The sequence below is a fragment of the Prauserella isguenensis genome (assembly GCF_014191605.1).
GTDB lineage: Bacteria > Actinomycetota > Actinomycetes > Mycobacteriales > Pseudonocardiaceae > Prauserella > Prauserella isguenensis.
The window spans coordinates 1,659,255-1,839,427 of sequence record NZ_JACHWU010000001.1; the positions used below are offsets into that span (position 1 = coordinate 1,659,255).

At 70.3% G+C, this 180,173-nt stretch carries 162 protein-coding genes, 2 tRNA genes and 1 riboswitch (1 of these 165 only partly in view); of the genes, 91 read left to right on the top strand and 73 right to left on the bottom strand.

What is annotated here, in order from left to right; all coding sequences use genetic code 11:
- The 3 genes from glmU to FHS23_RS07705 form a co-directional block, all read right to left on the bottom strand.
- A protein-coding gene (gene glmU / locus FHS23_RS07695) for a bifunctional UDP-N-acetylglucosamine diphosphorylase/glucosamine-1-phosphate N-acetyltransferase GlmU (protein WP_183649996.1) crosses the window boundary here: on the bottom strand, window positions 1-566 show its 5' end (the start). The gene continues 907 nt to the left of window position 1, outside the view; the window shows 566 of its 1,473 coding nt (coding positions 1-566); it begins with the start codon at window positions 564-566; its stop codon lies beyond the left edge, outside the window.
- A gap of 64 nt (window positions 567-630) precedes the next feature.
- Window positions 631-2,292: a GGDEF domain-containing protein gene (locus FHS23_RS07700; protein WP_221219270.1), complete on the bottom strand. Its 1,662-nt coding sequence runs from the start codon at window positions 2,290-2,292 to the stop codon at window positions 631-633.
- A gap of 227 nt (window positions 2,293-2,519) precedes the next feature.
- Window positions 2,520-2,591, bottom strand: a tRNA-Gln gene (locus tag FHS23_RS07705).
- A 197-nt stretch (window positions 2,592-2,788) separates the two neighbouring features.
- Here FHS23_RS07705 and FHS23_RS07710 point away from each other — a divergent pair.
- From FHS23_RS07710 to FHS23_RS07735, 6 genes are all read left to right on the top strand, one after another.
- Entirely contained in the window at window positions 2,789-3,733 is a 945-nt protein-coding gene (locus FHS23_RS07710) for an acyl-CoA desaturase (protein WP_183649999.1), read from the top strand.
- Between the two features lie 111 nt (window positions 3,734-3,844).
- Entirely contained in the window at window positions 3,845-4,441 is a 597-nt protein-coding gene (locus FHS23_RS07715; RefSeq protein ID WP_183651158.1) for a TetR/AcrR family transcriptional regulator, read from the top strand.
- Window positions 4,442-4,624: 183 nt separating this feature from the next.
- Complete coding sequence (gene mfd / locus FHS23_RS07720; RefSeq protein WP_183651163.1) at window positions 4,625-8,176, top strand: transcription-repair coupling factor; 3,552 nt, start codon at window positions 4,625-4,627, stop codon at window positions 8,174-8,176.
- A 571-nt stretch (window positions 8,177-8,747) separates the two neighbouring features.
- Window positions 8,748-9,683 carry a hypothetical protein gene (locus FHS23_RS07725; protein WP_221218979.1) on the top strand — a complete coding sequence of 312 codons (936 nt, stop codon included), beginning with the start codon at window positions 8,748-8,750 and terminating at the stop codon, window positions 9,681-9,683.
- Window positions 9,680-10,645, top strand: a complete 966-nt coding sequence (locus FHS23_RS07730; RefSeq protein ID WP_183650005.1) for a nucleoside triphosphate pyrophosphohydrolase — start codon at window positions 9,680-9,682, stop codon at window positions 10,643-10,645. Before FHS23_RS07725 ends, FHS23_RS07730 begins: the two co-directional genes overlap by 4 nt.
- Window positions 10,646-10,654: 9 nt before the next feature.
- Window positions 10,655-11,527, top strand: coding sequence for a lysozyme family protein (locus FHS23_RS07735; protein ID WP_183650008.1), 873 nt, complete (start codon window positions 10,655-10,657; stop codon window positions 11,525-11,527).
- A gap of 19 nt (window positions 11,528-11,546) precedes the next feature.
- On the opposite strand, the gene FHS23_RS07740 is transcribed toward FHS23_RS07735, so the two are convergent.
- On the bottom strand, window positions 11,547-11,993 hold the full coding sequence (locus FHS23_RS07740; protein ID WP_183650011.1) for a tetratricopeptide repeat protein: 447 nt from the start codon (window positions 11,991-11,993) through the stop codon (window positions 11,547-11,549).
- Window positions 11,994-12,147: 154 nt separating this feature from the next.
- Here FHS23_RS07740 and FHS23_RS07745 point away from each other — a divergent pair, with 154 nt between their 5' ends.
- The 6 genes from FHS23_RS07745 (at window position 12,148) to FHS23_RS07770 (ending at window position 18,216) form a co-directional block, all read left to right on the top strand.
- Complete coding sequence (locus FHS23_RS07745) at window positions 12,148-12,753, top strand: VOC family protein (RefSeq protein ID WP_183650014.1); 606 nt, start codon at window positions 12,148-12,150, stop codon at window positions 12,751-12,753.
- Window positions 12,754-12,916: 163 nt separating this feature from the next.
- On the top strand, window positions 12,917-14,203 hold the full coding sequence (gene eno / locus FHS23_RS07750; protein WP_183650017.1) for a phosphopyruvate hydratase: 1,287 nt from the start codon (window positions 12,917-12,919) through the stop codon (window positions 14,201-14,203).
- A 178-nt stretch (window positions 14,204-14,381) separates the two neighbouring features.
- Complete coding sequence (locus FHS23_RS07755; RefSeq protein WP_183650020.1) at window positions 14,382-14,750, top strand: FtsB family cell division protein; 369 nt, start codon at window positions 14,382-14,384, stop codon at window positions 14,748-14,750.
- Window positions 14,743-15,249 (top strand): DUF501 domain-containing protein, encoded by a 507-nt coding sequence (locus tag FHS23_RS07760; protein ID WP_183650024.1) that lies wholly within the window; start codon window positions 14,743-14,745, stop codon window positions 15,247-15,249. Before FHS23_RS07755 ends, FHS23_RS07760 begins: the two co-directional genes overlap by 8 nt.
- Window positions 15,250-15,391: 142 nt before the next feature.
- Window positions 15,392-17,194 (top strand): lytic transglycosylase domain-containing protein, encoded by a 1,803-nt coding sequence (locus tag FHS23_RS22930; RefSeq protein WP_343053712.1) that lies wholly within the window; start codon window positions 15,392-15,394, stop codon window positions 17,192-17,194.
- A gap of 68 nt (window positions 17,195-17,262) precedes the next feature.
- Window positions 17,263-18,216 (top strand): Ppx/GppA phosphatase family protein, encoded by a 954-nt coding sequence (locus FHS23_RS07770; RefSeq protein WP_183650027.1) that lies wholly within the window; start codon window positions 17,263-17,265, stop codon window positions 18,214-18,216.
- Between the two features lie 129 nt (window positions 18,217-18,345).
- Here the strand turns inward: FHS23_RS07770 and FHS23_RS07775 are convergent, their stop codons facing one another.
- Entirely contained in the window at window positions 18,346-19,845 is a 1,500-nt protein-coding gene (locus FHS23_RS07775) for a S10 family peptidase (protein ID WP_183650030.1), read from the bottom strand.
- Window positions 19,846-19,944: 99 nt separating this feature from the next.
- Between FHS23_RS07775 and FHS23_RS07780 the strand changes: the two genes are divergently transcribed.
- From FHS23_RS07780 to FHS23_RS07795, 4 genes are all read left to right on the top strand, one after another.
- Complete coding sequence (locus FHS23_RS07780; RefSeq protein ID WP_183650032.1) at window positions 19,945-21,138, top strand: macrolide family glycosyltransferase; 1,194 nt, start codon at window positions 19,945-19,947, stop codon at window positions 21,136-21,138.
- Window positions 21,110-21,820: a uracil-DNA glycosylase gene (locus tag FHS23_RS07785; RefSeq protein ID WP_183650036.1), complete on the top strand. Its 711-nt coding sequence runs from the start codon at window positions 21,110-21,112 to the stop codon at window positions 21,818-21,820. Before FHS23_RS07780 ends, FHS23_RS07785 begins: the two co-directional genes overlap by 29 nt.
- A 446-nt stretch (window positions 21,821-22,266) precedes the next feature.
- On the top strand, window positions 22,267-23,589 hold the full coding sequence (locus FHS23_RS07790; RefSeq protein ID WP_183650039.1) for an NAD(P)/FAD-dependent oxidoreductase: 1,323 nt from the start codon (window positions 22,267-22,269) through the stop codon (window positions 23,587-23,589).
- A 182-nt stretch (window positions 23,590-23,771) separates the two neighbouring features.
- A tRNA-Leu gene (locus FHS23_RS07795) sits at window positions 23,772-23,845 on the top strand.
- A 109-nt stretch (window positions 23,846-23,954) separates the two neighbouring features.
- Here FHS23_RS07795 and FHS23_RS07800 read toward each other — a convergent pair.
- Together FHS23_RS07800 and FHS23_RS07805 are read right to left on the bottom strand one after the other, a co-directional pair.
- Window positions 23,955-24,779 (bottom strand): DUF72 domain-containing protein, encoded by an 825-nt coding sequence (locus FHS23_RS07800; RefSeq protein ID WP_183651168.1) that lies wholly within the window; start codon window positions 24,777-24,779, stop codon window positions 23,955-23,957.
- A 101-nt stretch (window positions 24,780-24,880) separates the two neighbouring features.
- Window positions 24,881-25,903, bottom strand: a complete 1,023-nt coding sequence (locus FHS23_RS07805) for an LLM class flavin-dependent oxidoreductase (protein WP_183651171.1) — start codon at window positions 25,901-25,903, stop codon at window positions 24,881-24,883.
- A 250-nt stretch (window positions 25,904-26,153) separates the two neighbouring features.
- On the opposite strand from FHS23_RS07805, the gene FHS23_RS07810 reads away from it, so the two are divergent.
- Window positions 26,154-29,057 carry a glycosyl hydrolase gene (locus tag FHS23_RS07810; RefSeq protein WP_183650042.1) on the top strand — a complete coding sequence of 968 codons (2,904 nt, stop codon included), beginning with the start codon at window positions 26,154-26,156 and terminating at the stop codon, window positions 29,055-29,057.
- A gap of 174 nt (window positions 29,058-29,231) precedes the next feature.
- Window positions 29,232-29,624 (top strand): VOC family protein, encoded by a 393-nt coding sequence (locus FHS23_RS07815; RefSeq protein WP_183650045.1) that lies wholly within the window; start codon window positions 29,232-29,234, stop codon window positions 29,622-29,624.
- Window positions 29,625-29,679: 55 nt separating this feature from the next.
- Here FHS23_RS07815 and FHS23_RS07820 read toward each other — a convergent pair whose 3' ends face one another.
- The gene (locus FHS23_RS07820; RefSeq protein ID WP_183650048.1) at window positions 29,680-31,755 is read right to left on the bottom strand and encodes an MMPL family transporter; all 2,076 of its coding nucleotides are present in this window, start codon (window positions 31,753-31,755) and stop codon (window positions 29,680-29,682) included.
- Between the two features lie 85 nt (window positions 31,756-31,840).
- Between FHS23_RS07820 and FHS23_RS07825 the strand changes: the two genes are divergently transcribed.
- Window positions 31,841-32,344: a MarR family winged helix-turn-helix transcriptional regulator gene (locus FHS23_RS07825; RefSeq protein WP_183650051.1), complete on the top strand. Its 504-nt coding sequence runs from the start codon at window positions 31,841-31,843 to the stop codon at window positions 32,342-32,344.
- Window positions 32,345-32,450: 106 nt separating this feature from the next.
- Here FHS23_RS07825 and FHS23_RS07830 read toward each other — a convergent pair whose 3' ends face one another.
- Both FHS23_RS07830 and FHS23_RS07835 read right to left on the bottom strand, forming a co-directional pair.
- Complete coding sequence (locus tag FHS23_RS07830) at window positions 32,451-33,140, bottom strand: fasciclin domain-containing protein (RefSeq protein ID WP_183650054.1); 690 nt, start codon at window positions 33,138-33,140, stop codon at window positions 32,451-32,453.
- Window positions 33,141-33,246: 106 nt separating this feature from the next.
- The gene (locus FHS23_RS07835) at window positions 33,247-34,845 is read right to left on the bottom strand and encodes a molybdopterin-dependent oxidoreductase (RefSeq protein WP_246381371.1); all 1,599 of its coding nucleotides are present in this window, start codon (window positions 34,843-34,845) and stop codon (window positions 33,247-33,249) included.
- 535 nt (window positions 34,846-35,380) lie between these two features.
- Between FHS23_RS07835 and FHS23_RS23910 the strand changes: the two genes are divergently transcribed.
- Genes FHS23_RS23910 through FHS23_RS07850 form a run of 3 tightly spaced genes read left to right on the top strand, consistent with a single transcriptional unit; the run spans window position 35,381 to window position 37,007 of the window.
- Window positions 35,381-35,602 (top strand): NAD(P)-binding protein, encoded by a 222-nt coding sequence (locus FHS23_RS23910; RefSeq protein WP_183650060.1) that lies wholly within the window; start codon window positions 35,381-35,383, stop codon window positions 35,600-35,602.
- A 50-nt stretch (window positions 35,603-35,652) separates the two neighbouring features.
- Entirely contained in the window at window positions 35,653-36,255 is a 603-nt protein-coding gene (gene sigK, locus FHS23_RS07845) for an ECF RNA polymerase sigma factor SigK (protein ID WP_343053714.1), read from the top strand.
- A complete protein-coding gene (locus FHS23_RS07850; protein WP_183650065.1) occupies window positions 36,255-37,007 on the top strand; it encodes an anti-sigma factor in 753 nt (250 codons plus the stop codon). The genes sigK and FHS23_RS07850 overlap by 1 nt, the downstream gene beginning before the upstream one ends.
- A 237-nt stretch (window positions 37,008-37,244) precedes the next feature.
- Here the strand turns inward: FHS23_RS07850 and FHS23_RS07855 are convergent, their stop codons facing one another.
- Together FHS23_RS07855 and FHS23_RS07860 are read right to left on the bottom strand one after the other, a co-directional pair.
- Window positions 37,245-37,610 (bottom strand): hypothetical protein, encoded by a 366-nt coding sequence (locus FHS23_RS07855; RefSeq protein ID WP_183650068.1) that lies wholly within the window; start codon window positions 37,608-37,610, stop codon window positions 37,245-37,247.
- A 127-nt stretch (window positions 37,611-37,737) separates the two neighbouring features.
- Complete coding sequence (locus FHS23_RS07860) at window positions 37,738-38,202, bottom strand: ATP-binding protein (protein ID WP_183650071.1); 465 nt, start codon at window positions 38,200-38,202, stop codon at window positions 37,738-37,740.
- A 271-nt stretch (window positions 38,203-38,473) separates the two neighbouring features.
- On the opposite strand from FHS23_RS07860, the gene FHS23_RS07865 reads away from it, so the two are divergent.
- Window positions 38,474-39,886, top strand: a complete 1,413-nt coding sequence (locus FHS23_RS07865) for a PP2C family protein-serine/threonine phosphatase (RefSeq protein WP_343053715.1) — start codon at window positions 38,474-38,476, stop codon at window positions 39,884-39,886.
- A gap of 126 nt (window positions 39,887-40,012) precedes the next feature.
- Window positions 40,013-41,035, top strand: coding sequence for an ABC transporter substrate-binding protein (locus FHS23_RS07870; protein ID WP_246381374.1), 1,023 nt, complete (start codon window positions 40,013-40,015; stop codon window positions 41,033-41,035).
- Window positions 41,036-41,154: 119 nt separating this feature from the next.
- Here FHS23_RS07870 and FHS23_RS07875 read toward each other — a convergent pair whose 3' ends face one another.
- From FHS23_RS07875 to FHS23_RS07885, 3 genes are all read right to left on the bottom strand, one after another.
- Window positions 41,155-42,399, bottom strand: coding sequence for a coiled-coil domain-containing protein (locus FHS23_RS07875; RefSeq protein WP_343053716.1), 1,245 nt, complete (start codon window positions 42,397-42,399; stop codon window positions 41,155-41,157).
- Window positions 42,400-42,508: 109 nt separating this feature from the next.
- Entirely contained in the window at window positions 42,509-43,237 is a 729-nt protein-coding gene (locus tag FHS23_RS07880; protein WP_183650074.1) for a sortase domain-containing protein, read from the bottom strand.
- Window position 43,238: 1 nt separating this feature from the next.
- Window positions 43,239-44,678, bottom strand: a complete 1,440-nt coding sequence (locus FHS23_RS07885) for an Ig-like domain-containing protein (protein ID WP_425501094.1) — start codon at window positions 44,676-44,678, stop codon at window positions 43,239-43,241.
- Window positions 44,679-45,108: 430 nt separating this feature from the next.
- On the opposite strand from FHS23_RS07885, the gene FHS23_RS07890 reads away from it, so the two are divergent.
- A complete protein-coding gene (locus tag FHS23_RS07890) occupies window positions 45,109-45,927 on the top strand; it encodes a Bax inhibitor-1/YccA family membrane protein (RefSeq protein WP_183650077.1) in 819 nt (272 codons plus the stop codon).
- Between the two features lie 156 nt (window positions 45,928-46,083).
- Here the strand turns inward: FHS23_RS07890 and FHS23_RS07895 are convergent, their stop codons facing one another.
- From FHS23_RS07895 to FHS23_RS07925, 7 genes are all read right to left on the bottom strand, one after another.
- The gene (locus FHS23_RS07895; protein WP_183650080.1) at window positions 46,084-47,115 is read right to left on the bottom strand and encodes a C40 family peptidase; all 1,032 of its coding nucleotides are present in this window, start codon (window positions 47,113-47,115) and stop codon (window positions 46,084-46,086) included.
- On the bottom strand, window positions 47,112-48,206 hold the full coding sequence (locus FHS23_RS07900; RefSeq protein WP_221218981.1) for an enolase C-terminal domain-like protein: 1,095 nt from the start codon (window positions 48,204-48,206) through the stop codon (window positions 47,112-47,114). Before FHS23_RS07900 ends, FHS23_RS07895 begins: the two co-directional genes overlap by 4 nt.
- Window position 48,207: 1 nt before the next feature.
- Window positions 48,208-49,353, bottom strand: coding sequence for a DUF819 family protein (locus tag FHS23_RS07905; protein WP_183650083.1), 1,146 nt, complete (start codon window positions 49,351-49,353; stop codon window positions 48,208-48,210).
- Window positions 49,354-49,491: 138 nt separating this feature from the next.
- Window positions 49,492-49,866, bottom strand: coding sequence for a DUF3870 domain-containing protein (locus FHS23_RS07910; RefSeq protein WP_221218982.1), 375 nt, complete (start codon window positions 49,864-49,866; stop codon window positions 49,492-49,494).
- Window positions 49,867-50,054: 188 nt separating this feature from the next.
- Window positions 50,055-51,275, bottom strand: a complete 1,221-nt coding sequence (locus tag FHS23_RS07915) for an acetyl-CoA C-acetyltransferase (protein WP_183650085.1) — start codon at window positions 51,273-51,275, stop codon at window positions 50,055-50,057.
- 105 nt (window positions 51,276-51,380) lie between these two features.
- Window positions 51,381-51,560, bottom strand: coding sequence for a hypothetical protein (locus tag FHS23_RS07920; protein WP_183650089.1), 180 nt, complete (start codon window positions 51,558-51,560; stop codon window positions 51,381-51,383).
- 277 nt (window positions 51,561-51,837) lie between these two features.
- Window positions 51,838-53,718: a bifunctional metallophosphatase/5'-nucleotidase gene (locus FHS23_RS07925; RefSeq protein ID WP_343053718.1), complete on the bottom strand. Its 1,881-nt coding sequence runs from the start codon at window positions 53,716-53,718 to the stop codon at window positions 51,838-51,840.
- A gap of 134 nt (window positions 53,719-53,852) precedes the next feature.
- On the opposite strand from FHS23_RS07925, the gene FHS23_RS07930 reads away from it, so the two are divergent.
- The 4 genes from FHS23_RS07930 to FHS23_RS07945 all read left to right on the top strand — a co-directional run bounded on the left by FHS23_RS07930 (window position 53,853) and on the right by FHS23_RS07945 (window position 59,120).
- The gene (locus FHS23_RS07930; protein ID WP_183650094.1) at window positions 53,853-55,226 is read left to right on the top strand and encodes a cystathionine beta-synthase; all 1,374 of its coding nucleotides are present in this window, start codon (window positions 53,853-53,855) and stop codon (window positions 55,224-55,226) included.
- 126 nt (window positions 55,227-55,352) lie between these two features.
- Window positions 55,353-56,744: a hypothetical protein gene (locus tag FHS23_RS07935; RefSeq protein WP_183650097.1), complete on the top strand. Its 1,392-nt coding sequence runs from the start codon at window positions 55,353-55,355 to the stop codon at window positions 56,742-56,744.
- A gap of 97 nt (window positions 56,745-56,841) precedes the next feature.
- Window positions 56,842-57,852: a hypothetical protein gene (locus FHS23_RS07940; protein ID WP_183650100.1), complete on the top strand. Its 1,011-nt coding sequence runs from the start codon at window positions 56,842-56,844 to the stop codon at window positions 57,850-57,852.
- 110 nt (window positions 57,853-57,962) lie between these two features.
- Window positions 57,963-59,120: a cystathionine gamma-synthase gene (locus FHS23_RS07945; RefSeq protein WP_183650103.1), complete on the top strand. Its 1,158-nt coding sequence runs from the start codon at window positions 57,963-57,965 to the stop codon at window positions 59,118-59,120.
- Window positions 59,121-59,135: 15 nt separating this feature from the next.
- On the opposite strand, the gene FHS23_RS07950 is transcribed toward FHS23_RS07945, so the two are convergent.
- Window positions 59,136-59,357 (bottom strand): hypothetical protein, encoded by a 222-nt coding sequence (locus FHS23_RS07950; RefSeq protein ID WP_183650106.1) that lies wholly within the window; start codon window positions 59,355-59,357, stop codon window positions 59,136-59,138.
- A 162-nt stretch (window positions 59,358-59,519) separates the two neighbouring features.
- On the opposite strand from FHS23_RS07950, the gene ilvA reads away from it, so the two are divergent.
- Window positions 59,520-60,743 (top strand): threonine ammonia-lyase, encoded by a 1,224-nt coding sequence (gene ilvA / locus FHS23_RS07955; protein ID WP_183650109.1) that lies wholly within the window; start codon window positions 59,520-59,522, stop codon window positions 60,741-60,743.
- A gap of 140 nt (window positions 60,744-60,883) precedes the next feature.
- Here ilvA and hppD read toward each other — a convergent pair whose 3' ends face one another.
- Window positions 60,884-62,092 carry a 4-hydroxyphenylpyruvate dioxygenase gene (gene hppD, locus FHS23_RS07960; RefSeq protein ID WP_246381387.1) on the bottom strand — a complete coding sequence of 403 codons (1,209 nt, stop codon included), beginning with the start codon at window positions 62,090-62,092 and terminating at the stop codon, window positions 60,884-60,886.
- A gap of 121 nt (window positions 62,093-62,213) precedes the next feature.
- Between hppD and FHS23_RS07965 the strand changes: the two genes are divergently transcribed.
- Window positions 62,214-62,681, top strand: a complete 468-nt coding sequence (locus tag FHS23_RS07965) for an Lrp/AsnC family transcriptional regulator (protein WP_183650112.1) — start codon at window positions 62,214-62,216, stop codon at window positions 62,679-62,681.
- Between the two features lie 26 nt (window positions 62,682-62,707).
- On the opposite strand, the gene FHS23_RS07970 is transcribed toward FHS23_RS07965, so the two are convergent.
- The 5 genes from FHS23_RS07970 to FHS23_RS07990 form a co-directional block, all read right to left on the bottom strand.
- Window positions 62,708-63,166, bottom strand: a complete 459-nt coding sequence (locus FHS23_RS07970; protein ID WP_183650115.1) for a hypothetical protein — start codon at window positions 63,164-63,166, stop codon at window positions 62,708-62,710.
- 3 nt (window positions 63,167-63,169) lie between these two features.
- The gene (locus FHS23_RS07975; protein ID WP_183650117.1) at window positions 63,170-65,698 is read right to left on the bottom strand and encodes a molybdopterin oxidoreductase family protein; all 2,529 of its coding nucleotides are present in this window, start codon (window positions 65,696-65,698) and stop codon (window positions 63,170-63,172) included.
- Window positions 65,699-65,831: 133 nt separating this feature from the next.
- On the bottom strand, window positions 65,832-66,638 hold the full coding sequence (locus tag FHS23_RS07980) for an MBL fold metallo-hydrolase (protein ID WP_183650120.1): 807 nt from the start codon (window positions 66,636-66,638) through the stop codon (window positions 65,832-65,834).
- 130 nt (window positions 66,639-66,768) lie between these two features.
- Window positions 66,769-67,266, bottom strand: a complete 498-nt coding sequence (gene greA, locus FHS23_RS07985; RefSeq protein WP_183650123.1) for a transcription elongation factor GreA — start codon at window positions 67,264-67,266, stop codon at window positions 66,769-66,771.
- Window positions 67,267-67,456: 190 nt separating this feature from the next.
- The gene (locus FHS23_RS07990; RefSeq protein WP_183651192.1) at window positions 67,457-67,861 is read right to left on the bottom strand and encodes a DUF4307 domain-containing protein; all 405 of its coding nucleotides are present in this window, start codon (window positions 67,859-67,861) and stop codon (window positions 67,457-67,459) included.
- A gap of 428 nt (window positions 67,862-68,289) precedes the next feature.
- On the opposite strand from FHS23_RS07990, the gene mca reads away from it, so the two are divergent.
- Window positions 68,290-69,150 carry a mycothiol conjugate amidase Mca gene (mca, locus tag FHS23_RS07995; RefSeq protein WP_183651195.1) on the top strand — a complete coding sequence of 287 codons (861 nt, stop codon included), beginning with the start codon at window positions 68,290-68,292 and terminating at the stop codon, window positions 69,148-69,150.
- A complete protein-coding gene (locus tag FHS23_RS08000; RefSeq protein ID WP_425501107.1) occupies window positions 69,147-69,479 on the top strand; it encodes a hypothetical protein in 333 nt (110 codons plus the stop codon). The genes mca and FHS23_RS08000 overlap by 4 nt, the downstream gene beginning before the upstream one ends.
- A gap of 24 nt (window positions 69,480-69,503) precedes the next feature.
- Here FHS23_RS08000 and FHS23_RS08005 read toward each other — a convergent pair whose 3' ends face one another.
- Window positions 69,504-70,133: a VOC family protein gene (locus tag FHS23_RS08005; protein WP_183650130.1), complete on the bottom strand. Its 630-nt coding sequence runs from the start codon at window positions 70,131-70,133 to the stop codon at window positions 69,504-69,506.
- A 178-nt stretch (window positions 70,134-70,311) separates the two neighbouring features.
- Here FHS23_RS08005 and FHS23_RS08010 point away from each other — a divergent pair, with 178 nt between their 5' ends.
- Together FHS23_RS08010 and FHS23_RS08015 are read left to right on the top strand one after the other, a co-directional pair.
- Window positions 70,312-72,339 (top strand): thioredoxin domain-containing protein, encoded by a 2,028-nt coding sequence (locus FHS23_RS08010; RefSeq protein WP_183650133.1) that lies wholly within the window; start codon window positions 70,312-70,314, stop codon window positions 72,337-72,339.
- A gap of 109 nt (window positions 72,340-72,448) precedes the next feature.
- Window positions 72,449-74,335, top strand: a complete 1,887-nt coding sequence (locus FHS23_RS08015) for an acyl-CoA dehydrogenase family protein (RefSeq protein ID WP_183650136.1) — start codon at window positions 72,449-72,451, stop codon at window positions 74,333-74,335.
- On the opposite strand, the gene FHS23_RS08020 is transcribed toward FHS23_RS08015, so the two are convergent.
- Both FHS23_RS08020 and FHS23_RS08025 read right to left on the bottom strand, forming a co-directional pair.
- Entirely contained in the window at window positions 74,332-74,772 is a 441-nt protein-coding gene (locus FHS23_RS08020; RefSeq protein WP_183650139.1) for an NUDIX domain-containing protein, read from the bottom strand. The genes FHS23_RS08015 and FHS23_RS08020 overlap by 4 nt on opposite strands.
- Window positions 74,773-74,848: 76 nt before the next feature.
- Complete coding sequence (locus tag FHS23_RS08025; RefSeq protein WP_183650142.1) at window positions 74,849-75,802, bottom strand: AraC family transcriptional regulator; 954 nt, start codon at window positions 75,800-75,802, stop codon at window positions 74,849-74,851.
- Between the two features lie 211 nt (window positions 75,803-76,013).
- Between FHS23_RS08025 and FHS23_RS08030 the strand changes: the two genes are divergently transcribed.
- Together FHS23_RS08030 and FHS23_RS08035 are read left to right on the top strand one after the other, a co-directional pair.
- Window positions 76,014-77,237 carry a cytochrome P450 gene (locus tag FHS23_RS08030; RefSeq protein ID WP_183650145.1) on the top strand — a complete coding sequence of 408 codons (1,224 nt, stop codon included), beginning with the start codon at window positions 76,014-76,016 and terminating at the stop codon, window positions 77,235-77,237.
- Window position 77,238: 1 nt separating this feature from the next.
- On the top strand, window positions 77,239-78,249 hold the full coding sequence (locus tag FHS23_RS08035; RefSeq protein WP_183650147.1) for a 2Fe-2S iron-sulfur cluster-binding protein: 1,011 nt from the start codon (window positions 77,239-77,241) through the stop codon (window positions 78,247-78,249).
- A gap of 314 nt (window positions 78,250-78,563) precedes the next feature.
- Here the strand turns inward: FHS23_RS08035 and trhA are convergent, their stop codons facing one another.
- Entirely contained in the window at window positions 78,564-79,247 is a 684-nt protein-coding gene (trhA, locus tag FHS23_RS08040; RefSeq protein WP_343053756.1) for a PAQR family membrane homeostasis protein TrhA, read from the bottom strand.
- A 125-nt stretch (window positions 79,248-79,372) separates the two neighbouring features.
- Between trhA and FHS23_RS08045 the strand changes: the two genes are divergently transcribed.
- Window positions 79,373-80,152, top strand: coding sequence for an isoprenyl transferase (locus FHS23_RS08045; protein WP_183650150.1), 780 nt, complete (start codon window positions 79,373-79,375; stop codon window positions 80,150-80,152).
- A 549-nt stretch (window positions 80,153-80,701) separates the two neighbouring features.
- The gene (gene phoH2, locus FHS23_RS08050; RefSeq protein ID WP_183650153.1) at window positions 80,702-82,096 is read left to right on the top strand and encodes an RNA 5'-3' helicase PhoH2; all 1,395 of its coding nucleotides are present in this window, start codon (window positions 80,702-80,704) and stop codon (window positions 82,094-82,096) included.
- A 62-nt stretch (window positions 82,097-82,158) separates the two neighbouring features.
- Here phoH2 and guaB1 read toward each other — a convergent pair whose 3' ends face one another.
- Window positions 82,159-83,607, bottom strand: a complete 1,449-nt coding sequence (gene guaB1 / locus FHS23_RS08055; protein WP_183650156.1) for a GMP reductase — start codon at window positions 83,605-83,607, stop codon at window positions 82,159-82,161.
- A 47-nt stretch (window positions 83,608-83,654) separates the two neighbouring features.
- Window positions 83,655-84,680: a helix-turn-helix transcriptional regulator gene (locus FHS23_RS08060; protein ID WP_183650159.1), complete on the bottom strand. Its 1,026-nt coding sequence runs from the start codon at window positions 84,678-84,680 to the stop codon at window positions 83,655-83,657.
- A 61-nt stretch (window positions 84,681-84,741) separates the two neighbouring features.
- Between FHS23_RS08060 and FHS23_RS08065 the strand changes: the two genes are divergently transcribed.
- The 4 genes from FHS23_RS08065 (at window position 84,742) to FHS23_RS08080 (ending at window position 87,905) form a co-directional block, all read left to right on the top strand.
- Window positions 84,742-85,344 carry a DinB family protein gene (locus tag FHS23_RS08065; RefSeq protein WP_183650163.1) on the top strand — a complete coding sequence of 201 codons (603 nt, stop codon included), beginning with the start codon at window positions 84,742-84,744 and terminating at the stop codon, window positions 85,342-85,344.
- 2 nt (window positions 85,345-85,346) lie between these two features.
- Window positions 85,347-85,784 (top strand): VOC family protein, encoded by a 438-nt coding sequence (locus FHS23_RS08070; RefSeq protein ID WP_183650166.1) that lies wholly within the window; start codon window positions 85,347-85,349, stop codon window positions 85,782-85,784.
- A 326-nt stretch (window positions 85,785-86,110) separates the two neighbouring features.
- Complete coding sequence (locus FHS23_RS08075; protein WP_183650171.1) at window positions 86,111-87,109, top strand: acetamidase/formamidase family protein; 999 nt, start codon at window positions 86,111-86,113, stop codon at window positions 87,107-87,109.
- A gap of 34 nt (window positions 87,110-87,143) precedes the next feature.
- A complete protein-coding gene (locus FHS23_RS08080; protein ID WP_183650173.1) occupies window positions 87,144-87,905 on the top strand; it encodes an SDR family NAD(P)-dependent oxidoreductase in 762 nt (253 codons plus the stop codon).
- A gap of 155 nt (window positions 87,906-88,060) precedes the next feature.
- On the opposite strand, the gene FHS23_RS08085 is transcribed toward FHS23_RS08080, so the two are convergent.
- Complete coding sequence (locus FHS23_RS08085) at window positions 88,061-89,536, bottom strand: ATP-dependent DNA ligase (protein ID WP_246381850.1); 1,476 nt, start codon at window positions 89,534-89,536, stop codon at window positions 88,061-88,063.
- Window positions 89,437-90,603, bottom strand: a complete 1,167-nt coding sequence (locus FHS23_RS08090) for a DMT family transporter (protein ID WP_343053720.1) — start codon at window positions 90,601-90,603, stop codon at window positions 89,437-89,439. The genes FHS23_RS08085 and FHS23_RS08090 overlap by 100 nt, the downstream gene beginning before the upstream one ends.
- Before the next feature lie 150 nt (window positions 90,604-90,753).
- On the opposite strand from FHS23_RS08090, the gene FHS23_RS08095 reads away from it, so the two are divergent.
- Window positions 90,754-91,332, top strand: a complete 579-nt coding sequence (locus FHS23_RS08095; protein ID WP_183650176.1) for a TetR/AcrR family transcriptional regulator — start codon at window positions 90,754-90,756, stop codon at window positions 91,330-91,332.
- A 172-nt stretch (window positions 91,333-91,504) separates the two neighbouring features.
- Here the strand turns inward: FHS23_RS08095 and FHS23_RS08100 are convergent, their stop codons facing one another.
- A complete protein-coding gene (locus FHS23_RS08100; protein WP_183650179.1) occupies window positions 91,505-92,902 on the bottom strand; it encodes a class II fumarate hydratase in 1,398 nt (465 codons plus the stop codon).
- A 282-nt stretch (window positions 92,903-93,184) separates the two neighbouring features.
- On the opposite strand from FHS23_RS08100, the gene FHS23_RS08105 reads away from it, so the two are divergent.
- A complete protein-coding gene (locus FHS23_RS08105) occupies window positions 93,185-94,159 on the top strand; it encodes an NAD(P)/FAD-dependent oxidoreductase (RefSeq protein WP_246381855.1) in 975 nt (324 codons plus the stop codon).
- Between the two features lie 4 nt (window positions 94,160-94,163).
- Here the strand turns inward: FHS23_RS08105 and FHS23_RS08110 are convergent, their stop codons facing one another.
- The 5 genes from FHS23_RS08110 to FHS23_RS08130 form a co-directional block, all read right to left on the bottom strand.
- A complete protein-coding gene (locus tag FHS23_RS08110) occupies window positions 94,164-94,991 on the bottom strand; it encodes a S1 family peptidase (protein WP_183650185.1) in 828 nt (275 codons plus the stop codon).
- Window positions 94,991-96,031, bottom strand: coding sequence for a class II fructose-bisphosphatase (glpX, locus tag FHS23_RS08115; RefSeq protein ID WP_183650187.1), 1,041 nt, complete (start codon window positions 96,029-96,031; stop codon window positions 94,991-94,993). Before glpX ends, FHS23_RS08110 begins: the two co-directional genes overlap by 1 nt.
- A gap of 116 nt (window positions 96,032-96,147) precedes the next feature.
- On the bottom strand, window positions 96,148-96,474 hold the full coding sequence (locus FHS23_RS08120; RefSeq protein ID WP_343053721.1) for an exodeoxyribonuclease VII small subunit: 327 nt from the start codon (window positions 96,472-96,474) through the stop codon (window positions 96,148-96,150).
- A 76-nt stretch (window positions 96,475-96,550) separates the two neighbouring features.
- Window positions 96,551-97,813, bottom strand: coding sequence for an exodeoxyribonuclease VII large subunit (xseA, locus tag FHS23_RS08125; RefSeq protein WP_183650190.1), 1,263 nt, complete (start codon window positions 97,811-97,813; stop codon window positions 96,551-96,553).
- Entirely contained in the window at window positions 97,810-98,667 is an 858-nt protein-coding gene (locus tag FHS23_RS08130; RefSeq protein WP_183650192.1) for a lipid droplet-associated protein, read from the bottom strand. The genes xseA and FHS23_RS08130 overlap by 4 nt, the downstream gene beginning before the upstream one ends.
- Window positions 98,668-98,816: 149 nt before the next feature.
- Here FHS23_RS08130 and FHS23_RS08135 point away from each other — a divergent pair, with 149 nt between their 5' ends.
- Window positions 98,817-99,806, top strand: coding sequence for a 4-hydroxy-3-methylbut-2-enyl diphosphate reductase (locus FHS23_RS08135; protein WP_183650195.1), 990 nt, complete (start codon window positions 98,817-98,819; stop codon window positions 99,804-99,806).
- A 127-nt stretch (window positions 99,807-99,933) separates the two neighbouring features.
- On the opposite strand, the gene FHS23_RS08140 is transcribed toward FHS23_RS08135, so the two are convergent.
- On the bottom strand, window positions 99,934-101,013 hold the full coding sequence (locus FHS23_RS08140; RefSeq protein WP_183650198.1) for a DUF6542 domain-containing protein: 1,080 nt from the start codon (window positions 101,011-101,013) through the stop codon (window positions 99,934-99,936).
- A gap of 215 nt (window positions 101,014-101,228) precedes the next feature.
- Complete coding sequence (gene rmuC / locus FHS23_RS08145) at window positions 101,229-102,146, bottom strand: DNA recombination protein RmuC (protein WP_183650201.1); 918 nt, start codon at window positions 102,144-102,146, stop codon at window positions 101,229-101,231.
- Between the two features lie 260 nt (window positions 102,147-102,406).
- Between rmuC and FHS23_RS08150 the strand changes: the two genes are divergently transcribed.
- The 4 genes from FHS23_RS08150 to FHS23_RS08165 all read left to right on the top strand — a co-directional run bounded on the left by FHS23_RS08150 (window position 102,407) and on the right by FHS23_RS08165 (window position 108,234).
- Window positions 102,407-103,579 (top strand): exonuclease SbcCD subunit D C-terminal domain-containing protein, encoded by a 1,173-nt coding sequence (locus FHS23_RS08150; RefSeq protein ID WP_183650204.1) that lies wholly within the window; start codon window positions 102,407-102,409, stop codon window positions 103,577-103,579.
- On the top strand, window positions 103,576-106,599 hold the full coding sequence (locus tag FHS23_RS08155; RefSeq protein ID WP_183650207.1) for an AAA family ATPase: 3,024 nt from the start codon (window positions 103,576-103,578) through the stop codon (window positions 106,597-106,599). Before FHS23_RS08150 ends, FHS23_RS08155 begins: the two co-directional genes overlap by 4 nt.
- Window positions 106,600-106,650: 51 nt before the next feature.
- Window positions 106,651-107,310: a hypothetical protein gene (locus tag FHS23_RS08160; RefSeq protein WP_183650210.1), complete on the top strand. Its 660-nt coding sequence runs from the start codon at window positions 106,651-106,653 to the stop codon at window positions 107,308-107,310.
- A gap of 156 nt (window positions 107,311-107,466) precedes the next feature.
- The gene (locus FHS23_RS08165) at window positions 107,467-108,234 is read left to right on the top strand and encodes a hypothetical protein (protein WP_183650215.1); all 768 of its coding nucleotides are present in this window, start codon (window positions 107,467-107,469) and stop codon (window positions 108,232-108,234) included.
- A gap of 93 nt (window positions 108,235-108,327) precedes the next feature.
- On the opposite strand, the gene FHS23_RS08170 is transcribed toward FHS23_RS08165, so the two are convergent.
- Window positions 108,328-108,831 carry a methylated-DNA--[protein]-cysteine S-methyltransferase gene (locus FHS23_RS08170; RefSeq protein WP_183650218.1) on the bottom strand — a complete coding sequence of 168 codons (504 nt, stop codon included), beginning with the start codon at window positions 108,829-108,831 and terminating at the stop codon, window positions 108,328-108,330.
- Entirely contained in the window at window positions 108,828-110,486 is a 1,659-nt protein-coding gene (locus FHS23_RS08175) for a DNA-3-methyladenine glycosylase 2 family protein (RefSeq protein ID WP_221218986.1), read from the bottom strand. Before FHS23_RS08175 ends, FHS23_RS08170 begins: the two co-directional genes overlap by 4 nt.
- A 114-nt stretch (window positions 110,487-110,600) precedes the next feature.
- On the opposite strand from FHS23_RS08175, the gene ychF reads away from it, so the two are divergent.
- The 3 genes from ychF (at window position 110,601) to FHS23_RS08190 (ending at window position 113,104) form a co-directional block, all read left to right on the top strand.
- Window positions 110,601-111,683: a redox-regulated ATPase YchF gene (ychF, locus tag FHS23_RS08180; protein ID WP_183650221.1), complete on the top strand. Its 1,083-nt coding sequence runs from the start codon at window positions 110,601-110,603 to the stop codon at window positions 111,681-111,683.
- Window positions 111,684-112,010: 327 nt separating this feature from the next.
- Window positions 112,011-112,472 carry a hypothetical protein gene (locus FHS23_RS08185; protein ID WP_183650224.1) on the top strand — a complete coding sequence of 154 codons (462 nt, stop codon included), beginning with the start codon at window positions 112,011-112,013 and terminating at the stop codon, window positions 112,470-112,472.
- A complete protein-coding gene (locus tag FHS23_RS08190) occupies window positions 112,469-113,104 on the top strand; it encodes a DUF3558 domain-containing protein (RefSeq protein ID WP_183650227.1) in 636 nt (211 codons plus the stop codon). The genes FHS23_RS08185 and FHS23_RS08190 overlap by 4 nt, the downstream gene beginning before the upstream one ends.
- Before the next feature lie 326 nt (window positions 113,105-113,430).
- Here the strand turns inward: FHS23_RS08190 and FHS23_RS08195 are convergent, their stop codons facing one another.
- Window positions 113,431-114,231, bottom strand: a complete 801-nt coding sequence (locus FHS23_RS08195; protein ID WP_183650230.1) for a helix-turn-helix domain-containing protein — start codon at window positions 114,229-114,231, stop codon at window positions 113,431-113,433.
- Window positions 114,232-114,315: 84 nt separating this feature from the next.
- On the opposite strand from FHS23_RS08195, the gene FHS23_RS08200 reads away from it, so the two are divergent.
- Window positions 114,316-115,116, top strand: a complete 801-nt coding sequence (locus FHS23_RS08200) for a sulfite exporter TauE/SafE family protein (protein ID WP_343053723.1) — start codon at window positions 114,316-114,318, stop codon at window positions 115,114-115,116.
- A gap of 196 nt (window positions 115,117-115,312) precedes the next feature.
- On the opposite strand, the gene FHS23_RS08205 is transcribed toward FHS23_RS08200, so the two are convergent.
- Window positions 115,313-115,984: a TetR/AcrR family transcriptional regulator gene (locus tag FHS23_RS08205; protein WP_183650232.1), complete on the bottom strand. Its 672-nt coding sequence runs from the start codon at window positions 115,982-115,984 to the stop codon at window positions 115,313-115,315.
- Window positions 115,985-116,014: 30 nt separating this feature from the next.
- Here FHS23_RS08205 and FHS23_RS08210 point away from each other — a divergent pair, with 30 nt between their 5' ends.
- Window positions 116,015-117,583 carry an MFS transporter gene (locus FHS23_RS08210; RefSeq protein ID WP_183650236.1) on the top strand — a complete coding sequence of 523 codons (1,569 nt, stop codon included), beginning with the start codon at window positions 116,015-116,017 and terminating at the stop codon, window positions 117,581-117,583.
- Between the two features lie 212 nt (window positions 117,584-117,795).
- Window positions 117,796-118,359: a dihydrofolate reductase family protein gene (locus FHS23_RS08215; RefSeq protein ID WP_183650239.1), complete on the top strand. Its 564-nt coding sequence runs from the start codon at window positions 117,796-117,798 to the stop codon at window positions 118,357-118,359.
- A gap of 68 nt (window positions 118,360-118,427) precedes the next feature.
- Here FHS23_RS08215 and FHS23_RS08220 read toward each other — a convergent pair whose 3' ends face one another.
- Both FHS23_RS08220 and FHS23_RS23530 read right to left on the bottom strand, forming a co-directional pair.
- Window positions 118,428-119,354: a dihydrodipicolinate synthase family protein gene (locus tag FHS23_RS08220; RefSeq protein ID WP_343053724.1), complete on the bottom strand. Its 927-nt coding sequence runs from the start codon at window positions 119,352-119,354 to the stop codon at window positions 118,428-118,430.
- The gene (locus FHS23_RS23530) at window positions 119,351-119,476 is read right to left on the bottom strand and encodes a hypothetical protein (RefSeq protein WP_281372364.1); all 126 of its coding nucleotides are present in this window, start codon (window positions 119,474-119,476) and stop codon (window positions 119,351-119,353) included. The genes FHS23_RS08220 and FHS23_RS23530 overlap by 4 nt, the downstream gene beginning before the upstream one ends.
- Before the next feature lie 149 nt (window positions 119,477-119,625).
- Here FHS23_RS23530 and FHS23_RS08225 point away from each other — a divergent pair, with 149 nt between their 5' ends.
- Complete coding sequence (locus FHS23_RS08225; protein WP_183650245.1) at window positions 119,626-120,492, top strand: GyrI-like domain-containing protein; 867 nt, start codon at window positions 119,626-119,628, stop codon at window positions 120,490-120,492.
- Window positions 120,493-120,507: 15 nt separating this feature from the next.
- Here the strand turns inward: FHS23_RS08225 and FHS23_RS08230 are convergent, their stop codons facing one another.
- The 6 genes from FHS23_RS08230 to FHS23_RS08255 all read right to left on the bottom strand — a co-directional run bounded on the left by FHS23_RS08230 (window position 120,508) and on the right by FHS23_RS08255 (window position 125,456).
- Window positions 120,508-121,119 carry a DNA alkylation repair protein gene (locus FHS23_RS08230; RefSeq protein WP_183650249.1) on the bottom strand — a complete coding sequence of 204 codons (612 nt, stop codon included), beginning with the start codon at window positions 121,117-121,119 and terminating at the stop codon, window positions 120,508-120,510.
- Window positions 121,120-121,312: 193 nt separating this feature from the next.
- The gene (locus FHS23_RS08235) at window positions 121,313-121,696 is read right to left on the bottom strand and encodes an SRPBCC family protein (RefSeq protein WP_183650251.1); all 384 of its coding nucleotides are present in this window, start codon (window positions 121,694-121,696) and stop codon (window positions 121,313-121,315) included.
- Window positions 121,693-122,460, bottom strand: a complete 768-nt coding sequence (locus FHS23_RS08240; RefSeq protein ID WP_183650254.1) for a TetR/AcrR family transcriptional regulator — start codon at window positions 122,458-122,460, stop codon at window positions 121,693-121,695. The genes FHS23_RS08235 and FHS23_RS08240 overlap by 4 nt, the downstream gene beginning before the upstream one ends.
- Before the next feature lie 49 nt (window positions 122,461-122,509).
- The gene (locus tag FHS23_RS08245) at window positions 122,510-123,286 is read right to left on the bottom strand and encodes an SDR family NAD(P)-dependent oxidoreductase (protein ID WP_183650257.1); all 777 of its coding nucleotides are present in this window, start codon (window positions 123,284-123,286) and stop codon (window positions 122,510-122,512) included.
- 195 nt (window positions 123,287-123,481) lie between these two features.
- Window positions 123,482-124,375 carry an SMP-30/gluconolactonase/LRE family protein gene (locus tag FHS23_RS08250; protein ID WP_183650260.1) on the bottom strand — a complete coding sequence of 298 codons (894 nt, stop codon included), beginning with the start codon at window positions 124,373-124,375 and terminating at the stop codon, window positions 123,482-123,484.
- A gap of 91 nt (window positions 124,376-124,466) precedes the next feature.
- Window positions 124,467-125,456 (bottom strand): LLM class flavin-dependent oxidoreductase, encoded by a 990-nt coding sequence (locus tag FHS23_RS08255; RefSeq protein ID WP_183650263.1) that lies wholly within the window; start codon window positions 125,454-125,456, stop codon window positions 124,467-124,469.
- A 289-nt stretch (window positions 125,457-125,745) separates the two neighbouring features.
- On the opposite strand from FHS23_RS08255, the gene FHS23_RS08260 reads away from it, so the two are divergent.
- The 3 genes from FHS23_RS08260 (at window position 125,746) to FHS23_RS08270 (ending at window position 128,195) form a co-directional block, all read left to right on the top strand.
- Window positions 125,746-126,417, top strand: a complete 672-nt coding sequence (locus tag FHS23_RS08260) for a TetR/AcrR family transcriptional regulator (RefSeq protein WP_183650294.1) — start codon at window positions 125,746-125,748, stop codon at window positions 126,415-126,417.
- 53 nt (window positions 126,418-126,470) lie between these two features.
- Window positions 126,471-126,851, top strand: coding sequence for a nuclear transport factor 2 family protein (locus FHS23_RS08265; protein ID WP_183650297.1), 381 nt, complete (start codon window positions 126,471-126,473; stop codon window positions 126,849-126,851).
- A gap of 285 nt (window positions 126,852-127,136) precedes the next feature.
- Entirely contained in the window at window positions 127,137-128,195 is a 1,059-nt protein-coding gene (locus FHS23_RS08270) for a peptidoglycan recognition protein family protein (protein ID WP_183650301.1), read from the top strand.
- 119 nt (window positions 128,196-128,314) lie between these two features.
- Here the strand turns inward: FHS23_RS08270 and FHS23_RS08275 are convergent, their stop codons facing one another.
- Window positions 128,315-128,800 carry a PaaI family thioesterase gene (locus FHS23_RS08275; RefSeq protein ID WP_183650304.1) on the bottom strand — a complete coding sequence of 162 codons (486 nt, stop codon included), beginning with the start codon at window positions 128,798-128,800 and terminating at the stop codon, window positions 128,315-128,317.
- A gap of 115 nt (window positions 128,801-128,915) precedes the next feature.
- Between FHS23_RS08275 and FHS23_RS08280 the strand changes: the two genes are divergently transcribed.
- Window positions 128,916-129,218, top strand: coding sequence for a hypothetical protein (locus tag FHS23_RS08280; protein ID WP_183650307.1), 303 nt, complete (start codon window positions 128,916-128,918; stop codon window positions 129,216-129,218).
- Window positions 129,219-129,269: 51 nt separating this feature from the next.
- Here the strand turns inward: FHS23_RS08280 and FHS23_RS08285 are convergent, their stop codons facing one another.
- The 3 genes from FHS23_RS08285 to FHS23_RS08295 all read right to left on the bottom strand — a co-directional run bounded on the left by FHS23_RS08285 (window position 129,270) and on the right by FHS23_RS08295 (window position 130,594).
- Window positions 129,270-129,863 carry a GNAT family N-acetyltransferase gene (locus tag FHS23_RS08285; protein ID WP_183650310.1) on the bottom strand — a complete coding sequence of 198 codons (594 nt, stop codon included), beginning with the start codon at window positions 129,861-129,863 and terminating at the stop codon, window positions 129,270-129,272.
- 19 nt (window positions 129,864-129,882) lie between these two features.
- Entirely contained in the window at window positions 129,883-130,191 is a 309-nt protein-coding gene (locus FHS23_RS08290) for a hypothetical protein (RefSeq protein WP_183651272.1), read from the bottom strand.
- A gap of 100 nt (window positions 130,192-130,291) precedes the next feature.
- Window positions 130,292-130,594 carry a 4a-hydroxytetrahydrobiopterin dehydratase gene (locus FHS23_RS08295; protein WP_183650313.1) on the bottom strand — a complete coding sequence of 101 codons (303 nt, stop codon included), beginning with the start codon at window positions 130,592-130,594 and terminating at the stop codon, window positions 130,292-130,294.
- A 150-nt stretch (window positions 130,595-130,744) separates the two neighbouring features.
- Window positions 130,745-130,838: riboswitch (TPP riboswitch) on the top strand.
- Window positions 130,839-130,936: 98 nt separating this feature from the next.
- Between FHS23_RS08295 and FHS23_RS08300 the strand changes: the two genes are divergently transcribed.
- The 3 genes from FHS23_RS08300 to FHS23_RS08310 are packed head-to-tail and all read left to right on the top strand — an operon-like array spanning window position 130,937 to window position 134,757.
- The gene (locus FHS23_RS08300; RefSeq protein WP_183650316.1) at window positions 130,937-132,046 is read left to right on the top strand and encodes a thiamine ABC transporter substrate-binding protein; all 1,110 of its coding nucleotides are present in this window, start codon (window positions 130,937-130,939) and stop codon (window positions 132,044-132,046) included.
- Window positions 132,022-133,665, top strand: coding sequence for an ABC transporter permease subunit (locus tag FHS23_RS08305; protein ID WP_183650319.1), 1,644 nt, complete (start codon window positions 132,022-132,024; stop codon window positions 133,663-133,665). The genes FHS23_RS08300 and FHS23_RS08305 overlap by 25 nt, the downstream gene beginning before the upstream one ends.
- The gene (locus FHS23_RS08310; protein ID WP_183650322.1) at window positions 133,666-134,757 is read left to right on the top strand and encodes an ABC transporter ATP-binding protein; all 1,092 of its coding nucleotides are present in this window, start codon (window positions 133,666-133,668) and stop codon (window positions 134,755-134,757) included.
- A 344-nt stretch (window positions 134,758-135,101) separates the two neighbouring features.
- Here the strand turns inward: FHS23_RS08310 and FHS23_RS08315 are convergent, their stop codons facing one another.
- The 3 genes from FHS23_RS08315 to FHS23_RS08325 are packed head-to-tail and all read right to left on the bottom strand — an operon-like array spanning window position 135,102 to window position 138,012.
- Window positions 135,102-135,986, bottom strand: coding sequence for an ABC transporter permease (locus tag FHS23_RS08315; RefSeq protein WP_183650325.1), 885 nt, complete (start codon window positions 135,984-135,986; stop codon window positions 135,102-135,104).
- The gene (locus tag FHS23_RS08320) at window positions 135,974-136,960 is read right to left on the bottom strand and encodes an ATP-binding cassette domain-containing protein (protein WP_183650328.1); all 987 of its coding nucleotides are present in this window, start codon (window positions 136,958-136,960) and stop codon (window positions 135,974-135,976) included. Before FHS23_RS08320 ends, FHS23_RS08315 begins: the two co-directional genes overlap by 13 nt.
- Window positions 136,957-138,012 carry a sigma-E factor regulatory protein RseB domain-containing protein gene (locus FHS23_RS08325; protein WP_183650332.1) on the bottom strand — a complete coding sequence of 352 codons (1,056 nt, stop codon included), beginning with the start codon at window positions 138,010-138,012 and terminating at the stop codon, window positions 136,957-136,959. The genes FHS23_RS08320 and FHS23_RS08325 overlap by 4 nt, the downstream gene beginning before the upstream one ends.
- Before the next feature lie 167 nt (window positions 138,013-138,179).
- Between FHS23_RS08325 and FHS23_RS08330 the strand changes: the two genes are divergently transcribed.
- The 6 genes from FHS23_RS08330 to FHS23_RS22935 all read left to right on the top strand — a co-directional run bounded on the left by FHS23_RS08330 (window position 138,180) and on the right by FHS23_RS22935 (window position 142,109).
- Window positions 138,180-138,884: a response regulator transcription factor gene (locus FHS23_RS08330; RefSeq protein WP_343053725.1), complete on the top strand. Its 705-nt coding sequence runs from the start codon at window positions 138,180-138,182 to the stop codon at window positions 138,882-138,884.
- Window positions 138,881-140,245, top strand: a complete 1,365-nt coding sequence (locus FHS23_RS08335; RefSeq protein WP_183650336.1) for an ATP-binding protein — start codon at window positions 138,881-138,883, stop codon at window positions 140,243-140,245. The genes FHS23_RS08330 and FHS23_RS08335 overlap by 4 nt, the downstream gene beginning before the upstream one ends.
- An 8-nt stretch (window positions 140,246-140,253) precedes the next feature.
- Window positions 140,254-140,640 (top strand): (deoxy)nucleoside triphosphate pyrophosphohydrolase, encoded by a 387-nt coding sequence (locus FHS23_RS08340; protein WP_183650339.1) that lies wholly within the window; start codon window positions 140,254-140,256, stop codon window positions 140,638-140,640.
- Window positions 140,641-140,823: 183 nt separating this feature from the next.
- The gene (locus FHS23_RS08345; RefSeq protein WP_183650342.1) at window positions 140,824-141,123 is read left to right on the top strand and encodes a YciI family protein; all 300 of its coding nucleotides are present in this window, start codon (window positions 140,824-140,826) and stop codon (window positions 141,121-141,123) included.
- Window positions 141,124-141,251: 128 nt separating this feature from the next.
- Complete coding sequence (locus FHS23_RS08350; protein WP_183650345.1) at window positions 141,252-141,737, top strand: hypothetical protein; 486 nt, start codon at window positions 141,252-141,254, stop codon at window positions 141,735-141,737.
- A 78-nt stretch (window positions 141,738-141,815) separates the two neighbouring features.
- Window positions 141,816-142,109: a hypothetical protein gene (locus tag FHS23_RS22935; RefSeq protein ID WP_343053728.1), complete on the top strand. Its 294-nt coding sequence runs from the start codon at window positions 141,816-141,818 to the stop codon at window positions 142,107-142,109.
- Between the two features lie 78 nt (window positions 142,110-142,187).
- Here FHS23_RS22935 and FHS23_RS08360 read toward each other — a convergent pair whose 3' ends face one another.
- Complete coding sequence (locus FHS23_RS08360; protein WP_183651275.1) at window positions 142,188-142,409, bottom strand: hypothetical protein; 222 nt, start codon at window positions 142,407-142,409, stop codon at window positions 142,188-142,190.
- 290 nt (window positions 142,410-142,699) lie between these two features.
- Between FHS23_RS08360 and typA the strand changes: the two genes are divergently transcribed.
- The 5 genes from typA (at window position 142,700) to FHS23_RS08385 (ending at window position 151,054) form a co-directional block, all read left to right on the top strand.
- Window positions 142,700-144,610 (top strand): translational GTPase TypA, encoded by a 1,911-nt coding sequence (typA, locus tag FHS23_RS08365; RefSeq protein WP_183650348.1) that lies wholly within the window; start codon window positions 142,700-142,702, stop codon window positions 144,608-144,610.
- Between the two features lie 273 nt (window positions 144,611-144,883).
- Window positions 144,884-146,830, top strand: coding sequence for an ABC transporter family substrate-binding protein (locus FHS23_RS08370; RefSeq protein WP_343053729.1), 1,947 nt, complete (start codon window positions 144,884-144,886; stop codon window positions 146,828-146,830).
- Window positions 146,831-147,166: 336 nt separating this feature from the next.
- On the top strand, window positions 147,167-148,924 hold the full coding sequence (locus tag FHS23_RS08375; protein WP_183650353.1) for an ABC transporter family substrate-binding protein: 1,758 nt from the start codon (window positions 147,167-147,169) through the stop codon (window positions 148,922-148,924).
- Window positions 148,925-149,112: 188 nt separating this feature from the next.
- Window positions 149,113-150,129: an ABC transporter permease gene (locus FHS23_RS08380; protein WP_183650356.1), complete on the top strand. Its 1,017-nt coding sequence runs from the start codon at window positions 149,113-149,115 to the stop codon at window positions 150,127-150,129.
- A gap of 1 nt (window position 150,130) precedes the next feature.
- Window positions 150,131-151,054: an ABC transporter permease gene (locus tag FHS23_RS08385; protein ID WP_183651229.1), complete on the top strand. Its 924-nt coding sequence runs from the start codon at window positions 150,131-150,133 to the stop codon at window positions 151,052-151,054.
- Window positions 151,055-151,139: 85 nt separating this feature from the next.
- Here the strand turns inward: FHS23_RS08385 and FHS23_RS08390 are convergent, their stop codons facing one another.
- Window positions 151,140-152,927, bottom strand: coding sequence for a dipeptide ABC transporter ATP-binding protein (locus FHS23_RS08390; protein ID WP_183650358.1), 1,788 nt, complete (start codon window positions 152,925-152,927; stop codon window positions 151,140-151,142).
- 118 nt (window positions 152,928-153,045) lie between these two features.
- Here FHS23_RS08390 and mshB point away from each other — a divergent pair, with 118 nt between their 5' ends.
- Genes mshB through FHS23_RS08405 form a run of 3 tightly spaced genes read left to right on the top strand, consistent with a single transcriptional unit; the run spans window position 153,046 to window position 155,155 of the window.
- On the top strand, window positions 153,046-153,879 hold the full coding sequence (gene mshB / locus FHS23_RS08395) for an N-acetyl-1-D-myo-inositol-2-amino-2-deoxy-alpha-D-glucopyranoside deacetylase (protein ID WP_183651232.1): 834 nt from the start codon (window positions 153,046-153,048) through the stop codon (window positions 153,877-153,879).
- Window positions 153,876-154,346, top strand: coding sequence for a hypothetical protein (locus FHS23_RS08400; RefSeq protein ID WP_183650361.1), 471 nt, complete (start codon window positions 153,876-153,878; stop codon window positions 154,344-154,346). Before mshB ends, FHS23_RS08400 begins: the two co-directional genes overlap by 4 nt.
- 8 nt (window positions 154,347-154,354) lie before the next feature.
- Window positions 154,355-155,155, top strand: coding sequence for a hypothetical protein (locus tag FHS23_RS08405; protein ID WP_183650364.1), 801 nt, complete (start codon window positions 154,355-154,357; stop codon window positions 155,153-155,155).
- Window positions 155,156-155,177: 22 nt separating this feature from the next.
- On the opposite strand, the gene FHS23_RS08410 is transcribed toward FHS23_RS08405, so the two are convergent.
- Window positions 155,178-155,960, bottom strand: a complete 783-nt coding sequence (locus FHS23_RS08410; RefSeq protein ID WP_183650367.1) for a zinc metalloprotease — start codon at window positions 155,958-155,960, stop codon at window positions 155,178-155,180.
- 379 nt (window positions 155,961-156,339) lie between these two features.
- Here FHS23_RS08410 and FHS23_RS08415 point away from each other — a divergent pair, with 379 nt between their 5' ends.
- Complete coding sequence (locus FHS23_RS08415; protein ID WP_253830584.1) at window positions 156,340-156,663, top strand: WhiB family transcriptional regulator; 324 nt, start codon at window positions 156,340-156,342, stop codon at window positions 156,661-156,663.
- 209 nt (window positions 156,664-156,872) lie between these two features.
- Entirely contained in the window at window positions 156,873-159,062 is a 2,190-nt protein-coding gene (locus tag FHS23_RS08420) for a hypothetical protein (protein ID WP_343053731.1), read from the top strand.
- A gap of 13 nt (window positions 159,063-159,075) precedes the next feature.
- Here FHS23_RS08420 and FHS23_RS08425 read toward each other — a convergent pair whose 3' ends face one another.
- On the bottom strand, window positions 159,076-159,510 hold the full coding sequence (locus FHS23_RS08425; protein ID WP_183650370.1) for a metallopeptidase family protein: 435 nt from the start codon (window positions 159,508-159,510) through the stop codon (window positions 159,076-159,078).
- A gap of 279 nt (window positions 159,511-159,789) precedes the next feature.
- Here FHS23_RS08425 and FHS23_RS08430 point away from each other — a divergent pair, with 279 nt between their 5' ends.
- The 9 genes from FHS23_RS08430 (at window position 159,790) to lacZ (ending at window position 171,751) form a co-directional block, all read left to right on the top strand.
- Window positions 159,790-160,173, top strand: a complete 384-nt coding sequence (locus FHS23_RS08430; RefSeq protein WP_183650373.1) for a DUF3499 family protein — start codon at window positions 159,790-159,792, stop codon at window positions 160,171-160,173.
- A 191-nt stretch (window positions 160,174-160,364) separates the two neighbouring features.
- Window positions 160,365-161,717 (top strand): phosphomannomutase/phosphoglucomutase, encoded by a 1,353-nt coding sequence (locus tag FHS23_RS08435; protein WP_183650376.1) that lies wholly within the window; start codon window positions 160,365-160,367, stop codon window positions 161,715-161,717.
- A gap of 87 nt (window positions 161,718-161,804) precedes the next feature.
- Entirely contained in the window at window positions 161,805-162,062 is a 258-nt protein-coding gene (locus FHS23_RS08440; protein WP_183650380.1) for a Trm112 family protein, read from the top strand.
- Window positions 162,034-163,149 (top strand): hypothetical protein, encoded by a 1,116-nt coding sequence (locus tag FHS23_RS08445; RefSeq protein WP_183650383.1) that lies wholly within the window; start codon window positions 162,034-162,036, stop codon window positions 163,147-163,149. Before FHS23_RS08440 ends, FHS23_RS08445 begins: the two co-directional genes overlap by 29 nt.
- Before the next feature lie 37 nt (window positions 163,150-163,186).
- The gene (manA, locus tag FHS23_RS08450; protein WP_221218990.1) at window positions 163,187-164,428 is read left to right on the top strand and encodes a mannose-6-phosphate isomerase, class I; all 1,242 of its coding nucleotides are present in this window, start codon (window positions 163,187-163,189) and stop codon (window positions 164,426-164,428) included.
- A 248-nt stretch (window positions 164,429-164,676) separates the two neighbouring features.
- Entirely contained in the window at window positions 164,677-165,456 is a 780-nt protein-coding gene (locus FHS23_RS08455; RefSeq protein WP_183650386.1) for a hypothetical protein, read from the top strand.
- 192 nt (window positions 165,457-165,648) lie between these two features.
- Entirely contained in the window at window positions 165,649-167,163 is a 1,515-nt protein-coding gene (locus FHS23_RS08460; protein WP_183650390.1) for an amino acid permease, read from the top strand.
- 158 nt (window positions 167,164-167,321) lie between these two features.
- Complete coding sequence (locus FHS23_RS08465) at window positions 167,322-168,212, top strand: hypothetical protein (RefSeq protein WP_183650393.1); 891 nt, start codon at window positions 167,322-167,324, stop codon at window positions 168,210-168,212.
- Window positions 168,213-168,427: 215 nt separating this feature from the next.
- Window positions 168,428-171,751, top strand: coding sequence for a beta-galactosidase, LacZ type (lacZ, locus tag FHS23_RS08470; protein ID WP_183650397.1), 3,324 nt, complete (start codon window positions 168,428-168,430; stop codon window positions 171,749-171,751).
- A gap of 212 nt (window positions 171,752-171,963) precedes the next feature.
- Here the strand turns inward: lacZ and FHS23_RS08475 are convergent, their stop codons facing one another.
- Window positions 171,964-174,276 (bottom strand): hypothetical protein, encoded by a 2,313-nt coding sequence (locus tag FHS23_RS08475; RefSeq protein WP_183650400.1) that lies wholly within the window; start codon window positions 174,274-174,276, stop codon window positions 171,964-171,966.
- A gap of 185 nt (window positions 174,277-174,461) precedes the next feature.
- Between FHS23_RS08475 and FHS23_RS08480 the strand changes: the two genes are divergently transcribed.
- The gene (locus tag FHS23_RS08480) at window positions 174,462-175,106 is read left to right on the top strand and encodes a dTMP kinase (RefSeq protein WP_183650406.1); all 645 of its coding nucleotides are present in this window, start codon (window positions 174,462-174,464) and stop codon (window positions 175,104-175,106) included.
- Between the two features lie 885 nt (window positions 175,107-175,991).
- Here FHS23_RS08480 and FHS23_RS08490 read toward each other — a convergent pair.
- On the bottom strand, window positions 175,992-177,374 hold the full coding sequence (locus FHS23_RS08490; RefSeq protein WP_183650412.1) for an FAD-binding oxidoreductase: 1,383 nt from the start codon (window positions 177,372-177,374) through the stop codon (window positions 175,992-175,994).
- Window positions 177,375-177,437: 63 nt separating this feature from the next.
- Between FHS23_RS08490 and FHS23_RS08495 the strand changes: the two genes are divergently transcribed.
- Window positions 177,438-178,466: a helix-turn-helix transcriptional regulator gene (locus FHS23_RS08495; protein ID WP_221218992.1), complete on the top strand. Its 1,029-nt coding sequence runs from the start codon at window positions 177,438-177,440 to the stop codon at window positions 178,464-178,466.
- Window positions 178,467-178,566: 100 nt separating this feature from the next.
- Here the strand turns inward: FHS23_RS08495 and FHS23_RS08500 are convergent, their stop codons facing one another.
- The 3 genes from FHS23_RS08500 to FHS23_RS08510 all read right to left on the bottom strand — a co-directional run.
- Window positions 178,567-179,181, bottom strand: a complete 615-nt coding sequence (locus tag FHS23_RS08500) for a GPR1/FUN34/YaaH family transporter (RefSeq protein WP_183650415.1) — start codon at window positions 179,179-179,181, stop codon at window positions 178,567-178,569.
- A 242-nt stretch (window positions 179,182-179,423) separates the two neighbouring features.
- Complete coding sequence (locus FHS23_RS08505) at window positions 179,424-179,717, bottom strand: hypothetical protein (protein ID WP_183650418.1); 294 nt, start codon at window positions 179,715-179,717, stop codon at window positions 179,424-179,426.
- Between the two features lie 141 nt (window positions 179,718-179,858).
- On the bottom strand, window positions 179,859-180,173 hold a 315-nt coding region (locus tag FHS23_RS08510; protein WP_484573306.1), incomplete at its 5' end, for a beta/alpha barrel domain-containing protein.

The following is a 180,173-nucleotide window of genomic DNA, read 5'->3' on the forward strand; positions in this document are numbered from 1 at the left end:
ACTGCGGCGTCGAACGCGTACACGCCGGAGTTGATCTCGGTGATGGCGCGGTGGGCGTCGTCGGCGTCCTTGTGCTCCACGATGCCAGTGACGTCCCCTGCGGCGTCACGCACGATGCGGCCGTATCCCGACGGATCGTCGACCACCGAGGTGAGCACGGTGACGGCGTTGCCGTCGCGTTCGTGCGCGGCGAGGAAATCGGTCAGCGTCGGGGTGTCGAGCAGCGGTACGTCCCCGTAGGTGACCAGCACCGTGCCGGTGTCGCCCGCGGGCAGTGCCTCGAGCGCGCAACGCACCGCGTGACCGGTGCCGCGCTGCTCCTCCTGCACCGCCGTCTTGACCGTGCGGCCGATCACGTCGGCGACGACGTCCAGATGAGCGCCCACCTTCTCGCGCCCGTGGCCGACGACGACCACGAGCTCGTCGGGCCCGAGTCCCGCCGCGGCGCGGACGGCATGCTCGACGAGGGGACGCCCCGCGATGGGGTGCAGCACCTTCGGAAGATCCGAACGCATGCGGGTGCCCTCGCCTGCGGCGAGGACGACTGTGCTCAGCGGCCCGGTCACGGTACTCCTTGGGATTCACCGGGGATGGGATTCACCGGGGATTAATCTCGGCCGGTTAACGATCCTACGTCGGTTGGCCCGCGTCGGACGTGGGGCCGCCCTCCGATGCGGTCTCGGTCTCGTCGGCCGCCTCTCCGCACGAGGCGATTTGGTTCCCGCCGCGGCGTTTCGCCTGGTACATGGCGGCGTCGGCGCGGGAGAGGACCTCCTCGCCGCGCTCGCCCGTCCGGAGGGCGACCAGCCCGACCGACAACGTCACACCGTGCGACAGGTGGTGGGGCAGTTCGTCGACCGCCGTCACCGCGCGGTTCATGGCTTGGTGGGCCGCCGATAACGTCGCGCCCGGAAGGAGTGTGATGAATTCGTCGCCGCCGTAGCGCGCGACGATGTCGTCGCCGCGCAGCGAGTCCCTGAGCGTGCTGGCAACCACGCGGAGCACGTCGTCGCCGTCGGCGTGCGAGCGCTGATCGTTGACTCCTTTGAAGCCGTCGAGGTCGATCAGCGCGACGGCGAGCGGGTCGCTCGACGCCGATGTGGCGAACGTGCGGAGCCGGTCGTCGAGTGCGCGGCGGTTGGGCAGACCGGTCAGCGGGTCCTGCAGTGCCTGCTGGGTGATCGCTCCGTGTGCGGCCGACAGCCGCTCGTGTTCGCGGCGGGTATCGAGGGCCGCGCTCTGGGATTCACGCATCGACCAGAGCTCGGCCTCGAGCGCACCTGCGTAGTCGGCGAGCGTGGCGCGAGGGTCCCCGAGGTCGTACCGGTCGGCGAACCGGGCCAGCTCGTGGATGAGGCCGATGCGCATGGACGGTTGTGGATACTCCTCGGGGATGTGGTGGCGATCCTCCATGAGCAGGCGGAACGCTTCCTTGTGCTCACCGATCGACTCCAGGCAGCGGGCGAGCGCGATCGACAGCAGCGGGTTGTCGTACGGGTACAGCGGCGCGGCCCGCAGACTGCGGAGCCGCTCGATGTGCGCGTCGCTCGGCGCGGCGAGGGCCAGTGCGGACGCCAGCGACGCGACCTGGTCGACCGCGGCGACCCCGGCTTTGCGGGGAAACAGCGATTCGGCGAACGGCGCTTCGACGGCGATCGCCATCGACGCGGCCGTCCGGAACCGTTCGCCCGCCTGGTCGCTGCGGCCGATGCGTTCGAGTCGCAGGCCCCAGCCGAGCAGCATCTTCACCCGGTTCATCAACAGCATCGTGATCTCGTGCGGCCCCGCGCTGTCCCGGACGGCCTGGTGGGCGCGGGTGATCACCTCTTCGGCGACCTCGTAGACACCGAGCTGGTTGAGCACGATCCAGCAGTCGTTGAGCGCCGTCGACAACAGGCGGTCCCAGGCACGTCTGCCCAGGCCCAGCTCCTGTGACGGCGGGTCGTCGAGCAGTGCCAGCGCCCTGGCGATCTCGGTCAGGGCCGCGTCCTCGTGACCTGCGAGCACGAGACGGCGCCCGCGCAGCGCGTGCGCGTCCGCGCGCAGGAGAGTGGCGCCGTGCCTGCGCGTGTGCGCGAGCATCTCGTCGAGCTGACGCCCCGCCTCGTCGGGGGCGCTCGCGCTGATGAGTCGTGACAGCGCCGCGGCTCGCAGTATCTGAGCGACCAGCAGCGGTTCGCCGCGTCGCTGGGTCTCGTGGAGCAGCTCGTCCAGTCTGGTGATGATCTCCTGCTGCTCGTGCTTCTCGCTGCGTTGGACGAGGGCGATCAGTTCGCGGGCTCGCCCGAGCAGCCAGGCGTCCGACTTGTCGCCGAGCGGCGGGGCGGCGGGGTCCTGCGCCGTCGCAGAGGTGGGCGCGCCGGGGTCGGCCGTGAACCCGGCGCCTGAGGTCGCAGCGGATGGGCCCGCGCCGCGTTCTGCGGCCGCACCGCCGGGGGCGATGCCGGGCTCGGCCGCGACCTTGGACTCTTCGCCGTCCAGCGGACACACACCCCCTGGGCTACCGGGATTCCGCTCTGCTCCGCCGCCAGGGCTCGAACCTGGACTGTCAGAACCAAAATCTGAAGTGCTGCCAATTACACTACGGCGGATCGCGCCTGGTCAGGATATCCACTGCAGGTTGCACGCTGCGGGCAGGTCCGAAGCGGCCCGTTTTCGCCTCTCCCCCGGGTGGGAAACCTCCTGTACCGTAACTTACGCAATCGTAGGTTAGGTGACCCTTCCGTCGCCGTCCCCGGCCCGTTCGCGGGCGTGGTGGCGGCGGTCCTCGTGGAAAGAAGTGACGTGCATGACGGCAACTCTGGACGCGGACGAGACACCGAAGTCCGGTCGTAAGCCGATCCTGGACGGCCAGCGCGGGCCCGGCGTTCAGTTCGCGGTCTATCTCGGCGTGCTGGCGCCGCTGGTGGCGCTCGTGGCCGCGGTCCCCTTCGCGTGGGGCTGGGGTCTTTCGTGGGTCGATGTCGGCCTCTTCGTTGTGTTCTACGCCTTCTCCGGGCTCGGCATCACCGTCGGATTCCATCGGTACTTCACGCACGGTTCGTTCAAGGCGAAGCCGTGGCTGCGGGCCCTGCTCGCCATCGCCGGCAGCAGCGCGGTGCAGGGGCCGGTGATCACGTGGGTCGCGGATCACCGCAGGCACCACGCGTTCTCCGATCGTGAGGGCGACCCGCATTCGCCGTGGCTGTTCGGTACTACGCCGTTGGCCGTGGCGAAGGGGTTCTGGCACGCGCACATGGGCTGGCTGTTCCAGCGGGACAAGAGCAACCACGAACGGTTCGCGCCCGACCTGGTCAAGGATCCGGCCATCAGCAGGATCGACAGGCTGTTCGGGGTGTGGACGCTGCTCAGCTTCGTGCTCCCGGGCATCATCGGGGGCCTGGTCACCTGGTCCCTGTGGGGCTTCGTGACGGCCTTCTTCTGGGCCGGACTGGTGCGAGTCTGCGTGCTGCACCACGTGACATGGTCGGTGAACTCGATCTGCCACATGATCGGGGAACGGCCGTTCAGCGCGCGTGACCGGTCGGCCAACTTCTGGCCGTTGGCCATCGCCTCGTTCGGCGAGTCGTGGCACAACCTCCACCACGCCGATCCGACGTCGGCCCGGCACGGTGTGCAGCGCGGCCAGATCGACATCTCGGCCCGCGTGATCTGGGCGTTCGAGAAGTTCGGCTGGGCCCACAAGGTGCGCTGGCCCACGGCCAAGCGCCTGGAGAAGCTCTCGACCGCGTGAGCGGGTCGGGGTGCCTGTACGGTTCGGCGAATGGCAGGTCGACGGCGCGCTAAGCGAGACGCGGCCGCCGCGGGGACGCAACCCGATGCCCCTGCGGCGGCCCGCGTGCGCATGACGGGCACCGAGCGTAGGCAGCAGTTGCTCAACGTCGCTCGGGCACTGTTCGCGGAGAAGGGCTACGACGGTACGTCCGTCGAGGAGATCGCGCGACGAGCGAACGTCTCCAAACCGGTGGTGTACGAGCACTTCGGCGGGAAGGAAGGCGTCTACGCGGTCGTGGTGGACCGGGAGGCGCGGGCGATCCTCGACCGCATGGTGTCGAGTCTGCACGCGGATCACCCGCGGGCGATGCTCGAGCAGGCCGCCAACGCCTTGCTCGGCTACGTCGACGAGTCGCACGAGGGTTTCCGCATCCTGGTGCGGGACTCCCCGGTCGCGAGCTCGACGGGCACGTTCTCCACGCTGCTCAACGACATCGCGAGTCAGGTCGAGGACATCTTCGGCGAGGAGTTCTCGGCCAGGGGTTACGACGGCAAGCTCGCGCCCCTGTACGCACAGGCGCTCGTCGGCATGGTCGCGCTCACCGGCCAGTGGTGGCTCGACGCGCACAAGCCGAAGCGGGACGAGGTCGTGGCCCACCTGGTGAACCTCGCGTGGAACGGCCTGTCGAACCTGGAACACAAGCCGAAGCTGCGTGTGACCGACTGAACCGCCCCCTCGGCCATCGGTCGCCGCGCGAGGCGCCGTCGCCGGGTGGCCGCCGCTCAGGACGTAGGCTGGGAGCCATAACCCCATAGTTCGACGATTCGAGTACCTGTGCCCGGTTTTGTCCGGGCACAGGTGTGTCCGCGCGTTCGCACCCGAGGGAGACGCTCCGTGTCCCAGCCGACGTTGGCCGGTTTGCTGTCGGCCGTCCTGCCCGATTCCGCCCTGCGCACGGTTCTCGAGCGTGCGGGTGCACCGATGCTCGACCTCGACGGCGCGCCGGCGACCCGGCAGCTGGTGCTGTCTGCGCTCGCATCCGACGCAGGAGCGGGCAAGCCGGTACTGGCGGTGACCGCCACCGGCAGGGAGGCCGAAGAGCTGACAGCGGCGATCGGAAGCCTGCTCGGCGACGACGTCGTCGCCGACTTCCCATCGTGGGAAACCCTGCCGCACGAGCGGTTGTCGCCGCGGGCGGACACGGTCGGCAAGCGCTTGGCGGTGCTGCACCGGCTCGCTCAGCCCGGACACGGTGGTCTGCGCGTCGTGGTGGCGACGGTGCGGAGCCTCATCCAGCCGATGGCGCCCCGTCTGGGCTCGCTGGCTCCCGTCGAGTTGAAGGTCGGGGAGGAGCTCGACTTCGAAGGAGTGCTCGAGCGGCTCGTCGAGCTCGCCTACACACGCGTCGACATGGTCGAGAAGCGGGGCGAGTTCGCGGTGCGCGGCGGCATCCTCGACGTCTTCGCACCGACCGACGAACATCCGCACCGTGTCGAGTTCTGGGGCGACGAGGTCAGCGAGATCCGCGCCTTCTCGGTCGCGGACCAGCGTTCCCTGCCCGGCGAGATTCCCGAGGTGACCGCATCGCCGTGCCGGGAGCTGCTTCTGACCGGCGACGTCAAGGCGCGGGCCGGCGAACTGGCCGAAGAGCACGCCGCCGATGCGCAGCTCGCAGAGATCCTCACCAAGCTCGCGGACGGCATCCCCTCCGAGGGCATGGAGTCGCTGATCCCCGTCCTGTGCGCGGGTGAGCTCGAACTGCTCACCGACGCGATGCCGGAGGCTACGCACGTCGTGCTCTGTGACCCGGAGAAGGTGCGCGCGCGTGCCGCGGACCTGGTGCGCACCGGGCAGGAGTTCCTGGAGGCGTCGTGGACCTCCGCCGCCGACGGAGGGCGCGCCCCGATCGATCTGGGTGCGTCGGCCTACCGGGGCCTCGGGGAGGTACGCACCCATGCGACCGAGTCGAATCGCGCATGGTGGACGCTGTCGCAGCTGACCAGTGAGGACGACGCGGTGCACGTCCCCGTCGAGCAGGCGCCCTCGTATCACGGCGAACTCGAGAAGGTCGTCGCCGACCTGCGCGCCCACACCGCGGCCGGCGGCGCGGCCGTCGTGGTCGTCGCGGGTTCGGGTACGGCGCAGCGTGCCGTCGAGCAGTTGTCGGCGGGTGAGGTGCCCGCGAGCTACGCCGAGTCGCTCGCCGAGGCGCCGAGGTCCGGCGTCGTCACGGTCACCTGCGGTGCGATCACCGACGGGTTCGTGGCTCCGGAGAGCGCGCTCGTCGTCCTGAGCGAATCGGACATCACCGGCCGTGGTGCGGCCACCGGGCGTTCCGGACGTGATCTCAACACGAAGATGCCGTCGAGGAGGCGCAACGCGGTGGATCCGCTCGCGCTCAAGGCGGGCGACTACGTCGTGCACGACCAGCACGGCATCGGAAAGTTCGTCGAGATGGTCCAGCGCACCATCGGCGGGGCGACGCGGGAGTACCTCGTGCTCGAGTACGCGGCGTCCAAGCGCGGACACCCCGGCGACCGGTTGTTCGTGCCCAGCGACCAGCTCGACGAGGTCTCCCGCTACGTGGGCGGCGAGCTGCCCACGCTGAACAAGCTCGGCGGCTCCGACTGGAAGAACACGAAGGCGAAGGCCCGCAAGGCGGTCAAAGAGATCGCGGCCGAGCTGGTGCAGCTCTACGCCGCGAGACAGGCCGCACCCGGCCATGCGTTCGGACCGGATTCGCCGTGGCAGGGCGAGTTGGAGGACGCCTTCCCGTTCGTCGAGACCAACGATCAGCTCGCTGCCATCGACGAGGTCAAGACCGACATGGAACGCAGCGTCCCCATGGACCGGGTGATCTGCGGTGACGTCGGCTACGGCAAGACCGAGATCGCGGTGCGTGCGGCGTTCAAGGCGGTCCAGGACGGCAAGCAGGTCGTGGTGCTGGTGCCGACGACGCTGCTCGCGCAACAGCACCTCAACACCTTCACCGAGCGGATGGGTTCCTTCCCGGTGACCATCCGCGGCATGTCGCGATTCACCGAACCCGCGGAGGCGGACAAGACGCTCGAGGGGCTCGCCGCAGGCGAGATCGACATCGTCATCGGTACACACCGCCTCCTGCAGAGCGGCGTGCGGTACAAGGATCTCGGACTGGTGATCGTCGACGAGGAACAGCGGTTCGGTGTCGAACACAAGGAGCACATCAAGGCGCTCCGGACGCACGTCGACGTGCTCACCATGTCGGCCACGCCGATCCCTCGCACGCTCGAGATGAGCATGGCGGGGATCCGCGAGATGTCGACCATCCTGACCCCGCCGGAGGATCGCCACCCGATCCTGACCTACGTCGGCTCGTACGACGACAAGCAGGTCGCCGCGGCCATCCGGCGTGAGTTGCTGCGCGATGGTCAGGTGTTCTTCGTGCACAACCGGGTCTCGTCGATCGAGAAGGCCGCGACACGGCTGCGCGAACTCGTCCCGGAGGCGCGGATCGTGACCGCGCACGGACAGATGCCCGAGCACAAACTGGAACAGGTCATCCAGGGCTTCTGGCAGCGCGATTTCGATGTGCTGGTCTGTACCACCATCGTCGAGACCGGCCTGGACATCTCGAACGCCAACACGCTGATCGTCGAGCGCGGTGACATGATGGGCCTGGCTCAGCTGCACCAGCTGCGTGGCCGGGTCGGCCGTGGCAGGGAGCGGGGTTACGCGTACTTCCTGTATCCGCCGGAGAAGCCGCTCACGGAGACGGCCCACGACCGCCTCGCCACCATCGCGCAGAACACCGAGCTCGGTGCCGGCATGGCGGTGGCCATGAAGGACCTCGAGATTCGCGGTGCGGGCAACATTCTCGGCGCCGAGCAGTCCGGTCACGTCGCCGGTGTCGGCTTCGATCTGTACGTCCGGCTGGTGGGCGAGGCGGTCGACGCGTTCCGGCGGAGTGCGGGCGACGAGTCGACCGAGGACGAGGCGCCCGCCGAGGTACGTGTCGACCTGCCGGTCGACGCACATCTGCCGCACGACTACGTGCCCGGCGAGCGGTTGCGGCTCGAGGCCTACCGCAAGATCGCGGCGGCGACCGACCAGTCCGAACTGGACAGCGTGCTGGACGAACTCGTGGACCGCTACGGCCAGCCGCCGGAGCCGGTGCGCAGGTTGCTTGCGGTGGCGGCCTTCCGGCAGGCGTGCCGGAAGGCGGGCGTGACCGAGGTGACCGTGCAGGGCAACACCATCCGTTTCACGCCGTTGCCACTGGGCGATTCGCAGTTGGTGCGGTTGAAGCGGCTCTACCCCAAGGCCGTGTACAAGGCGGTGACGCACACGGTGTCGGTGCCGAAACCGACCGAAGGGCCCGCGGGTGGCCGCATGGGCGCGCCTCCGTTGCGCGACGAGGCGCTGCTCGACTGGTGCAGCAACCTCCTGACGTCGATGACGCAACAGCCCGCGGCGGTGTGAGCGCGGGTGATGCCTGCCGCGGCCTCTCCGCGCGCGGTCGCGGCAGGCTACTCGGGCAGGTAGCGTTTCGAACACGTCGTCGCATGTCGGCTGTTGTGAAACTCGGTGCATGGCTCAACGGTAATCGTTGATTCGATTCGAAAGAACTCCCGGAAATAGTGTTTGTTTCCGGAAAGAATTCGACACTCGTGACACGTCGAATCATGCTGGCTGTTCAGTGCGTGCAGGTGGAATCCGTTGTGTGCCAACAGGTTCAGCGTTGCATTCCATTGTCAAACGCGGCGATCGGGGATGCCGGCGCGCGTCCCATGGGCCGACCGCGTCGTGCTCGCGCCACCCTTGTCGGGTGAACGACGTGTGGCACCGCGCCCGTCGGGTTGTGAATCGCCTCCGGTTCGGGCTTCCGGTGCCCGGGCGTTGTCGCTCGCGCCCGGGCGATGTCCGGTCCGGCACCACCGCGGGCGCACCCGGTCGTCGCCACGATTCGGAACGGAAGTCGGGCGGTGCGGCCGCGGTCGTGGTTGCGTGAGGCGGTGGGGTGTGTGCGAAGCTGCCGCCTGTGATCCGGATCATGCGTCGCCCCATCGCGTTGTTGACCGCCCTGCTCGCAGGTCTCGTGCTGGCCGGTTGCGGCTCGGGGCCGAGCCAGGTGCACTCGGCGGCCATCGTCGGCGACCGGTCGGTGCCGCTGGACGACGTGCAGCACGAGATCGACTGGCTGCTGGACAACGTGCCGCAGGCGCAACAGGCACAGCGGCAGGGCAAGGTGGACATGTTCGCGCGCGAGATCGTTCGCGGGCGCGTGATCCACGAGCTGGCGCAGATCGCGGCGAAGCGCGAAGGTGTGAAGGCCGGTCGCGGCGAGATCGACGAGCTGATCCGCGGCAGCGGCGGGGTCGACGAGGTATCCCGGTCGGCGGGGGTGGAGCCGAGCAGGGTGCGGGACCTCGCCTCGGACCAGATCGTGCTGCAGGAGCTGGCGCGCAAGTACATCGGCAGGCTGTCGGTGAACCTGGTCGGCACCGTCATCAGCGGTGACGAGCCCGGCAACAGTGCCAAGGAGCAGGCGACCGCGCTCGGCAGGCGGATCGCGGACGATCCGGAGCGGGTACGGGCCATCGCGAGGGACGCGGGTCATCAGCTGGTCGACGAGGAGCTCGACTTCGCCGAGGCGCTCCAGAACGATCCGGAGCTGGCGACGAGCGCGGTGTTCGGTTCGCAGGAGGGCACGGTCGTCGTGGTCCAGCCGAGCAGGCAGCAGGCGGGCTGGCTGGTCGGTCTGGTGGACGAGCGCCGGACCGCCGGGCAGGCCGATGCCGCCGAGCCCCAGGTCAATCCCGAGTACCTCTACTTCGCGGGCCTGCGGATGCTGCAGCCGGTCGCCGAGGACGTCGGCGTGCGGCTCAACCCGCGTTACGGGCTGTGGGACGAGGCCGCGTTGTCGCCCGCGCCCAACGAGGACGAGTTGACCGGAAGGCTCCTGCGGTCACGTACCGTGAACTCATGACCTGGCGATCGGCGACCGTGGTGCTGTGCAGTCCGGCCTTGCCCGACCACGTGCCCGCCGCCGCGCTGAGCGTGGTCCGCGGGGCGGAACACGTCTACACGGCAGCGGGCCTGCCCGACCCGCTCCGTGCGGCGTTGGACGCGAAACCCGCTCCGCATCCCGACGAACTCACGCGGCAGAGCGGCGTGGTCCTCCTGGCGTGCGATGCCGGCGAGTCCGGCGCGGCGGAACTCATCGCCGAGGGGGCCACGGTGATCGAGGCCCCGGCACCTCCGCTGGAACGGGCCGTCGAGGTGATGGACCGGCTCCGTTCGCCGGGCGGTTGTCCGTGGGACGGCGCCCAGACGCACGAGTCGCTGCGCCGATACCTCGTCGAGGAGACCTACGAGTTGCTCGAGGCGATCGAGGACGGCGACCGGACAGCGCTCCGCGAGGAACTCGGCGACGTATTGCTGCAGGTGCTGTTCCATGCGCGCGTCGCGGCCGAGCACGACGCCGACGCGTTCGACATCGACGAGGTCGCGACCCAGCTGGTGACGAAGCTGGTCGGCAGACACCCGTACCTGTTCACCGGTGTGGGGCGGGTCGACTCGGCGGAGCAGCAACAGGTTTCCTGGGAAGAGCTGAAACAGCAGGAGAAACAGCGCGAGTCGCTCGTGGACGGGGTCGCGCTCGGCCAGCCCGCCGCCGCACTCGCGGGCAAGCTCGGCCAGCGGACCGGCCGCGCCGGGGTGCCGTTCGACTTGATTCCCGGCGGTGCCGACGACGGATCGCGGCTGTTCCGGATCGCCGCCGCGGCCGCACGTACCGGTACGGACGCCGAGGGCTCGCTGCGCGCTGTCGCGAAGGACTTCGCCGAGCGCGTCCGGGAAGCCGAACGTGCCGCACGGGCCGCGGGCCGCGATCCGGCCGAGCTCGATGCCGACGGATGGCGGGATTTCTGGCCGGTGTCGCCCGCGTAACCTGGCCGGGTGAGCGAACGCCCTTCGTCCTCTACACCCGGTGGCGATGGCGGGCCGTCGTGGCCGCTGCCCGGTCCGGCGCTGTCGCGCATCGCTCTGACCCTCGGACTCGTCGCGACCGGCCTGCTCCTGGTGTTCACCGTCGGTATGGATCGTGGGGAGCAGCCGAACGCCGAAGGCGCCACGCGGTCGCCTCAGCCCCAGTCCCAGCCGCAGTCACGGCCGCGAGCCCAGCCGACCGTGCCCGCGGCCGCGACTGCTGCGCCGGTCGACCGGCCTGCGCAGTCCGACGAGGACGAGCTCGACAAGTGGTCCCGGCAGGTGGGCCGCGCCACCGGGATCCCGGCACGGGCCGCGGCCGCGTACGGACGCGCGGAGATGTGGATGCGGGGTGAGCGCCCCGGCTGTCACCTGTCGTGGAACACGCTCGCGGCGATCGGGCAGGTCGAATCGCAGCACGGAGCGGCGGGCGGCGAACCGGGAATCGGGCCGGACGGAATGCCCGCCGCGCCGATCACCGGCCCGTCGCTGGACGGCTCACAGGGGCGCGCCCAGATTCGTGACACCGACCGTGGCGAGATCGACGGTGATGCGACGTGGGACCGGGCGGTCGGGCCGATGCGATTTTTGCCTGCGCACTGGCAGCGCTGGGAAAAGCGGGCGACCGGCGACGGGCGCGGTCCCAACCCGCAGGACATCGACGACGCCGCGCTCACGGCGGCGCGGTACCTCTGCGCCGACGGACGCGACCTGGCCACGGCCGGGGGTTGGTGGAAGGCGGTCGGCGGGTTCAGGGAGCCCGCGACCCGAGGTGGCCCGGACGAGTACGCACGCCGGATCGCCGACAAGGCCGGCGGCTACGCGGACCGGGCCCCGGGCTGACGACCTCCGGCGCGGCAGGTCAGTTGCCGCCGAGCGCGAGCCTGGCCGACACCTCGCCGATCGCGTCCTGGTACTCGGCCTGCGAATGCATCGCCGAGGCCATCCGCAGCTGTCCCAACGCCTCGGCGAACCGGCCGAGGCGTTGCAACGTCTTGCCGAGCACGAACCGGGCGTAGTGGTCGGACGGGTCGTGCTCGATGACCTTGCTCAGTGCGTGCTCGGCCCGCCGTAGCTGCGCGGAATGGAAGTAGGCCCGGCCGGCGAGCAGCTGGACGCTCGGCTTGTCGGGTTCGGCCTCGAGGACCGGTTCGAGGGCCTTCAGCGCGTCGAGTGGGCGACGCCGTTTGACGAGTGCCTCGGCTTGCCGGAACGCGTGGACGGGCGAATCGCCCGTGTGTGCCGCCGATCGGCCGGACGGCGTCGGTAGGCCCGCCGGAGGTGGATTCGATGGCGTCGAGTCACCCATGGTTCAGCGACGGTACCCGCGTCGCAGGCGCTAATCGAGACCTTGACCGGGCACCCGTCCGATGATCAACCTGGTGGCGGAGTGTGTGCCGGCTCGCGGCGACCGGCCGGGGCCATGACAGGCGGCGATCATCCGTGTGGTGGACTAGCCCGCCATGAGCGACCCCGCGATGAGCAACGAAGACCCGAGGTATCTCGGCATCGCGCCGTACCTCTACTACACGGACGCCACCGAGGCGGTGGAGTGGCTCACCCGCGTGTTCGGGTTCACCGAGAAGGTCCGCTACGTCGATGCGGCCGGCGAGGTGTTCCAGGCGACGCTGAGTGCGGGTGGCTCGGACATCCACCTCGCCGGTGTCGGCGACGAGTACTGGCCCGCGAAGGGCGTCGACGGGCCGGTCGGCCAGCTGAACGTGGTGTACGTCGACGACGTCGACGCCCAGTTCGAGCGGGTGGACGAGGCCGTCGGCGACGGCGTCGAAGTGTCCCGACCGCAGGACCAGCCGTACGGGGCGAGGCTGTTCACGGTGCAGGACGTCGGCGGTAACAGCTGGACGTTCTGGCAGCACATCTCGGACACCGCGGACCTGCCCGCGGGCTGGCGCGAGATCCGGAACGGGGAAGTCGTCTCCGGCAGCGGAGCCGAGGGCAGCGGAGCCGACGGCAGCGGAGCCGACGGCAGCGGAGCCGAGGGCGGCGAGGACGTGGGCGACGGGGAGCCCGGCAACGCCGAAGGTGCTGGAGAGCCCGCCGCAGGCTGACCCGATCGGGCGTTGAGACGTTTGCCACTGCCCGCTCGAGCCGCCATCTGTGCACGTCGACGTGCGCGTGCCTCCAACGGGTGATCTACAACGCCCGATACGCTCCCTTCCAGGCGACTACGTTGAGTGCCGTCAGAACGGCACAACCGGGTGAGGAGCAAGTGTGGCGGTGATCGAGCAGGTAGGCGCGCGGGAGATTCTCGACTCTCGTGGCAACCCGACGGTCGAGGTGGAGGTGGCCCTCGACGACGGAACGCTGGCGAGGGCCGCTGTCCCGTCGGGCGCGTCGACCGGTGAGCACGAAGCCGTGGAACTGCGGGACGGCGACGCGAACCGCTACGGCGGCAAGGGTGTCGAGCGCGCCGTGGCCGCGGTGCTGGACGAGATCGGCCCCGACCTGGCAGGTGTCGACGCGGTCGACCAGCGCATCGTCGACCAGAAGCTGTTGGACCTCGACGGCACGCCCGCCAAGTCGCGGCTGGGTGCCAACGCCATCCTGGGCGTCTCGCTGGCCGTCGCGAAGGCCGCGGCCGACTCGGCCGACCTCGAGCTGTTCCGGTACCTCGGCGGCCCGAACGCGCACGTGCTGCCGGTCCCGATGATGAACATCCTCAACGGCGGAGCCCACGCGGACACCGACGTCGACATCCAGGAGTTCATGATCGCCCCGATCGGCGCCGAGTCCTTCCGTGAGGCCCTGCGCTGGGGCACGGAGACGTACCACGCGCTGAAGTCGGTGCTCAAGTCCCGCGGCCTCGCGACCGGGCTCGGCGACGAGGGCGGGTTCGCCCCGAGCCTGAGCAACAACCGCGAGGCCCTCGACATCATCGTCGAGGCGATCAAGAAGGCCGGTTACCAGCCGGGCCGGGACATCGCGCTGGCGCTGGACGTGGCGGCGACCGAGTTCCACGCCGACGGCGTCTACACCTTCGAGGGTTCGAAGCGCACCGCCGAGGACATGAGCGCCTACTACGCGGAGCTGGCCGAGGCCTACCCGCTGGTCTCGATCGAGGATCCGCTGTCGGAGGACGACTGGGACGGCTGGGTCACGCTGACCTCGCAGCTCGGCGACAAGCTGCAGCTGGTGGGCGACGACCTGTTCGTCACGAACCCGGACCGCCTCGAGGACGGCATCTCCCGCGGCGCGGCGAACGCGCTGCTGGTGAAGGTCAACCAGATCGGCACGCTGTCCGAGACGCTGGATGCCGTGGCCCTGGCTACGTCGTACGGCTACAAGTCGATGATGAGCCACCGTTCCGGCGAGACCGAGGACACGACGATCGCCGATCTGGCGGTGTCCACCGGTGTCGGCCAGATCAAGACCGGTGCGCCCGCGCGCAGCGAGCGCGTGGCGAAGTACAACCAGCTGCTCCGTATCGAGGAGACCCTCGGGGACGCCGCCCGTTACTCGGGTGACCTGGCCTTCCCGCGGTTCACGCCGGAGAGCTGACGCGACCGTGGCCGACCGGGGGAGAACGCGCACCAGGCGCGGTGGGGGCCGAGCAGGCGGCTCGGCCCCCCGCGACCTGCGGTCGTCGCAGCGCACTCGGCGTTCCGGCGACCGCAGGTCGGCCCTGCGCCGCCCGACGGCCTCGAAACGCGCCGCGAGCGCGGCCAGGGTGCTGGGGATGTCCACGACGCGCCGAGCTGCCGTCGTGGCGATCGTGGTGTGCGCGCTGGCGTTCACCATCGCGGTTCCGTTGCGGACGTATCTGTCGCAGCGCGCGGAGGTCGCCGAGCAGGAAGCCCGGCAGGAGCAGCTGCAGCAGCAGGTCGAACGCCTCGAGGAGCGCCGGGCCGAACTGTCCGACCCGGCGCTCCTCGAGGCGGAGGCGAGGCGCAGACTTCGGTACGTGATGCCGGGCGAGACGCCGTACATCGTGCAGCTTCCCGAGGACAAGGCGGCCGACCGCGAGCCTGCGCCGGAGGACGGCGAGCCGAAGCGTCACGGGGCCTGGTACGAGCAACTGTGGAATGGCGTGACCGAAGGTGAATAGGACCGACTTCGAACCGGTGACCGCTGCGGACCGGGAGATCATCGCGGAGCAGCTGGGCAGGCCGCCGCGGGCGCTGCGGGCGGTCGCGGCGCGATGCCCGAGCGGGCATCCCAGCGTCGTCCAGACCAGTCCGCGGCTCGAGGACGGCACTCCGTTCCCGACGCTGTACTACCTGACGTGCCCGAACCTGAACTCGCTCGTCGGCGGGCTCGAGGCGCGCGGTGTGATGCGGGAGATGACCGAGCGGCTCGATTCCGACGAGGAGCTCGCCGCCGCGTATCTCCGTGCCCACGAGGAATACCTGGCCGAACGTGACGCGATCGACCCGCTCGGCCACGAGGTCACCGCGGGCGGAATGCCGAAGCGGGTCAAGTGCCTGCACGTGCACCTCGCGCACACGCTCGCGCGCGGCGAAGGTGTGAACCCGTTCGGGGACGAGACGCTGCAGTTGCTGCACGACCTCGGCTGGCCGAACGGCGACTGCGCGGCCCACGACTGACGCCCCACATCGCGGCGACACCGGTACGGGTAGCCCGACCGGACCAACCTCACGAGTAGCCACTCGTTCGCGTGTGGAAGCCGTTTCCGTTGGGCATTCCTCCGGCGGACACGAGCGTCGCAGGCGCACGCGAGGAGGGGGCGTGAACAGACCGCGAAGAGCCCGGTTCCGGCACAAGTCGGCGGCCATCCTGCTGACGGTATCGCTGGCGGTGGTGCCCGCGGCGTTGCTGAGTGACCGGGCCGAACACGCGTACGGATCGACTGATCCGACCGCTGCGGCCGAACCCGGCGACGGCGCAGGCAGTACCGAGAGCGGTAATCCGGTGGGAGTCGACGGCAGCCTGCCGTCCCCTCCTGCGCTCGACGAACTGATGATCGAGATGCCCACACCGGGGCCGTTGGGAATCCCCGGGAGCATGCTCGAGGCGTACCGCCAGGCGGCGCGCACTCTGGGTGCCGAACTGCCGGACTGCGGTGTGGACTGGGCCCTCCTGGCCAGTGTCGGACGCTCGGAGTCGAACCACGCGCGGGGCGGGTTCGTCGACGCCGACGGCACGACCCGGGAACGCATCACCGGGCCGGTGCTGAACGGTGGCCCCGGGGTCGCCGCCATCCGGGACACCGACGGTGGGGTGCTCGACGGCGACACGACGTGGGACCGGGCCGTCGGCCCGATGCAGTTCGTGCCCGACACGTGGAGGAAGTACGGCGCGGACGGCAACGGCGACGGCCGGGCCGACCCGAACAACATCCATGACGCGACGCTCACCGCAGGGCGGTACCTCTGCGCGGGCGGGACGGACCTCCGGAACGGCGGCGAATTGCGCGCGGCCCTGCACCGCTACAACGACTCGCGCTCGTACGTCGAGACCGTGATCCGCTGGGCCCAGGCTTACCGCGACGGTGTGCTGCCCATCCCGGACAGCGACGTGCCCCTCGGCGTGCCCCCGGACCTCGTTGCCGAGCCCCCCGAGCCGAAACCCGACCGGCCGCCTCCGCCCGACGTCATGGCAGCGCCCGAACCGCAGAACGGCGGTCCGCGGCCCGGCGGTGGCTCCGGTGGCCATGCGGACGGTTCTGCGGAGGGCTCTGCGGGCGACGCCGGCAGACCCGGAAGCGGCAGCGGCGAGGCCACGGCGCCGAAACCGGGACCGCACCGTCCGAACCAGCCCGGCAACGGCGGCAACGGCGGTCACGGAGACAACGGCGGCCACGGTGGTGGCTCCGGTAGCCACGCCCCCGATCACGGCAACGGAGCCGGTAGGCCCGGCCCGGGCGGCGGCCACGGTGACGGTTCCGGCGACGCCGGTCCTGGTACCGGTAACCCTGGGACCGGCAACCCGGGGACTGGCAACCCGGGCACGGGTAACCCTGGGACGGGGAACCCGGGCACCGGTAACCCTGGGACGGGGAACCCAGGGACTGGCAACCCGGAGACCGGCAACCCGGGGACCGGCAACCCTGGGAACGGTGGGGGCCACGGAGACGGCGGTGCCGGGGAGGGCAACGACGGCGGCACCGGCAACGACGGCGGCAATGGCAACGACGCCGGCGACGGTGCCGACGACGGTCCTGACGGTGGCGACGGGGACCACGGTGGTGGGCCCGGCGACGGAGGCGACAGCGGACGACCGCCCGTGCCGGAGTGCCCGCGACCGGACGACTCCGAGGAGTCGACCGACGGTGCCACTGCGGGCCAGGGCAGCGCCGGGGCAGGCTCCGTCCAGGCGCCCACCGGTGACGACTCCGCAGGCAGCTCGGACGGGACGACCACCGGCGAGGAGACCACCGAGCCGCCCTCGTGCGTGTGCCCAGGCCATCCCGACGACGCGGACGACGACGAGGTCATGGCGCCCGAGGATTGCGAGTGGCCGGAGGAGGAGTCGATTCCGCCTCCGTCCTCGAGTGCTCCGCTGTCGTCGACGCCGCCCCGGGAGAACTGACCACGGATGAGCCGATCGTCCTCCGCGGGCGGTACGGCCGGCCGGCCGGCAGCGTTTAGTGTTGGCGCATGCCTCGTGTAGCCGCCATCGACTGTGGGACCAACTCGATCCGTCTGCTTGTCGCGGAGCTGACACACCGCCACGACGGCAGTGTCGACCTGCGTGATCTGCACCGGGAGATGAGGGTGGTGCGGCTCGGCCAGGGCGTGGACGCCACCGGCCGGCTCGCGCCCGAAGCGCTGGAGCGCACGCGGGAGGCGCTGGCCTCCTACACGGTCGCCGCCCGCCGGAAGGGTGCGGAGAAGGTGCGCATGGTCGCCACGTCGGCGACGCGCGACGCGAGCAACCGCGACGAGTTCTTCGCCATGACCCGCGAGGTGCTCGGTGTGGAGGCCGAGGTCATCACCGGGGACGAGGAGGCGCGCCTGTCGTTCACCGGAGCGGTGGGTGAACAGGATCCGGACGACGGGCCGTTCCTGGTGGTGGACGTCGGTGGCGGCTCGACCGAGCTCGTGCTGGGGACGTGGGACGGCGCTCAGGCCGAGATCCTGGCGGCGAAGTCCGTCGACATCGGGTGCGTGCGCCTCACCGAGCGGGCTCTGCCGAACGACCCGCCGACGGCCGAGGACATCGAGACGGCCCGTGGTGTCGCCCGTGAGGTGTTGGCGGAGGCGTTCGACGTCGTCGACGTGGCCAAGGCGCGGACGTGGATCGGTGTGGCGGGCACGATCACCACGTTGTCGGCGCTCGCCCAGGACCTGCCGGAGTACGACTCGCAGGCCACACACCTGTCGCTGCTCTCGCACGGCACGATCGACCGCGTGACCGCCGAGCTACTCGCCGCCGACCACGACGCGCGCGCGGCCAAGAAGGTCATCCACCCGGGAAGGGTCGACGTCATCGGTGCGGGCTCACTCGTGGTGCAGACGCTCGCCGAGGAGCTGCAGACCCGAGGCGGGCCCGACTCCCTGGTGGTCAGCGAGCACGACATCCTCGACGGCATCGCGCTGTCGCTGGCCTGACGACACCCCGCCGGGCACGCTCCACCCGTTGTACCCCTGACGTTGCACCCCTGACGAGGTCCAGCCCGTGGCGCTCCGCCCGGGGCTCGCCGACGGAAGCGTGCCACGGGCGGAGCGCGCCGGTCCGCCTCAGCGGTTGGACGCCGACTTGACGAACGTGGCCAGGTCCTTGCCCTGCTGGACCCGTGACTCGGGGTGGACGTACATCATGTGGCCCGCCGGGTAGTAGGCCGTCTCGACGTTCCCCCGCAGCTCGTCGGGGATCTGCAGCTGAGCGATGACGTGCTCGGCCGCGTAGTAGGGCGTGGCGCCGTCGTAGTGGCCGAGCGCGACGTGCACCTTCAGGTGCGGGTTCTCGCGCATGGCGCCGCTGAGGGAGTCGACGACCGACACGGCGCGTCCCTCGAAGTCCGAATAGGACCAGGCCCGGTTCACGTCGGTGGAGAGGATCTCGTACGGCAGGTCGCTGCTGTACTGCAGTTCGGCGCGCACGTAGTGGTTGAGAGCCGCGGAGTAGGCGCCGATGATCCGCGACACCGACGCGTCGTCGCTCATGTGCTCACGTCCGCCGTCGGGCTCCCACGTGGTGAACCGGCCGTCCATCCGGCCGGTGACGAGCCCTTCGTCGCGCAGCAGCTCGGTGAAGAACCGGACGTGCTCGATGCGCAGGTTGACGCGGTCGACGTAGGCCTCGGACAGGCCGGTCAGCTCGGCGAGCTTCGCCACGGTCTCGGCGCGCTCGTCGGCGTCGAGACGGGCACCGCGCTGCAATGCCCACGGAAGGTCGCGGGAGGCGAACTCCTCCGCCTCGGCCAGCACGTCCTCCAGCTCCCTGTCGCCGTGCTTGCCGTGGTAGTGCGCGATGGCGGCGTAGGTGGGCACGAACAGCGAGTACGGCAGGTCGTTGCCCTCCGTGAACCGGATCGTGCCCATGTCCAGCACGGACGAGATGAGCAGCAGTCCGTTCAAGTACAGGCCGTGGCGGCTCTGCAGGTGCGCGGCGAGCGCGGCAGCGCGCAGGGTGCCGTACGACTCGCCCGCGACGAACTTCGGCGACAGCCACCGCTGGTTGCGCGAGGTCCACAGCCGGATCACCTCGCCGACGGATTCCACGTCGGGTGTGAAGCCGTGGTACTCGGCGGGCTTCTCGCCGTCGACCGTGCGCGAGAAGCCCGTCGACACCGGGTCGATGAACACCAGGTCGCTGTGGGCGAGCAGGGTGTCGGGGTTGTCGGTCAGGCCGTACGGCGGCGGCTCGGGGGCGTTCACGTCGCCGGACACGACGCGCCGCGGACCGAGTACGCCCAGGTGCAGCCAGATGCTCGACGAGCCGGGACCGCCGTTGAACGCGAAGGTCACGGGCCGCGTCGTCGGGTCCGCGCCGTCGAGCGTGTAGGCCGTCACGTAGACCTCGGCCTTCGCCTTGTGCCCGTCGAAGGTCCCGTCGTTGAGGACCTCCTTGCGCAGCACGATCCGTCCGGTCTGCGCCGTGTAGGCGAGCTTGCGGCGCTTCACGGTGATCGAGTGCTGCGTGGTGACCAGGTCGTCGGTCGGCTCGGCCTGCGGCGTGGCCGCCGCGGTCTCGGTCTCGGCTGTGGTCGTCGAAGCGGTGTCAGGCGTTTCTGGCATGCCCCCAACCTATGCGCTCGCGCCGACAGGGTCGGCGGAATTCACGTGGTGCGGAAATTCGTTGTGCCCGTGATCGCCGGTGCTGCGAGGATCCTCGATATGCATCTGGTCATGGTCGGCGTCACCGCGCCGAGTCACGTCTATCCCGGTCTCGGGCTGATCGCCGAGCTGGTGGCCCGGGCGCACCGGGTGACGTACGTCGTCGGCGACCGGCTGGCCGACCTGGTCGCACCGACGGGCGCCGAGGTGGTCACCCACGCATCGATCATGCCTGCGGCCGACGAGCACTGGCCCGAGGACACGGGCGAGGCGATGCAGGTGTTCCTCGACGACGCGATCACGGCGCTTCCCGCTGTGTACGACATCGACCGGCCCGATGCCGTGCTCTACGACATCGGTGGCTTCGCGGGGCGCGTCGCCGCGCACCGGTGGGGTGTACCTGCGGTGCAGCTGTCCACTGCGTACGTCGCGTGGGAGGGCATGGCCGAGGAGATGGCGGAGTTCAACGCGGCGTTGCGGGCGTCGCCGTCGGGCGCGAAGTACTACGCGACACTGCGCGCGTGGCTCGACGAGAACGGCATGGACATCGACGCCGACGAGTTCACCGGAACGCCGCCGTCGTGCGTGGTGCTGATCCCCCGCGTGCTGCAACCGAACGCCGACCGCGTCGCCGATCGCTACGTGTTCGCGGGTCCGTGCGTCGATCCGGCCCGGCGCACCGGGTGGACGCCCGAGCCGGGTGACGACCGACCGCTCGTGTACGTCGCGCTGGGAACGAGCTACACCCAACGGCCCGACATCTACCGCGCCTGCATCGACGGGCTCGCCGGTGACTACCGGGTCGTGCTGGCCACTGGCAAGGTCGACCCGGCCGATCTCGGCGCGCTGCCGCCGGGCGTGACGGCCGACCGAACCCAGCCGCAGCTCGACGTGCTGGAACACGCCTCGGTGTTCGTCAGTCACGCGGGAATGGGCAGTGCGGCGGAATCGCTGTGGTTCGGCGTGCCGACGGTGCTCGTGCCGCAGGCCGTCGACCAGTCGGCCAACGCGGCCATGCTCGCCGCGGTCGGATCCGGAGTGCAGCCGGACGAGCCGTGGGACGCCCCCACCCTGCGCGCCGCGGTCGACGCCGCACTCGGCAAGGCCGACCGGGCGAGGGAACTACGGAGCGAGGTCCGCGCCGGCGGCGGTATCGACAGGGCTGCCGACGCGGTCGAGCGGCTGTGCACGCACGCCGACGGACACGAGCGACGACGGGGTGACAATGGCGCCTGTGGGACGGACGCTGGCTGAACTGGACGCGGACCTGACCGAATGCCGTGCGTGCCCGCGGCTGGTCGAGTGGCGCGAGCACGTCGCGGAGACCAAACGCGCGGCCTATGCCGACGAGACGTACTGGGGCAGGCCGGTGCCGGGGTTCGGGCCGGCCGATGCCGCGCTGGTCATCGTCGGCCTGGCGCCGGCCGCCCACGGCGCCAACCGGACCGGTCGGATGTTCACCGGCGACCGCTCCGGCGACGTGCTGTACCGGGCCATGTACGACGTCGGCCTCGCCTCGCAGCCGACCGCGACCCATGTCGGCGACGGCTTGGAGCTCTACGGCACGCGGATCACCTCACCCGTGCACTGCGCCCCGCCCGCCAACAAACCGACCCCGGCCGAACGTGACACGTGCGGCGGCTGGCTCGCCGAGGAGCTCGACCTGCTCGCGCCCACCGTGCGCGCGATCGTCGTGCTGGGAGCGTTCGGCTGGCAGGCGTTGCTGCCGGTGCTCGCGAGGGCGGGCTGGGGGGTGCCGCGGCCGAGGCCGACGTTCGGCCACGCCGCCCACATCGAACTCGCGGGCCCGGCCCCGCTGCACCTCGTCGGCTGTTACCACGTCAGCCAGCAGAACACCTTCACCGGACGGCTCACCCCGGAGATGCTCCGCGACGTCCTGGGCAGGGCGAAGGAACTCGCCGGCCTCGGCGGGTGACGTGTGCCGGTGCAGCGTCGAACGCCTCGTGCAACGTCGAAGCGCGTCGGCGGTGGGACTCGGCCGGCCGGAACCGGGAGGCAGGGGTCCGAATGACTGTTCCGCGGTGCGAGTTGCGGCCGCTCGACGGCCGCAACCTCGCCGACCTGCTGGCGGTCGCCGTCGCTCACGCCGACCCGCTGGAGGTCATGCCGCCCGTTCCCGGGGAGGCGGGCTGGAACGAGACGGGGAGCCGTGCTCACCGTCGATGGAGATCGGGTCGACGCGGTACTCGACCTCCGGAACGGCCCGTGAGTCGCCGCGGCGGACCTGCTGCGACCCTTGCGGCACCCGCTAGGTCCGTGTAAAGGTCCTGTCAACTGAATCGTTTGGGTTCAGGCGGCGACACCGATCACACCTGGCCAACCCGGTGAGTGGGTACTGGCGGTTAGTGGGAAACTGAGCACATGGCAGTCAAGTCGGAACCGACGAGGATCCTCATCCTCGGCGGCGGATACGTCGGCCTCTACACGGCGCTGGGCCTTCAGAAGAAGCTCCGGGCCAACGAGGCCTCCGTGACGATCGTCGATCCGCAGCCGCACATGACCTACCAGCCCTTCCTGCCGGAAGCGGCCGCCGGGTCGATCGAGCCTCGGCATGTGGTGGTGCCGCTGCGCCGGGTGCTCCGACGCTGCCACGTGCTCACCGCCCGGGTGAACAAGATCGAGCACGAGCGCAAGACCGTGACGGTCGAAGCCGCAGACGGGCACATCGAGCAGCTCGGTTACGACGTCCTCGTCGTGGCGCTCGGCTCCGTGCCGCGGCTGCTGCCGATCCCGGGGCTCGCCGAGCAGGGCATCGGCATCAAGACGGTCGGCGAGGCCATCTACCTGCGCAACCACGTGCTGACCAAGCTCGACGAGGCGTCCAGCACCCTCGACCCCGACCTGCGCAAGCGATTGCTGACCTTCACGGTCGTCGGCGGCGGCTTCGCCGGCATCGAGGCGTTGGCCGAGCTCGAGGACATGACACGCGACGCCTCGACCTACTACGAGAACATCGAGCCCGACGACATCCGCTGGGTGCTCGTCGAGGCGGCGGGCCGGATCCTGCCGGAGGTGCGCGACACCCTCGGCGTGTGGACGGTCGAGCAGCTCGAGAAGCGCGGCATCGAGGTGTACCTGTCCACGGCGGCGAAGTCGTTCGAGAACGGCCACGTCGTGTTGTCCGACGGCACCGAGTTCGACAGCGACACCATCATCTGGACCGCGGGCGTGAAGGCCAACCCGGTGGTCGCCGAGTCCGACCTGCCAACCGACAAGCGCGGCCGTCTCGAGGCGACCGCCGCGCTGAACGTCGTCGGCCACTCGGACGTGTGGACCGCCGGTGACGTCTCCGCCGTGCCGGACCTCTCGCGCACCGAGGAGGACCCGACGGCCACGTGCCCGCCGAACGCGCAGCACGCCGTGCGGCAGGCCCGCCACCTGGCGAAGAACATCATCGCCTCGCTGCGCGGCGGGAAGCCGACGGACTACTACCACAAGAACCTGGGTGCGGTCGCCGGTCTCGGCCTGCACAAGGGTGTGGCCGACGCGATGAAGATGAAGATCAAGGGCTTCCCCGCCTGGCTCTTCCACCGGGCCTACCACGTCCACGCGATGCCGACCTTCAACCGCAAGGTCCGCATCATGCTGGACTGGGCCCTCGGCGGGCTGTTCAAGCGCGAGACGATCTCGCTCGGGCAGATCAACAACCCGAAGGAAGAGTTCAACCGGGCGTCCAAGTCCTGACCGCCCACCGCGACCGTCGACATGCGGCCCCGAGGTGATGACCTCGGGGCCGCATTCGTGTGTGGGTGTCCGAGTCCGACGCGGCCGAGCGCTGCGGCGTGCTCGCGCGTGGACGGCCTCGCTCCGGGCGGGTCATGGGGTTGAGCGACATCAGCGGTGCGCAGGGCTTTAAGCTGCTAGGTGCCCCCGTAGCCCAACCGGCAGAGGCAGTCGGCTTAAAACCGATTCAGTGCGGGTTCGAATCCCGTCGGGGGCACTTCAAGGATGCGAACGGTGCTGCCGGACGACATTCCGAGGCTGATCGACCCTGTCCGATCGGTCGACGTTCGCGGAGCGCTCGTGCTGCGGTGAGGGCGCCCGTGTTGTCAGAACAGGGTCGCTGGTTCGACCGGCTCCGGCTCGGGCAACGGGTCGAGGTCGGGCACCAGGGTTCGGACGTCGTGGTGGAATCGGCGTGCCAGCATGGGCGCGTCGCGGTTGTCGGGAGTGTGCAGGAAGACCGTGGGTGAGCGGCCTTCGCGCAGCCAGTCGGCTACCACCGTGGTCCACGGCTCCCAGCCCGCGATCGTCTCGTCGACCGAGTCCCTGCCGAGGTAGCGCACGATCGGCCGGTCGGTCAGCGCGCGTGTTCGCCGCGGCAGCCGTGGTTTCTGCCTCCATGCTTCCTGTTCGGCGTCACTGGTCGGCGGGTTGCGGAACAGCAGGGTCGTGTCGAAGGGGACCCACTCGGCGTTCGCACCCGTGAGCGTGGCCTCGAGTCGGGAGGCTGCGCCGGCGTCGGTGAAGAACACGGGATCTCGCACTTCGACCGCACGCGGGAGGTCGGGCGGGAGCCTGCGCAGGAACCGGCCGAGCGCGTCGAGCGCAGGCGGGCCGAACGACCGTGGCAGCTGTGTCCACAGCACCGCGCGCTCGCCGAGCGGTTGGATCGCGTCGAGGAACGCGCGCATCTCGGCCTCGACACCGGCGAACCGGCGCTCGTGCGTGGCGATCCTCGGCAGTTTCAGTACGAACCGGAAGTCGGAGTCGGTCTGGGCCGCCCAGCCCGCGACGGCGTCGCGCGTGGGCGTGGCGTAGAAGGTGGTGTTGCCCTCGACCGCGTTGCACCAGCCGGCGTAGGCGCGCAAGCGTCGCGCGGCCGGCAACGACGGTGCCACGAACCGTCCCTGCCAGGCCTGGTGTGTCCACATCGCACAGCCGACATGAAGGCGTGCCATTCGATCAGCTCCCTTCGACCGCCACCCACGTCTCCACCCGTCGGTGGCTACGCGCTGCGCCTGTCGCCCCGCGCTCAGTGCCAGCCGAGTGCCGGCGCCACATGGGTGAGGATGCCGTCGAGGATGTGCGCGTTGTAGTCGACCCCGAGCTGGTTGGGCACGGTGACGAGCAGCGTGTCGGCGGCAGCGATCGCCTCGTCCGCCGCCAGCCGCTCGACGAGCACGTCCGGCTCACCGGCGTACGAGCGCCCGAAGACGGCGCGGGTGTCTGCATCGAGGTAGCCGACCTTGTCCTCGGACTCGCCCGCGTCGCCGAAGTACATGTCGTCGAGGTCGCTGACGATGGGGAAGATGCTGCGGCTGACCGAGACCCGCGGTGTGCGTTCGTGTCCTGCCGCGTGCCACGCCTCGCGGTAGGCCTCGATCTGCTTGCGTTGCTGGACGTGCAGCGGCTCACCGCTCTCGTCGTCCTTGAGCGTCGAGCTCTGCAGGTTCATGCCCAGCCGTGCAGCCCACTCCGCCGTGGCGTTGGAGCCAGAGCCCCACCAGATGCGCTGGCGCAGGCCGTCCGAATGCGGCTCGATGCGCAGCAGGCCGGGCGGGTTGGGGAACATGGGGCGTGGGTGCGGCCGCGCGAAGCCCTGGCCGTCGAGCGTCGAGAGCAGCGTCTCGGTGTGCTCGCGGGCCATGTCCGCGTCACTCGCTCCCTCCCTGGGCTCGAAGTCGAAGTAGCGCCACCCGTCGACGACCTGCTCGGGCGAGCCGCGGCTGATGCCGAGCTGCAGTCGTCCGCCCGCGATGAGGTCGGCGGAGCCGGCGTCCTCCGCTGTGTAGAGCGGGTTCTCGTAGCGCATGTCGATCACGCCGGTGCCGATCTCGATACGGTTCGTGCGCGCGCCGATCGCGGCCAGCAGCGGAAACGGCGACGAGTGCTGCCTCGCGAAGTGGTGGACGCGGAAGTAAGCGCCGTCGGCCCCGAGCTCCTCCGCCGCGACGGCGAGCTCGATCGCCTGAAGCAACGCGTCCGAGGCCGAGCGTGTCTGCGAGTGCGGCGCGTCGGACCAGTGGCCGAAAGACAGGAACCCGATCTTCTTCACTTCCGGTGCAACGCGCTGCGACGGGATTTGTTCCGCGGTGCGGCGGAACGGCCTTACGTCGGCGTTGCCGAAGAACCTCGACACGTTAAGGAAAGACCGCGACGTCGCTGTGAACCGTGGAACGTCGTGTCCAGCGGCGACGCCGCGGGGTCGCCAGGTCACCGGCGCCGGAAATGGCCCGATCGGCCGGTAGGGCTTGCGGTTGACTGTTCGCTTCGCAAACGATTAGCTTTCTTGAAACGTTTCAACGATGAGGCGGGTGGAAATGCTCAATCGCAGGCAGTTCATCTACGGCGGAGCGTTGACGGGGATTGCGGTGGTCAGCGGCGCGGCACTGCCCGCGCAGGCGGCGCCAGGGACGATTCCAGGCGGTGGGTCGGATTCGCTCCGCTGGCCCGCGTTCGATCGCGAAACACGGCCTTGGACCCGTTGGTGGTGGCTGGGCAGTGCAGTCACCGAGGACGGTCTTCGAGAGGAACTCGATCAGCTCGCGGGCAACGGTTTCGGCGGAGTCGAGATTCAACCCATCTACGAGTCCCAGGGCGATGAGGATCGGATCCGGTGGTACCTGAGTCGTGAATGGTTCACTGCTCTGGACACGGCGCTCCGGTCGGCGGCGGAGCGTGACCTGGGCGTCGATCTGACCTCCGGTTCTGGCTGGACTTTCGGCGGGCCGTGGATGGACGTGCGGCACAGCGCCGGTCGTGCTCTCGTCGAATACTGGGAGCTGCGCGGCGGGCAGCGGCTCGACGAGCCGGTGAAAACGATCCACCCGCCACATCCGGAGCTGGTCGACGAGGAGCGACTGTCGCGGCCGGACCTGCGCCCACCGATGTCGCCCATTCCCGAGCCGGACCTTGCCGCGCTCGTGGCTCGCGAGGTCGACACCGGCGACACCGTGGATCTGACCGCGCGTGTGGACGAAGACCGGAAACTGGACTGGACCGCCCCGCCCGGCCACTGGAAGCTCACCGGTGTGTTCAACGGCTGGGTCCTCAAGCGGGTCGAACGAGCCGGCCCCGGTGGCAAGGGCCTGATGGCGGACTACTTCGACGACAGCGCGATCCGGCGCCATCTGGATCACTTCGGCGACGCCGTCGGCGGGCGGAACGGGATCCGCGCGCTGTTCCACGACTCCTTCGAACTGGGCGGAATCGACTGGACACCGACAGCGCTGCGGGACTTCGCACGGCTCCGTGGCTACGACCTCACGCCGCACCTGCCGGAGCTCTTCGATGAGCACGCCGCGCCCGAGAAACGGGCCCGGCTGTTGACGGACGTCCGGGAGACCTTCTCCGATCTGTTCCTCGAGCGTTTCGCGCGGCCGTTCACCGAGTTCAGCGGGAAGCGCGACTGGCTCACCCGGAATCAGGCACACGGCTCGCCCGCGAACCTGCTCGACATCTACGGTGCGGCCGACATTCCGGAGACCGAGTACACCGGCGGCGAGAACATCCCGATTCCGGGTCTGCGGCATGGCGCAGGTCCTCAGGATCCGGTACCGCTGGTGTGGCGCATGGCGTCCTCGGCCGCTCACCTGAACGGCGGCAAGCTCGTCGGCGCCGAGACGGTCACCTGGCGCGACGAGCACCATCACGTGTCGTTGTCCCAGGTGAAGCCTGCTGTCGACATCCTGTTCGCCGCCGGGATCAACCACGTGGTGTTTCACGGCACGACGTACTCACCGCAGGAAGCCCCGTGGCCGGGCGTCAACTTCTACGCGGCCACCCAGTTGCGACCGGAGAACCCCTGGTGGCGGTACGTCTCCGAGCTGACCGGATACATCACGCGCTGCCAGTCGATTCTGCAGCATGGTCGGCACGGCAACGATGTACTCGTGTACTGGCCGCAGCACGATGTGTGGGCCACGCCGAACGGCGGTGGTATGCGGGAGCGGGACGGTGAGCTGACTCCGGATTATCACTGGGACGGCGAAGGCTGGATGTATCCACATCCGAGTGGTGCCGACGAAGTCGCCGGTGGCTTGGAGCGTAGGGGCTGGCAGTTCGACTGGGTCTCCGATCGGCAGCTGGCCGAGTTCGACGGTGGGCGTAGCGGTGTCTCCAATGGACGGTCTGGCTACGCGGCTGTCATCGTCCCCGGCGCCGAGCTGATGCCGGTGGGCACGCTCGCGAAGCTCCACGAGCTCGCTGCCGCCGGAGCGACGGTGATCTTCGTGGGCGCACCTCCCCGTGACGTTCCCGGCTTGGGTGGGCTCGACGAGCGTCGCAACAGGTTGCGGGAATTGACTGCCGCACTGACCGCGGGCACGGACGCTCGTGGGACGCGCCGGGTGGGCGCGGGCCGGGTCGTGATCACCGACCGCGGCGGTGTGGACGATGCGCTCGCCGATGCCGGCGCGGTGCGCGAACCGTTGGCCGATGCGGGTCTGCACGTGCTGCGCCGGTTCCACGACGAGGGCGCTGACTACTTCGTGGCCAACCTGACCGCGGAACCGGTCCACGGCTGGCACAGGCTGGGAACCACGGCGGCGTCGGTAGCCGCGCTCGATCCGCTGCGAGACGAACGTGGCCGCGCCCGGCACCGGCGTGCGGGACGCGGAAGCCAGGTGCAGGTGTCGCTCGACCCCGGGGAGAGCGTCGTCCTCAGGGCATTCGAACGGAGCCGCATCAGCGCACCCGGTTACCGCACGTCGACCCCGACCGAAGAGCGCCGCGACCTTCCCGGCCGATGGTCTCTGGAGTTCCTGGACGGCGGTCCGGACCTGCCACGCCGGCGCACGCTGGACGCACTCGTGTCGTGGACCGAACTGGGTGGACAGGAAGCGGCGTTCTCGGGCACCGCGCTGTACTCGTTGACGTTCACGCTGGCGCCGGCCGACGCGAAACGCGCTTGGGCGCTGGACCTCGGCACCGTGCGGGAGACCGCCCGCGTGACGGTGAACGGCACCGAGGTCGGCGTCGCGTGGTCGATCCCGTTCCGGATTCCGCTCGGTGAGGCGCTCCGGCCCGGCGAAAACGTGCTGGACATCGAGGTGACGAACCTCGCGGCGAACCGCGTGCGGGCGATGGCGCGCGCCGGGACGCTGCCCGACGACCACTTCATGAGCTGGCGGACCACGCCGCCTGGAGAATGGGACGTGGAGCCGTCCGGGCTCCTCGGCCCGGTACGGCTGGTCGAGGTCGAAGGGTGAGGTCACGAACACCCGAACAAACCACGGGTGCGGAGAACCCTTCGCGTCGAGCGGCGGAAGTGAAAACCCTTCGCGCGTGATCGCAGGGCCGGGATACGGTCTTCCCGCCGGTGCCGCCGGATAGTCCGCGGCTGCGGCCGTCCGCTGATCCCAGCGTGAAAGTAGGTTTCATCAATGGCGTGCCGTATGGGTGAGCTCGTGCTCGATTGCCACGACCCCGAGGTGCTGGCGCGGTTCTGGTGCGAGGTCCTCGATTTCGTCGAGCTCGGCCGGGAGCATCCCGAGGGCGTCGACGGCTACGCCATCGAGATCGGCCCGCGCGAAGGATTCGGCGGTCCGCAGCCGACGATCATCCTCCGCACCGGTGAGCCGGCCGAGGCGAAGTCCAACCTGCACATCGACCTCAATCCCACCGATCGCGACTCCGACGCGGAACTCGAACGGTTGCTGAAACTCGGGGCACGTCCGGCCGACATCGGCCAGACCGGCGAGGAACCGTGGAACGTGCTCGAAGACCCCGAGGGCAACTCCTTCTGCCTGCTCAAGGGCCGTCTCGATCCGCTATGAGGCCCGCGGACGTCCCGAACACAGAACACGCGGGGAGTGCGATCGAGCGTTCGTCTCAGCAGCGTTCCTGCAGTCGCGACGGCCACCAGATACGTCCGCCGATGTCGATGGCCAGGGCCGGGACGAGGAGAGACCGCACGATCAACGTGTCCAGCAGAACCCCGAACGCGACGATGAACGCGATCTGCGCGAGGAACAGGATCGGCAGCACGGCCAGTGCGGCGAAGGTCGCGGCGAGTACGACACCCGCCGAGGTGATGACGCCACCCGTGACCGTCAGACCGCGCAGTACACCGGCCCGGGTGCCCTGCCGGATCGTCTCCTCGCGAACCCTGGTCATGAGGAAGATGTTGTAGTCGATACCGAGCGCGACGAGGAACACGAATCCGAACAGCGGCACGACGGGATCAGCGCCGGGAAAGTCCAGCACGTGGTTGAACACGAGAGCGGAAACGCCCATGGTCGCGGCGAACGACAGCACGACCGTCCCGATCAGCAGCAGCGGCGCCAGCAGTGAGCGGAGCAGCAGCGCGAGCACCGCGAAGATCACCACGAGCACGATGGGAACGATCAGATCGCGATCTCGCTCCGAGATGTCCTGCGTGTCGAGCAGGGTCGCGGTGCGGCCGCCGACCTTCGCATCGGAGTCCGGAACCGCGTGCACGGCGCTGCGCAGCCGTTCCACGGTGGCGACGGCCGATTCCGAATCGGCCGGATCGGACAGGACCGCCTCGATGCGGGCCAATCCGTTCGCGGTCCGGGGCTCACCGTTCGGGCCGGTCGTGACCGATACCTCGGAAACGCCGTCGACCTGTGCCGCGGCCGCCACGTCGGCTACCCGGTCCGCGTCGGTGATGATCGTGGCGGGGCTGCCGGAACCAGCGACGAAATGTTCGCTCAGGACCTCCTGGCCGGCGACCGAGTCCACCTCGTTCAGGAAGATGTCGGACTCGGCGGTGCCGGAGGCCCGCAGCTGTGGGAGGAACGCCGCCCCGACGAGCAGCACCACGGTGGTGCCCACCCAGATCAGCCTCGGTGACGAGCCGACGCGGGCCGCGATCCGTCGCCAGACGCCGCTCTCCTCGGGATGCGGTGAGCCCAGTTTCGGCCGGTACGGCCAGAATGCAGATCGGCCGAAGACGGCGAGCGCAGCCGGAAGGAAGGTCGTCGACGCGACCAGCGCGGAGCCGATACCGATCGCGGCCACCGGCCCGAGGCCCTGATTGGAGCGGAGGTCGCTGAAGAGCAGGCAGAGCACGCCGAGGATCACTGTGCCCGCCGATGCAGCGATCGGCTCGATGGTGGCCTTCCACGCGGTCGCCATCGCGGCCAGCCGGTCGTCGGAGTCCCGCAACTGCTCCCGGTAGCGCGACACCAGCAGCAGCGCGTAGTCGGTCGCCGCGCCGAACACCAGGATGAACAGGATGCCCTGGCTCTGCCCGTTGAGGTCGATGAAGCCCTGGTCGGTGAGCAGGTAGACGACAAGACTCGCCAGCCCGAGCGCGAACACGCCCGACAGCAGCACCAGGACCGGAAGGATCGGGCTGCGGTAGACCACGACCAGGATGAGCGCGACGACCGAGCCTGCGACGAGCAGCAGGAGTCCGTCGATGCCGCCGAACGCCTCGCCCAGGTCGGCGCCGAGTGCCGCGGGCCCGGTGACGAGCACCGTCAGGCCGTCGGGCCGGTCGGGGGCCAGGGTCTCGCGGATCTCCTCGACCGCCGTGTCGGGAGCGGCGTCGGCGGCGATCGGCACCACCAGTTGCAGTGCCCGGCCGTCCTCGGAGGGGATGGGCGGCGGCAATGCACCCGGCACGCCGGGTATCGCGGTCAGGTGCGCCGACTTCTCCGAGAGGAACCGTCGGTCTGCCGGCGTCACCTCGGCGGTTCGTTCGGCGACGACGATTGCGGGCACCGATTCGTCCTCGGTGAACATGCGCTCCAGCTCGGCCACATTGGTCGACTCGGCCGTCTCGGGCAGGAACGCGGAGTTGTCGTTCTCGGCGACCTCGCTGAGTTTGCCTGCGAACGGTCCGCCCACGCCGCCCACGACGAGCCAGCCGACGATCAGCAGAGCGGGAAGCAGCCACCGCAGGACGCCACGTCGACGTGCCGTGCCAGTAGGGTTCATCCTCACTCTCCCGGTCACCTCGCCCGCAATATTTCGATTGTCAAACTACACGCGAGGAGTCGAACCGGCACGAAGGAGGTAGTACATGGCAGGCAGCGAGGCCGCGCGTGGCCGGCCGGATTCCGGCGATCCGGACGACGTGTTGATTCGCCTGCTGCGGCAACTGAACGTGGAGACGGACCGGTTCGCCGAGATGTTCGGTGAGGCGCACGGCTTGTATCGGACCGACCTCAACGCGCTCGTCGTGATCATGGATGCGGTTCACCGCGACGATGCGATCTCGCCAGGAGAACTGGCCCAAGCACTGCATCTGAGCCCTTCGGCCACCACAGCGGTCCTCGACCGTTTGGCCAAGGCCGGGCACGTCGAACGGCGCCGGGGCGCGAGCGACGGGCGGCGAACGGAACTCCGCCTTCCGGAGGCGACACTACGGCTCGGCGAAGAACTGTTTCGCCCGCTCGGGGCAGAGCTGGGGCGGGAGTGGTCGTCGTTCGACGCCGACGAGCGCGACACCATCGTCCGATTCCTCACGGTCAGCATCCGGGCGACCACCACCGTCCGAATGCGACTGGCCGACGACGGCAAGTGATCGGGTGCGGGCGAGTAGGCACACGGTAGCCTGCTCGACGGACGCGGACAGGCGACCGGGGCGGCGGACAACTCGTGCCCGCCGCCCCGTGCTCCGGTCTGTCGGGTCACTGCTTCCCGGGCTGCAGGACCTCGTCGATGACGAAAACGGTCGCGTTGGCCGTCGGCACGTTGCCGCACAGCACCTTCGCCCCGTTGACGGTCGGAGCGTCGGCGCTGCCGCCGATCTTCACCTCTCCGCCCTGGACGGTCTCGACCGAGCCTGCGTCGACGAGGCCCGCTGCGTCCATGCGCTCAGGCACGACGTGGAAGGTCAGCGTCTTGGTCAGGTCTTCCTTCATCTCGGGGTCGTTGAGCAGCGCGTCGAGCTGGTCCGCCGGGATCTCGTCGAACGCGGGGTCCGCAGGTGCGAACACGGTGTAGTTGGCGTCCTGCTTGTTCAGGGTGTCGACCAGCCCGGCGGATTTCACCGCGGCGGTGAGCTTCTTCAGCAGCGGGTTGTTGCTGGCAGCGGTCCCGACCGGGTCGTCGACCATGCCCTGTACGGACCCTTCGTCGTTCGGGTCCGTGGGCACCTGCGAACAGCCGGGGCCGAAGACATCGTCGGCGGTGGTCATGCCGTCGTTCATGCCTCCGTCGCCCGACGAGCTCGGCGGAGCCGACGACGGTGCCTGTCCCTGTCCACCGCCCTGGTCGCTCTGGGCAGCGGTGTCGTCCCCGCTACCGCAGGCGCTCAGTCCGAGTGCGAGTGCGGCGACCGCACCCGTTACCGCGGCATGCCGACGAATGGTCCCCATCGGAATCAACTCCTCGTTCATCTGTGTACGTCGGTTCTCTCTCAGGTATTCGGCGCCGCGGTTCGCACCGATTGGTGTCCGAAGTGGAATTATCGAGGAGCCGCGGCTACGTGGCGGTGCAGAAGATCGAGTGCCACCCCGTTGCGCCGTCCGGGACCGGTGGTACCCGGCGAGCCTGCTGCGTGTAGCCGGATTTGTCGGTGGCGCGGCACTCGATGTCGTGGCCGCCCGGTGTGAACTCGAGCTCGGCTCGCCACATTCGCCAGGTCTGCTCGTTGACCTCCGTGGCGAGATCGGCCTGCTGCCACGGGCCGCCGTCCACTCGCACCTCGACCGTATCGATAGCGGTGGGTTGCGCCCAGGCGACGCCGGCGATCGTGAACGCCCCGGCGGGGAACTTCTGGAACGGCTGCGGGCGGTCGATCCGGGACTGGGTCTTGATCGGCGCACGTTCTGCCCAGCCGCGCTCTTCCCAGTAGGTCTGTTTGTCGAAGGTCGTCAGCTCCATGTCGACGAGCCATTTGGTCGCGGACAGGTAGCCGTAGAGTCCGGGCGTCACCATCCGTACCGGGAAACCGTGCTCGACGGGCAGCGCTTCGCCGTTCATGCCGTAGGCGAGGAGTGCGCCGCGGTCGGCCTCGCGCAGCACGTCCAGCGGGGTGCCTGCGGTGTAGCCGTCCACGCTCGTGCTGAACACCTGCTCGGCACCGCTCCGGACGCCGACCTCGTCGAGCAGGTCCCGGATCGGGACGCCGGTGAACGTCGCGGTCGAGACGTAATCACCACCGACCTGATTGGACACACAGGTCAGCGTTACGGTCCGCTGCTCGACCCTTCGGGTGATCAGGTCGTCGAAGCCGAGTATCAACTCCTTGTCGACCATACCGTGGATACGGAGCCGCCAATCGTCCAATCGGATCGTCGGCACGGACAGCGCGGTGTCGACTCGGTAGAAAGCCCTGTTGGGGGTGATGAACGACGGCGTCCCCAGTGAAGCGAAATCGGCGCCGCGCGGGACGGGCGGATTAGGGGGAATGCGCCGCCCGATCTCGGTGCGGGCCGCGTCCACTCCGGACCGGCTCGTGAGAAACCGTCCGCCCACCGCGGCTCCGCCGGCGACCGCCGTGACACCTGCGGCGGCGAGCACGAAGGTGCGCCGTGAGGTCGCCGAGGTTGTGGCCGCCGTCGCGACGTCGTCCCGAGCGTCCTCTCGGGCGTCCTCTCGGGCGTCCTCTCGGGCGTCGTCACGGTCGGCACCTTCCGTGGCCGTGCCGTCGTCGGTGCGGTGTGCGGTCGTCGAGCGCGATGCGAGCCGGTGGAGCCACCCGAACGCCCCGAGGCCGGAGACCAGCGCCGCCACGGCCGGAAGGGCGTCGAGGACTGTCAGATCGCGACGGAGCGACGCCGCGACCACCCCGGCCACACCGAATGCTCCGATGACCGCGAGACCGGGTGTCGCGGTGCGCCGCGAGAGCAGCCCAGCGATGACCGCGAGCAGCAGAATCACCAGACCCATGCCGCCGAGCAGGACGAGCTTGTTCGATTCGCCGAACTGTCGGATGGCGAACTGTTTCACCGGTTCCGGCGTGAGGTCGATCGCGGTGTTGCCGACGGCGAGGTACGGCGAAGCGTTCGGCCGGGTGAGCCCCGAGGCCAGATGCCCGATGCCAAGGGCCAATGCGACCGAGGAAATACTTGCGAACATCGCACGGAGCGCACCGGGCGGGGGAGTGGCCGCTGGAGTTGGCATATCGATGATTCGATGCCGCGGCGGAGACCGATTGGTCCGGGTCAGTCCTTCTTGGATGGCAGAGGGAGGAAGCCGCTCGTGCGCGCGACGTAGTCGGCGTACCCCGGTAGCGGCCCCGCAACCGTGCGATACCGAAGGTGACCACGACGACGAGCAGCGCCACACCGAACGCGAGCGTCGCTGCGGCCGGCAGGGTCATCGGGTCGCCTCCCGGATCGCAGTCGTGGCGCCGACTCCGGCTGTCGCAGTACGCATGTCGAGTATTCCGAGCCGGGGTGTGGTGGATCGGCCGTGCGTGAATGTGTGCGCGTCGCCACACCGGCAATCGTTTCGCGGAGCGGCTCCGAATGACGGTCATGCACATCGGTGAACCGGAGACAGGGGCCGTGCCCGCTGACACGGCGCCACCGCCCGGCGTTGCTGTGTCCCCACCCCACGGCGATCGGTCGTGCGGTCGTGTTCCGTGCCGGACGAGGAACTGGAATGTGGCATGACCGAACCGACCGTGGCGGTGATCGGTGCCGGGGCGTCAGGGCTGACGGCTGCCTATCGACTGAGCCGCCGCCACCGGTCCTCCGACGTCGCGGAGCTCTGCCGCGGCGAAACTCTGCCGCGGATGTGGGAGTTCTATCGGGCATACAGCGAAGCGGGATTCCGCTCCGGTTATCTCGACGTCCGGCAGTTCGGTATGCACAAGCCCACTCGTGACTGAAGAATGTTCGAGCGGCGTGGGAGATGTCGCGACCATGGGAGTTGATCGGTGTGGATGAGGACCCTCAACCCGTTGAGGCGCCGCCGGGCTGGGCGGACGCACCACAGCCGGCTCCGAATGCGCGTGCCCTGTTGGTAGAGGTCGCCAAGGGTGACGAAGCGGCGTTCGAGCAGCTCTACGAGATGATCGCCAGGCCGGTCTTCGGACTGGTGCGGCGCTTGCTCCGGGACGCCGCGCAGTCCGAGGAAGTCACCCAGGAGGTGCTGGTCGAGGTGTGGCGGACCGCGACGCACTATTGGCCCGACAAAGGTAGTGCCATGACCTGGGTACTGACCCTCGCGCATCGTCGGGCGGTGGACCGGGTGCGGGCCGAACAGTCTGCCGCCGACCGTGAGGCGAAGGTGGGTTCCCGATCGGGTGCGCCCGCGTTCGACGAGGTCAGTGAATCCGTGCTCAGTCGCCTGGAACAGCGCCAAGTGCGCCGATGCATGTCGACATTGACCGAACTGCAGCGGGAATCGGTGCTGCTGACCTATTACCGTGGCTACACCTACCGAGAGGCTGCCGAGCTGGTGGGCTCGCCGACGGCCACGGTGAAGACCCGCCTACGGGACGGGCTGATCCGCCTACGCGATTGCCTGGGGGTGGGCTGATGAGCAACGAGATGGCGAGCCTCACCGGTGCCTACGCGGTGGACGCGCTCACAGGGCCGGAACGTGCCGAGTTCGAGCACCATCTCGCCGAATGCGGCGAGTGCGCGCAGGAAGTGCGGGAGTTGCGGGAGACGGCGGGCATGCTCGGCCTCGCCGCTGCCGAGGACCCGCCAGCCGACCTCAAGGGCCGCGTACTGCACGAGATCACACACACCCGGCAGGAGCCGCCGACTGCGGCCGCACCGGTGCCGATCGGCACCCGGAAGTCGCGAGCGACGTCCCGGTGGGCCACGCGCCTGGCGGCTGCCGCGTCCGTCGTCGCGATCGGCCTGGCCGCCGTGTTCGGTGTCGCCGCGTGGCAGTCACAGCAGGAACTCGAGCGGGCACAGCAGCGAATCGAGCAGGCTGGCGAGCGCGGAGCCGAGATGGCCCGCGTGCTGCACGCACCGGACGCCCGGATCATCCACGCGTCCGAGGGACGGGCGGTGGCGACCGCGGTCGTCTCGGTCGACCTCGGCAAGGTCGTCTTCATGGGCGAACACATGCCGGCCGCACCCGAGGACAAGGTGCACCAGCTCTGGGCCATCGATGAGCAGGGAGCGACCTCGATGGGGGTGCTCACCGGTGGTGACGTACCGGTTGCGGCGGACATGCCGAGAGAGACCACGAAACTCGGTGTGACGACCGAACCGGCGGGCGGGTCGCCACAGCCGACCGCCGACCCGTTCATGTTGCTGTCCCTGCGTGCCTGAACCGGAAAGGTCTACGTGTGATGCCGGCCCCGGGCGCGCTGTGCGCCCGAGATCTCCTTGGTCAGCGACAACTCAAGGCTGCACGCGGCTGCACCCGGCACGCTCCGGAACTCGGCGACGAGCCGGCCGTGCATTGTCGACCGAACGGATCGACGACGCGGTGTGACCACGGACGGCGAGCGGCCTACGCTGCACGTCGACCGGGGCCCGGCCCTCGGGGGCCGGGGGCCGTCGAACTCAGCACTTCTCCTTGGGGACGTAGCCCTGTTCGCAGGCGTATTCGAGCTGCGCCTCGCCCGCGGTGTCGTCGCGGCCGCGGCCGCCTGGGTCGAGGTAGCCCTGGTATTCCTTGCAGTCCGCGTTGAACTCGCCCGCCTCGAGCGCGCGTTCACCACAGCCGGGGCCGGTGTCCGCGGCTCCCCGGGGCCCGGCCGACGAACCCGGCGAGCTCGGCGACTGCGGTACCGAACCCGAGGGCGGCTCGGCGGACGCCGACGTGCGCGGCGCGGGGGCGGGGCCCGGCTCCTCGGAGCATGCGGCGCCCCCGGCCAGCACGACGGCAGGCAACAGGAGTGCCGGTACAAGTCGTGCCCACGTCATCATTCACCCATTGTGGGGTCGTGTCGGAGGTGGTCCGGCTGCGGGTACCCGCAACCGGTCGCCCGGCGAGTCGCTCACCTGCAGCGCAGCCCCGCTTTCGAGGGGCGCGATCCCGCCGGACACAGTGTCGTCAGCGGCCGAACGCCGGTTGCGAAACCCCTCGTTCGGGCGATGCCGGTGGCGGGTACGGCAGCTCGGCCCATACGACCTTCCCGTCCTGCCCCGCGGGGCGGCGGGCCCGGTCGACACCCCAGTCGTCGGCCAGTGCCGCGACGAGCAGCAGGCCACGACCGTGGTCGACGTCCGGACCCGGATGCAGCACCTCGGGACGTCGCGGGTCGGCGTCGGACACCTCGATGCGCAGCCGCCCCGCGCCGGTGCGCACCCGCAGCCTGCACGGCGGACGTCCGTGCACGACGGCGTTCGTCGCCAGTTCCGTGACCAGCAGGAGTACGTTCTGCCGGGACGACTCGTCGGTGACACCGAGTGCGGCGTCCACGGTGTGTCGGGCGTCCGTGGGACTGCGCAGGTCGGTGGCCAGCGCGATGTCTACCACGAGGGTGTCGGCCGCGACGCGGCTCTGCTCAATCATCATCGTCGGCCCCGTCGGCTCGGCGGTCCTTGCCGTGGATGAGGCGGAGTCGGTGCGGACGGACGCGAACACCCAGTGCCCGGTGACTCCGCCGATCGGGCGTCGACCGCGGATTGTTCACAACCCCCGTGTGCCCTCTGTGGCGCCTCGGTACACGCACCCGGGCGAACTTCCCACGATGGTCTTCTTGGGTGACACCTCTGTGGGTAGTGCGAGACATCTTCGCTGGCAGCGGGCATAGTGGTAACCCGGCTTCTGGCGGAGGTGAACCCCGGTGAGCGTCGAACGTGGGTTGAGCGGCCCGCTCAGCACGGAACTCGCCAGCGCTGTGCGCGCGGGGCGGTTGCCCCCCGACGGGTGGGCGGTGCTGGCAGACGTGCTCGCGAACCTGGACCCGGCGACGCCCGTGGGCGACGTCGTGGCGTCCTTGACCGATGCCGTGCCGGGCGAGCTGGGTGAAGCGGAGCTGCCCTCGCAGGAGGTGCGCACTCCCGCGCGTGGCAGGCCGGACCGCGACCTGCGGTGGCGGCTGGCCGACAGGCCCGTGACGGGACCGCCGTCACGCGACGACGTCGACCGCACGGCCTTTCTCGACGAGGTCAGCCGCGCATCCGCGACGTCGCTCAACAGCACGGAGATGCTGTCCCAGGTCGCCGCGCTCGTGCAGTCCCACGGGCTTGCCGACAGCACGCGCGTGTGGCGCTCGACCGACGACGGTCTGCGGTGCGCGACCCCGTCGTCGGGGGACGTGCGTCCCGACCTGACCGCCCAGCAGACCCTGATCACGCGGCGCTCCGTCCGCGCCGGGACGAGCAGGCTGAGCGTGCCGCTGCTGGCGGGCCGCCATGCGCTCGGTGTGCTGGATCTGGAACGCAGGCATCGCGGCTTCACGGCCGACGACATCTCGCTCGCACACGCCGTCGCGAGTCGTGCCGCGCTCGGTCTGCGTAATGCCCACGAATACGAGCGGGAGCACGAGCTCGCGCAGCGCCTGCAGCACGCGATGTTGCCGGCACTGGTCGAACTGGACGAGTTCGACATCGCGGCGCGATACCGGTCGTCGACGCGCGGTGTCCACATCGGTGGGGACTGGTACGACGCCTTCAGCCGTTCCGACGGGACGGTCGTGCTCACCGTCGGCGACGTCACCGGCCACGGTCTCGACGCGGCCGTCGTCATGGGACAGCTGCAGAACGCGCTGCGCGCCTACGCGATGGAGGGGCACGGGCCCGCGTCGTCGTTGCGGCTCGTGCACGAACTGCTGCGGGAGAGCCGGGGTTCGCTGTTCGCCACGGCCGTGGTCGTCGAGGTGCAGGTGCGCAGCGGCATGATCCGGTGGGCGAGTGCGGGGCATCCGCCGCCCCTGGTGCAGGACGCCGACGGGGATGTCGGATACCTCGACGCCGACCACGGACCGATGCTCGGCATCGATCTGTCGCCGTCGATCCCCGAACACCGGCGCAGGCTCACCCCGGGCTCGTCCGTCGCCCTGTTCACCGACGGGCTCATCGAACGCCGCAGCAGTGACATCGACGCCGGAATGGCGCGGCTGGCGACGGCGTTCGAACGGTGCTGTGACGGCACGGTCGGGGAACGGACCGACGATGTGCTGCACGAGATGCTCGGCGGCACCGATCACGACGACGACGTCTGCCTGCTGCTGTGCCGTTGGCTGGGGCGCGCCTGACGGGGTCGGGCACGCGCGCGCGGTGGCGGCTGCCGAGGTGCGGCTCCTGCCGCTGCTCTCGACGCCCGACCGGCCGTACGTCACAGGGGCTAGGTTTTTAACTTAGGCTTGCCTATCTTGGTCCGCATGTCTGGAACTCTGCCCGGTCCCTACCGGATGTCCCGCCGGAGCCTGCTCAGTGGTGCCGCCGCTCTTGCCGCCACCGGCTTCCTGTCCGCGTGCGGCCCCAACACCTCGGACGACGACGGCGGAGGTGACGGCTCGGGCGGGTGGTCGTTCACCGACGACCGCGGCGAGAAGGTGACGCTCGAGAGCACCCCGAAGCGCATCGCGGGTCTCAACGACGCCATCGCGTCGCTGTGGAACTACGGCATCGTGCCGGTCGCGTCGTTCGGCTACACCGGCCTCGACGCCGACGTGAACTTCGACGGCAAGGACACCTCGAAGGTCACCGAGGTCGGCGCCACGTACGGCGAGATCAATCTGGTGCGCCTCGAGGCGCAGAAGCCGGATCTGATCATCACGCACGCCTACCCCGAGGACGCCTCCGGCAAGGTCGACCCGAAGAAGCCGCTGTACGGCTTCAAGGACCTCAAGCAGCAGGAGGACGCCGCGAAGATCGCGCCGATCGTCGCGCTGGCGATGACCGGCTCCGCCGACAAGGTCGTCCAGCGCACCACCGAGTTCGCGAAGTCGCTCGGCGCCGACCAGCAGCTGCTCACCGAGAAGAAGCGGGAGTACGACTCCGCGCGCGACCGGCTTCGCGAAGCCGCCTCGTCCGGCCTGACCGTGATGGCGGTCGCGGCCTACGAGACCGACGGCGTCCACATCGCCAAGGCCGAGGACGACCCGGCGCTGCGCAGCTACACCGAACTCGGCCTGAAGTACCCCGACCCGGGCGGCGATGCGTACTACTGGCGCCAGGTGGCGTGGGAGAACATCACCGACTTCCGCACCGACGTGGTGCTCTACTCGCTGCGCGCCATGAGCGGCGACGAGATGCTCAAGCAGCCAACGTTCGCGAACCTGCCCGCCGCCGAGGCGAAGCAGGTCTACCCGTGGGAGTTCAGCGCGATGGACTACGTCGCGCAGGCCGCCACGATCAACCGCCTCGCCGAGAACCTGGAAGGCTCCCGCCGGGTCGTCTGACGTCTCCGCGGTGGGTCCGCCACCCCGGCGGGCCCACCGCGAGCGCGTCGGCGTCGGCGGGCCACGCCGTGGCCCCCGGCGACCCCGCGTCGGCGACCGGCGAGGTCATCGGGAGAGCGTTACTGCGAGGACGTGTCCTTCGGGCCGGGCGACGGCCGCTGCGCAGGAGTGCCGGGGGTCGTCGCCTCGGCGGACGAGTCGCCGTCTCCGGCGACGGAACCCGCCGACGCCGAGTTCCCGCCGTTCGACCGTGCGGTGTTCGACGTCGTGCTGCCCCCGTCGGCCGCCGTGCTGTTCGTGCCGACCTTCACGGGCCGCTGTGCGGGTCGCGTGGCCTCGGGGTCTCCGGATCCGTCTGACGACTCCGACGTCGGATCGGCAGCGGCCCCGTTCCCGGTGGTGTGCGAGAGCTGGACGGCGTTGGCCGTCTTGGCCGCGTCGAACGGCGTGGTCAGCGACTCCGGCAAATCCGAGAGCTCGGTGTCCTCGTCGTCGACCGGATCGAGTGCCGACTCGCCCGCGTGCAGGGCGTCCTCAGCGGCCTTGAGCCGGGCACGCGCCTCGTTGCGGATCTTGGTGAGCCGTTCGACGACCCCGTTCGCCTCGGAGGTCCGGCGCTCGGCGTCCGCGGTCGCGTCGTCAACGAGCTTCTTGGCCTTCGCGGTGGCCTCGTCGACCATGCGCTTGGCCTCGGTCGTCGCCTCGGCGATCCTGCGTTCCGCCGCGTTCTTGCTGGCTTCCTTGGTGTCGGCGACGTGCTTCTCGAGCGCGGCCTTCTCGGCGGTCATCTTCTTGTCGAACTCGCGCTCGATGGTGCGGCGCTTCTCCTCGGCCTCGCGGTCGAGTCGCTCCTGCCGCTCGGCGGCCTCGGTCGTCATCTTCTGCACGTCGGCCTTGGTGGAGGCCAACGCGTCGGTGTGCTCGCGCTGCAGTTCCTCGGCGTGCTGGTCGAGGGTCTCGACCAGTTTCATGTAGCGCTCGTGCAGCTTCTTCGAGACCTCGCCGCTCTCGGCCCACGTATTCGTGGCCGCCTCCTCGGCGCGGTTCACGATCTCCTCGGCCCGCGTGTTGGCGAGGTCGACGGAACGCTGCATGCGCTCGTCGAGATCCTCGGGACGCTCCGGCGGCTTCTTCAGCTCTTCGACACGTTGCTGCAGCCGGGTCACCTCCCGGCGGGCGTTCTCGAGTTCGCGGGACAGCGTCGTGAGCCGGGCGTTCGCGTTGTCGCGATCGGCCACGATGCGCTGCACCTGAGCCTCGAGGTGCTCGACGTACTGCAGGACCTGGGCGCGGTCGAACCCGTGCCACGCCTGGCTGAATTCCCGCCGCAGCGGCAGCAGTCGGTTGTCGTGCTCGGAAGCCATACTCAAGACCGTACCTTTGTGGGCGCCGGCTGTGGTGACAGGACTGTGACCCGGACGGGACCGTGCCCCGAACGTCCCGCGACCCGGTGTGGGCCGCAAGTCGGGGCGGTCAGACGGGTTCGGCGATGACGACCCGGTTCTCCTCGTACCCGGTCGTCCCTCCCTGCCACCTGCCTCCGCAGGTGACCAGCACGGCGCGATGTCTGCCGCTCTGCCCGAACAGTTCGCGTGCGCGCGCGGGCACGTCGTCCTTGTGCAGCGTCAGGATGCGCGAGACCTCGTAACGGAACTTCTCCCCGCCGTCGTCCGAGACGACGACGCGGTCACCGACCCGCACCTGCCACAGCTCCGAGAACGGACCTTCCCTGCCCTGCCAGTTGACGTGCCCCGCGAAGACGCTCGCGCCGCTCGGGGCGCCCAGGCCGGCGCCCCACCACGTGGCCTCGCCGAGATTCTCGGGCACGGGCAGCACCGCGTCGGGACCGAGGTCGTGACGGACCAGTGTGGCCGAGCCGCCGTCCGGCAACCGGACCGTGCCGGGCCGTTGGCCGCTCGGCGCCGGCGTCACCTCCGGTTCGGTACGGCGGTCCGGTTCCCCGTTCGGGACCGGTTCGTCACGGGACGTCTCCTGTTCATCCGGTTCGTCCGATGTGGTCGGCTCCGGTTGCTCCGCTCCGGCGGACTGCCCGCGGACGACCTGCCGTTCGTCCGCCGGCTCCGCGGTACCGGCGACGGCGTCGGTGGGCGGCATCAGCACCGCCGCACCCACCAACGCCTGTGCCACCAGTACCGAGGCCGCGCCCAGCAGATAGGCACCGGCCCGGTCGCGCCTCGCCATGTCAGTTCCCGGACAGCTGCCGGCGACGCGCGAGGAACCCGCCCGCGGCGGCCACCGCGACCGCGAGGCCGCCCAGGCCGATCAGTGCGCCCGTCGGTGTCGCCGTCGTGGTGGGACTCTGTGCCATCGGCTGCCCCTGCTCACCGGCGGGGATCACGGTCGGGACCTGATCCGCCTCGTTGCTGATCGTCAGCTCGAGCGTCCCGCCCGGTTGCACCTTCCCGCACGCTGACGGCGGATCGTCCGGATCGAACGCATCGGTGTAACCGTTCGGCGGGCTGACCTCGATCACGCAGATCCGCTGCGGTGCGCGCAGTCCGTCGACCGTGGCCACGCCGCCGGCGCCTTCGGTGGTGACGACGGCGGGCTTGCCGTCCTCGCCGACCAGCGGTTCGCCGTCGTCGCCCTTGGCGGCCGACTCCTTGTCGCCCGCGGTGACGCGCAACGGCACACCCGCGATGCCCTTCTCCGACTCGGCGTCGATCTTGGTGACCTTCACGCCGCCCGGTGCGTTCCTCGCCGTGCCGGTCGCCGAGGCCGTCAGTTCCTGTTCCCCGCCTGTCGACACCACGCGCTGGGTGTCGGCCGTGACCGGACTCTGGACGTACGGACGGGCGGCGGGGGCCGACATCGTGGCCGTCACCGACGGCTGCTCCGCCGTCGGCGTGACCCGGAACGTGGCGGTGCCGTCGTCACCGGTCGTCACGCTCGCCCGCTCACCGCCGACCCGGGCGCCCTCGGCGGACAGTGTCACCGGCACGCCGGGCACGCCCTTGCCCGCGGCGTTGGTCACCGATACGGACCACTCGCCGTCCTCGCCGATGGTCTGTTCCTGCTCCGGAGCCGTGACGTCGGCCTTCCACGGGCCGCGGTTGGCTTCGGCGTCGGCACGGAGCCGCTCCACCGCGTCCTTCGCGCCCTGCGGCAGCTTCGCGAACTGTCCCTCGACGTTGTAGGCGATCTGGTCGAACGGCAGGTCCCTGTCGAGATCCGCGGGCGTGCGCGGGGCGGCCGTCCACGAGTGCAGCAGGTGGGCCAGTGCGGCCGCCTCGTCGTCGCTCTGCGTGTCGCCGTAGCGCAGCAGCAGGTACGAGATGTTGGCGGCGGTGTCCTCCGGAATCTTCTCGCCCCATTTTGTGAGCAGCTCGTCACCGGGCTGGTACTGCTCGTCGGAGTCGGGTGCCTTCAGTGCGAACTGCACACAGAACACCTGCTTGCCGCCGACGAGGTAGGAGCCGTGCCAGTCGCGCTCGCGGTCCTGGCCGCCGTAGGGCTGGCCCGGCGTGGTTTCGTGTCCGTTGCCCTCCTGCACTTCGGCCGAGGCCGCGGGGGCGACGACGACCAGCGAGAACGTGGCGAGTGCGAGGGCTACGAGGAGTCGCAGGGCGAGGGCGCCGCGCCGGACGAGCCCGGAACGCGGCACGGTCGACGGGCGCGGCACGGTCGACGAGTGCCCGGTGGCGGCGGAGCTCTGCGTGCGGGCAGAGCTCCGGTTGCGGGAAAGGCGCAGGGTAGGCGCCACTGGAGTCCCCCTAAGGTCACGAACTGCGCCCGCGGTGCACCGCGCCCCCAGAGGCGGTGAGGCGTGACAGGCCGGGGAGGGTCGGGGTGACCCCGGCCGACGACGCGACCGGCGCGGCGGGCACGCGTTCGGTAATCGGTCGGATACGGCTCGTGATACTCGCTTCCCGCAGCGCAACCGGCAATCGGCCACTTGAGTGGACCTTCTCCGATCTCGGGCAACGATGTTTCCCACGTCCCTGCCACCCGTGGCGGGGATCGTGGGTAAAGTCGGGTTTACCGACCTACGGGAACCGGCCGGCGTGCCCGGTCGTTGTACCGGTGCAAGGCCAGTAGATCCAGGAGGATCAGTGCGAACCTCAAGCAACCCCGCCTTCCGCAACCTGCCGCAGGGCGCGGCCGGTCAGGCGCCGTACGCGGGTTTCCAGCAGCCGCAGGGCGGCGTCCCCGGCTACGGAACCCCGCAGGCCCCCTCGGGCGAAGCCGACCGCCCGATGACCGTCGACGACGTCGTCATGAAGACCGGCGCCAGCCTCGGTGTGACGCTGGTCATCGGCATCATCACCGCGATCTGGGCCCAGGGGCAGATCATGGCCGGCTCCATGGGTGCCGTCACCGGCGCCATGATCGGCGGCATGATCGTCGGCCTGATCCTGGCCCTGGTGATCATCTTCAAGCAGATGGTCAGTGCGCCGATGACGCTCGCCTACTCGGCGGCCGAGGGCGTGTTCCTCGGTGCGATCAGTGGCGTGTTCGAGATGATCGTCGAGGGTGTCGCGCTGCAGGCCGTCGTCGGCACCGCCGCGGTCTTCGTCGTGATGCTGGTCGTCTACAAGACCGGCGCCGTGAAGGTCACGCCGAAGTTCCGCAAGTGGATGATCGGCGCCATCGGTGGCGTCGCCATCCTGATGCTGTTCAACCTGGTGATGAGCCTGTTCGGCGTCAACGTCGGCCTGCGCGACGGCAGCACCATGGCGATCATCTTCAGCATCGTCTGCATCGGCGTGGCCGCGTTCAGCTTCCTGCTGGACTTCGACATGGCCGACCAGGCGATCCGCCAGGGCGTGCCCGCCAAGTTCGCCTGGTACGTGGCCTTCGGCCTGATGACGACGCTGGTCTGGCTGTACCTGGAGATCCTGCGTCTGCTGACCTACCTGCAGAGCGAGTAGCGCACGCCACGTCTCCCTCCTGCAGCAGTCGCCCGGTCGAATCGGCCGGGCGACTGCTGTCGCTCAGGGGGTAGCGGGGGAGGTCGACACGAGCGACGCCCGGGTGATGCGACCTCGCCCCGGGGCCGCTCGTGGTTCACGTTCCGGCTGCGTCGCTCAGATCATGCGCTTGGCGCCGGAGAACTCGTCGTCGGTGTCCCACTCCTGCCAGTCGACGATCGACACCGACTCGGAGGCGTTGGGCGCGTGGATCATCCGGCCGTCGCCGACGTACATGCCCACGTGGTGCACGCTGCCGACGCCGCCGGGCTCGGCGAAGAACAACAGGTCACCGGGCTGCAGATCCTCGACGGCGACGTCCTGGCCGTACGCGGCCTGCGCCGACGAGTCCCGCGGGATCGACACGCCGTGGGCCCGGTGGACGCTGTAGGTGAAGCCCGAGCAATCGAACCCGTACGCGGACACGCCCGCCCACAGGTAGCGCAGGCCCAGGAACTGCTTCCCGGTGGCGACCAGGTCGTCACCGGCCGGCGCGGCGGGCTGCTCGCCCTGGCCGTACACGTCGACCGCGTCCTGTTCGAGCCACGCGTGCGAGCCGTCCGGCAGGGCGACCCGCACCGCAGTCGGCGTCTCGGCGAGTACCGGCAGCCGTGTGTTGAAGCTGATCTCCGACAGCGGCTGCGCGCCGGTGGGGGTGCCCGTCAGCCATGTCTTGTCGTCGGTCACCTGCGCCCACGGACGGGTGTCGGTCAGGGTGTCGAACCGGTCGCCTGCGACGAGCTGGTCGACGGGCATCCAGCCGGGGTAGCCGCGGTCGTCGCGCGGGGTGTCCTGTCCCTCGACCACGACGTGGGCCCAGTCTCCGTCGACCTCGGTGACCTCGACCTCGGAACCGAGCACGGCCTGCGTCTCGAGCTTGCCGGTGAGCCAGCGCCGTGTCTCGGTGTCGGCCAGGTTCCGGTTCCACTGGTCCAGGTCGACCGGGTTGGTCAGCGACGGTGCGTCGACCGGCCGGTCCAGCCCCGGCTCGACCCACAGGGTCGCGGTGGTCACGTCGACGAAGGCGTGGTCACCCGCTTCGATGCCGTGTCCCTGTGCGGCCTCGTGCGGCGCGGCCGCCGCGGTGCCGGCGCTCGCGCCGACCAGCCCCGCGGCCAGCAGCGCGACCGTCGTTCTGCGGAGGTTCATTCCTGTTCTCCTTTCACCCATGGAGCGAAACCGATTCCCGGACCGGGATGGAGATGCATCTCGCTGCCGCGCAGGGTGTAACCACCGCTGAGGTCGGGGTCGTCGATCCACTCGGCCGAGTCGAGGTCGACGAGGGTGACCGCGGGATGGGCGGCTGCGAGGTGGGCGGCCGCAGCGATGGAGATCCTCGGCTCCATCATCGCGCCGACCATGCATTCGATTCCGGCTGCGCGCGCGATGTCGGCGATGGCGAGTGCCTCGTCCATCCCGCCGCACTTGGCCAGCTTGATGTTGAGCATGTCGGCGGCCCGCCGCTGCACGATCTCCAGCGCGCTGTGCGGCGAGGACACCGATTCGTCCGCCATGACCGGGACGTCGACCGCGGCCGTCACCGCGGCCATGCCCGCCAGGTCGTGGTCGGCGACAGGCTGTTCGACCAGCTCGAGGGGGATCCCGGCATCCTCGATGGCCCTGATCACGCGGATTGCCGCCTTCACGTCCCAGCCCTGGTTGGCGTCGAGGCGGAACCGCACGTCCGGCGCGGCGTCCCGGACCGCGCGGAGCCGCTCCAAGTCGGCGCGCCAGTCGTTGCCGAGCTTGATCTTCAGCACGTCGAAGCCGTCTCCGACCGCTTCGACGGCAGCGTCGGCCATGCGCTGCGGTGTGTCGAGGCTGACCGTCATGTCGGTGCGCAGCACCGTGGCGGTGTCCCCGCCGAGGGCCTCGGCCAGCGGCACGCCGAGCGTCCGGGCCCAGGCGTCGTGCAACGCCATGTCGGCCGCTGCCTTGGCTGCGAAGTTCCCGACGCAGGAGCCGGCGATGCCCGCCGCGACCTCACGCCGTCCGGTGTCGGCCCGTTCGGTCAGGGCCTGTTTCACCGGCCCGTTCAACACCGCCAGTACCGAATCGACGGACTCGCCCGTGACGCCGAAGGACTGCCCCGCCGAGCCGTGGCCGACGGTGCCGTCGGCCAGCTCGAGCTCGACGAGCACTCCCAGCATCGTGTCGACACGTCGACGTGCCGTGATGAACGGGCGCGCCAGCGGCGCCGAATAGCGCCGCGCCCGCAGGTCCGTGACAGCGGGCAGCACCTCAGATCACCCCCAGCACGTTCACCGTCGCCAGGCCGACGAACGTGCCCGAGAACGCGCCGATCAGAGCGAAGAGCACACCCACCGGGACCATCTGCCGGTGGAAGGCACTGGCCACGACCGGCGCGGAGGCCATGCCGCCGAGGTTGGCCGTGCTGGCCACCGCCAGGCTCGCCAGTTCGGACTTCGTCAGCTTGGCGTAGACGACCATGACGGTCGCGTGCACGATCAGTGCGATCACGCCGATCAGCAGGTACAGCGGCGCCTCGGCCAGCGACGAGAAGTCGGACCCGGAGGCGATGATGCCGATGATCACGTACAGCATCACCATCGCGAGCTCGGAGGAGCCGGCCGTCCTGCCGAGCCGGGTCGAGGCGATGACGAGGCCGAGCACGCTGACGATGAGGATCGTCCAGGTGGTGCCGGTGACGACGTCGCCGAGCTCCGGCAGCAGACCGCCGACCCAGGTCGCGAGGGCGGATACGAGCAGGCTGAAGCCGATCAACGTCATCAGCGACGTCAGGTCGATCGACCGTTCCTGCTCGTCGGCCGCGTGCCCGTCGAAGTCGATCGCCTTCGCCTTGGTCCACTGGTTGAACCGGTCGGCGACGCCGACGGAACTGAACATCACCAGCAGCCACAGTGAGTAGAGCACCGTGTCGACGATGAGCACATAGCCGATCAGCGTCTCCGGTGCATCCACAATGGACTGTACGGCGACCAGGTTCGCGGAACCACCGGTCCACGACGCGGCGAGCGCACCGAGCGCCTTGTAGGCCTCACCTTCCAGTGTCGCCTGGAAGATCAGGAACGCGACGACGAAGCCGATGGCGATGCTGAGCGCCGAGACGACGAACGTCAGCAGCAGCCTGGGGCCGAGCTTGATGATCTTGCGGATGTCGCATTTGAACAGCAGGAGCAGGATCATCGCCGGCAGCAGTGCGTCCTTCACCGCGTCGCCGGTCGCGTCCACGGAGTCGGAATCACCGAACACGCCCAGGGTGTTCAGCAGTGCCGCTCCGAGGTAGAGGAGCACGAATCCGGGTACGTACTTGAGGAACCGGTACTGCCGGCGCTGCGTGACGTAGACGATGGCCGCTGCCAGTCCCAGCAGCACACCGAGATAGAGGAATCCGTCGGTAATCATGTTCGCGTCGCCGCCGTCCTTTCTTCCTCACAACGCAAAAAAGTCGGAAACGCGCACCGACCGCTCGGGTCGTGTGCGTGTTTCCGACTGGGTCCGGCCCGGTGAGGGGCCAGGCAATCGCTGGGTGCTACGGAGACGTCAGCCCGCGGCGAGTCCGACCGCGCTGCGATACTTGGTCGCGGCGTGGTGCAGAGCCGCTATCAGGGCCCGCTGTGACGAGCCGTGATAGCGCGCGGCGATGCGCTCCGTGAGCAGATCTTCCTCCGTGATGCACTCTCGAACGAACAAGCCTTTGACGAACCTGTTCGTCAGGGCCAACGTCGCCGAGCACTCGGCATCAAGGATTCGGTGGGTGTCCGGATCGATCTCGAAGGCGATGAAGAACAGCCCGTACTGGCTGGTGATCGGGTTGTTCGAGGGTGCTTTGGCCTCGCCCGTGACGAAGACCGATGTGGACATGGCGAGACAGTAGGACAGGCCCACCTTCTCTCGGTAGTCCTCGTCGTCGCTCACCGGCAGACGTTACTCAACCGTCACCTGCCCCCGCACGCACGCGGCCACGCACAGTGCATTCGGGAGCAGGTTCGGGATGGGCGTTATCGAGGGAGGCCGGTTGTCAGAAGCCGACTCCCGAAGTCAGGGATGCGCCGAGGTTCTGCCACTTGCACCGCTACGCAGGTCCGGTAGAACTCTGCCTCGTTTCAGCTGAGGCGTTCGAGGACCATGGCCATGCCTTGGCCGCCGCCGACGCACATGGTTTCGAGGCCGAACTGCTTGTCGTGGTGCTGCAGCGAGTTGATCAGCGTCGAGGTGATGCGGGCGCCGGTCATGCCGAAGGGGTGGCCGACGGCGATGGCGCCGCCGTTGACGTTGAGTGTGTCGAGGTCGATGCCGAGGTCGCGGTAGGAGGGGATGACCTGGGCGGCGAAGGCCTCGTTGATCTCGACGAGGTCGATGTCGCCGATGGACATGCCTGCGCGGGACAGTGCCTGCTGGGAGGCTTCGACGGGGCCGTATCCCATGATCTCGGGCGAGAGTCCGGACACGCCGGTGGACACGACGCGGGCGAGCGGGGTGAGGCCGAGCTGCTTGGCCTTGGTGTCGCTCATGATCACCAGGGCGGCGGCGCCGTCGTTGAGGGGGCAGGCGTTGGCGGCGGTGACGCGGCCGTCGGGGCGGAACACCGGCTTGAGACCGGACACGCCTTCGAGGGTCACGCCCGCGCGGGGGCCGTCGTCGGCGTCGACGACGGTGCCGTCGGGCAGGGTCACCGGGGTGATGTCCTTGGCCCAGAAGCCGTCGGCGATGGCCTTCTCGGCGAGGTTCTGCGAGCGCACGCCGAACTCGTCCATCTCTTCGCGGGAGATGCCCTTCAGTCGGGCGAGGTTCTCGGCGGTCTGGCCCATGGCGATGTAGACGTCGGGCAGCTGCCCGTCCTCGCGCGGGTCGGTCCAGCCGTCGGTGGCCTGCTCGGCGGTGGCGGCGGTGCGGGCTTCGGCGTCGGCGAACAGCGGGTTGTGGGTGTCGGGCAGCGAGTCGGAGTTGCCCTTGGCGAACCGGGACACCGTCTCGACGCCCGCGGAGATGAACACGTCGCCCTCGCCCGCCTTGATGGCGTGCATGGCCATGCGGGTGGTCTGCAGGCTCGACGAGCAGTAGCGGGTGATGGTGCAGCCGGGCAGGTGGTCGTAGCCGAGCAGGCTCGCCACGACGCGGCCCATGTTGAAACCGGACTCGCCGCCGGGCAGGCCGCAGCCGAGCATCAGGTCGTCGATGTCGGCCGGGTCGAGCTGGGGAACCTTGTCGAGGGCAGCGCGCACCATCTCCGCGGCGAGGTCGTCGGGGCGCTTGTCCACCAGTGATCCCTTACCCGCCCTGCCGATGGGCGAACGGGCTGCGGACACGATCACGGCTTCAGGCATGGTGGACACTCCTTCGGATCGACCTAAGCGGATGCTTACGTATATCCTGCCTTCCGCTGCGCGCCCTGGCCAGTGGTGTTATCGCGCGTCACGTCACTGGCACCATCACGCCGTGTCGACCCACCGGAGCAGGGCGTTGCGCCCGCGGACGATCGGTCTCTGGGCAGGCGGTCTGTTGCTGGTCGCCGCAGCGGCGGCCACCACGATGTTGCTGTTGCTCGGCGGCGGCAGGCCCGACGACCGCGCCAGGTTGGACGCGCGGCGGACCGCGTCGAGCCTCGTCATCGGCACGGGTGGGGAACGGGACGGAACTTCCCGCCCGGGTGGGAGACGCGGCCGGCGGCGGGCGATGATGCGTGTCACGCCCAAGGTGCTCTGCGGCGTGCCGGCTCGGCGCGGCACCGGGGCCACCCCGGTACCGATAACGGGCGCACGGCGGTCCGGTGCGTGCCGGCGGGATGCGCGGTGGCGGCCGGCGGGCTTTCGACGTCGACCTGGGGTTTGGTGATGGCGGAGCGGCGCGGGAGGCCCGCAGGCTCCCCGCGCCACCCCGCGGTGGTCGTCAGCCGGTCGTGGCGATGCGGCCGTTACCGCCCACCGGGTACTGGTCGGCGGTGACGGAACCGTCCAGCCCTTCGATGAGGTAGCCCTCGACGGCCTGCTGATACGTGGCGCCGACCGAGGTGAAGTCCAGGTCGCCGAACGGATAGCCGTCGCCGCCCCGCGCAGAGAAGTCGTTGGTGGCGACCGAGATCGGCGCCCCCTCCACGACCTCGCCGTTCTCGACGACGACCGTGCCGTCGTCGAGCATCACGTTCTGCACGCGTTCGCCCGGCTCCACCACCTCACCGCTGTTCTCGTCCACGACCTGGGCCTTGGCGCTCGGGTCGTAGGTGAACTTCACGCCCGAGACCTGCATGAACGCGCCCGCGGCGTCGGGGGCGGCGGCCACGCCGCGCTCGAGCAGCTGACGGAACGTATCTCGCGGGACCTCGGGCACGACCGCGACGAAGTTCGAGAACGGTGCGACGTCGTAGGTGTCGAGCGCGCTGATGTCGCCCGCGGGCAGCGTCGAGTCGTTGCGGATGCCGCCGCCGTTCTGGATGCCGACCTGCGGCGGCGTCACGCCGTACTCCTCCGCCTTCTGCTCACCCGTCCAGCGCAGGCCGTCGGCGACGAGGTTGCCGAGGTTCGTCTCCCGGCTGCGCACGTCGTTCCGGACGCCGTTGAGCGGCACCTCGCTCGTCGCGACGGTCGTGTCGGCCAGCTCCTCCAGATGCTGCGCGACCGGCTCCTCCACCTCGGAGCGGATCGTCGTGTCCCCACGGACCGCGTCGGGGCCGACCCCGGAGACGCGCACCGGGCCCGACTCGGCCTCGTCGACGTCGATGACCTCACCGCGCCGGTTGAAGTTCAGCACCAGCCTGCCGACGTACTTGTAGTCGCCGGTCGTGGTGACGACGGGAACGCGGTTGCCGTCGGCGTCGTCGGCGTAGAGCGGGAAGTCGCGCTCGGCCTCGTCGCCGGGGACGAGCCGGTCGTCGTCGCCTGCGAGGATCTCGCCGCCGCCCGCGCCGACGACCGCGTCCACGCCCTTCAGCTGCGGCACCAGCTCGAGTTCGTTGTCGATGTCCTGCAGGTGTGAGACGAGCAGCACCTTGTCGATACCGCGGTCGGCGAAGTCAGCGGCGAGCGCGTTGGTCAGCTCGGCCATCTCGGCGTCGACCTCGACGTTCCGGGGGCTCGACAGCGACGGCAGCTCCGGCGTGGTCAGGCCGATCATGCCGATCCGCTGGCCCCGGGAGCGCAGCACCTTGCTCTTGAGGATCGTGCCGTCCTCGGCGTGTGCGTCGAGCGTCGGCTCACCGGAGACGTCGACGTTCGTGCTCACGAACGGCAGTGAACCGTCGAACGCGGAGATGAAGTCGGCGAACGTCTCGGGGCCGAAGTCGAACTCGTGGTTACCGATCGTGGAGGCGTCGAAGTCGATCCCGTCGACCGCGCGGGCGTCGTAGAAGGGCGCGCCCTCCTCCTGGCTGGCGGAGAACTCGGGACCCGCCAGGAAGTTGTCGCCGCCCGAGAGGGTGACCTCGCCGCGCCACGGCGACTGCCCGGGCCTCGGTGGGCCCGTGAGGGCGTCGGAGCGCAGGTCGTCCATCACCGTCGCCATGCGCGACGGGCTGCCGTACGGGTTCTGCCCGCCGTCGACGATCTCGCCCTCGTCGGCACCGTCTCCCGGCACACCGAGCAGCGCGGACTCCATGTCGTTGGCGAACAGGACGTTGAGGGTGAACGTGGGGACGTCGTCGAAGAACCAGCCGAACGGGTTCGGGTTCGGTGCGGCTCCGGCGGCGCCCCCGGACGCGGCCAGCAAGGCGCTCGCGAGCGCGGTGGCGGTGGCGGCTCGTGCCACCCGCTTGTGCCGTCTCGGCAGGGCTTTCACGGCGGGGACTCCTTGTTACGGACGTGACGGTCGAAACCACGTGAGCTAAGCACAGTGGTCCTTTTCGGACAATGAAATCGAAAAGAACCCCGACTAACGATGTGCAACGGTCATCGGCTGATTACTCTGGCGGCATGGAATACGCCGAACACGTCATCGACCTCGTGGGAGACACCCCGTTGGTCAAGCTGAACTCCGTGACCGACGGAGCAGGCCCGCTCGTGCTGGCCAAGGTTGAGTACGTCAACCCCGGTGGCAGCGTGAAGGATCGCATCGCGCTGCGGATGGTCGAGGCCGCCGAGGCGTCCGGGGAGCTGAAACCGGGCGGCACGATCGTCGAACCGACGTCCGGCAACACCGGGATCGGGCTCGCGATGGTTGCGCAGCGCAAGGGTTACCACTGCGTGTTCGTCTGCCCCGACAAGGTCAGCGAGGACAAGCGCAACGTCCTCGAGGCCTACGGCGCGCGGGTCGTCGTCTGTCCGACCGCGGTGCCGCCCGAGCACCCGGAGTCGTACTACAGCGTCTCCGATCGGCTCGTCACCGAGATCGAGGGCGCGTGGAAGCCCAACCAGTACGCCAACACGAGCAACCCCGAGAGCCACTACCACTCGACCGGCCCCGAGCTGTGGCAGCAGACCGACGGCAGGCTCACCCACTTCGTCGCGGGTGTCGGCACCGGCGGCACGATCTCCGGCACCGGCCGCTACCTCAAGGAGGCCTCCGAGGGCAAGGTCAAGATCGTCGGCGCCGACCCGGAGGGTTCGGTGTACTCGGGCGGTACGGGACGGCCGTACCTCGTCGAGGGCGTCGGCGAGGACTTCTGGCCGGAGACCTACGACCGCGACGTCGCCGACGAGATCATCGCGATCTCCGACGCCGACTCGTTCATCATGACGCGCCGTCTCGCCGCCGAGGAGGGCCTGCTCGTCGGCGGGTCGTGCGGCATGGCCGTGGCCGCCGCGGTGGAACTGGCCAAGCGGTGCGACCCCGACGACGTCATCGTGGTGCTGCTACCCGACGGCGGCCGTGGCTACCTGGGCAAGGTCTTCAACGACTCGTGGATGGCCTCCTACGGTTTCCTGCCGCCCGATTCGACGGACGCCACGGTCGGTGACGTGTTGCGCCGCAAGGACGGCACCCTGCCGGACCTCGTGCACACGCATCCTCACGAGACCGTCACGGAGGCCGTGGCGATCATGCGCGAGTTCGGCGTGAGCCAGATGCCGGTCGTCAGCGCCGAGCCGCCCGTGATGGCCGCCGAGGTCGTCGGCGCCGTCAACGAACGGGACCTGCTCGACAAGCTGTTCGGTGGCAAGGTCGCACTCGCCGACATGTTGCAGGACCACATGTCGCCGCCGTTGCCGACGATCGGCGCCGGCATGTCCATCACGGCCGCCATCAACGCGCTGACCTCGGCCGATGGTGCCCTCGTGCTGGAAGGCGGCAAGCCGGCCGGTGTCGTCACCAGGCAGGACCTGCTCGCGTTCATCTCCGGTCGGGAGTGAGCGGCGTTCGGTTTGCCTGGTTCTGCCCGCTGCCCAGCGGGGCGTTCCGGGTCACGATCGGGTGTATCCGCTAGCGTGTGCCCGAGCTAGAGACAGAATGTCCTCGTCAAGGGGGTTCAAGCCCACATGAGTGCTCCGCAGCCACCGAACCAGCCCGGGGGTGGCGAGCAGCAGCCGCCGCAGGGGTCGCCGAGCGGTTCCCAGCCTGCTCAGGACGGTCCGTTCGAGTCGGCCGAACCGACGCAGGTCGTGCAGCCCGGCCAGTCGGGCCAGGGTGGCCAGATGCCGCAGCAGCCCGCCGACCAGGGAAGTGAGGCGGCCCAGGCGCCGCAGCAGCCCGCCGACCAGGGTGGCGAGGCGACCCAGGTCGTCCAGCCTGCGCAGCCCGGTCAGCAGCCACCGCAGGGCGGCCCCGAGTCGACGCAGCTCGTCTCGCCCGACATGCAGCCGCAGGCGTCGATTCCGTACGCCCCGCCACCGAGCGCGGCGGACAACCCCGCTGCGGTGAACCCCCAGGGCTACGGCGCCCCTCAGGGGCAGCAGGGTTTCGACCCCTCGCAGGGACAGCAGGGCTTCGGCGCACCGGCCCAGCCCGGCGGTTTCGACCCGTCGCAGGGGCAGCAGGGCTTCGGTGCTCCCGGCCAGCCGCCGCAAGGCGGTTACGGCCAGCCGCCGCAGGGCTTCGGCCCGCCTCCCGGTCAGCCGGGTGGCTTCGGCGGACCGCCTCCGGGCCAGTTCGGGGGTCAGCCGGGCTACGGAGGCCAGCAGGGCGGCGGCAACGACACGGCGAAGACGCTTTCCATGCTTATCGGAGGCGTCAACTGCGGATTGGGCGCCATTTTCCTGATCTTCGGCCTGATCAGCGCCATCTCGTTGAGCGGCTACTCCTTCGTGTCCACGGGCGCCGTCTTGATGAGCTTCTTGCTGCTGATCCCGTACGCCGGCATGGTCGCCGGTGGTGTGATGGTCTTCCTTCGCAAGCGGATCCAACACTTCCTGCTGGTCGGATCAGGTGGCGCGATCCTTCTACTGGCCATCATCACTGTGGCGATTTACTTCACCGCAACCGCGATGATCGGGATTTTCGTCGGTATCATCGCGGCCGGTTCCGGAATCCTGGGCTTCTTCCCCCAGACCCGCGCGTACCTCGGTATGGACAGCGTCCCGGCCGGTCCCGGTGGCCCGGGCGGCTTCGGTGGTCCCGGTGGCCCGGGCGGCTTCGGGCAGCCGCCGCACGGTCAGCCCGGTGGCTTCGGTCAGCCCGGTCATCCCGGTCAGCCCGGCCAGCCGCCGCAGCAGCCCGGTCAGCCGGGCGGCTACGGCCCGCCGTCCGGTGGCTTCCCCCAGCCCGGCGGCCAGAACCCGCCGTCGGGCGGCTTCGGCCAGCCCGGTGGGCCCAATCCGCAGTCGGGCGGTTTCGGTCAGCCCGGCCAGCCGCCGCAGCAACAGCCGGGGCAGCCCGGCGGGTACGGTCCGCCTCCGCAGGGGCCGCCTCCGGGCCAGCCGCCGCAGTGGTGAGGTCCTGAGCGGACGCGGTGCTGAACAACGTGGCATCGATCCGTGGTGCTGATGCGCCGAGCACAGACCGATCGTTGGCGAAAGGGTTCGTGGACGCATGAGTGCGCCGCAACCGCCGAACCAACCCGGCGCGCCGGGACCGCAGCCCTACGGGGCCGGCGGTTTCGGCGCGCCGCAGGGTTTCGGCGGGCAGCAGGGTTTCGGCGGGCAGCAGCAACCGGGTTTCGGTGTGCCCGGCCACCCGCCTGCCGGTCAGCCGGGTGGCTTCGGCAGTCCTCCTCTGACGCAGTTCGGGCCCGCGGGTCCCGGCGGTCGTTCGAACGTCGGAGCCTGGATCACCGGCAGTGCCATTGCGCTCCTCGGCCTCGTCACGCTGATCCTGTCGATCACGCTGTGGGTCGACATCGGAAGCGCACCGGAGGTGCCGGAGGCCGCGGGCCGAGCAGGCATGACGTACGACCGGTGCGTCCAGCAGCTCGGCGAAGGGCATCAAAGCTGCGAGCAGCTGCGCGCACTCCAGGAGAACGCGGCGGACGCGCGCGAGCAGGCCGAGGACACGATCGCGACCCTCACCTTCCACGTCGTCATGCTGCTGGTGTCCGGTGTCCTCGCCGTCGGCGCCGGTGTGCTGTGGGCGCTCAACGACAAGCTTCCCTCGAAACTGCGCAGGAACCTACCGATCATGGCGGCGGCCGCGGGCCTGCTGATGCTGTTGTTCTCGGTGATGTTCCTCAACGAAGGGGGGAACGTGACGCGGGTCGTGCTCACGCTGATCTTCGGCATCGTGATCCTCGCGGTGGGCATCTTCGGCTCGAGTTTCGCCACCGCCCGAGTGCTGGGCCTCGAGACGAAGTCCGGAGGCCCTGGCAACGAGGGTCCTCCCGGACCTCCGGGCGGCTTCGGCGGCCCGCCGGGTCCGCCCACCGGTTATGGCTATGGCGGTCCGCCGGGCCCGCCCGGCGGTTATGGCGGCCCGCCGCAGGGACCGCCTCCGGGTCAGCAGCCGGGTGGTTTCGGCGACCCTCGTCCGCAGCCGCCTCCGGGGCAGCCCGGTGGTTACGGCGGTCCGCCTCCGGGACCGCCTCCGGGCCAGCCGCCGCAGTGGTGAGGTCCTGAACAGCAATACGTACCGGCGCCCCGGTCGCTGTCGAGCGGCCGGGGCGCCGTCGTTTCCCGTCTCGGGGTGTCCTGCGTCGGAGCCCGCAATAGGGTGGGCACATGTCCCACGAATCCGCCGACACAGGCTTCTCCACCCGCGCCATTCACACCGGTCAGGAACCCGACCCGCGAACCGGGTCGGTCATCGTGCCGATCTACCAGACCTCCACGTACGCCCAGGACGGTGTCGGCGGCACCCGGGAAGGCGACTACGAGTACTCGCGCACCGCCAACCCGACGCGCACCGCCCTCGAGGAGGCGCTCGCCGCGCTGGAGAACGGCCGCCACGCGCTCGCGTTCGGCTCGGGCATGGCCGCGAGCGACGCCGTGCTGCGCACCACGCTGCGGCCCGGCGACCACCTGGTCCTCGGCAACGACGTCTACGGCGGTACGTTCCGCCTCATCGACAAGGTCCTCACCGGCTGGGGAGTCACCTACAGCGTCGCTCACCTGTCCGATGTGGACGAGGTGCGCGCCGCGATGCGCCCGGAGACGAAGCTCATCTGGTGCGAGTCGCCCACGAACCCGTTGCTGGGCATCTCCGACATCACCACCCTCGCTGCGATCGCCCACGAGGGCGGCGCGAAGCTGGTCGTGGACAACACGTTCGCGACGCCGTACCTGCAGACTCCACTCGACCTGGGCGCCGACGTCGTTGTGCACTCGACGACGAAGTACCTCGGGGGGCACTCCGATGTGGTCGGCGGCGCGGTTGTGACCGGCGACGACGACCTGCGGGAGCAGCTGTTCTTCCTGCGTAACTCGGCGGGAGCTGTGCCGGGCGCCTTCGACGCGTGGTTGACGCTGCGTGGCCTCAAGACCCTGTCGGTGCGGATGGAGCGGCACTGCGACAACGCCGAACGCATCGCCGCGATGCTGCAGGACCACCCGAAGGTCGCGCGGGTGTACTACCCGGGGCTGGCAGAGCACCCCGGACACGACGTCGCGGCGAAACAGATGCGGCGGTTCGGCGGGATGGTCGCGTTCGACCACGTCGACGGGGAGCAGGCGGCGCTGAAGGCCGCCGCGGGCACGAACGTGTTCATCCTGGCCGAGTCGCTCGGCGGGGTCGAATCGTTGATCGAACACCCCGGGCGCATGACGCACGCGTCGGCCGAGGGTTCGTTGCTGCAGGTGCCCGCGGAACTGGTGCGGCTGTCCGTGGGCATCGAGGACGGCGCCGACCTCATCGACGACCTGCGGCAGGCCCTGGCCTGACCGCTTCGGCGACGGCTACGGCCGGTAGTTGCGCGGCGCCTCGTCGTCGCCACCGGCCGGGCCGTGCTGGTCGCCGGGGCCGGTGGCGGGCAGGTCCTCGCCGTCCACGCAGCCGCCGATGAAGTGCACGTTGTCGGCGTGCCGTACGTACTGACCGGGATCGCCACACGAGGCGTAGCCGACCGTGAACACGGCCGCGCCCGCGAGGGCCATGGCCGACACGATGCCGGCGAGCATTGGTGTGACACGGCCCTGCGAGCGTGCGTCTCGCGGTACCGACGGCCGTGCCATGCTGTTCCTCCGGTCGTGGATGCGTCCCCTGGGCCGGCTCCAGGGTACCCAATGCTTACGCGCCACATACACGCAAGCTCCGATATCGGAGGGAGAGTCGTCACAGACATGACCGCCACGCGGCTCGTCGACCTTGACCGCATCCGACAAGCGCGGGACCTGCTCAGCGGGGTCGTCCGCGTGACCCCGATGGAGCACGCGCGCGAGTTCGCCGACGCCTTCGGCGGCCCGGTCCACCTCAAATGCGAGAACCTGCAGCGTACGGGCTCGTTCAAGGTGCGGGGCGCGTACACGCGGATCCACGGGCTCTCCGCCGAGGAACGTGCTCGCGGGGTCGTCGCGGCGAGCGCGGGGAACCACGCTCAGGGTGTCGCCCTGGCTGCCTCGCTGGTCGGCACGCAGGCGACCGTGTTCATGTCGCGGAAGGCACCACTGCCGAAGGTTGCCGCCACGCGCGGTTACGGCGCCGACGTCAACCTCGTGGGCACGGCGTTCGAGGAGGCTTTCGCGGAGGCGGCCGAGTTCGCGGAACGTACCGGCGCGGTGTTCATCCACCCGTTCGACCACCCCGATGTCATCGCAGGTCAGGGCACGGTCGGCTTGGAGATCCTGGAGCAGGTGCCGGACGTCGGCACGGTGCTGGTGTCCACCGGCGGCGGCGGGCTCGTATCGGGTGTGGCGAGTGCCATCAAGGCGAGCAGGCCGGAGGTGCAGCTCGTCGGGGTGCAGGCCGACTCCGCGGCCGCGTTTCCGCAGTCCCTGGCCGCGGGCGCACCGGTGGGACTCGAGAGCACGCACACGCTCGCCGACGGTATCGCCGTGGCACGGCCGGGGGACCTGACGTTCGAGCACGTGACGACGCTGGTGGACGACGTCGTGACGGTAGGGGAGGAGACGCTGTCACGGGCGGTCCTGAACTGTCTGGAGCGGCGCAAACTCGTCGTCGAACCCGCGGGGGCGGCGCCGGTGGCGGCCCTGCTCGAGCACGAGGGCGCGTTCGAACCGCCGGTCGTGGCGGTGCTGTCCGGCGGCAACGTCGATCCGCTGCTGCTGATGCAGATCATCCAGCACGGCATGACGGCCGCGGCGCGGTACCTGCACGTGCGGCTGTGGGTGCCGGACCGGCCGGGATCGCTCGCGGGCGTGGTCACGCGGATGAGCGAACTCGGAGCGAACATCGTCGACATCGAGCACTCCCGCATCTCCGGCAGGCTCGGCATCGGCGAGGTCGAGGTGGCGCTGAAACTGGAGACGCGCGGTCCGGAGCACTGCGACGACGTCATCGCCGAGCTTCAGCGGGCCGGCTACACGGTGGCCTCCGCCGACCACTGACCGCGCACGGCGGCGCCCCCGAGGGCACCTTGGTGGCTCCCGCCCGCCAGCCCGACCACCGCCCCTCATCGGGACGCTGACGCGTGGCTGGGGCGGAGGCCCGAAGGTGCCCTCGGGGGCTTCTCACCCCCTCCCCCGGGCTAGAGGTTTCCGCGGCGTTCCTGCTCGCGCTCGATCGCCTCGAAGAGGGCCTTGAAGTTGCCCTTGCCGAAGCCGAGTGAGCCGTGTCGCTCGATGAGCTCGTAGAACACCGTCGGCCGGTCACCGATCGGTTTGGTGAAGATCTGCAGCAGGTAGCCGTCCTCGTCGCGGTCGACGAGGATGCCGTGCTCCTTCAACGTCTCGATGGGTACGCGCACCTCGCCGATCCGCGCTCGCAGCTCCGGATCGTCGTAGTACGAGTCCGGCGTCGACAGGAACTCCACGCCCGCCGCGCGCATGGCCGTCACGGTCGCGATGATGTCGCTGCAGGCGAGGGCGATGTGCTGACATCCCGCTCCGCCGTAGAACTCCAGGTACTCGTCGATCTGCGAACGCTTCTTGCCGACGGCGGGTTCGTTGAGGGGGAACTTGACGCGGTGGTTGCCGTTCGACACGACCTTGCTCATCAACGCCGAGTACTCGGTGGCGATGTCGTCGCCGACGAACTCCGCCATGTTCATGAAGCCCATCACGCGGTGGTACCAGTTCACCCAGTGGTCCATGTCGCCGAGCTCGACGTTGCCGACACAGTGGTCGACCGCCTGGAAAAGTCGCTTCGGCGCGCCCTCCGGGCGGGTCACGGTCGACGTCCTCGCCACGTAGCCCGGCAGATACGGCCCTGTGTAGCGCGAGCGGTCGACGAGCGTGTGCCGCGTGTCGCCGTAGGTCGCGATGGCGGCCATCCGGACGGTGCCGTGGGCGTCCGAGACCTCGTACGGCTCGACGAGCACGGTCGCGCCCTGCTTGCGGGCGTGCGCGACACAACGGTCCACATCGGACACCTCGAGTGACAGGTCCGTGACGCCGTCGCCGTGCTTGCGGTGGTGGTCCAGCAGTGCCGATTCCGGCCGCACGCCGCCGTTGATCACAAACCGTGCGGAGCCGGACTTCAGCACGAACGACTTGCGGTCGGCGTCCCCGGTTTCCGGGCCTGCGTACGCGACGAGCTGCATGCCGAACGCGACCTGGTAGAACCACGCCGTCTGGGTCGCGTTGCCGACCGCGAACACGACGGCGTCCATCGCCTTGACCGGGAACGGGTCGGCCGAGTCGTCGTGGTCGACCAGGCCGACGAGCTGGCGCAGCTGGTTGTAGTCGATGTCGTCGATCGCCTGGTCTGCGGGAGTCATCGCTGATTCCGTCGTCATGGCAGCGAGCATGACCCCGATGTGCAGACTGGGCAATCGCCACCGATTCTTCTGGGCAATCTGTCCAGTAACGTCGCGATGGGTGAGATCATAGTGAACAATCTGTTCAGGAGGCGATGCGATGACGTTCGACGCGCTCGACGCCCGGCTGCTGTTGCTGCTGACCGACGCGCCGAGGCTCGGCGTGCTCGAATGCGCGCGCCGCCTCGGCGTCGCACGCGGCACGGTGCAGGCCCGGCTCGACCGGCTCTCCGCCGACGGCGTGCTCACGGGGTTTCCGCCGGAACTGCGCCTGGACGCGTTGGGCTACGGCCTCACCGCGTTCGCCGTGCTGGAGATCGCCCAGGGCAGGCGCGGGGAGGTCGCGGAGGAGCTGGCCGCGATCGACGAGGTCTGCGAGGTACATGCGACGACGGGCCAGGGCGACCTGTTCGTCCGTATGGTGGCCCGCTCGAACGACGACCTGCAGCGGGTGATCGACGAGGTCGTCGGCGTCTCCGGCGTGCGCAGGACGTCGACCTCGATCGCTCTGTCGACACCGGTCGCGCCGCGGGTGCGTCCGCTGCTGGAACGGATCGCACAGGGCTGATCCACGTCGTACCCCTGCGCCCCCGGTTACTTCGCGGCGATGAGGGCTTGCGGTGCCGCCTGCTTGATCCGGGTCTGCAACCACTGCAGCTGCCGAGTGGTGTCCTGCTCGCACGCGTCCACGAGCTGCAGTAGCTCTCTGTCGCGCAGTCCCTGCGCCGCCTGGCCCACGACCGTCCAGGTCATATCGACGAACGAGCCCAGCATGTACAGGTCCTGCAGGTCGCGCAGCAGTCCCACACCGCCGCTGCGGGTGCTCTCGAGGCCGGTCGCGCGCAGCCGTTCGGGTTCCTGTTCGCGGTTCTCGCCGTAGCGACGAACCACCGGTGTCAGTGCCTCGAGTTGCTCGTCGACCTGGCGGGCGAGGACCTGGCAGAGGTACTCGACGTCAGGTTCCTCGCCATGGCCGTCGCTCACCTGACGGAAGGCGTCCGCCAGAGAGCGGAGCGAGGAATCGAGCAGACCGACGTAGACGGGCAGGTGCACGGTTCAACTCCTTCTTGCGGCGTGCGGCAACACGGGCTGAGGCACGCCGGGCGTGTGTTCCGGACTGGGTACCTGCCCTGGTGGATCGGCGACGCCGGGGTCCTCTCGCGTCTCGGCGCCCTGATCGCCCCGGGTCGCGGGGACGGTCGCCGGGTCGTGCGGCGCGGATGCGGTGGTGGTCGGAGCGGGCGCGCAGCGCTGTCCCGGTGCGAGCTTCGTGACCCGGACGGCCGAGACCTTGAACAGCGGCTGCTTGGAGACGGGGTCCCACTCGGTCTGCGTCAGCTCGTTCGCTGCCGTCGGCTGCCGGTCGGGAGCGCCCGTGTCCCAGTAGCCGTAGTGAAAGGGGAGGAACACGGTGCCGTCGCGGCCACGCCCGATCCTCGCGGGCGCTTCCATCGCGCCACGACGGGACTCGACCCGCACCAGGTCACCCTCGTCGACGCCCAACGCCTCGGCATCCCCCGGCGAGAGTTCCACCCAGGGCTCGGGGGCGGCCTTGCGCAGTTGCCTCCCGCGGCCGGTCTTGGTGCGCGTGTGGAAGTGGTAGACCGTGCGCCCCGTTGTGCAGATGTAGGGGTACTCGTCGCTCGGCGCGTCCGGGGCGGGCGTGTACTCCGCGGTCTTGAGGAAGGCGCGGCCGTCGGGCCTCTCGGCCTGGTAGTTCGTCGGCGGGGTCGCACCGCCGGTGAGCAGGTCGTGCCCGTAGCTCTCGCACACCTCCGGAGCCGTCGGGAACACCCCGTCGGAATAGAGCCGGTCGCTGCCGTCGGGGTTCTCGGCGTTGCACGGCCAGGGCACCCCGCTGCCGCCGCGGAGCTTGTCGTAGGACAGCCCCGTGTAGTCGCACAGCCTCCCTCGGGTGCACTCCTTCCACGCCTCGAACGCGCTTTCCGGATCATGCCACTTGACGAGTGGTTCGCCGTCGCGGTCGCGCAGGTCCATTCGCCGCGCGTAGTCGAGGAAGATGTCCAGGTCGCTGCGAGCCGCACCGGGCGGTTCGACGGCCTGCTCCGACAGGTGGACCGTCCGGTCGGCGTTGGTGAACGTGCCCTGCTTCTCGCCCCACATCGCGGCGGGCAGTACCACGTCGGCGAACTCTGTGGTCTCGGTGGGAAAGCCGTCCTGGACGACGACGAAGAGGTCCTCGCGGCCGAGGATGTTGCGGATACGGGGAAGCTCGGGCATCGAGGCCGCGGGATTGGTGGCCGAGATCCACAGGAAGTCGATGGAGCCCTGTTCCACGTAGCGCCAGATCTGCATGGCGTGCGTCGGCGGGGCCCAGTGGGGGATGACGAGCCGGTCCACGTTCCACAGCTCGGCAAGTTGGTCGATGTGGTTCTGGTTCTGCCAGTTGCGGAACCCGGGCAGGTCGCCGTCGGCACCGCACTCGCGGGTGTTCTGAGCCGTCGGTTGCCCGTTCATCTGGAGCACGCCGCACCCTGGACGGCCGAGCAGCCCGCGGAGCAGATGCAGGTTGTTCACCTGGCACGAGGCGGCGGTGGCCTGGTGGGACTGGTAGAAGCCTTGCAGGACGGTGGAGAGCACTCGCTCCGAGGTCCCGAAGATCTCTGCTGCTCGACGGAGGTCGTCCGGTGACACCCGGCAGATCTCGCTCACCTTCTCCGGGGTGTAGGCCTCGACGGTGCGCGCCAGCTCCTCGAAGCCGAGCGTGTGGGCCGACACGTACTCCTCGTCGACCCACCCCTGTGTGATCAGCTGGTTCACCAGGCCGTTCATCAGGGCGAGGTTCGTGCCCGGCAACGGTGCGAGATGAACGCCGCCGGACTCGACCGCGGCGTCCGCGACCTTGGTGCGCCGCGGGTCGACCGCGACGATCCGAGGCCGGTCGGGGCCGTGCAGCCGGTCGAGCACCCGCATCCACAGAACCGTCTGCGTTTCGGCCATGTTGTGTCCGAACAGGAAGAGCGCGTCGCAGGAGTCGATGTCGGTGTAACTGCCCGGCTGGCCGTCCGAGCCGAAGCTCTCCTTCAACGCGGCTGCGGCGGTGGCCGTGCACAAGCGGGTGTTGCCGTCCATGTGCGGTGTGCCCAGACCTGCCTTGCCGATCACGCCGAGTGTGTAGTACTCCTCGAGAAAGAGCTGACCGCTGGTGTAGAAGCCGTGCGACGACGAACCCACCTCGTCGAGCAGTTGCCGGGACCGCTGCACTATCCGGTCCATGGCGGTGTCCCAGTCGGTCTCCACCAGCTCGCCGTTCTCGCGGATCAACGGACGGGTGAGACGGTCCCGCCCGTTCCACTGCCACGAGCCGTACAGGCCCTTCGGCCCCAGCCTCCCGTGGTTGACGACGTCGTCGGTGCGACCACGGACACCGACCATGCGCCCGTCCTTGACGGCGATGTCGCAGGCACAGCCGTTGCTGCACAGCACGCAGGCCGACTGCACCCAACGTTGCACGTCGGACTCGGCCACCCCCTCCTCCAGGTGTTGATCGAGGCGGACCGGCCACGAGGTGCCCCGGGCATGGGGTGTGCGCTGGCCCCAGATATCGGCAATACGGTCCGTCATGTCCGGCTCCGGATCCTGTCGGCGGTGCAGACCGCGCAGTACCCCGTCGTTCTGCTTCGCCAAACTTGACCGTGCACGGGGAGCGTCGTCGGCGCGCACGGCGCGTGCGCAGGACGTCGACGCGCTCCCACCGTCAGCCCGCGGTCTGCTCCAGGTATCTCGCCACCGACCGGTCGACGATCCGGCTCGCCCCGCCGGAGATCGTCGCGTCCCACCAGGCGCCGTAGACGTCGTCGAACGCGAAACCGGCGAGCATCTCGCCGGCGCGCCGGACGACACTGGGCCGTTCGGGGATGTGGTTCGGGTAGCTGTACATGAACGCCACGAGCTCGCGGTTCGGCACGACCTGCACGATGTCGCCCGAGAACAGGGCGCCCTTCCCGGCGGCGCCGTCGCTCCAGTGCAGCACGGTTCCGCCCGCGAAGTGGATGCCGAGGTTGACGAGCGTCAGGTCGTCGGCGAGGCGGAGTGTGTCGCCCGCCCAGAACCGGATCCGCCCACTCGGCCTGCCGACCCACGGGCGGTCGCGTTCGTGCAGGTGGATGGGCACGTCGAAGGCGTCGGCCCAGTCGACCATCGTTGTGTAGTAGTGCGGGTGGCTGATGGCGATCGCCGTGATCCCGCCGAGCTCGGTGACCCGGCGGATCATCTCGTCGTCAAGGTACGCGACACAGTCCCACAGCACGTTTCCCGACGCGGCCGGCACGACGAGCGCTCGCTGGCCGATCCCGAGCCGCTCGCGGGTGCCGACGCCGTACACGCCGGGCGCCTGCTGTTCGACGGCGACCGTGTAGCCGGCTTCGCGCAGCCGGGCGAGGTTCGTCCACTGCTGGCCGGACGGCGGCACGTACTGGCGTTCGTCCTCGCAGATCGGGCAGTCCGGCCGCGGCTGGGCGTACTGCGTCCCGCACGTGAGGCAGATGGGCAGTTCCGGGCTCATGGGCACCAGCGTGGCAGAGCAGGCCGCCGTCGACTCGCGGAAGCAGGAACCGGCCCGTGGGCCGATACGACGAGCGGCGCGCCCCGGCCGGAGCCGGGACGCGCCGCTCGTGGTCGTGCTGCCGGGCCCGTCAGCTGGCGCTGTAGGGTACCGCCTTGAGCAGCTTGACCTTCTCGGTCTTGCCGTTGGGCAGCGGGTACTCCCGCGTATCGCCCTCCTTGGCACCGAGCAACGCCTGCCCCAGTGGCGAGTCCGGCGAGTAGATCTCGAGTTCGCCCCCGCCGCCTTCTTCACGTGTCGCGAGCAGGAACGTCTCGGAATCGTCATCGCCGTCGTACTGGATGGTCAGCACCATGCCCGGCTCTGCGATTCCGTCGTTGGACGGAGCCTCGCCCACCTTGGCATTGCGCAGGAGCTCCTGCAGGTGACGGATGCGGGCTTCCTGCTGGCCCTGTTCCTCGCGGGCCGCATGGTAGCCACCGTTCTCCTTGAGGTCGCCTTCCTCGCGGCTGTCGTTGATCTTCGCGGCGATGACCGGACGATTCTCGATCAACTCATCGAGCTCGCTCTTGAGCCTGTCGTAGGCATCCTGGGTCAGCCAGGTCACCTTGGTGTCGCTCACGGTCACCATCTCCTCCTAGCCTGCCGAGCCTGGGTGTGCAGGCCGGCCGCCACGCTCGGCGGCGTGGTTCGAAATAAGGAAAGACACGGCCCCGCTAGGACCGTGCCGATAGCCGAGCATAGCACGAAACCACCGCCGGATGCCGCTCAGCGCAATTGCCGCCGGACACTCGGCGCTCGTTTCACTCCGTTGGCCGCTAGGGGCTTGACAGATATCGCGGAACATCGTAGCTGCAGCCGTAGACGTCCGCGGTGACAGGCCGCCCGATGCTCTGGATCACCGTGGAGACGCGTTCCAATCCCGGTGCGACCAGGATCTCTTTCCGCCCGCTCTCCTGGCCGGAGCGGTTACGTGCACGTACAATGCACACGCCCTCCCGGTCGGGTTCGTTGCGCGAGACGTCGATGGTGATCTGCACGGCGTCGCCCGGCCGCTCCTCGTACGTCACACGCTGGGCGTCGATGGGTGCGCCCGCGAGATTCTGATACCCGACATATGCCGCGACACCGCTCACGACCAGCGCGATCGCGGTGAACGTCCACACCTGCCACCGGCTGCGGCGCCGATTCGGCTTGCGCGCGGCCCCGTAACGGTCGGCCATCCGGTCCCGGGCGTGTTGCGGGTCCGGCTGCGGCGCACCGGCCGCCTGAGCGTCGGCCGCGGCGTCGTCGGGTGTCGGCTCCTCGGGCAAAACGGAGGCCTCCCGGTCGGGACTGTCGTGGCTACCAGGAAGATGGATGTCGTCCCCGGCGTTACGAGTATCCGGGGAGGCCCGTCGGGTGCGGGCTCCGGGGTCGGCAGGCCCGTCCGGGGATCGCGCCGGTGGGGCCGCGCGCACCGGGGCGTGGGAGGTGACGCCGGCGGGCACGACCCGGTGTGTCGGCGGGGGCAGTACGCCGGCACACGGCAGTGGACAGCAGCGGATACAGCACAGGTGTGAGAGGGGTCTGGTCGGTCATGACTGGATCGAACGGAACGGGATCGGTCGAAGCCGGGCAGGTCGAGGCGGCGAGCAAGGGCTTGCGGCTGATGGCCGTGCACGCCCATCCCGACGACGAGTCGAGCAAGGGCGCGGCCACCATGGCCCGGTACGTGGCCGAGGGGGCCGACGTCATGGTCGTGACCTGCACCGGAGGCGAGGCCGGCGACGTACTCAACCCGGCGATGGACCGGCCCGAGGTGCACGAGCACATGGACGAGATCCGGCGTGAGGAGATGGCCACCGCCGCGAAGATCCTCGGCGTGCAGCACCGCTGGCTCGGCTTCGTCGACTCGGGGCTGCCGGAGGGCGACCCGCTGCCGCCGCTGCCCGAGGGCTGCTTCGCGAGGGTGCCGCTCGAGGAGCCGACCGAGGCCCTCGTGCGGGTCATGCGGGAGTTCCGGCCGCACGTCGTGATCACCTACGACGAGAACGGCGGCTACCCGCACCCGGACCACATCCGCACGCACGAGGTGTCGATGGCCGCGTTCGACGCCGCCGCCGACCCGGATCGGTTCCCGGACGCGGGCGAGCCGTGGCAGGCGTCGAAGGTCTACTACGTCCACGGCTTCTCCCGTGCCCGCATCACCGCGTTCCACGAGGCGCTGCTCGAGGCCGGGCAGGAATCGCCGTGGGCGGAGTGGCTGGAACGGTGGGACCCGGACAAGCCCGACATCATGGAGCGGGTGACCACCCAGGTGCCGTGCTCCGAGTACTTCGAGCAGCGTGACGACGCACTGCGTGCGCACGCGACCCAGATCGATCCGACCAGCCGGTGGTTCGCCGTCCCGCTCGAGACGCAGCGCAGGCTGTGGCCGACCGAGGAGTACGAACTCGCCCGCTCGCTTGTCGACAGCACCGTTCCGGAGGACGATCTGTTCGCGGGCGTGCGAGAGAAGGTGAACCCCTGATGTTGCCTGCGGCGATGACCGGTCCGGCCATGGCGGCGACCGAGGTGCTGGCCCAGCAGCAGGACACCGGCGGGCAGGGACAGGACTTCGGCAAGTCCTCCCCGGTCGGGCTCCTGCTGATGCTGGTGTTCCTGATCGCGGTCGTCTTCCTGGTTCGGTCGATGACGAAGCACCTCAAGCGCGTTCCGGCGAGCTTCGACGACTCCGGCAGCGGGTCCGGCGAGGACTCGTCCGGAACCGGTGACGGTGATGGCGACGGCGACGCGGCGAGCGGGGCAGAGACGGTGTCGGCTTCACCCGGCGAGCAGGCCAAGCGCGACGAATCCTGACCTCCGCCCGCGGCCGGAACGTCGTCAGGCGAACAGGAACGTGTGCCCGGACGGCAGGTGTACGGGCGCGAACGTCGTCGCAGGCCGGTCCGCGACCTGGATGACGGCCGTCCACCCCGGCGGCTCCCCGGTCCGGGTGCGGAACACGGCGCCGGTCATGGGCAGGCCGAGCCGGTTGCGGTAGAACCCGGCCGCGGCGGTCGGTGTGACCGACGTGTGCACCAGACGGCGCGGGGTTCCCGGGGCCGCCGAATGCGTCCACCCGGCGAACGTGCCGGGCTGCCACAGCGAGACGGCCGCGCCGAACGGGTCGACGATCGTGGCGAGCACGCCCAGGTCTCCGATCGGCGACGGCTCGGCGACCGACGTGGCGCCCGCGGAGACGGCGGTGTCGTGCACGGCGGCCGCGTCCTCGACGGCCACGTAGTAGCTGACGCGCGGCTCGGTCCCCGGCGGACGGGCGTCGCTGTCGACTCTGCTCACGCCCGCCATCCAGTGGCCGTCGAAGCGGGCCTTGCGCGCCGTCGCCGGGTCGCGGTGATCGTCGGGGTCGACGACGCATTCCCAGCCCAGCGCGGCATCCAGTTCCCGCTCCGTCGCGTCGAGGTCGGGTGTCTTCAGGTCCATCCAGCAGAACTCGCCGGCCGGGCGCATACGGAGGATCGTGACCGCCCGGTTGGTCCGATGCAACCGGAATGCCCCGTTGCTGCGCAGCGGGTGGTGGTGCGGTGACGGCCGCGACGGTCGCACCGTGTTGCCGAGGACCGGTGACAAGTCTCGTCTCCGACCGGGCACACGTGCGTGGCGCGCGGCGGCAAGGGAGACTCTCGGTATGGCCAATCGCCTTGCGAACTCGACGAGCCCGTACCTGCTCCAGCACGCGGACAACCCGGTCGACTGGTGGCCCTGGTGCCCGGAGGCCCTGGCCGAGGCGGCCGAACGCGACGTCCCGATCCTGCTGTCGATCGGCTACGCGGCCTGCCACTGGTGTCACGTCATGGCGCACGAGTCCTTCGAGGACGACGACATCGCCGCGCTGATGAACGAGCACTTCGTGAACATCAAGGTCGATCGCGAGGAACGTCCGGACCTCGACGCCGTCTACATGTCCGCCACGCAGGCGATGACCGGCCAGGGCGGCTGGCCGATGACCTGTTTCCTCACGCCGGACGGCAAACCGTTCCACTGCGGCACGTACTTCCCGCCCCGGCCGGTGCACGGCATGCCCGCCTTCCACCAGGTTCTCGACGCCGTCGCGAAAGCGTGGTCGGAGCGACGGGACGAGCTCGTCGAGGGCGCGGGCAAGGTCGTCGATCATGTCGTGGAGCAGTCGGGTCCGTTGCGGCAGCAGACGCTCGACGACGAGGCGCTGACGAGCGCCGTCACCAAGCTGCGGCAGGAGACCGATCCGGGCTACGGCGGTTTCGGTGGGGCACCGAAGTTCCCGCCGTCGATGGTGCTGGAGTTCCTCATGCGGCACTACGAGCGGACCGCCAACCCGGCCGCGTTGTCCATTGTGGAACTGACGGCGGAAGGTATGGCGCGGGGCGGGATCTACGACCAACTCGGCGGCGGGTTCGCGCGGTACTCGGTGGACGGCAGGTGGGTCGTCCCGCACTTCGAGAAGATGTTGTACGACAACGCGTTGCTGCTGCGCGCCTACACGCACATGGCGCGCCGCACAGACCATCCGGGTGCTCGCCGTATCGCGACCGAGACGGCCGAGTTCCTGCTGCGGGACCTGCGCACCGACCAGGGCGGGTTCGCCGCATCGCTCGACGCCGACACCGACGGTGTGGAGGGTTCGACGTACGTGTGGACGCCGCAGCAGCTCGTCGAGGTGCTCGGTGACGACGACGGCGCCTGGGCCGCGGAGACGTTCGCCGTCACCGAGGAGGGCACGTTCGAGCACGGCACGTCGACGTTGCAGCTGCCCGCCGACCCCGACGACACGGAACGCTGGCAGCGCGTACGGGAGAGGTTGCTCGGGGCGCGTAACCGGCGGCCGCAGCCTGCGCGCGACGACAAGGTGATCGCCGGGTGGAACGGGCTGACGATCGCTGCGCTGGCCGAGGCGGGCGTCGCGTTGGGCCGGCCGGAGTGGGTCGACGCCGCGGGCGAGGCGGCCCGGTTGCTGCTCGACGTCCACGACGTCGACGGCCGGCTGCGGCGCAGTTCCCGGGACGGTGAGGTCGGCGACGCGGCAGGCGTGCTCGAGGACTACGCGTGCACCGCGGACGGCCTGCTCGCGCTGCACCAGGCCACCGGCGAGGCGGGCTGGCTGGCCGAGGCGCTGCGACTGCTCGACGAGGCGGTCGACCGGTTCGCCGCGGAGGCTCCGGGCGCGTTCCACGACACGGCCGACGATGCGGAGGAGCTGTTCAGCAGGCCTGCGGACCCGACGGACAACGCGAGCCCGTCGGGTGCGTCGGCGCTCGCGAGTGCGTTGTTGACGGCGTCGGTGCTGGCCGGGCCGGACAGGGCGAGCCGGTACCGGTCGATCTGCGAACAGGCCGTCGCGCGAGCGGGTGCGCTGGTGATGCAGGTGCCGCGGTTCGCGGGCAACTGGGCGGCGGTGGCGGAGTCGCTGCTTGCCGGGCCGGTGCAGGTCGCCGTCGTGGGGGAGACGGAGTCGTCGCGCTCGGAGCTGTTCGAGACGGCGGCGCAGCGGGTGCCGGGCGGTGCGGTCGTCGTGGGCGGGCAACCCGACACGGGCGGCGAGATCGATGCGGGCGGGGTGCCGCTGCTGGCGGACCGGCCGTTGGTCGACGGCGAACCCGCCGCCTATGTGTGCCACGGGTACGTGTGCGACCGGCCGGTGACCGAACGGGACGACCTCGTGCGCGCGCTCGCCCGCTGAGTCGGGGCGCAGGCCGCGTGTGTCCACTGTGGCTCCCGGCGGAGTGAAGACCGCGGGGACCGGTGCGTGTCACAGTGCGCTCGCCCGGATCGTCCGGCACGCTGGCGGCATGAACTCCCTGACAGACGTCCTCGACGGCCGGTGGGCGGGTATCCGCCGTGACGTGCGTGCGCAGGTGGCCGACACAGCCCAGCCCGACGCGTACGGCCTGGGCCGTGAGGAGCACCGCGCGCAGGTGCTCGGGCAGCTGCACGAACTCGCCGCGACGGGCAGGCCGCACCTCGGTTTCCCCGTCGAGTACGGCGGCAAGGGCGACATCGGCGGGACGATCGTCGCGTTCGAGATGCTCGGGTTCGGCGACCTGTCGCTGATGGTCAAGGCCGGTGTGCAGTGGGGACTGTTCGGTGGCGCGGTGGAGTTGCTCGGCACGCGCGAACACCACGAGAAGTACCTACGGCCGATCATGGACCTGGAGTTGCCAGGATGCTTCGCGATGACGGAGTACGGCCACGGCTCGGACGTGCAGAACCTACGCACCACGGCCACGTACGACCCGGCCGCCGAGGAGTTCGTGATCCACACGCCGGACTGGTCGGCGCGCAAGGAGTACATCGGCAACGCCGCGCGTGACGGGCGGATGGCGGCGGTGTTCGCCCAGCTCGTCACCGGCGGCGAGAGTCGCGGTGTGCACGCGTTCCTGGTGCCGGTCCGCGATGACGCGGGTGTCGCGATGCCGGGCGTGACGATCGAGGACTGCGGCCACAAGGCCGGTCTCAACGGGGTCGACAACGGGCGGCTGACGTTCGACGAGGTACGCGTGCCGCGGACTGCGCTGCTGAACCGCTACGGCGACGTCGCCCCGGACGGCACGTATGCGAGTCCGATCGAGAGCGACGGCAAACGGTTCTTCACGATGCTCGGCACGCTCGTGCGCGGCCGGGTCAGCGTGGCGGGAAGCGCGGGCAGCGCGACGAAGCGGGCGCTGACGATCGCGGTGCGATACGGCGACCGGCGCACGCAGTTCGAACGGCCCGGAACCGACGACGAGATGGTCGTGCTCGACTATCTCGGCCACCAGCGGAAACTCCTGCCGGCGCTCGCGACGACGTACGCGCTGCACTTCGCTCAGGAGGAACTGGTGTGCGCGCTGGACGAGTTGCAGCACACCTCCGAACCCGCCGAACGCAGCCGCCGCGAACTGGAATCGCACGCCGCGGGGGTGAAGGCGGCCGCGACGTGGCATGCGACGTCGACGATCCAGGCCGCGCGGGAGGCGTGCGGCGGCGCGGGGTATCTCGCCGAGAACATCCTGCCGCAGCTCAAGGCCGACACGGACGTGTTCACCACGTTCGAGGGCGACAACACGGTGCTGTTGCAGCTCGTGGCGAAGGGGTTGCTGACGAGCTACAAGCAGGAGGTGCAGGACCTCAGCCCACTCGAGACGGCGCGGTTCGTCGCGGAGCAGGTCGTCGACACCGTGATCGAACGGACGTCGGCGCGCAAGGTGATCGAACGGATCATGGATGCGAGCCCGAAGCGGGACGACGAGGACTCGTTGTTCGACCGCGCCTGGCAGATCGCCGCGTTCGAGGACCGCGAGGAGCACGTGCTGGACAGTCTCGTCAAGCGGTTGCGCAAAGCGGGCCGTGACAACGGTTTCGAGGTGTTCAACAGCGCGCAGGACCACGTGCTGCGGGCGGGCCGCGTGCACGTCGACCGGATCGTGCTCGAGGCGTTCGTCGGCGCTATCGACCGGTGCACCGACCCGGACACGAAGGCGCTCCTCGACCGGGTGTGCGATCTCTACGCGCTGGCCAACATCGAGGCCGATCGCGCATGGTTCCTCGAGCACGGCCGGTTCACGGCCCAGCGGGCCAAAGCCGTTGTCGCAGCGGTGAACGAACTGTGCGGCGAGTTGCGCCCGCGGGCCCGCGAACTCGTCGACGCGTTCGCCGTCCCCGAGCAGTTCCTGGCCGCACCGATCATCGCGGACTAGGCGCGTTCGAGGCGGTACGACGCCGCCGCGTCGGGTGCGGTTCCCGTGGCCAGTGCGTCGAGGGCCAGGCGGGTCGCGGGGAACAGCGCGTCCGGCAGGTCGTCGTCGGCGAACCATTCCCAGGTGCGGAACACCTGCGGTTCGAGCACCTGTGGTTCGCCGCGGACGTCTCTCGCGACAGCCACGGCGGTGGCCGTGACGCCCGGTTCGGGCGCCAGCACGAGGTGTGCGACGTCGACGGATCCCGCGGCCAGCCCGGTCTCCTCGGCGAGTTCGCGTGCCGCGGCGCGTTCGAAACTCTCGCCGGGGTCGACCGCGCCACCGGGCAGGCACCACACGGTCGGTTCGTCGGCCTTGTCGCGCAGCCCGAGCAGCACGCGTTCGCGGGCGTCACACACCACGACGCCGACTCCGACCGTGCCGTTGCCGCTCGCCATCAGCGCAGTCCGGTGACGGACTCGGCGCGGGTCATCGGTTCTCCTCGAACGTTCCGGGGTGCTCGTCGGCCGCAGCCTACGCGTCGACGTGCCAGTCCCGTGCCTGTGACGGCGGCCTGCCGTATCGCTTGCGGTAGGCCGCGGCGAACCGGCTGGCACTGGAGAACCCCCACCGCGCCGCGACGTCGCTGACCGTCGGCGCGGCCGGTCCGACGAGGTCGGCGTGCGCGCGGCGCAGTCGCACGTCCGTCAGGTACTCCGTGGGAGTGGTTCCGACCCACCTGCGGAATCCTTCCTGCAGGCGACGTGCCGTCGTGCCCGCGACGGTCGCCATCTCGACCGCCGTCCACGCCCGGCCGGGATCGTCGTGCAGCTCGCCGAGCAGCCTGCGGATCGAGCGCGGTCGGGCGGGCGCGCCCTCGCCCGAATCGGGGCAGCTCGCGAGCAGGAACCCCGCGGCGACCGCACCGGCGAGCTGCTCCCGCACCGGCCCGACGTCGGAGAACAGGTCCGGGTTCTGCAGATGCGCGGCGAGACTGCCCACGACCTGCCGCCAGGCGTGTGCGCGGCCCGCGTCGAGCTGCAGCTGGTCGGGGAGTTCCGCGCGCAGCCCGGACCGATCGGTGCCGATGATCCGTTCCGACTCCCGGTCGAGCCACGCGCTGTCGAACTTGACGCCCAGCACGGTGCAGGTGGCATCCCAGTGGCTGATGAGCGATGGCGTGTCGGCGCGGAAGATCGTGCCCTGCCCGGGTACCGACGACACCGGCCCGCGGGCGCCCCGGCTCTCCAGATGTCCCGTGAGCGGCAGGTTCACCTCGTAGGCACCGGGGTAGTCGCACTCGATGCCGGCGTCGGCGCCCCATCCGACGTGCCCGACCAGCACCGGGCCGAGGTCGAGGGTGCGCAGCGTCAGTCGCGGCTCGCGGCCACCACCCAGCGGCCGGAGCTCGTGGGGAAAGTACGCGTCCGCCACCTGCCGGGACGCCTGGTCCCAGTCGTGCGGTGCGCGACCACGTCGTGCGCGCATAGGCACAAACCGTACCCGAGTCACGGATCACGAACTAGGAACCGTCCGACCGGTGTGTGCAGCGGCTCCCGTCGGCGGCCGGCGGGAACGACGAAAAATCGTTCCGGCCGCGCGATCGGTGTCGTGGGCGCGCGAAGCGTGTCGCCCGGGCGTCCAGACGGCCCTACCGTCCGTGCTCATCCCGGACAACGACGTGGGAGGAGACGCCCTCATGACGACCACCGAACGGCCTGATCTGTCCTGGCTCGACGAGGTGACGATGGCCGATCTGGAACGCAACCCGTACGCCACGTACGAGCGGTTGCGTGCCGAGGCGCCGCTGGCATACGTGCCCGTGCTGGGCTCGTACGTGGCCTCGACCGAGGAGGTCTGCCGCGAGATCGCGACGAGCCCCGACTTCGAAGCTGTCATCACCCCCGCAGGTGGTCGCACCTTCGGACACCCGGCGGTCATCGGTGTCAACGGCGACGTGCACGCCGACCTGCGCACGATGATCGAGCCCGCCCTGCAGCCCGCCGAGGTCGACCGGTGGGTCGACGACCTCGTGCGGCCCATCGCGCGTCGCTACCTGGAGCAGTTCGAAAGCGACGGCCAGGCCGAGCTGGTCGCCCAGTTCTGCGAGCCGGTCAGCGTGCGTTCCCTCGGTGACCTGCTCGGACTGCACGACGTCGAATCGGACAAGCTGCGCGAATGGTTCGCCAAGTTGAACCGTTCGTTCACCAACGCGGCGATGACCTCCGGCGGCGAGTTCGCCAACCCGGAGGGGTTCGTCGAGGGTGACGAGGCCAAGGCCGAGATCCGGTCGATCGTCGACCCGCTGATCGACAAGTGGATCGAACACCCCGACGACAGCGCCATCTCCCACTGGCTGCACGACGGCATGCCGCCCGGCCAGACGCGCGAGCGCGAGTACATCTACCCGACGATCTACGTCTACCTGCTCGGCGCGATGCAGGAACCGGGCCACGGCATGGCGTCCACGCTCGTGGGGCTGTTCGGCAGGCCGGAGCAGCTGGAAGAGGTCGTCGACGACCCGACGCTGATCCCGCGTGCGGTCGCCGAGGGCGTGCGCTGGACGTCGCCGATCTGGTCGGCCACCGCGCGGATCTCCACCAAACCGGTGACGGTGGCGGGCGTCGACCTGCCCGAGGGCACGCCGGTGATGATGTCGTACGGCTCCGCCAACCACGACACGGGCCGGTACGAGGCGCCGACCACGTACGACCTGCACCGTCCGCCACTTCCGCACCTCGCGTTCGGCGCCGGCAACCACGCGTGCGCAGGCATCTACTTCGCCAACCACACCATGCGCATCGCGCTGGAGGAGCTGTTCGAGGCGATCCCCAACCTGGAGCGCGACACTCGCGCAGGCGTCGAGTTCTGGGGCTGGGGGTTCCGCGGACCGACCAGCCTGCACGTGACCTGGGAGGTCTGACATGACGTTCGCGGTCACCGTCGGCGGCAACAGCGTCGAGTGCGGTGAGGACCAGGCGCTGCTGGACGCCTGCCTGCGGGCGGGGGTGTGGATGCCGAACTCGTGCAACCAGGGCACGTGCGGCACGTGCAAGCTGCACGTCGTCGCGGGCGAGGTCGACCACGGCTCGTCGCCGGTGGAAACACTGTCCGACGAGGAACGCTGCGCGGGAATGGCGCTGGCCTGTCAGGCGCGGCCGCGTGGCGACGTCGAACTGCGTCCGCAGGGCACGAGCGCCGCGCGGACGGCGAACCCGTTGCGGGACATGGTCGGCACGGTGCGGGAGGTCTCCGACATCGCCCGCGACACCCGGCGGATCCTGCTCGGGCTGAACGAGCCGTTGACGTTCGACGCGGGCCAGTACGTCGAACTGGTCGTGCCCGGTTCCGGCGAGCGCAGGCAGTACTCGCTGGCCAACACGGCCGACGAGGACAAGGTGCTCGAACTGCACGTCAAGCTCGTGCCCGACGGCGTGGCCACCCACGGCTGGCTGTTCGACGGTCTGGCCGAGGGCGACGAGGTGGACATCTCCGGCCCGCTGGGTGATTTCCACCTGCCTCCGGAGTCCGAGGACGACGGCGGGCCGATGGTCCTCATCGGCGGCGGCACGGGACTGGCGCCGTTGATCGGCATCGTGCGGACGGCCCTGCGCAGGCACCCGGCGCGGGAGGTCGTGCTGTACCACGGGGTTCGCGGTGAGGAGGAGCTCTACGACGGTGACCGGCTCACCGAGCTGGCCGAGCAGCACCCGAACTTCCGGTTCGTCCCGGTGCTGTCGCACGAGCCCGCCGACGGCTATCGCGAGGGCTTCCCGACCGACGCGTTCGTCGAGGACGTCTCCACGGCGCGCGGCTGGACGGGCTGGCTGTGCGGCCCGCCCGCGATGGTCGAGGCCGGGGTGAAGGCGTTCAAGCGCAGGCGCATGGCGCCCCGGAACATCCACCGGGAGAAGTTCACGCCTGCCGACGCCTGAACGGGCGGACATGTGACAGGCCGCCTTCGGGCGGCGGTGCCGGCGCTCGCGGCCCGAGCGCGAGCGTCCGGGTGTGCCGGCGGGTCCACGTGGCCCGCCGGCACACTCCGGTGAACGACGACTGCGATGGCCAGTTCGGTCCGACCAGCAGGCCGACGACGGCCGCCGTGACGATCGCGACGGCACGGTGACCGCGGTGCTGTGGGGCGCGCTGCACGGCCTCGGCATGGTGGAACGCGCAGGCCGGTTGCGCGCGCAGCACCGCGACGAGTGCGTCGCCGAGCTCGCCTGCCCGTGACGGCCCGCGCCCGGTGTCAGTACATCGCGAGCCAGATGGCGATGTAGTGGCAGATCGCGGCCAGCACGGTGCAGAGGTGGAAGAACTCGTGATAGCCGAACGTCTTCGGCCAGTAGTTCGGCCAGTGCGTCGCGTAGAAGACCGAACCGAGGGTGTACAGCGCGCCCCCGACGAGCAGCAGTACCAGCGCGGCGGCGCCGCCGTCGGTGGCGAGCTCGGGCAGCACGAACACGGCCACCCAGCCGAGCGCCACGTAGATCGGCACCCCGAGCCAGCGCGGCGCCGCAGGCCACAGCATCTTCAGTGCCACGCCCGCGATCGCGCCCGTCCACACCACGGTGAGCACGATGTAGCCCGTGGGCTGCGACATCGCCAGCAGCGTGAACGGCGTGTACGTCCCGGCGATGAACAGGAAGATCATCGAGTGGTCGGCGCGCTTCATCCACTGGTACGCGCGGGGGCTCCAGATGTGCCGGTGATACAGCGCGCTGACACCGAACAGGCCGAGGACCGTGGCACCGTAGATCGACGTCGCCAGCGCGGCCAGGCCCGACACCGTCGCCGCGGCCAGAGCGATGAGGGTGGCACCGGCGGCCACGGCGCCGAAGAAACTCCAGAAATGCAGATGGCCGCGCAGTCGTGGCCGGTCGTGGACGGACTTCTCCGGACGCTCGTCCTGTCCCAGGCGCTCGTCGCTCACAGTGCTCACACCACCAGGTTACGAGGCCGTAGGTGCCGGGTGCACCCGTGAGGTGTGCACGTCACGTCCGGAAGTGACGACGAGCTCGCACCACGCCCACACCGGCAGGCGTACGCTGCTTGGACGTGAGTCTTCGGTCGTTCGCCTCCAAGGTCGTGTACCGCCTGTACTCGTGGCGGTTGCAGCAGCAGTCCGGGGGAAGGCACCCCCAGCACATCGGGATCATCCTCGACGGCAACCGCAGGTGGGCCAGAGAAGCGGGCTTCACGGACGTCAACGGCGGCCACCGCGTGGGTGCGAAGCGGATCGCCGACTTCCTCGGCTGGTGCCGTGAGGCGAATGTAGAGGTCGTGACACTGTTCCTGCTCTCCACCGACAACGTGCGCAATCGTGCGAACGAGGAGGTGCAGGCGCTGCTGCAGATCATCCCGGACGTCGTCGACGAGCTGGCCGCGCCGGGGAACCCCTGGCAGCTGTCGATCGTCGGGGCGCAGGACCTGCTGCCCGCCGACGTCGCGACCCGGCTCACCGCCGCGGCGCAGCGCACCGACGGCCGCAAGGGCATGGTCGTCAACGTCGCGGTCGGTTACGGCGGCAGGCAGGAGATCGCCCACGCGGTGCGCAAGCTGCTCCGGCAGCACGCCGACGAAGGTACGTCCATCCGGGAACTGGCCAAGATTCTCGATGTCGACCATATCTCCGAACATTTGTATACTTCGGGGCAGCCGGACCCGGACCTCATCATTCGGACGTCCGGAGAACAGCGCTTGTCCGGTTTTCTGCTGTGGCAATCGGCGCACTCCGAATTCTGGTTTACCGAGGCTTACTGGCCGGCTTTTCGCCGGGTCGACTTTCTGCGCGCGCTGCGTGACTACGCGGTGCGGAATCGGCGGTACGGCGGGTGAGCCCTCCGCGTCTCCCCGGCGACGTCGTCTCGGTGTGAAGGGTGCCCGGTATAGGTATTGACCTGCGGATACGGTGGGTGCTATACGCTTGTCGATCACCGGCTCGGGGTATGGATCTTGCCCGTAGCAGGCGTTTCCTGGTATAGCAGCCCCGTTTTTGTGGCGTGTGGAAACCTTTGGTCTTTCCCGGTGACGAAAACGGTTCCGGCGCTGGGTTCAGTGACTTTCGGTGGCGGCCGCAGGGTGTTCGTGTCCCGTGTCCGGCGGCGACATGACAAATCGGTGAATCACCTGGCTGGATGCCTGCGTTTATCGATCCTCGGCGGTAGTTTCGCGGGTGACGGACCACGAACCGATGTGGTTCGTCGCGGGAGGCCCTGGTCGTGGCAGTGACACAGCGAACGGCGAAGCCGTTCAAGCACACGAGGGGGCCGGCACCGGGCCCTCGTGGCCGTGTGACCTGATGTCGTCAGGTCAGCGACCAGCCAGGGCAGTGCCCGGCCCAGCGAGTGCGGGCGTGGTGCCAACGCCCCTGAGGGAGATGCCGTCGTGACTGCGCAGCGTTCGCCCCAAGATGCCTCCGGCCCCGTTACCACCGGCGCCTCGGGCTTCGATCCCGACGCCGCAGGATCCCCGGGCGAGCCCCGGACTTTCGTGCTCGACACCTCGGTGCTGCTGTCCGACCCGTGGGCGATGACGAGGTTCGCCGAGCACCCGGTGGTTCTGCCGATCGTGGTGATCAACGAACTCGAAGGGAAGCGCCACCACCCCGAGCTGGGCTGGTTCGCGAGGGAGGCCCTCCGGCTGCTCGACGACCTGCGACGCAAGCACGGCAGACTCGACGCCCCCGTGCCGATCGGTGAGGACGGCGGCACCCTGCACGTCGAGCTGAACCACTCCGACCCCACGGTGCTGCCGCCGGGGTTCCGCACCGAGGCCAACGACCACCGCATCCTCGCGTGTTCGCTGAACCTGTCGAAGGAGCGTGCCGGTGGTGTCACCCTGATCACCAAGGACATCCCCCTGCGGGTCAAGGCCGGTTCGGTGGGCCTGGACGCCGACGAGTACCGCGCCGAGGAGGTCACGCCGTCCGGCTGGACGGGCACCGCCGACCTCGACGTGCCGCAGGAGGCCCTCGACCAGATGTTCTCGAAGGGCTCGGCCGAACTCGCCGACTTCGGCGTGCCCGACGCGGCCGAACTGCCCTGCCACACCGGGCTGCGCCTCCTGGCGGGCACGTCCAGTGCGCTCGGCAGGGTCACGCAGGACAAGCAGGTCAAGCTCGTGCGCGGTGACCGCGAGGCATTCGGGTTGCACGGCCGGTCGGCCGAACAGCGGATCGCACTCGACCTGCTGCTCGACCCGGACGTCGGCATCGTGTCGCTCGGCGGCCGCGCCGGCACCGGTAAGTCGGCGCTCGCGCTGTGCGCGGGGCTCGAGGCCGTGCTGGAACGCGGGATGCACCGCAAGGTCGTCGTCTTCCGGCCGGTGTACGCGGTCGGCGGCCAGGACCTCGGCTACCTGCCGGGTTCCGAGAACGAGAAGATGCAGCCCTGGGCTCAGGCGGTGTTCGACACGCTCGGCGCGCTGGTCAGCCAGGAGGTCGTGGACGAGGTGCTCGACCGCGGCATGCTCGAGGTGCTGCCGTTGACCCACATCCGCGGGCGGTCGCTGCACGACTCGTACGTGATCGTCGACGAGGCACAGTCGCTCGAGCGGAACGTGCTGCTCACGGTGCTGTCGCGGCTGGGGTCGGCGTCGCGAGTGGTGCTCACGCACGACGTCGCGCAGCGCGACAACCTGCGGGTCGGCAGGCACGACGGCGTCTCGGCGGTGATCGAGAAGCTGAAGGGCCACCCGCTGTTCGCGCACGTCACGATGACTCGCTCGGAGCGTTCACCCATCGCCGCGCTGGTCACCGAGATGCTCGAATACCACGGCTGACCGACGCCGCCCGTTGTCCCGCCCCCAAGGTGCCGCCAAGGGCACCTTGGGGGCGCTTCACGTCACCAGCCGCCGGGAAGGGGGCGTCCCTCGGCGAAGCCGGCCGCGGACTGGACGCCGACGACGGCGCGCTCATGGAACTGCTCCAGGCTCGTCGCGCCCGCGTAGGTGCACGCCGAACGCACGCCCGCCGTCACCGAGTCGATGAGGTCCTCGACGCCGGGGCGTGTCGGGTCGAGGGCCATCCGCGACGACGAGATGCCTTCCTCGAACAGGCTCTTGCGGGCACGCTCGTAGCCGTTGTCGGTCCGGGTGCGCGCGCTCACGGCCCGCTTCGAGGCCATGCCGAACGATTCCTTGTACGGCCTGCCCTGCTCGTCGTAGCGCAGGTCGCCCGGGGATTCGTACGTGCCCGCGAACCAGGAGCCGACCATGGCCGACGAGGCGCCCGCGGCCAGGGCGAGCGCGACGTCGCGCGGGTGGCGAACGCCGCCGTCGGCCCACACGTGCTTGCCGAGCGCCCGGGCGGCCTCGGCACATTCGCGCACAGCGGAGAACTGCGGCCGTCCGACGCCGGTGGCCATGCGGGTCGTGCACATCGCGCCCGGTCCGACGCCGACCTTGACGACGTCGGCGCCCGCCTCGATGAGGTCACGCGTGCCCTGCGCCGTGACGACGTTGCCCGCGACGACCGGCACCGCCGAGTCGGCGGGCAGCACCGACCGCACGGCCTTCAGCGCCGCGATCATCTTCTCCTGGTGACCGTGTGCCGTGTCGACGACGAGCACGTCGACACCCGCCTTCAGCAAGGCTTCCGCCTTGGCGGAGACGTCGCCGTTCACGCCGATGGCCGCGGCGATGCGCAACTGCCCGGCATCGTCGGTCGCGGGCGTGTAGATACCGGCTCGCAGCGCCGACACCTGGGTGAGCACACCTGCGAGTCTGCCGTCGGCGTCGACGCCGAGCGCGAGGCGCCCACCGTGTTCCTGGACGCGCTCGAACACCTCACGCGGCGGGGTGTCCAGCGGGCAGACCAGCACGTTCTCGTCGATGATCTCGCCGAGCCGCGCGAAGCGGTCGACGCCGGTGCATGCCTGCTCGTCGACGATCCCGACCGGTTTGCCGTCCGAGTCGACGACCGCCACCGCGCCGTGGGCACGTTTGCCGACGAGGTTGAGAGCATCCGCGACGGCGTCACCGGGCGTGAGCACCAGCGGGGTGTCCCACACCGGGTGGCGGCTCTTCACCCACGCCGTGATGTCGGCGACCGCGGCCGGGTCGACGTCCTGCGGCAGCACGACGAGCCCGCCGCGCCGCGCGACCGTCTCGGCCATGCGGCGGCCCGCGACCGCGGTCATGTTCGCGACGACGAGCGGGATCGACGTGCCGGTGCCGTCCGCCGTGGAGAGGTCGACGTCGAAGCGTGACTCCACCGCCGAGCGGCCCGGCGCGAGAAAGACGTCGTCGTAGGTCAGGTCGTGAGAGGGCCCGTGGCCATCGAGAAACTGCACGAGACTTCAGCGTACTGGACGCGAGGGCGGAAAGCGGGTGCGAGCCGTCACGTGTCCGCGCCGGCTGGGGCGGCCATGCCGGTGAGCCTGCGGGCGAGGCGGGCGGCGGCGTCGCGCAGCTCGGGCGGTTCGAGAATCTCGCACTCGAACGGCAGGCGGGCGATGTGCAGGGCGATCCAGTCGAGGTCGTCGCCGCCCGAGACGAGCAGGCAGCGCTCATCGGCCCCAGGCTGCTCATCGACCCCGGACTGCTCCCCGGCCCGGGGCTGCTCACCGGTCTCCGGTTCGATCCGAGCGGCCTGCGGCGGTACGTGCTCGGCGACTCGGTCTGCACTCGCGTGGACGCGCACTCGCGCGGTGTGGCGGTACGGCGAGGCGGTCACCGACTCCTGCACGTAGGCGACCGGGTCCGGGTGTTCGCGCGGGTGGAACCGCCAGGTCGTCGCCGTCACGTCGGTCATGCGGTCGAGGCGGAACGTACGCCAGTCCTCACGGTCGACGTCCCACGCCATGAGGTACCAGCGACGGCTCGTGGCGACCATGCGCACGGGTTCGACCGTGCGGGTGCGGACGTCGCCGCCCAGCGTCGTGTACCCGAATCGGGCACGCACGGTGTCGCGGCACGCCCTGGCCAGGGTCAGCAGAGTGTCCGGATCGACCTCGGCGCCCGGGGCGACGAGCGTGTCCGTGGCGCTGTGCACCGCGCGGACCTCGCCGCGCAACCGGGGAGGCATCACCTGGTCGAGCTTGGCCAGGACCCGCAGCGCCGCCTCGCCCGTGCCGGCGACCGTGCCGCCGGAGGCGATTCGCAGCGACACGGCCGTCGCGATCGCCTCGGCGTCGTCGAGCAGCAGCGGCGGCAGGCGGGTGCCCGCGCCGAGCTGGTATCCGCCGCCGACCCCCGCTGTCGCCTGCACCGGATAGCCGAGCGCCCGCAGCCGCTCGACGTCGCGGCGCACCGACCGGTTCGTCACGTCGAGCTCCGCGGCCAGTTCGCTCGCAGTCCAGACGGGCCTGCGCTGCAGCAGCTCCAGCAGTCGCAGCACCCGCTCGGTGGTCCCCTCGACGGTCATGTCCGAATCCTGGCACACATCGCGGACCGCACCTGTCCGCATTTGGCGCGAGACTGGGTCCATGACCGAATCGACGTTTCTGACCGACTCCACGGCCCGCGACACGGACGGCACGTGGAACGCGGTGCTGCGGGACCAGCTCACGTGGCACTGGGACAACCAGGTCCGGCCGCGCCTCGACGGGCTCACCGACGACGAGTACTTCTGGGAACCCGCACCGGGCGCGTGGAACGTCCGGCCGCGGGGCACGAGCACGGCGCCCATCCAAGGCGGATCCGGCGCGATGACCATCGAATTCGCCGCCCCGCCGCCCGACCCGGAACCGGTGACGACGATCGCCTGGCGGCTCGGGCACGTGATCGTGGGCGTGCTCGCCATGCGCAACGCCGCGCACTTCGGACGCGCCGCCACCGACTACGTCTCCTTCGAGTACGCCGAGACGGCCGATCAGGCGCTAGCCCAGCTCGACGCCGAGTACGCGACGTGGCTCGCCGGAGTCGAGGCGCTGGGCGAGGAGGGCCTCGCGCAGCCGTGCGGGCCTGCGGAGGGGCCGTTCGCCGACAGCTCGATGGCCAGGCTCGTCCTCCACATCCACCGCGAACTCATCCACCACCTCGCCGAGGTCGCGCTCTTGCGGGACCTCTACCTGCACACGGAGCGCTGACCATGGCACGGCACCTGCAGATCACGATCGACGCGGCCGACCCGGAAACCCTCGGCACGTTCTGGGCCGACGTGCTCGACTACCGGCAGATGGACCCACCCGGCGGGCACGCGACCTGGGACGAGGCGCTCGCCGCGATGGGGGTACCGGAGGAGCGGTGGAACGACGCGAACGCGATCGTCGACCCCGACGGCGAGGGTCCGCGGATCTTCCTCCAACGAGTGCCGGAGGCGAAGGCGGGTAAGAACCGGCTGCACATCGACGTACGCGCCGCGCCGGGACTCGAAGGGGAACCACGGATGGCCGCGCTGGAAGAGGAAGCGGAGCGGCTGGTCGCGCTGGGAGCGAAGCGGCTCGAACGGTTCGAGCCGGCTCCACCGCTCGGTGCCGGGTGGATCGTGATGGCCGATCCCGAGGGTAACGAGTTCTGTTTGGACTGACGGGCCACGGCCGGCGATCCGGTCCCGAGACCGAACGGGCCCGCTCGTCGCCGGCGTGGCCCCCGTGTCCCCGCAGTCCAGCTGTCTGGCTGGAACCACGAGGCCGTACTGACCGGAACGGTCTGCCTCGTCGGGGCGGCCGTCGTGCTCGCCCTGTCCCGGAGCGCGTCGGCGCGAACCCCGGGATGAGACCGGCGGGCTTCAGGGCTGTCCCCCGGTCGCTTGCTCGCCCGGGCTCGCGCTGTGGCTGGCCTCGGCGGGTCTCGTGCGTTAGGAAGGGGCATACGCACGCGCCGGGACGGGGCGGCGCGACCGAGGGAGGTCTTGTGGACGTCGTCGACTACACGCCGGGGCCGGAGCAGTACGCCTGGACGTTCGGTGGCGCCCCTCCGACCCATCGGATCAAGCCCGGCACATTGTTGCGCCTGTGGACCGACGACGCTTTTTGCGGCCGGCTGCGCGACGTCACCGACCTGCCGAGCGTCTCGCTCACCATGCCGTACGTGAACCCGCAGACCGGGCCGTTCCACGTGGAGGGTGCCGAGCCGGGGGACACGTTGGCGCTGCACATCGTGGACCTGACGCCGGCCAGGGGGTGGGGCGCCTCCACGACCATCCCGCTCTTCGGCGGGCTGACCGGTACCGACCGCACGGCGCTGCTGCAGGAACCGCTGCCCGAGCAGACGTGGATCTACGAAGTCAACGGCGACCGCGGCACCGTGGAGTTCGCCGCGCAGTCGACGGACCTGAAGCTCGAACTGCCGATCGCACCGATGCTCGGCACCGTCGGCGTCGCGCCGGCCGCGGGGGAGGCGCGGTCGTCGCTGGTGCCGGACGTCTTCGGCGGAAACATGGACACGCCGGAGATGAAGCCGGGGGTGACGTGCTATCTCGGGGTCAATGTGGACGGAGCGCTGTTCTCCGTCGGTGACGGCCACTACCGCCAGGGCGAAGGCGAATCCTGCGGCACGGCCGTGGAAGGTGCCATGAACGTCACGCTGCTGGTGGACCTGATCAAGGGCGGCGGACCGGCGTGGCCGCGCATCGAGTCGGACGAACACCTCACCGTGATCGGATCGAGCAGGCCGCTCGAGGACGCTTGGCGGGCGAGTCAGGTCGACATGATCCGTTGGCTCGGCGAGCTGTACGGCCTCGACGCCATGGACGGCTACCAACTCGTCACGCAGATCAGCGAGTCGCCGCTGGCGAACGTGTGCGACGCCAACTACAGCGCAGCCACGAAGCTCGCGAAGAACCTGCTGCCCGCCGCCGACCCCTACGACGCGATGCACCGCAGCCTGCGGGAGCGGGCCGCGGCGCTGTGAGGCCCGGACACCGCGACGATACGGAGGACGACCCATGGACCTGGGACTCGGCGGGCTGAAGGCGCTCGTCACCGGAGGCACCAAGGGAATCGGTGCCGCGACCGTGCGCACGCTCGCCGACGAGGGTGCGGCCGTGTCGCTGTGCGCACGCACGAAGTCCGATGTGGACGGAATGGTGGCGGAGCTGCGCGAGGCGGGGCACACCGCCACCGGCAGTGCCGTCGACGTCGGTGACGCCGACGGTATCGGTGAGTGGGTCGCCTCCAGCGCGGAGGAGCTCGGCGGCGTGGACATCGTGGTGGCCAACGTCAGCGCACTCGCCATCCCGGACTCGGAGGAGAACTGGAACGCGAGCTTCCAAGTCGACATGATGCACACGGTGCGTACGGTGAACGCCGCGATGCCGCACCTGGAACGCAGCGGTGCGGGCTCGATCGTCACGATCTCGAGCGTGTCCGGGCGCGAGGTGGACTTCGCCGCAGGCCCGTACGGCACGTTCAAGGCCGCCATCGTGCACTACACGCAGGGCTTGGCGCACCAGCTCGCGGACAGGCCGATCCGGGCGAACAGCGTCTCTCCCGGCAACACGTACTTTCCCGGCGGTATCTGGGCGAGCAACGAGGAGAACAACCCCGAGCTGTTCCAGTACGCCCTGTCGCTGAACCCCACGGGCCGCATGGGCACGCCCGAGGAAGTGGCGAAGGCGGTGGCGTTCCTGGCCAGTCCCGCGGCGAGCTTCGTCACCGGCACCAACCTCGTCGTGGACGGCGCGCTCACCCGCGGCGTCCAACTCTGACACCCGCCGCACGGACGTGGAGGGTTGAACGCACCGGACGTACGACCGGTCGGCGACCTGCCGAACGAACTGGGGAAGACCGCGCGACGGGAGTTGCGGTCGGCCGCCGCGGTCGCGGCGTTGCGGCGGCGAAGCCGGCCGTCGACGCCTCGCGGTCAGCCGCGGAGCATCGCCGTGACCGCGTCGATCGTGTCGGCGTCGGCGGCCTCCTTGTCCGGCCGGTAACGCAGCACCCGCGCGAAACGCAACGCCACACCTCCGGGATAGCGCGTGCTCGTCTGCACTCCGTCGAGCTCGATCTCCACGACGAGTTCCGGTCGCAGGTGGACGGTCCAGTCATCGCTGCCGCGTTGTAGCTCGGGGAAACGGCGGGTCTGCCATTCCAGGAGTTCGTCGGTCAGGCCCTTGAACGTCTTGCCGACCATGATCGGCTCGCCGCCGTCCGGGTCGCGTGCGCCGAGGTGCAGATTGGACAGATAGCCGGTGCGCCTGCCGTGCCCCCACTCCGCGGCCAGCACGACCAGATCCAGCGTGTGCGACGGTTTGACCTTGAGCCACGCGCGCCCTCGTCTGCCCGCGGCGTACGGCGTGTCCGGGTCCTTCACCATCACGCCCTCGTGTCCCGCGTCGAGCGAGGACTCCAACAGAGCCGCCGGATCGGACGGCGCGACCTCGCCGGGAATGACGTGCTCACCCGCGACCCGGTGCAGCGCTTCCCGGCGCTCCCGCAGCGATGCGTCCAGCAGGTCGGTTCCGTCGAGGTGCAGGCAGTCGAAGAAGTACGGCCGCAGCAGCAGTGCCTTGACCTGCTCCTCCCGCGTGCTGCCGAAGCGCGACATCGTCTCCTGGAACGGCCGCGGCCTGCCGTCGTCGGTCAGCGCGAGTGTTTCGCCGTCGAGTACCACCGACGCGCAGGGCAGGCCGCGCACGAGGTCGGCGAGTTCGGCGACCTGCCGGGTGACCTCCCGCAACGTGCGGGTGTAGACGTGCACCTCGTCGCCGTCGCGATGCACCTGGATCCGGGCGCCGTCGAGTTTGTACTCCACGATCGGCTCGGCGATGCCCTCGACGGCCTGGTCGAGTGACTCGGCAGGGGAGGCGAGCATGGGCCGGACCGGCCGCCCGAGTTCGAGCCGGAACGCCAGCAAGGCCTCCCGCCCTCCGGAGGCCGCCGCCGCGGCGGTCTCGGCCAGTCCACCCGAGAGCATCACCGCGCGGCGCACCAGGTCGCCGGGTACGCCGGTGGCCGTGGCGATCGCCTCGATCATCACGCCTTCCAGCGCTCCCTGCCGCAGCTCCCCGGTGAGCAGACGCAGCAGGAAGTCCTGCTCAGCGGAGGTGGCACGAGCCAGCAGGTGCGACAGCAGTTCGGAACGGCGGGCCGCCGACCCGCTGCCGCTCGTGGTGGCGACGTCGCCGAGGTGGGTGTCGACCTCGGCGACGGTCAGGGTCGGCGTCTCCGCCGGTCGTCCGAGCAGGCCTCGCAGGGTTCGCCACCCGACACCGATGCGGCCCTGCGTCGGCGCGCCGGTCAGGAACGCGACCGTGGGCGCAAGCTCGCCCACCTGCGCGCGGCCCAGGACGTCCGCCAGGATCGCGGTCTTGGCCTTGCGTGATCGCGTGGCGGCCAGCTCGCCGGAGGCGCGGACGACGTCGTCCAGGTGCAGGCCGGCGGGGCGGGACTCGGTGTCGACGGGTCGGCCGGACTCGGGGTCGCGGTGTTCGAATCCGCCGGGGCCGGGGCCGGGGCCGGGGCCGGGGCCGCGGTGCTGGGAGTCGCGGTGCTGGGAGTCGCGCTGCATGGCTCCATCGTCGCGCGCGAGGCCGACATCTCGCGTGGTGAACGCAGCGCGAGCAGCACGGCACCGAAGCACACGACGAGTCCCGCCAGGCCCTCGAGGGTCACCGGCTCCCCGAACATCAGCAGCGCGGCGAGCATCGTCGTCGGCGGGGTCAGGTACAGCAGGGTCGACACCCGGCGCACCGAGCCACGCCGGGCCACGGCCCAGTAGAACCCGTAGCCGCCGAATGTCGACAAGACGACCAACCAGGTGATCGCGAGCCAGAAGTCGCCCGACGCCGGTGGTGCGACGTCGCCCGTGAGGGCCGCGACCGGCATGAACACGAGGGTGGAGAGTGCGGCCTGGATCAGCAGCGACTCGGCGAGCGGCAGCGAGGAGGGGAGCCTGCGCTGCGCGAACGTGCCCGCCACGAGGCTGAGCATCGCCAGCAGCGGCAGTGTGTACGCGAGGGTGGGTGCGCTGCCCGAGAGGTCGCCCGACACCACGAGCGCGACCCCGCCGAGGCCGAGGATCAGGCCGAACCACTGCGTCGCGGATGTGTGCTCACCGAGGAGCGGACCCGACAGTGCCGCGGCGACGATCGGTTGCAGTGCCGCGATCAGCGCCGACGTGCCCGCCGGAACGCCCAGTTCGGCCGACCACACGACGCCCGACAGGTAACCGACTTGCGTCAGCAGTCCGAGCAACCCGTGCACACCGAGCTCGCGCAGTGGGATGTGCCGCCGTCGGAAGGTCAGCCACCACAGCCCCAGCAGTGCGGTGACCGCCGCGAACCGCCAGGCCAGCAGCGTCGCGCTGCTCGCGAGGGCGGTGCCCATGGTCGCGCCGATGAACCCCGAGCTCCACAGCAGTACGAATCCCACCGCGAGTCCGGCGTCGGTGCGTGACGTCCCCACGAATCCTCCTCTGCCTACCACCTGAGCGATGTATACTGACCGGTATAGCTACTAGTACTATACAGATCTGTTTACCGTCAAGGAGGATCCGGCAGCGTCCGCACGATCGCCCAACCGGACGCGTTCCGCGCGGCCCCTTAGGATCGAGACATGAGCGAACAGCCGGCGATGACACCCGCGGCCGAGCGGGTGCTCGAGGTCGTGGAGAAACTGTTCTACGACAACGGAATCCACGCCGTCGGCGTCGACATGATCGCCGCCGAGGCCGGAGTCACGAAGAAGACGCTCTACGACCGGTTCGGTTCGAAGGACGCGATCGTCCGGCTCTACCTCGAACGCAGGGACGCCCGGTGGCGTGAACACGTGACCGCGGTCGTCGAGCAGCCCGGCAGGTTCGGTCCCCGACGGCGCGTGCTCCTGATGTTCGACGCCCTGGAGTCGTGGATGGCCGCCGAGAATCCGCGTGGCTGCGCGTTCGTCAACGCGCTGGCCGAACTGCCGGATCCGGACCATCCCGCGCGCCCGGCGATCGCGAGCGAGAAGCAGTGGGTGCTGGACTACCTGCGACGGCTCGTGCGCGACACCGGAGCCCGCAACCCGCGCAAGCTCGCGGCGTCCCTGTTCATGCTGTTCGAGGGCGCCGCGGTGGCGGCCTCGGTCGACGTCGTCCCCGGGGCGGTGGCGGGTGCCAGGGACGCGGCCCGGCAGTTGCTCGACGCCGCGCTGTGAGGCGGGCCGGCGTCAGCCCAGGCGCGCCTGCACTCCGTCGAGGATCACTTCGAGGCCGAACGTGAACACGTGCGCCGGGTACGTGGAGCGAACTCCGCGCCCACCGCCGCGCCGAATCGGCGGCGTCGACCCACGTGGGGCCGCCCCGGTGCGAGGCGGCCCCATGTCGTCGTCATTTGCCGCCGCGCGCCATGCCGAGTACGTCGAGGGCCTCGTCGAGCTGGGCCTCGGTGAGCTTGCCCTGCTCGATGTAGCCGCGTTCGACCACGACCTCCCGGATCGTCTTCAGCTCCTTGAGGGCCTGCTTGGCCACGGCCGCGGCCTCCTCGTAGCCGATGTAGGCGTTGAGCGGCGTCACGATCGACGGCGAGCCCTCGGCGTAGGCCTGGGTGCGTTCGGTGTTGACGGTCAGGCCCGCGAACACCTTGTCGGCCAGCAGCCGCGACACGGCCGACAGCAGCCGCGCCGACTCCAGCACGTTGCGCGCGATCACCGGAAGGTTCACGTTCAGCTGGAAGTTGCCCTGCGATCCGGCGAACGCGACGGCCGCGTCGTTGCCGACCACCTGTGCCACCACCTGCAGCGTCGCCTCCGGGATGACCGGGTTGACCTTGCCCGGCATGATCGACGACCCGGGCTGCAGATCCGGCAGTGCCAGTTCGGACAGTCCCGTGCGCGGCCCGGAGCCGAGCCACCGCAGGTCGTTGGCGATCTTGTTCAGCGACACCGCCACCGTGCGCAGATGCCCGGAGGTCTCGACCACGCCGTCCTGCGAGGCCTGCGCCTCGAAGTGGTTGCGCGCCTCGGCGAGCGGCAGGTCGGTCACCTTGGCGAGTTCGTCGGCGACGGCCGAGCCGAATCCGGCGGGCGCGTTGAGCCCGGAGCCGACCGCCGTTCCGCCGATGGGCAGCTCCCCGAGCCGGGGCAGGCCGCTGCGCAGGCGCTCGATGCCGAACCGCACCTGTGACGCCCACGCGCCCGCCTCCTGGCCGAGCGTGATCGGGACTGCGTCCATCAGGTGGGTGCGCCCCGACTTCACGATCTCGGACCACTCGGCGGCCCGCTGCTCGATCGTCGTCGCCAGGTGTTCGAGTGCCGGGACGACGTCGGTGAGCACGGCCTCGGTCGCGGCGACGTGAATGGTGGTCGGGAACGTGTCGTTGGACGACTGCGAGGCGTTGACGTGGTCGTTCGGGTGCACGTCCCGGCCCAGCGCGCGGGAGGCGAGGGTGGCGATGACCTCGTTGGCGTTCATGTTCGACGACGTGCCCGAGCCGGTCTGGAACACGTCGATGGGGAAGTGGTCGTCGTGGCGGCCCTCGGCGACCTCGTCGGCCGCGCTCGCGATGGCCGCGGCCACCTCGGCGTCGAGCACCCCCAGGCGCGCGTTCACCCGGGCGCAGGCCGCCTTGAGCAGCCCGAGTGCGCGGATCTGGGCGCGTTCCAGGCCCGCGCCGGAGATCGGGAAGTTCTCCACCGCCCGCTGTGTCTGTGCGCGGTACAGGGCGTCGGCCGGAACCTTGACCTCGCCCATCGTGTCGTGTTCGATCCGGAATTCCTGCTCTGCCATGTCCCCAGTCTGCTCCCGGGGCCGCCCGATCCGCCGGGTGTCGTGCGGCACGTCGCCGAGACGGGCGGCACGTCGGCGGCCGGGCGCGGGAGACGGGGCGGCGCCGACTGTCGCGGCGGTCACACCATCGGCGTCACGGCATTACGATCAAGAGTGCGCCTACTCATCGACGGCGGAAAGGGCGGTGCGCCCATGGCCGAACCAAGGGAGACCTCCGAGACGACGGGGCTCACGGAAACGACGGGTCCCACCGGGGCGGCTCAGCTCGCCGAGGTCGACGTGCTGATCGTCGGCGCGGGACCGACCGGGCTGTTCGCGGCTTACTACGCGGGGTTCCGCGGGTTGTCGGCGGCGATCGTCGACTCGCTTCCCGAGGCGGGCGGCCAGGTCACGGCCATGTACCCGGAGAAGATGATCTACGACGTGGCCGGATTCCCCGGGGTGCGCGGACGTGACCTCGTGAAAGGTCTCGTCGAACAGGCGAACCAGTGGAATCCGCGGTACCTGCTCGGCCGCAAGGCCCACGCGCTCGACGACGACGGCGAGCGGCTCACGATGACGCTCGACGGCGAGTCCGGCGGGGAGACCGTGCGCGCCAAGGCGGTGCTCATCACCGCGGGTATCGGTGAGTTCACGCCACGGCCGCTGCCCGCGGGCGACGGCTGGCTCGGCCGAGGCATGGTGCACTTCGTGCCCGCGCTCGACGAGCACGCGGGCAAGGATGTCGTGGTCGTCGGCGGCGGCGATTCGGCGTTCGACTGGGTGCTGGCGTTGCACCCGGTCGTCCGCAGCGTGACGCTCGTGCACCGCAGGGCCAAGTTCCGCGCGGCCGAGTCGATCATCCGCGAGGCCCGTGAGGCCGGCATCAGGATCATCACCGACGCCGAGGTCGCCGAACTGCGCGGCGACGCCGACGGCACGCTCGCCGAGGTGGCGCTGGAGATCAAGGACCCGGACACCAAGGAAACCCGACCGGAGGTGCTGCCCGCGCAGACGGTCGTGGCCGCACTGGGCTTCACCGCCGACCTCGGGCCGATCGAGGACTGGGGCCTGGAGATCCACCAGCGTTCGATCACCGTGGACTCGACCATGGCGACGGCACGCCGGAGGATCTACGCCGCGGGCGACGTCGCCGCCTACCCCGGCAAGGTCAAGCTCATCGCGACGGGATTCGGCGAGGCCGCTACCGCGGTCAACAACATCGCCGTCGAACTCGACCCGTCGGCCCGGCTGTTCCCGGGCCACTCCAGCGGCTGAGCGGTCAGCGCGCGACCGTCGCGTCGATCCACGGCGCGTAGGCCGTGGCGGAGGTGTAGATCGACGGGGACGTGCCGCAGACGGGCTTGTTGTTGCCGGACCGGCTCGACATGCCCACGAGGCGCCACCGCTCGCCCGCCCGCACGAGCTGTGGTCCGCCCGAGTCGCCGTAACACGCACCCGCACCGTCGGGATTGCCCGTGCACACCTCGGACGCCGCGTCGAACCCGGCGGCACACCGTTCACCGTCGACGACCTGCGTGTCGACCTGTTGCAGCGTCACCGGGGCCTCGCCGCAGCCGTTCTCCGGGCACGTCTGGCCCCAGCCGAGCAGCCGCGTCGGCGTGCCGGGCTCCGTCGGTGCCGGACCCTCGGGTGCAGCGGCGTCGGAGGGTGCGTCGGCGCCCGCGATCTCGACGGGCTGTGCCGACACGGGAGCGCTCAGCCGGACGAGCGCGAGGTCGCCGGTCGAACCCGGGTACTGGTAGGACGGGTGGACGACGACCTCCGCGGCGTCGGCGACCTCGCCGCCCTTCGTCCGGTCGGTGCTGCCGATCCGGGCCCTCAACACGGCGGGGTCCTGAGCCTCGCCGCCCGCGCCCTGCACGCAGTGTGCCGCGGTGACCAGCCACTCCGGCCGCAGCAGCGCGGCGCCGCACACGTGCTCGCCCCGGTCCTGCAGCGACGCCATGAACGGGTATGTCTCGCCCGCCGGCGTACCGCCGACCAGATCCGGCTGCACCGACGCGGATGCCGTGGGTGCCACGACGGTCGCCAGGCAGGCCGCGACGGCCGAGACGACGGTGGCGAAACGAGTGAACCCGCCTCGCATCAGGGGATCGGCGGGACGGCGGTGCCGATGTCGCCGTCGAAGTCGACCGTCGAGAACGTGCGCAGCTTGTTCAGCCGGTGGTAGCCGTCGATCAGCCGCACGGTGCCGGATTTCGAGCGCATGACGATCGACTCCGTCGTCGCGCCGCCGGCGCGGTAGTGCACGCCGCGCAGCAGGTCGCCGTCGGTGATGCCGGTCGCGCAGAAGAACACGTTGTCGCCGCGCACGAGGTCGTCGGTGGTGAGCACCCGGTCGAGATCGTGGCCTGCGTCGATCGCCTGCTGCCGCTCGTCGTCGTCCTTCGGCCACAGCTTGCCCTGCAGCTCGCCGCCGAGGCACTTGAGCGCCGCCGCGGCGATGATGCCTTCGGGAGTGCCGCCGATGCCGAGCAACATGTCGACACCCGAGTTGGACCGGGCCGTCGCGATCGCGCCCGCGACGTCACCGTCGCTGATGAAGCGGATGCGCGCCCCGGCCTCGCGGACCTCCTTGACCATCGTCTCGTGCCGCGGCCGGTCCAGGATGCACACCGTGACGTCGGAGACGCTGCTCTGCTTCGCCTTCGCGACACGCCGGATGTTCTCCGCGATGGGCGCGTCGATGTCGACCACACCGGCGCCCTCGGGACCGACGGCGATCTTCTCCATGTAGAACACCGCGGACGGGTCGAACATCGCGCCCCGCTCGGCCACGGCCAGCACGGCCAGCGCGTTCGGCATGCCCTTGCTCATCAGGGTCGTGCCGTCGATCGGGTCGACGGCGACGTCGCACTGCGGCCCGTCGCCGTTGCCGACCTCCTCACCGTTGAACAGCATGGGCGCCTCGTCCTTCTCGCCCTCGCCGATCACGACCACGCCGGACATCGACACGGTCCCGATGAGCTGACGCATCGCGTCGACCGCGGCGCCGTCGCCACCGATCTTGTCGCCCTTGCCGACCCAACGGCCCGCCGCCATCGCCGCGGCCTCGGTCACCCGGACGAGCTCCATGGCGAGGTTGCGGTCGGGCGCCTCGCCCCGTCTCGGCGTGCTGGTGGTCATGCTGCCTCCCGAGGTGGGTGTCGCGTCGGTACGCGCTCGACGAAGATCGGCGCGGAAACTGCTTACAGTCTGCGCGATGCTGCGTTCATGGAGTTGTCGCGGACGTCACGGCGGTGTCACTCCCGCGAGCTGCCGTTCGACCCGCCCGCGGTGTCGCCCGCGTCGGCGTCGGAATCGTCCTCAACGGTAGCCAGCGCGGCTTCGATACGCTCGCGGGCGCCTGCGAGGTGCGTCTCGCACAGCCGCGCCAGCTTCTCGCCACGCTCCCACAACGCCAGCGACTGTTCGAGGGACAGGCCGCCCGCCTCGAGCTCCCGTACCACCTCGACGAGCTGGTCGCGGGCCTGCTCGTAGCCCAGGCCGGACAGGTCGTCGGGGTCGTTGTTGTCGGGGTCACTGTTGTCGGGGGCGCTGTCGGGGGTGTCGCCACCGGATTCGCTCACGTCGCGGTTCGCCTCACGTCTCGGATGCGTGCCTGCCGGACACCGCGCCTCCGCCGAGACCGGGTCCGGGCGCACACTATCGCGTGGTCGCCGAGATCGCGCCGTCGGTGACCCGCACTCGCAGCTCCGTGCCCTCGGACACCTCGTCGACGGACCGCAGCACCTTCAGTTCGCCGTCGGCGTCGACGTACTGCACGACGGCGTAGCCGCGTTCGAGTGTCGCCGACGGGCCGAGCGCCGTCAGCCGGGCACGCGCGGCGGCCAGGGCGCTCTGTTCGTGCGTCAGCGTGGTCATGACGGCCCTGCGGGCCCGTTCGACGTGGAGTTGGACGTCGGCCTCCCTGCGCTCGACCGGGCCGAGCGGATCGGCCAGGCAGGGACGGCTGCGCAGCTGATCGAGCTGCCTGCGCTGGCCGTCGACCCAGCCGTGCAGTGCCCGCCGCGCACGGTCGCGCAGCTGGTGCACCCGCGCGGTCTCCTCGCCGACGTCGGGCACGATCGTCTTCGCCGCGCCCGTCGGCGTCGAACAGCGCACGTCCGCCACGTTGTCCAGCAACGGCGAGTCCGGCTCGTGGCCGATGGCGCTGACGACCGGCGTGCCCGCCGCGGCCACCGCCCGGCACAGTGTCTCGTCCGAGAACGGCAGCAGATCCTCGACGCTGCCGCCGCCCCGCGCGATGACGATGACGTCGACCTCGGGGTTCGCGTCGAGGTCCGACAGGGCCTGCACGACCTGCGGTACGGCCTTCGCGCCCTGCACCGCTGTGTTGACGACGTGGAACTTCACGGCGGGCCAGCGGTTCTGCGCGTTGGCCAGCACGTCGTGTTCCGCTGCCGAGGCGCGCCCCGTGATCAGACCGATGCCGCGTGGCAGGAAGGGCAGGGGACGTTTCCGTTCCTGCGCGAACAGGCCCTCGGCGGCGAGGAGCTTGCGGAGCCGTTCGATCCGTGCGAGCAGTTCGCCGATGCCGACCGCGCGGATCTCGCTCGCCCGCAGGCTCAACGTGCCGCGGCCCAGCCAGAACGACGGCCGCGCGTGCACGACCACGCTCGCGCCCTCGCGCAATGGCGGGTCGATCGACCGCAGCATGCGCTGCTGGCAGGTCACCGACATCGACACGTCGGCGGCCGGATCGCGCAGCGTCAGGAACGCCGTCTGCGTGCCGGGACGTGCCGAGATCTGCGTGATCTGCCCGTCGACCCACACCGACCCGAGGCGGTGGATCCAGTCGGCGATCTTCCGCGCGACCGTGCGGACCGGCCACGGGTTGTCGGACGTCGACGGCTGCGCGCCCGCGTTCTGGGAGCCTTCCTGGGTGCCCCGTGCGTCCGTGCTCACGACGTGGTGGTCTCGCCGCTCGTGGTGTCCGCGCCGCCGTCACCGGCCGTGGTGGAGCCGTCTGCGGGGGCATTGTCGGTAGCGTCCGACTCGGCCTGCACGTTGGCGATCCGGCGGCTCAGCATGCCCGTGAACGACGGCCGGTTCTCGTTGTCCCGTTCGTACTCGAGGAGCTGTTCCAGCTCGGCCGAGGAGAACGACCGCAGCCGGGAACGCAGCTCGGGCAGGCTGAGGGCGTCGTAGTCGCTCACGCCCGCGGGCCCCGACGACGTCGACCGTCCGGCGGGCTTCTGTCCGGTAGCCGGGTTGTCGGTAGCCGTGCCGCCGGTGGCCGCCGCGGAGTCTCCGGTGTCGTCGCGACGAGGCGTGGCCGCGGTGGCCGCATCCCGGGTGCCCGTGTCGTCGCCGGCCGGGTTCGTGCCGGCCGTGTCGGTGCCGACCGTGCCGACGGGGCCGCCCGTCGTCGACACGATGTTGGTGTCGGCGGCGTCGAACTCCCCGTCCTCGTGTTCCTCGCCCAGCGCCTGCGACTCGGCGTCCCACGGGTCGTCGAACGCGGCCGCCGACCCCGGGGTGCCGGACTCGGCCCACGCGGCCGCCGCCGCAGGGTCGTCGTCCTCGTCGAACGTCGCCCAGTTGGGCTCGTCCTCCACTCCGCGGAACGCCGCGAGCGCGTCGTCACCCTTGATCGCGAGCTCCGTGACGTGCTGCTGCACCCGCATCGAGGTCTGCAGCACCTGGCTCGCGACCGTCACCGGGAGTTCCGTCAGGTGTTTCGGCAGGTCACGAACCGTGTCGGCGGTCGAAGCGGCGAGGCCGGCCGCGACCCGCACCGGGAACGGGAAATGCTTCATGCGCCAAGACTGCCGCACCGGGCTCCGCCTGCCCAGCCCCACCCCGCTCCCGGACGGCCGACATCGCCGCGGAATGCCGGTGCACCGCGGCCGACGCCACATGCCTCGCGCGGTGACGGCCCTTTCGTGCGGTCCGTACCCTGGTACCCATGAGTGCAGCCAGCCCCAGCGGTGACCAGAACGGCAAGCGTGTGCTGCTCGCGAAGCCGCGCGGGTACTGCGCCGGTGTCGACCGTGCGGTGATCACGGTCGAGAAGGCGCTCGAGATGTACGGCCCGCCCGTCTACGTTCGCAAGGAGATCGTCCACAACCGTCATGTCGTGGACACGCTGCGGGAACGGGGCGTGATCTTCGTCGACGAGACCACCGAGGTGCCCGAGGGCGCTCTCGTCGTGTTCTCGGCGCACGGGGTCTCGCCCGCGGTGCACGAAGAGGCCGAGAAGCGGAACCTGCGCACGATCGACGCGACCTGCCCGCTCGTGACGAAGGTCCACAAGGAGGTCAACCGGTTCGCCCGGGACGATTACGACATCATGCTCATCGGCCACCACGGCCATGAGGAGGTCGAAGGCACTTCCGGTGAGGCTCCCGAGCACGTCCAGCTCGTCGACACGCCGGAGGACGTCGAGCAGGTGAAGATCCGCGACCCGGAGAAGGTCGTGTGGCTCTCGCAGACGACGCTGAGCGTCGACGAGACGATGCAGCGCGTCGACCAACTCCGCGAGCGTTTCCCCGGCATCGCCGACCCGCCGAGCGACGACATCTGTTACGCCACGTCGAACCGTCAGGTGGCGGTCAAGGCGATGGCGGCCGAGTGCGACCTCGTGCTGGTGGTCGGTTCGCGCAACTCGTCGAACTCGCAGCGGCTGGTCGAGGTCGCGCTGCAGGCGGGCGCCAGCGACGCCCACCTGATCGACTACGCCAACGAGGTCGACCCGGCCTGGCTCGACGGCGTCACGACCGTCGGCGTGACCAGCGGCGCGTCGGTGCCCGACGTGCTCGTGATGGAACTGCTCGACGACCTGGCCGAACGCGGCTGGGACGACGTGCAGGAGGTCACGACGGCCAACGAGAAGATCTCGTTCGCACTGCCCCGTGAGCTGCGCTCCGACAAGGAGACGCGCAGCAGCGTGCGCTGAGCCGGCGGGCCCCGCCGGACGACACCGACGATCACGCAGTGAGGCCGCCCTTCCCGCGATCGGGGAGGGCGGCCTCACTACGTGCGTCCGCCGCATCGGCGCACGTGGGCGGATGCGGCGGGTGGGGTCAGTCCTCGGCGTCCCAAGGGCGGCGGCGCTGCTGGTCGCGGCCGGGCGGCGGCTCGGCTCCGCGGGGCCGCTTGGGCCGCTGTGGAGGATCCGGACGCTCGCCGCGTGGCGGCCGCTGCGGTCGCTTGGGTCCGGGGCCAGCGTCGGGCGGAGGCGTTCTCGGGGTGCGAGGCGGGCGCCGATCTGCGGGCGGCGGAGTGCGGGATCCGCGATCCTGATCGACGGGGCGGGGACGGCGCGGCGGCGGTGCGTCCTCCGGCCCGCGCGGGGCCCGTCCGGGCGGACCGTCGGCGGGACGGCCCCGGCGCTGCGGTTCTCCGGGCCCCGGTTCTCCGTGCCCCGGTTCTCCACGAGCCGGTTTGCCGCGTCCTGCCGGGCCGTCGGGGAGGTCCTCCGGCGGACGGGGTTTGCGCTGGCGTCCTGACGTGCCCGAGTCGCCCGCGGGGCGCCTGACTGCCGCCGCACCCGCGTCGGCATCCGCGGCCGGGACACCCGGAGTCTTGTCCTTCGGGCTCTTCGCAGGCCGCTTCTCCTTCGGAGGTGCGGGCCGATCCCCGGCGCCGTCCTCGTCCCGGCTGCGCGTGCGTTTGGAGGTGTCCCTGACGGGCCTGTCGGGGTCGCGCTCCCGGTAGATACGGAACACGCCGAGGGCGACCGTCAGACCGGTCGCGATCGCCATCACCGGGAAGTTGTTGATCAACGGCGTGCTGATGGCCAGCACGTCGGCCAGCATGTCGTTGCTTTCCGGTAGCGACGACCCGGTGAGCACGACCAGGGGCACGGCGACGGCCATGACCAGCGGTGGCTGGACCATCGGCCCGAACAGGTTGCGCCTGCGCACCGCCGCGACGGCGGCGAGCGCGCCCGCGACGTAGATCAACTGGAACGGCAGGCCGAGTCCGTCGGTCACCTGCGTGCTCAGTACCGCACCCGCGATCGCCGTGACCAGGGCGAGCAGGACCGCTCCCCACCAGGGCAGACCGCGCCGGGCACCGAGCACGAGACGTTCGTCCCAGTGGACGGGCTCGTCCTCGTTCGCGGCGTCAGGATCGCTGCGGCGATCTCGTGTGGCGGTCACAGGGCAACACCGTAGCCGGTAGATCGGCCACGATCGCCAAGGATCCTCGACGTTCGTCGCACCGGGTGGTCGAACGTGCCTCTGCTCCGTGACATCCGGCACAACCGTGACCTTTCGTGTGAAGGCCGGATGAGCCCGGGCGCCGGGACTCGGGTGATTCGTCGGGTTGCCGGTTCGGTCACAGTGCCGCGGGCAGGAAACCCGACGTGCGGTCCTCAGTTCGCGGAAGCCTCGTCGCTCTTCCGGATCGCGGGCACGGGCGCCGGGCTGGCCGCGGCCTCCGTCAGCGGCGCGACCGTGCCGCGGAAGTTCTCCAGCGCCTCCAACTCCCGCTTACGGGCGGACAGGAACCGCTGCAGGTGCGTGCTGGACAGGTTCACGGCGTCCACGGCGCCCGCGGCCGCGCGGTGGGCCGACGCAGCGGAGGCCCGTACCTGTTCGACGTCGTCCAGCAGGGTGCGTTCGGTCGCGGCGAACATGGCCGCCGAGGCGATGACGGCGAAGCCCGTCGGGCCGCACAGGAACACGCGCCGGTCGAGCATCCACCGCAGCAGCTCGGGGTCGGTGTCGAGCGCGGCGACGACCGCGGCGTCCGAAGGCACGAACATGACCGTGCCGTAGATCGCGTCGGCCCAGCGCTGGTAGCCCTTTCCCGCCAACTCGGTCGCGCGGGAGCGCAGGTTCCGCACGTGGACGCGCAGGGCGTCGAGGCGTTCGTCGGGATCGTCGGTCTCGACCGCTTCGGCCCAGATCGCCAGACTCGCCTTGGCGTCGACCGGCACGGTGCGGTCGCCACCGACACGCAGGACCATGTCCGGTTTCGCCGCGCCACCGCCTGCGAGGTCGGTCTGCAGCGTGTAGTGCAGGCCTTCGCGCAGGCCGAGTGCGCGGGCGGTCTCGACCAGTACGTGTTCGCCGAGCTCGCCCCTGCCGCTGATCGAGGCGAACGCCACCTCGTACCGCCGGAGCGCCGCCTGCTGCTGGTCGAGCTTCACTCGTTCCGCCTCGACCTGCCTGGCGGCGTCGTCGGCACGGCGCATGCCGTCCTGGTAGAGCCGCCACAGCAGGACGACCGCGCCTGCGAGCAGTACCGCGGCCACCGTCGCGACCGCGGCGAACACCGTCGAAGCCACAGGGCACGCTCCTCGTTCGTCGTCCGGCTTGCCGGCCGGTCCGGCCCGGGGGTCCGGCACGTCCGCACCTCCGCATGTCCGCACATCCGCCGGGGGTCACGTCTCGGCGGTCACGGTCCGGGTGTCGTGCCGCATCATGGCGCACACCCCCGACAGAAAACGGCCGGCGGGAGCCTGCAGCGTAAAGGGAACACACGTTCTAGTGACACGCCGGGTGGGCGTGCGGGGTTCTGTCGGGGCCGGCACCTAGCGTTGATCGCGTGCGAATGCTCCATACCTCCGACTGGCACGTGGGCCGGACCTTCCACGGTGCGGACCTGCTCACCGAGCAGGCGGCCGCTCTCGACCACCTCGCGGGGCTGGTTCGTGACGAGGCGGTCGACGTGGTTCTGGTCGCGGGCGACATCTACGACCGTGCGGTGCCGTCCGCAGAGGCGGTGCGCGTCGCGACGACGGGTATGCGGCGGATCCGGGAGGCCGGCGCGGAGCTCGTGCTGACGTCGGGCAACCACGACTCCGCCGCCCGGCTCGGCGCGTTCGCCGAGTTCGCCGCGGCAGGCGGGTTGCACCTTCGCACGACCGTGGCCGGCATCGCCGAGCCGATCGTGTTCGACGGCGGCGAAGCGTCCGGCGCTCCCGTGGCGGTGTACGGAATCCCGTACCTGGAGCCGGAGACCGCGCGGCACGCGCTCGGCATCGACGACAGGGGCCACACCGCGGTACTGACGGAGGCGATGCGCCGCGTGCGGGAGGACCTCGTGGCCAGGGCGGAGGGGACGCGCTCGATCGTGCTCGCGCACGCGTTCGTCACCGGCGCTGCGGCGTGCGACTCCGAGCGGACGATCGCCGTCGGCGGTGTCGAGCAGGTTCCCGGGTCGGTGTTCGACGGCGTGGACTACGTGGCGCTGGGACACCTGCACGGACCGCAGGTGCTGGACGAGCACGTCCGCTACTCGGGCAGCCCGCTCGCGTACTCCTTCTCCGAGATGTCGCAACGGAAATCGGTCTTCCTGTTCGACGTGGACGAACGCGGCGTCGGGGAGGTGCGACGCCGTGAACTGCCGGTGCCGCGGCCGTTGGCGACGATGCGCGGCGAACTCGAGGAACTGCTCGCGGCGCCCGAGCACGCGCCGCACGTCGACAGTTTCGTGTCGGCGACGTTGACCGATCGGGTCCGGCCCGTCGACGCGATGCGCAGGCTCAGGGAGCGATTCCCGTACGCGGTGCACCTGGACTGGGAGCCGGAGGGCGCGGAGACGACCGTGCTGCGGTACGCGGAGGCGGTGCGCGGCCGGTCGGACACCGAGATCGCGCGGGGTTTCCTCGAGGACTGCCGGAACGCACCGCCGAACGACCGGGAGGAGACGTTGCTCGTGGCGGCCCTGGAGGCGGCGGGCAAACACGACCCGGGCCAGGACGGTGAGCAGCGATGAGACTGCACCGGCTGGAGGTGTCGGCGTTCGGGCCGTACGCGGGCCGTGAGGTCGTCGACTTCGACACCCTCGGCGCCGACGGGCTCTTCCTGCTGCACGGCGACACGGGCGCGGGCAAGACGACGTTGCTGGACGCCGTGGCGTTCGCGCTGTTCGGCAAGGTCCCCGGCGCGCGGGCGGAGGCGAAGCGGTTCCGCTGCGACGTGGCCGACCGCGGAACGCCGACCGAGGTCACGCTGGAGCTGACGGTGCAGGGGCATCGATTCCGGATCGTGCGCAACCCCGAGTACGAACGGCCGAAGCTGCGCGGCGACGGCACGACGAAACAGCAGGCGAAGGCATCGCTGACGTGGCTGGGCGGTCCGCCGAGCGGGCAGCCGCCGGAAGGCGTCACACGTGTCGACGAGGTCGCGCGCACCGTGGAGCGGTTGCTCGGCATGACCGGTGATCAGTTCTTCCAGGTGGTGCTGCTCCCGCAGGGCGAGTTCGCGCGTTTCCTGCGGGCCGAGACGAAGGACCGCGAGGAGCTGCTGGAGAAGCTGTTCGGCACGCAGCGGTTCTTCGACGCCGAGAAGTGGTTCAGCGAGCGCAGGCAGCAGAAGCGGCGGGAACTGAACGAGCACAGGCAGTCCGTGCGAGAGTGGCTGGCGCGGATCGGCCAGGTCGCCCGGGAGGAACCGCCCGAGGACGGCGCCGCCGACTGGGTGGCCGACGTGCGGAACCGCACCTCCGAGGCGGTCGCCGAGGCGAAGGCGGCGGCCGACGCGTCCGCCACGGCACGCGAACGTGCGGCGGCCGAGCTCGACGAGCGGCGCACCGAGGCCGACCGGGTACGCCGGGTGCGCCACGCCCACGAGAGCCTGGCCGAGCTGGCGAAGGAAGCCGACCTGCGAGCCGAGTGGAAGACCGAACTCACCGCTGCGCGGCGGGCGTCGGCGGTGACCGGCCTCGCGGCGGAGGCGGATCGGCAGCGCGAGCGGCTGGACGGGGCGGTCGAAGGGGACCGGAGGGCGTGGGAGACGCTGGTCGCCCGCGGGCGTGCCGACGGCCGCGTGGGCTCGGAGCTCGACGGCGGCGAACTCGGCGGTGAGCCCGACGTGGCGACGCTGCGCACCCGCGCGGGCGAGGTGCGCGAAGAGGCGGGCACGTTGGCCGGGCTCGTCGAGGAGGCCGAGCAGCAGCACCGCGACCGCAACCGGTTGCGGGAGCTGGTGGAGACCTCGGAGCACGCGACCGCGCAGGCGGCGGCGCTGGGCGAGAAGCTGGCCGGGCTGCCGGAACGCACGCGGCAGCTGCGGTCCGAACTGGACGCCGCGGCCGAGGCGACGGTACGCCTCGACGCGGTCCGGACGCGCGAGACCGAACTGGCCCGCGTGCTCGGCGAGGCGGAGCGTGTTCCGACGTTGGAACAGGACGCCGCCCGCGCCCGTGAGGCGGAGCGGGCGGCGGTCGACGCGCACCAGTCGGCGCGCGAGGAGCTGCTCGACCTGCGGGCGCGGCGGCTCGCCGGAATGGCGGGCGAACTCGCGGGCGAGCTGCGGGAGGGCGAAGCCTGCGCCGTGTGCGGTTCCGAGGACCACCCCGCTCCGGCGGCGAACCGCGACGGCGTGGGCGAGGCGGAGGAACGCGCCGCCACCGAGGCCGAACAGGCCGCGGAGCAGCGCAGGAGCCGCGCGGCGGCCGCACGGCACGAGGCCGACACGGCGCTCGCGGCCGTCGTCGAACGTCTCGGGGACCGGACGGCCGACCAGCTGCGCTCCGAAGTGGACGAGGTCCGTGCCGAGCTGGCCACGCTGACCGAGGCGGCGGGCCGCAAGGACCGGCTCGAGCAGCTCGTGCGCGCCGGTGAGGCCGAGTACGAGGACCTCACCGCCCAGCGGACGTCGGCCGAGCGGGAGGCGGCCGCGGCGGAGGAGCAGCGGCGCGCACTCGCCGACCGGGTGGAGCAGCGACAGCGGCGCCTCGAGGAGGCGGCGGGCGGGTTCGCCGACGTCGCGGCGCGACGCGCACACCTGACGGAACTGTCGGGCGCGCTCGACGGGCTGGCCGATGCCAGGGCCGAGCTGCGCGAGGCCCGCGCGCGCGTCGACGAGCACGCGGAGGCCGCCGCGGAGGCCGCCCGGACGGCCGGGTTCGCCGACGTCGACGAGGCGCGCGCCGCGGCCCGTGACCAGGAGCGGATCGCCGAGCTCGAGCAGTCGCTCGCCGACGCCGAGCAGGCCGAGGCCACGGCCCGTGCCGTACTGGCCGAACCGGAGCTGTTCGGCGTCGAGCCCGACCGGGTCGTCGACGTGGAATCGGCCCGGCAAGCGGTCGAGCGGGCGCGACAGCAGGCGGAACAGGACGCGGCGACCCTGCAGGAACACACGCGGCGCGCCCGTGACCTCGACACGCTCGCGGGTGAGCTGGACGCCGTGCTGCGTCGACTCGCGCCCGCCGAGGAGGAGTTCGCCGAGCTGGACGCGCTCACGGAGGTCGTGAACGGCCGTGGGCAGAACGCCCGCCGCATGTCGCTGCGGTCCTATGTGCTCGCGGCGCGGCTCGAAGAGGTGGCGGTCGCGGCCACGGCGCGGCTGCGGTCGATGAGCCACGGCCGGTACTCGTTCGTCCACTCCGACGCGCCCGGAAGCCACGGCAAGAGCGGCGGACTGGGCCTCGACGTGCTCGACGACTACTCCGGGATGGTGCGCTCGGCGAAGACGCTGTCGGGCGGCGAGTCGTTCCTGGCGTCGCTGTCGCTCGCGCTCGGACTGGCGGACGTCGTGGCCGCCGAGACCGGCGGTGCGCTGCTGGACACGTTGTTCGTCGACGAGGGCTTCGGCACGCTGGACGGCGAAACCCTGGACGTGGTCATGGACGTGCTCGACGAGCTCCGCGCGGGCGGACGTGTCGTCGGGCTGGTGTCGCACGTCGAGGAGCTGCGCCAGCGCATCCCGACACGGTTGCGGGTGCGTAAAGCCCGCACCGGTTCGAGCGTGCGGATCGAAGGCGGTCTCGACGGTGACATCGGCGTCGCCTGACGCCCGCCACTTTACTGGGGTATCAGGCCGGAGTGCGTAGCCTTGCGCGCAATGACTTCTGACGGCACCGAACAAGCTACCGGGATCGTCGGCGGCGATCAGGACAAGACGAGGGAGGAGACCCAGCCGCCGGAATCTTCTCCCCACCCCGGCATTCCCATGGAGGGCACGGTTCCCTCAGAGGGCGCTGATCCCGCGGAGGGCACGGTTCCCGCGGAGGACGCGCGCCCGGAGGAGGGCACTATTCCCGCGGAGAGCGCCGCCGCTGTGGGGGCCGGCGCGTCGCGGGCTGGTTCCTCGGGCTCGGGCCTCGGCGTGCTCGGTGGCATCGCCGTGGTGAGTTCCGGGCTCGGGTTGAGCTCGCTCATCGGCAATCCGCTGAGCGACATGTTGCGCGCCCGGCAGGAGATCGTCGGCCAGATCGAGGCCGGCACCGGCGGCGGTGACCAGATCGAGGCGTTCTACGGCGCTCCATGGCACACCACCGCGCTGGTCAACGGGATTATCGCGCTGGTCGCCGTGGTCATCGGGGCCGTCGTGCTCTTCGCGCACGCGCGGCGTGCCGACAAGCAGCCCTGGGTCACGGCCGTGGCGGTGGGCGGTGTCGTCCTCGGACTGCTCGGCGTGTTGCTCGCGGGCGGCATGTATCTGGACCTGTTCGCCGCCCAGCCGGAGCTGCCCGCCGCGCCCCAACTCGGCGCAGGGGGCTGACCCCGTCACGGCACGCCGGAACGCCGTCCGGGTCGTCCCTTCTCCGATCCGAGGGGCCGATCTCGGGTCGGCGGTGGGGTGCCCGCGCGGGGTTGTGAGGGGCCACCAGCGACCGGGGACGTCCGGGCGCACCTACGACAGTTCGGAGGTTCCGATATGCGACCTCACCTGACATTGCTCGCCACTGTCGCCGCAGGCGCGGTCGTTCTCGCCGGTTGTGGCGGCGGGGAGACCGACAACGCCGGTGGCCAGGGCGGTCCGGCGAGCGGTTCGGCGTCGAGCTCGGCGAGCCCCGGCCCGTCGGGGTCGCAGCAGGGCGGTCAGGGCAACGCGCAGGCCAGTCCGGAGGGCGTCCGGTGGATGGACGGGTTCTGCGGGAGCCTGGCCGAGTTCTCGGCGTCGTCGCAGGACACGCCGAGGCCCCAGTCGCAGGACCCGGCCGCGCTGAAGAAGTCGATGACGACGATGCTCGGCGCGATCGACCAGGGTGCCGACAAGTTCCTGTCCGATCTGGACGCGATGGATTCGTCGCCCACGGAGGGCGGCGACCAGTTCCTCGCGACGGCCAAGGACTCGTACCGGAAACTCCGTTCGACGGCAGGCGAGGCGAAGGCGGAGCTCGACAAGGCGCCGAATTCGGACCAGGCCACGAAGCAGGCCGTGCAGTCGGCGAGCAGCAAGCTGCAGCAGGTGGACCTGCAGAAGCCGATCAAACAGTTGCAGTCGAACCCGCAGCTCTCCGGTGAGTTCCAGCAGGCTCCGGAGTGCCGGAAGCTGCTCCAGGCGGCACAACAGCAGCAGGGCGGTGGGCAGCAGCAACCGCCACAGCAGCAACCACAGCAGCAACCACAGCAGCAACCACAGCAGCAACCACAGCAGCAGCCGCAGCCGCAGCAGCCGCAGCCGCAGCAGCCGGGCAACTGAGGCGTAGCCAGCGGAGCCGGGTGCGTCGATTCGGGCGGGGTGACGACGCATGTCGCCCCGCCCGAACCCGTGTCGGGGCCGGCTCTGGGCCGGTCAGGCGGGGTGTTCGTGTGCGAGGAGCCGCCGTTTGACGTCGATGCCCCATCGGAAGCCGCCCATCGCGCCGCCGACGCGCAGCACGCGGTGGCAGGGCACGAACAGGGCGCAGGCGTTGCGCGCGCAGGCCGACGCGGCGGCGCGGACGGCGTCGGGGCGTCCGGCGAGCGCGGCCAGCTCCGTGTAGGTCACGGATTTCCCGGCGGGCACCGTGCGGAGGACGTCCCAGGTGTGACCGAGGAATTCCCCGGAGCGCTGGCGCACGACGATCGGGTCGACGGCGTCGAACTCGCCGCGGTGGTAGCGGTGGACGGCGGCCGTCACGTCGCCCAGGTCGCGTTTCTCGCGTAGGTCGGCGGGCCGCAGCGACAACGAGATCACGGGGATCAGTTCGTCCACATCGGAGGTCCAGCCGGAGGCGAGGACCGCGCCGTCGGCCGCGACGACGGCGGTGAACGGTCCGACCTGGGTGTCCTGTGTGGACCAGTTGGCGGTGGTCATGGGGTTCCTTCCTGAACGTCGGCAAGTGGTGTGCCGGTGCGTGCGGTGAGCCGGTCGGGGTTGCCGTCGTCGTTTCGGTGGCCGGAGTTCGAGGTGGCCGGCTCGTACGTGGCCGCCGCCCAGAGGTGCATGCCCGCGTAGGACCGCCACGGCCTCCAGGCGAGCGCACGATCCGCCAGTGATTCCGGGTTGATACCGATCGCGGCGGCGCCGTTGCGCAGCGCGAGGTCGCCGTTGAGTAGCACGTCCGGCCTGCCGAGTGCGCGCATGACGACGTAGTCGGCTGTCCACGGGCCTATCCCCGGCAGTGCGAGCAGGTCCTCGCGCAGCTCGTCGGGGTCGCGGCCGGTGTGGACGGCGAGGTCGCCGGACGCCAGGGCTTCGGCGGCGGTGCGGATCGCCTCGATGCGACTGCGGGGTCCGCGCAGGACGTCGGCGGCGTGGTCGGCCACGGCGGATGCGGTGGGGAACAGCCGTGCGGGTTGCCGGCCCGCGGCGCCCGGCGGGCCTGCCGACGGGGAGGCGTCGACCGGTTCGGTGCCGGGGAGGGGTTCGCCAAGTTCGGCGACGAGGCGGCTCGTGGTGGTGCGTGCGGCGGCGACCGACACCTGTTGGCCGAGCATCGTGCGCAGTACGAGTTCGGGCCCGTCGACGGCGCCGGGGACGCGGATGCCGGGGCGGGCGGTGACCAGCGGTGTCAGCGTCGCGTCGTGGCGGAGGGCGTCGTCGACGGCGACCGGGTCGGCGTCGAGGTCGAGCAGCCTGCGTACTCGGCTGACGGCTCCGGCGAGGTCGCGGACGTCGGTGAGCCGGAGTTCGCACCGCACGTGCGCGGCGTGGTCGGCCGCCGCCGCGGAGGTGGGCGTCACGCTCATTCGGCCGGGTCCGTGGGGCAGGCGCAGGGTGCGTGTGTATCGCGTGGGGGTTGTCGTCTCGACGCCGGTGAGCGCACGGGCGGTGAGGAATGCCAGCAGCCCGTCGCCGTCGAACGGCGGCCGTAGCGGCAGGCGCAGCGTCAGCCCCGTGCCGGGTACCGGTTCGGACGAGGCCGGGTCGTCGACGCGCCGGGAGGTCGCGCGGGTGCGCAGGTCGGAGGGGGTCATCGCGAACACCGAGCGGATCGTGTCGTTGAACTGCCGCACGCTCGCGAAGCCCGCGGCGAAGGCGACGTCGGTGAGCGGCATCGCGGAGCGTTCGATCAGCAGCCGGGCGGCGTGTGCGCGGTGGGCCCGGGCGAGGGCGAGCGGGCCTGCGCCGAGTTCAGCCGTGAGTACTCGGCCGAGCTGGCGTTCCGAGTAGCCGAGCCGCTGTGCCAGCCCGGGTACGCCGTCGCGTTCGACGGTGCCCTCGGCGATGAGCCGCATGGCGCGGGCGGCGAGGTCGGCGCGGACGTTCCAGTCCGGTGAGCCGGGCACGGCGTCGGGCAGGCAGCGGCGGCAGGCGCGGAAGCCGCGGGCCTGAGCAGCGGCGGCGGTGGGGAAGAAGTCGACGTTGCCGCGTTTGGGGGTGATCGCGGGGCACGAGGGGCGGCAGTAGATGCCGGTGGTGCGCACGCCGGTGATGAACCGGCCGTCGAACCGGGCGTCGCGCGAGCGCACGGCCGCGTAGCAGCGGTCGGTGTCGAGCCAGATGCCGGTGGTGGCCGTCTCGGTCATGCCGTCGATACTGCCACCAGGTCAACGCTGTGACTCGCGGAAATCGGACACCACGGCCGGGATGGCGGCACGGGATCGTGAGGGGCGTGTCGGCGGCACGTACACTTGCGACCCGTGAGTTTGACCCTCGGCATCGTAGGCCTGCCCAACGTCGGCAAGTCGACCCTGTTCAACGCCCTGACGCGCAACGACGTGCTCGCGGCGAACTACCCGTTCGCGACGATCGAGCCCAACGTCGGTGTCGTCCCGCTGCCCGATTCGCGCCTGGACAAGCTGGCCGAGATGTTCAGCTCGGCCAAGACGGTCCCGGCGACGGTGTCGTTCGTCGACATCGCGGGCATCGTCAAGGGCGCCTCCGAGGGTGCGGGTCTCGGCAACAAGTTCCTCGCCAACATCCGCGAGGCCAACGCGATCTGCCAGGTCATCCGTGTGTTCGACGACCCGGACGTCACGCACGTCGACGGTACGATCGACCCGTTGTCGGACATCGAGACGATCAACACCGAGCTCATCCTCGCCGACCTGCAGACGTTGGAGAAGGCGCTGACGCGGATGGAGAAGGAGGCGCGCACCAAGAAGGAGGCGCGCCCGGCCTTCGAGAACGCGAAGAAGGCCAAGGAGATCCTCGACTCCGGTCGCACGCTGTTCGCGGCGCAGAAGGAGGTCGACTTCGAGCTGCTGCGCGAGCTGAGCCTGCTGACGACGAAGCCGTTCCTCTACGTGTTCAACGCCGACGAGGGTGTGCTCGCCGACGAGGCGAAGCGTGCCGAGCTGGCCGAGCTGGTCGCACCCGCCGACGCCGTGTTCCTCGACGCGAAGGTCGAGGCGGAGCTGCTCGAGCTGGACGACGAGGAGGCTGTGCAGGAACTGCTCGAGTCTGTCGGTCAGGAGGAGCCGGGTCTGAACGCGTTGGCCCGCGCCGGGTTCCACACGCTGGGCCTGCAGACCTACCTCACGGCGGGCCCGAAGGAGGCGCGCGCCTGGACCGTCCCGCAGGGCGCCACCGCGCCGCAGGCGGCGGGCGTCATCCACACGGACTTCGAACGCGGCTTCATCAAGGCCGAGATCATCTCCTACGACGACCTGGTGGCCGCAGGTTCGATGGCGGACGCGCGCTCCGCGGGCAAGGTCCGCATGGAGGGCAAGGACTACGTCATGCACGACGGCGACGTGGTCGAATTCCGCTTCAACGTGTAGCGCCGAATCTCGGGGCTGTGCCCCGCTGGTCAGGTGTGTCAAACGTCCAGGTCAAGCCCTGGAAGGTATCTGTGACATGCCCGGGGATGGCAAAGGGTGTTCCCTGCTGTGCACGAACGCGTGCTGATTTGGTGCTGACTATTCAGGCCGATTGGGGGTGCCCTAGACGTTGGGCGGGCCTATGTCCATCTCGTGATATGCCTCGCCTACGGCTGCAGCGGGACGCGTGCTGTTGTGTGATCCGCACCGAAACGGCACCCGAGGAGTCAGCGACCCGTTACGCTAAGCTGCCGCACGGCTGCACTGTGACGGGGGAGTTAAAGGCGCATGGCAGACGACATAGGCAAGGCGGCGACCGGCGACAGTTTCTGGGACCAGGCGGCCTTCGCGGTCAAGGGTGCCAAGGGCACCGCGACCCAAGACGGCTGGGCGATGGGCGCCGTGACCTCCGGTGCGATCGCCGGGGGCTTCACGATGGACCCGGAGACTGCTGAGGGCATGGTTCGTAAGGCGAACTGGATCGCCGACCAGATGCAGCATCAGGCAGAGGCCGCCGAGAAACTAACTGGCGCCAGGCCACCGGCAGAAGACCCGGGAAGCCTGCACTTCCAGGGCGTAGCGAAAGCGATGTTCCAACTCGGCTCTGACAACATAAGGGCCCAGTGGAAGCAATACCGCGACATCGCCGAGAAACTCCAGCGTGCCCTTGATGTGTATAACGAGACCGATGAGCAGGCAGGCAAGGACGTGAAGAAGTCCGGGGGCGACGGAGGAGGACTCTTCAATTGAAGCGTGCACTTGCCACGCTGGCGGTCGGTTCGCTGGCGGTGCTGGCTTCCGCGTGTTCGAGCGAGGACGGACAGGCCGAACCGCAGGACTCCCCTGCTCCTTCGGTGTCGTCGTCGGCACCCGCTAGCAGCCAGGCAACCTCAGACCTGCCGCACAGCGGAGCGCCTGCCGTAGACAACCCGCTACCGGAATCGACCCTTTCCGGCGACCCGTGTAACGCTCTGACGCCGGAGCAGGTCAAGACCGCGCTTGGCGAGGAGGCGTCACAAGGCGAACGTGACGACCGCGAGGAGTTGGGCAAAGCGTGCCGGTGGTCCAACATCTCGGCTCATTCGTCATTCATCGTCGGCTTTCAGACTGAGACCGAGGGCCTTAGCTCGACGTACGCGAATGCAAAACCGCAGGTGGAGGCCTTCACCGAGGTAGCGCCTGTAGAGGGGTACCCGGCCGTGACGTATAAAACAGGCGCCGAGGACCCGATGTGCACAGCCGTGGTGGGTGTTGCGAACGAGTACGCCGTATCGGTCACCGGCACCTTGGGGACGGACGCGGAGCGCGAGGGCAAGGACCCGTGCGGGCCGGTCCAGCAGGTTGCTGGATGGGTTGTGAGCGGTCTGAAGGCGAACTCCTAGGCCGGCGCCGGGGCTGAAAGGCCCCGGCCGCCACAGGTTCCCCCGACGTCGCCTACTTCTTCGGCGCGTAGGCGGGCACGAGGCCCTCAACGCCCTTCGGCGCCCAGAACTCGTAGGCCTCCTGCCCGGTAATAGCCCGGTAGGTCGCGCCGTAATACAAACGGTGGCCGATGTCCTCGGGCGTGTACGGTCCTTTCGTGCGGTACGCCATAGGTTGGCAACGGCGGGATGCCAGGGTGCTGCCGGAATACGCCACGGTTGCCAGCAACGTTCCACGGCCTTCAACGTCTGGACCAGCACCCGACACGGTTGTCGCCGCTACCCCTTCACAGACCGGTGTCGGGTGTCGGTGGTGGGCCGCTGCCGGCTCGTGAGACAAAGCGTGACGGTGGCGCGCCGAATGCGCGTGTGAATGCTGCGGTGAACGCCGCGGGTGAGGCGTAGCCGAGTCGGGCAGCGACGTCGGTGACGGTCGAGGCGGGCAGTTGCCGTAGGCCGGCGAGAAGACGGGCGCGGGCGCGCCACGCGGCGGGACTGCTGCCGGTCCGAGCGCGGAAGTGGCGGTCGAACGTCCGCGGGCTCTGCTTCGCGGCTTGTGCCCAGGTCTCGTTGGTCACGGCCAGGCCGGGGGAAGCGAGGTAGTCGCGGCACAGCGAGCGGAACGGCTCGTCGCGGGGCAATGAGATCGCCAGTGCCGTCGGAGTGAGGCGGCGCAGCTCGTGCAGCGCCAGGTCGATGACGGCGCCGTCCCGGCCTGCGACGTCGTAGTCCGGAGAGAACTCGTTCGCTGCGCGCAGAAGCTCTCGCAGCAGGGGCCCGATCTCGGCGACCATGCATTGGTTCGGCCACCACGGCACGGCATCCGGCTCGATGTACATGCTCCATGTCGTCACCCCGTCCATCAGCACCTCGTGCGCGACGCCCGGTGGGATGAGGACAGCGCGGTCGGTGGGGACCGTCCACGATCCGTCGTCCGTCTCGACCTGCATCACTCCGCTTGCTCCGTACAGCAGCTGTGCCCGGCGATGCGTGTGCCGGGGCAGTCGGTGCGCAGGCGGGTAGTCCGTCCCGATCGGGAGGACGTCGATCGGCAGGTGATCGACATCGTCGAGGCAGATGTTGTGCACGACACCACTCTAGCGGCGAGAACGCGAAACTAGTCGATCAACAATCGATTGCTTGCCTTTATCGGCCCGCGGTCGGATGGGAGCGTGTCAATACTGGTGCTGTTCTTCGTAGGCTCGGCGGTCGGAGTGACGACGGTCCTGTTCGGATTCGGGGGAGGCTTCGTCACCGTCCCGATCATCCTGTTCGTCGACGCAGCGCGGGGGCCGGACGCGTTGCGCATCGCGATCGCGACGTCGGCGCTTGTCATGCTCGTCAACGCGGTCGTCGCGACCTCGGCGACGAGGCGGAGTATCCTCGCCCATCTCCGCCGGCGACGGTCGCTGTTCGCTCTGCTCGCTCTCGGCGGAGCGGTAGGCGGGGTCGGGGCGCTGTTCGTGCCGGACGTCGTCCCGCGCTGGGGGTTCGTGGCCTACATCGGTATCACCGTCGTCGACCTGCTGCTCCGTCCGGGATTCCTGCCCCGGAGTGGGGTGACTCGACGGCCGAAGAAGGCACCCGACGGTCGTCCGCTAACTGACGGCTGGGGCATACCGATCGGCGGAGTCGCGTCGTTCCTCGGTGTCGGCGGGAGCGTGATGACCGTCCCCATGATGCGCCGGTCCGGAATGGACATGAGCCTGGCGACTTCGCTCGCGAACCCGTTGACCGTTGCGATAGCGGTACCGGCGATGCTCGTGGCTTCGGTGTTCGGGAGCTCAGTCGCCTCGTCCCCTGGGCTGGTCGGGACGGTCGACGTCGTCTCAGCGCTTGCCCTGCTCGCCGGCGCGATTCCGGTCATCGTTCTGCTGCGACGGCGGCCGCCGAGGATCCCGGATGCGGTACACAGCTGGGCATACCTCGCGTTGCTCGTAGTAGCCGCGACGGCCGTGGCTGTGACGGGATGAGCTGTAACAGGCCCCGGATACGCAGGACGTGGCCCAGTGTGGAGAGTCCGCTTCAACGTGTGGTTGGGCGCTGCGAGTGCGCAGTGTCCACAATGTACTCGTGGGCCGAGGTCTTCCGTGGTGTCGGCGCGATTCTGTAGTCGAAAGAGGGACTGCGTCGCTCAGCTGGTGCAGCGAATACGTCGCAGGGCTTCGGTCATCGATGATGCCGGTGGTGAGCCGTGCTCGACTCCTTGGACTCCTCCGTTGCGCGGCTGTGCGCGACGAGTGCCTCGTAGTCGATCGCCGCTCCGCGCAGCAGGGTCTCGATCGCGTGCTCCGCCTCGGTGTCGCTGATGTGGCGGTCGGCGAACAGGGCGAGGTAGTGCACGAGCGCGCCGACCATGTCGAGGAATATCTCGCGATCGGTGTCGGCACGCAGATCGCCGCGGGCGATGGCGCGATCGATGGTGTGGCCGACGGCCCGGCGCGCCGGCTCGATCAGCGTGTCCAGGTACTGCGCGCGCAGCTCGGACGTCGTCGCGCACTCGGCGAGTAGTGCACTCAGTACATCCGGCCGGATCAGGCGATACGTGACGAGGAACAACCTGAAGCTCTCGTCGAGATCGCACAGCGTGCACCCGGTGTCGGGCGACGCGGGCGCCTCGAGGCGCGACCTGATCGCGGCCAGGGCGAGGTGCACACGCCCCGGCCAGCGCCGGTAGATCGCCGGGCGTGACGTTCCCGCTCTCCGTGCGACCGCGTCGAGGCTCAGTTCCCGATAGTCGGACTCGTCCAGGAGCTCGAGCGTCGCCGCGAGGATCGCCTGGTCCAGCTGCGGGTCGCGGGGACGTCCCGAAGGCGTCGCATTCGATGAGGGGGTGGACATGGCAGTAGCCTACCTCTAACGTTACGTTACATGATGGAACGCAATGCCGAGCTTGCGGCTCCTCGTGCGACGGCACGCGCGTGGTGGGGTCTCGCTCTGCTGGTCGCCCCGATGCTGACCCTCTCGAGTGATCTCACGGCACTCTTCTTCACCGTCCCGACGCTCGTCGAGGACCTGGGCGCCTCCGCGACGGAGTCGCTCTGGATCGTCCACGCCTACGGGTTTCTGATCGCCGGATTCCTGATCACGATGGGGCGTGTCGCCGACCGCGTCGGCGCCCGTCGGCTGCTTCTGTGCGGAGCCTCGGCGTTCGCCGTACTGTCCGTCTTCGCGGCCTTCGCCTGGACGCCCGGCGTGCTCGTCCTCGTGCGGGCTCTCCTCGGCGTAGCCGGTGCGACCCTCATGCCCTCGCTGTTCTCCCTGCTGCGGGAGATGTTCCGCGACGACGATCAGCGCCGATTCGCCATCGCCATCATGTTCAGCTCCTTCACGATCGGCGGTGCGATCGGACCCTTGCTCGGCGGCGCGCTGGTGGAGGCGTTCTGGTGGGGCGCGATCTTCCTGATCAACGTTCCGCCGATGGCCGTGCTCGTCGTGCTCGGCATGCTCGTGTTGCCGGAACGGCGTGAATCCCGCGCAAGTCGGATCGACGCGAGTAGTGTGGCACTCTCGATCACCGGGATGCTGGCCGTGGTCTACGGACTGCAAGAGATCGCTGCCGGGGCCGAGGGCGAAACCGCGTCACTGCCACCCGGGGTCTCGGTCCTCCTCGTCGTCGCCGGAATGGCGATGCTCGCGCTGTTCGTGCGTCGGCAGCGTCGGCTCGCTGATCCGCTGTTCGATCTGGTGTTGCTGAAGAATCGCCGCGTCGCGGCCTCCCTGTTGACGTTGTTGCTGACCGGGATCGGCTCGGTGGGGGTGTTCTTCCTCTTCACCCAGCATCTGCAGTGGGTGGGAGGGTTCACTCCGCTGGTCGCCGGTGTTCTGACGCTGCCGTACATCGCGGCCGACATTCTGGGTGCGCTCGTCGCCCCCGCACTGGCTCGCCGTTGGCGGTCGTCGAGCATCATCGTCAGCGGCCTGCTGATCGTCGCGCTCGGCTCTGTCCTCACCGCCCTCGCGGTGGTCGACGGGAGGATTCCCCTGCTCGTCCTCGCCGTATCGGTCATCGGACTCGGTCACGGCGCTGCGATGGCGCTCGTGAGCGATGCGATCATCTCGAGTGCGCCGGAACATCGCGTCGGATCCGCCGCCGCGGCACAGGAGGTCGGGGGAGAGCTCGGTTCCGCGCTCGGCATCGCGGTCGGCGGGACGACGGGAGTTCTCGTCTTCCGGGCATCGCTCGACCGGATGCTCCCAGTCGAGACGCCGGCCGACATCGCCGGTGCGCTGCGAGCCAGCGTCCATGAGGCGTTCGACGCGGTGCACGGGAACGCGGGTGACTCCGCGCCGCTCGTCGAGACCGTCCGAGCGGCGACGGGGAACGGGCTCGTGGCGTACGCCCTGCTCGCGGCCGTGCTCGTCGCAGCGTCCGCGGGCATCACGGCCTCCGCGTTCGCCGCGCGGAGAGTGCCGGCCCCGGTAGCGGATTCACGGTAGCGCCTGCGCATCGACGAGTCCGTGACGCGACGTCGGGGTACCGTCCCGCCGCCGGCGTGGCATCCAAAGCATCTCCTCGACAGCGGCCGTGGCTCCGCCGAGGTCGCCGGCCAGGACCTCGACAGTGCAGGCTGTTGCGGGCCGAGTGCCGCACGTCTACGTTCGGCGTGAACCGGTTGCGTCCCGCAATCGGCGGGGGAGGGTGATGACACGTGGGAACACTGAGTTACACCGCGACCGTGTCGCTCGACGGTTATGCCGCAGACGCGAGCGGTGATTTCGACTGGTCGGCTCCGAGCGGCGAGGTTTTCGAGTTCCATGTGGACCGTATGGCCGCGGTGTCCACCGAAGTGCTGGGGCGCAACACGTATCTGTTGATGCGGTACTGGGAGTCTCCGCCGGAGGACGACTCCTGGAGTACGGCCGAGCACGAGTTCGCCCGGCGGTGGCGCGACATCGAGCACGTGGTGGCGTCCTCGACCTTGACCCGCGCCGACCTCGCTTCCGACCGGGTCCGACTCGTGCCCGAGCTGGGTCTCACCGATCTGGAGAAGATCGTGGCCGACGCCGCCGGCGAGGTCGAGATCTTCGGGCCGACAACGGCGAGCGCGGCCATCCGTGCCGGCATGGTGCGGGACTTCCGGTTCTTCGTCGTTCCCCGGGTGGTCGGCGGGGGACTCCGCGCACTACCCGACGACGCCCGACTCGACCTGCACCTGGTCGAGCATCGCATCTTCGGCAACGGCACGGCATATCTGCGGTACCGGCCACGCTGAGTCGAGTGGGCCGCCGCTCGACCAGGGATACGGCGAGCTCCACTCCGCAGCGACATGCTCGCCCGGATTTACCGGCCGAGGCCGAGTTCGTCGACAACCTTGCGCACCGCGGCCCGTTGCGGGTCGGTGAGACCCTGGAGCGGCAGCGGCAGGCATCGATGCGGGGCCAGGCCGAGGTGCTCGGCGATCGCGGCGACCACGCGCAGACTGCCTCCGAACTCCGCGAACAGGTTCCACAGTGGACCGAGCCGCGCGGACTCGGCCACGGCGTCAGCGGCGCGTCCCTCCCGCGCGGCACGGGTGATCGCCAGTGCGGGCGAGGGCAGCGTGCCGCCGACGACCGAATACCACGCGTCGCACCCCGCGTTGAGTCCGGTCGCCGCGAACCCGTCGCCGGAGACGCCGATCGTGACGTGTTCGCCCGTGGCGGCCCGGATCGCTGTGACGTGGTCGCGGGCTTGCGCCGGATCCGCGGGCACTCCGGGAATCTTGATCGACGCGATGCCCGGGAGCTGCGCGATGCGGGCGTAGAGCTCCATGGTGAACGTGAACCGCGTCGTGCCCGGGTTGTCGTAGACGACGACCGGCAGCTCGGTGCGGTCCGTGACCGTGCGGAAGAGCTCGAACACGTCGTCGTCGGTCAGCGGCTGGTACGTCATCGGAGCGAGCAGGACTCCGGCGGCGCCGGCGGCTTCCGCATCGTCGACGTGCGCGAGGACGTGCGACGTCCGCAGACCGCCGACGCCGACGAACACCGGTACGCCCTCCGCGTGCTCGACGGCCAGTCGGGACACCCGGGCACGTTCGGCGCGGCTCAGGTAGGCGTAGGACCCGGTCGAGCCGAGCGCGGTGATCGAATCGACACCGGCGTCGGCGAGCCGCGTAACCAGTCCGGCGAACGCCGCCTGGTCGACGGCGTCGTCCCGCAGGGGCGTGAGAGGGAACGCGCTCAGTCCGGTGAAAGCGTGGGGTCCGGTACGTCGAGGGTCGGTCACACGTTCTCCTTCGTCGTGGCACCGTTCGGCCGGACCAGGTTGGTGTTCGTGATTCCGCCGCAGCCCCAGCCGGTGACGTCGGCGCCGGTCGCCTCGGCGATCGGTTCCTCGTGCGTGCGCACGCGAGCAGGGTGCACGGGCGCGGTGGCGCGTTGCAACACCGTGTCGGCCCGCGCCGGATGCGTCGCGCGTGGACGCGATCGTATCGGGCAGGAAAGATCGGGCGGGCAGTAGCCGAGCGTCGCAAGAATCGGTCGCGAAGGGAGCAGCCGTGATCGACATTCTCAATCGGCTCGTCGCGACCGTGGACGAGAGCCTCGGCGAGGAGCTGGACGTCGCCGCGTTCGCGGGCCGCGCCGGTACTACCGAGTACCACCTGCGCCGCATGTTCTCGTCCCTGGCGGGAATGCCGCTGTCGGAGTACGTCCGGCGGCGGCGCATGACGGTGGCCGCGGCCGACGTGGTCGGCGGTGAGGATCTGCTGACGATCGCCGTCCGCTACGGATACGGGTCGACGGAGGCATTCGGGAGAGCGTTCCGCTCCGTGCACGGCGTCGGACCGGCCGACGTTCGCCGCGACGGCGGCCCCCTTCGCAGTCAATCGCAACTCAGGTTCCGCCTGACCGTCGAAGGGAGTGCGCCCATGGACGCACGCATCGTCGAACACCCCGGTTTCCGTCTCGTCGGACACGCCGCGCGCGTACCGCTGATCCACGAGGGCGTGAATCCGCATATCCAAGCTCACATCGAGGCACTGCCTCCCACCGAGCACGACCGGCTCAAGCAGCTGAGCAACACCGAACCGGCCGGGCTGCTTCAGGTGAGCGCCGACCTCGACCCGGACTACACCGAGGGCAGCGAGCTGACCTATCTGCACGGGGTCGCCGTCGACGGCGGCACGGCGGTCCCGGGCGACCTCGACGCCATGGAGGTGAACGCCGGGCACTGGGCCGTCTTCCGCACGTCGGGGGAGCATCCGAAGGCGCTGCAGGACGGGTTCGCCGCGACCGCGACCGAGTGGTTCCCGGCGAATCCGTGGCGGCTCCGTCCCGGCCCGTCGATCGTGTCGGTGCTCGACCGCGCCGAGGACTTCAGTACCGCCACGTGCGAGATCTGGATGCCCGTCGAACGCGACTGACCCGGTCGACGCTGCTCAGCCGGCGCTGGGCGGCACGCGTCGTGCAGCGTGCTTGCGGTAGGTCCGGACCGCCGACCGAACGTGCGGGTGCTCGTCGTCGTCGAGGGAGTCGGCGACGACGAGCCCCCGCTCGACGTCTGCGGAGGAGCCCTTCTTGACGAACCAGAGCGGTGCGGTGATGGCCGACCGTCGGCGCAGGGGATCGGCCGAGCGCGCGAGTTCGTCGAGAATCGCTCCGTCGACGGCCCCGGTCAGAATCGGCCGGCCCAGGACCCGGGGCGCCGCGCGATCCACCATGTCCCACGCGGTGATGGCGTCGTGGCGGGCGAGGTAGGTCTGCGCGAGGGTGGCGCGTTCCTCGTCGGAGAGCACTCGGCGGCTTCGGAAGTCGAGGATGCAGAACGCCGCCATGCGGGATTCGTAGGCCGCGTGTGTGACCAGCGCGTCGAACTCGACCGCCGGTACATCCGTGGCCGCCTTGGCGATGTCGAACAAGGTGCCCATCCGTACGCCGATCACCGGCTCGTCCCCGGCGACCCGAGCTCGGATCTTCGCCTCTTCGGTGGGATCGGCATTGTCGCGGAGGGCGGCGACCACTTCGGCGGCGGTGGTGAGTGTCGTTCCCACACCGCCGATCGTAGGGAACGCGCGCTCTCGTGGCGACGCTCGATGTCCCAGCGCAGTCCATTGCCGATCGCCTCACCGGCCGCGAGCGTGGCGTGCATGCGGCCCGGTCCGAGCAGGAACCACTCCACGAGCCCGCGTGTACGGGCCACGGCCGGCAGGGCGTGCCCGATGCGCGGCAACCGGGCGCCACGCGCTACTCGCCGCGATAGGTCGTCCAGTGTTCGTTGTCGGGAACGACGTGCCGCAGGGTGAGCGTCGTGCCCTCGTCGGCGGGCGTGAGATCCACCTCGACGGAGCTGACGTCTCCGCCGTACTCCCACGTGATCCGCAGTGCGTGGGGAGGTTCGCATCGTCCGATGGTGCCTTCCGTCCCACTGCCGGTGAGCTTGTAGCGGCCGCCTTCGACGAGGTCGCCCTCGACGGGTTCGAACCAGCGCGCCAGCCGCTCCGGGTCGGTACACGCGTGCCAGAGGTCGTCGGCGGTGGTGGCGAAGGTCTGTTCCAGTGCGACCGTGTGCTCGCCGTCGCCGTGTGCGATGCGGCGGAGTACGGCGTTGATCTGCTGTGCGACGTTCATGTGCTGTCTCCCGGTTGCTCGTCGTCGGGTGCCGCCGAGAGTGTCCGTTTCGGTGACGCCGTCCCGTGACGGGAGTCCTGAGTGATACCCGGTGGTAGTGCACTCGAGGACGCGGAGCCGAGAGCGCGCGGCTCCTTCGGCGCCGCCGGCCACCACGACGGCAACTGGGCGGCGATGGTCCGTGCCGTTCCGTCGAGGTCGTCGCCGTCACCGTCGCCGTGGACGAAGTGGGCGAACGAGGCGGTCACCCCGGCGGCGAGGTAGGCGGCGGCCTCCCCGCCGCGGCCGGGCACGTCGATGCCCGCGTCGCAGAGCGCGTCCACAGCCTGCTGCGCGCGTTCCCGCATCGCCCTCCGCAGCACGGACTCGAAGCCGTGCGGACCGTTCTCGGAGAACAGCGCCCGGTAGACGGCGCGGTGCTCGCGCAGTTCCGCGAGCTGATCCACGAGCGCGGCCGCATACAACCGGGCGAGCCGCTCGGGTGATCCGGCCTCGGCGATGGCGGTGCCGGATACCGCGGCGAGCGAGTCGACGAGTTCGGCGAACGCGTCCGCGACGGCGTCGGACAGTGAACTCCAGTGGCCGTAGAAGGTCACGCGGTGCACCTCGGCCAGGCGGCAGACCGCCGAGACGGTGAGCCGGTCGAGGTCGCTGTCGACCGCGGCCTCGCGGATCGCCGCCAGGATCCGCTCGCGCGTGCGCAGGGCACGCGGTTCGGACAGATCGGCGGCCGCGCGGCCGGACCGGGGCGCGGAGGAGCTCACAGGACCATCCTGTCACCGACGTCCCGCTCGCCTCCGCACCCGAACGGCGTCAGCGGACCGACGCCTGGCCGCCGTCCACGGGCAACAGCTGTCCCGTGATGAACCGCGAGGACTCCGAGGCGAGGAACACCATGACGGGGCCGAGGTCCTTGTCGGGGTCGCCGTACGCGTGGCCGAGCGCGATCGTGGCCTCGTTCTGCCAGTAGTTCGCGGTCCGGCCCGCCTCGTCGAGTCGGGCGAGGGCGGCGTCGTACATCGGTGTGGCGATCGCGGGGAGGATCGCGTTGACCCGAATGCCGTCCCCGCCCCACGCGGCCGCGGCCGTGCGGGTCCACGAGTGCACGGCGCCCTTCGACGCCGAGTACGCGGGCGCGACGGCCTCGGGTCGCAGGCCCGAGATCGAGCCGAAGTTGATGATCGAGCCGCGCCCGGCGTGCGTCATGAGGCGGTGGGCGGCCTGGTTCGTCAGCATCGTGCCGCGCACGTTGACGGCGAACATCGCGTCCCAGTCCTCGGTGGTGACGTTCGTGGCGTCGCCGGAGCGCTGGATCGCGGCGGGGTGGGCGAGCACGTCGAGGCCGCCGAGCTTGCCGGCGGCCCGGTCGAAGGCGGTGTTGACGTTGTCGGCGTCGGAGACGTCGACGTCCAGGAACTCGGCGGTGCCGGGCCCGGCCTCGGCCGCGGCGGCGGCGACCTCGCGCCCTGCCTGCTCGTTGACGTCCATGCTCACGACATGGGCGCCGGCAGCGGTGTAGTTGCGTACGGTCGCGGCGCCCATCCCGCTAGCGCCGCCCGTGACGATGATGCGGTAGCCGGTCAGATCCATGATCTCCCTCGTCGGCGGTCTCGGCGGTGGTGGCGGTACGAACCGCCACCACCGTCAAGACTACACCTGTAAATTAGAGGTGGATCGGAGTTCTGACCTGCAACATCGTGCTCCTGCCATGTCGGTGATCGCAGGCGAGTGGGTCGTGGAGGCGTGCCTACACGGCGGTACCGGCGCGTAGGCACGGTGCTCCACTCAGGGGGTTCCGGCGTGAGCGGCGTCGACCCGCACGGAGCGCAGTACCGCTTCGCGGGCCGACGTGCGCGCGTCCTCGTGGAAGTCAGGGGCGGTGCACAGGTACAGCGTGCGACCGTCGGCGCCTCCGAGCATGCACGCGAACACGCCGGTGCCCGGGTGGATCTCGTCGACGATCTCGCCGCCCTCCCGCACCCTGATGGCACGGTTCCCGGTCGCGTCGGCGACCCACAACGAACCGTCGGCGTCCAGGCAGCACCCGTCCGCCGCGACGACCACCTGCGGGAGCGCCTTCTCGATCTCCGTTTCGGTGGGCAGTTCGCCGAACGACGCCCACGTGCGCCTGCCGGTGAGCTTGCCGTCGGCCGCGATGTCGAACGCCGTGACGCGATTGCCGAACGTCTCGCACACCAGCAACGTGCCGTCGTCGGTGATGACGCTGCCGTTGGGGAACAGCATCTCCTCGGCCACCGTCGTGACCGTGCCGTCGGGATCGACCCGCAGCAGGTTCGTCGGACGTGCCGGGGCGCCGCCCATGAGGTCGAACCCGAAGTCACCGACGAACGCGCGGCCCTGGTCGTCGACCACGAGGTCGTTGAGGTGCCCGCCCACGTACGCGGACAGGTCGGCGTGGCAGACGAGCTCCCCGTTCGGCTCGCGCCGCAGCAGGCGGGCGTCGCGCATCGACACGACGAGCAGCCGTCCGTCCGGCAGCCAGCCGAGGCCGGACGGTTGCTGCGGCACCTCGGCCTCGACACGCAGGTCGCTGCCGTCCTCGGCCGCGGAGTAGACGCGGTGGGTGTAGAAGTCGGACACCCAGACGCGGCCGTCGTGCCAGCGCGGGCCCTCCAAAAACGACAGATCGCTCAGCACGGTCGTGACGTCGTGGTTCATGGTTCCTCCGGTTGCGGGCCCGTGGCCCGGGGTGGTCGCTGTTCGAGGTGTCGTCGTCCGGTGGGGCACGATGTCCGACGGGCGGGCGCCGTCACCCGCGGGCGGCGTCGAGGAAACGTTCCAATTCGGACTCCGGTGCGGGGCCGCACGGCTGAAAGACGATCTCGGTGACACCGCCCGCGTGAAGATCGCCGAGTTTCGCCCGGATCTCGTCGCGGGTACCGCTCAACGTCACGTCGCGGAGGGTGCTGTGGCCGCCCGCGTCCCATGCCGCCCGGTCGGCGGCGTTGAGCTCCACGCAGTGTCCCGAGTGGATGGACAGGTGCCGCTCGGTCTCGGGCGAGGCCGTCACCACGTCCAGCCATTCGTCGCCGCCCGGCAGGGCCCGCACCGCGTCCGGTCCGCCGAACTCGTAGGCGCCGTGCAGCGACAGCGCCCAGCCGGGGCCACCCGCGAGCCGCGCGTGTTCCGAGTCGGGGCGTTCGTCCTCGTCCAGCACTGTTCCCCAGGCCAGGTAGGCGCTGTGGGCGTAGTCGCTCGTGAACTCCGGCACCTGCAGTGTCGCGAACAGCCCGTCGCCCAGCTCGGTGGCGACTTTGTTGCCCTTCGGGCCGAGCGCCCCCACCAGGACCGGAACGTCGACCGGCCGTGCGGGGGCATGCCCGTCAGGATGCAGCATCCGCATCCGCGAGCCCTCCCACTCGACGACCTCGCCGCGGAGCAGTCCGCGATACGCGCGGAGGTAGGCGTCCATGAACGACCAGGGAACGGCCCGGTACCCCATCGCGCGACGGCCGGTGAAGCCCGTGCCGAACGCCACCGTCACTCTGCCGGGTGCGAGGGCCGCCAACGTGGCGGTCGCGGACGCGTTGACCATCGGGTGGCGCAGGCTCGGTACGAGCACGCCCGGGCCGATGCCGATCCGCTCCGTGCGTTCGGCGGCGAGAGCCAGCGTCATCCAGACGTCCGGGCTCTGCTGCGGCGTGTCGTACACCCACGCCCTGTCGTAGCCGAGCCGTTCAGCCAGCGCGATGTGGTCGGGCGAACTGAGCGCGGTCGGAAAAGCGCAGGACACCTCCATCGGTGCCTCCCTCGGCGTCGTTGCCTCCGGATACCGGCCGGTGAATCGGCGCTCGATGCCGAGCAATCGGTACCGACCGGTCGGTGTCGAACATCGGTTGCCGAACGGTCGGTGTCGAGAGGCCTACGGTTACCGGATACTGAGCGCTCATTTACCAGCCGTCCTGATGCTACTGTGAACCACGTCATAGCCGCAAGCTTGCGCCGGATTCCGACCTGACGAGCCCCGTGGGGAATCGGTCCGGTGGGCGCGGTCGGTCCGTGGCTGCAACCCGGTGGAAGGGGGCGACATGGCGCGAAGCGCAGCAGACAGCTCGGCCGGCACGGATGCCGAGTCGGCGCGGTTCTGGGGCCTCGAACGCAGTGAGCAGTCCCGCCGGCTGCTGACGTCGGGCGTGCGCTGCTTCGCCGTGAGCGGTTTCCACGCCACGACGACGCGCGACATCACCTCCGCCGTCGGGCTCTCACCGGGCGGGCTGTACGTCCACTTCGCGTCGAAGGAGCAGCTGCTCTTCGAGATCATCCGCACTGGGCACGTGCGTTCGCTCGACACGTTGCGCAGCGCCGAGGTGGGTGCGGACGCGCAGGCCCGGCTGCGGGAGCTCGTCCGAAGGTTCGTCGTCTGGCACGCCGAGCACCACGTCGTCGGCCGGGTCAGCCAGTACGAACTCGGCGCCCTCTCGCCACAACACCACGAGGAGATCCTCGAACTGCGCCGGTTCACGACCAGCGTGTTCCAGGACGCCGTACGGCGGGGAATCGACGAGGGAACGTTCGCCGACGTCGACGTGCACCGTGTCGTCCGCGCCATCCTGTCGCTGGGGGTCGACCTCGTTCGCTGGTACCGGCCCGACGGTGACGATTCACCGCAGCAGCTCGGCGACTTCTACGCCGGCCTCACTCTGCGCATGGTCACGAGCGCCACCGAGTCGATGCCGCCCGCGGGGCTGGACACGGCGTGAATCGTCGGTGCCTGCGGCTACCGTGAATCGGCAAACCTGGGAACGGAGCGACCATGGCAGTGGCGATCACGGGGACCGACGCGTGCGGCAACTCGCCGAAGAACGTCTTCCTGGCACGGTTCGAGGAGCAGGTGGCGCTCGGCGACGTCGAGGCGCTGGCCGAGGTTCTCGCACCCGACTGCGTGCTCGAGATCGTGGCGGCCGACGGTGTGCGCACCGTCGAGGGGCGCGACGCGGTCGCCGCCGCACTGCCGGGGATCGTGCCGGACGGACTCACGGCCGCGCACGTCGAGGCCGCCGTGACACACGGCAAGGCCGCTGCGGCCTGGGGTTCGTGGACTCACCCCGGAGGGGCCGTGCAGTGGTCGCACGTGCTGTGGTTCCGCACGCTCAAGGCTCAGGATTTCGACCGCATCCGCGTCTTCGGAGCCTGACTCCTCCGACACCGCCCGACTCCTCCGACACCGCTGACTCCTCCGACACCGCTGACTCCTCCGACACCGCCTGTCATCTCCGGCGCCGCCGAAGCAGCCGGCAGTCGAGGCCCCGGCGTCATCCCCGCCCCCATCCTTCGTCGGTAGTAGCAAAGTAGGGACTTTCGGGCTTTCCGGACGTCTGGTCGGCCGATGCACCTAGGTTCGCGATCCACGAGCCCGGGCCGTCACCCTCCCCGGCGGCGCGGGCCGTGAAGACCTCGCTGCCGTTCCCCCGGAGGAAGAATGTCGACCGACCAGAACCCGAACTCCCCTCGTGGCCTTTCCCGTCGGCGCATGCTCGCGGTGACCGGCGGTACCGCCGCGGCCGCCGTCGTGGGTGTGCCCGCTCTCGTCCGCGGCGGGCTTCCCGAGGCCGCCGCGGCCTCCGTGCCGGAGTATCCCGGCGCAGACGACTGGGTCGCCGCCGGTTCGAACGCGTTGGGGGGCACCCGCTCGAGCGTCAGCGCCGTGGTCGTCCACACCACGCAGGGCAGCTACCGCGGCGCGATCAACCACATGGCGGGCGAGAACGGTGTCGCCGCGCACTACGTGGTCCGGTCCTCCGACGGGCACATCACGCAGATGGTGCGGGAGAACCGCATCTCGTGGCACGCCAACCGCGCCAACGACTACTCGGTCGGCATCGAGCACGAAGGCTGGATCCAGGAGCCCGGTCAGTTCTACACGGCGGAGATGTACCGCGAGTCGGCGAAGCTGGTGCAGCACCTGTGCTCGCGCTGGGGCATCCCGACGGACCGTGACCACATCATCGCCCACTCCGAGGCCCCCGGCGCCACGCACACCGACCCGGGCCCGGGCTGGGACTGGGACTACTTCATGAAGCTCGTCCGCGGCCAGGCCGTGCCGTCGCAGCCGCCCGCCGTGTGGACGGTCGCCGACTCCGGGTTCACGACCGTCTCGACGAACCGGACCGCCCCGCCGCAGACCGCCACGACGGTGCAGCACCTGCTCAACCACCACGGCGCGGACCTGCAGGTCGACGGCGTGTTCGGGTCGGTGTCGGCCGCCGCGGTCGAGGACTTCCAGCGGTCGAACGGCCTGGTGGTCGACGGCGTCGCCGGGCCCGAGACGTTCGCCGTCCTCGTCGTCACGAGGAGGAACGGCGACACCGGTGACGCGGCCGAGGCGGCTCAGGCCGGTCTGAACAAGTACGGCGCGCGGCTGCTCGAGGACGGCCAGTTCGGCCCGCTGACCGCCGGTGCCGTCGAGGAGTTCCAGGCGGCCAACGGTCTCGTCGTCGACGGTGTCGTCGGGCCGCGGACGTGGGAGTGGATCGCCTGACCCGTCGCGATCGCCCGGCACTCGAACCGGCGCCGTGCCCGGGGGCGTCCCGGGCACGGCGCCGCAGGCATACGGGCCCAGTGCGTGGCGCGGCGAAGTGTCGGGTCCCGGCGGCACCGTCAGGTGCGCGGCCGCCAGCGTTTCCACACGGCCGAACCCGTGGCGCGGAGCTTGCCGCCGTGGTCGATCTCGCAGACGACGGTCATCTCCGGTTCGTCGACCGCCGTCAGCTCCGCGGTGATCTCCACCGGCTCGTCCAGCGGCGTCGGCCTGCGGAACCGCACGTCGAGCCCCGCGGTGACGTAGGCGAGGTCCTCGCCGGGTGCGGGCTTCCAGCCTCGGCGGTGGGCTTCGAGCATCACGGCCGCCGCGCCGTGGCAGTCGAGCACCGTCGAGATGATCCCGCCGTTGAGATAGCCGCCGCCGTTGTCGTGCTGCGGCCACGGCATGAACGTCGCGCGGACGACTCCGTCGATCTCGTAGCTGCTGAGCCGGAGCCCGTCGGGGTTGGCGGGTCCGCACCCGAAGCACTTCATGTCCGGGAACAGCTGCTGCTGGATGCTCGGCCCTGTGGCGTCGTCGGTGGTCGAGGTCTCGGTGCTCATGGCGCTCATCATCGTCGACGTCTACCGTCGACGGTGAGCCGGTCGTGACCGGCCCGCTGACCACGTGAGTCAGGAACAGTCGAACCAGGAGGGCAGCTGGGTCTGGAGGCAAACCATGCCCGAACCCGACAGGAACCCCGAACCGGAACGGCGCCCCGGTACGCGACCGGGTGTCGACTGGATACCGGATCCGGACCGAAACGCCGGATACGAGCGGCATCCGGGCGAGAAGCGGCACGGAGCCGACTTGCCGCCCGATCACCCGGGCCACCAGGAGCCCTTCCCACGGCGTCGCAAGCCGGACGGCGCCGCCGATCAGTACCCGAACGAGACACCGCGGCGCTACCCCGGTGGCGGCGCCTACATCGAGGGCGTGCCGGACGAGCCACCGCCCCGGCGGCCGTCGGACGAGCGGTGACCGCACCCGGCCGGCTCGCCATGGCCACTCGGGATCGGGTGAGGACTCCGGTCAGGCCCCGGCGGGATCGGGCGCCGGACCGGGTCGGTCGGCCGGGTCGTCGGCGAGTACCGCCAGGACGTGCACGTCGGCCCGGCCGTCACCGATGCTGATCGCCTCGCGGCGGGTGCCCTCGTGGACGAAGCCGGCCGCCTCGTAGGCCTCTCTCGCGCGGACGTGGCACGCCGCGACCTGCGTCTCCACCCGGTGCAGCTCGGCGTCGTCGAGTGCGTGGCCGAGCAGCAGCCGGGTGGCCTCGTCGCGGTGGCCGTCGCCGTAGGGGCCCAGTAGGCCCAGCCGAAGCCGGCACGACGCGTTGTACCGGTCGAGGTCGGCGAGCACCGCCTCGCCGATGAACGACTCCGTCGCCCGGTCCACGACCGCCAGATCGACCCGGTCGTCGCGGTCACCGCACGACTCGTACCACTGCTGGGCCGCTGCGAGGTCAGCGAGCGGGGGAACGGCGGCGCCGCGGCCGGGACACCACGTCAGTGCCTCCTCGCGCAGCAGCGCCACGAGCCCGGGGGCGTCCGCGGGCAGCACCGGACGCAACTGCACGAGCTCGCCCGTGAGGACGGGCTTCCGGACGAAGGTCGGCGCGGTCATGGGATCCCAGCTCGCCGGATCAGTACGGTTGCGTCTGCCTGCGGTGACCCTTGGCCGTGTAGTACAGCACGGCGCCGGCCAGCCCGACGAACATCACGAACGCGGTGCCGCCCACGACGACCGCCTGGGTGAAGGGGTCCCACAGGTCGGCAGCCGCCTGTCGCTTCTCCTCCTGATCCGCCAGCGCGGGCATCGCACCCGCCAGCAGCGAGCCGAGCACGGTGAGCACCGACAGCGTCGCCGCGCCGATCGCGCGACGCGCTCGCCTGCCGGTCCCGGTCGCGGATCCGGTACGGAAATCGTTGGTACGTAAGGCGATTCGGCTCATGCGCACTCCCTCCCTCGGCAGTCGGTTACCCGTGCAACGCAGCGCGACACCCGAAGGTTGCCGGTTGACGCGCACGTCACAGGACATGGGTGAGACGGGGTCAGGAAGCGTCCATGACGGCGTCCACTGCGCCGTCGATCTCGGTCGCCAGTGACACGTCCTTCTCCGTGAGCCCGCCGGCACTGTGTGTGCTCAGGGAGAAACGTAACGTGCGCCAGCGGATGTCGATGTCCGGGTGATGGTCGGCGCTTTCCGCCAGCTCGGCGACCCGGTTCACCACCTCGATCGCACGGGGGAAGCTCGGCAGCTTCGCCTCACGCAGGATCGCGCCGCCGTCGCGGTGCCATTCGGGCAGGTGTTCGAGCGCCGCCTGGATGCGGTCGTCACTGAGTAGCTCCGTCATGTGTCCATGGTGGTGCCGGGAGGGGTAGGCTGCACAGTCGCAGTCGGGCATGTCGGCCGTTTCGCCGGTTCGAGTCCACCGTTCGAGACCACTTCCGGCGGGAGCGGTCCCGGCGGGGCGGTCTTGGCGATCACGGTGGGCGTGCCCGCCGCCACGGGAGTCCGGTGAACCGGCCGGACTGAGAGGTGGGCACGGAGCCCACGACCGTTCGCACCTGATCCGGGTCATGCCGGCGCAGGGAGGCACGCTCCGCTCGACCCGTTCACACGTCGAGCCGCCTGCCCTCCGCATCGTCTGCACCACGGGCCGGGCGCCGCGAACGGTGTCGACGAGGAGAGCCTGATGTTGCCGCGCCGTTTGACCCAGCTGACCGCACTCGCCGTGACCGGCCTGTTCGCGACCGGATGCACCCTCGTCGGGGGCGGTGACGGTGACGAGTCGCAGGCGACGACGGTCACGCTGGCCACGCACGATTCGTTCGCGGTCCCGCAGCGCGTGCTCGACGACTTCGAATCCCGCTCGGGGATCCGCATCAAGGTGCTCAACCAGGGCGATGCGGGGGAGTTGGCGAACAAGCTCGTGCTGACGAAGGCGAACCCGGTGGCCGACGTGGCCTACGGGGTCGACTCGACATTCGCGTCGCGCACCCTCGCCGAAGGCGTTTTCGCACCGTACGCGGCGCCCGCCGCCTCGAAGGGGCCGCAACGCTACGCCCTCGACGGCTCCGGAGAGGGCGGCTCCGGCGGTGACGGTTCGGACGGCGGTTCGCGGAACGGCAGCGACCGGCTCACGGCGGTCGACGTCGGGGACGTGTGCGTCAACATCGACACCGAGTGGTTCGCCTCCCACGATGTTCCCGAGCCGCGCACGTTCGCCGACCTCGCGCGTCCGCGGTACAGCGAGCTGCTGGTGACCCCGAGTCCCGCGACTTCGTCGCCCGGGCTGGCCTTCCTGCTCGCGACCATCGCCGACCAGGGTGAAGACGGCTGGCGGGACTACTGGCGCAAACTCGAGCAGGGCGGTGTCCAGGTCGTGAGCGGCTGGACCGAGGCCTACACCCAGCAGTTCTCCGGGTCGTCGGGCGACGGTCCGCGCCCGATCGCCGTGTCGTACGCCTCCTCGCCCGCCGCGGAGATCGGCGAGGACGGCACGCCGCGCACCAAGGCCCTGCTCGACACGTGCTACCGCCAGGTCGAGTACGCGGGCGTGCTCGCGGGCACCGACCGCTCCGAGGAGGCGCGCAAGGTCGTCGACTTCCTGCTCTCCCCCGAGTTCCAACGCACGGTGGCCGAGAACATGTACGTCTACCCGGCGCGGTCCGGCATCGAGCTGCCCGACTCGTGGCAGCAGGCCGCCCCGCTGCCGGACGCCCCGGCGCAGCTGCCCGCCGACGAGGTCAGCGCCGGCCGGGAGCAGTGGATCGAGCAGTGGCGCACGCTGCACGAGGGCTGAGCCGGCGCGCGCGACCCGGCCCGGGTTCCGGCGGGGTCGGCGTCGTCGCGCTCGCGGTGTTGCCGATCGCGTTCCTGGGTGTGTTGTTCGCCTGGCCGGTCGTGGCGATCCTGCGGCTCGGCGTCACCGACGGGGGCGTCGCCGCCGCGCTGGCGCAGGCACAGACGTGGGACCTCGCCGCATTCACCCTCGGGCAGGCGGCGGCGTCGACGGCCGTGGCGGTGCTCGCGGGTATGCCGGTGGCATTCCTGCTCGCCCGCGTCCGGCTGCGGGTTGCCGGGTGGGTGCGCACGTTCCTGCTGGTGCCCTTCGTGCTGCCGACGGTCGTCGTGGGGCTGGCGTTCAAGGCGCTGTGGCCGGGCGGTGGGGTGGCGGCACTCGTGCTGGCCAACGCGTTCTTCAACGTCGCCGTCGTCGCGCGCACCGTGGGCGGATTGTGGGCCCACCTCGACCGGAGGGCCGAGGACGCGGCCCGGTCGCTGGGCGCTTCGCCGTGGCGGGCGTTCCGCACCGTGACGTTGCCCGCCCTCGCCCCGGCGCTCGCCTCGTCGGCCGCGGTCGTGTTCCTGTTCTGCTCGACGAGCTTCGGCGTCGTGTTGATGCTCGGCGGCGGGCGGTACCGCACGCTCGAGACGGAGATCTACCTGCGCACCGTGCAGCTGCTCGATCTGCCGGGCGCGGCGGCGCTGTCGCTGGTGCAGCTGGCGGCGGTGATCCTCGCGCTGGTCGTCGGCGGGGTGGCGCGGCGCCGCCGGGAGCGCGCCGCACCGCTGCGCGCTCCCGCGACGACGGCTCGGAGGCCCGCGGGCAGGGAACGCTGGGTCGTCGCGGCGGCGCTGACGGTGGTGGCCGCGCTGGTGGTGCCGATCGCGGCGCTCGTCGTCCGTTCACTGTCCGCACGCGACGGATGGGGGCTGGACGGCTATCGCGCGCTGGGCGGGTCGGGCGACGGCGCGCTGAGCGTCACCGGCTGGGAGGCCGCGCTGAACTCGCTCCGGACGGCGTTCGACGCGACGATGCTGGCGATGATCGTCGGGGTGCTCGCCGCCGTGGCACTCGTCGCGGCCGGGCGTGCCCGCGGGCGCGCGGCACGCCTGGCGGGCGAGACGCTCGACGCGGCCCTGATGCTGCCGCTGGGCGTCTCGGCCGTGACCGTCGGCTTCGGCTATCTCGTCACCCTCGACTCGCTGCCCGGGGACCTACGCACGTCGCCGCTGCTCGTGCCGCTGGCCCAGGCGCTCGTCGTCGTGCCGTTGGTGATCCGCATGGTGCTGCCGGTGCTGCGGTCGGTCGACGAGCGGCTGCGGCAGGCGGCGGGGACACTCGGGGCCCGGCCGGCGCGGGTGTGGTGGACGGTCGATGTTCCGCTCGCGGCCCGGTCCCTTGCGGCGGCCGCGGCGTTCGGCTACGTCGTGGCGCTCGGCGAGTTCGGTGCGACGAGCTTTCTCGCCCGGCCCGAGGCGCCGACACTGCCGGTCGCGATCAACGAGCTGATCAGCAGGCCGGGCGAACTGAACACACAGGCGGCCTACGCTGCCTGCACGTTGCTGATGGTCGTCACCGCGGCCGTGGCCGCCGTCATCGACCGCCTGCGGACGCCGAACGTCGGGGAGTTCTGAATGCTGACCGTGGACCGCGTGACCGTCACCTACGACCGCACGCCAGCGGTGCGGGACGCATCGCTGGAGATCGCCGACGGCGAGGTGCTGGCCCTGCTCGGGCCGTCCGGGTCGGGCAAGTCGACGTTGCTGCGCGCCATCGCGGGTCTCGAACCGGCCACCGGCGCGGTCCGCTGGGACGGCGACGACCTCACGGGTGTTCCCGTGCACCGGCGCGGCTTCGGGCTCGTGTTCCAGGACGGCCAACTGTTCCCACACCGCGACGTCGCGGGCAACATCGCGTTCGGCCCCCGGATGCAGGGCATGCCGCCCGCCGACCGCGAGCGCCGCGTCGCCGAGCTGCTCGACCTGGTCGGCCTGACCGGGTACGAGCGACGACCGGTGACCGAACTGTCCGGCGGCGAGGCGCAGCGGGTGGCGCTCGCGCGTGCGCTGGCTCCCCGTCCCCGGCTGCTGCTGCTCGACGAGCCATTGTCCGGTTTGGACGCCGAGCTCCGCGAGTCGCTGGCCCTCGACCTCGTCGGCGTGCTGCGCCGCGCCAAGACCACGACGCTGCTCGTCACCCACGACCAGGAGGAGGCCTTCACGCTGGCCGACCGCCTGGCCGTCCTCGACGAGGGCAGCGTCCGGCAGTCCGGCGACGTCGTCGACGTCTGGCGCGCACCCGCCGACGAACGCGTCGCCCGCTTCCTCGGCGTCACCACCGTGCTGCCCGGCGAGATCATCGACGACCGGGTGCGCTGCGCGTTCGGTTCCGCCGACGTCCCGTGGTGCCCGGCCGTGGCTGCGTCGTCGACGGGCGCCGCTTCGTCGACAGGTGCCGCTTCGTCGACAGGTGCCGCTGGGTCGACGGGCGCCGCCGTGACGGTCGGCCTCCGGCCGCACGCGTTGCGCGTCGCCGCCGACGGTGTGCCGGGCGAGGTCGTGGCGCGTGCGCGACGTCGCGACCACACGCGGGTGACGGTCGACGTGTCGGCGACTGTTCCGGAGGTCTCGACCGTGGAGGCCGTGGCGACGATGTCCGAGGCCGTCCGCCCCGGCGACGAGGTACGTCTGGCGCTCGATCCCGACGGCGTCGCGATCGTCGGTTAGGGGCGGCCACATCGTACGAACGCCCATGCCGGCGGGCCTGCACCGGTGTGCGACGCACGTGCCGGCAACGAGGCGGCCGTGTCAGCGATACCCCCAGAATCAGTCGCGTCACCTCAGTTGTCGAACTGATGTTCGGATCACGAGGCGACGAACTCCCCGACCCGGACACCCCGGAAAGCGAAACCCCTGAAAGCGAAACCCCTGAAGGCGAAGCGCCCCGGAGAACGGGGCGCGCGCTCCGTCAACGGAACGCGCGCCCCGAGAACCACTCGTTCGACAATCCGGTACCGAAAAGCCTCGCCGGCAACCTCCTCCGAGAACATCGGAAACGGGAGGCGCCCGCATCACCCGTCCTTCGACACCAGCCGGGCATACGCGAGAGACCCGCCGATGGCCAGGTAACAGGCGGCCTTCAAGGCCCCGCCGATCAGGTCGGCAGTGGGGATCGGGTCGCGCAGCACGTCGACGATCGACCACCACACCTCGGTGAGCAGGAACGGGTGCAGCCAGGACAGTGCGTCGAGGCTGCCGAGCACGGTGAACACGATGATGCCGCCGAGTACCGAGGCGAGTACGACCATCGGGTGTTCGGTCAGTGCGGAGATGGCGAGCGCGATCGCGCCGACAGCCCACAGCTGGAGCGTCACCCAGGCCACGGCCAGTGCGATGCGGCCGAACGCGTCCGGCAGCGAGATCGTCGTGCCCGACAGCGTGTACAGCGTGTCGGCCCCGTTGATGACGAGTGAGGTGAGGATCCCGGTCACCGCGATCACGGTGGCAGCCACGAGCGTGAACGTCGCCACGCCCAGTGCCTTCACCAGCAGCAGCTTGCCGCGGCCGACCGGCGCGAGTAGCCATCCTCGCAGGGTGCCGGTGGAGCTCTCGCCCGCGAGCGCGTCCGCGCCGGACATCGCGGCGGCCAGGGGGAGCAGCATGCTCAGTGTCATCGCCAGTGCGGCGATCGGCAGGATGAGAACGCTGCCCGCGGCCGTCGCGAGCAGGCCACCGCCGTCGCCGCCCGGGCCGCCACCGGGACCACCTCCGGGGCCGCCGCCCGACGGTGCCGTCGGATCGGACAGCGCCAGTGCGATACCCATGATCACCGGGATCAGGGCGAGCAGTCCGAGCACGGCGAGCGTGCGCGGCCTGCGGAAGATCCAGCGCAGTTCGGCCCGTACCAGTCGCGGCACGGGTGCCGTGCGCCGAGCCGGTGGCGTCATGACGTCCATGTCGGCGCCTCCTCACTGTCCTGGGTCAGCCGGGCGAACAGGTCCTCGAGGCCGGTGCGGCTGCGCCGCGCCTCGTGCACCGGTACGCCCGCGCCGACGAGCGTGGCGATCACGTCGGGTGCGGTGGCCCTGGTCAGTTCGACCCGCACACCGTCCGGCGTCGGCCGGGCGGTCAGGTGGGCGGCACGCAGGGCCTCCACCGCCGCAGTGGCGTCCGGTGTGGACACCTCGAGGCCGGGGGACTCGGATTCGAGCAGTTCGGTCAGGTCGCCCTGTGCGACGAGCGTGCCCTCGTTCAATACCGCCACGTGCGTGCAGGTCGCCTCGACCTCAGCGAGCAGATGCGACGAGACGAGCACGGTGACGCCGTCGTGGTGCAGGTCGGCGATGACCGACCGGATCTCCCGCGTTCCCGCCGGGTCGAGCCCGTTGGTGGGTTCGTCCAGCACGACGAGCCTGCGCGGCACGAGCAGCGCACCTGCCAGTCCGAGCCGCTGCTTCATGCCCAGCGAGTAACCGCGATAGCGGCGGCCGCCCGCGCGGGTCAGTCCCACGCGTTCGAGCGCGTCGTCGACGGCGGCCGGGATCCGTTTCGCCGTCAGCTGTGGTTCGGCGGCCGCGAGGCGCAGGAGGTTCTCCCGTCCCGACAGGAACGGGTGGAACCCGGGCCCCTCCACGAGCGCCCCGACGTCGGGCAGCGCGTCGGCCGCCCTGTCCGGCATCGCGTGACCGAGCGCCTGCACCTCGCCCTCGGTCGGCTGCACCAGGCCGAGCAGCATGCGGATCGTCGTCGTCTTTCCCGAACCGTTCGGACCGAGCATTCCCAGCACCGCGCCATCGGGGACGTCGAGGTCCACGTGGTCGACCGCGACCGTGTGGCCGTAGGTCTTACGCAGTCCTCGGGTGCGGGCCGCGAGGGCGGGCCCCTCCTGCCGGGAGGGACCCGCCACCGCGGGCTCGGCCTGAGCGGTCACCGGTTCTCCAGTGCCTGCTGCAGGACCTGCTGAGGCACGGCGCCCGCCGCGAGGCGGCCGTCGTCGGTGATCAGCGCGGTGCCGATACGGGTCTCGATGACGTGCCCGGAGCCGAACTCGCCCTGCACGGGCTTGCCGAACCGCTCGAGCATGCCGTTGACGTCGACCCCGTCGCTCTCGGCGCGGTCGCGCAGTTCCTGCGGCACGCGTCCGATCACGACCGTGTCCCAGCCGTCACCCGTGACCTCGAGTTCCGGCGTGCCCTCGGCGTCACCGCGGGGTCCGCCCGGCCGGTCGCCCTCGGGCTCGGTGACCTTCGTGCCCTCCGGCGGGGAGAACTCGAACAGCCTGTCCGGCTGCGGACCGAACTCGATCTCGGAGAAGCCCATCTCGAACGCGGGCTCGGTGGTGCCGTGCGTGAGCACGGACAGCCGCAACGGCAGCCGCTCCTCCGCGTCGACCGCCACGCGTACCTCGCGTACCAACGTCCGCTCGTCCGGTTTCGGTGTGAGCACCAGCTCGTACGCGGCGCGGCCTGCCACGCGCGCCGTCCCGTCGACCGACACGTTCGACGATTCCTTCAACTTGTCGACGATCTGCGTCGCGGCCCTGGCGGGATCGGCACCGTTCGCCTTCGGGTTCCGATGCTTCGCGCCGGCCTCGGCAGGAAGCTCGGCCCGCGTCGCCGTGCCCGCCGCGGAGTCGTAGGACCAGAACTCCCGCTCGCCGAGCACGTACGTCACCTCGCTCGACTGCTGCTCCATGGCGACGCGACCCCTGCCGTCGCCGTCGTAGTAGACCCGCGCGGACTGGGCGTCGAGCGCGGGCATGCCCGGCATGGCCGGGAGTCCGAGCTGGTTGTCGACGGTCGCCGTGCCCGACATCGCGGGCGGCTGCGCCTTCAGTACCGAGCCGACGAGCTGCTGCGCTCCGACCTCGGGGAGTTCGGGAGCGCTTTCCGCTCCCGCGGGCATCGACAGCAGTCCCAGACCGAGTGCGCCCACCGCCGTGCCCGCCACCGCCACCGTCGCCGCTTTCCGCTTCGTGTTCACGAGTCCTCCTCGTCACCCGAGTTGCCGCCAGTTTCCCAGGTACCGGCGTTTCCTGACACCGACGAGTCTTCGGGGTCGCCGCTGAGACCTGGCTGAGAACGCTGGCCGCGCTGAGAAGCCGCTGAGAGATCCCGCGCTCGGGCCGGGAAACCGGCATCCTGACAGATGTGGAACCGCGAGTACTGGTCGTCGACGACGAAGTGGGCGTGCGCAAGGCGCTGAGCCGTGGCCTGGGCGCCGAAGGGATGGACGTGACCGTGGCCGCCGACGGTCCGACGGCGCTGAACCTCGCCGGGACCGGGGCGTTCGACGTCGTGCTGCTCGACATCATGCTGCCCGGCCTGTCCGGGTACCGCGTGCTCGAACGGCTGCGCGCCGACGGCGTCACCACGCCGGTGCTGCTGATCTCGGCCAAGGACGGTGAGATCGACCAGGCCGACGGGCTGGACCTCGGTGCCGACGGTTATGTCGTCAAGCCGTTCTCCTTCGTCGTGCTCGTCGCACAGGTACGTGCCACGCTGCGGCGCGCCGCAGCCGAAGGTGCCCACGGACAGTTGCGGATCGGACCGCTCGTGCTCGACCGGGGGAGCCGCGAGGTGTACTGGCGGGACGAGCCGGTGCCGCTCAGCCCCCGCGAGTACGCGTTGCTCGAAGCGCTCGCCGGCAGGGCGGGCACGGTCGTGACCAAGGAGGAGCTGCTGCGGGCCGTGTGGGGAGATCAGCGGGCGGCCACGCGCAACGTCGTCGAGGTGTACGTGGGGTACCTGCGGCGCAAGCTGGACGCGGTGGGCGCGACCGCGTTCGTGCGGACCGTGCGCGGCCACGGGTACGTCGCGGGTGACCCCGAATCGGAACGTGTGACCGGCGCGTGACGAACGCACCCCGCCGCCCGGGAGGCCCGCGTCGCTGGTGGCGCAGGAGGAGTCTGCGCCTGCGCATCACGACGGTGGCCACCGTCGTCGCGGCCGCCGTCCTGGTCGGCCTCGCGCTCCTGGCCGGGCGGCTGGTCGGTCCGTGGCTGCTCGACGGTGTCGACGCGGACCTACGGGCGGCCGTGTCGGCGGGAACGCGTGCCGTCGAATCGGGCGCGGTGCCGTCCACATCGGACGGCCTGCGGGTGCGGGTCCTCGACACCGCGGGCGACCCTGTCGACGGCGGCGCGCCTCCCGCGCTCGGTGACGACCACGTCGGCGACCTCAAGGCGGGCCTCGCCGTGACGGCCGACGGCGCCGGCGATGCGGTGCCCATGCGCTGGGCGGGCACCGTGGCCACCGCACCGGACGGCACACAGCGCCTCGTCGTGGCACAGGCCCCGCTGGCCGGTGCTGCGGCGACGATCGCCGACGGCGGCCGGTTGCTGATCGGGCTCGCCGTCGCGGGTGCGGTGCTGGTGGGCGCCGTCACGTGGCTCGTGACCGGTGCGGCGCTGCGCCCGGTCGGCCGGATGCGCCGGTCGGTACGGGCGCTGCCGAGCGGAGGGCGGCTGCCGGAACCGGGCTCGGCCGACGAACTCGGGGCGCTGGCGGCCGAGTTCAACGGGCTGCTCGCCCGGTACGACGAGGTCGGGCAGCGACTCCGGAGGTTCACCGGCGACGCGGCCCACGAACTGCGTTCGCCGGTGGCGTCGATCCGCGTCCAGGCCGAGGTCGGTGTCGCGGCCGCAGACGGTGACCTCGCGCAGGAGACGCTCGCCGACATCCTGGTCGAGACCGAACGGCTCTCCACGCTCCTCGACGGCCTGCTGACCCTCGCCAGGGCCGACGCGGGTGAGGTGCCCGCCGCCGAACCCGTCGAGCTGGTGACGGAGGTGCGTGCGGCGGTCGAGCGCGTCGGCGCCGAGGAACCCGGCGTGCGGGTCAGTGCTCTGGTGCCGTCCGCGTGGGCGCTGGCGGCTCCGTCGGAGGTCGAGCTGGTGCTGGACAATCTGCTCCGCAACGCCTGCCGGCACGCGACGAGCGGCATCGTCGTGTCGGTGCTCGCCACCCGCGCGTGGGTGCGCGTGGTCGTCGACGACGACGGCCCCGGCATCGACCCGGAACACCGCGGGCGCGTGTTCGACCGGTTCTACCGGGCCTCCGACGACCGCGCGCGCAGTTCCGGCGGCACCGGTCTCGGGCTCGCGCTCGTCGCCGAGGCGGTGCGCAGGCGCGGGGGACGCGTCGTCGTCGGCGAATCGCCCGATGGCGGCGCCCGGTTCGAGGTGAGCTGGCGCAGGCACGACCGCAGACCGTGAGGAGCGACATGGAACGGGTGATCGTCGGCGCGGCGATCGTCGACGAAGGCAGGCTGCTCGCCGCCCAGCGCAGTTACCCCGACGACGTCGCAGGGCTGTGGGAGCTGCCGGGCGGCCGTGTCGAACCGGGCGAGACCGACCGCGCCGCGCTCGTCCGCGAGTGCCGGGAGGAGCTCGGGGTCGACGTCACCGTCGGCGAGCGGATCGGCCCGGACGTCCCGTTGCCGGGCGGCCGGGTGCTGCGGGTCCATGCGGCGGTGGCGCGGGGCGGCGCCGAACCTCGGGCGATGGAGCACAAGGCGTTGCGCTGGGTGACGGCAGACGAGGTGGCGGACGTCGACTGGCTGCCCGCCGACCGCGTGCTCGTGCCGGATCTGGAGGCCCTACTCCGCTGACCGGATCCCGGCCGCCGAACACGCGTGACAGCGCGGCCACGCGCCGACGTTCCGTCGAGGGGTGGCCGGGTGACGGGTGGGCGCAGAACACGCGGGTCCGGGTGCAGGACACGCAGTGTCGAAGGCCGTCGTGTGCTGCGCGGATGTACTGCGCCGGGGCCGTGATCGGCCTACCGTGGAGGTATGTACGTAGTACTGGTCACCTACACGGCTCCGGTGTCGGACGTGGACTACGCCCTTCCGGACCATTCCGAGTGGCTCACCAAGCAGTACGAGCAGGAGAGGTTGATCGCCTCGGGGCGCAGGGATCTGCACCGCGGCGAAGTGATGATCACGCGACCGATGTCGCGGCTGAAGCTCGACGCGATGCTGGCCTCCGATCCGCTTTCGGTCCAGCACCTCGCGTCGTACGAGGTCATCGAGTTCTCCGCGAGCCGCACCTGCCACGAGCTGCATCGGATCAACGAGCTGCTGGCCGGCTGACGCCGAGCACGTGAGCCGGGCGGGCCTCCGAGCCGCCCGGTGGGGACGACACGGCCTCGCGCCGCCGCCGACCTCTACGGCGGTGCCTTGTTCGACACCCCCGCGAGTTCTGAACTAATATGTAACTCATGGCTGGTGTTCTCCCTGAGATGAATTACTCCGACCTGTCCCGGCGCAGCCATGTCGTCGCGGATGCGGTCGAGGCCGCGCCGGGGCGCGCCGTACGGATTCGTCGGCGGGACGCGGCCGACGGGGACCTTGTGCTCAAGACCGAAGAGCGCGAGCGTGAAGAGCACGAGGTCATGTCCGCCACGACGAGCCTCTTCGTGGCCATGATGCGGGACAACGAGCGTGCTCGGAGTCTGCTGGTGGAGGTCGTGCCGACCGCGTTCCCGTGGGTGCGGTTCCTGCCCCGTGAGGATGTCCAGGCTTTCGTCGTGGAGCTGGTCGGGACGCTCGAGTCTGCCGACGGGATCGATCAGAACCCGGCCCCGGTGCTGCAGGTGATCAACGAATGGCGCAACACGGCCAACGTCTGGGCCGACCCTGAGCTCGTGGAGCAGCTGAACGTACCGGCAGATGACTTCGGGCCGGTCCCCGAGCCGCAGGCGTGAGCCCGAAGAGAGGCGACCGGGTCGCGCCGCCCCCGCCCGGATCCGTCACCGCCCCCGCCCGAAGGCTCGGAATGGGAGGTGCGGTTCGCCACCGGTCCGGCGGTCAAGGGTTGGGATGAGTTGCAGCGTCAGGCGCCGGCCAACACCACACGTGCGTGGCAGCAGATGCGGACCAACCCGGGCGGGGACCGATCCCGGCGGCACATGCCACTGAAAGGGTCCCTCGGCACGGTCGAGATCGGCGGAAGATCTCTTCCCCGCTGGCAGTACGAGGTCACCGCCGGTGGCCGGGTCTGGTACGCGATCGATGCCGAACGTCGCACCGTGTGGGTCGTTTTCGCGGGAACGGGACATCCCAAGGCAACGGAGTGACACGCGCACTCCGTCGGTGAATCGGTGACGGCCAGCCGTCGACCTCGACGGCGTCGAGGTCGACGTGACGAACCGAGGTCAGGCGGCCTTCGACACCTTCGACTGCATCGTCTTGGCGGTCTGCAACGCCATGACCGGGCACTTCTTGCACCGCGGCTTCGACTTGCAGCACTTCTTCTTCAGCTGACCCGCCTTGATCATTCCGCGGACGGCGGACTTCGGGTCGTCCTCCTGCGCGAGCGCCACAGCCAACTTGGTGCTGGCCTTGATGTGCTTGCCGGACTTGTGCTTCTTGCCCACGGGCACGCTCCAGGGGCGACGTCGATTTCCCCTGTTAGGTTAGGCCAACCTCAGTTCTTGTGAAGTGTGGTGCTGCGCACACCGTTTCTGTGGCGGAGTTCGGTCGGTCGGAGCGAGAGATTCCCGTCCCGATCGGCGGCCGCGTCCGTCCTGGCGGGGCGGCATGGGCGACGGCGGTCACGAGGTGTGGCGTCGGGCACATCGGCGCCGCCGGTACGCTGGGAAAAGACCTGGTGTCGCTGCGACGGCTCAGGTCACCTCAACCCTCTTCTCGTATCAGGAGTTCTCGCGTGCCTGCACTCACCTCCGAGAAGGTCAGGACAGACCTCCGGAACATCGCGATCGTGGCCCACGTCGACCACGGCAAGACGACGCTCGTCGACGCCATGCTGCGGCAGTCGGGCGCGTTCAACGAGCGCGACGAGCTGGTGGACCGCGTCATGGACTCCGGTGACCTGGAGCGGGAGAAGGGCATCACGATCCTGGCCAAGAACACGGCCATCCGCCGCAACACCCCGGACGGCCCGGTGACGATCAACGTCATCGACACCCCGGGTCACGCCGACTTCGGCGGTGAGGTCGAGCGGGGCATGTCGATGGTCGACGGCGTCGTCCTGCTCGTGGACTCGAGCGAGGGCCCGCTGCCGCAGACGCGGTTCGTGCTGCGCAAGGCCCTCGAGGCGGGCCTGCCGGTCGTACTCGTGGTCAACAAGGTCGACCGTGCCGATGCGCGGATCGCCGAGGTCGTGGAGGAGACTCACGACCTGCTGCTCGAGCTCGCCGGCGACGTCGACGGCATGACCGACGAGGCGATGGACGCCGTGCTGAACATGCCGGTGATCTACGCGGCCGCCCGCGACGGGCGCGCGAGCCTCGAGCGCCCGGTCGACGGGCAGGCGCCCGCCAGCGAGAACCTCGACCCGCTGTTCGACGTGCTGCTCGAGCACATGCCGCCGCCCGCGGCCGACCCGGAGGCGCCGCTGAGCGCGCTGGTGACGAACCTCGACGCGTCCAGCTTCCTCGGCAGGATCGCGTTGGTCCGCGTCTACGCGGGCAAGATCCGCAAGGGGCAGACCGTCGCGTGGATCCGCGAAGGGGGAGAGGTCCAGCAGGTCCGTATCTCGGAACTGCTGGTGACGCAGGCCCTCGAACGGGTGCCCGCCCAGGAGGCGACGGCGGGCGACATCGTCGCGATCGCGGGTATCCCGGACATCACCATCGGCGACTCGCTCGCCGACCCGGAGCACGCCGAGGCACTGCCGCGGATCACCGTCGACGAGCCCGCGATCTCGATGACCATCGGTGTCAACACCTCGCCGCTGGCCGGTCGCGGCGGTGGCGACAAGGTGACCGCGCGGCTCGTGAAGGCGCGGCTCGACCAGGAGCTCATCGGTAACGTCAGCGTGCGCGTGCTGCCCACCGAGCGCCCGGACACCTGGGAGGTGCAGGGCCGCGGCGAGCTGGCGCTGGCAGTGCTCGTCGAGCAGATGCGCCGCGAGGGCTTCGAGCTCACCGTCGGCAAGCCGCAGGTGGTCACCAAGACCGTCGACGGCAAGCTGCACGAGCCGTTCGAGCGGCTCTACATCGACGCGCCCGAGGAGTACATGGGCGCGATCACCCAGCTCCTCGCCGCACGCAAGGGCCGTATGGAGGAGATGGAAGGCACGGGCACGGGCCGTATCAAGCTCGAGTACGTGCTGCCCTCCCGCGGCCTCATCGGCTTCCGCACGGACTTCCTCACCGAGACCCGCGGCGCCGGCATCGCCAACCACGTCTTCGAGGGCTACTTCCCGTGGGCGGGCGAGATCCGTACGCGGAACTCCGGTTCGCTGGTCGCCGACCGCTCCGGCCCGGTGACGACGTACGCGATGCTGCAGCTCGCCGACCGCGGCGAGTTCTTCGTCGAGCCCGGCGCCGAGGTGTACGAGGGCATGGTCGTGGGCGAGAACCCGCGTGCCGAGGACCTCGACATCAACATCACCAAGGAGAAGAAGCTCACCAACATGCGCTCGGCCACGGGTGACGAGCTCGAGCGGCTCGCCCGGCCGCGCAAGCTCGGCCTCGAAGAGGCGCTCGAGTTCTGCTCGAGCGACGAGTGCGTCGAGGTGGCGCCGAAGGTCGTACGCGTGCGCAAGATGACGCTGGACGGTCCGCAGCGGGCCAAGGAGCGCTCGCGCGCCAAGGCCCGCGACCGCGCCTGATCCGGGCGGCCCCGGACCGGTCCGACAAGGGGAGCCAGGGCCCGCCCGCGGGTCGTTCTCGGGTGCGGATATGCGGTGGAAGCCGCCTTCCGGGGGAACCGGGAGGCTCGTTCGCGCGTCGACAGCAGTGGCCTTTCGCCGGCCTTGACATCCCGTCTGGCAGGCTCGGACCGACCCGGTCGGCGAGATCCCGTGCCGGAGTCAGGCGACACGCGAGGGGAGTAACGGCAGGTGCGCGCGATCGTTGGGGGGCGAACAGGCCGGAAGCCGGTTGTGTTCGTGTTCGCGCTGGTGTCCGTACTGGTGACGGCGTGCACCAACATGCCGCCCCCTCCCGTGGTCAGCTCGCCCGCCTCCGCGACGTCGACGGCTGCGCCGGGTGACAGCTCGGACATCTCCGTGGCCGTCGACTCCATCGGCGGCGGGTACAACCCGCACAACCTCGCCGACCAGTCCACGACCACCCAGGCGCTCGCGACGATGCTGCTGCCGTCGGTCTTCCGGCCGGACGAAGAGGGCAATCGGGTGCTCGACGAGCGGCTGATGCGGTCGGCCGAGGTCATCGCCCACGACCCGTTCACGGTCTCGTACCGCATCCGCTCCGACGCGTCCTGGTCGGACGGTGCGCCCATCGCCGTCGAGGACTTCGTCTACCTGCACGAGGCGATGACGTCCCAACCCGGCGTCGTGGGCGCCGCGGGATACCGGTTGATCTCCGAGATCCGCCCCGCCGACGGTGGCAAACGTGTCGACGTCGAGTTCTCCGAGCCGTATCCGGGATGGCGGACGCTGTTCGACCACCTGCTGCCGCAGCACCTGATGAAGGACGTTCCCGGCGGCTGGCAGAACGCCCTCAGTGACAGTTTCCCCGCCTACGGCGGGCCGTTCGCGATCACGACGGTCGACTCGGCGCGCGGTGAGATCGTCCTCGAACGCAACGAGCGGTACTGGGAGGAGCCCGCCGCCGTCGACCGGGTCGTGCTCCGACGCACCGACCCGTCCGCTCTCGCGGGCGCGCTCGGCAGTGGTACCGACCAGCTGGCCGTCGTCGGCACCGACGAGACGGGCAGGCAGCGCCTCGACGGGCTCGGCGACGACGTGTCGGTGTCGCAGGTGCCGCGGCCCTACGTGGTCTCGACGTTGTTGCGGCCTGTGGCCACGCTCGCCGACGGCCAGGTTCGGGAAGCCGTCGAGGCCCTCATCGACCGGGACGAACTCATCCAGGCCGGCGCCGAGGGCGGGCCGTCGGGCCACGACAGGGCAGGCGCACACGTGCGGGCACCGTCGGACACGGACTATCGCGCGACGCTTCCCGCCGGGGCCTCGCCGCGACATCCGCAACCGCGCAAGGCGCGCAGGTTGCTGGAGGCGGCGGGCTACGAGCGGGTCGCGGGTACCTGGACGCGCGACGGGCAGCCGTTGTCGCTCGCGCTGGCGGCACCGGGGCAGCGACAGCCGTTCAAGGCCGTCGCCGACGAGCTGACGCGCCAGTTGGTCGAAGCGGGAATCGAGGTCAGGGACACGACACCCGAATCGGCGCGCGAGCTGTTCAACCGGCTGCTGGCGCCGGAGGAGAACACCGACGGCGGGGTGCAGGTCGACATCGCCGTCGTCGGCCGTCCGGTCAGCGGCGATCCGGCGTCGACGCTCGCCTCGTCCTACGGCTGCACCCCGCTGCTGTCGTCCGGCGAGGACGGCACCGGATCGGACGGTGGCGACGAGGACGGTGTGGACGAGGACGGTGGCGATGGCGGGACCACCGACGGCGGGGCCACCGACGAAAGTACGGAATCGGCCGACGGTGGTTCCGAAGAAGGCGCGTCCGGCGGAACGGGTGACGGTTCTGCGGAAGGCACGGCGGAATCCGGCGAATCCGGCGGCGGAACCGGCGAAGAATCCGATTCCGAGACCGGAACGAACGAAACCGAAAGCGCGCAGAGCGGCGATGAGGAAGGCGGCCCCATGCGGCCCGCGAATCCCGCCGGATACTGCGATCCCGAGCTGCAGCCGGCCGTCGTCGATGCGCTGACCGGCTCGAAACCGCTCGACGAAGTGCTGCGGACGGTCGAACCGGCTCTGTGGGAGGCCGGCGTGACGATCCCGCTGTTCCAGCCGACCGACACGGTGGCCGTCACGTCGGAGGTCGACGGGGTGCGGATCGCGCCGAGATCCGCGGGTCCGTTCGCGTCGGCGGTCGAGTGGAGTCGCGGCGAGAAGTGATTCCGTCCGGTTCGCCGGATACCCGCCGATGGTTTTCGGGGTTTCGATACCCGACGTTCGGTCTCAGGGTTTACATTGCTCCTCACATGCCACTCGGTGGGCGGCAAATGTTTACCGAACGTAAGAAGTGGATGTCCGGACGCTAGGTAGAAGTCACCCTTTGGTCACGATCGCCAGGCAGATGGTGACTCGCAGTGCCTCCGGTTCCTAGCGTTCCTCCGCATATGCGCCAAACGAGTGGCTTGGCGTGTCATATGCTCCGGTCAGACCGGCCGGAGGGTGTGGACTCTGCGGTGCGGACGACCGCAGAGTCTTCAGTGCTAGGAGGGCACACGAATGAGGAGATCCAAAGCAATCTCCGCCATGGCCGTGACGGCTGTGTCGGCTCTGGTGCTGACCGCCTGTGGCGGCGGAGGAGACAACTCCGGCGGCTCGTCTGACGACGTGGCGAGCATGGCCGAGGGCAAGGCGCAGGAGGGCGATGTCTTCAAGCTCGCCGATGTGCCCGAGATGGACCCGGTGACGGTCGCGATCGACGACAAGTTCACGGCCTACAACAACGACACCGCGGACGCGAACAGCTCGTACAACAACTACGTGCTGACCTCGGTGCTCGCCGGTCCGACCCTGCTCGATGGCAACAACAAGGTCCTGACCAACGGCGACCTGATGGAGTCGATCGAGGTCACCTCCGAGGATCCTTACACCGTCGAGTGGAAGATCAAGGACGGCGCCAAGTGGTCCGACGGTGAGGCCTGGGACTGCTCGGACTTCTACCTCTCCTGGCTGGCGCACTCCGGTAAGGCCGAGGGCTTCAACGTCGCCGCCAGCACCGGCTACGAGCTGATCGACCAGCCCGAGTGCAAGGACGCGCAGACCTTCACCGCCGAGTTCTCGCAGCCCTACATCGACTACGAGAACCTGTTCGCGAACGGCGCTGTCCTGCCGGCGCACATCCTCGAGCAGGAGACCGGCATCGACGACATCACGAAGATCAAGCCGGACTCGCCGAAGGTCTCCGACGTGGCCGAGTTCTGGGCAGGTGGCTGGAAGGGCTTCGACGAAGACCTGATGCCGGGCTCCGGGCCGTACAAGATCAAGAGCTTCGACCGTAACTCCGGTCGCGTCGTGCTCGACAAGAACCCGGAGTGGATCGGCGCCAAGGGTGGCCCCAAGGAGGTGACCGTCCGCACGATCCCGGACACCCAGGCCATGGCCACCGCGTTGGAGAACGGCGAGATCAACGTCGCCGCGTCGACCCAGCCGGACGCCACCGCCGCGACGACGATGCAGAACCTGGAGTCCCAGGGCGTCACCTACGGCTCCGCGCCGCAGCTGACCTACGAGCACCTGGACCTGAACTTCAAGCGCATTTTCTCCGACGAGGCCGCTCGCAAGGCGTTCTTCGCGGTCGTGCCGCGGCAGCAGATCGTCGACAAGCTGCTGAAGGGCGTCCAGCCCGACGCCGAGGTGCTGCAGAGCATCGTGTTCTTCCAGGGTGAGGACGGCTACCAGGACGTCTACAGCGACAAGGCCGGCCAGGGCGCCGAAGAGGCCGAGAAGATCCTGCAGGACGGTGGCTGGAAGAAGGGGAGCGACGGCATTTACGCCAAGAACGGTGAGCGCTTCTCGATCGAGATCTCCCACAACGAGAACGCCCGCCGGAAGCAGACCGTCGAGATCATCCAGTCGGCGGCGGCGAAGGCCGGTATCGAGGTCAAGGACGACCAGGACGCCAACTTCCTGGCGGGCCGCGTCGACAAGGGTGACTACGACGTCGCGCTGTTCGGCTGGTCCTCGGAGCCGTTCAAGTCCACGCAGAAGGACATCTACTCCACGGGTGGTGGCCAGAACTGGCAGGGCCTGAGCGACAAGGAGGTCGACAAGGCCTACGACGCCGCGGCCGACTCCACCAAGAAGGACGAGGCCCGGAAGCACTACCAGGAGGCTGACAAGGCACTGGCGAACACGCACGCGACACTCCCGCTCTTCGCCACGCCGTCGATGTGGGGCTTCCGCGGTATCGACCGGGTGTACATGCAGTCCTACAACGGTGCGCTGTGGAATGTCGGTGAATGGGAGGCCGCCGAGTAATCTCGGCAATTCCCCCGCCGGCAGTGCCCTGAGCACTGGACCGCGCTGACGTGGACGTCGGGGGCCGGGCAGATCGTCCGGCCCCCGACGTCCGACGTAAGTACCTGTTTACTCTGCACTGGTAACCACTATCGTGGCGCGAGCAGTAGCGCATGATTCCGGGCGGGGCTCGGACTAGGAGCAAGTCGTTGAACCTGGTTGTCTACATCCTTCGCCGATTGGCGATTTCGATTCCGATCCTTTTTGTCGGAAGTTTCCTGGTTTTCTGCATGGTCGCGGCCGCGGGTGATCCTCTCGGCGAACTGAGAACGCAGCCAGGTGTGAGTCAGGAGTCGATCGACCAGCTGTCGCACCAGCTGGGGCTCGACAAGGGCATCGTGCCGAGATACTTCGACTGGCTCGGTGGCTTCCTCACCGGCGACTGGGGTATCTCCATCGCCCAGGGCTCGAACATGCAGCCCGTGTTCCCGAAGATCATGAGTGCCTTCGAGGTCACGATCCAGCTGATTCTGGCCGCGGAGATCATCGCGCTGCTGCTCGGCGTGGCCGTCGGTGTGCTCGCGGCCGTGAAGCAGTACACGCCGATCGACTACATCGCGACGACGATGGCGTTCATCTTCTTCTCGATGCCGATCTTCTGTGTCGCGATCGTGCTGAAGATGTACGGCATCGACCTGAACGTGATGATCAACGATCTGGGCTGGGATTCCTGGCTCGGCAATCCGTTCCTGAAGACCACGAGCCCCGAGTCGCTCAGTGGGGACGGCTTCTTCGACTCGTTCATCACCTACATCGGCGGGTTGTTGTTGCCGACCCTGTCGATCATGTTCATCAGCTTCGCGGCCTACAGCCGGTTCCAGCGCTCGTCGATGCTCGAGACGATGAACATGGACTACGTCCGTACGGCGCAGGCCAAGGGCATCTCGCAGGGTCGCGTGATCATGCGGCACGCCTTCCGCAACGCGCTGATCCCGGTGACGACGCTGTTCTCGGTGAACTTCGTGACGGTTGTGACCGGCGCGATCATCACCGAGCGGGTGTTCGCGTGGAACGGCATGGGCTCCGTGCTCGTCGAGGCCGTGAACAAGAACGACCCGAACACGCTGATGGGCTGGATCGTGGTCATCGCCATCGCGGTGGTCGTCGCCAACCTCATCGCAGACCTGGTTTACGGCATTCTGGACCCGAGGATTCGCGTTGGCTGACTTGAACTCGATGGAGGCCGGTGCCGAGTCCGGCCGTGACAAGAACCCCGGCGGAAGCGCGGAAGCACTTCCGGAGGCCCGTAGTCAGGGCAGGATGGTGCTGCGGAAGTTCCTGCGGCACAAACTGGCCATGGGCAGCGTGGTCGTACTCGCGCTGATCGTCCTGGCCTCGATCGTCCTGCCGCTGTTCTACCCGCACAGCTACGCCGACGCCTCGTTCTCCTCCTATGTGGAGCCGAGCGTCGAGCATCCGTTGGGCACCACTCAGGTCGGCAAGGACATGATGGCGCAGGTGCTCAGGGGAACGCAGTTCTCCCTGCTCATCGCCATCACCGTGGCGTTGCTGACGACGATCGTCGGCGTCGTGCTCGGTGCGCTCGCCGGCTACCTCCGCGGGTTCGCCGACTCGGCGATCTCGCGGCTGACGGACCTGTTCCTGATCGTGCCGTCGATCGCGGCGGCGGCGATCATGGTGCGGGTGCTCAGCGGCAGCTGGTACGTCGTGGCGCTGGTGCTGGCGATGTTCGCGTGGATGCCGATCGCCAGGATCACGCGCGCCGAGGCGATGTCGTTGTCGCAGCGGGAGTTCATCGAGGCGGCGCGCGCCTCCGGTGCCGGAACCGGCCGCGTGGTGTTCAAGCATCTCGTGCCGAACATGGTCGGCACGATCACGGTGAACGCCACACTGGCAGTGGCGCAGGCCGTGCTCGCCGAGGCGGCGCTGTCGTTCATCGGCCTGGGCGTGCAGATCCCGGACACCTCGCTCGGCCTGGTGATCTCGGAGAACTACGAACAGATGCAGGGCAGGCCGTGGCTGTTCTTCGGTGCCTTCACGGTTCTGGTGCTGATCTCGCTGACGATCAACTTCATCGGCGACGGGCTGCGGGACGCGTTCGACCCCCGGCAGCGCGGCGTCAAGGCCTGACCCACAGAGTCGAAACACGAGAAGGGCGGTTGCCGTTTCCGCAGGGAAACGGCAACCGCCCTTCTCGTGTGGGGTGCCGGCAGGTTCACTCGGCGAGCGTGTACCGGCCCGCTTCCCAGGCCTCACGGCGCTCACGCTGCTTGGTCGGGTCGGCCACCGGGGCGGCGGCCAGCAGCCGCTTGGTGTAGTCGTGCTGCGGGTCGTGCAGCACCTGGTCCCGCTCGCCGACCTCGACCAACTCGCCCTTGCGCATCACGGCGACGCGGTCGGCCAGCAGGTCCACGACGGCGAGGTCGTGGCTGATGAACAGGCACGCGAAGTTGAGGCGCTGCTGCAGGTCGAGGAACAGGTCGAGAACCTTCGCCTGCACCGACACGTCCAGCGCGGACGTCGGCTCGTCGGCGATGAGCAGCTTCGGGTCCAGCGCCAGGGCACGCGCGATCGCGATGCGCTGGCGCTGACCGCCGGAGAGCTCGTGCGGGTAGCGGTTGCGGTAGTGCGCGGACAGCTGCACTTGGTCGAGCAGTTCCGTCACACGCGAGGTGAGCGCGTTGCCCGACAGTACCTTGTGCAGCACCAGCGGTTCCGCGATCGACTCACCGATCGTCATCTTCGGGTCCAGTGTGGACGCCGGATCCTGGAACACGATCGAGAAGTACCGGCGGAAGGGCCGGAGCTTCTTCGTCGACAGCTTCGTGATGTCACGGCCGCCGACGGACACCGTGCCCGACGTCGGGTCGAGCAACCGGATCGCGCACCGGCCGACGGTCGACTTGCCGGAGCCCGATTCGCCGACCAGGCCGAGGATCTCGCCGCGCTCGATACTCAGCGACACGTCGTCGACCGCGCGGACCTTGTTCTTGCGGCCACGGCCGGGGAACTCCAGCACGAGGTTCTTGAGCTCGAGCGCGGGCGCCTCCTCCTGTACCTCACCGGCCAGCTCCTCCTCGACCTCCTTGAGCCGCTCCGCGACCTCGGCGTCGGAGATCTCCGGTTCGGCCGGTACGGCCGGTTCGGACTCGAGGAGCCTGCGGCCCGCGGGGCGGGAACCGAGCACGGGAACCGCAGCGAGGAGGCGCTTCGTGTAGTCCTCCTGCGGGTTCGCGAACAGTTCCGCGACCGGTGCCTGCTCGACGATCTCGCCGTTGTACATGACGAGCACGCGGTCGGCGAGGTCGGCGACGACGCCCATGTCGTGCGTGATGAGCACGATCGCGGTGTTGAGCTCGTCGCGCAGCCGGCGCAGCAGGCCGAGGATCTCGGCCTGCACGGTCACGTCGAGCGCGGTCGTCGGCTCGTCGGCGATGATGATCTTCGGGTCGCACGAGATGGCCATCGCGATGACGACGCGCTGGCGCAGACCGCCGGAAAGCTGGTGCGGGTACTGCGTGATCCGCTTGTCCGGCTCGGGAAAGCCGACCAGTTCGAGGAGCTCGACGGCGCGCTTGTCAGCGGCGGCCTTCGACATGTCCTTGTGGTGCGCCTGCAGGGATTCCCGCAGCTGCCAGCCGATGGTGTACATCGGGTTCAGCGCGGTCATGGGCTCCTGGAAGATCATCGCCACGTCGTTGCCGCGGTGCTTGCGCAGCTCCTTGGGTGAGAGCCCGCCGAGGTCGAGGTTCTCGACCCTGCGCGCCCCCTTGATCGACGACGTCTTCGGCAGCAGGCCGGGGACGGACATCGAGGTCACGGACTTGCCCGACCCGGACTCGCCGACGATCGCGAGGATCTCCCCGGGCTCGACGTCAAAGCTGATGCCCTTGACGGCGTCGACCGGACCGTCCTCGGTCTTGAACGAGATGTGGAGATCCGAAATGGACAGGACTGGCCCGGTTGTGCCGGCGACCTGCGGTGATTGTGTTTCTGTGCTCACCAGATGCCCTTCGAGTGCGGGTTCGGGTGCCACGTTCGGTGGTCGTGGACGTTGGGCGCGAGGATAGTCGACATGGGCCGTTCGGGGGACGGGTCGAAGGAACTAATGTTGAGCTGTGATCTCGGACGATGATGGACACGGCCTCGTGCTGGTGCACGCGCATCCGGACGACGAGAGCATCACGACGGGCGGCACGATCGCCCGCTACGCAGCCGACGGCGTTCCTGTGACCGTCGTCACATGCACACTCGGCGAGGAGGGCGAGATCATTCCGCCCGCGCTGAACGAGCTCGGCGCGTGGGCTGGCGACCAGCTGGGCGGCTACCGCGACGGCGAGCTCGCCGCCGCGGGTCGGGCGCTGGGCTGGACCGGCCACCGGTATCTGGGCGGCACGGGCCGTTGGCGCGACTCGGGAATGGCGGGCACGCCGTCGGCCGAGCATCCGCGGGCCTTCACCGGCGGTGACGTCGACGCACAGGCGGGCCAGCTCGCGGCCGTCCTCGACGAGCTGCGCCCGCAAGTCGTCGTCACCTACGACGCCCACGGCGGATACGGCCACCCCGACCACATCCGCGCCCACGAGATCACCATGGCCGCGGCACCGCAGGTACCGTCGGTGCGCCGGGTGTTCCACACGGTGTCGTCGCGACGGGCGACCACCGAGGGCCTCGCGGCGTTGCGTGCCGCCGGCGACGTCGGATTCCGGATCCCCGACGACGAGGAACTGCCGACGACGCCGGACGCGGACATCACCACCGTGGTCGACATCCGCGCACACCGGTGGCGCAAGTTCGCCGCGCTCGCCGCCCACGAGACGCAGGTCGCGGTCGGACCGGACTGTTTCGCACTGTCCAACGGCATCGCTCAGCCGGTGCCCGCCGCCGAGTACTTCGTACTGGCCCACGGTCCGGCCGAGGGTGCCGACACCGACCTGTTCGGAGGGCTCCGATGAGCGGCGAACGACCCGCACCCGGGCGGACGGCGGCATGGCTCGCCCTGCTCTCGGTCGACGCCGTGCTACTGGCGTTGCTGGAGCTGTTCTTCCTGCCGTTGCGTCTCGACGGCACCCTGCTGCCCCGGGTCGGCGACGTGCCGTTCCCGATCGTCGTGGTGCTCGCCGCCCTGACGACACCGTGGCTGGTGTCGGCGGCCAGCAGGCTCGGCGAGCGCAGGCTGGGCATGGTGCCGCTGGTGGTGTGGGTACTGACGGTGTTGGTGGTGGGCATCGCGGGCCCCGGTGACGACCACGTCCTCATCGCGGACCTGCGCACGCTGCTGCTGCTCGGCTGCGGCGCGGTGCCCGCGGCGCTCGTGCTCGGCGGCGTTCTGGGCCGCGCGGCGCGGGAGTCGCGCGACCGGTCGTCGTCGGCGGCGTCCGCGAAACCCACCCGTCCGAGCCCGACACCGACACGGAGGTAGCCGCCGCCATGGCCGAGCACATCACCGATGCCTACGTGGTCAGCGTGCTGCGTCCCTACGTGCGTGCCACCGGCCCGCTGGTGGACGCCCTGCGGGAGAAGGACCCGTTCTCGGTGCTGGCGCGCGAGGCCGAGGACCCGGTGATCGACGACCCGAGGTTGCGCGACCGGCTGCTCCACGGGCTGAACGCCGTGAAGCTGCCCGGTACCGCCGCGTGGGCGGACATGGACACCGGGGCGCGCACGAAATGGTGGACGGGCAGGGTCGGCCGGTTCACGTCGCTGGTCGCCGCCGTGCCGGGGATCGCGGGCGCGGTGTCGGACCTACTGCCGGTGCAGGACACGATCGGTGCGGCGGGACAGGGGCTGCTGTTGTGCGCCCTCGCGGGCGAACGTGGCCACACGGACGTGGCCACGCGTGTCCGGCTGATCGCCTGGGCGCTGTTCGAACGCGACATCCCGCCGGAACTCGCCGAGGGCAGGAAGGCCGACCGCGGCGCCGAGGACGCCGAGACGGAGCGGCTGACCGAGGAACTCGACGGCGAACGCTCTGCGCGCGGCAGGACGTCACTGAAGACGGTGGCCCGCACGCTGTGGCGCCTCGGCCGGTCGCTGCAGGAGATCCCCGAGGAACTCGAGAAGCGGCCGAGTGGCCGCTTCTACCACAAGGCGCTCGGACTCCTGCCCGGAATCGGGATGGCCGCCGACTACCTGGGCGAGCGGTCCGGGCTCAAACGCGTCGCGAAGCGGGCGGACACATGGCTCGCCGCCCACCCCGCACCGGCCGCCGGAGCCCCGGGCGGGGACTGAATGGGCCCCGCCCACAGCGGGATCAGCGCCAGAACATGAACGCCAGCTGGCCGAGCTGCGCCGCGATGTCGTTGCCGCCGACGGCGCCGAAGATGGCGTTCGTGACGTCCCACAACGCAGCGCTGACGCCGGGCACGGCGATGATGAACGCGAACAGCACCAGCGGCGCCCACGGCCGCGCCTTTGCGCCGAACTCCCGCGCCTGCGGCGACAGGTACGGCTCGATGGCGCCGTAACCGTCCAGTCCCGGCACGGGCAGGATGTTCAGCACGAAGGCGAGGATCTGCACCGACGCCAGGTACGACAGGCCGATCATGAGCCCGGCGGGCAGTGGTGCGAGCACGATCACGAGCGTCAGCACGATGCCGATCGCGAGGTTGGCCAGCGGGCCCGCGAGCGACACCCACGAGGAGACCTTGCGGGAGCGGAGCGCCCACCGGTTGATCCACACCGCCCCGCCGGGCAGCGGGATGCCGCCGATGGCGAGGATGATCAGCGGTAGGACCAGCGACAGCACCGGGTCGGTGTAACGCCGGATGTCCATCGACAGGTAGCCCTTGAGCGCCACCTCCCGGTCGCCGCCGCGATAGGCCACGATCGCGTGACCGAATTCGTGCAGCGTCAGCGACACCGCCCAGCCGCCCAGTACGAGCAGGATGACGCCGAGAGTGCCGACGACGTCGCGGTCGATGCCGCCGAAGTTCACCGACAGCGGCGGGAAGAGGGCGCACAGTGCGCCGCCGACGGCTGTGACGGCGAGCAGGGCGTAGAAGAGCGGGCTGGGCCGGACCACCGAACGTTGCACGGCCCCATCCTCGCGCATCCGGTGCATGGCCGATGTAAGCGGCGGGGGTCGGACGTGGCGGGTGGTCCGGTCCAGGCGTCCGTCGATCGGGGCCGCCGGGTCGACGCACCGCTTACGCCGTGGTGTGATCGAGACGCGAAATGAGTTGTGAGATCGCTGTGTGCCCGCCTCGGCGTGTCCGCTTGCAAAACCGCCGCGATCTATCCCCCATCCTCGCTACTCCGCTTGACCTCGCCGCACTACACAGGTGTAATCACATTGATGTCATTCGCTGCCAAAAGGGGGGCAGTGCAGGGCAGGTTCGCACTGCGAACCGGTCTGACGGGCTCAGGGGACGAACACCGCCAGCCTGGGAGTGCGTGGAAGCGAGGAGGCGGACGTGCGGTTGGACATGACGGGAACCGAGTGGGGACGGCCGGTGGACCGGGCTGCCCAGACTGACGGCGAGTTCGAGGCGCTCGCGGAGCTCCTCGACATCACCGACGAACAGGAGTGGCAGGAACGGGCGCTCTGCGCGCAGACCGACCCGGAGGCGTTCTTCCCGGAGAAGGGCGGCTCGACGCGGGAGGCCAAGCGGATCTGCCAGGGCTGCGAGGTGAAGGACGACTGCCTCGAGTACGCGCTGGCGCACGACGAACGCTTCGGCATCTGGGGCGGACTGTCCGAACGGGAACGTCGGAAGCTCAAGAAGCGCGCCGTCTGACACTGCTCGCCGGGCACGCGCGTCGGCAGGCGTACCGTGCGCACGCGAGTGCGCGAGGGACGATCCGGCACGTGCGTCCGTGACGGTGCTGCACGGTGACGTTTGCTGCACCGCGACGGTGCTGCACGGTCACCGCACCGTGACGTCGGTGCGTCGCCGTTGTGCCGGTGATCCCCGCGCTGGTGATCCTCGAGCTCCGGAGTGACGCAGTGCCCCGAACATCGCAGTCCGGTCCGGCCGAATCCGGTCGCGGGCCGTCCGATCACGACTCGTCCGGCCCTGCCGCCGAACCGGAGACGAACGCCGGGCCCGACGCGCATTCCGATACGGCCGTGGCCCACGGCGGCTGCTCCCCGGACGGGCCCGCCGACTCCGACGACGTCGTGACTCCCGACGAGGCCGACAGCTCCGGCGAGACCGACAGCTCCGCCGAGGCCGACAGCTCCGGCGAGGCAGCGGCATCGGAGCGGGCGCAGTACGGGAGGTCCGCGGTGCGGCGGTTCCTGCTCGCCCCGCCGACCGTGCTCACACTGGCGCTCACCGTCCTGGCACTGCTGCTGCACGGCGTGGCGGCCGACCGTCTCGGCGTGGACCTCGCGGGCGGAGCGCTGCTGCCGGTCGGGGACCTCGGCGACGTCTGGTCCGCCTACCTCGACGCGTGGCACGGCGTCGCGGGCGGCACGACGAGCGCAGGTTCACCCGCACTGGCGGTACTGGGCGGGCTGGGCGCCGTGCTCGGCGGCCCCGCGGTCGCCGTCTCTCTGCTCCTCCTGCTCGACCTGCCCGCCTCGGCACTCGTCGCCTACGCCGCGACCCGGCGGCTCGGCGCAGGCCGGTGGGCCCGAGCGGGCGGGGCCGCCGCCTACGCGCTCGCGCCCGCCGCGACCGACGCGGTCTCATCCGGGCGGATCGGCGTCGTCGTCGTGCACATCGCACTGCCCGCGGTCGTCGCCGGAATCGCGTCACTGCTGCTCGGCGGTGACGTGCGCCGGTTGCCTCTCAGTGCGTCGTGCGCGCTGGGGATGGCGCTGCTCGGCGTGTTCTCCCCGGTCACGTACGGGATGGTCCTGGTCGGCCTGCTCGCCGCGTTCGTGGCGCTGCCCGTTCCGGGCGGGCGGTCGTGGAAGGGGCTGCCCGCCATCGGCATGGTCGTGCTGGTGCCGCTCGCGCTGGCGCTGCCGTGGCTACCGACGCTGGTCACGCATCCCGAACTGCTGCTGCACGGGCTCACCGGACCCGCTGACGCGGCGACGGTCGCGAGCCTGGCGGGCCTGCATCCGTCGGGCGGCGTTCCACTGGGGCTCGTGCTGGTGGTCGTCGCCGTGGCCGCGCTCGTCACGGCGGCGTCCGTGCGGATGGCCACGGGGGCGGTGCTCGTCGTGATCGGCTGCGCGGGCGTGGCCGTCACACAGCTCGTGTGGGCGGAACCGGTCACCGGTGGCGGAGAGCTGCCGGGTTATGCCGGGGCGCCGCTCGTGGTCGTCACCGCGGGACTGGTGGCGATCGTGCTCGGCGTCCGTCGCGGCGCGGGTGACGGCGGATTGCCCGTGGTGGCTGCGGGTTGCGCGGCCGTCACCCTCGTCATGCTGGCGATGGTGGCGTTCCTCGGCGGGTCGGGCGAGGTGCGGGACGGCGGCGGGGTGCGGCTGCCCGCGGCGCTGGCCGACGAACTGGCTGACAGCGGACGCGGCGCCCTCGTACTGGGCCGCGACGGGGTGCCGGTGCCGCCACCGGATCGGCTCGCTGCCGGGCGCACCCCGCAGTTCGGCGATGACGCGTTCGCTCCCGCGGAGGGGATGGCGGAGCGACTCGAAGGCTGGCGTAACGGGCTGTTGGCCGGTTCGCGTGACGCGGTGACGAACGCCGCCGCGGCCGGGGTCGAGTTCGTGGTGTTGCCGCCCGGTGAGAACGGTGGCGCGCTGCGCGCGGAGGCGGGGGACCTCGTGCGCTCGGTCCCGTCGGCCTCCGGCGGCCGTACGGTGCTGCGGCTGACGCCGGAGGCCGGCCAGGTCACGCTCGTGTCCCCGGAACAGGCGCATCGCGCGGTCAGCGGCAGTGCTCCGAGTGACGAGCTCATGCGCGGCTCGGCGATCGCCCCGGTCGACGCGCGCCTGCCCGAGGCGCGCGTGCGCGTGTCGGAGGGCCCGGACGGCAGGCTCCTGGTGCTGGCCGCGGAGTACGAACCCGGGTGGAGCGCGACGGTCGACGGCGAACCGGTGCCGATCACACCGGCGTGGGGACACCAGGTGTCGGTGGCGGTGCCGGAGTCGGAGTCCGAGGTCGTGGTCCGCTACACCGCGCCGTGGCACTCGGTGTTCCTGCTCGTCGGCGTGGCGGCGCTGCTGTTCACGGTGCTCACGGCCGTACCGGGCAGGTTGCGGACCGCCCGCGGCCGGTGAGGGGGCGGGCGGCTCAGTGACCGCCGTCGATGATGTCCGGTTCCACGCCGATGTAGGCCGCGATCTGTTCGACGAGCACGTCGTGCACCAGGTCGGCCAGGTCGGACGGGTCCTGGGCGCGCGCCTCGAGCGGCCTGCGGTAGAGCACGATACGCGCGCGGGTCGGCAGCCCGGACCTGTCGACACCCGCCGGGACCAGCCGCGACAACGGGACGGCACCGTCGTGCAGTACTCCCTCGTCGACCGTGCCCGGCGGGCCGTCCTTGACCTCGGGGACGTCGTCGACCGCGACGTCGAGTTTCGTCAGTTCGCTGCGCCAGCGACCTTCGATGGGTTCGAGCGCGTCCAGCACCAGCGAGTCGAACCGCTCGGCGGGAGTCGACGCGGCGGGCAGACTGGCCGGATACAGCGGACCGCGGAGTCCCCGCCCGTGGCGGTCGCGTCGCATGCGCCGTCGAAACCGTGCACCTCGAGCCGTCGTCACCGGGCCAAGGGTACCCATCCGCCCGCCCCGGCCGCACCAACCTTCCCGGCGATGCACCCGGGGAACGGCAGATGCGGTGGGTGTGCGGTGGCCTACTTCGGGGTGTCGGCGGCGCGTCGAAGGGGCCGCCCGGGTCCGTGTCCGATCGCTGCGCGCGGTCGGCGCCGAGGGACGGGTGGGGCGGGAGACGGGCGGGCGTGTCAGCTACCCCTCCCCCGGGAGGAGGGGCTATCGTGATCAACCGTGCGGAGCGTGCGGAAGTGTTCGCGGACGGGCTGTCATGAGCCCGCCGTCGCCACGCTGACCTACGCCTACAGCGACTCGACCGCGGTGGTGGGGCCGCTCGCCACGTCGTCCGAACCGCACTCCTACGACCTGTGCGAGACGCATGCGATGCGGTTGACGGTGCCGCGTGGCTGGGAGGTCGTGCGGCACGAGGGTGGCTTCTCCCCTCCGGAACCCACCGTCGACGAGCTGACCGCGCTCGCGGAGGCCGTGCGGGAGGCGGGCAGGCCCGAGCCCGTGGAACCGACTGCCGCGGTGTCGCATCGCTCCGGCGAGGCGGGTGCGACGGGCACCGAGCCGGGCAGGCGTGGGCACCTGCGCGTTCTCCCCGGGCACGCGTAGTTCGAGGAGACGGCGAGCCCGCGCCGGACGGCGCACGAGACCGTGACGTTCGGAACACGGTCGGTGCCACGCTCAGTGATCCGGAACCCGTGACGTCACCGCTGCGTTGGCATGATCGGGCGAATGGGTACGCTCCGGGGCGAGGTTTCAGGCTCTGGGGAGTCACCAATCGGATGATCGGGGAGTGAGGCGTGTCAGACCTGTCGGCCATCGTGAAGGCCTACGACATTCGTGGCGTCGTCGGTGACCAGCTGGACGCAGGCCTGGTGCGGGACTTCGGTGCCGCGTTCGCCCTGCTCATCAAGCCCGACTCGCCGTCGGTGGTCATCGGCCACGACATGCGTGACTCGTCGCCGGAACTGGCGTCCGCGTTCGCCGAGGGCGTGACGTCGCAGGGACTCGACGTCGTGTCGATCGGCCTGGCCAGCACCGACGAGCTGTACTTCGCGTCCGGCAAGCTCGCGATGCCCGGTGCCATGTTCACGGCCAGCCACAACCCGGCCGAGTACAACGGCATCAAGCTCTGCCGGTCCGGTGCCGCGCCGGTCGGCCAGGACACCGGGCTGGCGGAGATCCGCGACACCGTCGAGCACGGGGTGCCCGAGTTCGCCGGCCAGGCCGGGGAGATCACCGAGCGCGATGTGCTCTCGGAGTACGCGGACTACCTGCGTTCGCTGGTCGACCTGACCGGGATCCGCCCGTTGACGGTGGTCGTCGACGCGGGCAACGGCATGGGTGGTCACACCGTGCCCACGGTGTTCGAGGGCCTGCCGATCGAGATCGTCCCGATGTACTTCGAGCTCGACGGCACGTTCCCCAACCACGAGGCCAACCCGCTGGACCCGAAGAACCTCGTCGACCTGCAGGCGAAGGTCCGCGAGACCGGGGCGGACGTCGGCCTGGCCTTCGACGGCGACGCCGACCGGTGCTTCGTGATCGACGAGAACGGCGACCCGGTTTCTCCGTCGGCGGTCACCGCGCTGGTGGCGAGCAGGGAACTGGCGAAGGAGCCGGGCGGGGTCGTCATCCACAACCTGATCACGTCGAAGGCGGTGCCGGAGATCGTGACCGAACAGGGCGGCACGGCGATCCGCACCCGCGTGGGCCACTCGTTCATCAAGGCGGAGATGGCGCGCACGGGTGCGGTGTTCGGCGGTGAGCACTCGGCGCACTACTACTTCCGCGACTTCTGGCGTGCCGACACCGGCATGCTCGCCGCGCTGCACGTACTCGCCGCGCTGGGTGAGCAGCCGGGCACGCTGTCGGGGCTGACCGCGCGGTATTCGCGGTACGCCGCCTCCGGTGAGATCAATTCGACGGTCGAGGACCAAGCGGGCAGGCTGGCCGCGGTGAAGGAGACCTACGAGGGCCGCGGCGGTGCGTCGGTGGACGAGCTGGACGGGCTGACGGTCGACTTCGGTGACCGCTGGTTCAATCTCCGCGCGTCGAACACCGAGCCGCTGCTGCGCCTGAACGTCGAGGCGCCGGACGAGGCGGCCGTGACGGCACTGACCGACGAGGTGCTGGCGATCGTCCGTGCGTGAGCGGTCCGCGGCCCGGACCGACCGGCCGCTGACGAACACTTTTCGACTGCCCTCCGAGGGGAGGGCCAACCGTGGTAAATAGGAAAAATGGCCGTCACTCTCGATCCGCAACTGCTCGACATTCTCGCGTGCCCGTCGGCGGACCACGCCCCGCTGACGGCCGGCACGCCGGATGACCCTGCTGCCGACGTGCTGACCTGCACGTCCTGCGGCAGGCGGTACCCCGTGCGGGACGGCATTCCGGTGCTGTTGCTCGACGAGGCCGACGGCGGCCGACCGGCCGCCGACCCCGCGGGCGCGGGTGATCCGGAGACCGATGGCGATTCCGAGGCCGGCAGTGTTTGACGACACGCTCCTCGACGACCCGCGCCGGCTCGACGACGCCGACACGGGCGGTGTGCTGCGTGCGGCCGCGATGGCCGGTGCGCAGGTGCGGTCGACGATCGAGGCCGCGAACGAGCTGGAGCTGGCGGAGCGGCTGGACATCGGGCGGCCCCGGTCGCTCGTGGTCATCGTGCGGCCCGGGGCGGGTCACGGCGCGGCGCAGCTGCTGACGGCCCTGTTGGCGCCCGCCTGCCCGGTGCCGGTCGTGGTGACCGACACGGTGCCGCCGTGGATCGGTGCGCTCGACGTCGTGCTGGCGCACACCGACGATCCGTACGACCGTGACCTGGCGGTGTCGCTGGAGCGGGCCGCGCGCTACGGCGCGACGGTTGTGCTGTCGGCGCCGCCGGAGGGGCCGGTCGCGTCGGCGGTGGCGGGCCGCGGCCTGGTGTTGTCGCCGCGGGTGGTGGGCCCGCCCGAGCTGGCGTTCCCGCGCGCGTTGACTGCGGGGCTGCTCACCGCGGGTGCGCTCGGACTGCTGGTGTCGGATGTCGACGGCCTCGCGGACCGGCTGGACAACGAGGCGGCCCGCGGGCACCTCGAACACGAGTCGTTCGTGAATCCGGCGAAGTCGCTGGCGCTGCGGATCGCAGATCGGACGCCGCTGCTGTGGGGGCTGGATCACGCCGGGGTGGCCGTCGGGCAGCACGCCGCCTACGCGATGGGCGCGCACGCGGCGATCGTGGCGGATGTGGCCGACTATCGGCAGGCGCTCGCCCGCCCGGCGCTGCACGCCATGGCCGCACGTGGCGGTGACGAACGGGACATCTTCGCCGACCCGGATTTCGACGAGGTCGGCGGCTCCGCTCCGCCGCGTGCTCTGCTGTTGGCGGTGCGCAGCGGCCCGGCGACCGACGACGCGCGGTTCCGCGTGGGGGAGACCCTGCCCGCCGCGGACGTGCTCGCACCGGCGGAGGAGCTCACCGACGCCGACGACGCCGCGTGCGCCGCCGTGCTGGCGTTGCGATTCGAGTTCGCCGCGGTGTACCTGGGGCTCGCGGCTGGAACCATCGGGGGAGCCGGCCGCGTCGCGCCGCTGTCACTGTGACGGTGGCACGGCCGGGCGAGGCCGGCGAGGAGTGGAGTTGACCGTGGAGCTGCTGCAGGGCGCGGTGCGGGCGTACGCGTGGGGGTCCCGCACGACGATTCCGGAGCTGCTGGGCCGCCCCGTCCCGTCGCCGCACCCGGAGGCCGAACTGTGGTACGGCGCACATCCCGGGGACCCGGCCCGGCTGCGGCGGGCCGACGGCAGCGAGGTGAGCCTGCTCGACGTCGTGGACGCGGATCCGCAGGGCCAACTGGGTATGCGGTGCGCCGATCGGTGGGACGGCAGGTTGCCGTTCCTGTTGAAGATCCTCGCGGCGGAGGAACCGCTGTCGATGCAGGCGCACCCGTCGGCGGAACAGGCCGCGGAGGGCTACGCCCGCGAGGAGGCCGCGGGAATCCCGCGGGACGCGGCGAACCGCAACTATCCAGACCCGACGCCGAAGCCCGAGCTGGTGTGCGCGCTCACCGAGTTCCACGCGCTCGCGGGGTTCCGCGATCCGCACCGCACCGTGCGGCTGCTGCGTGAGATCGAGACGCCCGGCCTGGCGCACTACGTCGAGCTGCTGGCCGGGCAGCCGGATCCCGACGGCCTGCGCGCGCTGTTCACGACGTGGATCACCCTGCCGCAGTCGACGCTGGCCGAGCTGCTGCCCGAGGTGCTCGAAGCCTGCGTGCGGCATGTCGGGGCGAAGGGTGAGTTCGCCGCCGAGTGCCGCACCGTGCTGCAGCTCGGCGAGGCGCATCCGCGGGACGCGGGCGTGCTGGCGGCGCTGCTGCTCAACCGCGTGACGCTGCACGCGGGCGAGGCGTTGTACCTACCCGCGGGGAATCTGCACCTGTATGTCTACGGCACGGCCATCGAGATCCTCGCCAACTCCGACAACATCCTCCGTTGCGGGTTGACTCCGAAGCACGTCGACGTGCCCGAACTGTTGCGCGTGGTCGACTTCGGGTGCGGTGACATGCCGGTGCTGACCGGCGAACCCGACGGCACGGCCGCGGTCTATCGCACCGAGACGCCGGAGTTCCAGCTCTCACGGGTCGACTGGGACACGGTCGACCGGCGCGAGATCGAACTGGCCGGTGCGGGACCGGAGATCCTGCTCTGCACCGCCGGTGAGCTGTTGCTCTACGACGACGAGGGCACGAAGGTCGAATTGCGGCGGGGCGAGTCGGTGTGGCGGCCCGCGTCGGATCCGCCGGTGCGGGTCCGTGCGGTCGGTGAGGACGCCGCGCAGCTCTTCCGTGCCACCGCGGGCACATCCCTGCACGGGCATTGACGGCGGACCGCGTGCCCGTGTAGCCGCCAGGAGTTGGAGACCGGCCGGGCAACCGTCCATGGCCCGGTGCTGCGGTCGGGTCCGGTCAATCGGCACTTTTGACACGGTCAGGTCGCTGGCGATGACCGAAATGGTCACTTCCGTCGTGATCCACTTCAGTGATGTCACCCATCGGGGCTAGGGTTCGGGCGTTCGTCCGTTATGTAGACGTTTCATTCCCCTTGTCCGATCCCCACGGGAGTCTCCTGATGTCTGTTCGTCCACGTTTCCGGCTGCGAGCGCTCGCCACCTCGGCGATTGTGTTGGGCGTCCTGGCCGCTTCGGTGCCGGCCGCCACGGCGACGGAGCCCGACGAGGAGGATTCCCGAGCCGAGGTCGTCGAGGGCAACGTCGACGAGGGCATGCCAGGCGCCTGCGAGAAGGCCGGTCTCGACGGCGAGTCGATCGACAAAAGCGATGTCGATTTCGAGATCGGAGAATCGGGACAGTTTCTGACCATCACCGCGGTTCCGGCGGATGTCGAGGTCACCGGAATCATCGTGAAGGGCGGCCCCCGCTACAACCGGTACGAGCCGGGTCAGAGGGACCTGCGCTCGGAACCCGTGTGGGAGGAACTGCACTCCCCGCTGAACGACGGCGGGAACATTCCGCAGATCAGTCACTGGTTCCTCTGTGGTACGTCCACCCCGGTGACGACAACGCCGCCGGTGACGACGACGCCGCCCGACACGACGACGCCGCCGGTGACGACGACGCCCGACACGACGACGCCGGTGACAACGACGCCCGGCAGCACCACCACCGGTCCGGACACGACGTCCACAACGGATTCGCGCGGCCCGTCGACATCGGGCTCGTCGGGTGCGTCCACCACGACTTCGCAGGAAGCCGTCGTTCCCGTGAACGACACCGACGACCTCGCTTCCACCGGCTTCGGTGCAGGCTGGATGCTCGGCCTCGGTGCCCTGCTGCTCGCGGGCGGCGGCGCGCTGATGGTGCTCACCAGGAAGCGGCGCACAACCTCCTGACGGGCGTTCTCCCCGGAGGTCCCGGCCGCGGCATCGCCCGGTCGGGACCTCCGCCCGCGTTCCCGTGACCACGGGAATACCCTGAGTTCACCAGATTGGTCGATATGCGGTTGCTGCTTGCCGGAGTGGGCCGGCAGGCAGCACATGATCGATCAGCCTGCGATCCAGGTGAGGCGAGAAGGTGGAGGCATCGTGGCCGGAAACGGGATCTTGCGGACGAAGTCCGTCGAGCGGTCGATCGCGGATACGGACGAGCCGGGGACCCGGCTGCGCCGCAACCTCAGTGCGTGGGATCTGACCGTCTTCGGTGTCACGGTCATGGTCGGTGCGGGTATCTTCACGCTCACCGCCCGTACTGCGGGGGACTTGGCGGGCCCGTCGGTGGCCATCGCGTTCGTGCTCGCAGGCGTCGCGTGTGGACTCGCGGCGCTGTGCTATGCCGAGTTCGCCTCGACGGTCCCCGTCGCCGGTAGCGCCTACACGTTCTCGTACGCCACGTTCGGCGAGTTCCTCGCCTGGATCATCGGCTGGGACCTCGTCCTCGAGTTCTCGGTCGCCGCGGCTGCGGTGTCCAAGGGCTGGTCGATCTACCTCGAGGAACTACTGGTCTCGATCTTCGGCGCGAACGTCTCCACCACGATCGAGTTCGGCGGGATCAGCGCCGACTGGGGCTCGCTGCTGCTCGTGGTCACCCTGGCGGTGCTGCTGACCCTGGGCACGAAGCTGTCGTCGCGGTTCAGCATCGTGGTCACGACCATCAAGGTCCTGATCATCCTGTTCGTCATCGCGTTGGGCATCGCCTACATCACGCCGGACAACTACACCCCGTTCATCCCGCCCGCGGCCGAGGGCGAGGACGCGGGCGGCGGTGTCGAGCAGTCGCTGTTCTCACTGCTGGCAGGCGGTTCGGGCAGTGTGTACGGCGGATTCGGCCTACTGGCGGGCGCGTCGCTGGTGTTCTTCGCGTTCCTCGGCTTCGACATCGTGGCCACGACCGCGGAGGAGACGCGCAACCCGCAGCGCGACGTGCCGCGCGGCATCCTCGGTTCCCTGGCGATCGTCACCGTGCTGTATGTGGCGACGTCGGTCGTCATCGCGGGGATGGTGCCGTACCAGGAGCTGTCGACCGCGGCCGAACCCGAGGGCCGCAAGACCCTCGCGACGGCGTTCTCGTACCACGGTGTCGACTGGGCGGCCCACCTCGTGTCGATCGGTGCCGTCGTCGGCCTGATCACCGTGGTCATGGTGCTGTTGCTCGGGCAGCAGCGCGTGTTGTTCGCGATGTCGCGCGACGGGCTGTTGCCGCGCGGACTGGCCAAGACCGGACGGCGCGGCACGCCGGTGCGGGTGAACGTGCTCGTGACCGTCGTGGTGGGTGTCGCGGCGACGTTCTTCGACGCGAGCCAACTCGAGGAGATGGTCAACGTCGGCACCCTGTTCGCGTTCGTGCTGGTGTCGGCGGGCGTGATCGTGCTGCGGAAGAAGCGGCCCGACCTGCCGCGCGGCTTCCGGGTGCCGTGGGTGCCGGTGATCCCGATCCTCGCGATCGGCGTCTGCCTGTGGTTGATGGTGAACCTGACGGTGCTGACGTGGCTGCGGTTCGTGCTGTGGATGGCGATCGGTGTCGCGATCTACTTCCTCTACGGGATGCGGCGTTCCGTCCTGGCGCGGGAGGCGAAAGAGACCCCGGCCGACGCCGCGGAGTGAGGCGCCCACGCCGCATCACCCGCTGTAGGCACGACGTACGAAAGAAGGTCCCGGGCTCGGGCGTGCGCGCGTAAAGTCCCGGCCGGAATGTCACTGCCCGTCACGACGGGTGGGAGTCGTCTCCCTGTTGCCGGACCGTTCGGAGTGCCCTCATGCGCGTGACCCGTTCGTTCGCCCTGGCTGTGGTGACCGGTGCGATGGTGTTCGGTTCCGCGGGCCTCGCAGGCGCGGACCAGAACGCCGGACCGCCGCCCACCGACCCGCCGGGCGGCGTGCTCGTACCGGGCGACGACCACGGCTCCGACTCCGGCGGGAACGGCCGCGGCGGTGTCGGCAACGGTCCGGACGGCGGTGGCCACGGTCCGGACGGAGGTGGCCACGACGCCGGCGGCCCAGCTGACGGCGGCTCCGGCGAAGGCGCGGACGAGCGCCGCGGCGGTGATGACGACCGACGACCCTGCCAGGACGACCGGCGCTCCCGCGGCGAGCTGGCCGTCGACCCCGACCACGTCGCTAGCGGCCGGGGCACCGGTGGCGACGAGCTCGAGTGGGATCTCGGCGAAGGCGGTTTCGACGGGCCGCCCGGGTGGGTCGGCCGCTGGTCCCAGTGCGAGGATCCGCCACAGGCGCCGACTGATCCCGGCACACCGCCGAGGTCCGAACCCGACCACGACGTGCACGCCGATCCCGACCGTGGCGACACGGGGCCCGGACCGGAGGCCGGACCGACGGGTGCACCGAACCCGCACGCGGCTGACGAGCCCGGGGTCTCCGCGCCCGAGTCGACCGCCGGCTCGACCACGGACTCCACGGCGCAACCCGCGGACGGCAGCCCGCCCGCGCACGGGTCGTCCGCACCGGTGTCGACACCGGTGCTGCAGCGCGCCGAGACGGGTACGGGCGACGGGGACGACGGCGCCGCCGCCGCAGGCGGCGCATCCGACGACGGTGGGATCGGCTTCGGCGGCGGGCTGCTGTTGATCGGTGGCGGTGGCCTGCTGGCCGCCGCGGCCGCAGCGATCCTCGCCGCCCGCACGCGTCGCACCTGACCGCTGCCGTTCGGGGCACTGCTGTTCCGGAGTCGCCGTTCCCGAGAAGTGCGCGTTCCTGGGGTGCTCCCGTTTCCCAAGATGTGCCCCGGTATCGGCACCGCCGGCATCAATCAACATCACACACGTTCCACTGCGATACTTGTGTGACTGTGTTGACTTCTGCGTGATTCACTTTCACAGTGAGGACGATCGAGGAACGGAGTGGTTCACCGATGTCCCTGACCGGGCCGGACAAACAAGTCAACGACGATCAGTCGGCGGACGCCGGCGCTTCCCCCGGGGTCAGCCGCCGTGGGGTCCTGGGTGTGGGTGCCGCGGTGCTCGGCGGTCTGGCGGTGCCGGGCATGTCCGCCGCCTCGCTCCTGCCGTGTGCACCCGCTGCGGCCGCGCAGGAGGACGGCCGCAGCGAGTATCCCGAGTGGAACAACAACCTCGAGCTGTTCGATGTCGGCTCGGAGCCGCCGCACGCGACACTCATGCCGTACGCCGGACTGGACCAGGCGCTCGCGGCCGATCGCACGCAGTCGCCCTTTCGCTTGAACCTCGACGGCGAGTGGCGCTTCCGGCACGCCGACAATCCCGCGTCGCGGGATCCGGAGTTCTACCGCGTAGGCGTCAACGACCGTGGCTGGGACACGATCCCCGTGCCGGCCAACTGGCAGCTGCACGGGTACGACTTCCCCATCTACACCAACATCACGTATCCGTGGTCTGGGGCCAACGGCAAGGGCGAGAATCCGGAACCGCCGTTCGCGCCGACGAAGTTCAACCCCGTGGGTCAGTACCGTCGCAGCTTCACGATGCCGCCGAACTGGCGGGGACGCAGAACATTCTTGCACTTCGAGGGTGTCAAGTCGGCGTTCTACGTCTGGGTCAACGGTGAGCTGGTCGGGTACCGGGAGGACTCGTACACCTCGTCCGAGTTCGACGTGACGCGGCTGGTCAAGCCCGGTCACAACGAAGTCGCCGTCGAGGTGTACCGCTTCTCCGACGGCGACTGGATGGAAGACCAGGACATGATCCGGCTGTCCGGCGTTTTCCGGTCGGTCTACCTGTTCTCGACGCCGACGGTGCACGTGCGGGACTTCCGGATCGACACACCACTGCGTGACGGTTATACGAACGCCGATCTGGCCGTCACCGCGAACGTCCGGGACTACGCCGGGGCGGAGAAGGGCTCGTTCACGGTCGAGACGCAGCTCTACGACGACGGCGGGAATCGCGTGTGGAGGGAGCCGCTGCGGCAGTCGGCCGACTTCGGTGCCACACGGCGGGGTGAGGTCGTCGCGCGTGGCAGTAAGGCGGTGGAGGGGCCGAAACTGTGGTCGGCCGAGCATCCGAACCTCTACACCGCGGTGCTCGTGCTGCGCGACCCCGCGGGCGAGGTCCTCGAGACGTTGTCGACGCGCGTGGGCTTTCGCGAGTTCGCCATGGTCGACGGCCTCATGCGCATCAACGGCGAGCCGATCACGATCAAGGGTGTCAACCGGCACGAGCTGCACCCGGACCGTGGTTCCGCGCTGACGCGCGAGGACATGGTCGCCGACATCCGTGTCATGAAGCGGATGAACGTCAACGCGGTGCGGACCTCGCACTACCCGAACGACCCGCTGTTCTACGAACTCGCCGACGTCTACGGCCTGTACGTCATGGACGAGACGAACCTCGAGACGCACGGTATTCGTGACGAGTACCCGGGTTCGCATCCGGAGTGGACGGACGCGGTCGTGGCACGGGCCAAGAACGTCGTGCACCGCGACAAGAACCACGCCAGCGTCATCATCTGGTCGCTCGGCAACGAGGCCGGCGGCGGCAGCAACTTCGTCGCGATGCACGACTGGATCCGCTCCTACGACGACGTGCGTGTCATCCACTACGAGGGCGACGACAGGCCGGAGATCAGCGACGTGCGGTCGGCGATGTACGAGAGCCCGTCCAGAGTGGAGGAACGGGCGAGTGAGTCGGACACACGCCCGTACGTGATGATCGAGTACGCGCATTCGATGGGGAACTCGACGGGCAACTTCCGCGAGTACTGGGACATCGTGCGGGCACACGACGTGCTCCAGGGCGGTTACATCTGGGATTTCGCGGACCAGTCGCTTCGCTGGCCCGTGCCGAACGGCCGGGGCACGTATCTGGCCTACGGCGGCGACTGGGGTGACGACCCGAACGACGGCAACTTCTGCGCCAACGGCGTCGTCACGGCGGATCGCGGCCGCAACGGTAAGGCCGCCGAGGTCAAGCACGTCTACCAGGACATCCTGTTCTCGTCCGACGATCCGAGCTCGGGCCGGGTGACGATCACCAACGAGCACCTGTTCACCGACGTCGACGCCTACGCGGGCAGGTGGGAGTTGGTCGCCGACGGCGAGGTCGTCGAGAGTGGCGAGCTGACGCGGGAACAACTGTCGGTGCCGCCGTCGTCGAGTGCGACGATCACCGTGCCGTTCACGAAGCCCGAGAACCCCGCTCCCGGGGCGGAGTACTTCCTGTGCCTGTCGTTCAGGACACGGGACGACACGCTGTGGGCCGATGCCGGGTTCGAGGTGGCCAAGCACCAGTTCCCCGTCGACGTGGGTAGCCCGGACGTCGAGCCGGTGCCGCTCGACTCGGTGCCCCCGGTGGCGGTGGACGACTCGGGCGGTTCGGTCACGGTGACCGGCGACGACTTCACGGTCACGATCGCGCGGGACACGGGCGTGATCACGTCGTACGTCGCGAAGGGACGGACGCTCGTCGAGTCCGGTCCGGTGCCGAACTTCTGGCGCGGTTCGACCGACAACGACCTCGGCAACGGCCAGCCCGACCGTAACGGCACCTGGCGTCACGCGGGTGCGCGGCGCACGGTGAGGAACGTGTCGGTCGAGCGGGTGCGGGACAAGGCCGTGGTCATCACGGTGGACGGCACACTCCCGACGTCGACGGAGTCGCGGTACACGACGGTCTACACGGTCTTCGGCAACGCGGAGATCAAGGTCGACAACACGCTGCACCCAGGGTCGGCGTCGCTGCCGTACATCCCGGAGGTCGGCACGATGCTGCGGCTGCCGGCCGGCCTCGACACCATGCGGTTCTACGGTCGCGGTCCGGAGGAGAACCACTGGGACCGCAAGTCGGCCTCCGACGTGGGCGTGTACGACTCGACCGTCGACGAGCAGTGGACGTCGTACATCCGTCCGCAGGAGAACGGCAACAAGACCGACGTACGCTGGCTCGCCATGGTCGGTTCGGACGGGGCAGGCCTGCTGGCGACGGGTGAGGCCCCGCTGGAGATCAACGCCTCGCACTTCACGCCGGAGGACCTCTCCGGCGACGCGCGGCACGACTACCAGCTGACACCGCGGGACGAGGTCGTACTCCGGTTGAACCACCGGCAGACGGGCGTGGGCGGCAACGACTCGTGGGGCCAGCAACCGCTCGACACATACAAGCTGTTCGCCGACACCGACTACGCGTACAGCTACCGGTTGCGACCGCTGGTGAACGTGGCCGAGGCGATGGCCCTGTCGCGCAAGCCGACGGACGCCCCGTGACGGCGGCGCTGTGACGGGGCCGCTGTGACGGGGCCGCTGTGACGGGGTCGCTGTGACGGACGCCCCGTGACGGCGGCCACGCAGTCGTCGGGGACGGCCGGCCCGCACGGTGATGGCGCAGCGGGGCAGGTAGTGAGGCGGCCGGTCAGGGCCGCTGCGGGTCAGGTGGTGCTGCGGGTCAGGTGGTGCTGCGGGTCAGGTGGTGCTGCGGGTCAGGTTGTGCAGCGGGGCTTGCCGAGGACGTCGCCGAACAGCGACACCTGTTCGGCCAGGCCCGCGGACAGGTCGGCGTCCTCCAGTCCCGCGGCCATGACGACGGCGCGGTCCCACTCCGGATCGCCCACGTAGTCGGCGTGCTTGCGAACGCCGGCGGCCCAGCGCCTGCCACTCACCGGTTCCCGCATCGGGTCGGGCAGCCAGTGGTCGCCGCCGAGGACGAGCACGCCCGTCGGACCCTGCACCGCAGGTTCGACCGCGCCGATGGTGCCGTCACCGCAGTAGCCGACGCCGAGCAACATGTCACCCGCCACCTGGTGCCGCCACGTCGTCGCCCCACCGCCGAACGAGTCGGTGCCACGGCACAACCCGCGCCACCGGCCGTCGAGTTCGCCGTTGAGCCGCGCCAGTGACGCCGACGGGAACATCGCGGGAAACGCACGCTGGTACCCCCACTGCAACGGAGCACCCGCCGTCAGGAGGCCGAGCCGTTCCCGGTCCTCGTCCGACAGCTCGTCGGCCAGCCGTGCGGCCGCCAGGACGGTCAGTAACCCGCCCACGTGGTATCCGGCGAGCACCACCCGGGTGTTCGGCTCCTGCAGGTGTGTGCGCGCCCGGTCCGCCAGCTCCGGGACGACCTTCAACGCGTACGACGGCGGCACCACGGGGTGTGCGGCCCGCGGCCAGAAGCACGCCAGGTCCGTGAACGCGCCCAGATGCCTGCTGCGCTGCTCCCCGGTTGCTGCGGTGTAGACCGCGCGGAGCAGTCCCGCCGCCAGTGCGCCCAGCGTAAGCACACCTGCCGCCGACAGCGGCGTCAGCCAGCCCGGCATCGGCCCCATCGTCACCCGCAGAGCCGCGAGCGCCACGGCACCTGCGCCGAGTGTGCAGGCGAAGGTCAGGACGAGGCGGTGCAGATACTTGCGCTCCCAGCCGGCCCGCGCCCACGCGGCCGACGCCTCCGCGTCGTCGTCGGCAGGCGCCTCCTCACCCTGCAGCAGCGTCACGATGTCGGGCACGCCCCGGCGCACGCGGCGCAACGACGAGCCGGCCGCGGCCCACACGGCGAGCAGCGCCGCGACGACGAGCCCGGCGCCCCACAGCATCGTGATGAGGTCGTATCCCTCGGGCAGCAGCAGCCCGTCCGCACCGAGCAGGTGCCGCAACGCGACGGCGAGCCCGGCGCCGAACCCGCCGCCGAGCAGGCCGGCGAGCGCGAGCGCGGGCGCCGCGGCCCAGCCGCCCGCCCACGGGCGGAGCCTGCGCGGCAGGTGCGCCCACTCGCGGCGCGCCAACAACGCCGTCGGCACCAGGACCAGGGCGAACACGACACACGCGCCCAGCAGCGCGGCACCGACGAGCTCCACGGTGGCGTTCGTGCCAGGCAGCGTCGCGGGCAGTGGTGCGGTCACGACCGCGGTCGCCACCGTCACCGCGAACGCCACGCCGTACAGCGCCTTCCGCACCGCGGCCGGCAGCACCCGCCTCGCCGGGGTGATGCTCACCACCAGCACAGACCCCAGCAGCGCCAGCGTGCCGACCCACAGCACCGCCGCGGGCGTGTCCGCCGGCATCGTCAACGGCCCGCCGAGCAGCAGCAACGCCGTCACGCCCAGCGCCGCGACGACGTGCACGCACCGCAGCGCCGCCGTGTCGGCGACGTCCGACAGTCCGCCGCCGAGGTGATCGCGCAGCGGTTCCACCTGGTCGTTCGGCCGCCAGCTCGTGCGCGACACCCCGAACAGCACAGCCGCCACCGCCAGCAACGGCAACAATCCGGCGGCGGTGCGCAGTCCGGGAACCTCACCCAGCCACGACGGCGCCGAGTCCAGGCAGCCCGACCCCGCCGTGAGGCACTGCGCCGCGAACAGGTCCAACGTCACGACCCCGAGCTGCGCCACGAGCAGCATCGTCAGTAGTACCGCCGCGACCCGCAGCATCCCGCGGCACACGCGGTTCAACACCGCCGAGGTGCGGGAGCCCTCCGGGATCGGGGGAAGCATCCAGTGCGCGACGTTGGCCAGCGAGAACGGGAACAGCAGCGCCCACGTCGCCTTCGCCGCGCCGCCCGAGGTCATGCGGCTCCAGAGGTAGCCCTCGAGCGTGCGCGGCATCGAGCGGCCCAGTGCCTGCAGCACGGGGCCCGGTGCAGGCCTGCGCAGCCGATCGGACGGGCGGACGATCCGTCCCGTCCCGTCGCCGTCCACGTCGACGGTGCCGACGGAATCGAGCAGAGACTCGCCGGTCGTGCCGATCAGCCCGGGCACGCGAAGTTCGACGACCCGGGTGTCGGGGCCGGGGAGAGGCACGTGGCACGCCTCCTAGCTGGGTTGACGCTCTTGAGATGGCCGAACTGCCACGGTAAACGCCGAACCCGGCTGCGCGCTGTCGACGCACCAGCGCGTCCTGCGGTTAGCCCACCCGGGTGGTGGGTGAGGCGGCCCGGCCACCGCCCCCCGACGAGACGCTTCGCGTCCCTGTCTACTCTGCAGTCGTGGGTCGATTGGTGGTCATCGAAGGGCTGGACGGCGCGGGTAAGCGCACGCTGACCGATGCGCTGACGGCGGCGTTGCGGGACGCCGGTGCGAGCGTCGCCACCACCGCGTTCCCCCGCTACGGCGTGAGCGTGCACGCCGACCTGGTCCGCGAGGCTCTCCACGGTGACCACGGGGACCTCGCCGAGTCCGTCTACGGCATGGGCCTGCTCTACGCGCTCGACCGCCGCGACGCCGCCGACGACATCCGCGACCTGCTCGCGCGCCACGACGTCGTACTGCTCGACCGGTACGTCGCCTCCAACGCCGCGTACCAGGCCGCACGGCTGCGCGAAGGGGCCGACAGCGACGTCGTGCGCTGGGTTCGCGAACTGGAGATCGACCGGTTCGGACTGCCCGTGCCCAACGCCCACCTGCTGTTGCGCGTGGCCCCCGACGTCGCCGCCTCCCGCGCCCGCGGCAGGGCCGAGGCCGATGCCGCACGTACTCGCGACGCGTTCGAAACCGACGACGGGCTCCAGTCCCGGTGCTCGGCCGTCTACGACGAGCTCGCGGCGGCCGACTGGTTGTCATCGTGGTACGTGATCGATGGTGCCGACCACGTCGACGCCGCCGACCTCGCGAAACGCCTCCTCGCCCGCTAGGGGCCACCGCGGTCCGGTTCGGCCCAGCCCGGCCGATCACCGCGGTGGCCGGAATCGCCGCTTTCCTGTCGTTGCAGGCGTTCCCGTCGCTGTTGTCGCTGTCGTGGTCGCAGTGCCGGGCGGGTGCACCATCGCCGCTGCCTCCGACGGTGCCGCCCCGGGGTTCCGTCCCAACAACAGGCCCGCCGCGACGTCGGCGCGCAACTGGTCCAGGGTGCGTCCGTCGTCGCTGCGGTGTCGCGATCGTGCCATCGCGTCCACTCGGGAGTAGCACGCCGCCGCCACCTCCGTCGGCAGCTGTGCCTCCAGCGACGACATCACGTGCTCACCCGGCGTGAGCTCGATCCGGCGTCCGCCCGCGCTCGCCGGGCCCGTGCGGTTTGTCCACCGGGATCGACCTTCTCCACCAGGCGACGCGCGCGTTGCGCCAGATTCCCCGGCTGCCACGCCGTCTCCGGAGCGTCCATCAGCTTCTCGGCCAACAGGCCGTCCACCTGCCGAGCCGCGTCGTCGTCGGATCGACCACCGCCAACCCCGCCGCACTCCGTACGCCTCGATGTCCCCGGCCCGCATCGCGTCGAGGAGCCGGGGCATCCGCTCTGTCAACGACTGCCCGGCATCGAGGCGGCGTTCGACCTCACGGGTCGAGACCCGCAACACCGGTGTCAACTCCTCGGGCAGCTCAAGCGCAGCACCCCCGACCGGACGCCGAACAAGTGCGAGAACACAGCCGCGCGGCAACGTGCTTATGGGGGCGACGGCCGAGCGACGGAGACCTGCGGAATCCGCGTGCCCAGCGCGGAACACACACGTCTGAACGCGGAACACGCGTGCCTGAATGCAGAACACGCGCCCTCGGAAACGCAACACGGGCCCCGGGGCGGATCACCGAGGAGAGATCGTGTGGTTGGCGGGGATCGTGCCGCGGGGGTCGAGCCGCTGCCGGAGGCGTACCAGGCGGTCCGCGGTCGGAGGGGTGAACGCCGACCGGACGTCGGCGTCGGCCTGCCTGCCGAATGCGAACGACAGGTGCGCGCCCAGCGTGTCCGGGCCGAACGGTGCCAGGACGTCGGCGTGCAGAGCCGCCACCTCCTCGTCGGTGGCCTCCGACGTCGGCGTCACCGGTGAGAGCACCGACATCAGATACGCGGCCTCGCGATGCCCGACGGCCGACGCCACCCGCGGCGGCCGTGCGAACGCACCTCCCAGGTGCCGCAGACCCGCCACACACATCACCGGCGCCGCGGGTCCCACCGTGGCGGGCAACCGGGTCAGCGCGCCCGGGTCCAGGGCCCGGACCATCGCGGTCCGCGAGCGGTAGGCGTGCGGCCGATCGGGCTCGTCGAAGAGGGCACCGGACTCGGCGAACGGCCGCGTGCGCACCGTGTCCCGCACTGCCGGCACCATCTCACGCAGCCGGTCGACCTGGGCCGCGTCGCCCTCCTCGGCCACGCAGAGCTGCAACTGCGCGACCTGCCGCCCCCGCAGTTCGTCCGGTACTCCGGGCACGTCGGGGAACACGAGCATCGCGACCCCGGAGGTCACGGTGTCCGGCACCTCCTCGGTCCACCGGCGCCAGCGGTCGAGGACGTCGCCCGCCTCCGCGACGTCGACGTAGAGACTGCCGCCGTGGACCTCGGAGACCTCCACGAGATCGATCTCCATCGCCGTCACGATGCAGCCGCCCGCACCTCCACCGCGCAGCGCCCGGAATAGCTCGCGTTCCGGCTCGTCCTCCGACGACGCCGTGACCTGGCGCAGCACGCCGTCGGCGGTCACCACCTCCAGCGCGCGGACGTGGTCGGCCGCGTAGCCGTAGCGCCGTCCCAGAAGCCCGATGCCGCCGCCGAGCGTGTACGGCACCGCGCCGACGTGCGGGGAGCTGCCCGACAGCGGCGCCAGGCCGTGCGGGGACGCGGTGTCGAGCACGTGCTGCCACGTCGCACCGCCGCCGATCCGTGCGGTGTGCTGCGCGGGATCGAGGTCGACGCCCGACAGCCAGCGCAGGTCGACGAGGACGCCGCCGTCGAGCGGTGCGGTATGGCCGTGGCCGCTGACGCGGGCGGTGACGGGCAGGCCGCGGGCCGCCGCGTACGTCACGGCCGCGCGCACGTCCTCGGCGGAGGAGGCGGCCACGATGCAGCCGGGCCGGTGCGAGACGGCGAGCTGGTAACCGGTGCACGCAGCGTCGAACCCGTCGTCGCCGGGCAGGAGGAGTGCACCGTCGAGGGCGGGCGGTTCCGTGGGGGAGTCCGTCGTGTTCGTCATGGCGGCGACCGTACGAACCCTCGAGGACACATCTCGTCCTCGAGTGATGGCAGGGTTGTCGGCATGTCCGTTCGTCAGGAGATGCCGGGCCGGTTGCTGCGCCTGTTGGCCCTGCTGCAGACCAGGCGGGAATGGCCGGGCCCGGAGCTCGCCGAGCGCGTCGGCGTGACCGCACGGACGCTGCGCCGTGACATCGACCGGCTGCGGGCGCTCGACTACCCGGTGGAGAGCACGGGCGGCACCGGCGGCGGGTATCGCCTCGGCCGAGGCGGCAGGCTCCCGCCATTGGTACTGGACGACGAGGAGGCCGTCGCCGTCGGCGTCGCCCTGGCGACGGCGGCGTCCGTGAATCCGGCGTTCGGCGAGAGTGCGACGAGGGCGCTGGCGAAACTCGCCCAGGTGCTGCCCGCTCGGCTGCGGCCGCGGCTGGCCGCCGCCGGTTCCGTCGTCGCCGCACCGCCGCGCGGCGTGCCCACCGACGACCTGGCCGCGGCCAAGGACGGTGCCGGCTCCAGGGAGGGGGAGCCGCGGGGTATCGACGCGGACCTGCTCGGCGCCCTCGCGGCCGCGTGCCGGGACGCGGAGGTGGTCTCGTTCCGGTACACGGGCAGGCGGGGCGCGTCCGCACGTCGCGTGGAACCGCAGCGGCTTCTCGTCGCGGAGGGCCGGTGGTATCTGACGGCGCACGACCTCGGACCGGACGCGCCGCGCACCTTCCGGCTCGACCGCATGGGGGACGTGACCGCGACGGGACACCGGTTCGTGCCACGGCCGCAGCCCGACGACCCCGTCGCCCACCTGCGCGAGTCCTTCGCCGCCGCGTCGTACCGCTACACCGCGCACGTGACGGTCGAACTGCCGGAGTCCGAGGTTCGCCGTTGGGTTCCCGCGCTGCCGGGGGAGCTCACCGGCGACGGACCCGGCCGGTGCCGGGCGCGGGTGTCGGCCGACTCGGCCGAGCTCGTCGTGCAGTACGCGGCATCGGTCGCCGCTGTGGCGGCCGCCCGTGGTGCCCGGGTCACCGTCGATGCAGGCCCCGACGTCGCCGAACCGCTGCGCAGTCTGGGCGCGACGCTGGGCGCCACCCCGTGACGCTCGTCGCTCACGGTCACGGCGGCCGTACATGCGCCGACGCCGGGTGAGCGCCGCCTGTGCGGCCGCCCACCCGGCGTCGAATCCCCCTCGGATCGGTTCAGCTCAGCACCGGTCGACCCAACGGCAGGGGCTTGCCGCCCGTCGCGGTGGAGAGCACACCGATGAACAGATAGATCCCGACGCCTGCGAACACGAACGCCACGTAGCCGGCCGTCGTGATCGCGCCGGGCGCCTCGCCCACCGTGCCGTACAACACGAGTGCGAGTGCGACGGTGATCAACCCGAACAGCAGCGTGAAAGCGGCGGGCAGCCGCAGGGTGCCCAGCGTCAGCACGCCGATCGTCACGACCCAGGCGATCAGGAACAGGCCCTGCGTGGCGATCGCGGCGTCGTCGGAGATGCCGAACCAGCCGTGGGTCAGGCCGAGCACGAGTGCCGCATAGCTGAACCAGAATCCGCTGAACACGGCGAACACCGCGGCGACGGCACCCTGGCCCAACGCAACGGCCCACAGTGCGGCCACGAACTGGCCCACGCCGGTGGCGGGCACGATGATCGCCATGGAGGCGCCGACCGCGTCGGCCGGTACGTATCCGGTCTGCACCAGGGCGAGGGCGAGTGCGCCGACGATGAACGTGGGTAGACCGATCAGGGCGGGGTCGCTGTCGGGCACGGCCCGCGCCGGTGCCTCGTTGGCAACGTCAGTGGCCATCGTTACTCCTCTTTGAGCTGCGAATGATCCTCGGATGCGGTCCGTACGGCGGCCTCCGGGCGCGGTCGCGTCGAGTGGGAGACGAGACGGCGTGGCGTGCGTTCCGCGACGAATTCGGTCACCGCGGTCAACGGCCGGACGGGCGCCCGCCTGATGCCGGGTCTGCCGCCCGTCCAGGCGGTTCGGCGGGCGCAGTAATCAGGGGACGCCCCGCGTGGTGATCCGGGGAACGCCCCGGGGTGTCAGGAGATCTTGGGCCAGAGCGGCGACAGTTCCGGGTGGTCGTTGTCGATGACCCGGTGTGCCAGGGCGATCGCCTCTTCGGGCTCGATCTGGTCGCCTGCGGGGTCACTGTGAGCGACACATTCGAAGAGGTAGGCCAGCTCGTCCGCCTCCACAGCGGACAGACCGGTGTCGCGTTGCGCTTCCACGTACCGCATCCGCAGTACGGTTGCGGCCTGCAACAGCAACGAGCAGTACGTGTCGGGTGCGCCGGATCTCTCCTCGAGCCGACCTCGCGATTCTATGCCTTTCACGCCGACTCCTTTGTCTGGTCGCGTTGACCTGGTCACGGCTACTGGACGGCTCACCGCGCCGCCGAACGACGCATCGCCGTCGCCCGGCGGCGGGTGGGTGGCCGATCGTGTTGGGTGTGCCGGGGCACACTGGGGGTTGGGTCAGGCGGTGGCGCGCTTGCGGAGTTCGCGGGCGGCCACGCCCGGGTCCGGAGCGTTGTAGATCGCCCCACCGGCCACCGCCACCGTCGCGCCGGCCTCACGCACCGAACCGATCGTGTCCGGACCCACACCACCGGCAATCGAGAACGGCACCCCGGCCTCACGACCATCAGCCAACAACTGATCGATCGAATACCCCGGCCGAGCCTGCTCGTCCAGCCCCGCATGGATCTCCACGAACGAGACCCCCAACTTGGCCACCTCACGGATCCGAGCCACCCGGCCCTCCACCACCGTGATCATGTCCGCAACCAC

Coding starts and splice junctions, on each gene's coding strand:
- FHS23_RS07710 (WP_183649999.1), top strand. CDS start 2,789: ATGACGGCAACTCTGGACGCGGACGAGACACCGAAGTCCGGTCGTAAG.
- FHS23_RS07715 (WP_183651158.1), top strand. CDS start 3,845: ATGACGGGCACCGAGCGTAGGCAGCAGTTGCTCAACGTCGCTCGGGCA.
- FHS23_RS07725 (WP_221218979.1), top strand. CDS start 8,748: ATGCGTCGCCCCATCGCGTTGTTGACCGCCCTGCTCGCAGGTCTCGTG.
- FHS23_RS07730 (WP_183650005.1), top strand. CDS start 9,680: ATGACCTGGCGATCGGCGACCGTGGTGCTGTGCAGTCCGGCCTTGCCC.
- FHS23_RS07740 (WP_183650011.1), bottom strand. CDS start 11,993: ATGGGTGACTCGACGCCATCGAATCCACCTCCGGCGGGCCTACCGACG.
- FHS23_RS07745 (WP_183650014.1), top strand. CDS start 12,148: ATGAGCGACCCCGCGATGAGCAACGAAGACCCGAGGTATCTCGGCATC.
- FHS23_RS07755 (WP_183650020.1), top strand. CDS start 14,382: ATGTCCACGACGCGCCGAGCTGCCGTCGTGGCGATCGTGGTGTGCGCG.
- FHS23_RS07770 (WP_183650027.1), top strand. CDS start 17,263: ATGCCTCGTGTAGCCGCCATCGACTGTGGGACCAACTCGATCCGTCTG.
- FHS23_RS07775 (WP_183650030.1), bottom strand. CDS start 19,845: ATGCCAGAAACGCCTGACACCGCTTCGACGACCACAGCCGAGACCGAG.
- FHS23_RS07780 (WP_183650032.1), top strand. CDS start 19,945: ATGCATCTGGTCATGGTCGGCGTCACCGCGCCGAGTCACGTCTATCCC.
- FHS23_RS07785 (WP_183650036.1), top strand. CDS start 21,110: ATGGCGCCTGTGGGACGGACGCTGGCTGAACTGGACGCGGACCTGACC.
- FHS23_RS07790 (WP_183650039.1), top strand. CDS start 22,267: ATGGCAGTCAAGTCGGAACCGACGAGGATCCTCATCCTCGGCGGCGGA.
- FHS23_RS07800 (WP_183651168.1), bottom strand. CDS start 24,779: ATGTGGACACACCAGGCCTGGCAGGGACGGTTCGTGGCACCGTCGTTG.
- FHS23_RS07810 (WP_183650042.1), top strand. CDS start 26,154: ATGAGGCGGGTGGAAATGCTCAATCGCAGGCAGTTCATCTACGGCGGA.
- FHS23_RS07815 (WP_183650045.1), top strand. CDS start 29,232: ATGGCGTGCCGTATGGGTGAGCTCGTGCTCGATTGCCACGACCCCGAG.
- FHS23_RS07820 (WP_183650048.1), bottom strand. CDS start 31,755: ATGAACCCTACTGGCACGGCACGTCGACGTGGCGTCCTGCGGTGGCTG.
- FHS23_RS07825 (WP_183650051.1), top strand. CDS start 31,841: ATGGCAGGCAGCGAGGCCGCGCGTGGCCGGCCGGATTCCGGCGATCCG.
- FHS23_RS07830 (WP_183650054.1), bottom strand. CDS start 33,140: ATGGGGACCATTCGTCGGCATGCCGCGGTAACGGGTGCGGTCGCCGCA.
- FHS23_RS07835 (WP_246381371.1), bottom strand. CDS start 34,845: ATGTTCGCAAGTATTTCCTCGGTCGCATTGGCCCTTGGCATCGGGCAT.
- FHS23_RS23910 (WP_183650060.1), top strand. CDS start 35,381: ATGACCGAACCGACCGTGGCGGTGATCGGTGCCGGGGCGTCAGGGCTG.
- FHS23_RS07850 (WP_183650065.1), top strand. CDS start 36,255: ATGAGCAACGAGATGGCGAGCCTCACCGGTGCCTACGCGGTGGACGCG.
- FHS23_RS07855 (WP_183650068.1), bottom strand. CDS start 37,610: ATGATGACGTGGGCACGACTTGTACCGGCACTCCTGTTGCCTGCCGTC.
- FHS23_RS07860 (WP_183650071.1), bottom strand. CDS start 38,202: ATGATGATTGAGCAGAGCCGCGTCGCGGCCGACACCCTCGTGGTAGAC.
- FHS23_RS07870 (WP_246381374.1), top strand. CDS start 40,013: ATGTCTGGAACTCTGCCCGGTCCCTACCGGATGTCCCGCCGGAGCCTG.
- FHS23_RS07875 (WP_343053716.1), bottom strand. CDS start 42,399: ATGGCTTCCGAGCACGACAACCGACTGCTGCCGCTGCGGCGGGAATTC.
- FHS23_RS07880 (WP_183650074.1), bottom strand. CDS start 43,237: ATGGCGAGGCGCGACCGGGCCGGTGCCTATCTGCTGGGCGCGGCCTCG.
- FHS23_RS07895 (WP_183650080.1), bottom strand. CDS start 47,115: ATGAACCTCCGCAGAACGACGGTCGCGCTGCTGGCCGCGGGGCTGGTC.
- FHS23_RS07905 (WP_183650083.1), bottom strand. CDS start 49,353: ATGATTACCGACGGATTCCTCTATCTCGGTGTGCTGCTGGGACTGGCA.
- FHS23_RS07915 (WP_183650085.1), bottom strand. CDS start 51,275: ATGCCTGAAGCCGTGATCGTGTCCGCAGCCCGTTCGCCCATCGGCAGG.
- FHS23_RS07920 (WP_183650089.1), bottom strand. CDS start 51,560: ATGACGAGGCTCGACGCGGTCCGCCGCGCGTCCAACCTGGCGCGGTCG.
- FHS23_RS07930 (WP_183650094.1), top strand. CDS start 53,853: ATGGAATACGCCGAACACGTCATCGACCTCGTGGGAGACACCCCGTTG.
- FHS23_RS07935 (WP_183650097.1), top strand. CDS start 55,353: ATGAGTGCTCCGCAGCCACCGAACCAGCCCGGGGGTGGCGAGCAGCAG.
- FHS23_RS07940 (WP_183650100.1), top strand. CDS start 56,842: ATGAGTGCGCCGCAACCGCCGAACCAACCCGGCGCGCCGGGACCGCAG.
- FHS23_RS07945 (WP_183650103.1), top strand. CDS start 57,963: ATGTCCCACGAATCCGCCGACACAGGCTTCTCCACCCGCGCCATTCAC.
- FHS23_RS07950 (WP_183650106.1), bottom strand. CDS start 59,357: ATGCTCGCCGGCATCGTGTCGGCCATGGCCCTCGCGGGCGCGGCCGTG.
- ilvA (WP_183650109.1), top strand. CDS start 59,520: ATGACCGCCACGCGGCTCGTCGACCTTGACCGCATCCGACAAGCGCGG.
- hppD (WP_246381387.1), bottom strand. CDS start 62,092: ATGACGACGGAATCAGCGATGACTCCCGCAGACCAGGCGATCGACGAC.
- FHS23_RS07965 (WP_183650112.1), top strand. CDS start 62,214: ATGACGTTCGACGCGCTCGACGCCCGGCTGCTGTTGCTGCTGACCGAC.
- FHS23_RS07975 (WP_183650117.1), bottom strand. CDS start 65,698: ATGACGGACCGTATTGCCGATATCTGGGGCCAGCGCACACCCCATGCC.
- FHS23_RS07980 (WP_183650120.1), bottom strand. CDS start 66,638: ATGAGCCCGGAACTGCCCATCTGCCTCACGTGCGGGACGCAGTACGCC.
- FHS23_RS07990 (WP_183651192.1), bottom strand. CDS start 67,861: ATGGCCGACCGTTACGGGGCCGCGCGCAAGCCGAATCGGCGCCGCAGC.
- mca (WP_183651195.1), top strand. CDS start 68,290: ATGGCCGTGCACGCCCATCCCGACGACGAGTCGAGCAAGGGCGCGGCC.
- FHS23_RS08005 (WP_183650130.1), bottom strand. CDS start 70,133: ATGCGCCCGGCCGGCGAGTTCTGCTGGATGGACCTGAAGACACCCGAC.
- FHS23_RS08010 (WP_183650133.1), top strand. CDS start 70,312: ATGGCCAATCGCCTTGCGAACTCGACGAGCCCGTACCTGCTCCAGCAC.
- FHS23_RS08015 (WP_183650136.1), top strand. CDS start 72,449: ATGAACTCCCTGACAGACGTCCTCGACGGCCGGTGGGCGGGTATCCGC.
- FHS23_RS08020 (WP_183650139.1), bottom strand. CDS start 74,772: ATGGCGAGCGGCAACGGCACGGTCGGAGTCGGCGTCGTGGTGTGTGAC.
- FHS23_RS08025 (WP_183650142.1), bottom strand. CDS start 75,802: ATGCGCGCACGACGTGGTCGCGCACCGCACGACTGGGACCAGGCGTCC.
- FHS23_RS08030 (WP_183650145.1), top strand. CDS start 76,014: ATGACGACCACCGAACGGCCTGATCTGTCCTGGCTCGACGAGGTGACG.
- FHS23_RS08035 (WP_183650147.1), top strand. CDS start 77,239: ATGACGTTCGCGGTCACCGTCGGCGGCAACAGCGTCGAGTGCGGTGAG.
- FHS23_RS08060 (WP_183650159.1), bottom strand. CDS start 84,680: ATGACCGTCGAGGGGACCACCGAGCGGGTGCTGCGACTGCTGGAGCTG.
- FHS23_RS08065 (WP_183650163.1), top strand. CDS start 84,742: ATGACCGAATCGACGTTTCTGACCGACTCCACGGCCCGCGACACGGAC.
- FHS23_RS08070 (WP_183650166.1), top strand. CDS start 85,347: ATGGCACGGCACCTGCAGATCACGATCGACGCGGCCGACCCGGAAACC.
- FHS23_RS08080 (WP_183650173.1), top strand. CDS start 87,144: ATGGACCTGGGACTCGGCGGGCTGAAGGCGCTCGTCACCGGAGGCACC.
- FHS23_RS08095 (WP_183650176.1), top strand. CDS start 90,754: ATGAGCGAACAGCCGGCGATGACACCCGCGGCCGAGCGGGTGCTCGAG.
- FHS23_RS08100 (WP_183650179.1), bottom strand. CDS start 92,902: ATGGCAGAGCAGGAATTCCGGATCGAACACGACACGATGGGCGAGGTC.
- FHS23_RS08110 (WP_183650185.1), bottom strand. CDS start 94,991: ATGCGAGGCGGGTTCACTCGTTTCGCCACCGTCGTCTCGGCCGTCGCG.
- glpX (WP_183650187.1), bottom strand. CDS start 96,031: ATGACCACCAGCACGCCGAGACGGGGCGAGGCGCCCGACCGCAACCTC.
- FHS23_RS08130 (WP_183650192.1), bottom strand. CDS start 98,667: ATGAAGCATTTCCCGTTCCCGGTGCGGGTCGCGGCCGGCCTCGCCGCT.
- FHS23_RS08135 (WP_183650195.1), top strand. CDS start 98,817: ATGAGTGCAGCCAGCCCCAGCGGTGACCAGAACGGCAAGCGTGTGCTG.
- FHS23_RS08155 (WP_183650207.1), top strand. CDS start 103,576: ATGAGACTGCACCGGCTGGAGGTGTCGGCGTTCGGGCCGTACGCGGGC.
- FHS23_RS08160 (WP_183650210.1), top strand. CDS start 106,651: ATGACTTCTGACGGCACCGAACAAGCTACCGGGATCGTCGGCGGCGAT.
- FHS23_RS08165 (WP_183650215.1), top strand. CDS start 107,467: ATGCGACCTCACCTGACATTGCTCGCCACTGTCGCCGCAGGCGCGGTC.
- FHS23_RS08170 (WP_183650218.1), bottom strand. CDS start 108,831: ATGACCACCGCCAACTGGTCCACACAGGACACCCAGGTCGGACCGTTC.
- FHS23_RS08175 (WP_221218986.1), bottom strand. CDS start 110,486: ATGACCGAGACGGCCACCACCGGCATCTGGCTCGACACCGACCGCTGC.
- FHS23_RS08185 (WP_183650224.1), top strand. CDS start 112,011: ATGGCAGACGACATAGGCAAGGCGGCGACCGGCGACAGTTTCTGGGAC.
- FHS23_RS08205 (WP_183650232.1), bottom strand. CDS start 115,984: ATGTCCACCCCCTCATCGAATGCGACGCCTTCGGGACGTCCCCGCGAC.
- FHS23_RS08210 (WP_183650236.1), top strand. CDS start 116,015: ATGATGGAACGCAATGCCGAGCTTGCGGCTCCTCGTGCGACGGCACGC.
- FHS23_RS08235 (WP_183650251.1), bottom strand. CDS start 121,696: ATGAACGTCGCACAGCAGATCAACGCCGTACTCCGCCGCATCGCACAC.
- FHS23_RS08245 (WP_183650257.1), bottom strand. CDS start 123,286: ATGGATCTGACCGGCTACCGCATCATCGTCACGGGCGGCGCTAGCGGG.
- FHS23_RS08250 (WP_183650260.1), bottom strand. CDS start 124,375: ATGAACCACGACGTCACGACCGTGCTGAGCGATCTGTCGTTTTTGGAG.
- FHS23_RS08255 (WP_183650263.1), bottom strand. CDS start 125,456: ATGGAGGTGTCCTGCGCTTTTCCGACCGCGCTCAGTTCGCCCGACCAC.
- FHS23_RS08260 (WP_183650294.1), top strand. CDS start 125,746: ATGGCGCGAAGCGCAGCAGACAGCTCGGCCGGCACGGATGCCGAGTCG.
- FHS23_RS08265 (WP_183650297.1), top strand. CDS start 126,471: ATGGCAGTGGCGATCACGGGGACCGACGCGTGCGGCAACTCGCCGAAG.
- FHS23_RS08270 (WP_183650301.1), top strand. CDS start 127,137: ATGTCGACCGACCAGAACCCGAACTCCCCTCGTGGCCTTTCCCGTCGG.
- FHS23_RS08275 (WP_183650304.1), bottom strand. CDS start 128,800: ATGAGCACCGAGACCTCGACCACCGACGACGCCACAGGGCCGAGCATC.
- FHS23_RS08280 (WP_183650307.1), top strand. CDS start 128,916: ATGCCCGAACCCGACAGGAACCCCGAACCGGAACGGCGCCCCGGTACG.
- FHS23_RS08285 (WP_183650310.1), bottom strand. CDS start 129,863: ATGACCGCGCCGACCTTCGTCCGGAAGCCCGTCCTCACGGGCGAGCTC.
- FHS23_RS08290 (WP_183651272.1), bottom strand. CDS start 130,191: ATGAGCCGAATCGCCTTACGTACCAACGATTTCCGTACCGGATCCGCG.
- FHS23_RS08295 (WP_183650313.1), bottom strand. CDS start 130,594: ATGACGGAGCTACTCAGTGACGACCGCATCCAGGCGGCGCTCGAACAC.
- FHS23_RS08300 (WP_183650316.1), top strand. CDS start 130,937: ATGTTGCCGCGCCGTTTGACCCAGCTGACCGCACTCGCCGTGACCGGC.
- FHS23_RS08310 (WP_183650322.1), top strand. CDS start 133,666: ATGCTGACCGTGGACCGCGTGACCGTCACCTACGACCGCACGCCAGCG.
- FHS23_RS08315 (WP_183650325.1), bottom strand. CDS start 135,986: ATGGACGTCATGACGCCACCGGCTCGGCGCACGGCACCCGTGCCGCGA.
- FHS23_RS08340 (WP_183650339.1), top strand. CDS start 140,254: ATGGAACGGGTGATCGTCGGCGCGGCGATCGTCGACGAAGGCAGGCTG.
- FHS23_RS08345 (WP_183650342.1), top strand. CDS start 140,824: ATGTACGTAGTACTGGTCACCTACACGGCTCCGGTGTCGGACGTGGAC.
- FHS23_RS08350 (WP_183650345.1), top strand. CDS start 141,252: ATGGCTGGTGTTCTCCCTGAGATGAATTACTCCGACCTGTCCCGGCGC.
- FHS23_RS08375 (WP_183650353.1), top strand. CDS start 147,167: ATGAGGAGATCCAAAGCAATCTCCGCCATGGCCGTGACGGCTGTGTCG.
- FHS23_RS08400 (WP_183650361.1), top strand. CDS start 153,876: ATGAGCGGCGAACGACCCGCACCCGGGCGGACGGCGGCATGGCTCGCC.
- FHS23_RS08405 (WP_183650364.1), top strand. CDS start 154,355: ATGGCCGAGCACATCACCGATGCCTACGTGGTCAGCGTGCTGCGTCCC.
- FHS23_RS08425 (WP_183650370.1), bottom strand. CDS start 159,510: ATGCGACGCGACCGCCACGGGCGGGGACTCCGCGGTCCGCTGTATCCG.
- FHS23_RS08440 (WP_183650380.1), top strand. CDS start 161,805: ATGGCCGTCACTCTCGATCCGCAACTGCTCGACATTCTCGCGTGCCCG.
- FHS23_RS08445 (WP_183650383.1), top strand. CDS start 162,034: ATGGCGATTCCGAGGCCGGCAGTGTTTGACGACACGCTCCTCGACGAC.
- FHS23_RS08455 (WP_183650386.1), top strand. CDS start 164,677: ATGTCTGTTCGTCCACGTTTCCGGCTGCGAGCGCTCGCCACCTCGGCG.
- lacZ (WP_183650397.1), top strand. CDS start 168,428: ATGTCCCTGACCGGGCCGGACAAACAAGTCAACGACGATCAGTCGGCG.
- FHS23_RS08490 (WP_183650412.1), bottom strand. CDS start 177,374: ATGACGAACACGACGGACTCCCCCACGGAACCGCCCGCCCTCGACGGT.
- FHS23_RS08495 (WP_221218992.1), top strand. CDS start 177,438: ATGTCCGTTCGTCAGGAGATGCCGGGCCGGTTGCTGCGCCTGTTGGCC.
- FHS23_RS08500 (WP_183650415.1), bottom strand. CDS start 179,181: ATGGCCACTGACGTTGCCAACGAGGCACCGGCGCGGGCCGTGCCCGAC.